The organism is Rhodobacter sp. NSM, from assembly GCF_052244495.1.
GTDB lineage: Bacteria > Pseudomonadota > Alphaproteobacteria > Rhodobacterales > Rhodobacteraceae > Cereibacter_A.
This window is the reverse complement of record NZ_JBQPXH010000003.1, coordinates 221,414-445,059: the sequence shown is the minus strand read 5'-3', so window position 1 is coordinate 445,059 and position 223,646 is coordinate 221,414. Positions and strand designations below refer to the sequence as shown.

Annotated in this window: 209 protein-coding genes and 3 tRNA genes (2 of these 212 running past the window's edge); 126 read left to right on the top strand and 86 right to left on the bottom strand. The window is 67.9% G+C overall.

Features of this window, described 5'->3' with window-relative positions; genetic code table 11:
• Positions 1-138: the 5' end (the start) of a hypothetical protein gene (locus ACTVZP_RS09190; RefSeq protein ID WP_443211845.1), read on the bottom strand. It extends 1,482 nt beyond the left edge of the window; 138 of the gene's 1,620 nt are visible here — the first part of the coding sequence; the start codon lies at positions 136-138; its stop codon lies off the left edge, out of view.
• Positions 139-292: 154 nt separating this feature from the next.
• Here ACTVZP_RS09190 and ACTVZP_RS09185 point away from each other — a divergent pair, with 154 nt between their 5' ends.
• Positions 293-991, top strand: coding sequence for a thiamine diphosphokinase (locus tag ACTVZP_RS09185; protein ID WP_443211844.1), 699 nt, complete (start codon positions 293-295; stop codon positions 989-991).
• On the opposite strand, the gene ACTVZP_RS09180 is transcribed toward ACTVZP_RS09185, so the two are convergent.
• From ACTVZP_RS09180 to ACTVZP_RS09170, 3 genes are all read right to left on the bottom strand, one after another.
• Positions 933-1,856, bottom strand: a complete 924-nt coding sequence (locus ACTVZP_RS09180) for a DMT family transporter (protein ID WP_443211843.1) — start codon at positions 1,854-1,856, stop codon at positions 933-935. The genes ACTVZP_RS09185 and ACTVZP_RS09180 overlap by 59 nt on opposite strands.
• A 201-nt stretch (positions 1,857-2,057) precedes the next feature.
• Positions 2,058-3,437 (bottom strand): L-serine ammonia-lyase, encoded by a 1,380-nt coding sequence (locus ACTVZP_RS09175; RefSeq protein ID WP_443211842.1) that lies wholly within the window; start codon positions 3,435-3,437, stop codon positions 2,058-2,060.
• Positions 3,438-3,675: 238 nt separating this feature from the next.
• Positions 3,676-3,843 (bottom strand): hypothetical protein, encoded by a 168-nt coding sequence (locus ACTVZP_RS09170; protein ID WP_443211841.1) that lies wholly within the window; start codon positions 3,841-3,843, stop codon positions 3,676-3,678.
• Between the two features lie 184 nt (positions 3,844-4,027).
• On the opposite strand from ACTVZP_RS09170, the gene rpiA reads away from it, so the two are divergent.
• The 5 genes from rpiA to ACTVZP_RS09145 all read left to right on the top strand — a co-directional run bounded on the left by rpiA (position 4,028) and on the right by ACTVZP_RS09145 (position 10,076).
• The gene (gene rpiA, locus ACTVZP_RS09165; protein ID WP_443211840.1) at positions 4,028-4,816 is read left to right on the top strand and encodes a ribose-5-phosphate isomerase RpiA; all 789 of its coding nucleotides are present in this window, start codon (positions 4,028-4,030) and stop codon (positions 4,814-4,816) included.
• A 2-nt stretch (positions 4,817-4,818) separates the two neighbouring features.
• Positions 4,819-6,177, top strand: coding sequence for a glutathione-disulfide reductase (gor, locus tag ACTVZP_RS09160; RefSeq protein WP_443211839.1), 1,359 nt, complete (start codon positions 4,819-4,821; stop codon positions 6,175-6,177).
• A gap of 56 nt (positions 6,178-6,233) precedes the next feature.
• On the top strand, positions 6,234-7,415 hold the full coding sequence (gene hflK, locus ACTVZP_RS09155) for an FtsH protease activity modulator HflK (RefSeq protein ID WP_443211838.1): 1,182 nt from the start codon (positions 6,234-6,236) through the stop codon (positions 7,413-7,415).
• On the top strand, positions 7,415-8,443 hold the full coding sequence (gene hflC / locus ACTVZP_RS09150) for a protease modulator HflC (RefSeq protein ID WP_443211837.1): 1,029 nt from the start codon (positions 7,415-7,417) through the stop codon (positions 8,441-8,443). Before hflK ends, hflC begins: the two co-directional genes overlap by 1 nt.
• Before the next feature lie 151 nt (positions 8,444-8,594).
• A complete protein-coding gene (locus tag ACTVZP_RS09145) occupies positions 8,595-10,076 on the top strand; it encodes a DegQ family serine endoprotease (RefSeq protein ID WP_443211836.1) in 1,482 nt (493 codons plus the stop codon).
• A 260-nt stretch (positions 10,077-10,336) separates the two neighbouring features.
• Here the strand turns inward: ACTVZP_RS09145 and ACTVZP_RS09140 are convergent, their stop codons facing one another.
• Both ACTVZP_RS09140 and ACTVZP_RS09135 read right to left on the bottom strand, forming a co-directional pair.
• Positions 10,337-10,825: a peptidoglycan-binding domain-containing protein gene (locus ACTVZP_RS09140; protein ID WP_443211835.1), complete on the bottom strand. Its 489-nt coding sequence runs from the start codon at positions 10,823-10,825 to the stop codon at positions 10,337-10,339.
• A 104-nt stretch (positions 10,826-10,929) separates the two neighbouring features.
• Positions 10,930-11,352, bottom strand: coding sequence for an OB-fold nucleic acid binding domain-containing protein (locus ACTVZP_RS09135; RefSeq protein WP_443211834.1), 423 nt, complete (start codon positions 11,350-11,352; stop codon positions 10,930-10,932).
• A 112-nt stretch (positions 11,353-11,464) separates the two neighbouring features.
• On the opposite strand from ACTVZP_RS09135, the gene ACTVZP_RS09130 reads away from it, so the two are divergent.
• A complete protein-coding gene (locus ACTVZP_RS09130) occupies positions 11,465-11,788 on the top strand; it encodes a 2Fe-2S iron-sulfur cluster-binding protein (protein ID WP_443211833.1) in 324 nt (107 codons plus the stop codon).
• A gap of 125 nt (positions 11,789-11,913) precedes the next feature.
• On the opposite strand, the gene ACTVZP_RS09125 is transcribed toward ACTVZP_RS09130, so the two are convergent.
• The 6 genes from ACTVZP_RS09125 to ACTVZP_RS09100 all read right to left on the bottom strand — a co-directional run bounded on the left by ACTVZP_RS09125 (position 11,914) and on the right by ACTVZP_RS09100 (position 17,474).
• Positions 11,914-12,939 carry an aldo/keto reductase gene (locus tag ACTVZP_RS09125; protein WP_443211832.1) on the bottom strand — a complete coding sequence of 342 codons (1,026 nt, stop codon included), beginning with the start codon at positions 12,937-12,939 and terminating at the stop codon, positions 11,914-11,916.
• Positions 12,940-12,979: 40 nt separating this feature from the next.
• Positions 12,980-13,408: a hypothetical protein gene (locus ACTVZP_RS09120; RefSeq protein WP_443211831.1), complete on the bottom strand. Its 429-nt coding sequence runs from the start codon at positions 13,406-13,408 to the stop codon at positions 12,980-12,982.
• 61 nt (positions 13,409-13,469) lie between these two features.
• Positions 13,470-14,528 carry an ABC transporter ATP-binding protein gene (locus ACTVZP_RS09115; RefSeq protein ID WP_443211830.1) on the bottom strand — a complete coding sequence of 353 codons (1,059 nt, stop codon included), beginning with the start codon at positions 14,526-14,528 and terminating at the stop codon, positions 13,470-13,472.
• A 16-nt stretch (positions 14,529-14,544) separates the two neighbouring features.
• The gene (locus tag ACTVZP_RS09110) at positions 14,545-15,336 is read right to left on the bottom strand and encodes an ABC transporter permease (RefSeq protein ID WP_443211829.1); all 792 of its coding nucleotides are present in this window, start codon (positions 15,334-15,336) and stop codon (positions 14,545-14,547) included.
• The gene (locus ACTVZP_RS09105; RefSeq protein WP_443211828.1) at positions 15,333-16,214 is read right to left on the bottom strand and encodes an ABC transporter permease; all 882 of its coding nucleotides are present in this window, start codon (positions 16,212-16,214) and stop codon (positions 15,333-15,335) included. The genes ACTVZP_RS09110 and ACTVZP_RS09105 overlap by 4 nt, the downstream gene beginning before the upstream one ends.
• A 159-nt stretch (positions 16,215-16,373) precedes the next feature.
• Entirely contained in the window at positions 16,374-17,474 is a 1,101-nt protein-coding gene (locus ACTVZP_RS09100; RefSeq protein ID WP_443211827.1) for an ABC transporter substrate-binding protein, read from the bottom strand.
• A gap of 269 nt (positions 17,475-17,743) precedes the next feature.
• Between ACTVZP_RS09100 and ACTVZP_RS09095 the strand changes: the two genes are divergently transcribed.
• The 9 genes from ACTVZP_RS09095 to ACTVZP_RS09055 all read left to right on the top strand — a co-directional run bounded on the left by ACTVZP_RS09095 (position 17,744) and on the right by ACTVZP_RS09055 (position 27,311).
• Positions 17,744-18,748 (top strand): BMP family protein, encoded by a 1,005-nt coding sequence (locus ACTVZP_RS09095; RefSeq protein ID WP_443211826.1) that lies wholly within the window; start codon positions 17,744-17,746, stop codon positions 18,746-18,748.
• Entirely contained in the window at positions 18,745-20,265 is a 1,521-nt protein-coding gene (locus ACTVZP_RS09090) for an ABC transporter ATP-binding protein (protein WP_443211825.1), read from the top strand. Before ACTVZP_RS09095 ends, ACTVZP_RS09090 begins: the two co-directional genes overlap by 4 nt.
• Positions 20,255-21,298: an ABC transporter permease gene (locus ACTVZP_RS09085; RefSeq protein ID WP_443211824.1), complete on the top strand. Its 1,044-nt coding sequence runs from the start codon at positions 20,255-20,257 to the stop codon at positions 21,296-21,298. The genes ACTVZP_RS09090 and ACTVZP_RS09085 overlap by 11 nt, the downstream gene beginning before the upstream one ends.
• A 91-nt stretch (positions 21,299-21,389) precedes the next feature.
• Positions 21,390-22,337, top strand: a complete 948-nt coding sequence (locus ACTVZP_RS09080) for an ABC transporter permease (protein ID WP_443211823.1) — start codon at positions 21,390-21,392, stop codon at positions 22,335-22,337.
• Positions 22,337-23,611, top strand: coding sequence for an amidohydrolase family protein (locus tag ACTVZP_RS09075; RefSeq protein WP_443211822.1), 1,275 nt, complete (start codon positions 22,337-22,339; stop codon positions 23,609-23,611). Before ACTVZP_RS09080 ends, ACTVZP_RS09075 begins: the two co-directional genes overlap by 1 nt.
• 152 nt (positions 23,612-23,763) lie before the next feature.
• Entirely contained in the window at positions 23,764-24,786 is a 1,023-nt protein-coding gene (locus tag ACTVZP_RS09070; protein WP_443211821.1) for an AI-2E family transporter, read from the top strand.
• 151 nt (positions 24,787-24,937) lie between these two features.
• Entirely contained in the window at positions 24,938-25,507 is a 570-nt protein-coding gene (locus tag ACTVZP_RS09065; RefSeq protein WP_443211820.1) for a methyltransferase domain-containing protein, read from the top strand.
• 74 nt (positions 25,508-25,581) lie between these two features.
• Positions 25,582-26,499: a diacylglycerol/lipid kinase family protein gene (locus tag ACTVZP_RS09060; RefSeq protein ID WP_443211819.1), complete on the top strand. Its 918-nt coding sequence runs from the start codon at positions 25,582-25,584 to the stop codon at positions 26,497-26,499.
• Entirely contained in the window at positions 26,496-27,311 is an 816-nt protein-coding gene (locus ACTVZP_RS09055) for a metallophosphoesterase family protein (RefSeq protein ID WP_443211818.1), read from the top strand. The genes ACTVZP_RS09060 and ACTVZP_RS09055 overlap by 4 nt, the downstream gene beginning before the upstream one ends.
• Positions 27,312-27,507: 196 nt before the next feature.
• On the opposite strand, the gene ACTVZP_RS09050 is transcribed toward ACTVZP_RS09055, so the two are convergent.
• Positions 27,508-29,868, bottom strand: coding sequence for a putative bifunctional diguanylate cyclase/phosphodiesterase (locus tag ACTVZP_RS09050; RefSeq protein ID WP_443211817.1), 2,361 nt, complete (start codon positions 29,866-29,868; stop codon positions 27,508-27,510).
• Positions 29,869-30,257: 389 nt separating this feature from the next.
• On the opposite strand from ACTVZP_RS09050, the gene ACTVZP_RS09045 reads away from it, so the two are divergent.
• The 5 genes from ACTVZP_RS09045 to ACTVZP_RS09025 are packed head-to-tail and all read left to right on the top strand — an operon-like array spanning position 30,258 to position 37,962.
• Positions 30,258-30,941, top strand: coding sequence for a hypothetical protein (locus ACTVZP_RS09045; RefSeq protein WP_443211816.1), 684 nt, complete (start codon positions 30,258-30,260; stop codon positions 30,939-30,941).
• A gap of 31 nt (positions 30,942-30,972) precedes the next feature.
• Positions 30,973-33,339, top strand: coding sequence for a UDP-forming cellulose synthase catalytic subunit (bcsA, locus tag ACTVZP_RS09040; RefSeq protein WP_443211815.1), 2,367 nt, complete (start codon positions 30,973-30,975; stop codon positions 33,337-33,339).
• The gene (locus ACTVZP_RS09035; RefSeq protein ID WP_443211814.1) at positions 33,339-35,519 is read left to right on the top strand and encodes a cellulose biosynthesis cyclic di-GMP-binding regulatory protein BcsB; all 2,181 of its coding nucleotides are present in this window, start codon (positions 33,339-33,341) and stop codon (positions 35,517-35,519) included. Before bcsA ends, ACTVZP_RS09035 begins: the two co-directional genes overlap by 1 nt.
• Positions 35,516-36,589, top strand: coding sequence for a glycosyl hydrolase family 8 (locus tag ACTVZP_RS09030; protein ID WP_443211813.1), 1,074 nt, complete (start codon positions 35,516-35,518; stop codon positions 36,587-36,589). The genes ACTVZP_RS09035 and ACTVZP_RS09030 overlap by 4 nt, the downstream gene beginning before the upstream one ends.
• Positions 36,574-37,962 carry a hypothetical protein gene (locus ACTVZP_RS09025; protein WP_443211812.1) on the top strand — a complete coding sequence of 463 codons (1,389 nt, stop codon included), beginning with the start codon at positions 36,574-36,576 and terminating at the stop codon, positions 37,960-37,962. The genes ACTVZP_RS09030 and ACTVZP_RS09025 overlap by 16 nt, the downstream gene beginning before the upstream one ends.
• Positions 37,963-38,270: 308 nt before the next feature.
• Here the strand turns inward: ACTVZP_RS09025 and ACTVZP_RS09020 are convergent, their stop codons facing one another.
• Both ACTVZP_RS09020 and ACTVZP_RS09015 read right to left on the bottom strand, forming a co-directional pair.
• Positions 38,271-39,281 (bottom strand): diguanylate cyclase, encoded by a 1,011-nt coding sequence (locus ACTVZP_RS09020; protein WP_443211811.1) that lies wholly within the window; start codon positions 39,279-39,281, stop codon positions 38,271-38,273.
• Between the two features lie 136 nt (positions 39,282-39,417).
• Positions 39,418-40,605, bottom strand: a complete 1,188-nt coding sequence (locus ACTVZP_RS09015) for an NnrS family protein (RefSeq protein WP_443211810.1) — start codon at positions 40,603-40,605, stop codon at positions 39,418-39,420.
• Positions 40,606-40,816: 211 nt separating this feature from the next.
• Here ACTVZP_RS09015 and ACTVZP_RS09010 point away from each other — a divergent pair, with 211 nt between their 5' ends.
• Positions 40,817-41,518, top strand: coding sequence for a Crp/Fnr family transcriptional regulator (locus ACTVZP_RS09010; RefSeq protein ID WP_443211809.1), 702 nt, complete (start codon positions 40,817-40,819; stop codon positions 41,516-41,518).
• A gap of 291 nt (positions 41,519-41,809) precedes the next feature.
• Here the strand turns inward: ACTVZP_RS09010 and ACTVZP_RS09005 are convergent, their stop codons facing one another.
• The gene (locus tag ACTVZP_RS09005) at positions 41,810-42,016 is read right to left on the bottom strand and encodes a DUF1858 domain-containing protein (RefSeq protein WP_443211808.1); all 207 of its coding nucleotides are present in this window, start codon (positions 42,014-42,016) and stop codon (positions 41,810-41,812) included.
• 150 nt (positions 42,017-42,166) lie between these two features.
• Here ACTVZP_RS09005 and ACTVZP_RS09000 point away from each other — a divergent pair, with 150 nt between their 5' ends.
• From ACTVZP_RS09000 to hemN, 8 genes are all read left to right on the top strand, one after another.
• A complete protein-coding gene (locus tag ACTVZP_RS09000; RefSeq protein WP_443211807.1) occupies positions 42,167-42,619 on the top strand; it encodes a c-type cytochrome in 453 nt (150 codons plus the stop codon).
• A gap of 10 nt (positions 42,620-42,629) precedes the next feature.
• Positions 42,630-43,970 (top strand): cbb3-type cytochrome c oxidase subunit I, encoded by a 1,341-nt coding sequence (locus tag ACTVZP_RS08995; RefSeq protein WP_443211806.1) that lies wholly within the window; start codon positions 42,630-42,632, stop codon positions 43,968-43,970.
• The gene (locus ACTVZP_RS08990; RefSeq protein ID WP_443211805.1) at positions 43,967-44,764 is read left to right on the top strand and encodes a CbbQ/NirQ/NorQ/GpvN family protein; all 798 of its coding nucleotides are present in this window, start codon (positions 43,967-43,969) and stop codon (positions 44,762-44,764) included. Before ACTVZP_RS08995 ends, ACTVZP_RS08990 begins: the two co-directional genes overlap by 4 nt.
• 4 nt (positions 44,765-44,768) lie before the next feature.
• Positions 44,769-46,643 carry a nitric oxide reductase activation protein NorD gene (locus tag ACTVZP_RS08985; RefSeq protein WP_443211804.1) on the top strand — a complete coding sequence of 625 codons (1,875 nt, stop codon included), beginning with the start codon at positions 44,769-44,771 and terminating at the stop codon, positions 46,641-46,643.
• A 1-nt stretch (position 46,644) separates the two neighbouring features.
• Positions 46,645-46,818, top strand: a complete 174-nt coding sequence (locus ACTVZP_RS08980; RefSeq protein WP_443211803.1) for a protein NnrT — start codon at positions 46,645-46,647, stop codon at positions 46,816-46,818.
• Entirely contained in the window at positions 46,815-47,036 is a 222-nt protein-coding gene (locus tag ACTVZP_RS08975; RefSeq protein ID WP_443211802.1) for an NnrT protein, read from the top strand. The genes ACTVZP_RS08980 and ACTVZP_RS08975 overlap by 4 nt, the downstream gene beginning before the upstream one ends.
• The gene (locus ACTVZP_RS08970) at positions 47,033-47,728 is read left to right on the top strand and encodes an NnrU family protein (protein WP_443211801.1); all 696 of its coding nucleotides are present in this window, start codon (positions 47,033-47,035) and stop codon (positions 47,726-47,728) included. Before ACTVZP_RS08975 ends, ACTVZP_RS08970 begins: the two co-directional genes overlap by 4 nt.
• Positions 47,729-47,802: 74 nt before the next feature.
• Positions 47,803-49,161: an oxygen-independent coproporphyrinogen III oxidase gene (gene hemN / locus ACTVZP_RS08965; protein WP_443211800.1), complete on the top strand. Its 1,359-nt coding sequence runs from the start codon at positions 47,803-47,805 to the stop codon at positions 49,159-49,161.
• A gap of 51 nt (positions 49,162-49,212) precedes the next feature.
• Here hemN and ACTVZP_RS08960 read toward each other — a convergent pair whose 3' ends face one another.
• The 6 genes from ACTVZP_RS08960 to ACTVZP_RS08935 all read right to left on the bottom strand — a co-directional run bounded on the left by ACTVZP_RS08960 (position 49,213) and on the right by ACTVZP_RS08935 (position 55,080).
• The gene (locus tag ACTVZP_RS08960) at positions 49,213-49,956 is read right to left on the bottom strand and encodes a LuxR C-terminal-related transcriptional regulator (RefSeq protein ID WP_443211799.1); all 744 of its coding nucleotides are present in this window, start codon (positions 49,954-49,956) and stop codon (positions 49,213-49,215) included.
• A 388-nt stretch (positions 49,957-50,344) separates the two neighbouring features.
• Positions 50,345-51,724, bottom strand: coding sequence for a light-harvesting complexes assembly protein PucC (pucC, locus tag ACTVZP_RS08955; RefSeq protein ID WP_443211798.1), 1,380 nt, complete (start codon positions 51,722-51,724; stop codon positions 50,345-50,347).
• Positions 51,725-51,916: 192 nt separating this feature from the next.
• Positions 51,917-52,081 carry a light-harvesting protein gene (locus ACTVZP_RS08950; protein WP_443211797.1) on the bottom strand — a complete coding sequence of 55 codons (165 nt, stop codon included), beginning with the start codon at positions 52,079-52,081 and terminating at the stop codon, positions 51,917-51,919.
• Between the two features lie 15 nt (positions 52,082-52,096).
• Positions 52,097-52,252 (bottom strand): light-harvesting antenna LH1, beta subunit, encoded by a 156-nt coding sequence (pufB, locus tag ACTVZP_RS08945; protein ID WP_002720479.1) that lies wholly within the window; start codon positions 52,250-52,252, stop codon positions 52,097-52,099.
• Positions 52,253-52,686: 434 nt separating this feature from the next.
• Positions 52,687-53,997 (bottom strand): aspartate aminotransferase family protein, encoded by a 1,311-nt coding sequence (locus ACTVZP_RS08940; protein ID WP_443211796.1) that lies wholly within the window; start codon positions 53,995-53,997, stop codon positions 52,687-52,689.
• A gap of 45 nt (positions 53,998-54,042) precedes the next feature.
• Positions 54,043-55,080: a phosphotransferase gene (locus ACTVZP_RS08935; protein ID WP_443211795.1), complete on the bottom strand. Its 1,038-nt coding sequence runs from the start codon at positions 55,078-55,080 to the stop codon at positions 54,043-54,045.
• A 203-nt stretch (positions 55,081-55,283) separates the two neighbouring features.
• Here ACTVZP_RS08935 and ACTVZP_RS08930 point away from each other — a divergent pair, with 203 nt between their 5' ends.
• The 4 genes from ACTVZP_RS08930 to ACTVZP_RS08915 are packed head-to-tail and all read left to right on the top strand — an operon-like array spanning position 55,284 to position 57,124.
• Positions 55,284-56,111 (top strand): urease accessory protein UreD, encoded by an 828-nt coding sequence (locus ACTVZP_RS08930; protein WP_443211794.1) that lies wholly within the window; start codon positions 55,284-55,286, stop codon positions 56,109-56,111.
• 11 nt (positions 56,112-56,122) lie between these two features.
• Positions 56,123-56,425: an urease subunit gamma gene (locus ACTVZP_RS08925; protein WP_443211793.1), complete on the top strand. Its 303-nt coding sequence runs from the start codon at positions 56,123-56,125 to the stop codon at positions 56,423-56,425.
• A gap of 51 nt (positions 56,426-56,476) precedes the next feature.
• A complete protein-coding gene (locus ACTVZP_RS08920; RefSeq protein ID WP_443211792.1) occupies positions 56,477-56,782 on the top strand; it encodes an urease subunit beta in 306 nt (101 codons plus the stop codon).
• Positions 56,783-56,806: 24 nt separating this feature from the next.
• Complete coding sequence (locus tag ACTVZP_RS08915) at positions 56,807-57,124, top strand: antifreeze protein (protein ID WP_443211791.1); 318 nt, start codon at positions 56,807-56,809, stop codon at positions 57,122-57,124.
• A gap of 52 nt (positions 57,125-57,176) precedes the next feature.
• Here ACTVZP_RS08915 and ACTVZP_RS08910 read toward each other — a convergent pair whose 3' ends face one another.
• Positions 57,177-58,055 carry a c-type cytochrome gene (locus tag ACTVZP_RS08910; protein ID WP_443211933.1) on the bottom strand — a complete coding sequence of 293 codons (879 nt, stop codon included), beginning with the start codon at positions 58,053-58,055 and terminating at the stop codon, positions 57,177-57,179.
• A gap of 159 nt (positions 58,056-58,214) precedes the next feature.
• Between ACTVZP_RS08910 and ureC the strand changes: the two genes are divergently transcribed.
• Positions 58,215-59,921 (top strand): urease subunit alpha, encoded by a 1,707-nt coding sequence (gene ureC / locus ACTVZP_RS08905; RefSeq protein WP_443211790.1) that lies wholly within the window; start codon positions 58,215-58,217, stop codon positions 59,919-59,921.
• A 115-nt stretch (positions 59,922-60,036) separates the two neighbouring features.
• Here ureC and ACTVZP_RS08900 read toward each other — a convergent pair whose 3' ends face one another.
• Complete coding sequence (locus ACTVZP_RS08900; protein ID WP_443211789.1) at positions 60,037-60,351, bottom strand: hypothetical protein; 315 nt, start codon at positions 60,349-60,351, stop codon at positions 60,037-60,039.
• A gap of 88 nt (positions 60,352-60,439) precedes the next feature.
• Here ACTVZP_RS08900 and ureE point away from each other — a divergent pair, with 88 nt between their 5' ends.
• The 8 genes from ureE to urtE all read left to right on the top strand — a co-directional run bounded on the left by ureE (position 60,440) and on the right by urtE (position 68,537).
• Positions 60,440-60,988, top strand: a complete 549-nt coding sequence (ureE, locus tag ACTVZP_RS08895; RefSeq protein ID WP_443211788.1) for an urease accessory protein UreE — start codon at positions 60,440-60,442, stop codon at positions 60,986-60,988.
• Positions 60,985-61,617 carry an urease accessory protein UreF gene (locus tag ACTVZP_RS08890; protein ID WP_443211787.1) on the top strand — a complete coding sequence of 211 codons (633 nt, stop codon included), beginning with the start codon at positions 60,985-60,987 and terminating at the stop codon, positions 61,615-61,617. Before ureE ends, ACTVZP_RS08890 begins: the two co-directional genes overlap by 4 nt.
• Positions 61,614-62,237, top strand: a complete 624-nt coding sequence (gene ureG / locus ACTVZP_RS08885) for an urease accessory protein UreG (protein ID WP_443211786.1) — start codon at positions 61,614-61,616, stop codon at positions 62,235-62,237. Before ACTVZP_RS08890 ends, ureG begins: the two co-directional genes overlap by 4 nt.
• A gap of 305 nt (positions 62,238-62,542) precedes the next feature.
• Positions 62,543-63,823 (top strand): urea ABC transporter substrate-binding protein, encoded by a 1,281-nt coding sequence (urtA, locus tag ACTVZP_RS08880; protein ID WP_443211785.1) that lies wholly within the window; start codon positions 62,543-62,545, stop codon positions 63,821-63,823.
• 84 nt (positions 63,824-63,907) lie between these two features.
• Positions 63,908-65,836 (top strand): urea ABC transporter permease subunit UrtB, encoded by a 1,929-nt coding sequence (gene urtB / locus ACTVZP_RS08875; RefSeq protein ID WP_443211784.1) that lies wholly within the window; start codon positions 63,908-63,910, stop codon positions 65,834-65,836.
• A gap of 33 nt (positions 65,837-65,869) precedes the next feature.
• Positions 65,870-67,102, top strand: coding sequence for an urea ABC transporter permease subunit UrtC (gene urtC / locus ACTVZP_RS08870; RefSeq protein WP_443211783.1), 1,233 nt, complete (start codon positions 65,870-65,872; stop codon positions 67,100-67,102).
• Positions 67,099-67,842, top strand: a complete 744-nt coding sequence (gene urtD, locus ACTVZP_RS08865) for an urea ABC transporter ATP-binding protein UrtD (RefSeq protein WP_443211782.1) — start codon at positions 67,099-67,101, stop codon at positions 67,840-67,842. The genes urtC and urtD overlap by 4 nt, the downstream gene beginning before the upstream one ends.
• Positions 67,839-68,537 carry an urea ABC transporter ATP-binding subunit UrtE gene (gene urtE, locus ACTVZP_RS08860; protein ID WP_443211781.1) on the top strand — a complete coding sequence of 233 codons (699 nt, stop codon included), beginning with the start codon at positions 67,839-67,841 and terminating at the stop codon, positions 68,535-68,537. Before urtD ends, urtE begins: the two co-directional genes overlap by 4 nt.
• 188 nt (positions 68,538-68,725) lie before the next feature.
• On the opposite strand, the gene cycA is transcribed toward urtE, so the two are convergent.
• The 14 genes from cycA to bchF form a co-directional block, all read right to left on the bottom strand.
• A complete protein-coding gene (gene cycA, locus ACTVZP_RS08855; RefSeq protein ID WP_443211780.1) occupies positions 68,726-69,169 on the bottom strand; it encodes a cytochrome c2 in 444 nt (147 codons plus the stop codon).
• A gap of 342 nt (positions 69,170-69,511) precedes the next feature.
• A complete protein-coding gene (gene puhE / locus ACTVZP_RS08850) occupies positions 69,512-70,384 on the bottom strand; it encodes a putative photosynthetic complex assembly protein PuhE (protein WP_443211779.1) in 873 nt (290 codons plus the stop codon).
• 61 nt (positions 70,385-70,445) lie between these two features.
• Positions 70,446-71,537: a magnesium-protoporphyrin IX monomethyl ester (oxidative) cyclase gene (gene acsF, locus ACTVZP_RS08845; RefSeq protein ID WP_443211778.1), complete on the bottom strand. Its 1,092-nt coding sequence runs from the start codon at positions 71,535-71,537 to the stop codon at positions 70,446-70,448.
• Positions 71,534-71,830 carry a hypothetical protein gene (locus tag ACTVZP_RS08840; protein ID WP_443211777.1) on the bottom strand — a complete coding sequence of 99 codons (297 nt, stop codon included), beginning with the start codon at positions 71,828-71,830 and terminating at the stop codon, positions 71,534-71,536. Before ACTVZP_RS08840 ends, acsF begins: the two co-directional genes overlap by 4 nt.
• A gap of 21 nt (positions 71,831-71,851) precedes the next feature.
• Positions 71,852-72,313, bottom strand: coding sequence for a photosynthetic complex assembly protein PuhC (gene puhC / locus ACTVZP_RS08835; RefSeq protein ID WP_443211776.1), 462 nt, complete (start codon positions 72,311-72,313; stop codon positions 71,852-71,854).
• Positions 72,314-72,396: 83 nt separating this feature from the next.
• On the bottom strand, positions 72,397-73,035 hold the full coding sequence (puhB, locus tag ACTVZP_RS08830) for a photosynthetic complex putative assembly protein PuhB (RefSeq protein WP_443211775.1): 639 nt from the start codon (positions 73,033-73,035) through the stop codon (positions 72,397-72,399).
• 120 nt (positions 73,036-73,155) lie between these two features.
• On the bottom strand, positions 73,156-73,938 hold the full coding sequence (gene puhA / locus ACTVZP_RS08825) for a photosynthetic reaction center subunit H (protein WP_443211774.1): 783 nt from the start codon (positions 73,936-73,938) through the stop codon (positions 73,156-73,158).
• An 18-nt stretch (positions 73,939-73,956) separates the two neighbouring features.
• Complete coding sequence (locus tag ACTVZP_RS08820) at positions 73,957-75,396, bottom strand: PucC family protein (protein WP_443211773.1); 1,440 nt, start codon at positions 75,394-75,396, stop codon at positions 73,957-73,959.
• The gene (gene bchM, locus ACTVZP_RS08815; RefSeq protein ID WP_443211772.1) at positions 75,393-76,061 is read right to left on the bottom strand and encodes a magnesium protoporphyrin IX methyltransferase; all 669 of its coding nucleotides are present in this window, start codon (positions 76,059-76,061) and stop codon (positions 75,393-75,395) included. The genes ACTVZP_RS08820 and bchM overlap by 4 nt, the downstream gene beginning before the upstream one ends.
• A 43-nt stretch (positions 76,062-76,104) precedes the next feature.
• Positions 76,105-76,998 (bottom strand): ferredoxin:protochlorophyllide reductase (ATP-dependent) iron-sulfur ATP-binding protein, encoded by an 894-nt coding sequence (bchL, locus tag ACTVZP_RS08810; RefSeq protein ID WP_443211771.1) that lies wholly within the window; start codon positions 76,996-76,998, stop codon positions 76,105-76,107.
• A 61-nt stretch (positions 76,999-77,059) separates the two neighbouring features.
• Positions 77,060-80,641, bottom strand: a complete 3,582-nt coding sequence (locus tag ACTVZP_RS08805; protein WP_443211770.1) for a magnesium chelatase subunit H — start codon at positions 80,639-80,641, stop codon at positions 77,060-77,062.
• Entirely contained in the window at positions 80,631-82,226 is a 1,596-nt protein-coding gene (bchB, locus tag ACTVZP_RS08800; protein ID WP_443211769.1) for a ferredoxin:protochlorophyllide reductase (ATP-dependent) subunit B, read from the bottom strand. Before bchB ends, ACTVZP_RS08805 begins: the two co-directional genes overlap by 11 nt.
• Before the next feature lie 70 nt (positions 82,227-82,296).
• Positions 82,297-83,583 (bottom strand): ferredoxin:protochlorophyllide reductase (ATP-dependent) subunit N, encoded by a 1,287-nt coding sequence (locus tag ACTVZP_RS08795; RefSeq protein ID WP_443211768.1) that lies wholly within the window; start codon positions 83,581-83,583, stop codon positions 82,297-82,299.
• Entirely contained in the window at positions 83,580-84,062 is a 483-nt protein-coding gene (bchF, locus tag ACTVZP_RS08790; protein ID WP_443211767.1) for a 2-vinyl bacteriochlorophyllide hydratase, read from the bottom strand. The genes ACTVZP_RS08795 and bchF overlap by 4 nt, the downstream gene beginning before the upstream one ends.
• Positions 84,063-84,437: 375 nt before the next feature.
• Between bchF and ACTVZP_RS08785 the strand changes: the two genes are divergently transcribed.
• The 8 genes from ACTVZP_RS08785 (at position 84,438) to idi (ending at position 93,244) form a co-directional block, all read left to right on the top strand.
• Positions 84,438-85,232 (top strand): cobalamin B12-binding domain-containing protein, encoded by a 795-nt coding sequence (locus ACTVZP_RS08785; RefSeq protein ID WP_443211766.1) that lies wholly within the window; start codon positions 84,438-84,440, stop codon positions 85,230-85,232.
• 58 nt (positions 85,233-85,290) lie between these two features.
• Positions 85,291-86,685 carry a transcriptional regulator PpsR gene (gene ppsR, locus ACTVZP_RS08780; RefSeq protein ID WP_443211765.1) on the top strand — a complete coding sequence of 465 codons (1,395 nt, stop codon included), beginning with the start codon at positions 85,291-85,293 and terminating at the stop codon, positions 86,683-86,685.
• Positions 86,686-86,832: 147 nt separating this feature from the next.
• The gene (bchE, locus tag ACTVZP_RS08775) at positions 86,833-88,632 is read left to right on the top strand and encodes a magnesium-protoporphyrin IX monomethyl ester anaerobic oxidative cyclase (RefSeq protein WP_443211764.1); all 1,800 of its coding nucleotides are present in this window, start codon (positions 86,833-86,835) and stop codon (positions 88,630-88,632) included.
• Positions 88,633-88,638: 6 nt separating this feature from the next.
• A complete protein-coding gene (bchJ, locus tag ACTVZP_RS08770) occupies positions 88,639-89,259 on the top strand; it encodes a bacteriochlorophyll 4-vinyl reductase (protein ID WP_443211763.1) in 621 nt (206 codons plus the stop codon).
• Between the two features lie 73 nt (positions 89,260-89,332).
• Positions 89,333-90,241, top strand: a complete 909-nt coding sequence (chlG, locus tag ACTVZP_RS08765; protein WP_443211762.1) for a chlorophyll synthase ChlG — start codon at positions 89,333-89,335, stop codon at positions 90,239-90,241.
• Positions 90,238-91,521: a BCD family MFS transporter gene (locus ACTVZP_RS08760; RefSeq protein WP_443211761.1), complete on the top strand. Its 1,284-nt coding sequence runs from the start codon at positions 90,238-90,240 to the stop codon at positions 91,519-91,521. The genes chlG and ACTVZP_RS08760 overlap by 4 nt, the downstream gene beginning before the upstream one ends.
• A gap of 2 nt (positions 91,522-91,523) precedes the next feature.
• A complete protein-coding gene (locus tag ACTVZP_RS08755) occupies positions 91,524-92,708 on the top strand; it encodes a geranylgeranyl diphosphate reductase (protein ID WP_443211760.1) in 1,185 nt (394 codons plus the stop codon).
• A gap of 2 nt (positions 92,709-92,710) precedes the next feature.
• Complete coding sequence (idi, locus tag ACTVZP_RS08750; protein WP_443211759.1) at positions 92,711-93,244, top strand: isopentenyl-diphosphate Delta-isomerase; 534 nt, start codon at positions 92,711-92,713, stop codon at positions 93,242-93,244.
• A 287-nt stretch (positions 93,245-93,531) separates the two neighbouring features.
• Here the strand turns inward: idi and bchO are convergent, their stop codons facing one another.
• Genes bchO through crtA form a run of 4 tightly spaced genes read right to left on the bottom strand, consistent with a single transcriptional unit; the run spans position 93,532 to position 98,135 of the window.
• On the bottom strand, positions 93,532-94,398 hold the full coding sequence (gene bchO / locus ACTVZP_RS08745) for an alpha/beta fold hydrolase BchO (RefSeq protein ID WP_443211758.1): 867 nt from the start codon (positions 94,396-94,398) through the stop codon (positions 93,532-93,534).
• Positions 94,399-94,400: 2 nt separating this feature from the next.
• Positions 94,401-96,122, bottom strand: a complete 1,722-nt coding sequence (locus ACTVZP_RS08740; protein WP_443211932.1) for a magnesium chelatase subunit D — start codon at positions 96,120-96,122, stop codon at positions 94,401-94,403.
• Entirely contained in the window at positions 96,098-97,102 is a 1,005-nt protein-coding gene (gene bchI, locus ACTVZP_RS08735) for a magnesium chelatase ATPase subunit I (RefSeq protein WP_443211757.1), read from the bottom strand. The genes ACTVZP_RS08740 and bchI overlap by 25 nt, the downstream gene beginning before the upstream one ends.
• Before the next feature lie 4 nt (positions 97,103-97,106).
• Positions 97,107-98,135, bottom strand: coding sequence for a spheroidene monooxygenase (gene crtA, locus ACTVZP_RS08730; protein ID WP_443211756.1), 1,029 nt, complete (start codon positions 98,133-98,135; stop codon positions 97,107-97,109).
• A gap of 157 nt (positions 98,136-98,292) precedes the next feature.
• Here crtA and ACTVZP_RS08725 point away from each other — a divergent pair, with 157 nt between their 5' ends.
• Genes ACTVZP_RS08725 through tspO form a run of 3 tightly spaced genes read left to right on the top strand, consistent with a single transcriptional unit; the run spans position 98,293 to position 101,422 of the window.
• Entirely contained in the window at positions 98,293-99,849 is a 1,557-nt protein-coding gene (locus tag ACTVZP_RS08725) for a phytoene desaturase (RefSeq protein WP_443211755.1), read from the top strand.
• Positions 99,846-100,913, top strand: a complete 1,068-nt coding sequence (crtB, locus tag ACTVZP_RS08720; protein ID WP_443211754.1) for a 15-cis-phytoene synthase — start codon at positions 99,846-99,848, stop codon at positions 100,911-100,913. The genes ACTVZP_RS08725 and crtB overlap by 4 nt, the downstream gene beginning before the upstream one ends.
• Before the next feature lie 29 nt (positions 100,914-100,942).
• Positions 100,943-101,422 carry a tryptophan-rich sensory protein TspO gene (gene tspO, locus ACTVZP_RS08715; protein WP_443211753.1) on the top strand — a complete coding sequence of 160 codons (480 nt, stop codon included), beginning with the start codon at positions 100,943-100,945 and terminating at the stop codon, positions 101,420-101,422.
• Between the two features lie 222 nt (positions 101,423-101,644).
• Here tspO and crtC read toward each other — a convergent pair whose 3' ends face one another.
• Positions 101,645-102,520, bottom strand: a complete 876-nt coding sequence (gene crtC / locus ACTVZP_RS08710) for a carotenoid 1,2-hydratase (protein WP_443211752.1) — start codon at positions 102,518-102,520, stop codon at positions 101,645-101,647.
• Between the two features lie 35 nt (positions 102,521-102,555).
• Entirely contained in the window at positions 102,556-104,043 is a 1,488-nt protein-coding gene (crtD, locus tag ACTVZP_RS08705) for a 1-hydroxycarotenoid 3,4-desaturase CrtD (protein WP_443211751.1), read from the bottom strand.
• A gap of 145 nt (positions 104,044-104,188) precedes the next feature.
• Here crtD and ACTVZP_RS08700 point away from each other — a divergent pair, with 145 nt between their 5' ends.
• The 13 genes from ACTVZP_RS08700 to dxs all read left to right on the top strand — a co-directional run bounded on the left by ACTVZP_RS08700 (position 104,189) and on the right by dxs (position 116,387).
• A complete protein-coding gene (locus ACTVZP_RS08700) occupies positions 104,189-105,055 on the top strand; it encodes a polyprenyl synthetase family protein (RefSeq protein ID WP_443211750.1) in 867 nt (288 codons plus the stop codon).
• 53 nt (positions 105,056-105,108) lie between these two features.
• The gene (locus ACTVZP_RS08695; protein ID WP_443211749.1) at positions 105,109-106,248 is read left to right on the top strand and encodes a methyltransferase; all 1,140 of its coding nucleotides are present in this window, start codon (positions 105,109-105,111) and stop codon (positions 106,246-106,248) included.
• Positions 106,249-106,400: 152 nt separating this feature from the next.
• Complete coding sequence (gene bchC / locus ACTVZP_RS08690; protein WP_443211748.1) at positions 106,401-107,357, top strand: chlorophyll synthesis pathway protein BchC; 957 nt, start codon at positions 106,401-106,403, stop codon at positions 107,355-107,357.
• Entirely contained in the window at positions 107,354-108,355 is a 1,002-nt protein-coding gene (locus ACTVZP_RS08685) for a chlorophyllide a reductase iron protein subunit X (protein WP_443211747.1), read from the top strand. Before bchC ends, ACTVZP_RS08685 begins: the two co-directional genes overlap by 4 nt.
• A gap of 75 nt (positions 108,356-108,430) precedes the next feature.
• Positions 108,431-109,939 carry a chlorophyllide a reductase subunit Y gene (bchY, locus tag ACTVZP_RS08680; RefSeq protein WP_443211746.1) on the top strand — a complete coding sequence of 503 codons (1,509 nt, stop codon included), beginning with the start codon at positions 108,431-108,433 and terminating at the stop codon, positions 109,937-109,939.
• Positions 109,939-111,414 (top strand): chlorophyllide a reductase subunit Z, encoded by a 1,476-nt coding sequence (gene bchZ, locus ACTVZP_RS08675; protein ID WP_443211745.1) that lies wholly within the window; start codon positions 109,939-109,941, stop codon positions 111,412-111,414. The genes bchY and bchZ overlap by 1 nt, the downstream gene beginning before the upstream one ends.
• Positions 111,411-111,644 (top strand): photosystem biosynthesis protein PufQ, encoded by a 234-nt coding sequence (pufQ, locus tag ACTVZP_RS08670; RefSeq protein ID WP_443211744.1) that lies wholly within the window; start codon positions 111,411-111,413, stop codon positions 111,642-111,644. Before bchZ ends, pufQ begins: the two co-directional genes overlap by 4 nt.
• Positions 111,645-111,775: 131 nt before the next feature.
• Entirely contained in the window at positions 111,776-111,925 is a 150-nt protein-coding gene (pufB, locus tag ACTVZP_RS08665; RefSeq protein WP_002720423.1) for a light-harvesting antenna LH1, beta subunit, read from the top strand.
• Positions 111,926-111,938: 13 nt separating this feature from the next.
• Positions 111,939-112,115: a light-harvesting antenna LH1, alpha subunit gene (gene pufA, locus ACTVZP_RS08660; protein ID WP_002720422.1), complete on the top strand. Its 177-nt coding sequence runs from the start codon at positions 111,939-111,941 to the stop codon at positions 112,113-112,115.
• Positions 112,116-112,238: 123 nt separating this feature from the next.
• Entirely contained in the window at positions 112,239-113,087 is an 849-nt protein-coding gene (pufL, locus tag ACTVZP_RS08655) for a photosynthetic reaction center subunit L (RefSeq protein WP_443211743.1), read from the top strand.
• A complete protein-coding gene (pufM, locus tag ACTVZP_RS08650; protein WP_443211742.1) occupies positions 113,080-114,006 on the top strand; it encodes a photosynthetic reaction center subunit M in 927 nt (308 codons plus the stop codon). Before pufL ends, pufM begins: the two co-directional genes overlap by 8 nt.
• Positions 114,007-114,018: 12 nt before the next feature.
• Positions 114,019-114,267: a reaction center-light-harvesting complex protein PufX gene (pufX, locus tag ACTVZP_RS08645; protein WP_443211741.1), complete on the top strand. Its 249-nt coding sequence runs from the start codon at positions 114,019-114,021 to the stop codon at positions 114,265-114,267.
• A 173-nt stretch (positions 114,268-114,440) separates the two neighbouring features.
• Positions 114,441-116,387 (top strand): 1-deoxy-D-xylulose-5-phosphate synthase, encoded by a 1,947-nt coding sequence (gene dxs / locus ACTVZP_RS08640; RefSeq protein WP_443211740.1) that lies wholly within the window; start codon positions 114,441-114,443, stop codon positions 116,385-116,387.
• A gap of 27 nt (positions 116,388-116,414) precedes the next feature.
• On the opposite strand, the gene ACTVZP_RS08635 is transcribed toward dxs, so the two are convergent.
• Positions 116,415-117,797 carry an NAD(P)/FAD-dependent oxidoreductase gene (locus tag ACTVZP_RS08635; protein ID WP_443211739.1) on the bottom strand — a complete coding sequence of 461 codons (1,383 nt, stop codon included), beginning with the start codon at positions 117,795-117,797 and terminating at the stop codon, positions 116,415-116,417.
• Between the two features lie 169 nt (positions 117,798-117,966).
• Here ACTVZP_RS08635 and ACTVZP_RS08630 point away from each other — a divergent pair, with 169 nt between their 5' ends.
• From ACTVZP_RS08630 to ACTVZP_RS08620, 3 genes are all read left to right on the top strand, one after another.
• Positions 117,967-118,620: a protein-L-isoaspartate O-methyltransferase family protein gene (locus tag ACTVZP_RS08630; protein WP_443211738.1), complete on the top strand. Its 654-nt coding sequence runs from the start codon at positions 117,967-117,969 to the stop codon at positions 118,618-118,620.
• A 47-nt stretch (positions 118,621-118,667) separates the two neighbouring features.
• Entirely contained in the window at positions 118,668-120,068 is a 1,401-nt protein-coding gene (locus ACTVZP_RS08625; protein ID WP_443211737.1) for a TolC family outer membrane protein, read from the top strand.
• Positions 120,069-120,440: 372 nt separating this feature from the next.
• The gene (locus ACTVZP_RS08620) at positions 120,441-120,809 is read left to right on the top strand and encodes a hypothetical protein (protein WP_443211736.1); all 369 of its coding nucleotides are present in this window, start codon (positions 120,441-120,443) and stop codon (positions 120,807-120,809) included.
• 208 nt (positions 120,810-121,017) lie between these two features.
• Here ACTVZP_RS08620 and ACTVZP_RS08615 read toward each other — a convergent pair whose 3' ends face one another.
• The gene (locus ACTVZP_RS08615) at positions 121,018-121,344 is read right to left on the bottom strand and encodes a DUF6280 family protein (RefSeq protein ID WP_443211735.1); all 327 of its coding nucleotides are present in this window, start codon (positions 121,342-121,344) and stop codon (positions 121,018-121,020) included.
• A 207-nt stretch (positions 121,345-121,551) separates the two neighbouring features.
• Here ACTVZP_RS08615 and efp point away from each other — a divergent pair, with 207 nt between their 5' ends.
• Positions 121,552-122,115, top strand: coding sequence for an elongation factor P (efp, locus tag ACTVZP_RS08610; RefSeq protein WP_443211734.1), 564 nt, complete (start codon positions 121,552-121,554; stop codon positions 122,113-122,115).
• Between the two features lie 69 nt (positions 122,116-122,184).
• Here the strand turns inward: efp and ygfZ are convergent, their stop codons facing one another.
• Both ygfZ and ACTVZP_RS08600 read right to left on the bottom strand, forming a co-directional pair.
• A complete protein-coding gene (gene ygfZ / locus ACTVZP_RS08605; RefSeq protein ID WP_443211733.1) occupies positions 122,185-122,952 on the bottom strand; it encodes a CAF17-like 4Fe-4S cluster assembly/insertion protein YgfZ in 768 nt (255 codons plus the stop codon).
• Entirely contained in the window at positions 122,942-124,714 is a 1,773-nt protein-coding gene (locus ACTVZP_RS08600) for an ABC transporter ATP-binding protein (RefSeq protein WP_443211732.1), read from the bottom strand. The genes ygfZ and ACTVZP_RS08600 overlap by 11 nt, the downstream gene beginning before the upstream one ends.
• 185 nt (positions 124,715-124,899) lie before the next feature.
• On the opposite strand from ACTVZP_RS08600, the gene ACTVZP_RS08595 reads away from it, so the two are divergent.
• Together ACTVZP_RS08595 and ACTVZP_RS08590 are read left to right on the top strand one after the other, a co-directional pair.
• Entirely contained in the window at positions 124,900-126,102 is a 1,203-nt protein-coding gene (locus ACTVZP_RS08595; RefSeq protein ID WP_443211731.1) for a pyridoxal-phosphate-dependent aminotransferase family protein, read from the top strand.
• Between the two features lie 470 nt (positions 126,103-126,572).
• Positions 126,573-127,361: a gamma-glutamyl-gamma-aminobutyrate hydrolase family protein gene (locus ACTVZP_RS08590; RefSeq protein WP_443211931.1), complete on the top strand. Its 789-nt coding sequence runs from the start codon at positions 126,573-126,575 to the stop codon at positions 127,359-127,361.
• A 306-nt stretch (positions 127,362-127,667) separates the two neighbouring features.
• On the opposite strand, the gene ACTVZP_RS08585 is transcribed toward ACTVZP_RS08590, so the two are convergent.
• Both ACTVZP_RS08585 and kynU read right to left on the bottom strand, forming a co-directional pair.
• Positions 127,668-128,693: a L,D-transpeptidase gene (locus ACTVZP_RS08585; RefSeq protein ID WP_443211730.1), complete on the bottom strand. Its 1,026-nt coding sequence runs from the start codon at positions 128,691-128,693 to the stop codon at positions 127,668-127,670.
• 281 nt (positions 128,694-128,974) lie between these two features.
• Positions 128,975-130,165: a kynureninase gene (kynU, locus tag ACTVZP_RS08580; protein WP_443211729.1), complete on the bottom strand. Its 1,191-nt coding sequence runs from the start codon at positions 130,163-130,165 to the stop codon at positions 128,975-128,977.
• A gap of 122 nt (positions 130,166-130,287) precedes the next feature.
• On the opposite strand from kynU, the gene ACTVZP_RS08575 reads away from it, so the two are divergent.
• The 6 genes from ACTVZP_RS08575 to ACTVZP_RS08550 all read left to right on the top strand — a co-directional run bounded on the left by ACTVZP_RS08575 (position 130,288) and on the right by ACTVZP_RS08550 (position 138,076).
• Positions 130,288-130,731, top strand: a complete 444-nt coding sequence (locus ACTVZP_RS08575; RefSeq protein WP_443211728.1) for a methyltransferase family protein — start codon at positions 130,288-130,290, stop codon at positions 130,729-130,731.
• Between the two features lie 136 nt (positions 130,732-130,867).
• Entirely contained in the window at positions 130,868-132,439 is a 1,572-nt protein-coding gene (locus ACTVZP_RS08570; RefSeq protein WP_443211727.1) for a Re/Si-specific NAD(P)(+) transhydrogenase subunit alpha, read from the top strand.
• Positions 132,440-132,449: 10 nt separating this feature from the next.
• The gene (locus ACTVZP_RS08565) at positions 132,450-133,898 is read left to right on the top strand and encodes an NAD(P)(+) transhydrogenase (Re/Si-specific) subunit beta (RefSeq protein ID WP_443211726.1); all 1,449 of its coding nucleotides are present in this window, start codon (positions 132,450-132,452) and stop codon (positions 133,896-133,898) included.
• 247 nt (positions 133,899-134,145) lie between these two features.
• Positions 134,146-135,429, top strand: a complete 1,284-nt coding sequence (locus tag ACTVZP_RS08560) for a DUF3422 family protein (RefSeq protein ID WP_443211725.1) — start codon at positions 134,146-134,148, stop codon at positions 135,427-135,429.
• 140 nt (positions 135,430-135,569) lie between these two features.
• Entirely contained in the window at positions 135,570-136,733 is a 1,164-nt protein-coding gene (gene argE / locus ACTVZP_RS08555; RefSeq protein WP_443211724.1) for an acetylornithine deacetylase, read from the top strand.
• Entirely contained in the window at positions 136,733-138,076 is a 1,344-nt protein-coding gene (locus ACTVZP_RS08550; protein WP_443211930.1) for an NAD(P)/FAD-dependent oxidoreductase, read from the top strand. The genes argE and ACTVZP_RS08550 overlap by 1 nt, the downstream gene beginning before the upstream one ends.
• Before the next feature lie 13 nt (positions 138,077-138,089).
• Here ACTVZP_RS08550 and moaA read toward each other — a convergent pair whose 3' ends face one another.
• Positions 138,090-139,109 carry a GTP 3',8-cyclase MoaA gene (moaA, locus tag ACTVZP_RS08545; protein ID WP_443211723.1) on the bottom strand — a complete coding sequence of 340 codons (1,020 nt, stop codon included), beginning with the start codon at positions 139,107-139,109 and terminating at the stop codon, positions 138,090-138,092.
• An 88-nt stretch (positions 139,110-139,197) separates the two neighbouring features.
• Between moaA and ACTVZP_RS08540 the strand changes: the two genes are divergently transcribed.
• Positions 139,198-139,635 carry a hypothetical protein gene (locus tag ACTVZP_RS08540; RefSeq protein WP_443211722.1) on the top strand — a complete coding sequence of 146 codons (438 nt, stop codon included), beginning with the start codon at positions 139,198-139,200 and terminating at the stop codon, positions 139,633-139,635.
• 238 nt (positions 139,636-139,873) lie between these two features.
• Complete coding sequence (locus ACTVZP_RS08535) at positions 139,874-141,301, top strand: alanine/glycine:cation symporter family protein (RefSeq protein ID WP_443211721.1); 1,428 nt, start codon at positions 139,874-139,876, stop codon at positions 141,299-141,301.
• A gap of 22 nt (positions 141,302-141,323) precedes the next feature.
• Here the strand turns inward: ACTVZP_RS08535 and ACTVZP_RS08530 are convergent, their stop codons facing one another.
• Positions 141,324-142,241 carry an MBL fold metallo-hydrolase gene (locus tag ACTVZP_RS08530; RefSeq protein ID WP_443211720.1) on the bottom strand — a complete coding sequence of 306 codons (918 nt, stop codon included), beginning with the start codon at positions 142,239-142,241 and terminating at the stop codon, positions 141,324-141,326.
• 285 nt (positions 142,242-142,526) lie between these two features.
• Between ACTVZP_RS08530 and ACTVZP_RS08525 the strand changes: the two genes are divergently transcribed.
• From ACTVZP_RS08525 to ACTVZP_RS08490, 8 genes are all read left to right on the top strand, one after another.
• Positions 142,527-143,846 carry an aspartate aminotransferase family protein gene (locus ACTVZP_RS08525; protein WP_443211719.1) on the top strand — a complete coding sequence of 440 codons (1,320 nt, stop codon included), beginning with the start codon at positions 142,527-142,529 and terminating at the stop codon, positions 143,844-143,846.
• Between the two features lie 260 nt (positions 143,847-144,106).
• Positions 144,107-145,156: a type III polyketide synthase gene (locus ACTVZP_RS08520; RefSeq protein ID WP_443211718.1), complete on the top strand. Its 1,050-nt coding sequence runs from the start codon at positions 144,107-144,109 to the stop codon at positions 145,154-145,156.
• On the top strand, positions 145,153-145,656 hold the full coding sequence (locus ACTVZP_RS08515; protein WP_443211717.1) for an isoprenylcysteine carboxyl methyltransferase family protein: 504 nt from the start codon (positions 145,153-145,155) through the stop codon (positions 145,654-145,656). The genes ACTVZP_RS08520 and ACTVZP_RS08515 overlap by 4 nt, the downstream gene beginning before the upstream one ends.
• Complete coding sequence (locus ACTVZP_RS08510; RefSeq protein ID WP_443211716.1) at positions 145,643-147,205, top strand: DHA2 family efflux MFS transporter permease subunit; 1,563 nt, start codon at positions 145,643-145,645, stop codon at positions 147,203-147,205. The genes ACTVZP_RS08515 and ACTVZP_RS08510 overlap by 14 nt, the downstream gene beginning before the upstream one ends.
• A gap of 312 nt (positions 147,206-147,517) precedes the next feature.
• A complete protein-coding gene (locus ACTVZP_RS08505) occupies positions 147,518-148,012 on the top strand; it encodes a DUF4405 domain-containing protein (RefSeq protein ID WP_443211715.1) in 495 nt (164 codons plus the stop codon).
• Positions 148,013-148,039: 27 nt separating this feature from the next.
• The gene (locus ACTVZP_RS08500) at positions 148,040-148,480 is read left to right on the top strand and encodes an EF-hand domain-containing protein (RefSeq protein WP_443211714.1); all 441 of its coding nucleotides are present in this window, start codon (positions 148,040-148,042) and stop codon (positions 148,478-148,480) included.
• 183 nt (positions 148,481-148,663) lie between these two features.
• The gene (locus ACTVZP_RS08495; RefSeq protein WP_443211713.1) at positions 148,664-149,425 is read left to right on the top strand and encodes a motility protein A; all 762 of its coding nucleotides are present in this window, start codon (positions 148,664-148,666) and stop codon (positions 149,423-149,425) included.
• Positions 149,426-149,435: 10 nt separating this feature from the next.
• On the top strand, positions 149,436-150,539 hold the full coding sequence (locus ACTVZP_RS08490; protein ID WP_443211712.1) for an OmpA family protein: 1,104 nt from the start codon (positions 149,436-149,438) through the stop codon (positions 150,537-150,539).
• 58 nt (positions 150,540-150,597) lie between these two features.
• Here ACTVZP_RS08490 and ACTVZP_RS08485 read toward each other — a convergent pair whose 3' ends face one another.
• From ACTVZP_RS08485 to ACTVZP_RS08460, 6 genes are all read right to left on the bottom strand, one after another.
• Positions 150,598-152,037, bottom strand: a complete 1,440-nt coding sequence (locus tag ACTVZP_RS08485) for a gamma-aminobutyraldehyde dehydrogenase (protein WP_443211711.1) — start codon at positions 152,035-152,037, stop codon at positions 150,598-150,600.
• Positions 152,038-152,056: 19 nt separating this feature from the next.
• Positions 152,057-152,866 carry an ABC transporter permease gene (locus ACTVZP_RS08480; RefSeq protein ID WP_443211710.1) on the bottom strand — a complete coding sequence of 270 codons (810 nt, stop codon included), beginning with the start codon at positions 152,864-152,866 and terminating at the stop codon, positions 152,057-152,059.
• Positions 152,856-153,791, bottom strand: coding sequence for an ABC transporter permease (locus ACTVZP_RS08475; RefSeq protein ID WP_443211709.1), 936 nt, complete (start codon positions 153,789-153,791; stop codon positions 152,856-152,858). The genes ACTVZP_RS08480 and ACTVZP_RS08475 overlap by 11 nt, the downstream gene beginning before the upstream one ends.
• Positions 153,788-154,792, bottom strand: a complete 1,005-nt coding sequence (locus tag ACTVZP_RS08470; RefSeq protein WP_443211708.1) for an ABC transporter ATP-binding protein — start codon at positions 154,790-154,792, stop codon at positions 153,788-153,790. Before ACTVZP_RS08470 ends, ACTVZP_RS08475 begins: the two co-directional genes overlap by 4 nt.
• Positions 154,793-154,883: 91 nt before the next feature.
• Entirely contained in the window at positions 154,884-156,038 is a 1,155-nt protein-coding gene (locus tag ACTVZP_RS08465; protein WP_443211707.1) for an ABC transporter substrate-binding protein, read from the bottom strand.
• A 391-nt stretch (positions 156,039-156,429) separates the two neighbouring features.
• On the bottom strand, positions 156,430-157,341 hold the full coding sequence (locus ACTVZP_RS08460; RefSeq protein ID WP_443211706.1) for a LysR family transcriptional regulator: 912 nt from the start codon (positions 157,339-157,341) through the stop codon (positions 156,430-156,432).
• Between the two features lie 77 nt (positions 157,342-157,418).
• Between ACTVZP_RS08460 and ACTVZP_RS08455 the strand changes: the two genes are divergently transcribed.
• The 4 genes from ACTVZP_RS08455 (at position 157,419) to ACTVZP_RS08440 (ending at position 161,641) form a co-directional block, all read left to right on the top strand.
• A complete protein-coding gene (locus ACTVZP_RS08455; RefSeq protein WP_443211705.1) occupies positions 157,419-157,931 on the top strand; it encodes a hypothetical protein in 513 nt (170 codons plus the stop codon).
• A gap of 63 nt (positions 157,932-157,994) precedes the next feature.
• The gene (locus ACTVZP_RS08450; RefSeq protein WP_443211704.1) at positions 157,995-159,887 is read left to right on the top strand and encodes a M10 family metallopeptidase C-terminal domain-containing protein; all 1,893 of its coding nucleotides are present in this window, start codon (positions 157,995-157,997) and stop codon (positions 159,885-159,887) included.
• Between the two features lie 188 nt (positions 159,888-160,075).
• A complete protein-coding gene (locus ACTVZP_RS08445) occupies positions 160,076-161,071 on the top strand; it encodes a ChuX/HutX family heme-like substrate-binding protein (RefSeq protein ID WP_443211703.1) in 996 nt (331 codons plus the stop codon).
• A 348-nt stretch (positions 161,072-161,419) separates the two neighbouring features.
• The gene (locus tag ACTVZP_RS08440; protein ID WP_443211702.1) at positions 161,420-161,641 is read left to right on the top strand and encodes a hypothetical protein; all 222 of its coding nucleotides are present in this window, start codon (positions 161,420-161,422) and stop codon (positions 161,639-161,641) included.
• A gap of 182 nt (positions 161,642-161,823) precedes the next feature.
• Here ACTVZP_RS08440 and ACTVZP_RS08435 read toward each other — a convergent pair whose 3' ends face one another.
• On the bottom strand, positions 161,824-162,822 hold the full coding sequence (locus ACTVZP_RS08435; RefSeq protein ID WP_443211701.1) for a helix-turn-helix transcriptional regulator: 999 nt from the start codon (positions 162,820-162,822) through the stop codon (positions 161,824-161,826).
• A 325-nt stretch (positions 162,823-163,147) separates the two neighbouring features.
• Here ACTVZP_RS08435 and ACTVZP_RS08430 point away from each other — a divergent pair, with 325 nt between their 5' ends.
• Complete coding sequence (locus ACTVZP_RS08430; RefSeq protein WP_443211700.1) at positions 163,148-164,341, top strand: cytochrome b/b6 domain-containing protein; 1,194 nt, start codon at positions 163,148-163,150, stop codon at positions 164,339-164,341.
• Positions 164,342-164,493: 152 nt separating this feature from the next.
• Here ACTVZP_RS08430 and ACTVZP_RS08425 read toward each other — a convergent pair whose 3' ends face one another.
• Together ACTVZP_RS08425 and ACTVZP_RS08420 are read right to left on the bottom strand one after the other, a co-directional pair.
• A complete protein-coding gene (locus ACTVZP_RS08425) occupies positions 164,494-165,066 on the bottom strand; it encodes a YceI family protein (RefSeq protein ID WP_443211699.1) in 573 nt (190 codons plus the stop codon).
• Positions 165,067-165,758: 692 nt separating this feature from the next.
• Positions 165,759-165,950 (bottom strand): hypothetical protein, encoded by a 192-nt coding sequence (locus ACTVZP_RS08420; protein ID WP_443211698.1) that lies wholly within the window; start codon positions 165,948-165,950, stop codon positions 165,759-165,761.
• 497 nt (positions 165,951-166,447) lie between these two features.
• Here ACTVZP_RS08420 and ACTVZP_RS08415 point away from each other — a divergent pair, with 497 nt between their 5' ends.
• The gene (locus tag ACTVZP_RS08415) at positions 166,448-166,930 is read left to right on the top strand and encodes a hypothetical protein (RefSeq protein ID WP_443211697.1); all 483 of its coding nucleotides are present in this window, start codon (positions 166,448-166,450) and stop codon (positions 166,928-166,930) included.
• 47 nt (positions 166,931-166,977) lie between these two features.
• A complete protein-coding gene (locus ACTVZP_RS08410) occupies positions 166,978-168,969 on the top strand; it encodes a sigma-54-dependent Fis family transcriptional regulator (RefSeq protein WP_443211696.1) in 1,992 nt (663 codons plus the stop codon).
• A gap of 247 nt (positions 168,970-169,216) precedes the next feature.
• Here the strand turns inward: ACTVZP_RS08410 and ACTVZP_RS08405 are convergent, their stop codons facing one another.
• The 8 genes from ACTVZP_RS08405 to ACTVZP_RS08370 all read right to left on the bottom strand — a co-directional run bounded on the left by ACTVZP_RS08405 (position 169,217) and on the right by ACTVZP_RS08370 (position 178,335).
• A complete protein-coding gene (locus ACTVZP_RS08405) occupies positions 169,217-170,314 on the bottom strand; it encodes an NAD(P)-dependent alcohol dehydrogenase (protein ID WP_443211695.1) in 1,098 nt (365 codons plus the stop codon).
• Between the two features lie 67 nt (positions 170,315-170,381).
• Entirely contained in the window at positions 170,382-172,013 is a 1,632-nt protein-coding gene (locus ACTVZP_RS08400; protein ID WP_443211694.1) for a molecular chaperone GroEL, read from the bottom strand.
• Positions 172,014-172,152: 139 nt separating this feature from the next.
• Positions 172,153-172,947, bottom strand: coding sequence for an iron-sulfur cluster assembly protein (locus tag ACTVZP_RS08395; RefSeq protein ID WP_443211693.1), 795 nt, complete (start codon positions 172,945-172,947; stop codon positions 172,153-172,155).
• 4 nt (positions 172,948-172,951) lie between these two features.
• A complete protein-coding gene (locus tag ACTVZP_RS08390) occupies positions 172,952-173,974 on the bottom strand; it encodes an amidohydrolase family protein (RefSeq protein WP_443211692.1) in 1,023 nt (340 codons plus the stop codon).
• 59 nt (positions 173,975-174,033) lie between these two features.
• Positions 174,034-174,402, bottom strand: coding sequence for an MmoB/DmpM family protein (locus ACTVZP_RS08385; RefSeq protein WP_443211691.1), 369 nt, complete (start codon positions 174,400-174,402; stop codon positions 174,034-174,036).
• Positions 174,403-174,413: 11 nt separating this feature from the next.
• Entirely contained in the window at positions 174,414-175,472 is a 1,059-nt protein-coding gene (locus tag ACTVZP_RS08380; protein WP_443211690.1) for an aromatic/alkene monooxygenase hydroxylase subunit beta, read from the bottom strand.
• A gap of 30 nt (positions 175,473-175,502) precedes the next feature.
• Complete coding sequence (locus ACTVZP_RS08375; RefSeq protein ID WP_443211689.1) at positions 175,503-176,597, bottom strand: NADH:ubiquinone reductase (Na(+)-transporting) subunit F; 1,095 nt, start codon at positions 176,595-176,597, stop codon at positions 175,503-175,505.
• A gap of 70 nt (positions 176,598-176,667) precedes the next feature.
• A complete protein-coding gene (locus ACTVZP_RS08370; RefSeq protein WP_443211688.1) occupies positions 176,668-178,335 on the bottom strand; it encodes an aromatic/alkene/methane monooxygenase hydroxylase/oxygenase subunit alpha in 1,668 nt (555 codons plus the stop codon).
• Positions 178,336-178,981: 646 nt separating this feature from the next.
• On the opposite strand from ACTVZP_RS08370, the gene ACTVZP_RS08365 reads away from it, so the two are divergent.
• From ACTVZP_RS08365 to ACTVZP_RS08300, 14 genes are all read left to right on the top strand, one after another.
• Positions 178,982-179,449 (top strand): hypothetical protein, encoded by a 468-nt coding sequence (locus ACTVZP_RS08365; protein ID WP_443211687.1) that lies wholly within the window; start codon positions 178,982-178,984, stop codon positions 179,447-179,449.
• Positions 179,446-179,706 (top strand): hypothetical protein, encoded by a 261-nt coding sequence (locus ACTVZP_RS08360; protein WP_443211686.1) that lies wholly within the window; start codon positions 179,446-179,448, stop codon positions 179,704-179,706. The genes ACTVZP_RS08365 and ACTVZP_RS08360 overlap by 4 nt, the downstream gene beginning before the upstream one ends.
• Positions 179,703-180,785: a WD40 repeat domain-containing protein gene (locus ACTVZP_RS08355; protein ID WP_443211685.1), complete on the top strand. Its 1,083-nt coding sequence runs from the start codon at positions 179,703-179,705 to the stop codon at positions 180,783-180,785. Before ACTVZP_RS08360 ends, ACTVZP_RS08355 begins: the two co-directional genes overlap by 4 nt.
• Positions 180,786-180,867: 82 nt before the next feature.
• Entirely contained in the window at positions 180,868-181,062 is a 195-nt protein-coding gene (locus tag ACTVZP_RS08350; RefSeq protein ID WP_443211684.1) for a hypothetical protein, read from the top strand.
• Between the two features lie 48 nt (positions 181,063-181,110).
• On the top strand, positions 181,111-182,349 hold the full coding sequence (locus ACTVZP_RS08345) for an RNA polymerase factor sigma-54 (RefSeq protein WP_443211683.1): 1,239 nt from the start codon (positions 181,111-181,113) through the stop codon (positions 182,347-182,349).
• Positions 182,350-182,820: 471 nt separating this feature from the next.
• Positions 182,821-183,810, top strand: coding sequence for a UDP-glucuronic acid decarboxylase family protein (locus tag ACTVZP_RS08340; RefSeq protein WP_443211682.1), 990 nt, complete (start codon positions 182,821-182,823; stop codon positions 183,808-183,810).
• Positions 183,803-184,795, top strand: a complete 993-nt coding sequence (gene galE, locus ACTVZP_RS08335) for a UDP-glucose 4-epimerase GalE (RefSeq protein WP_443211681.1) — start codon at positions 183,803-183,805, stop codon at positions 184,793-184,795. The genes ACTVZP_RS08340 and galE overlap by 8 nt, the downstream gene beginning before the upstream one ends.
• Positions 184,779-186,650 carry a glycosyltransferase family 2 protein gene (locus ACTVZP_RS08330; protein WP_443211680.1) on the top strand — a complete coding sequence of 624 codons (1,872 nt, stop codon included), beginning with the start codon at positions 184,779-184,781 and terminating at the stop codon, positions 186,648-186,650. Before galE ends, ACTVZP_RS08330 begins: the two co-directional genes overlap by 17 nt.
• 19 nt (positions 186,651-186,669) lie before the next feature.
• Positions 186,670-187,581 carry a glycoside hydrolase family 26 protein gene (locus tag ACTVZP_RS08325; protein ID WP_443211679.1) on the top strand — a complete coding sequence of 304 codons (912 nt, stop codon included), beginning with the start codon at positions 186,670-186,672 and terminating at the stop codon, positions 187,579-187,581.
• 204 nt (positions 187,582-187,785) lie between these two features.
• Positions 187,786-188,067, top strand: coding sequence for a hypothetical protein (locus ACTVZP_RS08320; RefSeq protein ID WP_443211678.1), 282 nt, complete (start codon positions 187,786-187,788; stop codon positions 188,065-188,067).
• A gap of 291 nt (positions 188,068-188,358) precedes the next feature.
• Positions 188,359-189,498 carry an acyl-CoA dehydrogenase family protein gene (locus tag ACTVZP_RS08315; RefSeq protein ID WP_443211677.1) on the top strand — a complete coding sequence of 380 codons (1,140 nt, stop codon included), beginning with the start codon at positions 188,359-188,361 and terminating at the stop codon, positions 189,496-189,498.
• Positions 189,495-190,529: an enoyl-CoA hydratase/isomerase family protein gene (locus ACTVZP_RS08310; RefSeq protein ID WP_443211676.1), complete on the top strand. Its 1,035-nt coding sequence runs from the start codon at positions 189,495-189,497 to the stop codon at positions 190,527-190,529. The genes ACTVZP_RS08315 and ACTVZP_RS08310 overlap by 4 nt, the downstream gene beginning before the upstream one ends.
• Positions 190,526-191,398 (top strand): 3-hydroxyisobutyrate dehydrogenase, encoded by an 873-nt coding sequence (gene mmsB / locus ACTVZP_RS08305; protein ID WP_443211675.1) that lies wholly within the window; start codon positions 190,526-190,528, stop codon positions 191,396-191,398. Before ACTVZP_RS08310 ends, mmsB begins: the two co-directional genes overlap by 4 nt.
• A gap of 250 nt (positions 191,399-191,648) precedes the next feature.
• Positions 191,649-192,326 carry a hypothetical protein gene (locus ACTVZP_RS08300; protein WP_443211674.1) on the top strand — a complete coding sequence of 226 codons (678 nt, stop codon included), beginning with the start codon at positions 191,649-191,651 and terminating at the stop codon, positions 192,324-192,326.
• Positions 192,327-192,700: 374 nt separating this feature from the next.
• Here ACTVZP_RS08300 and ACTVZP_RS08295 read toward each other — a convergent pair whose 3' ends face one another.
• Positions 192,701-194,011: a vWA domain-containing protein gene (locus tag ACTVZP_RS08295; protein WP_443211673.1), complete on the bottom strand. Its 1,311-nt coding sequence runs from the start codon at positions 194,009-194,011 to the stop codon at positions 192,701-192,703.
• A complete protein-coding gene (locus tag ACTVZP_RS08290) occupies positions 194,008-195,126 on the bottom strand; it encodes an ATP-binding protein (RefSeq protein ID WP_443211672.1) in 1,119 nt (372 codons plus the stop codon). The genes ACTVZP_RS08295 and ACTVZP_RS08290 overlap by 4 nt, the downstream gene beginning before the upstream one ends.
• Positions 195,127-195,454: 328 nt before the next feature.
• Between ACTVZP_RS08290 and ACTVZP_RS08285 the strand changes: the two genes are divergently transcribed.
• Genes ACTVZP_RS08285 through ACTVZP_RS08275 form a run of 3 tightly spaced genes read left to right on the top strand, consistent with a single transcriptional unit; the run spans position 195,455 to position 198,425 of the window.
• The gene (locus ACTVZP_RS08285) at positions 195,455-196,942 is read left to right on the top strand and encodes a sensor histidine kinase (RefSeq protein ID WP_443211671.1); all 1,488 of its coding nucleotides are present in this window, start codon (positions 195,455-195,457) and stop codon (positions 196,940-196,942) included.
• The gene (locus ACTVZP_RS08280) at positions 196,939-197,376 is read left to right on the top strand and encodes a response regulator (protein WP_443211670.1); all 438 of its coding nucleotides are present in this window, start codon (positions 196,939-196,941) and stop codon (positions 197,374-197,376) included. The genes ACTVZP_RS08285 and ACTVZP_RS08280 overlap by 4 nt, the downstream gene beginning before the upstream one ends.
• Complete coding sequence (locus ACTVZP_RS08275; protein WP_443211669.1) at positions 197,373-198,425, top strand: sensor histidine kinase; 1,053 nt, start codon at positions 197,373-197,375, stop codon at positions 198,423-198,425. Before ACTVZP_RS08280 ends, ACTVZP_RS08275 begins: the two co-directional genes overlap by 4 nt.
• 99 nt (positions 198,426-198,524) lie before the next feature.
• On the opposite strand, the gene glnA is transcribed toward ACTVZP_RS08275, so the two are convergent.
• Complete coding sequence (glnA, locus tag ACTVZP_RS08270; protein ID WP_443211668.1) at positions 198,525-199,934, bottom strand: type I glutamate--ammonia ligase; 1,410 nt, start codon at positions 199,932-199,934, stop codon at positions 198,525-198,527.
• Between the two features lie 84 nt (positions 199,935-200,018).
• Complete coding sequence (locus tag ACTVZP_RS08265) at positions 200,019-200,357, bottom strand: P-II family nitrogen regulator (protein ID WP_443211667.1); 339 nt, start codon at positions 200,355-200,357, stop codon at positions 200,019-200,021.
• A 199-nt stretch (positions 200,358-200,556) separates the two neighbouring features.
• Here ACTVZP_RS08265 and ACTVZP_RS08260 point away from each other — a divergent pair, with 199 nt between their 5' ends.
• The gene (locus ACTVZP_RS08260) at positions 200,557-201,231 is read left to right on the top strand and encodes an NAD(P)H-hydrate epimerase (protein ID WP_443211929.1); all 675 of its coding nucleotides are present in this window, start codon (positions 200,557-200,559) and stop codon (positions 201,229-201,231) included.
• Positions 201,228-202,070, top strand: coding sequence for an NAD(P)H-hydrate dehydratase (locus ACTVZP_RS08255; protein ID WP_443211666.1), 843 nt, complete (start codon positions 201,228-201,230; stop codon positions 202,068-202,070). The genes ACTVZP_RS08260 and ACTVZP_RS08255 overlap by 4 nt, the downstream gene beginning before the upstream one ends.
• A gap of 43 nt (positions 202,071-202,113) precedes the next feature.
• Here the strand turns inward: ACTVZP_RS08255 and ACTVZP_RS08250 are convergent, their stop codons facing one another.
• Positions 202,114-202,584 carry a Hint domain-containing protein gene (locus ACTVZP_RS08250; RefSeq protein ID WP_443211665.1) on the bottom strand — a complete coding sequence of 157 codons (471 nt, stop codon included), beginning with the start codon at positions 202,582-202,584 and terminating at the stop codon, positions 202,114-202,116.
• Positions 202,585-202,784: 200 nt separating this feature from the next.
• On the opposite strand from ACTVZP_RS08250, the gene ACTVZP_RS08245 reads away from it, so the two are divergent.
• Both ACTVZP_RS08245 and tig read left to right on the top strand, forming a co-directional pair.
• A tRNA-Leu gene (locus ACTVZP_RS08245) sits at positions 202,785-202,869 on the top strand.
• A 24-nt stretch (positions 202,870-202,893) separates the two neighbouring features.
• Positions 202,894-204,228, top strand: coding sequence for a trigger factor (tig, locus tag ACTVZP_RS08240; protein ID WP_443211664.1), 1,335 nt, complete (start codon positions 202,894-202,896; stop codon positions 204,226-204,228).
• Positions 204,229-204,605: 377 nt separating this feature from the next.
• Here tig and rplI read toward each other — a convergent pair whose 3' ends face one another.
• From rplI to rpsF, 3 genes are read right to left on the bottom strand one after another with little or no spacing between them, the layout of a single operon-like run.
• Positions 204,606-205,175, bottom strand: a complete 570-nt coding sequence (gene rplI / locus ACTVZP_RS08235) for a 50S ribosomal protein L9 (RefSeq protein WP_443211663.1) — start codon at positions 205,173-205,175, stop codon at positions 204,606-204,608.
• 12 nt (positions 205,176-205,187) lie between these two features.
• Entirely contained in the window at positions 205,188-205,415 is a 228-nt protein-coding gene (gene rpsR / locus ACTVZP_RS08230) for a 30S ribosomal protein S18 (RefSeq protein ID WP_002720283.1), read from the bottom strand.
• Positions 205,416-205,436: 21 nt separating this feature from the next.
• Positions 205,437-205,844 carry a 30S ribosomal protein S6 gene (rpsF, locus tag ACTVZP_RS08225; protein WP_443211662.1) on the bottom strand — a complete coding sequence of 136 codons (408 nt, stop codon included), beginning with the start codon at positions 205,842-205,844 and terminating at the stop codon, positions 205,437-205,439.
• 194 nt (positions 205,845-206,038) lie between these two features.
• Here rpsF and ACTVZP_RS08220 point away from each other — a divergent pair.
• A tRNA-Cys gene (locus ACTVZP_RS08220) sits at positions 206,039-206,112 on the top strand.
• A 744-nt stretch (positions 206,113-206,856) separates the two neighbouring features.
• Here ACTVZP_RS08220 and ACTVZP_RS08215 read toward each other — a convergent pair.
• The 9 genes from ACTVZP_RS08215 to ACTVZP_RS08175 all read right to left on the bottom strand — a co-directional run bounded on the left by ACTVZP_RS08215 (position 206,857) and on the right by ACTVZP_RS08175 (position 214,934).
• A tRNA-Gly gene (locus tag ACTVZP_RS08215) sits at positions 206,857-206,931 on the bottom strand.
• Positions 206,932-206,988: 57 nt separating this feature from the next.
• Positions 206,989-208,188 (bottom strand): OpgC family protein, encoded by a 1,200-nt coding sequence (locus tag ACTVZP_RS08210; RefSeq protein ID WP_443211661.1) that lies wholly within the window; start codon positions 208,186-208,188, stop codon positions 206,989-206,991.
• The gene (gene mdoH / locus ACTVZP_RS08205; RefSeq protein WP_443211660.1) at positions 208,181-209,968 is read right to left on the bottom strand and encodes a glucans biosynthesis glucosyltransferase MdoH; all 1,788 of its coding nucleotides are present in this window, start codon (positions 209,966-209,968) and stop codon (positions 208,181-208,183) included. The genes ACTVZP_RS08210 and mdoH overlap by 8 nt, the downstream gene beginning before the upstream one ends.
• Before the next feature lie 3 nt (positions 209,969-209,971).
• Positions 209,972-210,172: a hypothetical protein gene (locus ACTVZP_RS08200; protein ID WP_443211659.1), complete on the bottom strand. Its 201-nt coding sequence runs from the start codon at positions 210,170-210,172 to the stop codon at positions 209,972-209,974.
• Complete coding sequence (locus tag ACTVZP_RS08195; RefSeq protein ID WP_443211658.1) at positions 210,172-211,794, bottom strand: glucan biosynthesis protein; 1,623 nt, start codon at positions 211,792-211,794, stop codon at positions 210,172-210,174. The genes ACTVZP_RS08200 and ACTVZP_RS08195 overlap by 1 nt, the downstream gene beginning before the upstream one ends.
• A gap of 513 nt (positions 211,795-212,307) precedes the next feature.
• Positions 212,308-212,580, bottom strand: coding sequence for a hypothetical protein (locus tag ACTVZP_RS08190; protein WP_443211657.1), 273 nt, complete (start codon positions 212,578-212,580; stop codon positions 212,308-212,310).
• A gap of 113 nt (positions 212,581-212,693) precedes the next feature.
• The gene (locus tag ACTVZP_RS08185; RefSeq protein ID WP_443211656.1) at positions 212,694-213,326 is read right to left on the bottom strand and encodes an acyl-homoserine-lactone synthase; all 633 of its coding nucleotides are present in this window, start codon (positions 213,324-213,326) and stop codon (positions 212,694-212,696) included.
• A gap of 173 nt (positions 213,327-213,499) precedes the next feature.
• Positions 213,500-214,201 (bottom strand): LuxR family transcriptional regulator, encoded by a 702-nt coding sequence (locus ACTVZP_RS08180; protein WP_443211655.1) that lies wholly within the window; start codon positions 214,199-214,201, stop codon positions 213,500-213,502.
• Positions 214,202-214,313: 112 nt separating this feature from the next.
• On the bottom strand, positions 214,314-214,934 hold the full coding sequence (locus ACTVZP_RS08175; RefSeq protein ID WP_443211654.1) for an autoinducer binding domain-containing protein: 621 nt from the start codon (positions 214,932-214,934) through the stop codon (positions 214,314-214,316).
• A gap of 86 nt (positions 214,935-215,020) precedes the next feature.
• On the opposite strand from ACTVZP_RS08175, the gene ACTVZP_RS08170 reads away from it, so the two are divergent.
• The 8 genes from ACTVZP_RS08170 to ctaD all read left to right on the top strand — a co-directional run.
• Positions 215,021-215,503: an autoinducer binding domain-containing protein gene (locus tag ACTVZP_RS08170; RefSeq protein ID WP_443211653.1), complete on the top strand. Its 483-nt coding sequence runs from the start codon at positions 215,021-215,023 to the stop codon at positions 215,501-215,503.
• Between the two features lie 140 nt (positions 215,504-215,643).
• The gene (locus ACTVZP_RS08165; protein ID WP_443211652.1) at positions 215,644-216,294 is read left to right on the top strand and encodes a TetR/AcrR family transcriptional regulator; all 651 of its coding nucleotides are present in this window, start codon (positions 215,644-215,646) and stop codon (positions 216,292-216,294) included.
• Positions 216,291-217,229: an HlyD family secretion protein gene (locus tag ACTVZP_RS08160; protein WP_443211651.1), complete on the top strand. Its 939-nt coding sequence runs from the start codon at positions 216,291-216,293 to the stop codon at positions 217,227-217,229. Before ACTVZP_RS08165 ends, ACTVZP_RS08160 begins: the two co-directional genes overlap by 4 nt.
• Entirely contained in the window at positions 217,226-218,161 is a 936-nt protein-coding gene (locus ACTVZP_RS08155) for an ATP-binding cassette domain-containing protein (RefSeq protein ID WP_443211650.1), read from the top strand. Before ACTVZP_RS08160 ends, ACTVZP_RS08155 begins: the two co-directional genes overlap by 4 nt.
• 25 nt (positions 218,162-218,186) lie before the next feature.
• Positions 218,187-219,317 carry an ABC transporter permease gene (locus ACTVZP_RS08150; protein WP_443211649.1) on the top strand — a complete coding sequence of 377 codons (1,131 nt, stop codon included), beginning with the start codon at positions 218,187-218,189 and terminating at the stop codon, positions 219,315-219,317.
• 92 nt (positions 219,318-219,409) lie between these two features.
• Positions 219,410-220,228 (top strand): phosphatase PAP2 family protein, encoded by an 819-nt coding sequence (locus ACTVZP_RS08145; protein WP_443211648.1) that lies wholly within the window; start codon positions 219,410-219,412, stop codon positions 220,226-220,228.
• A 140-nt stretch (positions 220,229-220,368) separates the two neighbouring features.
• Positions 220,369-221,343, top strand: a complete 975-nt coding sequence (locus tag ACTVZP_RS08140; protein ID WP_443211647.1) for a cytochrome c oxidase subunit II — start codon at positions 220,369-220,371, stop codon at positions 221,341-221,343.
• On the top strand, positions 221,340-223,646 hold the 5' portion of the coding sequence (ctaD, locus tag ACTVZP_RS08135) for a cytochrome c oxidase subunit I (protein ID WP_443211646.1). It continues 267 nt past the right edge of the window; the window shows 2,307 of its 2,574 coding nt (coding positions 1-2,307); the start codon lies at positions 221,340-221,342; its stop codon lies beyond the right edge, outside the window. The genes ACTVZP_RS08140 and ctaD overlap by 4 nt, the downstream gene beginning before the upstream one ends.

Below are 223,646 nucleotides of genomic sequence, written 5' to 3'. Positions count from 1 at the left end.
CGCGGCTGGATCGGGCTCTCCTTCCGTCTCGGAGAGGTGGCGGAAATAGTCGGCGATCGTCTTCATGGTGGTGAAGGGGTCGTCGAATCCCTCGAGACGGCAGGAAAAGCTGCCGTAGCTCACAGTGAGGATCTTCATTCCCCCGCTCATCGAACGTGCGCGCTCCCTTGAGTCTCTGGATTTCGGGGCAGCCCCTCGCGCTGCCAAATGACGATAGGACTTGGGTGATTTGAAGGATTGATTATGGCTCCGGGCGGGCATAACTCCACAACCCCTAACATACAGTATCGTAATGACGCAGCCCATTGTTAAATCGACGGAAGGTGTCACGCTCGTGGCCGGAGGGCCGGTCACGCGGCGCGATCTGGCGCTTTCGCTGGCGCGGGCGCCGCATCTCGTGGCGGCGGACAGTGGCGCCGACAGTGCGCTGCGACTCGGGCGGGTGCCGGAGGCCGTGATCGGAGACATGGATTCGCTGTCGGAGCACGGCCGCGAGTCGCTCGGCGCACGCGTGCATCACCTTCCCGAGCAGGAGACGACCGACTTCGACAAGTGCCTCCGCAACATCGAGGCGCCCTTCGTGCTGGCGCTGGGCGTCGCCGGTGCGCGGATCGACCACGGGCTTGCGGTGATGAACGTGCTGGTGCGGCGGAAGGAGCCGGTCTGTCTTCTCGTCGGGCCGCAGGACGTGCTCTTCCACGCGCCGCCCGACCTCCGCCTGCGGCTGGGCGTGGGCGACCGGCTGTCGCTCTTCCCGCTGGCCCCCGTGAGGGGCGAGAGCCGGGGGCTGCGCTGGCCGATCGACGGCATCGACTTTGCGCCCGACGGGCGCATCGGCACCTCGAACGCCGTGTCGGAGAGCGAGGTGCGGCTCTCCTTCGACCGCCCGGGGATGCTGGTGATCCTGCCGAGGACGCGCCTCGACGCGGCCCTCAGGGCGCTGGTGCCGGCGTGGGCAGGACGCGCGCCGCGATCCGCTCGCGGTGGATGATGTAGAGGCCCGAGGCCGAGATCACGCCGATCCCCGCCCAGGTGAGCGGGTTCGGGAAGTCGCCGAAGACCAGGTAGCCGAGCGTCACCGCGGCCACGATCTCGAGATAGTGGAGCGGCGCCAGCGTGGCCGAGGGGGCGAACTTCAGCGCATAGGTCATGCAGATGTGGCTGGCGGAGGCCCAGAACCCGACGCCGACGAGAAAGGCCCATGCATGTCCCTCGGGCCGGACGGGATCGAGCGATGGAATGGCCGCAAGCTCGCCCAGTGCGAGGACCGGCACCATCACGAGGACGCCGGCGAGGGCCGTATGAAGCTGCATCGTCACCGGATGCATGGCCCGCGACATCTGCCGCGTGACGAGCATGTAGAAGGCGAAGAACACCGCCGTGCCGAGCGGCCAGAACGCGACCGGCCCGAAGGCCGCAAGCGACGGCTGGATCACGAGCAGCGCCCCTCCGAAGCCCACGATGCTTGCGGCGATCCGGCGCGGCCCCACCTCGTCGCCGAAGAGGACATGGCCGAGCATGAGCAGGATGAACGGTTCGACGAAGGCGATGGCGAGCGCGTCCGCAATCGGCATGACCGTCACCGCGGCCACGAAGCTGTAGGTCGAGAGGATGAGGAAGACCGCCCGCAGCAGGACGAAGCCTGCCATCCGCCGGCTCATCCGCCAGCCGGTGCGCATCAGTGCGACCACCGGCAGCATGAGCACGGCCTGCACGAGGAAACGCGCGCCGGTGATCTGCCCTACCGGAATGGTCGCCGAGGCGAGCTTGGCGCAGACGTCGAGCAGCGGCGCGAGGACGCAGAAGGCGATCATCAGCGCCACGCCGGGAAGGATGCGGTCAGACGAGGCGGTCATGGCGATCGCGTAGCGCGGAGGAGGACGCGCGTCCAGTGGCGGGCGCTGTCTCAGGTCCCGCGGGGTGTCGGAACCGGACGAACTGGCAGGAGGCCGGGCAGATCGGATCCGCAATCCGGCGCACCAGTTGATCTTCGCAGGCGCGAGGGGGCATCTTGATCTGCTTCTTTCCTGGCGGGCGTCGCGCCGTGTGCGCGGCCCTCAGCAGTTCGGCACGTTGACGGCAAGGCCGCCGAGCGACGTCTCCTTGTATTTCTCGTTCATGTCGCGGCCGGTCTGGCGCATCGTCTCGATGCAGACGTCGAGGCTGACCAGATGCTCGCCGTCGCCACGCATGGCGAGGCTTGCAGCCGAAACCGCCTTGATCGCGCCGAGCCCGTTCCGCTCGATGCAGGGCACCTGCACGAGGCCGCGGACCGGGTCGCAGGTCATGCCGAGGTGATGTTCCAGCGCGATCTCGGCCGCATTCTCGACCTGCGCGGGCGAGCCTCCGAGGACGGCGGCGAGGCCGGCTGCGGCCATCGCGGCGGCGGACCCGACCTCGGCCTGACAACCGCATTCCGCGCCCGAGATCGAGGCGTTGTGCTTGACGAGACCGCCGACCGCCGAGGCTGTGAGCAGGAAGTCCGGCAATTTCGACGGGCTCGCGCCGGGCACATGGTCGAGCCAGTAGCGGATCACCGCCGGCACCACGCCCGCAGCGCCGTTCGTGGGCGCCGTGACCACCTGCCCGCCGGCCGCGTTCTCCTCGTTCACGGCCATCGCATAGAGACTCATCCAGTCGTTGATCGTATGCGGAGCGGTCATGTTCAGGCCGCGTTCGGCCAGCAGCGCTTCGCGGATGCCCTTCGCACGACGCCGGACGTGCAGGCCGCCCGGCAGGGTGCCGCCGGTGGCCATGCCGCGCTCGATGCAGTCGTCCATGACCTGCCAGATCCGCCGGAGGCCGCGGTCGAGGTCCGATGCGCTGCGGAAGGCGAGTTCGTTGGCGCGCTTCATCGCGGCGATGGACAGGCCCGAGGCCTCGGCCATGCCGAGCATCTGCTCGGCGCTCTCGAAGGGGAAGGGCACGGCCGGTCCGGGGGCGGGACGGTCGGACTTCGCATCGGCCAGCTCCGTCTCGGTCAGCACGAAGCCGCCGCCCACGGAATAGTAGACCTCGGAGAGCAGCACGTCGCCCTGGGCGTCGGTCGCCTCGATCCGCATGCCATTGGCATGGCCGGGCAGGGCCTGGCCATAGTCGAAGACGAGATCCTTCTCGGGGTCGAAGCGCAGCCGGCCGAGTCCCGGAGCCTCGATGCGCCGGTCGGCCCGGATCGATGCCAGCGCCTGCTCCGCTCGCTCGGCGTCGTAGCTGCCCGGCTCGAAGCCGGCGAGGCCGAGGATCGTCGCGCGGTCGGTCGCATGGCCGACGCCGGTGAAGGCGAGGCTGCCGTGAAGCGAGGCCCGCAGGCCGTGTGCGTGGAAGGGGCTGGACCGAAGGCGGTCGAGGAAGCGCCCGGCCGCCACCATCGGCCCCATCGTGTGCGACGAGGACGGGCCCACACCGACCTTGAAGATGTCGAAGACGGACAGGAACATGGATGGACCTCGGGCAGGGGCGCTGCTTCCTAGATAGGTGCGACAGGCTGCCGCGGAACAGGCTGAAAGCGACGTCGTGCCGCAATTCGCGCCATGCTCGCGGATCGGGCGGACGTCGCGACCGTTCAGGAGGCCTTGTGACAGGCGTCCCGACGTCGTGACTGGCGCGACGACGGCGCCTGCAGGGACGACTTTCGGTACGCATCGGCGCGGATTCAGCGAGACCCGTCGCTCGGCCTCAGTTCTCGCGCGGGTCGCGTCCGCCGCAGGCCAGGGGACCCTCGCCGCGCAGCGAATCCACGATCGCCTGACAGGCAGCTTCGCAGAGGATGGCGTCGGAGAAATCGGGGCCGGTGCGGCGGTCGGGGCGCAGCAGGGACGGGCCGGTCTGGCTGGAAGCATTCATGGCTGAGGATCCCGCAACAAGGTCTGGTTGAAAAGGGAAACGTGAAAATGTGCGTTCAGGATGCATCGAATTTCGATTTTTTTCAAGTGTTGCATGCGATCCCCGATGCGGACTCCCGCAGCTTTCCCCTCGCATGGCATGCGCTTCGTCCCTATAACCGGGTGGCGACCACCGGAGACAGAGGATGCCCGCAGAACTTTCCCCCATCGATACCGCCAAGTTCACGGCAGCCCGCCGCGCCGTGGACTTCGTGCAGGACGGCATGAAGCTGGGTCTCGGCACCGGCTCGACGGCGGCGTGGATGGTGCGATGCCTGGCCGAGCGCGTCCGTGAGGAGGGGCTGCGCGTGCAGGGCGTGCCGACCTCGACGCGCACCGCCGAACTCGCCCGCGACCTCGGCATCCCGGTCGTGACGCTCGACGAGGCGAAGTGGCTCGACCTCACCATTGACGGTGCCGACGAGTTCGACGCGGACTTCAACCTGATCAAGGGCGGCGGCGCGGCGCTCCTGCAGGAGAAGATCGTGGCGACCGCCTCGGACCGGATGATCGTGATCGCCGATGCCGCGAAGGAGGTCGCGCAGCTCGGGGCCTTCCCGCTGCCGGTGGAGGTCATTCCCTTCGGCTGGCAGAGCACGAAGCTCCTGATCGAGGAGACGCTGGTGGGCATGGACGTCCTTGACCGGCAGGTGACGCTGCGCATGTCGGGCGATGCGCCGCTGCTCACCGACGAAAGGAACTACATCCTCGACCTGCACCTCAAGCGCATCGGCGAGCCGCGCCAGCTTGCCATGACGCTGAACCAGATCGCCGGCGTGGTCGAGAACGGGCTCTTCATCGACATTTGCGACATGGTGGTGGTGGGTCATGGCGACGGCCGCGTCACGGTCCGCGACCTGCAGGCGGGGCTGGCCGAGGACGGCCGGGTGAACCTTGACGACGCCCGCAACATCTTCGCCGACCTGGGAGAGTGACCTTGGCCTTCGACTACGACCTGTTCGTCATCGGCGGCGGTTCCGGTGGCGTGCGCGCCGCCCGCATCGCCTCGTCGGAAGGGAGCGCGAAGGTCGCACTCGCCGAGGAGAGCCGGATGGGCGGCACCTGCGTGATCCGTGGATGCGTGCCGAAGAAGCTGATGGTCTTCGCCTCGGGCTATCCGGACGCGGTCGAGGATGCCCGTGCCTATGGCTGGGAGGCGTCTATCGGCGGCTTTGACTGGCCGCGGTTCCGCGGAAACCTCGATCGCGAGCTCGACCGGCTCGAGGCAGCCTACCGCTCGGGCCTGACCTCTGCCGGGGTCGAGATCTTCGACGAGCGCGCGACGGTGGCCGACGCGCATACGGTGGCACTGGCCTCGGGCCGCAAGGTGACGGCCAGGCACATCCTGATCGCCACCGGCGGCCGGCCCTTCGTTCCGGACTTCCCGGGCTGCGAGCTGGCCATGACCTCGGACGACGTCTTCAAGCTCGAGAGCCTGCCGAAGTCGATCCTCGTGGTGGGCGGCGGCTACATCGCCAGCGAGTTCGCCTGCATCCTGCACGGGCTCGGGGTCGAGGTCTGCCAGTTCTACCGCGGCGCGCAGATCCTGCGTGGCTTCGACGACGAGGCGCGCGGCCATGTGGCCTCTGCCATGATCGACCGCGGCATCCACATCAAATGCGGAACCGACGTGATCCGGCTCGAGAAGACCGACACCGGCGTCCGCGCGGTGACCACCGACGGATCCGACCGCGAGTTCGGTGCCGTGCTCTATGCCACCGGACGGCGGCCGAACACGGCGGGGCTCGGCCTCGAGGCGCTGGGTATCGACCTTGGCCGTCAGGGTCAGATCCCGGTGGACGACTGGAGCCAGACCTCGGTGCCCTCGATCTATGCGGTGGGCGATGTGACCGACCGGATCAACCTCACGCCCGTCGCGATCCGCGAGGGCCATGCCTTTGCCGACACGATCTTCAAGGGAGAGCCGCGCACGGCGGATCACGAGCTCGTGGCTTCGGCCGTCTTTACCCAGCCCGAACTCGGCTCGGTCGGGCTCAGCGAAGAGGCCGCGCGCGAGCAGGAACCCATCGAGGTCTATGCGGCGGCCTTCCGGCCGATGCAGTCGCTCTTTGCCGGCAGGCCCGACCGCGTGCTGATGAAACTGATCGTGAGCCAGTCCAGCCGGAAGGTTCTGGGCTGTCACATCGTCGCTCCGAATGCGGGCGAGATGATCCAGCTGGCCGCCATCGCGGTGAAGATGGGGGCCACGAAGGAGGACTTCGACCGGACGGTCGCGGTCCATCCGACGATGGCAGAGGAACTCGTGACCCTGCGCAAACCGGTCCGCACGGCTTGAATTTGCTTTTCGGATGACCAGTTAAGGCGGCAGGCAAGGAAAAGGGAAAGGGTTATATGTCCAACGGAGGACCTTGGGGCGGAGGCGGAGGAGATCGCGGCGACAGGGACGGGCGTGACGGCCGTGGCGGGCGGCGTCCCGGCGGCGGTGACGGGTCCCAGATCCCCGAGATCGACGAGATCGTGAAGAAGGGCCAGGAGCAGCTTCGCGTTCTCATGGGCGGCAGGGGCCGTCCGAACGGCGGACGCGGCGGCGGAGGAGGGAACGGCGGCAATCCGATGGGGCCGCTCTTTACCCGGCAGGGGCTTGCCCTTGGCGCACTTGCGATCGCGGGCCTGTGGGCCTTCATGTCCTTCTACACCGTGCGTCCCGAGGAGCGCTCTGTCGAGCTCTTCCTGGGCGAGTTCAACGCGATCGGCGATCCCGGCCTCAACTTCGCGCCCTGGCCCTTCGTGACGGCCGAGGTGGTGCAGGTGACCGGCGAACGGACCACCGACATCGGCACCGGCCGCGGCGGCGACACCGACAACGGGCTGATGCTGACGCGAGACCAGAACATCGTGGATATCGAGTTCCAGGTGGTCTGGAATATCTCGGATCCGGCGCAATTCCTGTTCAACCTCGCCGATCCCTCGGACACGATCCGTGCGGTCTCGGAAGCGGCCATGCGCGACATCATCGCCCGGTCCGAGCTCTCGCCGATCCTCAACCGCGACCGCGGCATCATCGCCTCGGATCTGCTTGCGGCGGTGCAGACCACGCTCGACAGCTATCAGGCCGGCATCAATGTCGTCCGCGTCAACTTCGACAAGGCCGACCCGCCGCAGGAAGTCATCGACAGCTTCCGCGAAGTGCAGGCCGCCCAGCAGGAGCGCGACCGTCTCGAGAAGGAAGCCGACGCCTATGCCAACCGCGTGACGGCGGCGGCCCGCGGCGAGGCCGCGCGACTGACCGAACAGGCCGAAGGCTACCGCGCCGAGGTCGTGAACAACGCCCAGGGTGAAGCGAGCCGGTTCATCTCGATCTACGATGAATATGTGAAGGCGCCCGACGTCACCCGTCGCCGCCTGTATCTCGAGACGATGGAGAAGGTGCTCGGTTCGATGGACAAGGTGATCCTCGACGGGGTGAACGGTCAGGGCGGATCGGGCGTGGTGCCCTACCTGCCGCTGAACGAACTGGGCCGGAACCAGACCGCTCCGCGCGACGGATCGGCGACGACCGGGGAGGTCAACTGATGAACCGCAGTTCTCTCATCCTTCCCGTCCTCGCGATCCTCGTGGCGGTGGGCTTCTCGTCGATCTTCATCGTGGACGAGCGGGAAAAGGCGCTCGTCCTTCAGTTCGGCCAGGTCAAGGCGGTGAAGGAAGAGCCGGGCATCGGCTTCAAGATCCCGCTGATCCAGGAGGTCGTGCGCTACGACGACCGCATCCTCGGCCTGCCCACGCAGCCGATCGAGGTGACGCCGCTGGACGACCGCCGCCTTGTGGTCGATGCCTTCGCACGTTGGCGGATCGTGGATCTGGTCGAGTTCCGCGAGGCCGTGGGCGTCGGCGGGATCGACGCGGCGCAGACACGCCTTCAGCGCATCATGAGCCCCGCAATCCGCGAGGTCCTTGGTGGCGTGCCCTCGATCCGCGTCCTCTCCGAGGACCGGACGGTCCTGATGAACCAGATCCGCGACCTCGCGCGGCGGCAGGCGCAGGCCCTGGGGGTGGACGTCATCGACGTGCGCCTGACGCGGACCGACCTGCCCGAGCAGAACCTCGCCGCCACCTACGGCCGGATGAGGGCCGAGCGCGAGCGCGAGGCGGCGGACGAGATCGCACGAGGCAACGAGGCGGCGCAGCGCGTCCGCGCCGCAGCCGACCGGACCGTGGTCGAGGTCACCTCCGAGGCCCGGCGGCAGGCAGAGGTGATCCGAGGCGAAGCCGATGCGCAGCGCAACGGAATCTATGCCGATGCCTTCGGCCGGGATCCGGAGTTCTTCGCCTTCACCCGCTCGCTCACCTCCTACGAGCGCGCCCTTCAGGGCGGCGGCTCGTCTATCGTGATGCAGCCTGACAGCGAGTTCTTCCAGTATCTCCGCACCGACCAGGCGCCCGAAGGCGGGCCGCTCGGCAGCGCGCCGGCCTCTCTGGCGCCGGGGCCGGAGGCGGAGGGCGGCGGCGACGCGGAGGGCGAACAGACCGGACAGGCGCCAGAGGCGCCGTCCACCGGATCGGTGGCTTCGGCCCCCGGCGCACCCGCACCGGCAACCGAATGAGCGCTGCCTGCCGGCAGTCCACTGCCGGCAGAGCATCACATGCGCTTTACGGGTGAACGCGCCATTTGCATTGCGGCGCGTCTTGCCCGACTGTCGTCCCCGGGCGCCCACTCTGCAGGCGGGCGACCAGATATTTCGAAAGGAGTCGGGTGTGCAGTCTCACGCCATTTCCCTCGCCTGCCGGGCCGAACCGGTGCCCATTGCCGCTTGGCGCCTCTTTCTCGCGCTGATGCTGGGCATGGGGCTGGTGCTCGTGCAGGCCGTGTCGGGCCATGCGCAAGGCGCTCCGGCCAGCTTCGCCGGTCTCGCCGAGAAGATCAGCCCGGCCGTGGTGAACATCACCACCTCCACCGTGGTTGCCGCACCGACGCAGAACTCTCCGCTCGTGCCCGAGGGATCGCCGTTCGAGGACTTCTTCCGCGACTTCATGGACCCGCAGAACCGCAACGAGGGGCCGCGCCGGTCCGAGGCGCTGGGGTCGGGCTTCGTCATCTCCGAAGACGGCTACATCGTCACGAACAACCACGTCATCGAAGGCGCCGACGACATCCAGATCGAGTTCTTCTCGGGCAACAAGCTCGAGGCGAAGCTCGTGGGCACCGACCCCAAGACCGACATCGCGCTACTGAAGGTCGAGAGCGACAAGCCGCTTCCCTTCGTGAGCTTCGGCAATTCGGATCTCGCGCGCGTGGGCGACTGGGTGGTGGCGATGGGCAACCCGCTGGGGCAGGGCTTCTCCGTATCGGCGGGCATCGTCTCGGCCCGGAACCGGGCGCTGTCGGGGACCTATGACGACTACATCCAGACCGACGCTGCGATCAACCGCGGCAACTCGGGCGGGCCGCTGTTCAACATGGACGGTCAGGTGATCGGTGTGAACACCGCGATCCTGTCGCCCAATGGCGGCTCGATCGGCATCGGCTTCTCGATGGCCGCGAACGTGGTGGTCAAGGTCGTCCAGCAGCTGCGCGAATTCGGCGAGACGCGCCGCGGATGGCTCGGCGTGCGCATCCAGGACGTGACGCCCGACGTGGCCGAGGCGATGAGCCTGACCGAGTCCAAGGGCGCCTTGGTGACGGATGTTCCGGACGGTCCGGCGAAGGACGCGGGCATGCAGTCGGGCGATGTGATCGTGACCTTCGACGGCGCACCGGTCGCCGATACCCGCGATCTCGTGCGCCGTGTGGCCGATGCGCCGATCGGAGAGGCGGTTCGCGTGATCGTCATGCGCGAGGGCAAGACCCGCACGCTCTCGATCGTGCTGGGGCGCCGGGAAGAGGCCGAGGGCGAGGATGCGGTCGTTCCGGGCGACAGCGGCCCGGCCGAGCCCTCGACGGCGGATCTACTGGGCCTGACCGTGGCGCCGCTCACCGCCGAACAGGTGAACGAGTTCGGGCTCGCGCCCGGCACCGAGGGACTTGCCGTGACCCAAGTCGATCCGGCGTCCGAAGCCTATTCCAAGGGGCTTCGCGAGGGCGACGTGATCACCGAGGCCGGTCAGCAGAAGGTGGCGACGATCAAGGATCTCCAGGACCGGGTCGAGGAGGCACGGGAGGCCGGGCGGAAGTCGCTCCTCCTTCTCATCCGGCGTGGAGGGGATCCGCGCTTCGTGGCCCTCACGATTACCGAGTGACATCCTGGGGCTGCCGAAGGGTGGTCCTGCGGTGCTCTCGCGACCATTGCCCCGGCCGGCAGGCCGGGGCTTCTTATTTTGTGCTTCGGCGACGCCCCGAGATGCGAGGGCAGCCGGCTCCGCCAGAGGTCCGTCTGTCTGCCTCCCGAACCCTTTGCGCGCGTGCATGGAGGGACGGTCGCACCGCTACAGGGGCAAGACTGTCGCCTGAAGGGCGGGCGAAGATCCCGGGCGCCCTCTCCTGCGTCAGGACGCAGGCTTCAGCTGGCGGCTGTATCCTCGGGTGCGTCTTGGGTTTCGGGCTCGTCCGGGGCCGGCTGTGCTTCCTCGGCCGCTTCGGGCTCCGGCTCCGGCTGTGGATCTGGCAGGTCGATCTCGATCGGCACCAGTCCGAGGTATCGCGCGGCGTCGAGCGACAGGCGGTCGCTGTCGAGCCCAAGCGGTGCCTGCAGCTTGCGGATGCCGTCACGGGTTGACCTGTCCATCTCGCCCGTGATCTCGCCGGACCGGAAGCCGCGGACCTCCAGCGCCCGCTGAAGCGTGGCGATCCGGTCGGCGGTCATCTCCTCGGGGCAGGGCGCCCGGAACCACAGGTCCTTGTCGCTGGCCCAGCAGATGCCCGCCTCGGTTTCCGGCCGATCCGGGCGGAGGCCCAGCGAGAGATCCGGCATCCGCGGCGGATCCGGCATGGCGGGACCCTGGCAGGCGGGCAGCAGAACGAGCGAGAGGAGGAGGGGAAGGCGCGTCATCGGGTTTCCTGTCCGGCGGGTTCCTGTCCGGCCGGGGCCGGAGAATGCCGCAAGACGCGCTGCGGGGAAAGGGCGGGCCGGTCGCAGGCTCGGCCCGGCCGGGCCTATGGCTGGTCGCCGGCGCGGGTGCCGTCGGGGCGGAAGTCCTCGGCAAGCAGGCGGTCGAGCAGGTGCGAGATGTCCTCGATCCCCTCGGCCACCACATGCACCACGCCCGCCTCGCGCTGGAGCCGCCCCGTCACGCGCAGCAGACGCCCGGCGATCACCGCCCGGCGGAAACGCTCGTAGATGCCGGCCCAGACCACGACATTGGCCACCCCGGTCTCGTCCTCGAGGGTGAGGAAGATCACGCCCTTCGCCGTCCCCGGCCGCTGGCGCACGAGCACGAGCCCCGCCACCACCACCCGCGCCCCGGAAGGCGGCTCGTCCAGCCGGCCTGCGGGGATGGCCCGCGGCGGGCGCGGCCAGCTGCCCGGTGCGGGGCTGAGGCCGAGCCAGTCGGCCGAGGGAAGGGGGCGTGAGAACATAAGAAGAACATAAGCTCGCGGGCTGCAGGTGGCAAGTGCCGGCCTCTGGCCAAGCGCGCGGGATTGGCCTAAGCCTCGGGCGGAACTGCCAGGCAGGAAGAGCGAGACGAAGATGGCGAAAATCACCTATGTCGAATTCAACGGAACCGAGCATGTGATCGACGTGGCCAGCGGCCTGACCGTGATGGAAGGGGCGCGGGACAACGGCGTGCCGGGCATCGACGCGGATTGCGGCGGCGCCTGTGCCTGCTCGACCTGCCACGTCTATGTCGATGCCGCCTGGGTGGACAAGCTGCCGAAGAAGGAGGCGATGGAGGAGGACATGCTCGACTTCGCCTGGGAGCCCGATCCCGTCCGCTCGCGCCTCACCTGCCAGCTGAAGGTGAGCGATGCGCTCGACGGGCTGAAGGTCTACCTGCCCGAGAAGCAGATCTGAGACGGCGCCCCCGCCCGGCACCGCCAGCGTGCAAAGCCGGTGTCGGAGCCTCCGGCGGGGATATTTGTGCGAGAATGAAAGCGGCGTGCGCCTGACGTCCCTGATGTCCGGGGCGCGCCTGCGGCTTAGACCGGGGCATCCTCGCGCAGCAGGCCCGCCTCCTTCAGGTCGGTCCAGAGGCCCTCGGGCATCTCGGCATCGGCCGCGATCCGGTTCTCCATCACTTCCGTCACCGACTGCGCGCCGGGGATGACCGAGAGCACCGCAGGATGGCGGAGCGGGAACTGGAAGGCCGCCTCGAACATCCGCACGCCCCAACGCTCGCAGATCGTGTGGATATGCGCCACCCGGTCGAGCACAGCCTGCGGGGCCAGCCGGTAGTCGTAGAACGAGCCCTGCTTCGGTCCCGTCGCCAGCACCCCCGAGTTGTAGGGTCCGCCGATCACGATGCCGATGCCACGCTCCTGCGCCATTGGCAGGAAGGTCTCGAGTGCCTCCTGCTCGAGCAGGGTGTAGCGGCCGGCGAGGAGGAAGAGGTCGAAGTCCCCGCGCTCGGCCAGCCATTCGCAGGGCTGCCACTCGTTCACGCCCGCGCCGAAGGCCGAGATCACGCCCTGGTCGCGCAGCTCGACGAGGGCCCGGTAGCCGCCTTCCATGAACTCCTGCAGCCTGAGCCCCAGCGCCTCCTCGGAGCCATGGGTGAAGAGGTCGAGGTCATGGGCGTAAAGCACGTCCACCCGGTCGAGACCGAGCCGGTCGAGCGAGGCCTCGAGCGAGCGCATGACGCCGTCATAGCCGTAGTCGAACCGCTCCTTCCGCTCGGGGACCTCGAAGAACTTGCCGATCCCGTCGCGCGTCTCGCCGGGGTCGACCGGCCGCAGGAGCCGGCCGACCTTGGTCGAGAGCACATAATCCTCGCGCGGATGGCGGGCGAGGAACCGGCCCAGCCGCTCCTCGGCGAGCCCGTATCCGTAGAGCGGCGCCGTGTCGAAGTAGCGCACGCCGCCGGCCCAGGCGCGTTCGAGCAGCGACTGCGCCTCCTCGTCCGAAATGGCGCGGTAGAGGTTGCCGAGCGGGGCCGAACCAAAGCCCAGTTCGGTGAAGCGGAGCGGGCGCTCCGTCCGGTCGAAGTCACGCGTGGTCAATCGCATAGGGTCCTCCTGCCTGCCGGCCAGAGCTAGGGCGCGCCGCTCAGCCGGCCAGAGTCCGGCCGAGGAAGGCGCAGCGCACCAGCGCCTGCCGCATTTCCTGCTCATGGTCGTCCGCATGGCGAAGAAGGCAATCCCGTGCGGCGGCAAGCCGCTCCTGCACGGTGCCTTCGGCGTCCTGCACCTCAACCAGGCGTTCCACGACGTAGCGACCGAGACGGCCCGCCACGCAGGCCGCATACATGCCGCCGGCACTGATCACGACCCCTGCCTCGCAGAGCCGCTCACGGGCCTCGAACTCCTGCCGCAGGTCGAGCAGCCCGAACCCTGCCGGCGAGGCCGGATCGGCCTCCTCGAACTCGGTCACGACCGTCAGCCGCTCGTCCTCTTCCGAAAGCTCGATCCGGATGCCGCCGCGGAGCGCGAGCGTCTCGAATTCCACCAGCCCGTCCAGGATGATCCGTCTGTCCATCGCCGCCTCCCCTTTGCGAAGGAAGGCCGGCGGGGCGCGACGGGTTCCCCCCGGAGCGGCCTCAGTGCTCGAGCACGATGACGTCGCGGGCGGCGAAGCTCACCTGCGTGTGGGCGCCGACCTGCGGCGGCGGCATGTCAGGGCGGTTGAACGTATCGAGCGCGACCGTCGTTCCGCCGGTGTGGAGTTGCAGGCGGATCACGCTGCCGAGGAACTGCACGTCGGCGATGGTGGCGGGCAGCATCGTGTCGCGCCCGTCGCCTGCGCCCAGATGCAGCGCCTCGGGGCGCAGCGCGAGGCCGATGCGGCCGCCGCGGGGGGCGTCGAGCGGCTCGGGCAGGCGGATGGTCTGCCCCGCCACCCGGACCGCGCCGCTGCCCGGATCCTCGACCTCGGCCACCAGCGTGCTGATCGTGCCCACGAAATTCGCCACGAATTTTGTCGTCGGACGGTTGTAGATCTCGAAGGGCGTGCCGACCTGCTCGGCGATGCCCCCGTTCATGACCACGATCCGGTCGGACATCGAGAGCGCCTCTTCCTGATCGTGGGTCACGAAGATCGTGGTGATCCCGAGCCGCTGCTGGATGGCCCGGATCTCGGTCCGCAGGCTCACCCGGATCTTCGCGTCGAGCGCCGAAAGCGGCTCGTCCAGGAGCAGCACCTGCGGCCGCACCGCCAGCGCCCGGGCCAGCGCCACGCGCTGCTGCTGCCCGCCCGAGAGCTGGAACGGATAGCGCGCCCCGAGATCGGGCAGGCCGATCAGCGCCAGCATCTCGGCCACGCGCGCTGCAGCCTCGGCCCGTGGCACGCCTGCAACCCGGAGACCGAAGCCCACGTTCTGCGCGACCGTCAGGTTCGGAAAGAGCGCATAGGCCTGAAAGACCATGCCGATCTTGCGCGCGTTCGGGCGCTGGCGGACGACGTCCCGGCCGTCGATGCGGATGGCGCCCTGGTCGGGCGCCTCGAAGCCCGCCACCATGCGCAGGACCGTGGTCTTGCCGCAGCCCGAGGGGCCGAGCAGCGAGATGAACTCGCCCTGCTCGACCGAGAGGTTGAAGTCGCGCACGACGCGCAGGGGGCCGAAGGATTTCTCCAGCCGGGCGATCTCCAGGAAGGCCATCAGGCTGCGTTCCTTCTCATCTGCGTTGGGCCCGTGTGTGGGCGGAGAGGCGGGTCACGAGCTGGATCAGTGCCATGCAGGCCCAGGTTACGACGAAGGCGATCACGGCCAGCGCGGCAGGCTCGTAGGCCTTGTTCGCGCCCATCCAGACCATGTAGGGGCCGAAGGCCGGGCGGTTCAGCAGCGCCGCCAGCACGAACTCGCCAATCACGATCGCGAAGGTGAGGAAGGCCCCCGACAGGACCGCGACCAGCACGTTCGGTAGGATCAGCCGCGCGAGGATCGTGATCCAGCCCGCGCCGAGGCTCTGCGCGGCCTCGGTCAGGGTCTGGACGTCGATGGTCCGAAGCCCCGTATCCACGGCGCGATACATGTAGGGCAGGGCCAGCATCGTGTAGCCGAACATCAGAAGCAGGTTCGTGCCCATGGCCGAGCCGGTCAGCGGCAGCCAGCTCGAGGTGTTGTAGAGCCGGATGTAGCCGAAGACGATGACGATGGGCGGGATCACCAGCGGCAGGAGCGTGATGAACTCGATCACCGGGCGCCACCTTGGCAGCTTCAGCCGGACCCAGAAGACGGTTGGCACCACGAGAAGGACGCCGAAGACGATGGTCAGAAGCGCCATCAGCACCGAATAGCCGAAGGTCGCGCGGAACTGCGGGTCGCCCAGAACGCTCGCATAGGCGTCGAAGCTGTATTCGCCCCGCCGCGCCCTCAGCGAGAATTCGAACATGCCGATCAGCGGCAGGAAGAAGTAGAGGATGCCCGCAGCCAGCGCGATCCAGGACCAGAGCTTGGCCGATCTCATTTCACCCACCTCTCGGCCCGCGTGCGCAGCACGATGTAGACGAGGTTCGCGAGACCCGTGAGCAGGATCATCCCGAAGGCGATGGCGTAGCCCAGGTGCGGATCCTGCAGCACGTCGCCGCGGATCTGCGCGAAGAGGATGATCGGCACGATCGACAGCGACGAGCCGGTGAGCGCCATGGCGGTGGCGACCGCGCCGAAGGAATTGGCGAAGAGCAGCGCGAAGGTGCCGAGGAACGAGGGCCAGAGAACGGGCAGCGCCACCATGCGCCAGTATTGCGCTCCGGTTGCGCCCAATGTCTCGGCCGCCTCGCGCCACTCGCGCTTCAGCCCGTCGAGGGCCGGGGTGATGATGAGGATCATCAGCGGGATCTGGAAGTAGAGATAAGTCACCGTCAGCCCGAGGAAGCTGATCAGGTTGAAGCCCGTGCCATAGAGGTTGAAGCCGAACCACTCGCGCAGGATCACCGTGAGGAAGCCGAGCCGCCCCAGCGTCGCGATGAAGGCGAAGGCGAGGGGCACGCCCGCGAAGTTCGAGGCCACGCCCGAGAAGGTCAGGAGCGCGCCGCGCAGCGGGCCGGGCAGGCCTCCGCGCGTGACGGCCGCGGCGATCAGGAAGCCCGCGACGCAGCCGAGGAAGGCGGTCAGCAGACTGATCCGGATCGAGATCCAGAAGGCGCTCATGATCGAGGAGGTGAAGATCCCGCGGATGTTGGCGAGGGTGAAGTCGCCCGAGGGCGTGCGGAAGGCGCCGAGCACGATGTGCATCGTGGGCAGGATCAGGAACAGCAGCGCGAACAGCAGGAACGGCGCCACGCCGAACCAGTTCAGCGGCAGCGAGATCCGGCGTCCGGCGCTCTGCGGGGGCAGGTCTGTCATATGGGATCCGTCGGGCGGGATGATCTCCGCCGGAGGGCGGAGGTTCGGTGCGTTCGGTGACGGGCGCCACCGGATCGAAAGCAGGCCGCGCGGTCGGGTTTGCCGGCCGGATCGGCCGAAGGAGAGGCCCCGCCAGACGGGCGGGGCCCCGGGTTCACGTCACTGCACGTTCGCGCCGACGACGCCGTCCCAGCCGGCCGTCACGGCCGCCTTGTTGGCCTCCTGCTGCTCGACGCTCGGGAAGACGGCACGGGCGTAGCCCTCGGCCGGCGGCAGCGCGTCGAGCATTTCCTGCGGCACCTTGCCGGCCTCGACCATCGCGTTGAAGCGCGCCGGGTGGCAGTAGCCCTTCAGCCAGCCGAGCTGGCCCTCGTCCGAGTAGAGATACTCCATCCAGAGCTTCGCCGCATTCGGATGCGGCGCGAAGGCCGAGATCGCCTGCACATAGACGCCGGCAAGGCTCGGCCCCTCGGGGATGATCACCTCGATCGGCGGGTTGCCATTCAGCTCGTCCCGCCAGGACAGCAGGTTGTAGTCCCAGGCGGCGACGATTGGGGTCTGGCCCTGGGCGATGGTGCCGGCCTTGCCGATCACCGGCACGAAGCCGCCGGCCTTGTTCAGTTCCGAGAAGAACTCGAGACCCTTCTGCCCCGAGCCCTCGCCCGGCTCGGCGCCCGCCGCGACACCTGCGGACATCACGGACAGGATCGCCTGGTTCGAGGCGCGCGGATCGCCCGCCAGCGCGAAGGCGTTGGCATACTGGCTGTCGAGCAGCGCGGTCCAGCTCTTCGGTACTTCCGAGATGATGTCGGTGTTCACGCCGAAGGACATCACGCCGTAATAGTCGCCGTACCAGTAGCCCTCGGCGTCCTTGACCTCGTCCGGGATCTCGTCCCAGGTCTCGACCTTGTAGGGCACGATCAGCCCTTCGGACTTCGCCTGCGGACCGAAGGCGAGGCCCACGTCGATGACGTCGGGCGCCTGCGGGCCGGTGTTGTCCTTGTTGGCGCGGATCGCCTCGAGCTCGTCGGCCGAGCCCGCGTCGGGGTTCAGCTCGTTGACGGTGATCTCGGGATATTTGGCCTTGAAGCCGGCGATGACATCGCCGTAGCCGCACCAGTTGTGCGGCAGGGCGATGGTGGTCAGCATGCCTTCGGCCTTGGCGGCCTCGACAAGTTCGGCACTCTGCGCAAGGGCGCCCGAGGCTGCGCCCATTGCGGCAAGGCTCACCGAAGCGGCGAGTGCAAGTTTCATGGTCATAGGAACTTCTCCCGGTTGTTATCGTCCCGAATGCCGTTCTTCCGGTCGGAAACCCGGTGCCGGAGCGGCTATTAGTGTCAGCTAAAGGCCGAAAACGGATTCTGGCAAGTTCCCTAACCGGAGCAGGTAACAAATTTTTCGCGCATTGATCAGGCTGTAAGGAATCCGAGCGCGAGGCCCGACTTTCGGGCAGGGGCCGCGGTCTTGCCCGCCGCGCACCTCCGGCCTACGGTCGCGCGAAACGACTTCCAACAGGGCGAGAGGGTGACATGACGGGATTCGCGACGACGCGGCGCGGGCTTCTGATGGCCGGAGGCGCTGCACTGGCCGTGGCCAGCCTGCCGAAGGGACTGCGCGCGCAGGAGGCGCTGAAGGTCGCGGGCATCTATACGGTGCCGGTCGAGCAGCAGTGGGTCAGCCGCATCCACAAGGCCGCCGAGGCCGCGCAGGCCGCGGGCCGGGTGGACTACAGCTTCACCGAGAACGTGGCCAATACCGACTACCCGCGCGTCATGCGCGAATATGCCGAGAGCGGCGTGAAGCTGATCGTGGGCGAGATCTTCGGCGTCGAGCAGGAGGCCCGCGAAGTCGCGGCCGAATATCCCGACGTGGCCTTCCTGATGGGGTCGAGCCTGCCCGCCGACGAGTCGGTGCCAAACCTCGCCGTCTTCGACAATTACATCCAGGATGCGGCCTATCTGACCGGCATCATTGCCGGATCCATGACCAAGGGCAACATCGGCATGGTCGGCGGCTTCCCCATCCCCGAGGTGAACCGCCTGATGAACGCCTTCATGGCGGGTGCGCGCGAGGTGAAGCCCGACGTGACCTTCCAGGTCAGCTTCATCGGCTCGTGGTTCGATCCGCCGAAGGCCAAGGAGACCGCCTTCGCGATGATCGAGAACGGCGCGGACCTGCTCTATGCAGAGCGCTTCGGGGTCTCGGATGCGGCCAAGGAGCGCGGCGTGCTGGCCATCGGCAACGTGATCGACACGCAGGCCGATTATCCCGACACGGTGGTGGCCTCGGCGCTCTGGCATTTCGAGCCGACCTTCGACAAGGCGGTGGCCGAGGTGCAGGCCGGGACCTTCACCGCCGCCGACTACGGCGTCTATTCCTTCATGAAGGAGGGCGGCTCGTCGCTCGCGCCGCTTGGCACCTTCGAGGGCAAGGTGCCGGAAGAAGCCATGAAGCTCGTGGCCGAGCGCGAGGCGGCGATCAAGGACGGCTCCTTCACCGTGGGCATCGACGATAACGAGCCGAAATCCTCGTGAGCGACCCGGTCGTCCTGCGCCTCTCCGGGATCACGAAGCGGTTCGGGGCGCTTCTGGCCAATGCCGGCATCGACCTCTCCCTCCGCAGGGGAGAGGTCGTAGCCCTTCTGGGCGAGAATGGCGCAGGCAAGACCACGCTGATGAACATCCTCTTCGGCCATTATGTGGCCGACGAGGGCACGGTCGAGGTCTTCGGCCAGCCGCTTCCGCCCGGCCATCCGCGGGCCGCACTCGCCGCGGGCGTGGGCATGGTGCACCAGCATTTCACGCTGGCCGACAACCTGACCGTCCTCGAGAACATCCTGCTGGGCACCGCGCCGCTCTGGCGGCCGAGCCTCGGCAAGAGGGCGGCCCGCGCGCGGGTCGAGGCGCTCTCGCGCGACTTCGGCCTTGCGGTTCATCCCGACGCGCGGGTGGCCACGCTCTCGGTGGGCGAGCGGCAGCGGGTCGAGATCCTGAAGGCGCTCTACCGCGACGCGCGCATCCTGATCCTGGACGAGCCGACCGCCGTCCTGACCCCGCAGGAGACCGAGGCGCTCTTCCGCACGCTGAAGCTCGCGGTGGCGAAGGGGCTCTCGATCATCTTCATCTCGCACAAGCTGCACGAGGTGATGGGCGTGGCCGACCGCTGCGTGGTGCTGCGGCACGGGCGCGTGGTGGGCGAGGTGGCCACCGCCGAGACCGACCGGCACCGGCTGGCCGCGCTGATGGTGGGCGAGGAGATCGTGCCGCCCGCCGTCGCTCCGCCGAAACCCGGCGCGGTGCTCCTGCGGCTCGACCGGGTGACGACGCCGGCCCAGGGCTCGGCCACCGGCCTGCGCGGCGTGAGCCTCGATCTGCGCGCGGGCACGATCACGGGCCTTGCGGGCGTGTCCGGCAACGGGCAGGCGGCGCTCTCCGACCTCGTCTCGGGCCTTGTGCGGCCCGAGGAGGGGCGGCTCGAACTCGCCGGGGTCGAGGTGGTCCGGTGGACGCCGCGAACGGCCGTGGCCTCGGGCATCGCGCGCATCCCCGAGGATCGGCATTCCACCGGCACCATCGCCGACTTCACCCTGACCGAGAACGCCATTCTCGAAGGCTACCGGTCGCGCTTCGCGAAGGGCGGCTGGATGGACTGGCGCGCCGCCCGCGCCTTCGCCGAGAGCATCATCGCCACGTACGACGTGCGCTGTCCCGGTCCCGAGACGCGCATCCGGCTGCTGTCGGGGGGCAACATGCAGAAGCTGATCCTCGGTCGCGTGCTCGAGCCCGGCCCCCGGATCATTCTCGCCAACCAGCCGGTGCGGGGCCTCGACATCGGGGCCATCACCTATGTGCATTCCCGCCTGCTGAAGGCGCGGGATGAGGGGGCCGCGGTCATCCTCATCTCGGAAGATCTGGATGAAATCATGTCCTTGTCCGATACTGTTCATGTCATGTCAGAAGGGCGGCTCTCGCCCGGCTTCGCCCGCGGCACGATGAGTCAGGCCGAGCTCGGCCTCTGGATGGCCGGCCACGGGTTCGCCGATGCGGCTTGAGCCTGTCGCCAACCCCTCGGCGCTGCGTCGGGCTGGCCTGCCGGCGGCGGCGCTTTTCGCCACCATCGTCGTGGCCTCGGGCCTCGCCGCCGCGGCGGGGGCCGATCCGCTCGCGACGCTGGGGCTGATCGTGAAGGGGGCGGTCGGCTCGAAGTTCGCGGCGCTCGAGACGCTCAACCGGGCGACCCCGCTCGTCTTCACGGGGCTTGCCGTGGCGGTGGCCTTTCGCGCCCGGCTCTGGAACATCGGGGCCGAGGCGCAGCTCTATGCCGGCGCCATCGTGACCGTGCTGCTGGGCACGGGTGCAGTGGGCGGCCCGCTCGTCCTGCCGCTGATGGCGCTCGCTGCCATGGCTGCGGGCGCGCTCGTCCTCCTCGGGCCGGTCGCGCTCAAGACCCGCTTCGGCGTGGACGAGGTGGTGACGACGCTCCTCTTCAACTTCATCATGCTGCTCTTCGTGAGCTACCTGCTCGAAGGGCCGCTGAAGGACCCGATGGGGATGGGCTGGCCCAAGTCGGCGCCGCTCGCCAAGGAGGCGCGTCTGCCGCGCATCGTGGACGGGCTCAGGCTCCACTGGGGCTTCGGGCTCGCGCTGATCGCCTCGGTCGCCGTCTGGGTGGTCGAGCGGCGTACCGCGCTCGGCTATGAGATGCGGGCCGTGGGGTTGAACCCGCGCGCCGCGCGCTTCGCGGGCATTCCGGTCGAGCGGGTGCTGGTCAAGACCGCGCTTCTCTCGGGCGGCCTTGCAGCGCTCGCGGGCTTCTCCGAGGTGGCGGGACTCAAGGGCCACCTCACGCTCGATCTGAGCCCGGGCTTCGGCTACACCGGCATCATCGTGGCCATGCTCGCGCTGCTCAATCCGCTGGCGGTGGTGCCGGCCGCGCTCTTCGTCGCGGGCGTCTTCGTGGGCGCCGACAGCATGAGCCGGGCCGCGGGCGTGCCCACCTACATCGCCGACATGCTGCTCGCCACCTCGCTCCTCTTCATGGTGCTGGCAATCCTTCTGATCCGGTTCCGGGTGGTGCGCGGATGAGGGGCGCGGTCGACATGGTCCTGCACATCCTCCGGGGACGGGGCCTCCCGCCTGAAGGCCAGCCCTTCGACCTCCAGAGGGACACCCGGAGATGAGCACGCTGTTCGAGATCCTTCTCTCCGCGACCTTCTGGGCCGCGGCGGTCCGCATCGCCTCTCCGCTGATCTTCGCCACCATGGGCGAACTGATCTGCGAACGCGCGGGCGTGTTGAACCTCGGGATCGAGGGGATCATGGCGATCGGCGCCTTTTCCGGCTGGATCGCGGTCTGGGCGGGGGCCGGGCTCTGGGAGGGCGTGGCGGTCGCCATGGCGGCCGGGATGCTCTTCGGCCTCCTCCACGCCGTGCTCGTGGTGCCCTTCGGGCTCTCGCAGCATGTGGTGGGGCTGGGGGTGACGCTGCTTGCCACCTCGACCAGCTACTTCGCCTACCGGCTGATCCTGCCCGAGGTCACGAGCCCGCCGAAGATCGAGCCCTTCGCCGTCTGGGCGGTGCCGGGCCTCTCGCAGATCCCGCTCATCGGACCCGCGCTCTTCGCGCAGACGCCGCTGACCTATGCGGCCTTCGTGGTGGCGGCGCTGACGGCACTCGTCCTCTGGCGGACGCCGCTCGGACTTGCGCTGCGGGCGGCCGGCGAGAACCCCTCGGCGGTCGATGCGCAGGGGCTGTCGGTCACCGGGCTCAGGATCGGCGCCGTCGTGGTCGGATCGGGGCTGATGGCGGTGGGGGGCGCGTTCCTGACGCTCTCTGCCTTCTCCAGCTTCTTCTTCGAGATGGTCAACGGCCGCGGCTGGATCTGCATCGCGCTGGTGGTCTTCGGCGCGTGGCGGCCGGGCAAGGCGGTGCTGGGCGCGCTGCTCTTTGCGGCCTTCGACGCGCTTCAGGTGCGGCTGCAACAGACACCCATCGGGCAGGTCGTACCCTATCAGCTGTTCCTAATGGCGCCCTATGCGCTCTCCATCGCCGCTCTCGTCCTCATGTCGCGCCGTGCCGAGGTGCCCGCGGCGCTGATGCAGCCATTCAACAGGGGGGAACGCTGATGTTCGACCTGATCGTCAAGGGGGGCACGCTGCCTGACGGCACCGTGGCCGATATCGGTATCCGCGGCGACCGCATCGCCGCCGTGGGCCGGCTCGAGGCCGAGGCGGCCCGGGTGATCGACGCCAGCGGAGACCTCGTCAGCCCGCCCTTCGTCGATCCGCATTTCCACATGGATGCGACGCTCTCCTACGGTCTGCCGCGGGTGAATGCGTCCGGCACGCTCTTGGAAGGCATCGCGCTCTGGGGGGAACTGAAGCGGATCGTCACGGTAGAGGAGATGGTCTCGCGCGCGCTCGCCTATTGCGACTGGGCGGCGAGCATGGGGCTGCTGGCCGTCCGCTCGCATGTCGATGTCTGCGACGATCGGCTGCTGGGCGTGCAGGCGCTGCTGGAGGTGCGCGAGCAGGTGAAGGGTTGGATGGACCTGCAACTGGTGGCCTTCCCGCAGGACGGGCTCTACCGCGACCCTTCGGCCCGGCACAACCTGATGCGCGCGCTCGACATGGGCGTGGACGTGGTGGGCGGCATCCCGCATTTCGAGCGCACCATGCAGGACGGCGCGGCCTCGGTGCGCGACCTCTGCGAGATCGCGGCGGCGCGCGGGCTGATGCTGGACCTGCATTGCGACGAGACCGACGATCCCCTCAGCCGCCATGTCGAGACGCTGGCGGCCGAGGTGATCCGCACCGGCCTGCAGGGCAGGGCGGCGGGCAGCCACCTGACCTCGATGCATTCGATGGACACCTACTATGTCTCGAAGCTCCTGCCGCTGATGGCCGAGGCCGAACTGGCCGCGATCCCCAATCCGCTGATCAACATCGTGCTTCAGGGCCGACACGACACCTTCCCGAAGCGCCGGGGACTGACGCGGGTGAAGGAGATGCAGGCCCATGGCATCACCGTCGGCTGGGGGCAGGATTGCGTGCTCGACCCATGGTATTCGATGGGCACGGCAGACATGCTGGACGTGGCTTTCATGGGGCTCCATGTCGCACAGATGACCCACCCGGCCGAGATGCGGCGCTGCTTCGACATGGTGACGGAGGTGAACGCGAGAATCATGGGGCTGGACTACGGCCTGCGTGAAGGCGCGCCGGCGTCGCTGGTGGTGCTGGACGCGGGCGACCCGGTCGAGGCGCTGCGGCTGCGGCCCGACCGGCTCAGCGTCATCGCCAGGGGACGGGTGATTGCGGAAAAGGCGCGGAACGATGCGCGCCTGAGCCTGCCTGGCCGGCCCGACAGCGTCCGCCGCCGGCACGTCCTTCCGGGGTGAGCGGCCGGAGCAGTCGGCGTCCAGTGGCGGTGGCTCATCCCGTCCTGTCGTGACGATGCCTTCGCGTCCCGCTCTCGATGGTCGGAACAGGTCGTGCGCCTGCACGTTCCATCGTCCTGCGGAGACCCCTCCGCACCCGGAACGGAGGAATGATGAGCCGGCGCACGGTCTCCCTGTTGGTGCTGGCACTGATGCTGGCGCTTCTGATCCTCGTGGCTGCAGACGTGCTGCTCGTGATCTTCGCCGGCATCCTGTTCGGGGTGTTCCTGTCGGCTGGTGCAGGGCTTGTCTCTTCCCTCACCGGCCTGCCCCGCGGACCGGCCATTGCGGTCTTCATCCTCCTCGGGCTCGTCGTGCTCTTCGGCGCTTTTCTCGCCTTCGCGCCAGCGATGCTCGATCAGGCCGACGCCCTCGCGCGGCAGCTTCCGCCCGCGTTGGACTCGCTCCGCGACAGGATCTCGGGCTACAGCTGGGGCTCGACCCTCCTGTCGCGGCTGACCCCCTCGCGCCTGATGTCGGCCGAGGGCGGCTTCGCGTCGACGGCCGTCAGCGCGACCTTCGGCGCTCTGGGCAACTTCGTCATCATCCTCTTCATCGGCCTCTACGCCGCGATCGACCCCGCGCTCTATCGCCGGGGAATGCGGGCCCTGCTTGCCCCCGAGCTGCGTCCACGGGGCGAGGAAGTGCTGCGGACCGCCGACCGCACGCTGCGGGGATGGCTCGGCGGGCAGATCTTCTCGATGAGCGTGGTCGGAGTGCTGACCTGGCTCGGCCTGTGGCTGATCGGCATTCCGCTCGCCTTCATCCTGGGCCTGATCGCGGCGCTTCTCACCTTCATCCCGAACATCGGGCCGGTGATCTCTGCGGTTCCGGCGCTGCTTCTCGCCATGCCTGACGGATGGGGGCAGGTGGGGATGGTGCTCGCCGTGTTCCTGACCGTCCAGACGCTCGAGAGCTACCTCATCACGCCCCTCATCCAGAAGGAGCAGGTGTCGCTGCCGCCCGTGCTCATCATCTCGGCACAGCTTCTGCTGGGGGTCCTGTTCGGCCTGATGGGCCTGCTGCTGGCCACTCCGCTGGCAGCCCTGTCGCTCGCCATGGTGCGTGAGGTCTATGTGCATGATTATCTGGAAGGAGGGGACGAGCAGGGGCCTCGTCCGGTGCGGCAACCCTGACAAGAAATTCCACAACTGATGGTGGAACATGCGTCTTCGATGCAACAATCACCTCCTTTCGGGCGCGCGTCGGAACGTCGCCTCCCCAAAAGGATTGGATAGCTGCAGCCGCAGATCCCGCAGGCCTGCAGCCCAATCCGGAGAGACGACCATGACACTGACGCTGGCCCAGAGCCTCGACCGCCGCCTCGACATTGCAGGCAACCCCACGGTGGCGCTGAGCTTCCCGCAACGCCGGATGCTCGGACAGGCACTGGCCTTCCTGCCCCGGCAGCACTATCGCCGCGTGCTTGAACTGGGGTGCGGCACAGGGCTCCTTGCGCGCGGTCTCTCCGTTCGGTGCGACCACTACGTCGGTCTGGACGCGGATCCCGGTGCTCTGATCCAGGCACGGTCCGAGCCCTATCCTTTCGCGCGGACCGAGTTCCGCCATGGCCGCGTGCCCGAGGACATCCCCGAAGGTCCCTTCGACCTCGTGGTGCTGAACGGCATCCTGCAGGACCTGACGCATGCGGCGCTGGAGGGTCTGGCCGTCCGCCTGCAGCAGGTGGCACCCTCGGCCGACATCCTCTGCCTGCGCAGCCTGCTCTTCGAGGCGCCGGACGAAGCCTTCCGCCCGCAGGCCATGCTCGGCGCGGCCCTCGGCCGGCCGCTGACGGGCAGCAATCTCGACCGGCTCTTCCGCATCGACGTGTTCGAGCCGGAGCGCGAGGCCGCCTGAGAGGAACCGGGTCCGGCCGGGGACGTTTGGCCGGGCGGTCAACGGAGCCGCGGAACGCCCTTGCGGAGACGATGATGCCCGAGCCGGATATCTGCGTTGTCATGAATGCCGGGTCTGGCAAGGGCGAGGACGCAAGCCGCGTCCGCGCCGCCTTCGAGGCGCAAGACGTCGAGGCGCACCTCGAACTGGTCGAGGACGGCAGTCGCCTGACCTCGGTCGCGTCCGAGGCGCTGGACCGGGGCTTCAAGACCATCGTCGCCGCGGGCGGAGACGGCACGATCTGTGCCGTTGCCGCGGCGATGGCGGGCTCAGGGCGCCGCATGGGCATCCTGCCGCTGGGGACCTTCAACTACTTCGCCCGGTCGCTGCTTCTGCCCGAGGAACTCGAGGCGGCGGTGGCGGTCATCTGCGCAGGCCGCACGGCGCCCATCAGGGTCGCGACCGTCAATGACGAGGTGTTCCTGAACAACGCGAGCCTTGGTGTCTATCCTGCCATCCTCGAGACGCGCGAGGAGATCTACCGGCGCTGGGGCCGGAGCCGGACGCTGGCCTACTGGTCGGTGCTGAAGGTTCTGGCTCGCATGGGACGTCCGCTGCGCCTGCGGGTGCGGGCGGGTGGCGAGGAACGGATCGTGCGCTCGCCCCTCGTCTTCGTGGTGAACAATGCCTTCCAGCTCGAGCAGATGAACCTGGATGGGGCCGATCGAGTCGCGGCCGGCGATCTTGTCGTGTTCATCGCGCCGAACTCCGGCCGTCTGGGCATGTTCCGCAACGCCGTGGCGCTGGCCCTCGGTCTTGCGAGCGTCGACCAGAACTACGAGATGATGAGCGGCCCGCATGTCGAGATCGACCTTCCCGGCCGGCGCCGCAAGGTCTGGCACGTCGCTCGCGACGGCGAGCGCGAGAGGATGGTGCCGCCCTTCGACCTGAAGGCCATCGAGGGCGCGCTGGAAGTTACCGTCCCCGAGCACTGGAACCGCGAGGTGAGATGAAGAGACTGCTGCACCTGTCCGACCTTCACTTCGGCCGCGACCGGCCCGAGCTTCTCCGCCCTCTGATCGAGACCGTGAACAGGCTGGCGCCCGATCTCGTGGCGATCTCGGGAGATCTGACCCAGCGCGCGACCGAGGCACAGTTCAGGGCTGCGGCAGCCTTCGTCGGGGCGCTGAAGCCACCGGTCCTCGTCGTGCCGGGAAACCACGATGTGCCGCTTCACAATCTCTACGTCCGGCTGCTCAAGCCCTGGAAGCGCTATCGCCGGTGGTTCGGCCGCGATCTCGAACCCTGCTGGGAAGACGAGGAAATGATCGTTGTGGGAGCCAACACGGTCAATCCGCTCGCCTGGCAGCAAGGCTGGTTCCGGTCCCGCTCGCTGTCCCGGATCCGCCGCAGCTTCGCCGCGGGCGAAAGGCGCGTGCGGGTGGTCGTCGTGCATCACCCGATGGAGCACACGCCCGATGACACGAAGGAACTCATGCGGGGCGCGGCTCGGGCCATCGACGAACTGGCGGACTGCGGCGCGGACGTCATCCTCTCGGGTCACCTTCACACCTGGCGCGTGGCGCCCTTCGCCGAAGTGTCGGGCAGGGGCGTCGTGCTGCAGGTTCATGCCGGAACCGGCCTCTCCACACGCGTGAGGGGGGAGCCGAACGATTTCAACCTGCTGGAGGTCTCCGCCGATCGCATCCACGTGGAGCGCCATACGGCGCTGCAGGATGCGACGGGCTTCCACCTCGCCGAGACCCGGACCTTTCTGGGCGGAGGCGGGCGCTGGACGCAGGAAGAGACCGGCGCGGCGGTTTGACCGCAATCTCCGCATCTGCTTGCGGCCTCCGGCCTTTCCACTGCCGACCATCCCCCGGCCGCTGCCGTGACCTGCACGGGTGATCCACCCTCTTGCTGCCGGCCTGATCCAGAAGCTCGCCGTGGCCTGAGCGGCAGAGCGCCCGCCTGCGTCGTCGGGCGAAGGACTTCCGGGCGCGCCTGACCGCAGGGGGCTTTCAGCCCTTGGAGTTACCCGAAGCTACGCGCTCAGCGCCCGGGCCTTCGAGCGCCTCGACCTCCGGCGGAAGGGTGAGCTGCGGTTCAGGAGCAGGCCGCCCGAACAGGTAGCCCTGAAAGGTCCGGCAGCCCTTTGCGCGCAGCCACGCGAACTGGGCCGGCGTCTCAACTCCCTCGGCGACGAGGGCCACGCCCAGACCCGAGGCCAGGCCGATGATCCCCTCGAGGATCGTGCGGTTGGCCTTCGAGTCCGTCAGCCCTCCGAGGAAACTGCGGTCGATCTTCAGCACGTCCACGGGCAGGTCGCGCAGGTAGCTGAGCGAGGAGAAGCCGGTGCCGAAATCGTCGAGCGCGATCGAGAGGCCGAGTGATCGCAGATCCATCATCGTGGTCCGGGCGAGGCCGAGATTCGAAAGCAGCGTCCCCTCGGTCACTTCCAGCTCGATCCGGGCCGGATCCGCTCCCGTCTCGGCAAGGACCTCGCGCACCATCTGACCGAACTCTTCGGACAGGAACTGCGCCGAGCTGATGTTGATCGACAGCCGCAGGTCACGTCGCGCAGGATCGTCGGCCCAACGTGCCAGTTCCATCGCGGCGGCGTGCAACACCCAGCGGTCGATGTCGCGGATGAAGCCGGTTTCCTCGGCGAAGGGGATGAAGGCGATGGGCGAAAGCAGCCCGCGCACCGGATGTTCCCAGCGGATCAACGCCTCCTGGCCCACGACCTCGAGCCCCATCTCGTCAAGCCGGACCATCGGCTCGAAGAAGATGCGGAACTCGTCGTGGCGGATCGCCTCGCGCAGTTCCTGCGCAAGCGCCACACGGCCGACCATGTCCTGCTCCATGTCGGGGCGGTAGGCACAGGCACGGTTGCCGCCCGCCGTCTTGGCGGCCATCACGGCAAGGTCCACGCCCTTGAGCAGCCCCTCGACCGTATCCTCGGCCGAGATGGCCGCCAGCCCGATCGAGGCTGTGATTTCGAGGCTCAGCCCGTCCACCAAGAAGGGCCTGCGCAAGTCCCTCAGGATCTGTTCGGCCGTGGCCTCGGCCGCAGTGACCGCGCTGGCCGGATCGGGATGGGTCACGCCACAGGTGAGGACGAATTCGTCGGCCGAGATGCGGCCGAGGTCGCCGCCATCCGGGCGCAGATCGTCGAGCCGCGCGCCGATCGCCTGCAGCATGCGGTCGCCGAGCCAGTGGCCGCGGGTGCCGTTCACCTGCCGCATCCCGTCGACGTCGATGTAGAGCAGGGCAAGGCAGGCATTCTCGCGCGCGCAGGTCTGGAGACAGTCGCGCAGCACCTCGACGATGCCGCGGCGATTGTAGAGCCCGGTCAGCGGATCGAAGAAGGCAAGCTGATGCGCCTCGGCCAGCGCAGTGCGCAACGCGCTGTCCGCCGACACCTGGCCGGTCACGTCGTTCACGGTCGCCACGACCCGGATCGCGTTGACGCCGTCGGCTGCAACCGGCGCCGCGTTGACCGACAGGATCCGCTGGCGACCGTCGGCCCCGATCAGCACGTGGTGCATGTCGCGCAGCGTACGGCCCTCGGCCATGGTGCGCCACACGGGCATCGCCGCGGGCGGAAGGGGTTCGCCGTCCCGCGAAAGAAGCCGGCACCCCACACCCTCGAGCGTGCAGCCCGGCAGGCGCGCCGCTTCTGCCCCTAGAACGGCGGCGGCCTCGTCATTGGCGAAGACGATGCGCGCATCCGCGTCAAAGGCAATGATGGCGGAGGTGCTGGTGCGCAGGATCGATTCGAGAAGAAGCCGGTCCTCGTGCAGGGCTTTTGCGGCCTCGGCCGTGCGGCGCTCGCTCTCGCGTCGTTCGGCGGCGGCAAGCATCGCCTCGGCCAGAGACTGCAGCACATCGAGATCGCCGCTGCGCAGATCGTTGCCGTCCCCGCGCCAGCCGAGCACGACGCTTCCCACGACCGCTCCGTCCCGCAGCATCGGCACCTCGACCACCGAGTCGAGGCCCGCTGCCGCCAGCCTGTCGGGTCGAGAACCTTGGGGCAGCCCCGCCGGATCCCGGTGAATGACAGGCTCGTGCGTGTCTCCCGCAAGGCAGGTCTCCGGATGCCGGGCATCGGAGATTGCGTTCCTGGACCAGCGATGGCTGACTGCCATCTGTCCCGACGGCATCGTCCGGCAGAACTGGGCGACATCTGCTCCGCAGGCCTCTGCCGCATGGGCCAGCGCGTCGTCGATTTCGGCTTCGGTTGCCGCGAGCGGCGCGCGCAGGAGCCTGTTGATGTCTCCGAGGATGATGGCGGTTGCGGGGCTTGCGTCAAATCTGCCCGGCTCGGTCGCCTGAACGACCGTCGGCACCCAAGATCCACCCTGTCCCTTGCCCGTCATTCGATCGGCTTCGTCTTCTGTTGCAGCGGGAGGGGCCCGGCCGTGCTTTCAACCTAGAGCACAGCCGAAGGAACTGTCAAATCGTTACCGGGGAGGCGTTGCATCTTGGCCACGAGGTCAGGAGCCGCCTTCCCAAGGACGAGCCTAGCGCAATTTTGCCTTGGCTTTGATCATTTTGCGCCTAGCTGGACCGTAAAGCCTTAGCGGAAGCTCACCCATACTTGGCAGTTGCTCGCCTTTGGTATGCAGTGCTGCAACAGTGGCCACCAAATTAATAATCTCAGATTGATACAAATGGTCCTCGCCGCGACAGGATGCGATACAGGACCGCTTCGGCTGGTCGCCTGCTTCAGGGGGGCCGCACATGACCTGGGACTGGCGGACTGAGAATGGCAGGGACAACGACACTCCGGTCACCGTTCAGGGCGTTTGCCTGGCTGATCGCCGCCGTGCTGACGGCGGTTTCGGGCTGCGAACAGGCGTCGGTCCCGGGCCGTCCCGCACTCTCGATCCGCGAGGAGACGGCGCAGTTCCGCATGGTCCCTGACGCCCGCCGCTGGGTCGCGGTTCCGGGCGCGCTTCTGGTGCAGGAACGGGACCTCGGGGGCGACATCGAGCAGCGCATCGCTCTTCCCAACGCCACGACCCTCGACGGCGACAACATGATGCTGCTGCGCGCCCGTGCGCCGGGCGGAACGGTCCTGCCGCGCCTGCAACTCGGCTCGTTCGCAGACGCGGAGGGCAGGCTTCCGGCGCCCTTCGGCCGCGCGAGCGACAGCGGGCTCAGCAGCCGCGAGGATGCCCTGGGCACCATCGTCTATGCCGTGGAGCGGGTGGGCGTCGACACCATCTGCGTGCTCGCGATGCGTCGGATGCCGCCGACCGCGCGACCGCTGCCCGCCAGGGTCGTGGCGCTCGACGTGATGCTGCGCAACTGCATCCGCGGCGACACCGACGAGGCCCTGCGCCCGATCGGTGCCGGAAGCCTCGGCCTCCTGCCGCCCGACGCCGTCCCCGGCACTGCGCCGGGCGCGGGACGAAACCTGTCTCCTCTCGCTGCGCCCTTGCAATAAGCCCCACCGTGATCCCGCCGGAGACCCGCCCATGACCGAGACCGCCGCGGCCCGTTCCCAGAGCCGGGTGCTTCCCTTCGCGCTCTTCCTCGTCTGGGCGGCGTTGCTCGTACCTTTCGCGCTGCTGGCGGCGGCCCCGGTCGCGCCATCCGCTCAGGGGCTGATCGCGCTTTCGGCAGTGATCCTCGTCGCCCTGCTGAAGCCCTTCGCCGACCACATGGTGCCGCGGTTCCTGCTGCTGTCCGCCGCCTCGATGCTCGTCCTGCGCTACTGGTTCTGGCGCCTGTTCGAGACCCTGCCGCCACCCGCTGCGGATGCATCCTTCTGCTTCGCGGTGCTCCTGTTCATGGTCGAAACCTTCTCGATCGCCATCTTTTTCCTGAACGGGTTCCTGAGTGCGGACCCGACGGACCGGACCCTGCCCCCGCAGGTGCAGCCCGAGGATCTTCCGACGGTGGACATCCTCGTCCCGTCCTACAACGAGCCTGCGGACATGCTCAGCGTGACGCTCGCCGCGGCGAAGAACATGATCTATCCCACCCGCCTGCGGACGGTGGTTCTCTGCGACGATGGCGGGACCGACCAGCGCTGCCTCTCGCAGGATCCCGAGCTTGCCCGCAAGGCGCAGGAGCGGCGACGCGAATTGCAGCAGCTCTGCCGCGAGCTCGGGGTCGTCTACTCCACGCGCGAAAGGAACGAGCACGCCAAGGCCGGCAACATGTCGGCAGCGCTCGCCCGGCTGAAGGGCGAACTGGTGGTCGTGTTCGACGCCGACCACGTTCCCAGCCGCGACTTCCTCGCACGGACGGTCGGCTACTTCGTCCAGGATCCGAAGCTCTTCCTCGTTCAGACGCCGCACTTCTTCATCAACCCTGACCCGATCCAGAGGAACCTGGCGCTGGGAGATCTATGCCCGCCCGAGAACGAGATGTTCTACGGCAAGATCCACCGCGGCCTCGACCGCTGGGGCGGGGCCTTCTTCTGCGGATCCGCGGCCGTCCTGCGGCGTCGCGCGCTGGACGAGGTGGGCGGCTTCGCGGGTGAGACCATCACCGAGGACGCCGAGACCGCGCTCGAGATCCATTCGCGCGGCTGGAAGAGCCTCTACCTCGACCGGGCCATGATTGCGGGCCTTCAGCCAGAGACCTTCGCCTCCTTCATCCAGCAGCGGGGCCGCTGGGCCACCGGCATGATGCAGATGCTGCTTCTGAAGAACCCGCTCTTCCGCCGCGGGCTGGGGCTTGCGCAACGGCTCTGCTACCTCAACTCGATGAGCTTCTGGTTCTTCCCGCTGGTGCGGATGATGTTCCTGATCGCGCCGCTCATCTACCTCTTCTTCGGCGTCGAGATCTTCGTCGCCACCTTCGAGGAGGTGCTCGCCTACATGCCCGGCTATCTGGCGGTCAGCTTCCTCGTGCAGAACGCGCTTTTCGCCCGTCAGAGATGGCCCCTGGTGTCGGAGGTCTACGAGGTCGCGCAGGCGCCCTATCTCGCGCGGGCCATCGTGGGCACGCTGCTCCGGCCGCGGGGGGCGCGCTTCGCCGTGACGGCCAAGGACGAAACGCTGAGCGAGAACTACATCTCGCCGATCTACCGGCCGCTTCTCGTGACCTTCCTGCTCTGCACGGCGGGCGTGATCGCTGCGCTGGTGCGCTGGGTGGCCTTCCCCGGTGACCGCTCGGTCCTTCTTGTCGTCGGCGGATGGGCGGTCCTCAATTTCCTTCTCGTCGGTTTCGCCCTTCGGGCGGTGGCCGAGAAGCAGCAGCGCCGGGCCGCGCCGCGCGTGCAGATGGAGATCCCGGCCGCGGCGCAGATCCCGGCGCTCGGCAACCGCATGCTGACGGCGACCGTGCTCGATGCCTCGACGAGCGGCGTCCGGCTGCTCCTGCGGCTGCCCGGTTCGGGCGACCCGCGGCCGGCCGTCGAGCCGGGCGGCGCGATCCAATTCCAGCCGAAGTTCCCCGATGCGCCGCAGCTCGAGAGGATGGTGCGCGGCCGCATCCGTTCGGCCAGACGTGACGGCGGCACGGTGATGGTGGGCATGGTCTTCGATGCCGACCAGCCGATCGCGGTGCGCGAGACGGTGGCCTTTCTCATCTTCGGCGACAGCGCGCATTGGCGCAGCATCCGCGAAAGGACGACGCGGCCGATCGGCCTCCTGCACGGGATCGGCCGCATCCTGTGGATGAGCTTGACGAGCCTGCCCCGGACGGCGAGCGACTTCATGGCAGAACCCGCCCGACGGCGCCGGCGCCAGGACGAGCCCGTGGAGAAGCAGGCGCACCTGCTCGCCTTCGGAAGCGATTTCAGCTCGGAGCCGGACTGGCCGGACGACCTCTTGGATCCCACCTCGCAGGTGCCGGTGCGCTCGGGCAGCCTTGTCTGGGGGGCAAACTGATGCGCGGCCCGATGCTTGCACTCCCGGTGCTTTTCGTGCTGGCGCAGATCGCGCAGGCGCAGGACGCCGTGCCGACAATCGTCATCGAAGGCCTGACGAGCGAGCCGCAGGCCACGGATCCCGAGGTCGCGCAGGCGGCCGACTCCGAGCCGGTGGCGCCGTGGCTCGTGCCGCTGCGGCCGATGGTCGAGACGGCGACCCCCGGCCCGCTCTTCCGGATGCAGGGCCAGCATGCGCGCGCCGAGTTCCGTCTGTTCCTGCCGCCCGGCGGGCTTGACGGGACGCTGACGCTGGCGCAACGCAGCAGCATAGACGTGCTGCCCGAGGGCTCGCAGCTGGTCGTGCGGCTGAACGGCGAGGAGATCGGTCAGTTCACGCCGCGCCAGTTCGGCGCATTGGGCGCGATCACCATGCCGCTCGGACCCTCCGCAAGAGCCGGAGACAACCTCGTCTCCATCGAGGCGCAGCATCGCCACCGGATCTACTGCGGCGCCGATGCGGAATTCGATCTGTGGACGGAGTTCGACCTGACGCAGAGCGGGCTCGCCCTGCCGGGCGAGGCGATGGGCACGGACGCGGCTTCCTTCGTTGCGGCGCTGACCGCGCAGGCGGCGACCGGACGGCCCATCGAGATCCGGGCGCCGGAACCCCCCGACGCGCCGGTGCTGAGCGCGCTTGCCCAGGCGCTCGGGCGGCCGCTGCCGGACGAGGCGCTGCCCATTGCCCTCCGGAAGCCGTGGTCGGGCGGCGATGGCCCGGCCTATGCCCGCGTCACCCTGCTGCCCTCGGACACCGATCGTGCGACGATCCGGAGGGGCGGTGACGGTGCCCTCGTTCTCGTGCTCGAGCATCGTGCCGGAGAGGCAGCCCGGGCGGCGCTTGTGGACGAGGTGCTTGCAGAAGCCGAGATCCTGCCGGCGCCTTCCTTGCCGATGGTCTCGCCGGGCCGCGTCGTGACAGTGGCGACGCTCGGCGCGCCGGACATCATCACGAACGACCGCTACTTCGAGCGGAACGTGGACTTCCGCCTGCCCGACGAGTGGTTGCTGCTGGCCAGCCAGAAGGCGCGGATGGGGCTGGACTACGGCTTTGCCGGCGGTTTGCCGGAGGGGGCGGTGCTGCTGGTGAAGGTCAACGGAACGACGGTGCGGATGCTGCCGCTCGACCGCGACGCCGCACCCGTGAAGCCGCGGCTCGAGATGCGCTTTCCGGCGCGGCTGCTCCATCCCGGTCCGAACCGTCTGTCCTTCGAGGCGATCATTCCGGGCAATCCGCCTGACGAGCCCTGTCCCTCCACGCAGGGCAACCTGCTCCAGGTGCTGGGCTCGACCGAACTCTTCGTGCCTCCCTCGCCCCGCATGACGATGGCGGACATGGCGCGCGATCTGGCCTGGGTCACGCCCGCCGGCGTCCAGCCGGCGACACCCGAGGGGCTCGCGCGCACGCTGCCCTTCATGAGCGCCTTCCACGACGCTTCCGACGGCCGCCCGGTCCAGCTCACCGTGACCGGACTGCACGATCTCGACCGCGTGCCGATGGCCGAGGCGGGGCTCACCCCGCGGCTTCTGGCGAGGACGCTGCTGCCGTCGGCCGTCTCACGGCTGGTGGACGACCGGCCCGCGGCCGAGACGGACACGCCCGCAAACGCCCTCACGCCGCTCGGTGCGGCACCGGGCGAATCCACGCTGCCCGCGCTCGTCGAATCGAACTGGTTCGACCGCGCACGCGCCTTCATGCTGGCAACGCTCGAGCCCGCCCTGCACGGAGTGCGGCGGCTTGTTCGCCCCGGCGACGGCGACCTTGTGGAATGGCTCGCATCACGCAAGGGCGAGGCCATGATCATCGCGCCCGGTCCCGGCGAGCTCTGGGTCGTGCTGGGACCTGAGGCTTCCCCCGCGCGGGTTGCGTCGGCGCTGGCGGTTGCGCAGCACTCGCCCGAGGGTCCGCGGGGCCAGGTTGCGGTGCTGGGCAGCGACGGCCGCTGGTCGAGCTGGTCGCAGCCCGGCATCCTGCCGCGGCTGGAAGAGCCGATCAGCCTGTCGAATGTCCGGAGCGTCGTGGGCAACGTCGCCTCGGCACGTCCGCCCATGCTGCTCGGCGGGATGCTCGGCCTTGCCTGGATCAGCGCGGCGATCGCGATCGCCTTCGTGCTGAGAACCCGGGGGAGGGGAGACAGATGAAGCGACGCACCCTTCTGCGCGCGGCGGCAGCGGCCGCCCTTCTCGCGCCCGCGGGGCGGCTCGCGGCTCAAGGCGCCGACAGCGCCTTGCCGCCCGATCATCCGCTCCAGTCCGCGTGGAGGAACTGGAAGAACGCCTTCCTTCTGCCCGTCGGGCGCGTCGTCGACGGGCCGCAGGAAAACGCGAGCCATTCCGAGGGCCAGGGTTACGGTGCGTCGCTCGCGGCAATCTTCGGCGACGAGGAGGCGCTGACGCGCATCGTGGACTGGACGGAGGCGAATCTCGCCCGGCGCGAGGACAAGCTGCTGAGCTGGCGCTGGCTGCCCGGCGCGGTCCTCGCGGTGCCGGACGAGAACAACGCGACCGACGGCGACCTGTTCTACGCCTGGGGGCTGGCGATGGCCTCGCAGAGGTTCGGAAACGCGGATTACGCCGGCCGCGCGACCGAAATCGCGCGCGCGATCGCGCTGCACTGCATCCGCCCGCATCCCGACGGATCCGAGAGGCTCGTGCTGCTGCCGGGCGCCTCGGGCTTCGACACGCCGGACGGCGTCGTGCTGAACCCATCCTACTACATGCCCCGGGCGATGGAGGAGCTTGCGACCTTCAGCGGGCAGGACAGGCTGGCACAATGCGCCCGCGATGGCGCGGAATGGATCGCCTCGCTCGGCCTTGTGCCGGACTGGCTGCTCCTCGGGCCGGAGGGTGTATCACCGGCCACAGGACTGTCCTTCGACAGCGGCTACGACGCCATGCGCGTGCCGCTCTTCCTGCTCTGGTCGGGACTGACCGCAAATCCGGCGCTCCGCCGCTTCACCGAGACGCGCCACCATGCGCCGTCTGGCCCGGATGCACCCGTCGTCTTCGACAGCCAGACAGGCGCGGTGCTCCAACGGTCGTCCGACCCGGGCTACCGGGCCGTGCCCGCCCTTGGCGACTGCGCCCTCTCCGGCAGGCCGGGCGCGGCCATCCCGCCCTTCGACGTGCGCCAGCCCTATTATCCCGCGACACTGCATCTGATGACGCTCGTCGCTCAAGTGGAAGGCTTTTCCGCATGCGCTCCGATCTGACCCCGCTGCGCGCCCTGACGCTGGCGCTGCTGCTTGCTGCCGGCTCGGCCATGGCACAGGGCTCCGCGCCGGTGGCGCAGGATCTCGAAGCGCTGAACTACTACGTCTCGAGCGGCGACGACCGCGCTGCGGCGGCCGAACTGCGCCGGCTGCGCGCGCAATTTCCGGAATGGACGCCGCCGTCGGATCTCACGACGCTCGGCCGGCAGCGGTCTCCGGCAGCCGAGGTCGATCGGATCTACCGGCAGATCGCGGCCGGGGAACTGGCAGAGGCGCGGCGCTCGATCGACGAGACCACGCGCAGCTTCGCCGGCTGGACGCCGCCGGCGGAGATGACGCGTCTGCTCGAGACCGCCGAGGCGCAGGTCGCGTTCGATGCGGCGGCGGATGCCGGCAATGCGCCGGCGGCCGTAGAGATCGCACGGCGCAACCCTGCAATCCTCAGATGCGACCGGGTGAACAACGCCTGGAGGCTCGCCGAGCTTCAGGTGGCCGCCGGGCAGAGGGCAGCCGCGCTTCAGAGCTACCGGGGCGTCATCGCGTCCTGCTCGGGCCTGCCAGAGGTCACGGCGACGCTCGAGAAGGCCGAGGCGGCGGCCACTGACGAGGAACTGGCGGAACTCTTCCGCCTGGCCAATGCGCAACTGCCCGGCTCGGCGTCCGCACTGACGGCGCTGGAGACGCGGCTGCGCGCCGGACGCGGGGACGCGCCGCCTTCCACTGCGGCTGAACGGACGCCGCCGCGCGCAACGATTTCGGACGGCGACCTGCCTGCGGCAGGCCGCCCGCGCCGTGCCGGTGCGTCCACGCCGTCGCGCGGCGGTGGTGCTGCCATCGCCTCGGTCCGGGCTGCGGCGCAGCGCGGAGACTGGCGCACCTGCGCCAGCCTCACCACCGGCGCCACCTCGAACGAGATGCTCTACGAACGCGCCTGGTGTGTCTACAACCTGGACCGCCCGCTCGAGGCGCTCTCGGCCTTCGAGCCGGCGGCATCCGGCCGGCTCGGGGCGGAGGTCGCGCGCGACGCGCGGTTCGGCAAGTCGCTCGCCTTCCTCGCACTGGAGATGACCGAGGAAGCAGCCCGGCTCGCCGCGGCCACCGACCTGACGGAGCAGCAGCGGCGCGAGGTCGAGGCCATCATCCTCGACCAGCGCGCGGTGCGGGCCTACCGTCTCAAGGAGTATCGCCGCGCGATCGCCTTCCTGGACGCCTACGAGGATCTGACCGGCGGGCTGCGCCGTGACCTCGCCATCATGCGCGGTTATGCTTGGCTCAACCTCGGCAAGCGTTCAGAAGCAAAAAGGATTTTCACAGAGCTGAACGATCAGCTGGCGACGCCTGAGACCCGGGCCGCCCTGAACGCCAGCCGCTAGGGCGGGCCCGGGCGGCAGCGTCGGACCCGGGGACGCGTGAGGCGCCGGCCAGACACCTCCGGCATCATCGGAGGCGGATCGGGGCACCGCGAACCTCCGCGACAGACCCCTTTGCCGTGCGGACACGTCCGCCCGCCGGACCCCGGACAGGTCAGGCAGCCGGAAGAGTGACGTCCTTCCCTTGATCGGATCGTCCTTCGGGACGCCCACTGCTGCTCGGACGCGCATGAGACCGCAGGTTCCCACCCGGCAGGAAACAGGCCGCGGTCATGGTCAGGCGCGGCCGGTGAACCGTCCCCGCGCTGCGGTCAGTGGAGCCTGCCCGCCCCGCCGGCACGGGCAATGACCTGCTGCAAGGCGATCTCGCTGCGATTGCGACCCGCCCGCTTGGCGGCGGTCACGAGCTCGTCGGCAGCCGCGACCCAGGCCTCGGCGCTGGTATAATGCGGTGCCCAGGGCGCGATGCCGAAGCTTGCGGTCACGCGGGCCTCGGGGTGGCCAGGGAAGCGCGTGTCCTCGATTACCTGCCGCAGCCGCTCGGTCACATGAAGCGCGGTCTCGGGCGTTGCGCCGTCGAGGAAGATTCCGAACTCCTCGCCCCCGATCCGGCCCAACTGGTCGCCCCGGCGGATCGTATTGCGGATCGTGCGGGCCACGGTGGCGAGCACGACGTCCCCGAAGGCATGGCCGTAGCTCTGGTTGACGAGCCTGAGATGATCGAGATCGAAGGTGACGAGGGTGGAAGGGGGGCCGTTGCGCCGTCCGCGCTCCATCGCGCGGCGAAGGACCGACAGGAAGGCCCGGCGGGTGGAGGCGCTGGTCTGCTGATCCTCCGTCACCTGCAGGCGAAGCTCCAGCTGCGCCACGGCCAGCTTGGCGAGCTTCGCCAGAACCTCGCGGTCCACGCTGGTGTAGTCGCGCGGGATCGTATCCACGACGCAGATGGTTCCGATGTTGTAGCCGTCCGGCGTGGTCAGCGGCGCGCCGAGATAGCTGCGGACATGAGGCATGCCGGTCACATAGGGACTCTCGCGGAAGCGCGGATCGGCCTGGGCATCCACGACCTGCACCACCTTGGAACCTCGGATCGTCTGGTCGCAGAAGGTGTGGCAACGCGGAACTTCCGTGGTGTCCATCCCGAGCCGCGACTTGAGCCAGAGGCGGTCACCGTCGATCAGGGACATCGCGGCCATCGGAACGGCATATATCGAACGAAGAAGTTCGGTGATGAGGTCGAACTCGGCCTCCGGCTCCGTATCGAGAATTTCGTAACGCTGCAAAGCCGCCAGCCGCGCCGTCTCGTCGTCCGTCTTGCACATGCTTCCTAGATGCTCCCGATACGGTTCATCCAGCCGGAAGAGCATGGTGCCCGGACAGGGCGAAACCGTTGTGAGAAGTAACCTCGCGTCCGGAGAGGTTGTCAACCCTTCGGCGAGTGTATCCATGCGTTTGATATTATCCTTTCGGATGTATCCCTTCGACGGAAGGCCGCAGCAGGCAAGGGCCGATCCGAACGAGGTAGCCTATGAAGGCGATCGTCCAGAGGGCCGCGGCGAGGCTGTATCCGTCCAGGCCCGCGATCTCTTCCTGAGCGATCAGGGCACGGGCCGCGGCAGCCAGGACGAGGCAGGAAAAGGCGGCCGTCAGAAGGGCACCGGCCTCGAGGGGGCGGCCGGTGTGTCCAAGCGAGGCCCGCATCATGACGGCGAGGGTCATGCCGCCGACCGCGCCGATCCCGAGCAGGTGCATTCCGGCCGGTGCTCCGATCCAGCCGGCGGCAGCGGTCGCGGCGAGGCCGAGGGGGAGGAAGGCATAGGCCACGTGCAGCATGAGGAGCAGCGGCGAGCGCCAGGTCCGGGCGCCCTGCCAACGGCCGAGTCGGATCGCGTGCATCGCAGCGGCCGCGACGAGAAGGGCCGTCGTCGCGAGCGCCCCGGGAAAGGCGCACCAGGTCAGGAGTGCCACGGATGCCAGCACCAGGCTCGGCCCGTCGAACCGGCCGAAGGGGACGGGCAGGGGGCCGGGCCCCCGCTTCGCCAGCCAGTTGCGGGTGAAGCTCGGAATGATCCGCCCGCCGATCAGCATGATGAGGAAGGTGACCGTCGCGAAGCCGAGCCGGCGGCCGACATCGCTCTCGCCGCCCTGCGCCGCCTCGAGGTGAAAGACGACGTTGGCGATGAGGTAGAGGCCCACCGGGCCGACGACCATCAGGTTCTTCCAGTTCCGGCCCGCGACGATCTCGACCACCGCCATGGCCGTGACGGCGGCAAGGAAGGCCCCATCGATGCCGAGCACGAGCGTGGGATCACTGCCGAAGGCGCCGGCAACGGCGAGGCGGCCTGCGACCCAGAGGGCGGCCAGTGCGGCCAGCGGAAGGCCGCGGCGCGGCATCCGCCCGGTCCAGTTGGGGATCGCCGTGAACAAAAACCCGGCCACCACCGCCGAGGTATAGCCGAAGAGCATCTCGTGAATGTGCCAGTCGACCGGAGAGAAGGACCCCGACAGCGGCATCCGTCCGCTCCAGACCGCGAGCCAGGCCGGGATCGCGCCGGCGGCGAACAGGGCCGACAGCAGGAAAAAGGGTCGGAACCCGTAGCTGAAGAGGGCGGGTCCGGAGTAGGATCTGGTTCTGTCGCTGGCCATGGGTCGCTTCCTCGTGCAAAGAGAGGACGGCGGCTTCGCGCCGCCGCCCTTCGAGGTGCCGGCCAGTCCGGGACGCTGGAAGGCCGGTTGATTGCAGGTATGACGGTCAGGCACTTCTTTCGGGGCCGGTACCTGATCTGTCCGTCTCCCTCACCCTTGCCCCAGGACCGGCCGGCGCTTGTTGCGCTGACGCAAACTCGGAACGACCTGCGTGAACAAGCTCGACGAAAGCCTTCTGACCAAACTTCCGCCCTTCTCTCTGCTGGAGCGGTCGCAGATCCGGACGATTCTCGATCAGGCCACGCCCCGCCGCTTCGACGAGGCGAGCACGGTGTTCGGCGAGGGAATGGCGGCGGAGCGCTTCTACCTCCTGCTCGACGGCACGATCCGCGTGGTGCGCACCACGGCCACGGGAGAGCAGATCATCGCCCTGCACATCGGGCCGGGGCAGCTCTTCGGCATCGCTCCCGCCCTCGCGCGAGACACCTATCCGGCAACCGCTGTGGCCGCGGCCGAGTGCGTGACGCTTTCGTGGCCGGTGCGGCTCTGGGCTGATTTCACGGCGAACTACCCCGGCTTCGCGACCGAAAGCTACCGCACGCTCGGTGCGCGGCTGGGCGAGATGCAGAACCGGATCACCGAGCTTGCGACCCAGCAGGTCGAGCAGCGCGTGGCGGCGTGCCTCCTTCGGATGGTCAACCAGTCGGGACGGAAGGTCGAGACGGGGATCGAGATCTCGTTCCCGATCACGCGGCAGAACATCTCGGAGATGACGGGGACCACGCTGCACACCGTCTCGCGGCTCCTCTCGGCTTGGGAGCGCGAGGGCATCGTGGAAAGCACGCGACGGCGCATCGTGGTGACGGCGCCGCATCGGCTGGTCGTGCTGAGCGGGGCAACGGGACAAGCCTGAGGCGCTCCGGCTGAGCGCAGCCGTCACGTCAGCCGGCGGCGCTCGCGTGGAAGGAAGAGGCTGCGCGCCTCCTGCGGCCCGCTGGCGGGCTTGCACCGAACGTCGCCGCATGTTCGGCGCGGCGCCCTGTCGGGCGCAGGTTGCCCCGCGGTCCAGACGCGGCACATGCCCGCGATCTTCGTTCCGGCGCAGCACCCTCTCGGGCGCTGGTTACGCTGGCCGGGATCCCGCGGCCGGGACGCACCAACCCCACGCGCGTCTCCCGGACAGGTGGAGCGGGTGCCCGGCCTCTCACGGGACGGCAGACAGACGCAGGGCGCTGCGGAACTCGGCTTCGTCGAAGCCGTATTCGTCACAGGCCTCCACAACCGTGTGGAACGGTGCAATGGGGCAGCCGGGGCACAGCATCCGCCGCGCAAGGAAGACCTGTGCCGTCGCTGGCCAGAACTGGAAGAGCCGCGCAAGCGGCAGGTCGGGGTCGTCGAGGTTCGGTCGCATCTGCACCTCCGCCCGGCCGGAGGAAGGTCCGGCCGATGATGGCTGCACAATGCGCCGGTCAATCGCCCGCTTCTTTGTGATCCCGCAACCTCTCCACCGGCGACCCGGCTTAGACCGGCTTCACCCGAAACCATTCGCCAGGACCCTCCCATGTCGGAAATCCTTACGAAATCGCGGGCCCGGAACGTGTTCTATGGGGGATCGCTCTTCTTCATAGCCGTGTTCGTCGGCCTGACGGTCCAGAGCCACGGCTATGTGGTCTCAAGATCCACCACCTCGATGCCGCTGACCGACGAGGTCAGGCTCGGCAAGGCGGTGTGGGAGCGCAACAGCTGCATCAACTGCCACACGCTGCATGGCGAGGGCGCCTATTTCGCGCCCGAGCTCGGCAACGTCATGACCCGCTGGGGCGTGAACGAAGATCCCGACGCCGCGGCCGAGATGCTGGGCGGCTGGATCGACGCGCAGCCCTCGGGGATCGAGGGACGCCGCCAGATGCCGCATTTCGAGCTGACGGACGAGGAGAAGCGCGGGCTCTCGGAGTTCCTCCGCTGGGCCGATCACATGAACACCCAGGCCTGGCCGCCGAACGACGCGGGCTGAGGAGACACCCATGAAATACCAATCGCAGAAGGTGGCGCTGGCCTATTTCAGCGTGGCGATGGCGCTCTTCGCCATCCAGGTCCTGGGCGGCCTGCTGGCCGGCTGGATCTACGTCTCGCCGAATACCCTGTCCGAGATCCTGCCGTTCAACGTGGTGCGGATGATCCACACCAACGCCCTGATCGTCTGGCTGCTGCTGGGGTTCTTCGGCGCGGCCTACTACCTCGTGCCGGAAGAGGCCGAACGCGAGCTCTTCTCGACGAAGCTCGCCTATCTCCAGCTCGGCATCCTCGTCGTCGGCACGCTGGGCGCGGTGGCGAGCTACCTTGTCGGCATCCACGGGGGGCGCGAGTTCCTCGAGCAGCCGCTCTGGGTCAAGTTCGGCATCCTGGTCGCCGCGGTGATCTTCCTCGTGAACATCTCGCTGACGGCCCTCGCAGGCCGCAAGACGGCGATCACCAACATCCTGCTGATGGGCCTGTGGCTGCTCTGCCTGCTCTGGGTCTTCGCCTTCATCAATCCCGACAACCTCGGCCTCGACAAGATGTACTGGTGGTACATCGTGCACCTCTGGGTCGAAGGCACCTGGGAACTGGTGATGGCCGCGATCCTCGGCTTCCTGATGCTGAAGCTGACGGGCGTGGACCGCGAGGTCATCGAGAAGTGGCTCTACGTCATCGTGGCCACGGCGCTCTTCTCGGGCATCCTCGGGACGGGGCACCACTTCTACTGGATCGGCACGCCCGGCTACTGGCAGTGGATCGGCTCGATCTTCTCGACGATGGAGGTCATTCCCTTCTTCGCGATGATGTCCTTCGCCTTCGTGATGGTCTGGAAGGGCCGCCGCAACCACCCGAACAAGGCAGCCCTCCTGTGGTCCCTCGGCTCGTCGACCGTCGCCTTCTTCGGCGCGGGCGTCTGGGGCTTCCTGCACACGCTGCACGGGGTGAACTACTACACCCACGGCACGCAGATCACCGCAGCGCACGGCCACCTCGCCTTCTACGGGGCCTATGTCGCGCTGAACCTCGCGATGTTCACCTATGCGATGCCGGTGCTGCGCGGCCGCGCGCCCTACAACCAGTGGCTCAACATGGGCGCGTTCTGGCTGATGACGGGCGGCATGGCTCTGATGACCTTCACGCTGACCTTTGCGGGCACGATCCAGGTCCACCTGCAGCGCGTCATGGGCGAGTACTACATGGACGTGCAGGACCAGCTCTCGATGTTCTACGTGATCCGCTTCGGTGCGGGGGCGATGGTGGTGGCCGGTGCGCTGCTGTTCATCTACAGCCTCGCCGTGGTGAGGAAGTCCGCGCCCGCGGCCAATGCGGTGGGAGAGGCGGCATGAACGCCATCGTCTCCGACCTGACGGTGCCCTTCTACAAGCCCGTCGCCAACGAGTGCAGCCTCTTCGAGGCTGCCTCCCGGAACGGTCTTCCCCTTCTGCTGAAGGGGCCGACCGGCTGCGGCAAGACCCGCTTCGTCGAGCACATGGCGGCGCGGATGGGGCGCAAGCTCCATACCGTGGCCTGTCACGACGACCTGTCGGCGGCGGATCTCATCGGGCGCTACCTGCTGAAGGGCGGCGCCACGGAGTGGGTGGACGGGCCCTTGACCCGGGCCGTGCGCGAGGGCGCGATCTGCTACCTCGACGAGGTGGTGGAGGCGCGCAAGGACGTGACCGTCGTTCTTCACCCGCTGACCGACAACCGCCGCACGCTGATGATCGACCGCACGGGCGAGGAACTGGTGGCGCCTCCCGGCTTCATGCTGGTCGCCTCCTACAACCCCGGCTACCAGAACATCCTCAAGCGGCTGAAGCCCTCGACCCGGCAGCGGTTCCTGTCGATCAGCTTCACCTTCCCCGATCCCGCGACCGAGACCGCCGTCGTCGCCCGCGAGAGCGGCTTGCCCGAGGCGAAGGTCGCGCCGCTTGTGCGTCTTGCGGGCCATGTCCGGGCGCTCTCGGGAATGGATCTCGAGGAAGGTGTCTCGACCCGGCTTCTGGTCTATGCCGCCACGCTGATGGCGGAGGGGATGGGTGTCGAAGAGGCGCTCGAGGCCGCGGTAATCGAGCCGCTGACCGACGAGCCGGATGTCGTGCAGGCCCTGCGCGACCTCATCGCAACCGTCTACGGGTGATCCCATGAGCTTCCACCTGCTCGACCTGATGGAGCCGGAAGAGACCGTCGGCAACCTCTGGCACGGCTATGCCAGCCGGTTTGCCGCGGTCGCCTCGAATGAGGGCGCGGCGGTGGCTCTCGAGGCGATGCGCCCGAGCGTCGCCGTCCTCTTCCGCGCGCTGGGCGGGGCGGCCGGCGTCGAGATCGGCCCGAGCCCTGCCACCGCCGCGCGCCACCGCCGCAGCCTCGGCTCGGTGGTGGGCGAGACGCGCATCCTCGAGCAGGTGGCAAGCTACGACGGCGAGCGGCTCAGGCTGCCCCCCGTCATGGACGCTTTTCCCTCGGTCGAGCTGAACCGCGCGGCCTATCTCTGGCTCGCCGCCCTCGCCGCGCAGGTCGAACTGCCCGCGGCCGACGGGGCGCTGGCGCTGGACCTCGCCCAGATCGCGGCGATGGAGGCCGCGACGGCGCGGGTGCTCGCGGTCGCGCCCGGCCTCGCGGGAGTCTACGGCGCACTTGTCGCTCATGTGCTCGCCACACGCGACACACATGCGGCCTTCGGTATCGAATCGGCGGTCGAGGCGCGGCTGCGCGCGGCGCTCGGCGGCCCGGCCGCCGTCCGCGACATCGCGCACCATGCGCCGCGCGGCTACATGCCCTTCGCGCCGGTGCCGCTTTGGCTCCGCCTCGGGCGCGGGACAGGGCAGGGCGCGGCCGACGCACCCGACGAGACCCACGCGCCCGCGGGCCTGCCCACGACGACCCGGAAGGTCGGCGAGCGGCGCGAGCTCGATCAGGCCAACCGCAAGGACAGTTTCATCGTCCACCGCTTCGAGGCGATCCTGAGCTGGGTCGAAAGCCTCAACATCAACCGGGCGACCGACGACGACGATCAGGACAACGCGCAGAAGGCGGCCGAGGATCAGGACCACATCACCCTGACCCAGCACTTCAAGCGGGCGGCGAGCCGGCTGCGGCTGCACCTCGACCTCGCGCCGCAGGATGCCGAGCACGAGCGGCTCTCGGACGGCTTCACCTATCCCGAATGGAACCACCGCTCGCGCAGCCTGATGCCCGACCACACCCGCGTGCTCGAGGCCGAAGCCCCGCGCGGCGAGGGCTTCCGCCCCGATCCCCGGCTGATGACCCGCGTGCGGCGGCAGTTCGAGACGCTGCACCCGCGCAGGGTGCTCTGCAAGCGACAGGTCGAGGGACACGAGCTCGACCTCGACGCGCTGATCGAGGCGCAGGTCGCGCTGCGAACCACGGGGCGCGGCTCGGACCGGATCTACCGCGATGCCCGCGCCATCGAGCGCGACCTGTCGGTGGCGATCCTGATGGACTGCTCGCGCTCGACCGAGGCGATGGTGGGCGAACGGCAGGTGATCGAGACCGCGCGCGAGGCGCTGGCGGCGCTGGCCGGCGGCATCGACGTGGCGGGCGACCGGCTGGCGATCTGGGGCTTCTCCTCGCTCCGCCGCGACCGGGTGTTCCTGCACCGCTGCAAGGGCTTCGACGAGCCGATCGGCGAGGCCGTGACCGCGCGGATCGGCGGCCTGCGTCCGGGGCACTACACCCGCCTCGGCGCGGCGATCCGGCACGTCTCGGCGATGCTCGCGCAGGAAACCGCCAGCCGGAAGCTCTTGCTGATCCTCACCGACGGCAAGCCGAACGACCTCGACCACTACGAAGGCGTCCACGGGATCGAGGACAGCCGGATGGCGGTTCGCGAGGCGCGGGCCCTGACACAATCCGTGCACGGCGTGGTCGTGGATGCGGATGGGCAGGACTGGTTCGCCCGCATCTTCGGCCGGGCGGGCTTCACCCTGTTGCCCGACCCCGCCCGTCTTCCGCGCGCCCTTCCCGACCTCTATCGTTCCCTCACCCAGGAGATCTGACATGCGCATGCTTCTTCCCCTGCTGATCCTCGTTCCCGGACTTGCCATGGCCGCCACCTTCGATCCGCCGACGCCTGCCTCGCAGACCGCCACGGCCGAGTTCTGGTTCGCCGTCGCCGCCGGCTGCTTCGTGGCGGCGCTGGCCGCCGTGCAGTGGATGGTGCAGCGCAGATGACCCGCCAGGCCCGCGTCACGCTGCTGCTCTACCCGTTCGGAGCCGGAGCAGCTGCGGTCAACCTCTTCTTCGCCTCGCTGATCCTGTCCTGGATCGGCCTGCCGGTCCTGAGCCCGGCGTGGTCGGTTCTGGGCGGTCTGATCCTCGGTCTTCCTGCGACCCGTCTCTTCTCGGCCCACATCGTGCAGCTCATGGAACAGGCGGAGTCGCAGACTTGACCGACTGGCTGGAATTCGCTGCGGCGCTCGCAGCCTTCTTCGCGTCGCACATGCTGCCCGCGCGTCCCGGTGTTCGCGAGAGGCTGACCGCCATCTTCGGCCGCCGTCTCTACTTCACGCTTTATGGCACGGTGTCCCTCGTGGTGCTGAGCTGGCTCATCCTCGCGGCGGGGCGCGCCCCCTTCGTCGAACTCTGGCCGCAGACGCCGGCGACGCGCTGGGTGCCGAACCTCGTGGCGCCGGTCGTCTGGACGCTCGTGGTGCAGGGCATCGGCCTGCCCTGGCCGTGGACGCTCGGCGGAAAGCGCAGTGCCCGCTTCGATCCCGACCGTCCGGGCTTCGCGGCCATAACCCGTCATCCGGTACTGATCGCCCTCATGCTCTGGTCCTGTGCGCATCTCTTCCCGAACGGGGACCTTGCGCATGTGATCCTCTTCGGTTCGTTCTTCGGCCTGTCGCTTGCCGCCATCCCGACCTTCGACGCCCGCGCGCGCCGCGCCATGCCTGCGCCGGAGGCGTCGGACGCCTTCCGCGCAACCTCGCTCTTCTCGCTGCGGCCACTGGTCGACCCGCACTGGCTGAAGCAGAACGAGGACCGCCTCCTGCCACGGCTCCTGGCCATGGTGGCCATCTGGGCGGCGGCCCTGGCGCTGCATCCGATCGTGCTGGGCGTCTCGCCGCTGCCGCTGTAGGCCTGCGACACCCTGTCCGGGGCGTTTGATCCTGCGCAAAGTCTAATGTCGCGTGAACCGTTAATAGGTTCAGCATGACAAACATCGCCCTCCTCCAGAGTCTCGGACTCTTCGATGCGCGCGTGCCGCGCTACACGAGCTATCCTGCGGCGCCGGTCTTCTCGGGCGCCGTCGGAGCGGACTTCCAGGCACAGGCGATCGAAGCCCTCGATCCTGCCGTGCCGATCTCGGTCTACATCCACGTTCCGTTCTGCGAACGGCTCTGCTGGTTCTGCGCCTGCCGGACGCAGGGAACGCAGACGCTGGCCCCGGTCGAGGCCTATGTCGGCACGCTCCTGCAGGAACTCGAGCTGGTGAAGAAGCACCTGCCGGCCGGCGTCAAGGCCGGGCGGCTGCACTGGGGCGGCGGCACGCCCACGATCCTGTCGCCCGAGCTGATCCACAAGCTCGCCCAGGCGATCAAGGCGGTGATCCCCTTCGCCGAGGATTACGAGTTCTCGGTCGAGATCGACCCGATGATGGTGGACGAGCCGAAGATCCGGGCGCTGAGCGAGGAGGGCATGAACCGCGCCTCGATCGGCATCCAGGACTTCACCGACATCGTCCAGAACGCCATCGGGCGCGAGCAGCCCTTCGAGAACACCAAGGCCTGTGTCGACACGCTGCGCCGCTACGGCGTCCATTCGCTGAACACCGACCTCGTCTATGGCCTGCCGCACCAGAACCGCGAGAGCCTTGCCGCCACCATCGACAAGGTGCTGACGCTGGGGCCGGACCGGGTCGCGATCTTCGGCTACGCCCATGTCCCGTGGATGGCCAAGCGCCAGAAGCTGATCGACGAGACGGTGCTGCCGAACGACATCGAACGGCACGAGCTCGCCAACCTTGCGGCGAAGATGTTCACCGAGGGCGGCTTCGAGCGCATCGGCATCGACCACTTCGCGCTGCCCGACGACAGCATGGCCATTGCCGCCCGCACGGGCCGCCTGCGCCGCAACTTCCAGGGCTATACGGACGACACCTGCCCGACGCTTCTCGGCATCGGCGCCTCGTCGATCTCGAAGTTCAAGGAAGGCTACCTGCAGAACACCGCCGCCACCGCCGCCTACATCAAGGCGGTCGAGGAAGGGCGCCTGCCGGGCTATCGCGGTCACCGCATGACGGACGAGGACTACCTCCACGCCCGCGCCATCGAGATGATCATGTGCGACTTCTTCCTCGACCTGCCGGCGCTGCGCGAGCGCTTCGGCGAAGCGGCCGAGACGATGGTGCCGCGCATCGCGGAGGCCGCGTCGAAGTTCACGCCCTTCGTCTCGGTTGACGAGGCGGGGTCGATGTCGATCGCGAAGGAAGGCCGGGCACTGGCGCGGATGATCGCACGGGTGTTCGACGCCTACGAGACGCCCGAAGCCCGCTACTCGCAGGCCTCGTAACGAAAAACCCCGGCCGCCCGCAAGGGAGGCCGGGGTTTCTGCCGCTCCGGCTCAGGAGAGGCGACCTTCCCCCGCAAACATGCTGGAATTCAGCTTGAAGGCAGCCTCGGTGCGGTTCTTCGCGCCAAGCTTCTTCATGATGTTGCGGATATGGACCTTCACGGTGCTCTCGCAGAGATTGAGCTCGCCCGCGATGATCTTGTTCGACTTGCCCCGGCGGAGCGCGTCGCAGACGGCCCGCTGGCGCTCGGTCAGATGCTCGTCCACAGCCATCCGCGGCTCTTCCCTGTCGGGAAGCGCACCGCGCAGCGCTGTGAGGCTGGCAGCGGCCAGGAAGATCCCGTCGAACGACGCGAGCCTGCTGGCCTCGACGATGTCGTCGATGCCGACCGACGAGGGCAGATAGCTGCGAGCCCCGCAGTCGAAGGCGGCGATCATCTCGCGCAGTTCGTTCGCCGCACCGATCACGACGACCGGCGAGGGGCCGGCCTCCGAGACCAGCGCCGCGACTTCCCGCGCCACTTCGGCCACCGAGCGGTTTCCGGTGCTGTAGAGCACCACCTGGTGGCTGCAACGCTCCCTCCGGCTCCGCCATTCCTCGACCGACCCGTAACCGACGATCTCGATTTCGGGGTGGGCAAGTTCGACACACCGGACAAGGCACTCACGCTCGAGCGTCCGTGGGTCGATCATGACAAGGGCACGTCTTTCGGAGAGCCGTACACCGGCGGTGGCCGGCAAATCGCTGCCGATGGAGTTCATGCTTTTGGAAAAAGAGTCAGGCGAATGATTCATCATAATCTGTCCACTCTATGGTTGGGACGCTTACCCCCGGATAATTCCTACCTCGTCAAAGTTTTGCCCATTTCTATACTTTAGCATGCGTCCTTAAGACCGCAAAGGGCTGTTATAGCTGGAAAAAGGTGGATCCGGGGGCGCGCTAGCCGAAAAGGTCAGGTGCAGACTTTACCCGAGCACGGAAGGCATTGTTTCGCTTGCGTTAACCATCATTAACGGGATGCGACGGCGCTTCCGGCGGTGCGCGGAATCTCGCCTTGAGAGTTGAATCAGTTCAACCCTGCGGTGAAATGACAATATCGAGAGCTCCCGCAGGATGTGGAGCTTTTTTGCCGGGCGGGAGAGGGGGACGGCACCGGGCGCGTGCGCCGCGCACGGTGATTCGTCAGAGTCGGCGTGCGGCGATCGCCGAGCGAAGCAGCGGGAGGATGACGGCCATCGTGAGGAAGAGGAAACCCGCTTCCAGAATGAAGACGGCCAGATAGGGCGCACCGGCGCCATAGACGGCCAGATCCGGCATCGCCTTCAGCACGTCGCGCAGCACGCCCGCTCCGGCGATTGCAACGCCGGCCGATGTGGCCTGGACGGCGCCCCAGGCGCCGAGGGCGAGCCCGACCTGCTCCTTCGGCGCAAGCCGCATCGTCGCCGTGAGCGTGCCATGGCTGAAGAGGCCGCCGCCGAAGCCCACGACCAACGTGCCGAGGATGAACACCCAGGTGCTGGTCATCTCGGTCGCACTGATGATGGCGAAGAAGCCCGGAAGGCCCGCAGCGGCGCCGAGGAAGGCCATGCGCAGCGGATCGTAGCCACGGCCGAGCACCCAGGAGGCCAGCCAGAAGCCCGCGAGCCCTCCCCCCGCGAAGGTGGCGGTCAGCCGCGTGGTCTGGGCCACTGTCATGGAGAGCACCTCGCCGCCGTAAGGCTCGAGGATCACGTCGGCCATGCCGAAGCCCAGCGTTCCCAGCCCGATCACGATCAGGCCCATCAGCGCGTTCTCGCGGCTGATGAACTCGCGCCAGTGCTCGGAGAATTCGGGCTCCTTCTCGGGCTTCACGGTATAGGCGCGGTTGCGCGGCTCCATCTTCCACAGCGCGACCATGTTCAGGAAGAAGACGGCCACCGCGACTGCCGAGATCACCTTGATGAGCTGGGCATCGTAGTAGGGATCGAGCAGCCAGCCGAAGCCGATCGAGGCGAAGATCATGCTCAGGAGCAGCACGACATACATCAGGCCCACGACCTTCGGCTGATCCTCGCGCGGGGCGAGGTCGGTCGCAAGCGCGAGGCCTACCGTCTGGATCGTGTGCACGCCGCCACCGACCATGAGGAAGGCGAGCGCGGCCGAGGACACGCCGAGCCAGAAGGGCTGTCCCTCGGCGTAACCCTGGCCTCCCAGCACGATGAGGGCGAAGGGCATGATGGCAAAGCCGCCCCAGAGCGCCAGCGTCCCGCGGTAGATCCAGGGCACACGCCGCCAGCCGAGCGCGGAGACATGGGTATCCGACTTGAAGCCGATCAGCGCCCGGAACGGCGCGAAGAGAAGCGGCAGCGAGATCATGATACCCACGACCGACGCCGGCACCTTCAACTCGACGATCATCACCCGGTTGAGGGTTCCGACGAGCAGGACGATGGCCATGCCCACGGCGACCTGGAAGAGCGACAGGCGCAGCAGCTTGCGCAGGGGCAGCTGGTCCGAGGCCGCGTCGGCGAATGGCAGGAATCGCGGTCCGATCCGGACCAGATGCTCGGCAATGCGGCTCATGCGTGAGAATTCCCGGGAAGGCGCGACAGCGCAGCGTGAGGAGCGTCGGGCTTCAGGCACGCAGCCCGAACTGGAAAGGCGACAGGAACGCGTCGCTCGTGTGACGAGCAGGCCGGAACCCTGCGATCCCGGCCTGCTCGGAATTCGTCTGCTGCTTTGGCGTGGGCCCGAAGGCCCGCGCCTTCCGCAGAATTACTCAGCCGCGACCGCAGCCGAGCCTTGGTAGTAGGCGGGCAGCCAGGTGGTGGTGGTCAGCACAGCAGCGTGAACCACAACCGAAGCGATGACGGCGGCGCTGAGGAACAGCGGGATGCCGACGGTCGGTTTCACCACGAGCCAGATTTTGCCGTTGGTCATGTCAGTCTTCTCCTATCAGCCGAGCCACGGGGTCGCAGCGGCGGCGAGGAAGTGCGCGATGAGCGCCATGCCACCGAAGACGCGGGTGCCGAGGATGAGTTGCTTATGAACTTCTTCGGCTTCGGCAACGGTCAGGCCGCTCGGCCAGACTTTGTTCAGATCGTCAGTCACTGTGTCGTCTCCCAACTGGTAATCGACGGTTTTGCGTGTAGGGCCTGCACGCTGGCTTCGACGAGACCGGGAGCCCTAGACCACCTTGTCGGCGATTTCGGATCCGCCCCGGCTCACAATATGGGTGTCACATCCTACTGACAGATTCAATGTCAACGTGGGCTGACAAGGCCGTTTTGGGTGCGACTTATTGGCCCCCGAACCGGGCCGGCCGCCGGACTAACAGCTTGAAAAGGGACAATTTTGCCGCAGGGACGTGAAAAATTGACGCTGTTCGGCACCCCTCCCGAGCGGCCGTCCCGAGGGTGGTCGCGCTGCAGGAGACGGCAGATCCCGCCCCTTGAACAGTCGGGTTGGCGTCCCCATCTTGGGACATTTTCCGATATGGGAAGGGGGCTTGGCGCCCGGCGCGCTCGCTCCGGATTGCCCCGGGGTCAACCGAGGGTGGCCAGGACCGACTCGAGTCGCGAGAGGAAGAGGTCCGCATGTGCGTCCGAGAAGACAAGCGGCGGGCGGATCTTCAGCACATGCGCCCGTGGCCCCGTCGCCGAGATCAGGACGCGCGCCTCTCGCAGCCCGTTGACGATGCGCGAGGCGCCGGCGGCATCCGGAGTGCGCGACTCGGGATCCAGCACGTCGAGACCGATGAAGAGGCCCGCGCCGCGAACCTCTCCGAGGCGCGGGAAGCGGCTGCCGAGTCTGCGCAGCCCGTCCCGGAAGTGCCTGCCCACCTCGAGCGCGTGCCCTTGCAGGGCCTCGGCCTCGATGACCTCCAGCACAGCGAGGGCCGCCGCGGCGGCGACGGCGTTCCCCCCGAAGGTGTTGAAGTAGCGTGCCTGACTCCCGAAGGCTTCGGCCAGATCGGGCCGCAGCGCGAGCGCCGCGACCGGATAGCCGTTCCCCATCGGTTTGCCCATCGAGACCATGTCCGGCACCACCCCGTGCCGCTCGAATCCCCACATCGCCTCGCCCGTGCGGCCGAATCCCGGCTGGACCTCGTCGGCGATGAAGAGGCCGCCGGCCGCCCGGATCGCCGCGGCGGCCGCGACGAGGAAGCCCGGAGGGTCCGTGAAGACGCCGTCGGAGGAGAAGATCGTGTCGACGATCAGCGCCGCGGGCCTGATGCCGTGCCTGGCGAGATCCTCGGCCGCCTCCGCGACCGCGGACGCGAATCCGATGTCGCCGCCCGTCGCCGGGTCCGGCGCGGGCACGGTCCGCACATGCGCACCAAGCGGCACGCCCGCCCCGAGCGAGGGCGACATCGCCGCCACCGCCTGCGTCACGCCGTGATAGGCATTGACGGTCACGATCACGCCCGTTCCTGCGGTCGCCTGGAAGGCGATGCGCAGGGCAAGGTCGTTCGCCTCGGAACCGGTGCAGGTGAACATCACATGCCCGATGGCGGGAGGCATGGTCGCGAGCAGCCTCTCCGCCAGGTCCAGCACCCCGTCATGAAGGTAGCGCGTGTGAGTCGCGAGCGTTGCTGCCTGCCGCGCCACCGCCCCGGCCACATGCGGATGGCAGTGGCCGACCGAAGCCACGTTGTTGTAGGCGTCGAGATAAGCCTCCCCCTCGGCGTCGAAGAGCCAGACGCCTTCGCCGCGCACGACATGCAGCGGCCGCTCGTAGAAAAGCCGGTAGGCGGGCCCGAGCAGGGACTGCCGACGCTCGACCAGCCTTGCCTCGGTGTCCGACAGCGTTGCCGCGCCGGGGCGAAAGGCGTTCGGCATCGCCTCGGGGGTCACGGCGTGGCGCCCGTAGCAGGATGCGGATCGCGCAGGCCGGTCATGTCATTCTCCTTCGACAGCGCGGAAGAGGGCGGCGGCCGCAGCGCCCGGCGCAAGCGCCCTGAGCGCTTCGAGCCCCGCCGCCGAGGCGGGCAGATTGCGCAGGATGTAGGGCGCGTTCTCGGGTTGGCTCGCGGCGCGGGACGAGGCGATCGCGATGGTCGTCACCATGCGCGCGGCCACGAGCTGCGGCAGGATCTCCAGCTCGGCCGCAAGCAGCGGATTCGCCCGGTGATAGCCCGCCACCATGTCGGCAAGCGAGCCGGCAGGATCGTCCGGATCGACCTGATACGAGCCCGCGACCCCCAGATCGCAGACCCGCGCCGTCCGCACCATGTCGCCGAAGTCGATCACCCCCGTCACCCGCGCGTGGTTGGAGGGATCCACCATCACGTTGTGCGGATTGAGGTCGTTGTGGACCACCTGCCAGGGCAGCGCCCCGAGTCGCGGGGCGACCTCGGCCTCGAAGGCGTCGATCACCCGTCCGGCTATGACTGCCGTCCGGGCGTCCGGTATCTCCGGCAGCAGGGCCCGCATCCGCGGGACGTGGCGAATGTCCCAGAGGATCTCGTAATCGGCTGAGGGGTGCGAGAAATCGGCCAGTGCGGCGGCGATGGCGCCCAGGCAAGCCCCGACCGCGCGCCGCTGCGATGCGTCGCCTCGGGCACGCCAGAGCGGTTCGCCCTCGACCCAGGACAGAAGCCGCAGGAGGTTGCCTGAGGGCAGCTCTGCCCAGGGTTCGCTCTCCCGCGTGCGGATCACGCGCGGAACAGGCAGGTCCGGCGCACGCGACTCGAGATGGAGAAGCGCCAGCGTCTGGAACTCCGTCACCCCGCGAGGTTCGGCAGCATTGGCGATCTTCAGCACGAAGCTGCCGCCTTCGGTCGTGAGGCGGAAGTTCTGGTCGCGCTCGGAGGTCAGAAGGTCCGCCCTGCCGCGCAAGCCGAAATGCGTCTCGGCCAGCCCTTCCGCCTCCCTCTCGGTGAAGGCGGGCCGGGCCGCGCTCAGGAGCGTTCCGATCGGCGGTGCGAACTGGGGCAAGGCGGGCTCCTCGGCGATGTCGGGCGGATCATGGGCGAGCCGGCCGCCGAAGGGAAGCGGAGGAACGAAGGTTTTCAGATTGCCCGCATCCTGTGCGAAGCGCAAAGAAAAAAGGCGCCGGTCAGCGGGCCCCTCGTGCCCGGCGCGCGAGTCGGGAAGCGGGAATTGCTGCTGTCGGGGCGGAATGATCCGATGCCGGCAAGATGAACGCGCTGATCCCCCCTTCCGTGCGGCTGGAACGCAGTGACGGCTCTGCGCATGTCGTGCTCGGGCAGGCGCGCGGGGCAGTGCGTCTGCGGGACCTCGCGCAGCGCGGGTCGGCCAAGGCCTTTCTGCCCCATGTCGATAGCGCCGTGCCCGAAGTGGTCTTCCTCAATACCTCGGGCGGCCTCACGGGGGGCGACCGCCTCGACTACAGGCTGGAACTGGGGCCGGAATGCCGCGCCGTCGCCACTACGCAGACGGCCGAGCGCGCCTATTCCGCGGGCGAGGGGGCCGCGCGGGTTCAGGTCCTCCACGAGGTCGGGCGCGGCGGCTGGCTCGACTGGCTGCCGCAGGAGACGATTCTCTTCAACGGTTCCGCCCTCGAGCGACGGACCGAGATCAGGCTCGCGCCCGAAGCGGGCTGCCTGATGGTGGAATCGGTCGTGCTGGGCCGCGCCGCGATGGGCGAGACGGTCGGACGTCTCGCCTTCCGCGATACGCGTCTTGTCATGCGCGAGGGTCGGCCGGTGCTGGTCGAGCCGCTCTGTCTCGACGACCACGTTCTCGCGGCGGCCGGTTCCCCCGCGGTCCTCGGCGGCGCGCGCGCCCTTGCCACGCTTGCGCTCGTCACCCGAGGGGCGGAGGATGCGCTTGGCCCCGTGCGGACCGTTCTGGACGAGCCGGGCGTCGAGGCCGCGGCCTCGGCCTTCGACGGAAAGCTGGTCATGCGGATGCTGGCACCCGACGGCTGGCCGCTGCGCCGGCAGGTCGCGCGGGTGCTCGCGGTCCTGCGGGGGCGGGCGCTGCCGCAGGTCTGGCAGATCTGAGAGGGAGTGACATGAACCTGACACCGAGAGAGAAGGACAAGCTTCTCATCAGCCTCGCCGCCATCGTGGCGCGCAGCCGGCTGGAACGAGGCGTGAAGCTGAACCACCCCGAAGCGGTGGCCCTGATCTCGGATTTCGTTGTCGAGGGGGCGCGCGAAGGCCGCTCGGTTGCCGATCTGATGCAGGCCGGTGCCCATGTCATCCGCGCCGAACAGTGCATGGAGGGCGTGCCCGAGATGCTCCATTCGGTGCAGGTCGAGGCAACCTTCCCCGACGGCACCAAGCTCGTCACCGTTCACCATCCGGTTCGCTGAAGTGGTTGCGCCTGCCCGCCTTTTCCATCATCCGCTGAGGGAGCTTGCCCTGTGATCCCAGGAGAAATCTTTCCCGCCGAGGGCGACATCCTGCTGAACGCGGAACGCGCTCAGATCACGCTCGTTGTCTCCAATGCCGGCGACAGGCCGGTGCAGGTAGGCTCGCACTACCACTTCGCGGAGACGAACCCCGCGCTCGACTTCGACCGCGAGGCCGCGCGCGGGATGCGTCTCGACATCCCCGCCGGCACCGCCGTCCGATTCGAGCCGGGCCAGACCCGGGAAGTGAGACTTGTGTCCTATGCCGGCGCCCGCGAAGTCTATGGCTTCAACGCGCGGATCATGGGCAAGTTGTAGCGGCCTCGACAACAGGAGACAGGAATGTCGCTCGCCTTGCCCTTCACCAGCCTGATGACACTCTACTGGCAAACCGGACTGATGGTCTCGGAAGCACAGACGGTCATGGCTTTACGGACGCTGGGCATGATGGGCGTGCTGACGCCGCATCCGCTCGAAAATCAACGCATGGTAACGGAAAAGGGTCTTGCTTTCGCCCAGGCGGCGCAGGCCGCCACGTCGGCGGCCATGCAGGGCAAGCGCCCTGACGAGGTGGCCGCGGCGGCCCTGAAACCCATCCGCCGCCGGACCCGCGCGAATGCCGCGCGGCTGACCCGCGCGGCGAAGCGACCGAAGGCCTGACATGGCGCTGCCGCCTCTCCGCTGCGCGGTCCCGGTCCTCCAGAGCCCGGAGTCACTGCGCGGCGGAAATTTCGGCGGCAGGAGCCGCATCCGGAAGGGGCGGCAGGCTTCTCAGGTAGAGGATCACGGCCTTCAGGTCGTCGTCGGTCATGCCCGCGAGATAGCCATAGGGCATCGGCGGCAGCATGGGCGTTCCGTTGGCGTGGATGCCTTTGGTGATCATCGTCGCGATCTCCTCGTCGCTGTACTCGGCGAGCCCGTCGGGGTGGCTCGTCAGGTTCGCTGCAACCGACGTGCCCCAAGGGCCGTGGAACTCGAACCCGCCGCGCCCGAGATCGGTCTCGACCATCGGACCCGTCGGGCCCATCGGCGTATGGCATTCCATGCAATGGGCGACCGGCCCGGCGAGATAGGCGCCGTATTCGACCGTCACGCCCGCGGGCGGGGCCTCGACATCGGCGACCGGCGGCCCGTAGGCCGGAGGCAGCGGGATGCGGTAGACCGAGGGCGGAAGCTCGTTCTCGATGGGCGCGAGGGTCCTGAGGAACATCACGATCGAGGCCAGGTCCTCGTCCGACAGGCCGCGATACATCGAGAAGGGCATCGGCGGGCCGATCAGGCTGCCGTCCGGGCGCAGCCCCTCGCGGATCGCGCGGGCAAGCTCGGCGTCGCTCCAGCGGGCGATCCTGCTTGCGGGCGTCAGGTTCGGACCGATCGCGGTGAAGGCGGGATTGTCGTCCACCAGCCGGCCGGACAGCTCCGCCGCCATCACCGGCCCCTCCGGGCCGAGCGGCGTGTGGCAGTTGCCGCAGCCCCCCGGGCCGCGCACCAGATATTCGCCCCTCTCCACCGTGGGGCCCGCGGTTGCCATACCGGCGCAACAGGCAATGACGGGAAGCATCCCGTGCACAAGAACGTGCCGTGTCATCAGAGTATTCCTTGCTCAAATCCCGTCCGGGTTTTTCGGCGCGGAGGCGAGAATGAGCTGCCGCGCACCCGGGACGCGGGTGTATCGCGCCGCGCGCACCGGCGTGTCAATTCGCCGCATGGGTCGGATCTGCTCCACCCCCGCTACCGCTAAGGAGGGTTCATGCCTGCTTCCATATCCCGTTCGAGCTATGCCGCCATGTTCGGCCCCACCACCGGCGACCGGCTGCGCCTGGGCGATACCGACCTGGTCATCGAGGTGGAGCGCGACCTGACGACCTACGGCGAGGAGGTGAAGTTCGGCGGCGGCAAGGTGATCCGCGACGGCATGGGCCAGAGCCAGCGCACCCGTGCGGAAGGCGCGGTGGACACGGTCATCACCAATGCGCTGATCGTGGACTGGACGGGGATCTACAAGGCGGACGTGGGCCTGCGCGACGGCCTGATCGCGAAGATCGGCAAGGCGGGCAATCCGGACACCCAGCCCGGCGTGGACATCGTGATCGGCCCCGGCACCGAGATCATCGCGGGTGAGGGACGGATCCTGACCGCGGGGGGGATGGACGCGCATATCCACTTCATCTGCCCGCAGCAGATCGAGGATTCGCTGCACTCAGGGATGACCACGATGCTCGGCGGCGGCACGGGGCCGGCGCATGGCACGCTTGCCACCACCTGCACGCCGGGGCCGTGGCACATCGGGCGGATGCTTCAGGCCGCGGATGCCTTCCCGATCAACCTCGCCTTCGCCGGCAAGGGCAACGCCTCGCTGCCCGCGGGGCTGGAAGAGCAGGTGCGTGCCGGGGCGGCGTGCCTGAAGCTGCACGAGGACTGGGGCACCACGCCCGCGGCGATCGACTGCTGCCTGACCGTGGCCGACCGGATGGACGTGCAGGTGATGATCCACACCGACACGCTGAACGAATCGGGCTTCGTCGAGAACACGCTGGCGGCCATCGGCGGGCGCACGATCCACGCCTTCCACACCGAGGGCGCGGGGGGTGGCCACGCCCCCGACATCATCAAGGTGGTGGGGGCGGCGAACGTGATTCCCAGCTCTACCAATCCGACGATGCCCTACACCGCGAACACGGTGGAGGAGCATCTCGACATGCTGATGGTCTGCCATCACCTCGACCGTTCGATTCCCGAGGACGTGGCCTTCGCCGAAAGCCGCATCCGCAAGGAAACCATCGCCGCCGAGGACATCCTGCACGACATGGGCGCCTTCTCGGTGATCTCCTCGGACAGTCAGGCGATGGGCCGCGTGGGCGAGGTCATCACCCGTACCTGGCAGACCGCGCACAAGATGAAGGTGCAGCGCGGGCGTCTGGCGGAAGAGACCGGCGACAACGACAACTTCCGCGTCCGCCGCTATGTCGCGAAATACACGATCAATCCGGCCATCGCCCACGGGCTTTCACGCCACATCGGATCGGTCGAGGAGGGCAAGCGCGCCGATCTCGTGCTCTGGACACCGGCCTTCTTCGGGGCGAAGCCCGACATGGTGCTCCTGGGCGGCATGATCGTCTGCGCGCAGATGGGCGACCCGAACGGCTCGATTCCGGCGCAGCCATTCTATACCCGGCCGATGTTCGGCGCCTTCGGGGGCGCGCTTCATGCGAGCGCCGTCACCTTCGTCTCGCAGGCGGCGACCGAGGAGGGCGTGGCGGACCGGCTGCGGCTGCAGAAGGGCACGCTGGCGGTCGAGGGCACGCGTGGCATCGGCAAGGCCGAGATGAAGCTCAACGCCCACCGCCCCGCGATCGAGGTCAATCCCGAGACCTACGAGGTGCGGGCGGATGGCGAGATCCTGACATGCCAGCCACTCGCGGAACTGCCGCTCGCGCAGCGCTATTTCCTTTATTGAGGTGCCGGCCGGGTGGCCCCTGTGCAGCAACTCCGCCCAGTGCGAACCACGGCCCGAACGAGAGCACCTGCGCCGAGGCCCTGCCTGCGGCCGGGGTCGACTTCAAAGGCCCGCTTCAGTGCGCGAGCCGGAGCGGGACCGGCCGGGCGCGGGCAGGGCCCACAGCAGCCGGAAGGCAGCGCACCTCCTGCGTCACGCTCTCGCTCCAGTACCGGGGATCGGACAGGACGGCTTCGGGCAGCCGGGCCGTATCGAACAGACGGAACCGCCGTTCGGCCACTTCGGCCCGGAAGTGCCGCCCCTCGATCCCCTCGTCGGGTGCTGCAAGAATCGCGGCGCAGAGCCGTGCCTCGCGCAGCCTCAGCCGGGCGATCGTCGCCCGCACCTCGGCCAGTTCGTCCGCCGGGTTCGCCGCGTCCGCCTTGTGCATTTCTGCCCCCGTTGCCAATCTGTTCCTCGACACATAGCCGGACGTCCGTTAACGAATCGCTGACGCCGGAGCAGAGAAAGGACCTTCCATGACCGAGCTTCCCCAGGCCCGCCGGCTGCTGAGACAGGGCGAATGGACAGGTGCGGCTGCAGGCTGCGTGCGGCTGGGCTATGACGAGCGGTTCCTGCGCCGCAAGCGGCTCGAGACCGAGGCGGGCGAGGGGTTCCTTGTCGATCTCGCCGAGACGACCAGCATCGACGAGGGCGACGCCTTCGAACTGGCCGACGGGCGCCTGGTCGAGATCCGCGCGGCGGCGGAGGAGGTGCTGTCGATCACCGGCCCGATCCTGCGCGCCGCCTGGCATATCGGAAACCGCCACACGCCCTGCCAGATCGAGGCGGACCGGCTGGTGATCCGCCGCGACCATGTGCTCGAGGGGATGCTGCGGGGCCTCGGCCTGACCGTCGAGCCGCGAACCGAGCCCTTCCGCCCCGAGGGCGGCGCCTATGGCCAGGGTCGCACCATGGGCCACGACCACGGACCTGCGCACGAGCATGGCCACGCGCATCCGCATGTCCATGTCCATATCTCGCACCGGCCCGAAGAGGATGAGACGCCCGACGCCGACCCGGCATGAGCCGCGCGCTCCTCAGCCTGGTCCAGTGGCTCTCGCCCGCCTTCCCGACGGGGGCTTTCGCCTATTCCCACGGGCTCGAATGGGCGATCTCGGAGGGCGAGGTCAGCAACGCCGCCTCGGCGGAGCGCTGGATCGGCGACATCCTGCGCTTCGGAGCCGGACGGACGGATGCCATCCTGCTCGCCCATGCGCTGAAGGGCCATGACCTCGACGACCTCGCCGACCTTGCCCGTGCCCTCGCGCCCTCGGCCGAGCGGCTGCGCGAGACCGAGGAGCAGGGCGCGGCCTTCGCCGCCACCACCTCGGCCCTGACGGGAAGGAACCTGCCGCCACGGCCGTTGCCGGTCGCGGTGGGGCAGGCGGCGGCCCCGCTCGGGCTGGCGGTGCCGGAGGTGCTGGCGCTGACGCTCCATGCCTTCGCGGCCAATCTCGTCTCGGCTGCGGTACGCTTCGTGCCGCTCGGCCAGACCGAGGGGCAGGCGATCCTCGCGGCCCTCCACCCGCTGGTCGAGGAGATCGCGCGGGAGGCGGCCGTGGCCCCGCTCGACGCCATCGGCAGCGCCGCCCTCCGCGGCGATCTCGCGGCGATGCGGCACGAAACCCAGGAAGTGAGGATCTTCAAGACATGAGCCATGGACCCCTGCGCGTGGGAATCGGCGGACCGGTGGGTGCCGGCAAGACGACCCTGACCGAAAAGCTCTGCGCGGCACTTGCCCATCGCTGCTCGATGGCGGTCATCACCAACGACATCTATACCCGCGAGGATGCCGAGGCGCTGATGCGGGCGCAGGTCCTGCCCGCGGAACGGATCCGTGGGGTCGAGACCGGCGGCTGCCCCCATACGGCGATCCGCGAGGATGCCTCGATCAACCTGGCCGCCGTGGCCGACCTGCGCCGCACCTTCCCCGACCTCGACCTGGTCCTGATCGAGTCGGGGGGCGACAACCTCGCCGCGACCTTCAGCCCCGAGCTTGCGGACCTGACGATCTACGTGATCGACACGGCTGCCGGGCAGGACATTCCCCGCAAGCGCGGTCCGGGCGTTACGCGGTCCGACCTGCTCGTCGTCAACAAGACCGATCTCGCGCCCCATGTCGGCGTGGACCTCGGCCAGCTCGAGGACGACACGAAGGTGGCCCGCGGCCGCAGGCCCTATGTCATGGCGCGAATGCGGTCGGGGGAGGGCGTGGCCGAAATCGTCGCTTTCCTCGAGCGCGATGGCGGGTTGCAACTGCTGCCTCAGGATTGAGCAAGAGGGCGATTCCATGCAGCGACTGCGCGGAATCTGCCCGAATGCGGGACAACACGCCCTCCCTTGCTGAAATGATGTGCAGTTCGGCCGTGCTGCAGGCGCCCCGCGGCGCACCGCCTTGCCGCATCTCGTGCCGCCACGTCATCTAATCCCGCGAGGATCGTCCGCTTCAGGACGGCCCGGCGCTCGCGGGCGACGAACGTCCGGCGGCGGATCAACAGGGGACTGCCCAGGCTTCACGAACTGCGCCCGGTTCTCGGAACCGGGGAGGCGGAGCCGTGGCTGAACAAGGGAACAAGAACATGAAGATGTTCAGGGGATATCTGATCGGAACGGCCCTCGGCCTGTCGCTGGCCGGCAGCGCCTTCGCGCAGGAGGATACGATCAAGATCGGCGTGCTGCACTCGCTCTCGGGTACGATGGCCATTTCCGAGACGACGCTGAAGGACACAGTGCTGATGCTGGTCGATCAGCAGAACGCCAAGGGCGGCCTGCTCGGCAAGAAGCTCGAGGCGGTGGTGGTGGACCCGGCCTCCGACTGGCCGCTGTTTGCCGAGAAGGCGCGCGAACTGCTGACCGTGAACGACGTGGACGTGATCTTCGGCTGCTGGACCTCGGTCAGCCGCAAGTCGGTGCTGCCGGTCATCGAGGAACTGAACGGCCTGCTGTTCTATCCCGTCCAGTACGAGGGCGAGGAGAGCTCGAAGAACGTCTTCTACACCGGCGCCGCGCCGAACCAGCAGGCGATCCCGGCGGTGGACTACTTCCTCGAGGAACTCGGCGTCGAGAAATTCGCCTTGCTCGGCACGGACTATGTCTATCCGCGCACCACGAACAACATTCTCGAAAGCTACCTGCAGCAGAAGGGCATCTCGAAGGACGACATCTTCGTGAACTACACCCCCTTCGGCCATTCCGACTGGTCGAAGATCGTGGCGGACGTGAAGGCGCTCGGCGCGGACGGCAAGAAGGTCGGCGTGATCTCGACGATCAACGGTGACGCGAACATCGGCTTCTACAAGGAACTCGCGGCGGCGGGCATCTCGGCCGACGACATTCCCGTCGTGGCCTTCTCGGTCGGCGAAGAGGAACTCTCGGGCCTCGACACGTCGAACCTCGTCGGCCACCTCGCCGCCTGGAACTACTTCCAGTCCGCCGAGAGCCCCGAGAACGAGACCTTCATCAAGGAGTGGAAGGCCCGGATGGGCGAAGAGCGGGTGACGAACGACCCGATGGAGGCCACCTACATCGGCTTCAACATGTGGGTGAACGCCGTGGCCGCGGCCGGGACGACCGATGTGGACCCGGTGGCCGAGGCGATGATCGGGCAGACCTTCCCGAACCTCACCGGCTCCGAGGCCGAGATGCTGCCGAACCACCACCTCACGAAGCCCGTGCTGATCGGCGAGATCCGCGACGACGGCCAGTTCGACATCGTCTCGCAGACCGAGCCGGTGCCGGGCGACGCCTGGACCGACTATCTGCCGGAATCGGCCGTGCTCGAATCCGACTGGGCCAAGCTCGACTGCGGCATGTACAACACCGAGACCAAGAGCTGCGTGCAGATCAAGTCGAACTACTGACGTGACGGGGGCGGCTCCGGCCGCCCCCCTCGCGCCGAACCGGGGGCCTCAGGCAGCGCCCCCGCCCCCTCCGACGAGGTCCGAATGCGGTTTGTCCTGATCCTTATTGCAGCGCTGACTCTCGCGCTGCCCGTCCTCGCGCAGGGCACGCCCGCCGCGCAGATCCTCTCCGAGAACCGCTCGCTCGTCGAAAGGTCGTCGCGCCAGACCATCGGCCCCGTGATTTCGGCCCTGGCCGCATCGGGCGATCCGGCGGCGGCGCGAATCCTTGCGGCCTGGGCCGATCGCGGTCTCGGCCTGCGGGAGAGCGACGGCACCTTCTTCCTCATCGAACCGGCCGACGGCGGATGGGCGCTGCGCGACCTGTCCGGCAATCCGGCGGGCACCGCGGGCCGGCGCGAGATCGAGCAGCTTCGCCCGAACAGCGGCGTGCGCGGCCTGATCGCGACGGCGCTGGTGCAGTTCCAGCTGGCCGATCCCGATCCTGCGCGCCGCTCCGAGGCCCTCGCCTCGATCGCCCGCGATCCCGCCCCCGAACATCTCGAGCCGCTGCGGGCCGCGCTGGCCGATGCCCCGGATCCCGCCATGGCCCGTCTCGAGCGGCTGCTGACGCTGCGCTTCGGTGACAGCCCGGCCGAGCGCGTCGCAGCCATCGAGAGCTTCGGGGCGGATCTCGGCCTCGATCTCCGCGCCGCCCTTAACCCGCTGGTCGCCACCCGGCGCGTGGCGGTCGAGGGCGAGCCGGAGGGCCTCAACATCGCCCGCGAGCTGGTGCCCGGACGCGGGATCGCCCGAGAGGAAGCCTACGACCTGCTGGTGGCCGCAGATCAGGCTCCTGCGCGCCTAAGCCGCGCCGCGCTGCGCGAGACGCTCGTGTCCCAGATCCGGGACGGGCAGGTGGCCGGCATTCCCGTCGCGGATCTGGACAGCCCCGAGGCGCGCGACCGCGCCTATACCGCGCTCGAGGCGCAGGGCATCGTCCCCCCCGCCGCCACCGAGGACGAGGTGAGCGCGACGCTCGAACGGTTCCGTTTCCTCGACGTCTATGCCGAGCCCGATCCGGAGGTGACCGCGGCCGCCAATGCGGCGCTGTCGCGGATCGGCCGCACCGTCGGGCTGATGCAGGCCGCCGATCTCGCGCTCGACGCGGCCTCGCTCGCCTCGATCTATTTCCTCGCCGCCATCGGCCTCGCCATCACCTTCGGCGTGATGCGGGTCATCAACATGGCTCATGGCGAATTCATCATGATGGGCGCCTACACCGGCTATGTCGTGCAGCAATGGATCGCCGACTACACGATCTCGATCCTCGTGGCGTTGCCCCTCGCCTTCGCCGTGACCTTCGCGGCCGGCGTCGCGATGGAGCGGCTGGTGATCCGCCACCTCTACCGCCGCCCGCTCGAGACGCTGCTTGCGACCTTCGGCATCTCGATTGCGCTGCAGCAGCTTGCCAAGAACATCTTCGGCACGCAGGCGCGCCCCCTGACCGCTCCCGCCTGGCTCGACGGAGCGCTGAGCTTCAACGACGTCGTCTCGATCAGCTACATCCGCATCGCGATCTTCGTCCTCGCGATGGTCTTCCTCGGCGTCTTCCTCTTCATCATGAAGCGCACCCGCCTCGGGCTGGAGGTGCGGGCGGTGACGCAGAATCCGTCGATGGCGGCCTCGATGGGGATCAACCCCGACCGGATCAACATGCTGACCTTCGGGCTCGGCTCCGGCATCGCGGGCATCGCGGGTGTGGCCATCGGCCTCTTCGCCAAGGTCACCTCCGAGCTCGGGCAGGACTACATCGTCCAGAGCTTCATGACGGTCGTCGTCGGCGGCGTCGGCAACATCTGGGGTACGCTCGCCGGGGCCGCGATGATCGGCGGGGCGCAGAAGGGCATCGAGTGGCTCAACCCCTCGAACACGCTCGCCGCGCAGACCTACATGATCCTTTTCATCATCATCTTCATCCAGTTCCGGCCGCGGGGCATCATCGCCCTGAAGGGCCGTGCCGCAGGAGACTGACATGCGTCCGACCACCTTGCGGGGCCGCCTGACATGAGACGGAGCTTCCTCTCCCGCCATCCGTCGGTGCTCGTGTTCCTGAGCCTGCTTGCGCTCTTCACGCTGGGCGTCACGCTTCTGTCGCACGCCTATGGAACCGAGTTCCTCTCCACCTCCTTCGTCAAGACGCTCGGCAAGACGCTCTGCCTCTGCCTCGTGGCCCTCGCGATGGATCTGGTCTGGGGCTATGCGGGCATCCTCAGCCTCGGCCACATGGCCTTCTTCGCGCTTGGCGGCTACATGATCGGCATGTGGCTCATGTATGCCCGCACCGAGGAGATCGTGGTGCAGGCGCTCGCCCGTGCGCCCCTGCCTCCGACCCCGCAGGAGATCTCGGACGGGGTCGCCACGCAGATCTTCGGCGTGGTGGGCGGGGCCGACCTGCCCGCGGTCTGGAGCTTCGCCCACAGCCTTCCGGCGCAACTGGCGCTGGTCCTGCTGGTGCCGGGCCTCCTCGCGCTGGTCTTCGGCTGGCTCGCCTTCCGCAGCCGCGTGACCGGCGTCTATCTCTCGATCCTGACCCAGGCCATGACGCTCGCCCTGGCGCTCTACCTCTTCCAGAACGACTCGGGGCTCCGCGGCAACAACGGGCTTTCGGGGCTCCAGAACATCCCTGGCCTCGGCGGCGTGTCGCAGGACCGGCTCTCGGTCTGGTTCCTCTGGGCCTCGGCCGCGGCGCTCGCCCTCGGCTATCTCGTCGCCGCCTGGGTCGTCTCGGGCAAGTTCGGCTCCGTCATGCGGGCGATCCGCGACGACGAGCAGCGCGTGCGCTTCCTCGGCTATTCGGTCGAGGGCTACAAGCTCTTCATCTTCACCCTGACCGCGGTGATCGCGGCCGTCGCGGGCGCGCTCTACTATCCGCAGGCGGGCATCATCAACCCGGCCGAGCTCGCGCCCATCGCCTCGATCTATCTCGCCGTCTGGGTGGCGATCGGAGGCCGCGGGCGCCTCTACGGCGCGGTGATCGGCGCGGCCTTCGTCTCGCTGCTCTCGACCTGGTTCACCGGCGGGCGCGCGCCCGACCTGAACCTCGGCTTCTACCGGATCCAGTGGGTAGACTGGTGGCAGATCCTGCTTGGCCTCGCCTTCGTGCTGGTCACGCTCTTTGCACCGCAGGGCATCGGCGGGCTCTTTGACTGGGCGGCGGGCCTGCGTCACCCGAACCGGCGGGGCGCGCCGCTCGGGCCCGACGCCGGATCGCTGCAGGAGAAGGAGGCCACCGAATGAGCGCGCTTCTCGAGGTCTCGGGCGTCTCGGTCACCTTCGACGGGTTCCGCGCTATCAACAACCTCTCCTTCAACATCGGAGAGCAGGAGCTGCGCGCCATCATCGGGCCGAACGGCGCGGGCAAGACCACCTTCATGGACATCGTGACCGGCAAGACCCGGCCCGACGAAGGATCCGTGACCTTCGGAGAGCGATCGGTGTCGCTTCTGAAGCTGTCGGAGGCGCAGATCGCGCAAGCGGGAATCGGGCGCAAGTTCCAGCGCCCCACCGTCTTCGAGGATCAGTCGGTCTTCGACAACCTGATGATGGCTTTGAAGAAGCCGCGCTCTCCTTTCCCGGTGCTCTTCTTTCGGCCCTCTGCCACGGACGCGGACCGGGTGCGCGATCTGGCCGAGGAGGTGGGGCTTGGCGACCAGCTCGGACGGAAGTCGGGCGAACTGAGCCACGGGCAGAAGCAGTGGCTCGAGATCGGCATGCTTCTCGCGCAGGAGCCGCGCCTCCTGCTGGTGGACGAACCTGCGGCCGGCATGACGCTGGCCGAGCGCGAGCACACGACGGCGCTCCTCGTCGAGATGGCGAAGACGCGGGCGGTGGTGGTGGTCGAGCACGACATGGAATTCGTGCGCCGCCTCGACTGCAAGGTGACGGTGCTGCACGAGGGGTCGGTCCTGGCGGAGGGCAGCCTCGACCATGTGACGAAGAACCCGGCTGTGATCGAAGTCTATCTGGGGCGCGGATGATGCTGAAGACCGAAGGACTGACCCTGCATTACGGCGGCAGCCAGATCCTCTACGGGATCGACATGGAGGCCCGCGCGGGCGAGGTGACCTGCATCATGGGCACGAACGGCGTCGGCAAGACCTCGCTCCTGAAGGCGATCGCCGGGGCGCATCCGCGCTCGGGCGGGCGCATCGTGCTGGACGGCGAGGACCTGCCGAAGCTGCCGCCGCAGGGCATGGCGCGCCGGGGCCTGGGCTTCGTGCCGCAGGGGCGGATGATCTTTCCGCTGCTGACGGTGACCGAGAATCTCGAGACCGGCTTCGCCCTGTTGCCGCGGTCCGAGCATCGGATCCCGGACGAGATCTACGAGCTCTTCCCGGTGCTGAAGGACATGGCGCACCGGCGCGGGGGCGATCTCTCGGGCGGGCAGCAGCAGCAGCTCGCCATCGCGCGCGCCATGATCATGAAGCCGAAGCTCCTGCTCCTCGACGAGCCGACGGAAGGGATCCAGCCCAACATCATCCAGCAGATCGGCCGCGTGATCTCCTATCTGCGGGAGAAGGGCGACATGGCGATCGTTCTCGTCGAGCAGTATTTCGAATTCGCCTACGGACTCGCCGACCGCTTCTACGTCCTGAAGCGAGGCGCGATCGACGTGGCGGGCACGAAGGCCGAACTGGGCCGCGAGAGGGTGAAGCAGGCCGTGTCGGTCTGACCTGCTGCGCTTCATGCAACCCGGAGCCGGCCGTGGCCGATGCCTCGGGGCGACGAGTGTCGGGGGCTCGCATCGGCCGGGCGGATTGCCGTCCTTCGGCGTTGCCGCCGGTTCCGGTGTCGTCCTGCCGTGCGCGCAGGAAAAAGGCCGGCGGATGGATCCGCCGGCCTTTCGCGATGATCGGATGATCAGTTGGTCGGGGCCGGCGAGACCGACACGAGGTAGGCCCAGATGTTGTGGGCGTCCTCTTCCTTCTTCAGCTTGAAGGTCATCTTGCCCTTGGCCTTGGTGTCGCCGGTGTATTCCTTCAGGAACTTGGTCGGATCCTGAACGTACTGGACGAAGTGCTCCTCATCCCAGGCGAGGCCTTTCGCGCCGGCTTCCTTCATGCCTTCGCCGTAGCCCTTGAAGTCCTCGCGGGTGCCGGCGGTGCGGCCGACCACGCCGTACAGGTTCGGACCGGTCTTGGCGTTGCGGCCGGCGATGTTGGTGCCCGCGTCGTCCACGATCACGTGGCAGGTCTGGCACTGGTTGAAGGCCTTGGCACCCGCCTCCGGGTCGCCGTCCTGGGCGAAGGCCGGGACAGCCGCGAAAGCGGCGATGGCTGCGAGAGCCTTGACGTCGAATTTCATGAGGATCCTCCCTGTATGGGTAGATGATGGTGTAGATGTCGGGTGCCGCCGGCACATACTCAATACTTCGGAACGAGCGCCCCGGCTCATGCATGACACTTGGGCCGGAGATGCGCAACGGTCGCGGAAGGCGGCAAAAACGGGGAACGGGCCAAAGGTCCGGAGTCTCTGCGATACAGCCGGGCCTGCGGACCGGAAAGTCGTTCGGGAATGCGAGGCGACTGACATGGACTTCCTGCCGGACTGTTCGGACGCAGGGGACTATGCCGCCCGGTCACTTGAGGAATTATATGACGGATTGACGCAGAACTTCCGGTAAAGACTGCTTCACCACGATGTGATTCACATCCCCTCTGCTTTTTCCTTGAGCAGCTTCGCCTCGGCACGCCGCATCGTCTCGGGCAGGGCAGAGACGGGCTGGCGGTAGTTGCGGACCGGCCGTCGCCGCTCGGGCATCATCCATTTCCACAGCTTCCTGTCCTGCAGGTTGACCACCATGAACCAGTGCTCGAGCACCGCGAGCGCCGTCAGCGCGGCCAGCAGCCAGAAGCCCACTTCCCGGTGGTTCGAGCCATCGGCCGAGAGCGCCCGCTCGACCCAGCAGCCGGTCGCGAAGGTCAGCAACGTCACGGAAAGCGGGAAGAAGCGGTTCATTCGGGTGCGCCGGAAGTAGCTCGACAGGTGGGCCAAGGTGGAGGGCAGGAACTCGACGTTGATGTAGGGCACGCCGAGATAGAGGTTCAGCTTGGCCGAGACCCGCGCGACGAAGAGGATCATGAAGGTCCAGAGGCCGAAGCGGTTGGGGGCGCCTGCCGCATGTATGGCCATTGCGACAAGGACGGTCATCAGCACGATCTCGTGCCAGAGCACGGTACCGACCGCCCGCAGGAAGCGCTCTGCAGAACGGGCATGGGCCGGACAGCGGTCCGTGTTGGGGCCGGTGATGACGCCCGACAGGAAGGCCAGTTCGATCCAGCCCCAGACCGCCAGCGAAGACAGGAAGGCCATGTAGACGCCCTGCACGGAGAGGTCGTGCAACGTATGCGAATAGCCCCAGGCGCCCGCGAACAGCATCGGCAGGCCGATGATGACCGAGGTCAGATGCGCCTCGGGTCCACGATTGTCGGCATGTCTCACCCGCCAGAGCAGGATGCCGGTGGAGAACCACCAGACAAAGATGGCCGAGAGGGCGACAACCCAGGGACTCGTAAGCATCAGCAGCCACCTGGCCGCAAGCGGGAAGCGGGCAGGGCCCGCTCCCGGAGATCGTCAGCAGTCAATAGCTCGGCTCCAGTCGGACGGTCGCGGGCAGGGCATTCTGCCTGACCGGGATCGTGTAGAGGGACGCGAAGGCGGCGAGCGCCTGCGCGCCGCCAAGGACCTTGTCGAGCCGCCCTGCGAGGCCGCCCCTGCGGGTGCCCCGGTCCATGCGCAGGAAGGCCTCGTTCATGCGGTTCAGCGCCGGTTTCCAGCGCGGATGGTCGATGTCGAGCTCGACCGGGAAGATCTGGCGCGCGATCTCGGAGGTCTTGCGGTAGACCTCCTGGTCGTACCAGTCGATGTCCACCCCCAGCGCCTCGTGGAAGCGCGGGCGGGCGTGGTCGCGCACCCACATGGTCGAGTAGACCGCCGTCAGGAAGAAGCGGATCCAGAGCCGGTTGACGGTCGTGTCCGTCAGCTTCGGATCGGTCTTCATCAGCAGGGCGAAGGCCTCGCCATGGCGGAACTCATCGTTGCACCACTCCCGGAACCACTTGAAGATCGGGTGGAACCGGTGCTCGGGGTTGGCCTCGAGGTGGCGATAGATCGTGATGTAGCGCGCGTAGCCGATCTTCTCGGAAAGGTAGGTGGCGTAGTAGATGAACTTCGGCCGGAAGTAGGTGTATTTCTTGGCCTTGGTCAGGAAGCCGAGGTTCACCGCCACGCCTGCCTCGCGCAGGGCGTCGTTGATGAAGCCCGCGTGCCGCGCCTCGTCGCGCGCCATGTAGTTGAACAGCTCGCAGATGTCGGGGTTCGAGCCGCGCCGCTTCATCTCCTTGTAGAGCACGCAGCCCGAGAATTCTGCGGTGCAGGAGGACACGAGGAAGTCGATGAACTCCACCCGCAGGGCAGGGTCCATTCCGTCCCAGTCGATCCGGTCCCAGGCGTCGGTCTTCTTGAAGTGGGACTTGTTCGGGTCCGCCTTCATCTCGGCGATGAGCTCGTCCCAGTCCTTGCGGACCGGGGTCACGTCGATGCGGTCCAGTTCGTCGAAATCGGTGGTGTAGAACCGGGGATTGAGGATGTGGGTCTCGGTGGCCATCGAGGTGGTGTCGGCCACGGCCTCGGGGCTCAGGACGGGGGAGAGATCTCCGGGAGACGCGTTCACAGCGTCACCTGCTCGGAGAAGGAGAACTCGCAGAGTTCCATGGCTCCAAGGTCACCCGTCAGGCGCGTCCAGAGACGCTCGACCTGCGAGGCGCGGGTGATGGTGGCGGTGCGCTCCTCGACCACCACCTCACCGAAGGCCGCCAGGACCGGCGAGCCGTGAACCAGAACCTCATCGCCCGGATGGACGATGGCGCCGTTTTCGAAGCGCACATGCGCATGCAGAGACTCGAACCGGTGACTTACCTCAACGGTGCAGGGCACCTCTTCCGCTTGTTTCGTGAACAGACCCATGGGGGTTCCCTTCTCTTGGCGTCATTCGGACAGCATCCGCTCGAAAGCGGCCTCGTTGTCGGGTCCGAATGCCTGGAGCTCGGCGCTCCAGCCGGTTGCGTCATCCTGCAGGGAAAGTCTGCCGTTCTCGTACTTCACCAACCGCACGGGCGGGTTGTCCTCGACCCTGTGCACGGTGCGGGCGCGCCTCAGGCCGATCTGGATCACGGTGACGAAGCCGCCGTTCTCGGCTTCGAAAAGGGTCTCGCCTTCCGGCGTGCGAACCGCAACGGCCTGCTCGCCAAGGCCGACGAGCACGATCTGCCGCTCGGCCACCACCGGGGCGTCCTGAGGCTGCCCGGTGGGTTCGCGGCCTGTCCAGACTGCCCAGCTGACCATGAGCAGCGAGCCGAGCGCAAGCGCGAACATCGACTTGAGCAGGAAGGGCGGGATCAGCTCCTTCTCCTTGTCGCTTTGGGGACGGCGGGAGTTGGGTGCGGTCATCATGATGTTCCTGCGGGGTCTGGCCGGGGGCGCCGCTCAACGGCGCCGCGCGGTCGTGGATCTTGGGCGCGCTGCAGCCGGTCTCAGGCGGCCGGCACCGCATGTGCCGGAACGGCCTCGTCTGCGCGGGAGATGGTGGGGACGGATAGCCGCGACTCTGCCGCATCGGCGAGGATCCGCGCCACGCGCTCGGCATCCGGGATGCAGCGCATCGCCGGCTCGCCCCGCCATTTCCAGGGGCGGATGTGGGGCCAGCACACGAGCTTCGAGATCCGGTTCGGCGCCTTCATCTTCATCGCGATGGTGCCGATGCCGGACTTGCGCAGGTCGAGCGCTGCGGTATCGAGCTGCTTGAAGGGCAGGTTCAGCGTGACCGAGAGGGCCGCGCCGATCCGCAGGATCACGCGGGCCGTGGTGATCGAGTAGATCGTGGCGCGCGACTGCCAGAAGGCGCCCAGCAGCAGCAGAAGGTAGGTGGCGACGCCCATGCCGGCGTAGGGCAGGCCATAGGCCAGCGCCATCGGCAGGCCGCCGTCGCTCCAGCCCATCGAGCCGCGCCAGATCACGATCAGCGCGAAGTAGCCCGCGATCCAGTTGACCTTGTAGGCCTCGCGCGCGAGGGCGAAAGCCGCCGGGCGGCCCTGCCACAGCAGGGTCTCGCCCACCGGAGGACGCTCGGGAAGGCCAGGGATCGGTTCGAACTTGAAATCGTCATGGTCCATGGTCGTCTCCTCGGTTCGTCAGCGGCGGATCGGATGCGGATCGGATCGGTAGGGGCGATCGGATCCGGATCGGGTCCGGAGAGTGCGGCGCGGCCCGTCAGGGCCGCGCCGTGCAATGGATCAGGCGTATTCGGCCAGCATCGCGGAGATGACCGACTTGCGCTTCGGCGCCGCATACATCAGGCCGCCGGCGACGTAGCCGCAGATCTTGTCTTCCTCGAGGAGCGTGACCTCGGAGGGGTTCTTGATCGTCGGGATGCCGGCGAAGAGATCCGACGACAGCGCGTTCACATGGACGCGGTTCGCCTGCACCTTCACCATCTGCATCGGCACGAGGCGGGTGGAGCCGTCCTTGAGTTCGACCTCGAGGAAGCGGGCCATCTGCTCGGGGATGTCGACCCAGATGTCCACGACCTTGCCCGCGATCTCGAGATCGCAGCCGCGGACCGGCAGGCCGATCGGGTTCTTGCCGGCCGAGACGTAGAAGCCGGCAGCGGCCTTCATCGGCTTGATCTTGTTGTGGCCGTGGCCGTCGAGTTCCGGCGCGTCACGCCGCGCAACCCAGGAAGCCGGGCCCACGCCGTCCTTCATCGGGTCGCCGGTCGGAACATGCGGGAAGCCTTCCGAGACCGCCGTCCGGGCGAGCGCGATCGGGCGATCTTCGCTTTCCGGGCCGGGCACGGTCAGCGTGCCGCGGCCGTGGGGCAGGATGAAGGTCTTGGGCTTGGGCAGCGGGAACGGGCCCTGGTTCGCGGCCGGGGTGCCGTCCTCGTTCTCCAGCGGATAGCCCTCACGCATGTTCTCGGTCTGGAGGTAGTAGATCAGGCCCGCGAGGAAGATCCAGAAGCTATAGATCGCCAGCGACGCCAGATCGAAGTTTCCAAAAGCAGTCACACCAACCATTTAAGGGGTCCTCCGGTGTCAGGTGGGGAAGTCGGCGAGTCCCACGCGGGTCCCGCCGGCCGGTCGTTCAGATGAGAGGATCGTGGTCCGGACCAGAGGCCCCAGCACGATCAGTGTGGCGAACAGCAGCCCGATCTCTAGGAGGTACACGGAGCTGTAGCCGATGGCCGCGTTCTGAAGCGCGGCACCGAGATGCCCCGCCTCGGCCCAGTGGCCGATGAGGTCGCGCAGCGCGCCGCCCATGAAGATGGCGACGCCTGCCGCGGTGGCCTGCGCAGCCCCCCACGCGCCGAGCGCGAGCCCGCGTCCGGCCAGGCCGGAGAGGGGAATCGCCATCGCCATCGTGAGGGTGGCGACGGAGAAGAGTCCGCCGCCCATCCCGATCAGTGCCGCGCCGGCGAAGAACATCGCCTTCGACTCCGCCGGCCAGGCGAAGAGCACGAGCAGGAAGGCCGCAAGCCCGATCAGGATACCCCGTCCCGCCATGCGGGCCGGGTCAAGACCGCGCGCGAGCCAGCGTGCGGCCAGTCCGAAGCCGATGAGCGCCCCCAGCGACCACATCGCGGTCAGAAGGGTGGTGGCGGACACCGGCAGATTGATGATCTCGCCGCCGTAGGGCTCGAGCAGCACGTCCTGCATGTTGAAGGCGAGCGTGCCGATGGCGACGGAAAGAAGCAGGCGGAAGGCGGTGCCGTCCGCGTTGAGCTCGGCCCAGGCATCGCGGAGGCGCGGACGCGGCGCGGCGCGTTCCTCCTTCGACATCGGGCGCACGTGTTCCTGCTTCCAGAGGGCGATGATGTTCAGGACCATCGTCATGAAGGCGCAGCCCTGCACCACGCGGATCAGGCGCAGTTCCGAGAAGTCCTGCAGCAGCCAGCCCACGATCAGCGACGAGATCCCCATGCCCACGAGGAACATGACGTAGAGCAGCGCCACGACACGCGGCCGCGTCTCTTCCGTGGCCCGGTCCGAGGCGAGGGCGAGGCCCGCCGTCTGCGTCATGTGCATGCCGAGGCCCGCCATCAGGAAGGCCAGCGCCGCCAGAACCTCGCCCGCCCATGTGGGGCCGTGGACCTGATCGCCCGACAGCACGATCAGCGCAAAGGGCATGATCGCAAGCCCGCCCATCTGCCAGAGCGAGCCGAACCACAGATAGGGGATCCGCTTCCAGCCGAGAGTCGAGCGATAATTGTCGCTGCGGTGGCCGAGCAATGCCCTGAATGGCGCCGACAGCACCGGCAGCGCGATCATCAGCGCGACGACCGTCGCCGGCACCGCGAGTTCGACGATCATCACCCGGTTGAGCGTGCCCAGCAGCAGGACCGAGCACATGCCGACCGACACCTGGAACAGCGACAGTCGCAGCAACTGGCTCAGCGGCAGGCCCTCAGAGGCCGCATCCGCGAAGGGAAGCGCGCCGATCGTCAGTTTCTTCAGCTGTTTCCGCCCCAGGATCACGGTCGGAACTCCAGACACTCGGAGATGTAGAAGCCCCGCGACACCCGCCCGACCTTCACGAGCCTGCCCCCCGTCGCCTCGTTCAGAGGCTGGAACGGGTGCGGGATCATGACCGGCGAGCGGTCGGACCGCGGAAAGAGCTTCCCCATCGTCCAGAACGCCATCAGGAAAGGCGTTCGCGGCGCCACGGTAAAGACGACCGAATGCCGCGTTCTCGCCCCCAGCCTGTCCAGCGCCGCCGCGATATCCGCATCGGTGTAGTAGATCAGGCTGTCCATCGCGACGACGTAGTCGAAGCGGCCAAGGTCATCGGCCAGCATGTCGCCCGAGCCGAAGGTCACGCGGTCCAGATGCTCGGCCGGCAGGCGCTTCCGCGCGATCTCGACAAGCTGCGGCGAGATGTCCACCGCCGTGACCTGCGCTCCGCGGGCCGCAAGCTCGGCCGTCATCTGGCCCGCGCCGCAGCCGGCATCGAGCACGCGAAGGCCGGTCAGGTCCTTCGGCAGCCGCCAGAGCATCTTCGCCCGCATCGTGTCGCGCCCCTCGCGGACCGTCTGCCGGATACGGCTGACGGGCGCCGACGAGGTCAGCCGCTCCCAGGTATGGGTCGCGGTGCGGTCGAAGTAGTGTTCGACCCGGTCGCGGGTGGTCGAATAGTCGTTCATGGGTTCTTCCTTGAACGCCGGAACGGATCCGGCAGGGGCAGGCTCAATCGAAACCCAGCAACTCGAAAATCTCGCGATCCGGCAGCGAATGCGGATCGATCGGGTCGAGGCCGCGCCAGAGGCTTTCCGCGAGCCGGATATATTCGGCTCGGGCGGCCAGCACGTCCTGATCCTCGTCCATCTCGAACAAGGTCTTCTTCTTCAGCCGCGAGCGACGGATCGCGTCGAGGTCCGGCATGTGGGCAAGACGGCGGAAGTTCGTTTCCGCGCAGAAGCGGTCCACCTCGTCGGTCGCGCGCGAGCGGTTCGCGACGCAGCCCGCGAGCCGCACCTTGTAGTTCTTCGACTTGGCCTGAACCGCGGCGATGATCCGGTTCATGGCATAGATCGAGTCGAAGTCGTTCGCCGTCACCACCACCGCCTGATCGGCATGCTGGAGAGGCGCCGCGAAACCGCCGCAGACCACGTCGCCCAGCACGTCGAAGATCACCACGTCGGTGTCGTCGAGCAGGTGGTGCTGTTTCAGCAGCTTGACCGTCTGGCCCACGACATAGCCGCCGCAGCCGGTGCCTGCCGGCGGGCCGCCCGCCTCGACGCACATCACGCCGTTGAAGCCCTCGAAGACGAAATCCTCGGGGCGCAGTTCCTCGGGGTGGAAGTCCACGTCCTTCAGCACGTCGATTACGGTGGGCACGAGGCTTCCGGTCAGCGTGAAGGTCGAGTCATGCTTCGGGTCGCAGCCGATCTGCAGCACGCGCTTGCCGAGGATCGAGAAGGCGGCCGACAGGTTCGACGAGGTCGTCGACTTGCCGATCCCGCCCTTGCCGTAGACCGCGAAGACCTTGGCGCCGGTGATCTTGTCGCTCTCGTCCAGATGCACCTGGACCGAGCCTTCGCCATCCTCTCCGGTCGGTATCGTCAAGTCTTTCGGGCTCATCGGAGGCCCCCCATTGCTAAAGCCATCCCTGCGTCCCGCAGGGCTTGCCGTCCCGTCCGCCTCACTCGGCGGCAATCCCCTCGAGACGGTCTTCCAACTCGTCCGCAGCCCCTTGCAACGCGGCCAAAGTCTCCGCGTCGGGCTGCCAATAGTTACGGGCACTCGCCTCCAGAAGGCGTTCGGCCATGCGGACGCTCGCCTCCGGGTTCAGTTCGGCCAGACGGCGGCGCATGGCCTCGTCCAGCACGAAGGTTTCGGACAGGCGCTGGTAGACCCAGGGCTCGACCTGCTGGGTCGTGGCCGACCAGCCAAGCGTGTTGGTCACCTGCGCCTCGATCTGGCGCACGCCTTCGGCGCCGTGGCGCAGCAGACCCTCGTAGTATTTAGGGTTCAGGCTGCGGGCGCGGGTCTCCAGCGCGATCTGGTCCTTGAGCGTGCGGACGGTGCCGCCGCCGCGGGTCTGGTCGCCGATGTAGACGGCGGCTTCCTCGCCCTTGGCGCGCTTCACCGCGCGGGCGATGCCGCCCAGCGTGTCGAAGTAGTGGTCGACCGTGGTCACGCCCAGTTCGACGGATTCGAGGTTCTGGTAGGCCACGTCCACCGTCTTCAGCGACTTCTGCAGGAGCGCGGCATTCTGCACCGGCTTGCCCGAGCGGCCGTAGGCGAAGGACTTCCGCGCCTCGTAGGCGTCGGCCAGTTCGTCCTCCTCGCCGAAGGCCGAGGAGCCGACGAGCACGTTGACGTTCGAGCCATAGGCGCCTTCCGCGTTCGAGAAGACGCGGAGCGAGGCGGTTTCCATGTCCACGCCCATCTCCTGCGCATAGGCGAGCGCATGGGCACGGATGAAGTTCTGCGCCAGCGGCTCACCTTCCGCATTGGCGCATTTCCACGCGGCCTCGGCCAGCATCCGGGTCTGGAGCGGCAGGAGGTCGCGGAAGATGCCCGAAAGGGTCATGATCACGTCGATCCGCGGCCGGCCCAGTTCCGACAGCGGAATGAGATCCGCCCCCGCCAGACGGCCGTAGTGGTCGAACCGCGGCCGTGCGCCCATCAGTGCCAGCGCCTGCGCGATCGGCCCGCCGTCCGACTTGATGTTGTCCGAGCCCCAGAGCACCAGCGCCACCGTCTCGGGCAGCCTCGGGTGCGCGTCGAGCAGCCGCTGAGCCTGCGCCGCGCCGTCCTGCAACGCGAAGGCGGTGGGCATCCGGAACGGGTCGAAGGCGTGGATGTTGCGGCCCGTGGGCAGGATCTCGGGCGCACGGATCAGGTCTCCGCCCGGCACCGGCTCCATGAAATGTCCGCCGAGCGCGCGCAGCAGGCCCGCGATCTCGGTCTCCTGCCGCAGCAGGCCCTCGACCTCGGCGCGGCGCTCGGGCTCCATCTCGGGCATCAGCGCGATGTTCTCGGCGATCTGCTCCTCGGTCATCGGCTTGCCCACGACATGCAGCCCGTCGGTGATCAGCGAGCCCTCGGTTTCCAGGAGCTTCAGCCACATCGTGTCCACATCGACCATGTCGAGGTTGACGGCCTTGGCCTGTTCCTGGATCAGCAGCGAAAGCTCTTCCCGCTCAGGGGCTTCCGGGCTGAGCTGACGGTAGCGCGTGAGGCTGTCCTTCAGGTCCTGGAGCCCGCGGTAGAGGCCGGCCTTGGCCAGCGGCGGGGTGAGGTGGGTCACGGTGATCGCGTTCGAGCGGCGCTTGGCGAGCGAGGCCTCGGACGGGTTGTTCGCCGCATAGAGATAGACGTTCGGCAGGGCGCCGATCAGCCGGTCGGGCCAGCAGCTGCCCGACATGCCGGCCTGCTTGCCGGGCATGAACTCGAGCGCGCCGTGCATCCCGAAGTGCAGGAGCACGTCGGCGCGGAAGTCCTCGCGCAGCCAGCGGTAGAAGACGCTGAACGCATGCGTCGGCGCGAAGCCCTTCTCGAAGAGAAGCCGCATCGGGTCGCCCTCGTAGCCGAAGACCGGCTGCACGCCCACGAAGACGTTGCCGAAGTCGTGGCCGAGGATGAAGACGCCGCGTCCGTCGGACTGGATGCGGCCGGGTGCTGCGCCCCAGGCCTTCTCGATGTCGGCGAGCCAGGGCGTGCCCGCGACGATCTTCTCGGCCGTGACATGCGCCGCGATGTTGGCAGGCTGGCCATACTGGCTGGCCGTGCCGCCGAGGACGGCATCGCGCAGGGCCTGCACGCTTTCCGGCACCTCGAGCCGGTAGCCCTCGCGCTTCATGGCGTTCAGCACGTTGAAGAGGCTCTCGAACACGCCGAGATAGGCCGCGGTGCCGACGGCGCCCGCGTTCGGCGGGAAACCGTAGAGGACGACGCCCACCCGCCGCTCGGCGATCTTCGAGCGGCGCAGCAGCGCGAGGCGGAGGGTCTTTTCGGCGAGAACCTGAATCCGCTCGTGGCAGGGCGCCATGGCCCGGCATTCGGTGCCCTGCGTCGTGGCGCGGCAGCCGCCGGGGCAGCCGTTGCAGCCGGCAAGATCGTGACGCCCGGCGAAGACCGTAGGGTTGGTCGCGCCGTCGATCTCGGGCAGGGCCACGAGCATGGTGGTCTCGACCGGGCCGAGGCCGCCGCCGGCCTGCGCCCATTGACCGAGCGTCTGGAACTCCAGCGGATGGGCCGCAACGTAGGGAACGTCGAGCCCCTTCAGCGCCTCGATCGCCGCGTGGCTGTCGTTGTAGGCCGGGCCGCCCACAAGGCTGAAGCCGGTGAGCGAGACCATCGCATCGATGGTCGGGCCATACTGGTCATGGAAATAGGCGTCGATCGCCGGGCGCCCGTCGAGGCCGCCGGCGAAGGCGGGCAGGACGGCGATGCCCTTGGCCTCGAAGGCCTCGATCACCGCGTCGTAATGCGCGGTGTCGGAGGCGAGGATGTAGGAGCGCAGCATCAGGAGGCCGACCGTCACCTTCGCGCCGGACGGGCGCGGCAGGTCGTTCGCGTCGGTGGTGATGCGGTTCGGCAGGCGCGGATGGTAGAGCCCCACCTCGGGATATTCGATCGGTGCCTTGGCATGCACCTTGTGCCACTCGCGGTTCGAGGAGTAGCGCGAGACGAGATAGCGGAACATCTGCTCGAGGTTGTCGTCCGACCCGCCGAGCCAGTATTGCATCGACAGGAACCAGGCGCGCAGGTCCTGCGCCTTGCCGGGCACGAACTTCAGCATCTTCGGGATGGTGCGGAGCATCCGCATCTGGCTCTCGCCGGTGTTCCCGCTCTCCTTGCTCGACCCGCGCAGCTTCTTCAGCAGCGCCATCGGCCCGGAGGCGGGCTTCTGCATGTCGAGGTCGCCCATCTTCGTGAGCTTCACGATGGCGGGATCGGCGATCATGCCGACGAAGGCGTCGCAGCGCTCGCGCGCGGCCTGCAACTCGGGCAGGACGGCGTTGATGTGCTCCTCGATGAAGAGGAGGTTCGCCACGACCATGTTCGCCCGGCCGATTGCCTCGCGCGCCGCAGCCAGCGCCTCGGGCTTTTCGGCCCATTCGGCGGCGGCATGGATCGAGAGCGTCAGGCCCGGGAATTCCTGCCGAAGCCTCGGCGCGATCCGCGCCGCGGGCCCGGCCGCATGGGCGTCGAGCGTGACGATGACGATGTTGTAGCCGGGCGTGCCGGCCGAACCAGAGACTTCACCGCGCATAATGAGCCTTCGCCTCGTACAGGGTCTCGATGCTGATCCGGGTCAGGCCCTTCTCAGCCGCGAATTTCTCGGTGTTCCGTCGCGCCTTGCCGCGCACGAAGAACGGGATCTTCTTCAGTTCCCTCTCGGCATCCGAGAGCCAGACGATCTCGCCCATCGGTGCATCGGCGGGGGGGACGGCCTCGGGGGGCATCGAGCCCCCCTCGGCCGTCTCGGCGCCTTCGACCGCTGCGACCACACCGGCCGTCTCGGCGCGCGGCGCCGAGGCGGCGACCGCCTTCCCGCCGTGGTGCGAAGCGCCGGCCTCGTCGTGGAACTCGAAATCCTCGCGGAACATGGTGAGGAGGTGTTCCTCGAGCCCCATGACCAGCGGATGGATCCAGGTGTCGAAGATGACATTCGCGCCCTCGAAGCCCATCTGCGGCGAGTAGCGCGCCGGGAAGTCCTGGACGTGGACCGGGGCCGAGATCACCGCGCAGGGGATGCCGAGACGCTTGGCGATGTGACGCTCCATCTGCGTGCCGAGGATCAGTTCGGGCGCGAGGGCCTGAATCGCCTCCTCGACCTCGAGGTAATCGTCGGTGATCAGCGCCTCGAGGCCGTAGTCCTTCGCAGCGGCCCGCATCGGGCGGGCGTATTCGCGGTTGTAGCAGCCCATGCCGACGACCTCGAAGCCCACTTCGTCGCGGGCGATCCGGGCCGCGGCGATCACATGGGTCGCGTCGCCGAAGAGGAACACCCGCTTGCCGGTGAGGTAGGTCGAGTCCACCGAGGCCGACCACCAGGGCTGGCGCAGGCGGCTCTCGTCGACCCTGGGCTCTACCCCTGCCAGTTTCGCCACTTCGGCGATGAAGTCGCGGGTGGCGCCGACGCCGATGGGCACGACCCGGGTGTAGGGCTGCTTCAGCGCCTTCTCGGCCCAGCGGGCAGCGGATTCGGCCGTTTCCGGGTAGAGCAGCACGTTGAAATGGGCAGCCCCCAGCCGCGCGACGTCGGAAGGGCTCGAGCCCATCGGCGCCACTACGTTCACGTCAATCCCCATGCCGTTGAGAAGCTGGGTGATTTCGGTGACATCGTCGCGGTGGCGGAAGCCGAGCGCGGTCGGGCCGAGGATGTTGCAGGACACCTTCGCCGTGCGCTCCACGGGCTTGGCCAGCTTGCGGCAGATCTGCAGGAAGCTCTCGTCGGCGCCGAAGTTCTCCTTGCGCTGGTAGGAGGGCAGTTCCAGATGCACGACCGGCACCGGCAGCGACAGCGCGTCGGCCAGACCCCCGGTGTCGTCCTGGATCAGCTCCGCCGTGCAGGAGGCTCCGACCATGATCGCCTGGGGCCGGAACCGCTCGTAGGCGTCGCGGCAGGCGGACTGGAACACCTCTGCAGTGTCCGAGCCGAGGTCGCGGGCCTGGAAGGTGGTGTAGCTGACAGGAGGGCGCTTGCCGCGCCGCTCGATCATGGTGAAGAGCAGGTCCGCATAGGTGTCGCCCTGCGGCGCGTGCAGCACGTAGTGCATCCCGGTCATCCCGGTCGCCACGCGCATCGCACCCACATGGGGCGGGCCTTCATATGTCCACAGCGTGAGTTTCATGTCCGGTTCCCTGGGCGGTCCACCGCCTCTTCCCTCCGGGATAGCCGAGAAAAAGGAGTCTGGGGATGCGTCATTCCGCAGCCTCGCGCCGCAGGATCCCCCGCCGCCGGACCGGCCGCGAGAAGAGGCCGGCGAGGTCGCCCGCCTGTTCGTAGAAATGAACCGGGGTGAAGACGAGCTCGATCGCCCATTTGGTGGTGAAGCCCTCGGCCTCGAGCGGGTTGGCCAGGCCCAGCCCGCAGACCGTGAGATCGGGGCGCGACTCGCGGACGCGGTCGATCTGGCGTTCCACGTCCTGGCCCTCGGAGATCACCGGTCCCTCGGCCAGCAGGTCGAGGTCGGGCCCGAGGATGCCGCGGTGGAGGAAGGGCGTGCCGACCTCGATCGCGGTCATGCCGCATTCGCGGGTCAGGAACCGGGCAAGCGATGGCTCCAGCTGGCTGTCGGGGAAGAAGAAGACCGACTTGCCCCGCAGCGTTTCGGCCGCGGCGGCCACGGCCTTGCGGGCGCGGGCGCGGGGGGCGGCGGTCACGGCGTCGAGCTTCTCGGCCGGGATGCCGAATTCGTCGCAGATCGCCTTCAGCCACAGCGTCGTGCCTTCCTCGCCGAAGGGGAAGGGGGCCGGAATGTGGCGCGCGCCGCGGCGGGTCAGCGCGCCGTGGGTTTCGCCGAGGAACGGCTGGACCAGCGCGAAGACGGTGTTCGGGCCGACGCCGGGCGCCTCGGCCGCGTGATGCGCGGGCAGGCAGCGCACCGGGCCGATGCCAAGCTGGGCGAGCAGCGACAGCGCCTGATCCTCGACCACGTCGGGCAGCGCGCCGACCAGCAGCAGCTCGCGTGCGTCGGTGGCGGGCAGGGTGGGCACGATGGAGGCGAGGCAGGCGTCCTCACCTTGCGTGAAGGTCGTCTCGATCCCCGATCCCGTGAAGTTGTAGACCCGCACAGCCGGCCCGTGCTGCGCCGAAAGGCGTTCGGCCGCGCGGTGGAGGTCCAGCTTGATGACTTCGGACGGGCAGGAGCCCACGAGGAACAGCTGCTTGATGTCGGGGCGGCGCGAGATCAGCCGCTCGACCTCGCGGTCGAGTTCGGCATTGGCGTCGGCGAGGCCGGCAAGGTCCTTCTCCTCGAGAATCGCCGTGCCGAAGCGCGGCTCGGCGAAGATCATCACGCCCGCCGCCGATTGCAGCAGGTGGGCGCAGGTGCGCGAGCCGACCACGAGGAAGAAGGCGTCCTGCATCTTGCGGTGCAGCCAGATGATGCCGGTCAGGCCGCAGAACACCTCGCGCTGGCCGCGTTCCTTCAGAACCTCGGTGTTGCGGCAGCCGCGGGCGGGCGGCGTCGGAAGATCGAGGCTCATCGGGCGGCCTCCATGTCGAGGCGGGCCATCCGAAGCTTCCACAGGAACTGGCCGGCGTTGATGACGTAGGTGGCGTAGGCCGCAAGCGCGATGCCCATCTGCAGCCCGTGGGGCTGGCCGGTGAAGAGCGCCCAGAGATAGGCGGTGTGCAGCGCGATGACGCCGAAGGAGAACACGTCCTCCCAGAAGAAGGCCGGGGCGAAGAGATACTGGCCGAACACCACCTTCTCCCAGATCGCTCCGGTGACCATGATCGTGTAGAGGATCAGCGTCTTGAGCAGGATCGAGACGGTGGCGGCCGTGTAGCCCTCGCCTGTCGCGAGATACCACAGCACGAGACCGAGCGAGACCGCGAAGACCGCGAACTGGAGCGGCGCGAGGATGGCTTGCACCAGGGTCCAGCGCGTCGCGTCGCGTCGCGCGCGCTGTTCCTCGGTGTAGAGCCGCCGGCGCGGCGTTGCGGGGGACGTGGGCTGCATCTTGAGGTTCGCCTTCCGAGGAGGGCCCGCAAAAGGGGCTGCCTTTAGGGGGAGATTATCGTTCCGATTCCGAAAGTGTCAATTCTGACTTACATCTTTTGCGAAGCGGATGCAGTGCGGCAAAGGGGCAGATCTTGCCGCAGGACCTGCGACAATAAGCCGTAATAGAGGCCGGAAAACAAGCTGATAGGCCAGCTGGCGCCCCTGTTCCGCTGCCTGAAGTGTCAATTTTCTTTGACATCTATTTGGCGTTGGAGGACAGTCCTTTCACCAGCGTCCGGCCTTTGCCGAGCGCGCCCGCCCGTGCTCCGTCGACCCTGTCCGGCGCCGGCGTGGTGCCTTGCGAGGCGAAAGGGGCGCACGGCGGAGCAGGTGATGCATCATGGGTTGCAGAGAGAGAGGGGCGGACCCGCCGGCGACGGTCCGGTCGCGGTGTCCCGGTTCGCAGCCGAGATCGTGGCCCGCCTCACGGCGCGGGACGGGGCCACGCAGGCGCCTGTCAGGGAAGACCTCGTCCGGCGGCTTCTGGCTGCAGTCCGGTCGGTGGACCGGGCCCCCTTCGAGGCGCTGAAGCCGGAGCTGCGCAGGGCCCGCGTGAGCCGCGTGGCGCTGGCCGAGCTCTACATCCCCGAGGTCGCGCGACGCCTCGGCCAGGGCTGGCACGATGATACCTGCACCTTTGCCGAAGTGACGATCGGGACGGCGCGGCTGCAGGCGATCCTGCGCGACATCGCCACCTCCTGGTCGGCCGACGAGAGCGGGCGCAACGACGGATTGACCGTGCTCGTGCTTCTGCCTCCGGGCGAGCAGCACACCCTCGGGGCGATGGTGGCGGTGGCGAAACTTCGAAGGATGGGAGTGTCCGTCTGCCTGCGCATCGGAACCGGCCCGGCCGAGCTGAGGGAGCTTTTCGTCAAGCGGGCTTTTGACGCGATCATGATTTCGATCGCGCATGCGGAGATGCTTGAAGTCTGTTCCAAATTGGTAAAGACGCTGAAGGACATGACGGGTCACAAGGTGCCCGTCGCAGTCGGCGGAGCGCTGTTCCTCGAAGGGTCGGCGCCCATGTCCGTCCCTGAGGCGGACATCGTGACGAACGACATAGAGACGGCGCTTCAGGCCTTCGGGCTTGGGGTAAGCCGGCGGCGTCCCCAACTGGGACAGGCTTGAGGCAAGCGGCCGCGAGGCCGGGACATGCGGTGAGACTTTGAGTTCAGAAGGAAGTGACATGCTCGCCGACGGGAGCCTTCCGTCCCTCGCACCCGAGCTCGTGCGGGATGTGGTCGCGACCGCGGCCGATATCTCCGTGCTGGTATCGGCCGAAGGGCTGATCCGCACGGTGATGGTCAATCCGCACCACCCCAGCTTCGGGCAGCTTTCGGGCTGGGCCGGGAAGCCGCTCGCCGAGGTGCTGACCCCTGAGAGCATCAACAAGTTCCGCGCCCGCAGCGAAGGGCTGGAGCCCGGCCGCGGCTCGGCCTCGGTCGAGCTGAACCACGCCGACCAGCGCAATTTCGAATTTCCCGTCCGCTACATCCTTCACCGGCTGCCCGAGGATCGCTCGATCCTGATGCTCGGCCGCGACCTGCGCCCCATTGCCGAGGTGCAGCAGCAGCTCGTCTCGGCGCAGCTGGCGATGGAGCGCGACTACGAGACCCAGCGCGAGATGGAGACACGCTATCGCGTGGTCCTCGACGTCTCGCGCGATGCGATGGTGCTGGTCTCGATGTCGACGGGCCGCATCGTGGACCTGAACGGAGCGGCGGGCGTGCTGCTCGGCGGCGTGCGGCAGGACCTGCTCGGCGCCGCTGTCGCGCAGGAGTTCGAGGGGCGTCGCCGCGGCGAGTTCATGGAGACGATGGCGAATGTCGCGGCCTCCGACAGCATCACGCCGATCGAGTTGGTTGCGCGCCGGTCGCAGAAGCGTCTTCTCGTGACGCCTCGGGTGTTCCGTGCCGCGGGCGAAAGGCTGCTCCTCTGCCAGCTCGATCCGGCCGAGGTCGCCCAGCCCGTGAGCGACGAGCTCTCGGACGGTCTGGCACGGCTCTATCACGAGGGCGTCGACGGAATCGTCTTCGCGGATGCCGAGGGCACGATCCGCGGAGCCAACGAGGCCTTTCTCAACATGACCGACTCGTCGAGTCTCGCCTCCGTCCGGGGCCGGTCGCTCGCCGATTTCCTCGCCCGTGGCACGGTGGACCTGCGGGTGCTGATCGACAGTGTCAGGCGCACCGGACAGTTGCGCCTCTACGCGACGCGACTCACCACAGATTTTGCGGGGCAGATTGCCGCAGAGATCTCGGCCACCTGGCTCGACGACCGGGAGCAGCCGCTGCTCGTTCTCGTCGTGCGGGACGTGAGCCGCGCCGACACGCTGCGCCGCCCGGTGCCCGCGACCGGCGTCATCGACGAGCCGGTGCGCAACGTCATGGAGCTGGTGGGCAATTCGACCCTCAAGGACATCGTCGCGGAAACGACTGACGTTGTTGAGAAAATGTGCATCGAAACGGCCCTCGAGCTGACGCGGAACAACCGTGTGGCCGCGGCCGAGATGCTGTCGCTCTCGCGCCAGTCGCTCTATGTGAAGCTGCGCAAGTTCGGCCTGCTCAACAAGGACGAGTAGTCCCTGCGCCCCGCTGCCGCAGGGCAATTCCCCCCGGATTAAGAAACTGTACGCCCGTCCGCGCGGGTCGAATGGTCGCTTTGACATGCATCAATTTGCCCGCCACAGAAGTATGTCAACTGAAATGGACACAGCGGGAGTCCACCAATGCGTATCGTATTCGTTCACCCGAACTATCACTCCGGGGGCGCCGAGATCGCCGGCAGCTGGCCGCCGGCCTGGGTCGCCTATCTTTGCGGCGCGCTGAAGACGGCCGGTTACACCGACTACCATTTCATTGACGCGATGACGGATTACGTCTCGCACGAACAGCTGGCCGAGAAGCTGAAGGAGCTTCAGCCCGACATCGTCGCCACCACCGCCATCACGCCCTCGATCTACGTCGCCGAAGAGACGCTGAAGGTGGCCATGGAGGTCGTGCCCAACGCGCTGCGCGTCCTCGGCGGCATCCACGCGACCTTCATGTTCCGGCAGGTGCTGGAAGAGGCGCCCTGGATCGACGTCATCGTCCGCGGCGAGGGCGAGGAGGTTCTGGTGAACCTCGTGAAGGCCTACGAGGCCGACAATTTCGCCGAGACCCGCCGTCAGGTGAAGGGTCTGGCTTTCCTCGACGGCGACGAGATCGTCTCGACCGCCGCGGCGCCGACCATCCGGGACGTCGATTCGATCGAGCCCGACTGGGGCATCATCAACTGGAAGAACTACATCTACGAACCCCTCGGCGTGCGCGTCGCCATCCCGAACATGGCGCGCGGCTGCCCGTTCACCTGCTCGTTCTGCTCGCAGTGGAAGTTCTGGCGCGACTATCGCGTGCGCGACCCGAAGAAGGTCGTGGACGAGATCGAGAAGCTCGTGAACGAGCACAACGTGGGCTTCTTCATCCTTGCGGACGAGGAACCGACCATCAACCGCAAGAAATTCATCGAATTCTGCGAGGAGATGATCGCCCGCGGCCTGCCGGACAAGGTGAAGTGGGGCATCAACACCCGCGTGACCGACGTCAAGCGCGACAAGGAACTGCTGAAGTTCTACCGCAAGGCCGGTCTCGTCCACATCTCGCTCGGCACCGAGGCCGCGGCGCAGCTGAAGCTCGACGTCTTCAACAAGGAGACGACGGTCGCCGAGAACAAGGAGGCCATCCGTCTCCTGCGCGAGGCCGACATCTTCACCGAAGCCCAGTTCATCGTCGGCCTCGACAACGAGACCAAGGAGACGCTGGAAGAAACCTACCAGATGGCCTGGGACTGGCAGCCGGACCTCGCCAACTGGTCGATGTATACGCCCTGGCCGTTCACGCCGCTCTTCCAGGAGCTTCGTGACCAGGTCGAGGTCTTCGACTATTCGAAATACAACTTCGTGACGCCGATCATGAAGCCGAAGGCGCTGACCCGCGGCGAACTGCTCGACGGCGTGATGAACAACTACCGCCGGTTCTACATGAAGAAGGCGCTGTTCCACTATCCGTGGCGCGGCACCGGCTTCCGCCGCCGCTACCTCCTGGGCTGCCTCAAGGCGTTCCTGAAGGCCGGCGTCGGGCGAACCTTCTACGACCTCGGCAAGGCCGGCTACTGGGGCCCGCAGTCCAAGGACAAGGTGGACTTCCACTTCGACGAGACCCGCAAGATCGGCAATGCTCAGATGGCGGACTGGGAGGCTTCGGCCGACCGCGCCGCCAAGGCCGCCGAGCGCCGCGAGGCGCTGCGCGCGCAGGGCAAGGCCCGGGCCGAAGAGCGCAATGCGGCCAAGGCCGAGGGCGTGCCGATGCTGAACCCGGTGGGCGGCTGCGGCGGCCCCTCGCAGGCGATGGTGGACGAGTTCCAGGTGCCGATGGCCTGCGGTGGCGGCAAGCAGCAGATTGTCGAGGACGAGTTCGCCATGCCGATGGCCTGCGGCGGCGGCAAGCAGCAGATGGAAGAGAAGGAAGATCTCGTCCGTCCGGCGGAGTGACCGCCGATGACCGCGCATGACCAGATGCTGAACGGGGGTCCGGTGATCGTTCACCGGATCGGCCCGAATGCCATCCTCCAGCTCATCCCGGTGCTGGAGGCCGCCTTCGGGCCCGGCGCGGCCGACAGGGCGCTTGCTTCGGCGGGCGTCCCGAGGCCGGGACCGGACTCGGGCATGCTGCCCGAGACGCAGGTCTCGACGCTGCACCGCTGGCTGCGCACCACCCATCCGGAGGAGGCTCCGCGCCTTCTCCGCGCGGCGGGCCTGGCGACGGGGGACTACATCCTCGCCAACCGCATTCCGCCGCTGGCCCAACGGCTGATCCGCGCGCTGCCCGCCTTTCTCGGGGCGCGGGTGCTGGCCAAGGCCATCGCCAAGCATTCCTGGACCTTCGCCGGCTCCGGCAAGTTCCGCGTCGTCTCGGGACGCCCGCTGTCATTCGAGATCGCCCGGAACCCCGTTGTCGCCGGAGAAAGCTCGGACACCCCGATGTGCCACTGGCACGCGGCGGTGTTCGAGCGCCTCTTCTCGCGTCTCGTCTGGCCCGAGGTGGCCGTGCGCGAGACGCAATGCTGCGCCACGGGCGCATCGGCCTGCCGCTTCGAACTTCTGCCGCGCGGGCGCTGATGCGCGATCCTGTCACTGGAGGCTGGGGGCAATCTTCTTGCCCGACTCTCCCCGTCATGTTTAGGTGACACACATGAGTGTCAATCTATCCTTACACCCCCGCACCACTCCCGATCCGCGCGCGCTGCTCGAGCTGATCCAGCCGATCACGTGGTTTCCGCCGATCTGGGCCTATCTCTGCGGCACGATCTCGGTCGGCATCTGGCCGGGCGAGAAGTGGCCGCTGGTCCTGCTGGGCATGGTCCTCGCGGGTCCGCTGGTCTGCGGCATGAGCCAGGCGGCCAACAACTGGTGCGACCGGCATGTCGATGCCGTGAACGAGCCCGACCGGCCGATCCCCTCGGGCCGCATTCCCGGCCGCTGGGGTCTTTACATCGCCATCATCATGTCTCTGGCCTCGCTGGCCGTGGGCTGGATGCTGGGGCCCTGGGGCTTCGGCGCCACCGTCTTCGGCGTGCTCGCGGCCTGGGCCTATTCGGTCGAGCCGATCCGCCTCAAGCGATCGGGCTGGTGGGGGCCGGGGCTCGTCGCGCTCTGCTACGAGGGCCTGCCCTGGTTCACGGGCGCGGCCGTCCTTTCGGCCGGAGCGCCGAACTTCTTCATCGTGACCGTGGCGCTTCTCTATGCCTTCGGCGCGCACGGCATCATGACGCTCAACGACTTCAAGGCGCTCGAGGGCGACCGCCAGCATGGCGTGCGCTCGCTGCCGGTGATGCTCGGGCCGGAGGTGGCCGCGAAACTCGCCTGCACCGTCATGGCGCTGGCGCAGCTGCTGGTGATCACGCTGCTCTTCATCTGGGACAAGCCGATCCATGCCGGCATCATCACGGTGCTGCTGATCGCCCAGCTCTTCGCGATGCGCGTGCTGCTGCGCGATCCGGCCGGTAAGTGCCCCTGGTATAACGGCACCGGCGTCACGCTCTACGTCCTTGGCATGATGGTCGCGGCCTTCGCCATCCGCGGGCTGGAGGTGCTGCCGTGACGCTCGGCTGGCTCGGCATCTTCCGGCTCGGCCTCGTGCAGATGAGCCTCGGCGGCATGGTGGTGCTGACCACCTCGACGCTGAACCGGCTGATGGTGGTCGAGCTGGCGCTGCCCGCGGTGCTGTCGGGCCTGCTCGTGGCGCTGCATTATGCGGTGCAGGTGACGCGGCCCTCCTGGGGCTACCGGTCGGACACCTGCGGCAACCGCACGCGCTGGATCGTGGGCGGCATGGCGACGCTGGCGCTCGGCGCCTTCTCGGCGGCGCTGGGCGTCGTGTGGATGCATACGGCCTTCTGGCCGGGCCTTGCGCTCTCCTTCGTGGCCTATCTGATGATCGGGCTCGGCGCGGGCATGGGCGGCACCTCGCTTCTGGCGCTGATGGCCACCTGCACCCGGCCCGAGCGGCGCGCGGCGGCGGCCACGATCACCTGGCTGATGATGATCTTCGGGATCGCCGCCACCGCGGGCACCGTGGGCGCGCTGCTCGAGCCCTACACGCCCGAGCGCCTGCTCGAGCTGGTGGGCGCGGTCTGCGCGGGTGGCCTTGTCCTCACGATCCTCGCCACTTGGCGGATCGAACGGGGCCTCGTCTCCGAGCCCGAGCCGGAAGCAGCCCCCCTTCTCGAGGGGCTGCGCGAGGTGTGGGCCGAGCCGCGGGCGCGCACCTTCACCTTCTTCGTCTTCCTGTCGATGACCGCCTATTTCATGCAGGAGCTGATCCTCGAACCCTATGCGGGTCTCGTCTTCGGCCTGACGCCGGGGCAGACCACCTCGCTTTCGGGCGCGCAGAACGGCGGGGTCTTCGTCGGCATGCTGGCGGTCGGCATCGGGCAGACCGGCCTCCGGATCGGTTCGCTCCGCTCCTGGGTCGTGGCGGGCTGCCTCGGCTCGGCGCTGGCGCTGACCGGGATCGCGCTGGTCGGCCAGATGCACCTGCCGTTGATCGTTCCGGCCGTGGTGCTGATGGGCCTCTTCAACGGCATGTTCGCCGTGGCCGCCATCGGCTCGATGATGCAGCTGGCGGGCGAGGGGCGTCATGCGCGCGAGGGGACCCGGATGGGTCTCTGGGGTGCGGCCCAGGCGGTCGCTGCCGGCTTCGGCGGACTTCTGGGCGCGGCTGCGGCCGACACGCTCACGCAGTTCGCAGGAGATTCCACTGCCTTCGGCCTCGTCTTCCTTTCCGAGGCCGTCCTGTTCGTCGTATCTGCGCTGATGGCGCTTCGTATCCTGGAAGGCGGGCGCGTCATGCCCGCCGGCCGGCTTGTGCCTGGAGAGTGAGCATGGCCTATGATGTCTTCGTAGTGGGTGGCGGCCCGTCGGGCGCCACGGCGGCCGACGAGCTGGCACGTGCCGGCAAGAGCGTGGCGCTTCTCGACCGCGCCGGCCGGATCAAGCCCTGCGGCGGTGCGATCCCGCCGCGGCTGATCGAGGATTTCGACATCCCCGACAGCCAGATCGTGGCGCGCATCCGCACCGCGCGGATGATCTCGCCCACCGGCCGCAAGGTCGACATCCCGATCGAGGGCGGCTTCGTCGGCATGGTGGACCGCGAGCATTTCGACGAATGGCTGCGCCGCCGTGCCGCCAAATCGGGCGCCGAGCGCCTCACGGGCACCTTCCTGCGGATCGAGCGCGACAGCTTCCACACCTATGTCGTCTGGCGCGAGAAGGCGACGGGCGAGGAGAAGCGGTCCGAGACCAAGCTCGTGATCGGCGCCGATGGCGCCAAATCCGATGTGGCGCGCGCCGAGGTTCCCGGCGGCGACAAGATCCCGATGGTGATCGCCTACCACGAGATCATCAAGCCGCCGACCAGCTCGGTGATCGACTACGACCCGACCCGCTGCGACGTGATCTATGACGGCCGCGTCAGCCCCGACTTCTACGGCTGGATCTTCCCTCATGGCGAAACGGCCTCGGTCGGCATGGGCACGGGCATCCTCGGCTTCGACCTGAAGGAGGCGACCGCGCTCCTGCGCCGGCAGGCCGGGCTCGACCAATGCGAGACGATCCGCAAGGAGGGCGCACCGATCCCGCTGCAGCCGCTCGAGAAATGGGACAACGGCAAGGACGTGGTGCTGGCTGGTGACGCCGCGGGCGTCGTGGCGCCCTCGTCGGGCGAGGGGATCTACTATGCCTTCGTCGGCGGACAGGTCGCGGCCAAGGCCTGCCTCGCCGCGCTGAAATCGGGGCGTGCCACCGACCTGCAACTCGCGCGCAAGATGTTCATGGCCGACCACAAGACCGTGTTCAAGGTTCTCCGCTCGATGCAGGATGCCTATTATCGCGACGATGAGCGGCGCGAGCGGTTCGTGAGCCTCTGCCACGACACCGACGTGCAGCGCCTGACCTTCGAGTCCTACATGAACAAGAAACTGACGAGCAAGCAGCCCTGGGCCCATATCAAGATCGGGTTCAAGAACGTGATGCACCTGACGCGGCTCGTCTCGCCGCAATGGACCTGAGCATGACGGAAATGGTTCCCGCCTGGGTCGAGGGCCGGCTGATGCCGGTCGAGAAGCTGGAGGCGCACCAGCGCGGCCTGCGTCACATGGCGATCTCGGTCTTTGTCATGGCCGGCGAGGCGGTGCTGATCCAGCGCCGCGCGGCCGGCAAGTATCACACGCCCGGCCTTTGGGCGAACACCTGCTGCACCCATCCCCGTTGGGGCGAGGAGGCGGCCGACTGTGCCGTTCGCCGCCTGCGCGAGGAACTGGGGATCACCGGGCTCGTCACGGTCTTCGCCGACCGGGTGGAATATCGCGCCGATGTGGGCAACGGCCTCATTGAGCATGAGGTGGTCGACATCTTCGTGGCCGAAGCGCCCTCGGACCTGCCGGTGAACCCGGACCCGGAGGAGGTGTGGGAGACCCGCTGGGTCGACCTTCGCGACCTCGCCCTCGAGGTGAAGGAGCATCCCGAGCGCTTCACGCCCTGGCTCCGGATCTATCTCGCCGAGCATATGGAGCGGATCTTCGGCAAGCTGCGCGTCGTGCAGTGAATCGCTGACCAAGGCATCGGGGGGCGGTTCCTGCGGGAGCCGCCCCTTCCGCTTTCCAGCGTCGCGCGATGCGGCAAGTGTCATTGCCCCCCCGCCACGGCAATTGCTTCGCACGGCCACCCGGCTGTGCGGCGTTCTAAGCCATGAAGCTCCAAGAGCCGCCGCGACATTCGCGCGTCGCGAATGGCCGGGTGCGGTCGGCCGGATGAGAGGCATCCGCGCAGGCAGACGCCGCGCGGCCTGCGCGGCTGCATCGGGCCTGCCGCTTGTGTTGCGCGGATGGCAGATCAGTCCCGCAGATGCGCCTCGAGGAAGGGCAGGAGGATCGCCGCGACGCCGGCGGCGTCCTCTTCATGCGCGAGGTGGCCAAGCCCCGGCATCTCGACATAGGTGCCTAAAGGCATCCGCGCGGCCGCCTCGCGTGAGATCCGGGCGGGGACGGTGCCGTCCCTGGCCGCCGCGATCAGCAGCGTCGGCACGTCGATGGCGGGCAATTGGCGCTGAAGCTCGTCCAGCCGCCACTGCGACATCATCGCGAGCGTTCCGTCAACATGGACATGGTCGCCGATCAGCGTCGTGTATTGCCGGAGACCCTCCTCGTCGAGGTCCGAGCCGGTCGAGCCGATCAGGCTCCGCACCCGGTTCTCGACCCCGAAGAGCCGCGCTGCGATGGGCGGGATGAAGGGGTTCAGCGTGAGCATCTTGGCAATCAGCGGGAAGAGCCAGCCGGCAGTTCCCTCGAAATTGCCGAGCGCTGCGTTGATGCCCACGACCGCCCGCGGCGGTCTCGGCAGGATCTGCGCCAGCCGCAGGGCCAGCGCCGCTCCGGCGGAATGGCCGATGATGACGGGCGGTCCCCAGTCCTCGGCAGCGCAGAGCCGCGCCATGTCCTCGGCCATCGCATCGAGCGAGAAGCGCCGCTGTCCTGCCTTGGTGAAACCCTGGCCCGGCAGGTCGGGTGCCACGATGCGGAAGCGCGGCGCGAGGAGCGGCACGAGGTTGCGCCAGGAGTGGCTCGACCCGCCCGCGCCGTGCAGCATCAGCACCACAGGCCCGCTGCCCTGATCGAGCACGCACCACTGGTGCGGCGCGCAGTCGATGCGTCGCATGGAGGCTCGGCCGGGCCAGTCGAGGGGCATCCGGTCGAGATCCATGCTCAGTCCCCCATCGCCGCGCCGAGCACGTTCGAGAGCTTGTGCGCATCGGCCCGCGGAAGGGCGATATAGGGCGCGTCGAGCGCCTTCGCGAGCTTCGCGAGCGAGGGCTGCGGGCGGTTCGCCGTGTCGATGACGATGGCCGGCAGGCCCGAGGCGCGCAGCAAGCTGGCGAGCTTCAGCGAATCCTCCTCGGCCTGCGCCCGGTTGGCAGAGCCGTCGAGCGCAATGTTGCCGCGGCCGTCCGTCAGCAGCGCAACAGTGGGCGTCATGCCCCGCGCCCGAGCCTGGATGCCCACCGCAAGAGCCATCTGCAGCCCGTGGGCGAGCGGCGTGCCGCCCCCGCCCGGCAGACCCGCAAGGCGGCGCTTGGTCTGCACGAGGCTCCGCGTCGGCGGCAGGATCAGCTCGGCATCGCGGCCGCGGAAGGCCAGCAGCGAAACGTGGTCGCGCCGGGCATAGGCCTGGCCGAGCAGCAGTTCCACCGCGCCCTTGGCCTCGGAAAGACGGGCCATCGCCGACGAGCCGGAGGCGTCGACCGCAAAGATCAGCACGCGGTCGGAGGTTTCCCGGAACCGCTTGAGGCGGATGTCGGACGGGCGGACCAGCAGCACGGCATCCGACTGCTGCTGCCGCCGCCGCAGCGGCTGCCACGGCGCCGCGGCGCGCAGCGTGCCGACAAGATCGATCCGCGCGCCGGTGCCGAGGCGGCCCATGCGCGAGGGCAGGGGGCGGCCGCGCCGGTTCCCGGACTTGGCCGAGCCCGTGCCCGTGGCGCCCCGCGCCATCCGCGCCGCGCGGCCGGCGGCCAGCTGCTCCAGCAGGTCCGGGGGGAGGGCTGCGCGCACGGCCTCGACCAGCATCTCCTCGGGAAACATCTCGTCGCCCTGCTGCTCTTCGGGCGGCGGCGGCATGTCGTCCGGCTGGTCCTCGGGCGGCTCCGGCGGTTCGGGTTCGGGCGGCGCTTCTTCCGAGGCAGGCATGGCCCGATGGCCGAAGACGAGATCGGCCGCACGGCGCAGGTCGTCGTCGGTGATCGTCTCGTGATCTTCCCAGGCCGCCTGTGCGCGGGCTGCGGCGAGGGCCAGTGTCGGCGCGCGAAGGCTCGCGATGCCGACCTGCGCCGCCACGCGCGCCAGCGTCTCGCCAGCCTTCGCGGGTGTCTTCACCGAAGACAAACGCGCCCGCGCAGCGGCAAGCCGGTCCGGATCGATGGAAATGTCGCGCGTGTCGCCCCACTGCAGGCCGTCGATGTCCACAAAGAGACCCAGACGGTCCACAAGGCCGAGCGGCAGCAACTCGTCCCGCTCTGCGCCCTCGTCGAGCGCGATCAGGCAGTGCCGCGGCTCGTCCAGCGCGGTGCCGAGGCGCGCGGCGAGGCCCGGCATTGCCCGCTCGGCCATGGCAAGCACCAGAGCCGCCGGTTCGTCGAGGATGCCTTTCTGGATCACCGGCGAGCCCGTCGAGAGCGTCGCGGCGAGGTCGAGCCCGCCAAAGAGTGCGTCGTCGCCGATGGTGGGATGGATGCGGCGGACGGGCAGCGGCAGCGCCGACAGCGCCGCCGTCACCCGGTCGCGCAGCGGACAGGCCCGCGCCCGAAGCCACAGGCCCTTGAGGCCCACCGGATCGACCGCGAGCAGAGTCAGGGCCGCCTCGACCCGTTCCCAGGGCGCGAGCGGCTCGGGGGCGGCTTCGCGTGTCAGGGCAGGACCTCCGCCACGCAGCGCTCGACACGGGTGGTCGAGCCTGCTTCGTCCAGCGGGTCGCGGCGCAGGCGGTGGCTGAGCGCCATCGTGGCGACCGAGCGCAGGTGCTCGCGGCCGACGGCATCGTGGCCCTCGAACGCCGCCTGTGCACGGGCGGCGCGTAGCAGCGTGAGCTCGCCGCGCAGGCCGTCCGACCCGAGCGCGATGCAGAGCGCCGCGCAGTCGTGGAGCACCGTGTTCGGCGTCTTCAGCGTGGGCAGGGCGGCGCGCGCCGAGAGGATCCGGCCACGCAGCTGCATGTCCTCGGCGCCCCATTTCTCCATGAAGGTCTCATGGTCGGCGTCATAGGCGTCGCGGCGGGTGATGACCTCGACGCGGGTGTCCACGTCGCGCGGGCTGCGGACCTCGACCGACAGGCCGAAGCGGTCCAGAAGCTGCGGACGCAACTCGCCTTCCTCGGGGTTGCCCGAGCCTACCAGCACGAAGCGGGCAGGGTGGCGGATCGAGAGTCCCTCGCGCTCGACGACGTTCTCGCCGGACTGCGCCACGTCGAGGAGCAGGTCCACGATATGGTCTTCCAGCAGGTTGACCTCGTCGATGTAGAGATAGCCGCGGTTGGCGCGCGCGAGCAGACCCGGTTCAAAGGCCTTCTCGCCACGGGTGAGGGCGCGCTCGATGTCGAGCGCGCCCACCACGCGATCCTCCGTCACGCCGAGGGGCAGATCGACCACGGGGGTCGCCCGCTCCACGACGGTCGTGGAGGTGACTTGCGCCCACTCCGGGCAATCCTCGGGGCGGGCAGAGTTCACGGGGCATCCCTCGACCGCCTTGATCAGCGGCAACAGGGCCGCGAGCGCACGGACGGCGGTGGACTTGCCGGTGCCGCGATCTCCGAACACCAGCACGCCGCCGATGCCCGGGTCGATCGCAGTCAGCACCATGGCCTGCTTCATCTGCTCCTGACCGACGATGGCCGAGAAGGGGAAGGGTTTTTTCATTGCGTCAGGCGTTCTCTTTGCGGCCGCCCTTGCCGGGCTTGCCCTTGAAGTTCGACTTCCCGCCGTGGTGACCCGGCTTCGGGGCCGGAGCGGGAGCGGGTTTGGCGGCCACGGCGGCCGGGGCGGGTTTCGGGGCCTCGGGTGCCGGAGCAGGCTTCGGCGCCTCGGCAGCTTTCGGCATCTCGACGGCCAGAGCGGGCTTCTGGGCCACTTCGACCGCCGGGGCGGGTCTGGGTGCCTCGACCACCGGAGCGGGCTTCGCAGCCGCCGGAGCCGGAGCGGGTTTCGGGGCCTCGACGGCCGGCTTCGGAGCCGCGGCTGGACGCGCCGTCAGCGCCTCGCCCACCGGGTCCTTGCCTTCCCACTTACCAATCGTTCCGAGAATCTGGAAGCGGGCATAGAGCTCTTCCTTGAACCAGTTCTCGGCGCGCACCGACTTGATCGCCTCGCCATGCGGGCCACCGGCGCCGCGGGCGAATTCCTCCATCGGCTTCGCATCCGGCCAGACCGAGAAGGTGACCTGCTGCAGGAACGGCACTTCGCCCACGCCGATCTTGAAGACCACGTCCTTGTTCTTGCCGATCATATGCGAGATCGCAGGCTCCCGCGCCCAGAAGCGTTCGGCCTTCCAGAACTTGATCGTGGCGCGCGTGAGGGCGGCGATAGGCCGCACGTCGGCCGAGGGTTTCACCGGCTCGAAGGGTTCCTTGCCGTCCCATTTGCCCCATGCGCTGGTGGGACGCAGGAGCACCGTGTAGCTCTCGTCCGCCATCTTGCCCCAGCGCTGGTAGATCGGCGATTCGGCAACCTCGCGCCGCGCCGTCTCCTCGTCGGGCCAGACCGCCAGCAGGCTCCAGACGTTCCAGTTCGGCTTCGGCGTGAAGCCCTGGCCCGTGCCCGAGCCGAACATCTTCCAGAACTTTGCTTTCGGCAGGTGATGCATGCCCAGCTTGTTTGCGGTCATCTGACCGAGCACCCAGAGCCGTTTTTCGAACTCGTTGAACCGGAAGATACTGAGCGTGACAGTCTGCATGTCATTCCTCCTGCAGATGGGGTGGGCGCGATCAAACACCGAACCGAAGCGGCCCGACATTAGTCGCGAAGTCGCACCGCCCTCAAGCCGCATTGTAAACCTGACTAGACAGTCTATTGTAGGCGGCATGTTGACAGGCCTTGCAGGAGTTCGCGCCATGCCCCCGATTTCGCATGTATCCGATGCCGACCATGCCATTGTGATCGGCTCGGGGCTGGGCGGCCTGTCGGCGGCCATGCGGCTCGGGGCGAAGGGCTGGCGCGTCACGGTCGTCGACAAGCTGGACGTGCCCGGCGGCCGCGGCTCGGCGATCACCGAGGACGGGCACCGGTTCGACCTCGGGCCGACCATCGTGACCGTGCCGCAGAGCCTGCGCGACCTCTGGAAGACCTGCGGGCGTGACTTCGACACCGATGTCGATTTGAGACCCATTGACCCGTTCTACGAAGTGCGCTGGCCGGATGGGTCGCACTTCACGGTGCGCCAGTCGACCGAGGCGATGAAGGCCGAGGTTGCGCGCCTCTCGCCCGGCGATGTCGCGGGCTACGAGAAGTTCCTCAAGGACAGCGAGAAGCGCTACTGGTTCGGCTACGAGGATCTTGGCCGCCGCTCGATGCACAAGCTGTGGGATCTCATCAAGGTGCTGCCCACCTTCGGGATGCTGCGCGCGGATCGCTCGGTCTACCAGCATGCCGCACTGCGCGTGAAGGACGAGCGGCTGCGCATGGCGCTGTCGTTCCATCCGCTCTTCATCGGCGGCGACCCCTTCAACGTCACCTCGATGTACATCCTCGTGAGCCAGCTCGAGAAGGAATACGGGGTTCACTACGCCATCGGCGGCGTGGCGGCCATCGCGGCCGCCATGGCGAAGGTGATCGAGGGGCAGGGCGGCAGCTTCCGCATGAACACCGAGGTCGACGAGATCGTGGTCGAGAACGGCACGGCCACCGGCATCCGCCTCGCCTCGGGCGAGGTGCTGCGCGCGGGCCTCGTGGTCTCGAACGCCGACGCGGGCCACACCTACATGCGGCTCCTGCGCAACCACAAGCGCCGGCGCTGGACCGACGCCCACGTCAAGAGCCGGCGCTGGTCGATGGGCCTCTTCGTCTGGTACTTCGGGACCAAGGGAACGAAGGGCATGTGGCCGGACGTTGGGCACCACACCATCATCAACGCGCCGCGCTACAAGGGTCTGGTGGAGGACATCTTCATCAAGGGGAAGCTGGCGAAGGACATGAGCCTCTATGTCCACCGGCCCTCGATCACCGATCCGACAGTGGCGCCCGAAGGCGACGATACCTTCTACGCGCTCTCGCCGGTGCCGCATCTGAAGCATGCGAATCCGGTGGACTGGACGGCGATGGAAGAGCCCTATCGCGAAAGCGTGCTCGACGTGCTCGAACAGTCCATGCCCGGCATTGGAGAGCGGATCGGCCCCTCGCTGGTCTTCACGCCCGAGACCTTCCGCGACCGCTACCTCAGCCCTTGGGGCGCGGGCTTCTCGATCGAGCCGCGGATCCTGCAATCCGCATGGTTCCGGCCGCACAACATCTCGGAAGAGGTGAAGAACCTCTTCCTCGTCGGCGCGGGCACCCATCCGGGTGCGGGCGTGCCCGGCGTGATCGGCTCCGCCGAGGTGATGGCCAAGCTTGCCCCCGACGCGCCGCGCGCGCGCCGCGAGGCCGAACCTGCTGAAAGGCTGGCCGCAGAATGATTGCCGCTGCCGATCTCGAAGCCTGCCGCGAACTGATCCGCACGGGCTCCTATTCCTTCCACGCCGCGTCCCGGCTCCTGCCCGAGCGGGTGCGGGCGCCTTCCCTTGCGCTCTACGCCTTCTGCCGCGTGGCCGACGATGCGGTGGACGAAGCGGTGAACGAGGGCCAGCGCGAGGAGGACATCGAGGCCAAGCGCCGCGCCGTCCTCAGCCTGCGCGACCGGCTGGATCTCGTCTATGCCGGCCGGCCGCGCAACGCGCCCGCCGACCGCGCATTCGCCTCCGTGGTCGAGGATTTCGAGATGCCGCGGACCTTGCCCGAGGCGCTGCTCGAAGGGTTGGCCTGGGACGCCGTGGGGCGGAGCTACGACACCTTCTCGGGCGTGCTCGACTATTCGGCGCGCGTGGCTGCGGCCGTCGGTGCGATGATGTGCGTCCTGATGCGGGTGCGCGATCCGGACGCGCTCGCGCGCGCCTGCGATCTTGGCCTCGCGATGCAGCTGACGAACATCGCGCGCGATGTGGGCACGGATGCCCGCTCGGGCCGGATCTACCTGCCGCGTGACTGGATGGAGGAGGAAGGCCTCTCGTTCGAGGAGTTCCTTGCCAATCCCGTTGCCGACGACCGGATCCGCGCCGTGACGCGCCGCCTGCTGCGCGCGGCCGACCGGCTCTACCTGCGCTCGGAGTCGGGTGTCTGCGGCCTGCCGCTTACCTGCCGGCCGGGCATTTACGCCGCGCGCCACATCTATGCCGCCATCGGCAACGAGATTGCGCGGAACGGCTATGACAGCGTGACCCGGCGTGCCTTCACCAGCAAGCGGCAGAAGCTTGCCTGGCTGGCTCTCTCGGCCACCCGCGCCGCGCTTACGACGCTGGGACCGGGCTGCGCGACGCTGCATGCCGCGCCCGAGCCGGAGGTGGCCTTCCTCGTCAATGCCGCAGCGCGGGCGAAGCCGCAGCGCGGCCGGTCCGATGCGCTGATCGCCGTCCTCGCCCAGCTAGAGGCGCAGGATCGGCAGGTCACGCGGCAGAGGATGGGGAACCGGGCCAACCCCATCTAGGTTCTCTTGCAGGTAGATCCGGAGTAACGATGATGAATATGGACTGGGCTCTTTTCCTCACCTTCCTCGCCGCCTGCGGTGCCCCCGCGACGACAGGGGCGCTGATGAAGCCCGACGAATGGTATGACAACCTCAACAAGCCCTGGTGGAACCCGCCACGCTGGGTGTTTCCGCTGGCCTGGACCTCGCTCTATTTCCTCATGAGCCTTGCCGCCATGCGGGTGGCCCAACTCGAGGGCTCGGGGCAGGCGCTGGCCTTCTATGCGGCGCAGCTTGCCTTCAACACGCTCTGGACTCCGGTCTTCTTCGGGCTGAAGCGGATGGCGACGGCATTGGGCGTCGTGGTGGTGATGTGGCTCTTCGTGGCCGCGACCATGTGGGCCTTCTTCCAGCTCGACACCTGGGCGGGCGTGCTCTTCGTTCCCTATCTGATCTGGGCCACGGCAGCGACGGGGCTGAACCTCGAAGCGGTGCGTCTGAACTGGAGCCGACCGGAAGCCCGCGCCTGAGGTTAGGGTTTCGCGATTGAGAAGGGCGGTGCCGGAAGGTGCCGCCCTTCTGTATGGAGCCAATGGCGGATGGGGCTGTCTGCGCCGCCGCCTCTCCGGGGCGCGCCCCCGAAGATATTTCGACAGAGAGAAGCGCTTCCGGACGTAACAGCGCCGAAGCAGCCGGAGAGAGATCCTCCGCTGCCATCCGTGCCTGCCGGATGCGCCGGACCGGCGCGGTCGTCAGGAGTTCGGGAAGCGCCAGCCGGGGCGGCGGGGCACGCGGACGGCGAGCATCGGCATCAGGAGAGGCGAGCGGAAGCGGCGCAGGTCGAGTGCCTCGTGCACGCCCACCGTGGTCTGACCGAAGACCGTCGTCTCGACCATGGCGCGCGAATAGAAGGGCGCATCCAGCATCGACATCACTTGCCGGGGCTTCGTGCCCGGATCGGCCGGCGTGTGGCGCTCGACCAGCCAGCGCGACCGGGCAAAGCGGGCCTCCGGCGGTGGCTGGATCAGCTGAGCGCGTCCGTCGGCCGCGACATGCAGGCCAAGCTCGAGCCGCGAGCCGTCGCGGCGCGTTGCGTCGTAGAAACAGGCCGCGCCGTCAGCCACCGGGTAGCGGCCCCATGTCCAGAAGCGGAAATCGGCCTCGAGCGCCGCGCTGCCGAAGTTCGCGTCGAAATAGCCGTGACCGTGCCAGCGGTGGCCCTGCGTCAGTTCCACCTCGATCCGCGCGGTGGGGGCGAAGGGACGCCAGATATGCGACCCGTCGTCCTTCAGCGTGACCTCGACGTCGGTCACGCCCGAGGGCGTCAGCACGATCCGGCCCTTTACCGGCGAGACCAGCGGCGGCGAGGAGACCTCGTTCACCTCGACGATGAGCTGGGTGCCGGTCCAATGCATCCGGGACGGGCCGACCGTCAGCGTGTCCTTCGTCTGCCGCAGCGCCGCGCGGCCGCGGTCGGTCATGGTGAAGCGCCCGCCCGGCCCATAGGTCGCCACGTTGATACAGCAGTGGTTCTGCGGCTCGCGCCGCCCCGACCAGCGGTACCAGGGCGAGAAGACCGAGCCGATGAAGCCGATGACCGAAAGCGCCCGCGTGCCGTCGTCGGACACGCCGTCGATATACCACCAGGCGTAGCCGTCCGGCGCTACTTCGACCGCGAAGCAAGGTCCGTCAGAATCGCCTCGGCCGCGTGCCGACCGGAGAGGGCCGCCATCGGAACGCCCGCTCCCGGATGCGCTCCGCCCCCCGCCAGCCAGAGACCCGGCAGCGCCGTCCGCGCCAGCGGACGCTTCAGCGAGGCCAGCGCCCCGTGCGGGCTCAGCCCGTAGATCGAGCCCTGCGACCCCGGGAAGAGCGTCGCGAAGCCCGTGGGCGTCGTCAGGCTCGCCTCGCCCGGCACCGGATCGAAGGTCAGTCCGAACTGTCTCAGTCGGTCGAAGGTTCGGCTGCGGCATTGGGTAAAATCCTCGGGTCTCGCGGGCCGGCCGGGCGGCCCGTTCATGATGATCTCGAAGCGCTCCGCCCCGTCGGGCACCTGCCCGCCCGAGCGGTCCTCGGCGCAGATATAGAGTGTCGCATCCTCGGGCATCTGTCCTGCGGCGATCGGTCCGAACTCGCGGCGGGGATCGTCGGCGAAGAAGACATTGTGATGCACCAGCGGCTGGCCCGATGCGCGGGCGGCATAGGACCAGACCCAGGCCGAGAGGCTGCGCGGGTGAACGCGGTCCTCGGGCACGGCTTCGCGCGGCCCGTCGCCCAGCAGCCCCGCGAGCAGCGCCGCAGGATCTCCGTTGAAGACGACATGCTCGGCCTGCAGCGACTGACCGTCGGCAAGCTGCACGCCCGTGGCGCGCCCGCCCTGCCGGAGGAGTCGTGTCACCGGAGAGTTGTAGCGGATCCTCACCCCCTGATCCGCGGCGAGGCGAGCGAGCGCGTGGGCGAGGCGGTGCATGCCGCCCTCGACGGCCCAGACGCCCTGCGCCTCGGCGGCCCAGATCAGCGCGAGCACCCCCGGCGAGCCGTAGGGCGTGCCGCCCACATAGGTGGCGTAGCGGCCGAAGAGCTGCCGCAGCCGCCGGTCGCGGAAGAAGAGGCGCAGCAGCCGGTCGAGCGTCATGCCCGGCAGCAGCGCGGGCCACGTCCGGGGTTGCCTTGCTGCCGCCAGCGCGATGGCCTTGGTGTCAGGACGGGCTGCCCGCATCATGGGCAGGTCGAAAGCGTCATAAAGCCGCGCCGAGAGGTCGTGGAAGCGACGGAAGGCCTGCGCCTCGGCCGCGCCGGCAAAGGCCGAGACCGCCTCGACATTCTCCTCGAGATCCGTCGTGAGATCCAGCGTGCTGCCGTCCAGCCACCAGTGCCGGGCGAGCAATGGCTGCGGAGTAAGGTTCAGGTGTTGATCAAGCTTTTGCCCGCAAGTCTCGAACAAATCATCAAAAACGCTGCGGAGCGTGAGGACGGTGGGGCCGGCGTCCACCGGGCCGGCCGCACTCGGGATCGTGCGCATCCGTCCGCCCGGCGCGTCGCGCGCCTCGACCAGCGTGACCTCGCATCCGGCCCTCGCCAGGCGGATGGCAGATGCCAATCCACCCATCCCGGCACCGACCACCACCACCTTCGGCACAATCTGTCTCATGTCCGGGATTGTTGACACCCCGGGGCGGGCTGTCCAGTATCTACGACAGACTGGTGTAAGAAAAAGTTGACACCTGTGGAGTCGGCGGCACGCTGTCCGCCCGAGGCGCACGCATTGCGCTGAACCTGTCCCTGTGAGGCACGACATGGCGTTTGAAAAGCGGATTGAAGCGGCAATGGCGGCGGCGATCGCGCACGGTCAGGGGACCGATGCGCCCTCGAAACTCGCCTCCGCGCTCGAATATGCGGTGACGCCCGGCGGCGCGCGGATCCGTCCGACGCTGCTTCTCAGCGTGGCCACGGCCTGCGGCGACGACCGTCCCGCGCTGTCGGATGCGGCGGCGGTCGCGCTCGAACTGATTCACTGCGCGAGCCTCGTGCATGATGATCTGCCCTGCTTCGACGACGCCGAGATCCGGCGCGGCAAGCCCACGGTGCACCGCGCCTATTCCGAGCCGCTGGCGATCCTCACCGGCGACAGCCTGATCGTCATGGGCTTCGAGGTTCTGGCGCGGGCCGCGGCCGACCAGCCGCAGCGCGCGCTTCAGCTGGTGACGGCCCTTGCGGTCCGCACGGGCATGCCCATGGGCATCTGCGCGGGGCAGGGCTGGGAGAGCGAGAGCCAGATCAATCTCTCGGCCTATCACCGCGCCAAGACCGGGGCGCTCTTCATCGCGGCGACCCAGATGGGTGCCATCGCGGCCGGCTACGAGGCGGAGCCGTGGGAGGAACTGGGTGCGCGGATCGGCGAGGCGTTCCAGGTGGCGGATGACCTGCGCGACGCGCTCTGCGATGCCGAGACGCTCGGCAAGCCCGCGGGGCAGGACGAGATCCACCACAGGCCGAATGCGGTGCGCGAATACGGCGTCGAGGGTGCCGCGAAGCGGCTGAAGGACATCCTCGGCGGCGCGATAGCGTCGATTCCCTCCTGCCCCGGCGAGGCGATGCTGGCCGAGATGGTCCGCCGCTACGCCGAAAAGATCGTGCCGGCGCAGGTCGCGACCCGCGTCTGACCGGCTGGCACCGAAGGCTTCGCCCGGCAGCGCCGGGCACGGAAAGGACTCCCATGAGCGCTCTCAGACCTGCCGCGCGCGGGGGCCTCGGCCTCTCCCGCCTCGGCGTGCGCCTCGCCGGATCGCGCCGCTTCCAGCTCATCTCCGAGCGGGTGCCCTTCCTGCGCCGCATCGGCCGCCGCGAGGGGGACGAGCTCTTCGACATCGTCGCGGGCTTCGTGCACTCGCAGGTGCTCTATGCGCTGGTCGAGCTCCGGGTGATGCACCATCTGGCCGATGGGCCGCAGACGGTGCAGGCCCTCGCCACCGCGACGGGGCTCTCGCCCGAGCGGATGCAGCTTCTCCTGCAGGGAGGTGCCGCGCTGAAGCTGCTGAAGCGCTGCCGAGACGGTCGCTTCGATCTGGCCGTCCGGGGCGCGGCCTTCCTCGCCGTGCCGGGGCTCGAGGCGATGGTCGGGCACCACCACGTGCTCTACCGCGACCTTGCCGATCCGGTGGCCTTCCTGAAGGGCGAGACCGATCCCGAGCTGGCGCGGTTCTGGCCCTATGTCTTCGGCGCTGCGGGGGCGACCGACCCCGAAGTGACCGCCAAGTATTCGCGGCTGATGACCGAGAGCCAGGCGCTCGTGGTCGAGGACACGCTGCGCCTCGTGGACCTGATGGGGGTGCGTCGCCTGATGGACGTGGGCGGCGGCACCGGGGCCTTCCTCGCGGCCGTGGGCCGGGCCTATCCGCTGATGGAGCTCATGCTCTTCGATCTGCCCGCCGTGGTCGAGGCCGCGCCGCAACGGCTGGCGCAGGAGGGGCTCGCCGGACGGGTCACGGTGCACGGGGGCAGCTTCCGCGACGATCCGCTGCCCGTGGGCGCGGATGCGATCAGTCTCGTGCGCGTGCTCTTCGACCATTCGGACGCCACGGTGAAGCTGCTTCTGCGCAAGGTCTTCGACGCGCTGCCGGCCGACGGTCGGGTGATCGTGGCCGAAGCCATGTCCGGCGGGGCGCATCCTCACCGGGAGACCGACACCTACATGGCCTTCTACACGGCAGCCATGCGGACGGGCCGGGTGCGTTCGGCCGCCGAAATCGCGGAACTTCTCGTTTCGCAAGGTTTCTCCGGCGTGAAGATCTTCCCGGGACTCCGGCCCTACGTGGCGAGCGCGGTAACCGCCGTGCGTCCCTCTGCCGCGCCGTGACGCGCGGGTGCGGCGCAATCGGACGCAGGGCGGGACTGTCCAATTAAGTTGACACTTATCGATGTCCCATTAAAGTTACACCGGAAGCGTCGATATAGGCCGTCCGAGTCCTTCGAGGGGCGGGCAGCCGGAAGAGCGCAGGGGAAAACGCTGTGAGAACGACCGCCGTCATCCTGTCGGGTCCCCGGGACCTTGGCCTTCAGACCATCCAGCTGAACGAGCCCGCACCCGGCGACATCGTCGTGGAAATCACCCATTCGGGAATTTCCACCGGCACCGAAAAGCTGTTCTACACCGGGCAGATGCCGCCGTTCCCGGGCATGGGCTACCCGCTCGTGCCGGGCTACGAGGCCGCCGGAGAGGTGGTCGAGGCCGCGCCCGACACCGGATTCAAGGCCGGCGACCGGGTGTTCGTTCCTGGCTCGAACTGCTTCGCGCCGACCACCGAAGGGCCGATCCGCGGCCTCTTCGGGGCGGCCACCAAGCGCCTGATCACGCCCGCGCATCGCGCGGTGCGGATCGACCCGGCGCTGGAGGCCGAGGGCGCGCTGCTCGCCTTGGCCGCGACGGCGCGCCATGCCCTCGCCGGGCTGAACTACGTGCTGCCCGATCTGATCGTGGGCCACGGCACGCTGGGGCGGCTGCTCGCGCGGCTGACCATCGCCGCGGGCGGCGAGCCGCCGGTGGTCTGGGAGACCAAGGCAGAGCGCCGCAAGCATGCCATCGGCTACGAGGTCATCGACCCCTCCACCGACGAGCGTCGCGACTACCGCTCGATCTACGACGCATCGGGCGACCCGAGGCTCATCGACAGCCTCGTGATGCGGCTCGCCAAGGGTGGCGAGATCGTCCTGGCGGGCTTCTATACCGAACCCGTCGCCTTCACCTTCGTGCCTGCCTTCATGAAGGAGGCGCGCCTGCGCATCGCTGCCGAGTGGCAGCCCGAGGACATGGTGGCTACCCGCGCGCTGATCGAGAGCGGGGCGCTTTCGCTTGCCAACCTGATCACCCACACGAGACCGGCGTCGGAGGCGCCCGAGGCCTACGAGACGGCCTTCAACGACCCCGACTGCCTCAAGATGATCCTGGATTGGAGGGCCACCGCATGACGGATGCACCCGAACTCAAGGCGTTCGACCAACGCCTCCGCGACGAGGCGGCCGAAGAGCCGACGCTCGAGGTGCCTCAGGGCGAGCCGAAGAAGAAGACGCAGGTCATCGCGATCTACGGCAAGGGCGGCATCGGCAAGAGCTTCACGCTCGCGAACCTCAGCTACATGATGGCGCAGATCGGCAAGCGCGTGCTGCTGATCGGCTGCGATCCGAAGTCGGACACGACCTCGCTTCTCTTCGGCGGCAAGGCGTGCCCTACGATCATCGAGACCTCGGCGAAGAAGAAGCTCGCCGGCGAAGAGGTCCAGATCGGCGACGTCTGCTTCAAGCGCGACGGTGTGTTCGCGATGGAACTGGGCGGACCCGAGGTCGGCCGCGGCTGCGGCGGGCGCGGCATCATCCACGGTTTCGAACTGCTGGAGAAGCTGGGCTTCCACGACTGGGATTTCGACTACGTGCTGCTCGACTTCCTGGGCGACGTGGTCTGTGGAGGCTTCGGCCTGCCGATCGCGCGCGACATGGCGCAAAAGGTGATCCTGGTCGGCTCGAACGACCTTCAGTCGCTCTACGTGACGAACAACGTCTGCTCGGCGGTGGAGTATTTCCGCAAGCTCGGCGGCAACGTGGGCGTCGCGGGGCTTGTCATCAACAAGGATGACGGCACCGGCGAGGCCAAGGCCTTTGCCGAAGCGGTGGACATTCCGATCCTCGCCACCATCCCGGCCGATGAGGACCTGCGCCGCAAGTCGGCGAACTACCAGATCGTCGGCATCCCCGGCACGCAATGGGGGCCGCTCTTCGAGGGCCTGGCCCATGCCGTGGGCGAGGCGCTTCCGATCCGGCCGAAGCCGCTCTCGCAGGACGGTCTCCTCGACCTCTTCACCCCCGAGGCGGTCGGCGCCGACTTCAAGCTCGAGCCCGCCACGGATGCCGACATGCGCGGCAAGAACGCGCTGCCGAAGAAATCGCTGGAAGTGATCTACGACGATGCTTGATCTGGCCGCTCTCGCGCGCCTCGACGAGGCGCTCCGGCAATTCGCGAAGCGCGACCGTCGCGCGACGAGGAAGACATGACGGATTCCGCTGAACGCACTCCGGCTGCTCCCGAGACCCTGGGCTGCCACTCGACGGCCGAGATGTCCGCCGCGGCGAGCGCCGCGGGCAATGCCGAGCTGATGGCACGATACAAGGCCGACTATCCGGTGGGGCCCCATGACAAGCCGCAGAGCATGTGCCCGGCCTTCGGGTCCTTGCGCACCGGCCTCCGGATGCGGCGGGTTGCCACGATCATTTCCGGTTCGGCCTGCTGCACTTACGGGCTGTCCTTCGTGTCGCACTTCTACGGGGCGCGGCGCTCGATCGGCTACGTGCCGTTCAACTCCGAGTCGCTGGTGACGGGCAAGCTCTTCGAGGACATCCGCGAGGCGGTCCACGAGATGGCCGATCCGCAGCGCTACGACGCGATCGTGGTGACGAACCTCTGCGTGCCGACCGCCTCGGGCGTGCCGCTGCGGCTCTTGCCCTCCGAGATCAACGGTGTCCGGATCGTGGGCATCGACGTGCCGGGCTTCGGCGTGCCGACCCATGCCGAGGCCAAGGACGTGCTGGCGGGCGCCATGCTGAAATATGCCCGCTCCGAGGCCGAGGCCGGCCCCGTGCAGGCGCCGGTCTCTGGCCGGTCCGACCGTCCGACCGTGGCGCTGCTGGGAGAGATGTTCCCGGCCGATCCGGTGATGATCGGGGCGCTGCTTGCGCCCCTTGGCCTCGCTGCCGGCCCGGTGGTGCCCTGCCGCGACTGGCGCGAGCTTTATGCCGCGCTCGACAGTGGCGTCGCCGCCGCGATCCACCCGTTCTACACGGCCTCCGTCCGTGAGTTTCAGGCCGCGGGCCGCGCCATCGTCGGATCCGCCCCGGTGGGGCATGACGGCACGGCCGCGTGGCTCGCAGCCATTGGCGAGGCCTACGGCATCGCCGCCGACAAGGTGGCCGCCGCGCAGAACGCCTTCCTGCCCGCGATCAAGGGCGCGCTTGCCGGCGCGCCGATCAAGGGGCGGATCACGCTCTCGGGCTACGAGGGCTCGGAACTGATCGTCGCCCGCCTGCTGATCGAGAGCGGCGCCGAGGTGCCTTACGTCGGAACCGCCGCAGGCAAGACGCCGTGGAGTGCCGCCGACCGTGAATGGCTGGAGGCGAAGGGTGTCGTGGTGAAATACCGCGCCTCGCTCGAGGACGACCTGGCCGCGATGGAGGGCTTCGAGCCCGACCTCGCCGTGGGGACGACCCCCGTGGTGCAGAAGGCGAAGTCGCTGGGCATTCCGTCGCTCTACTTCACCAACCTGATCTCGGCGCGGCCGCTGATGGGGCCGGCGGGGGCGGGCAGCCTCGCGCAGGTGATGAACGCGGCCATCGGCAACCGCGAGCGGATGTCGAAGATGAAGGCCTTCTTCGAAGGCGTGGGCGAGGGCGACACCGCCGGCATCTGGGAAGGCGCGCCGAACCTGCGGCCCGACTTCCGCGCCGCCCACCAGAAGAAGCTGGACAAGGCCGCCCGGGCCGCCAAGTCCGAGGAGATGATCTGATGCTGGTGCAGGATCATGACCGGGCCGGTGGCTACTGGGGCGCCGTCTACGCCTTCTGTGCGGTGAAGGGGCTTCAGGTGGTGATCGACGGCCCGGTGGGCTGCGAGAACCTGCCGGTAACCTCGGTGCTGCATTACACCGACGCTCTGCCTCCGCACGAGTTGCCGATCGTGGTGACCGGTCTCGGCGAGGACGAGATGAGCGAGGGCACGGAAGCCTCGATGAGTCGGGCGTGGAAGACGCTCGACCCGGCGCTGCCCGCCGTGGTGGTCACGGGCTCGATCGCCGAGATGATCGGCGGCGGCGTGACGCCGCAGGGCACCAACATCCAGCGATTCCTTCCCCGCACCATCGACGAGGACCAGTGGGAGGCCGCCGACCGGGCGATGACCTGGATCTTCTCCGAGTTCGGGATGACCAAGGGTCGCATGCCGCCCGAAGCGAAGCGCCCGGAGGGCGCGAAGCCGCGGGTGAACATCCTCGGGCCGATGTATGGCGTCTTCAACATGGCCTCGGACCTGCACGAGATTCGCCGTCTCGTCGAGGGGATCGGCGCCGAAGTGAACATGGTGATGCCTCTGGGCGCGCATCTGGCCGAGATGCGACACTTGGTCAATGCCGACGCCAACATCGTCATGTACCGCGAATTCGGCCGCGGTCTGGCCGAGGTGCTGGGCAAACCCTACCTCCAGGCGCCCATCGGGGTGGAGAGCACGACCGCCTTCCTGCGCCGCCTGGGCGAGATTCTGGGCCTCGACCCCGAGCCCTTCATCGAGCGCGAGAAGCACTCCACGCTGAAGCCGGTGTGGGATCTGTGGCGGAGTGTCACGCAGGATTTCTTCGGGACGGCCAATTTCGGCATCGTGGCGACCGAAACTTATGCAAGAGGCATCCGAAACTACCTCGAAAGCGATCTGGGGCTGCCCTGCGCCTTCGCAGTGGCGCGCAAGCGGGGCTCGAAGACCGACAACGAGGCTGTCCGCGCACTCATCCGCCAGCACCGTCCGCTGGTGCTGATGGGGTCGATCAACGAGAAGATTTACCTTGCGGAACTCAAGGCCGGCCACGGCCCGCAACCCTCTTTCATCGCTGCGTCTTTCCCGGGTGCGGCGATCCGGCGCGCTACCGGAACGCCCGTTATGGGATATGCAGGTGCTACGTGGTTACTGCAGGAAGTTTGCAACGCCCTGTTCGACGCCCTGTTCCACATCCTGCCCCTCGGGACGGAGATGGACAGCGCAGCCGCCACGCCGACGACACTGCGCCGCGACTTCCCTTGGGATGCCGATGCGCAAGCGGCCCTGGACCGCATCGTAGAGGAGCATCCGGTTCTTACCCGGATCAGCGCCGCGCGTGCCCTGCGCGACGCAGCCGAGAAGGCTGCGCTCGATGCCGGAGCCGAACGGGTCGTGAGAGAGACTGTCGAAGCCCTGCGTGGGCCGGGCTTCGGCGAGAGGAAGGGAGAGAACCAATGAGCGATCATGCCGTCAACGCGCCGGTCCATGCCGCCAGGGCCCACGGGCACCGAGCACCGCGCGCCGAGTTCTACGTCTACTTCGCCGTCATCCTGCTCGGGGCCTTCCCGGTCGCCTTCGTGAGCTGGGTCGTCTCGACGATTCGCCATGGCAAGCTTCCGAAGCGTGGCCCCTTCGCGTCCGCCTGGTTCGATGCCAAGGCGATCACGCCGTTGATTTTCCGCGCCTGACCGAGGTCAGGACGCGACTCGCCATTCGTCGTCTCCCCAAAGGGGGCGGCGGATTTATCGGGAGGGCATGGTGCCTTACCGTAACCCACGCCACCAGCATGTGGCGTCAGTCTTACGATCCGGAGGATAGCATGGCTGATAAATCCGACCTGGGCTACACAGGTCTTACGGACGAGCAGGCGCAGGAATTGCACTCCGTCTACATGAGCGGTCTTTGGCTGTTCAGCGCGGTGGCGATCGTCGCTCACCTCGCTGTGTACATCTGGCGTCCGTGGTTCTGAGGAGAACAAGATCATGAGCAAGTTCTACAAAATTTGGATGATCTTCGATCCCCGTCGCGTGTTCGTGGCTCAGGGCGTGTTCCTGTTCCTCCTCGCGGTGATGATCCACCTCATCCTGCTGAGCACCCCCAGCTACAACTGGCTGGAAATCTCCGCCGCCAAGTACAACCGCGTCGCCGTCGCCGAGTAATCGGGCCGGCCCTCCGTCGCGGGCGGCACCCACCGCCCGCGACGATTCCAAGGTTCAGCCATTGAGACGGCTCCACCACGCGCGCAAGCGCAGGTCGGGCCGACTGCAAGCGGAGAGGGAAGCATGGCACTGCTCAGCTTCGAGCGAAAATATCGCGTGCCGGGGGGCACGCTGGTCGGCGGAAACCTGTTCGACTTCTGGGTCGGCCCTTTCTACGTCGGCTTCTTCGGGGTTGCGACGATCTTCTTCGCCGCCCTGGGTACAATCCTGATTGCCTGGAGCGCCGTGCTTCAGGGCACCTGGAACCCCCAACTCATCTCGGTCTACCCGCCGGCCCTCGAATACGGGCTCGGAGGCGCTCCCCTCGCCGAGGGCGGGCTGTGGCAGATCATCACGATCTGCGCCACAGGTGCCTTCGTCAGCTGGGCGCTGCGCGAAGTCGAGATCTGCAACAAACTGGGGATCGGGTATCACATCCCGTTCGCCTTCTCGTTCGCCATCCTGGCCTACCTCACGCTGGTGCTTTTCCGACCGGTGATGATGGGTGCCTGGGGCTATGCGTTCCCCTACGGGATCTGGACGCACCTCGACTGGGTGTCGAACACGGGCTACACCTACGGCAACTTCCACTACAACCCTGCCCATATGATCGCCATCTCGTTCTTCTTCACGAACGCGCTGGCACTGGCGCTTCACGGCGCCCTGGTCCTGTCCGCCGCCAACCCCGAGAAGGGCAAGGAAATGCGGACGCCGGACCATGAGGACACGTTCTTCCGCGATCTCGTCGGCTACTCGATCGGTACCCTCGGGATCCACCGTCTCGGCCTGCTGCTCTCGCTCAGCGCCGTGTTCTTCAGCGCGCTCTGCATGATCGTGACCGGCACCATCTGGTTCGACGAATGGGCGACCTGGTGGCAATGGTGGGTGGACCTGCCCTGGTGGGCCAACATCCCGGGAGGCATCAATGGCTGAGTATCAGAACTTCTTCACCCAGGTTCAGGTCCGCGGACCGGCTGACCTCGGGATGACGGAAGACGTCAACCTGGCCAACCGCTCGGGTACCGGTCCCTTCTCGAACCTTCTCGGCTGGTTCGGCAACGCCCAGCTCGGCCCGATCTACCTGGGTTCGCTTGGTGTCCTGTCGCTCTTCTCCGGCTTCCTGTGGTTCTTCACCATCGGGATCTGGTTCTGGTACCAGGCGGGGTGGAACCCGGCCGTGTTCATGCGCGACCTGTTCTACTTCTCGCTCGAGCCGCCAGCACCGGAATACGGCCTGTCCTTCGCGGCTCCGCTGAAGGAAGGCGGGCTCTGGATCATCGCCTCGTTCTTCATGTTCGTCGCGGTCTGGTCCTGGTGGGGTCGGGTCTATCTGCGGGCGCAAGCCCTCGGCATGGGTAAGCACACCGCCTGGGCGTTCCTTTCGGCCATCTGGCTGTGGATGGTGCTGGGCTTCATCCGTCCGATCCTGATGGGGTCGTGGTCGGAAGCGGTTCCCTACGGCATCTTCTCGCACCTCGACTGGACGAACAACTTCTCGCTCGTCCACGGCAACCTGTTCTACAATCCCTTCCACGGTCTCTCGATCGCCACGCTCTACGGTTCGGCCCTGCTCTTCGCGATGCACGGTGCGACCATCCTCGCGGTCTCCCGCTTCGGCGGCGAGCGCGAGTTGGAGCAGATCGCCGACCGCGGGACGGCGGCGGAGCGGGCAGCCCTCTTCTGGCGCTGGACCATGGGCTTCAACGCCACGATGGAAGGCATCCACCGCTGGGCCATCTGGATGGCGGTCCTCGTGACCCTCACCGGCGGCATCGGCATCCTGCTCTCGGGCACGGTCGTGGACAACTGGTACGTCTGGGGCCAGAACCACGGCATGGCGCCGCTGAACTGAGGAGCGATCACAATGGCTGACAAGACCATCTTCGACGATCACCTCAACACCAACCCGAAGACCAACCTTCGCCTCTGGGTCGCTTTCCAGATGATGAAGGGTGCGGGCTGGGCCGGCGGCGTGTTCTTCGGAACGCTGATCCTGATCGGGTTCTTCCGGGTGGTCGGGCGGATGCTGCCGATCCAGGAGAACCAGGCTCCGGCGCCGAACGTGACCGGCGCCCTGGAAACCGGGCTCGAGTTGATCAAGCACCTCGTCTGAGAACCGATATGGGGCAGGGCGGCACGAAGCCGCCCGCCTCTTCAAATCCGGGCCATATCGCCGGCCCGGGTCCGGGGCGAAACCACAGCCCGGTTCCCTTCCTGTTGGCGACAGGGACCTGGTGCCGTGTGGAAGACCACGCGGCACCCTTTTGACATTTACGGGAGGCTCTGATGACCAATCCCATCCCGCGACCCGAAACCCCGCTTTTGGATCGCGTGTGCTGCCCGGCCGACATGAAGGCGTTGAGTGACGCCGAGCTTCAGCGGCTGGCCGACGAAGTGCGTTCCGAGGTGATTTCGGTCGTTGCCGAGACGGGAGGACATCTGGGGTCCTCGCTGGGGGTGGTCGAGCTGACCGTGGCGTTGCACGCCGTCTTCAACACCCCCACGGACAAGCTGGTGTGGGACGTGGGCCACCAGTGCTATCCGCACAAGATCCTGACCGGTCGCCGCGAAAAGATGCGGACGCTGCGGCAGAAGGGCGGCCTGTCCGGTTTCACCAAGCGGTCGGAATCCGAATACGACCCGTTCGGTGCCGCCCATTCCTCGACCTCGATCTCGGCAGCACTCGGCTTCGCGATGGGGCGCGAACTCGGCCAGCCGGTGGGCGACACCGTGGCCGTGATCGGCGACGGCTCGATCACCGCAGGCATGGCCTATGAGGCGCTGAATCACGCCGGCCACCTGAACAAGCGGCTGTTCGTGATCCTGAACGACAACGACATGAGCATCGCTCCGCCCGTGGGCGCGCTGGCGCGCTACCTGCTCAACCTGTCCTCCTCGGCACCTTTTGCTTCGCTGAAGGCCGCGGCCGACGGGATCGAGGCGTCGCTGCCGGGACCGCTCCGCGACGGGGCGCGCCGGGCGAAGCAACTCGTGACCGGCATGCCGGGCGGGGGCACGCTCTTCGAGGAACTGGGCTTCACCTATGTCGGCCCGATCGACGGCCACGACATGCCGACGCTTCTCAACACGCTGCGCGCGTCGCGGGCGCGGACCACGGGGCCGGTGCTGATCCATGTGGTGACGAAGAAGGGCAAGGGCTATGCCCCGGCCGAGACCGCGCCCGACCGCTACCACGGTGTGAACAAGTTCGATCCTGCGACGGGCGAGCAGAAGAAGTCGGTCGCAAATGCGCCCAACTACACGAAGGTCTTCGGCACGACCCTGACCGAGGAAGCCGCGCGCGATCCGCGCATCGTGGCGATCACCGCCGCCATGCCCTCGGGCACCGGCGTCGACATCATGCAGAAGCGCTTCCCGAACCGCGTCTTCGACGTGGGCATCGCCGAGCAGCACGCGGTGACCTTCGCGGCGGGCCTTGCAGGCGCGGGGATGAAGCCCTTCTGCGCGATCTATTCCTCGTTCCTTCAGCGGGGTTACGACCAGATCGCGCATGACGTGGCGCTCCAGAACCTTCCCGTCCGCTTCGTGATCGACCGCGCCGGGCTGGTGGGGGCCGACGGCGCGACCCATGCGGGTGCCTTCGACGTGGGCTTCCTGACCACGCTGCCGAACATGACCGTGATGGCGGCCGCCGACGAGGCCGAACTCGTGCACATGATCGCGACGGCCGTGGCCTTCGACGAGGGGCCGATCGCCTTCCGCTTCCCGCGGGGCGAAGGCGTGGGCGTCGAGATGCCCGAGCGCGGCACCGTGCTCGAGCCGGGCCGGGGCCGTGTGGTGCGCGAGGGGACCGATGTCGCGATCCTCTCCTTCGGCGCCCATCTGCACGAGGCTTTGCAGGCTGCAAAGCTCCTCGAAGCCGAGGGGATCAGCGCGACCGTGGCCGACGCGCGCTTCTCGCGCCCGCTCGACACCGGGCTGATCGACCAACTCGTGCGCCATCACGCGGCGCTGGTGACGGTGGAGCAGGGCGCCATGGGCGGCTTCGGCGCCCATGTCATGCATTACCTCGCCAACTCCGGCGGTTTCGACGGAGGCCTGGCCCTGCGGGTCATGACGCTGCCGGATCGCTTCATCGAGCAGGCGAGCCCCGAGGACATGTATGCCGACGCCGGGCTGCGTGCCGAGGATATTGTCTCCACGGCCCGGGATGCGCTTTCCCGGGGGCGCGTGATGCCGCTCCGGCAGGCTGCGAAGCCGAGGGCGGTGTGACATCGCTGCGCTGACCGGTCCCGCCGGTCAGCGCCCCGCAAGCCGGTGACCGAGGGCGGCGAGCCACGAGGGCGGGCCGCCCGCCGCCTCCTGCCGGTCGGCCGCTGCCAGCAGCGCATACATGCCACGCACGCCCAGCCAGCGCAGGGGTTCCGGCTCCCACCGCCGCACACGGCGGTTGACCCATGGCAGCCGCGTCAGGTCCGTCTCGCGACCCAGCGCGAGGTCGGCCAGCGTCCGGCCCGCAAGGTTCGATGTCGAGACGCCAACGCCGACATAACCGCCGGCCCAGCCGATCCCGGTCGCGGGATCGAGTCCGACGGTCGCGCACCAGTCGCGCGGCACGCCGAGCACTCCGCACCAGGCATGGTCGATCCGTGCCCCGGCCGCTGCCGGGAAATGCCGGCGCAGCCGAGCCATCAGGTGGGCGACGGTGGCGGGGTCCGCCTGGCCTCGCCTGTCGATCCTCGAACCCATCCTGTAGGGCGTGCCGCGGGCGCCGACCGCGATCCGCCCTTCGCGCGTGCGCTGGCAGTAGCAGTAGGCATTGGCAAAATCACCCACGATCTCCTGGCCTTGCCAGCCGATCTTCTCCCATGCTTCATCCGGCAGCGGCTCCGTCACGATCTGCGCTGAATTCAGTGGAAGCCATTCGTGCCCGAGGCCCGGCAACCCGGCCGTGAAACCCTCGGTGGCGCGGAGGATGATCTTCGCGCGGATGGTGCCGCGTCGCGTCTCGACCCGGCCGGGGCCGAGGCCCAGCACCTCCGTCTGCTCCGCGATCCGGACGCCCCGCCGCTCCACCGCCTCGGCGAGGCCGCGGACGAGCTTCGCCGGCTGAACCCGCGCCACTCCGCCGATGACCATGGCGCCGAGTGCCTTCGGGATCCGGATGCGCGAGGCGAGTTCTTCCGCCCCGAGGAGGCTCACACGCGCCTCGCCCCAGGCATGCCTGCGGCGAACCTCTTCTTCGGCGCGTGTCCACTGCGCAGGCGTCACGGCCACCATGAGTTCGTCCGTGCGCAGGATGTCGGCGTCGATCCCTTCGGCCTCGGCCATGCGGATCACCTCGTCCACCGTGCCGCTCATCGCCGTCACCATCTCCCGGACCCCATCCGGCGTGCCGGTCGAGAGGTAGCGGTCGTGGGTCCAGGCGAAGCCGCCGGTCAGCCAGCCGCCATTGCGTCCGGAGGCTCCGAAACCCGCGAACTCCTTCTCGACCACCAGCACATCGAGATCCGGTGCCCGATCCTTGATGTAGAGCGCCGTCCAGAGCCCGGTGTATCCGGCCCCTATGATGCAGACGTCGGCCTTGGCATCGCCCGTCAGGGGCGGACGCGGCGAAGGTACGCCGCCGATATCGGCATACCAGAACGAGATCTCGCCGTTGCGTCCGGGGGAAAGTGTCATCGCAGAAGCCTCTGGCGCGTTGCCGGTGCAGACTGGCCGCACAGCGGAGCCGGGGCAAGCCCGTGTGCTGGTTGCCACGCTGTGGATAAAGCGGTTCCGCGCTCTGTTGCCGCGCCTGCGCATCTGTGGCAAGAGGAAGGAGAGTGTGGCTGACGGAAGAGCTTGGCAGATGACGGATTTCGCAACGCGGCGGATGATGATGGTGGACACGCAGATCCGCCCCTCGGACGTGACGAAATTCCCGATCATCGACGCGATGCTGTCCGTTCCGCGCGAAGTGTACGTGCCCCGCGGGCTGCGCGAGGTCGCCTACATGAGCGAGAACGTGACGGTGGCGGCGAACCGCGTGCTGCTGGAGCCGCGGACCTTCGCGAAGCTGCTCGACACGCTGAACATCCAGCCCACGGAATCGGTGCTCGATGTGGGGTGCGGGCTTGGCTATTCCTGCGCGGTGATCGCCCGCCTCGCCGAGGCCGTCGTCGGCCTCGAGGAGGACGAGCAGCTTGCCGGCGAGGCGCAGCGCACGCTGTCCGCCGAAGGGGTGGACAATGCCGCGGTCATCGTGGGCTCGCTTGCGGGAGGTGCTGCCAAGCACGGCCCCTATGACGTCATCACCGTAGAAGGCGCCGTCGAGACCGTGCCACAGACACTGCTCGACCAACTCAAGGAAGGCGGTCGCATCGGCTGCATCTTCATGGAAGGGCCGCTCGGCGTTGCGCGGATCGGCTACAAGGTGGACGGGGCCATCACCTGGCGCCCCGTCTTCAACGCGAGTGCTCCGGTTCTTCCGGGGTTCGAGGTGAAGCGCGATTTTGCGCTGTAAGACAAATGTTTCAGAAACAAGATTTTGATAAGAGAGTGGAGAGGGGAATGAGAAAGATCAGACTTTGGGCCGTTGCGACCTGCTCGGCCTTGGCCGTCATGGCCTCGTCCGCGGCCCACGCCGAGACGCTTGCCGATGCCCTCATCTCCGCCTATCGCAACAGCAACCTGCTGGAGCAGAATCGCGCGCTGCTGCGTGCCACGGATGAGGATGTGGCCGTGGCGGTTGCGGCGCTCCGGCCTGTCGTGCAGTTCGTCGCGCAGTCGACCTATTCCTTCGACCGCGTTCACAGCGACGCCTCGCTTCTTGGGCCGGCCACACGCAGCAACGTCGAGGATCTGAATTCCTCGGTCGGGATCACCGCCTCGATGACCCTCTACGATTTCGGCCGCAATGCGCTTGCCGTCGAAGCCGCGAAGGAGAACGTTCTCGCCACCCGCGAGGCGCTGCTCCAGGTCGAGCAGAACGTGCTGCTGGATGCGGTCGATGCCTATGTCCGCGTGCAGCTTGCACAGTCGATCGTCAACCTGCGCCGCAACAACCTCGGCCTGATCGATCAGGAACTTCAGGCTGCGCAGGACCGGTTCGACGTGGGTGAGGTCACGCGCACGGACGTTTCGCAGGCCCAGGCCGCGCTTGCCGCCTCGCGGTCGGATCTCACCGCCGCCGAGGGTGACCTCGTCGTTGCGCGCGAGGCCTACAAGGCGGCCGTCGGCAACTATCCCGTCAATCTGGCGCCGCGTCCGGCGCCGCCGCGCACCGCCTCCAGCGTCGAGGCTGCCCGTCAGGTCGCGCTCCGCAGCCATCCGCAGATCCGCCAGGCGCAGCGCCAGGTGGCGGCCGCCGACCTCAACGTCGCCCGCGCGAAGGCGGCGATGAAGCCCTCGCTCACCGGCGATGCGAGCGTGGGCATTGATGACGAGGGGCAGGAATCGGCAAGCGTCGGCCTGACGCTTCGCCACACGCTCTATGCCGGAGGAGAGCTTTCCGCGCTCTTCCGCCAGTCGCTCGCCAACCGCGATGCGCAGAAGGCGAATCTGCTGCAGACCGGCGTGAACGTGACGCAGAACGTGGGCAATGCGTGGTCGACGGTTCAGGTGGCCTCGGCTGCCATCGCCGCCGGCGACGAGGAAGTGCGCGCCGCTCGGACCGCTTTTGACGGCGTCCGTGAAGAGGCGACTCTGGGCGCCCGCACCACGCTCGACGTGCTGAACGCCGAGCAGGACCTGCTCGACGCACAGGCGGACCGCCTCACCGCCGAAGCCCAACGCTACGTCGGCATCTACCAGGTGCTGGCGTCGATGGGGCTGCTGACGGTCGAGCATCTGAACCTCGGCATCCCGACCTACGATCCGTCCGCCTACTACAACGCTGTGAAGAATGCCCCTGCCACCAGTGCCCAGGGCAAGCGTCTGGACCGCGTGCTGCAATCGATCGGCCGGAACTGAACGATCCGGAGAGCAGATTTCGAGGGCCGGCTCCGCCGGCCCTTTTTTCATGATCTGGGTGACGCGCCATCATCTGCGCGCCGCCGCGGCGAGCAGGCAGCCAGCGGAGCAGGGGCTGATCTTCTCAGGACGATGCCCCGAACTTGTGTGGCGGGGCCGACCGGCCTAAAGTGGTGTCGCAACCTACCATCGGGGGACAGGATGTCGGAGCGCATGACCAATGTGGATTATGGGGACGTTCTGTCTTCCATCCGGCGGCTGGTGGCGGAGGACGCCCGCACCGAGGTCTTGCCTGTCGGTGCGGATCCGCTGGTCCTGACGCCCGCTCTCCGCGTTGTTCCGGCGGCGGAGCCTGTCCCGGCCGCGCCGTTCATGGAGGCCGACGAGGACTGGCTGCCGGAAGCCGAAGATGGCATGCCCGCAGAACGGGTTGCGACCGTCGTGAGTTTCTCGAAAGGATCGTTTGAAAGGCCGGCCGTCGAAGAGCCTCGCGTCGAACAGCCCCTTGCCGAGGAGCCCCGCGCAGACAGCGCCTGCGCCGAAGAGCTGGTTGCCCCGGATGAAGAGGTGGGTGAGGCGGTCGGCCTCGGTGCGATCGACGAGCAGCATCTGCGCGAGCTTGTCCGGGCTGCCATCCGCGAAGAACTTCAGGGTGCCATGGGCGAGCGGATCACGCAGAACATCCGCAAGCTCGTCCGTGCCGAGATGCATCGGGCGATTCTGACCCGCAATCACCTCTGACGCCGAACCCGTCGAGGGTGAGACGCGGATTGCCCCGGACGAGTCCGGGTCTTCCGTCCTTACGCAGATCTTCGTCAAGCCGATCAGCCATGTCAGCGATCGACCGGCTAGCGGACCAGTCGCGTCCCCAGACATCGGAAGTGACATCCGCAAAAGGAAAACGCGCCCCGGAGGGCGCGCTGTCCATAGCCGTAATCGCCGGTGGAGATCAGGCCGCTTCGGCCTGTTCCACCTCGAGCGCATGACGCCGCTCGCTCTCTTCGCGCGACAGCGCGACAGAGGTGCGGATCCCCTTGTTCACGAACTCCATCAAGCCCTTGACGACCCGCTCGTTGGGATCGATGCCGGCGCAGGAAAGCACTTCGCGGCCATCGCGCGAGCGCGCCCAGCGGGCGATCTGTTCCGGTCCGTTGCCATACTTCTTGTCGTCCGCGATGGCATCATCCAGCGCGGCCAGCACCACGGCAGCGAACAGTTTGCGGGCACGTTGCCCCTGTTCGAAGTTGAATGCGGTGCTGTCTATGAAATCGGCCATGAGTTTTTCCTGTTCTTGCTCTTTTCTCTTGTGGCGTCTGGCGAATATGCATATCCGCGCGTGATTCGGTGTCCTTCGTTCGGAATGCCCGCCATGCGTGCTGATCAACTCTCGTCGCTGAAGCCACCGCATCTTGAGGCATTGCCGCCCGATCCGGCCGCATATATAGCGTAGCGCCACAGCCGATCAAGCGCGCCGGGACGAACCATGCCGAAGATTAACGGAAACGAGATCAAGCCGGGATTCATCCTTGAGCATGATGGCGGCCTCTGGGCGGCCGTGAAGGTCAACCATGTGAAGCCGGGCAAGGGCGGAGCCTTTGCGCAGGTCGAGCTCAAGAACCTCCGCGACGGCCGCAAGCTCAACGAGCGGTTCCGCTCGGAGGACCGGGTCGAGCGGGTGGAGCTTGAGAACAAGGACCAGCAGTTTCTCTACGAGAGCGACGGGCGGCTGATCTTCATGGATGCCGAGACCTTCGAGCAGGTCGAGATCGACGCCGAGCTGCTGGGCGAGCGGCGTCCTTTCCTGCAGGACGGGATGGTCGCGACGGTCAACTACTACGGGGACGAGGCGCTGAACGTCACGCTGCCCGCCAAGGTCCGCTGCCGCGTGGTCGAGACCGAGCCGGTGGTGAAGGGACAGACCGCTGCCAACAGCTACAAGCCTGCGATCCTCGACAACGGCATGCGCATCATGGTGCCGCCCTTCATCGGTCCCGAGGAAGAAATCCTCGTCCATACCGAGTTCATGGAATATTCCGAGCGCGTGTGACCCGTAGCCTGCGCGCTTCCTTCTCGAAGCGAGGAAATCGAGACCGGTGCGAAGAAGGTCGGCTCTGCCTCAGGACGCCTCGGTGTCGAGCCGCAGGACGGCTTCTCCGGCTTGCATTTCACCCTGAGCGCGGTCATGGCGCAGATAAGCGATGGCCCGATCGCCCGCGCGGGTGAAGAGCGTGCCCGCGGGCTTGCCGTCGGCGGTGATCTCTGCCCCGAAGTCCGCATCGCCTGAGATGCTGACCCGAACCAGCCCCTTCCGCAGCTCGGTCTTGTGCTTCATCCGTGCGGTGACTTCCTGCCCGACGTAGCACCCCTTCCGGAAGTCCACGCCGTTGAGCGTCTCGAACCCCGCCTCGAGGATGTAGCTGTCGTCCGGAACCAGTTCGAGCCCGCTCTCGGGGATCACATGGGCGACCCGGATCGCGTCCCAGTCGATCGACGGCTCTCCCGCCGGCAGGCCGTAACCCCGCCAGCCCAGATCCGGATGCCGCGGGTCGGGCAGGGCGCCCGCCGGCGCCTCTCCCAGTCCTCGTGCCACCGGCAGATCCAGGGCCGTGATCTGAACGTCGGCGCGCAGGCGATACATGTTCAGCCGCTTCAGCGTCGCTTCCGCCACCCGGTCCGAGATGTCGATGAAGAGGCGGCCGGCGATGCGAACGACGAAGAAATCCGCCAGATACTTTCCCTGCGGCGAAAGGAGCGCCGCCCAGACGATCCCGTCCGCCCCCTCCAGCGGGCGGAGGTCGTTGGTGACCAGCCCCTGCAGGAAATGCAGCCGGTCCTTGCCCGTCAGCTCCCACAGCCTGCGGTCCGTCGCGATCTCACCCGGCATCGGCCTCTCCGTTCCTGAACTGAAGCCGGTGCAGCTCGGCATAGAGGCCGCCCCGCGCCAGCAATTCCTCATGCGTGCCCTCGTCGGCGACCCGGCCCGCTTCCATCACGATGATCCTGTCCGCCTGCCGCACGGTCGAGAGCCGGTGTGCGATGACGAGCGTCGTGCGCCCCTCGCCGAGCCGGGACAAGGCCTCCGCCACCAGCGCCTCGGACGCTGCGTCGAGGGCGGAGGTGGCTTCGTCCAGCAGCAGCACCGGCGCGTCAGAGACGAGCGCGCGGGCGATCGCCACCCTCTGGCGCTGCCCGCCGGAGAGCCGCGAGCCTCGCGGCCCGGCCGGCGTCAGATCGCCCTCGACCAGCCCGTCCATGAAGTCCGTCACATGTGCGGCCTCGAAGGCCTTGCGCAGCCTGTCCTCGGGCACCTCCCGGCCGAGGGTCACGTTTTCGCGGATCGTCTCGTCGAAGAGCCCCGCCTCCTGCGAGACAACGGCGAACTGTGCGCGCAGGTCTTCGAGCGCCATGTCGGCCGCATCGACGCCGTTCACGAGCACGCGCCCCGATGCGGGCTCCACCAGACCTGTCAGGAGGTGAAAGACCGTGCTCTTGCCCGCCCCCGAGGGGCCGACGAGGGCGGTCATCCTGCCGGGTGCCGCGCGGAAGCTCAGCCCGTTCAACACGGGCAGGTCTTCATAGGAGAAATGGACGTTCTCGAGGACGATCTCGGGGACGCCGGGGCGCGGCGTTGCGGTGGCGGGGCGACGGATCACCTCCGGCTCGGTGTCGAAAAGCCGGTAGATCCGCTCGAGGCTTGCCGCCGCCACCTGCCAGAAGCCCGAGAGATCGCCCAGGCGGCGGAGCGGCTGGAAGGTCAGGGCCATCGCGGTGAAGAAGGACATGAACTCGCCGGTGGTGCGCTCGCCCGATGCGATCTCGCGCCCGCCGAGGATCAGGACTGCGAAGAAGCCGACTCCGGTGATCACGTCGATCAGGGCCGGCATGGTCGCCCGCCCGACCGCCATCTTGAGCTGCCCGCGCACGATCAGGTCGATGATGCGGCGGAACCTGTCGAGCTGGTAGCCCTCCATCCGGTTCAGCTTGATCGGCTGGATGCCATGGAAGATCTCGTCAAGCCGGGTGGAGCGCTCGCCCGCCTGAATGCGCATCTGCCGCGTCTTCTTGCGGATGTAGCGCTGGATCACGATGGCGGGCAGGATCAGGACCGGCGCGCCGATCATGGCCGCCAGAGTCCAGACCACGTCGATGGAGAGGGCGACAGCGAAGAGGCCGATGAGCGAGACGACGTCTCGCCCCATGCCGAGGATGACGCTCGACCATACGCCCTGCACGGCGTTCGTGTCGCCCTGGACGCGCTCCATCAGCGCGCCGGGCGGGTTCTTCTGGAAGAAGGCCTGATCGAGCGTAAGGATGTGGCGCAGCAGATCCGCCTGCATGGCGGTCGAGCTGACCTGTGCGACCCGCGTGAGAATGGCCTTCGAGGCGACCGAAGTGACGGCCCGCAGCACGAAGAGCCCGAGGATGGCGAGCCCCACCCAGAGCAGCAGGCTGTTGCCGCCGGGGGCGAAGACCTTGTCGAAGAGCGGCTGGATCAGCCACGAGAGTGCACCGAGGGTAGAGCCCTCGATGACGTTCAGCAGAAGCGCCACGACCATCAGCCCCGTGTGGCGCTTGAGATAGCCGTGCCACAGCCTGCCGAAGAGACGGCCGGAGGTATAGCGCGGATCTGCGGGGTTGCGGGGCAAGGGTGGCCTCGGTCGGAGATTGGCTCGGGTCTATCGTGAAAGAGCGACCGCTTGCAAGGCGAGGAGACCCGCGCCGGCTCGGGAACACCGCCGCTCGGCATCCCGCGGATCTGCCGACCGCGAGGTCGATTGACCTTCGTCCGGGCCGGGCGTAGCCACGGCACACCAGTTCCCGGAGATCCTCGATGACGCTTGCGCATGGCCGTCCCTACCTCGCCATTCCCGGTCCCTCGGCCATGCCCGACCGCGTGCTCAACGCCATGCATCGCGCCGCGCCGAACATCTACGAGGGCGCGCTGCACGAAATGGTGGCGGGCCTGTGGCCGGACCTGAAGAGGGTCGCCGGAACGGCTCATCAGGTCGCGGTCTACATCGCGAACGGACACGGCGCCTGGGAGGCGGCGAACGTCAACCTCTTCAGCCGCGGCGACAGGGCGCTGGTCCTTGCCACCGGACGCTTCGGTCACGGATGGGCGGAGAGCGCCCGCGCCCTGGGTGTCGAGGTGGATCTGATCGATTTCGGCAAGGCCGCGCCCGCCGATCCCGCGCGGCTCGAGGAGGCGCTGCGCGCCGATCGCGATCACCGGATCAAGGCGGTTCTGGTGACCCATGTCGACACGGCCACGTCGATCCGCAACGACGTGGCGGCGCTGCGCGCGGCGATGGATGCGACGGGGCATCCGGCGCTGCTCGCCGTGGACTGCATCGCCTCGCTCGCCTGCGACGAATACCACATGGATGCCTGGGGGGCCGACGTGACCGTGGGCGCGAGCCAGAAGGGGCTGATGACGCCGCCGGGTCTCGGCTTCGTCTGGTATTCCGACCGCGCGCACGAGCGGTGCCGCGCCTCGGATCTTCGCACGCCCTACTGGGACTGGACCGCCCGGAGTTTCGGCACCGAGTTCTGGCAGCATTTCTGCGGCACGGCGCCGACCCATCACCTCTTCGGCCTTCGCGAAGCGCTCGACATGATCCTCGCGGAAGGGCTGCCCGCCGTCTGGGCGCGGCACGATGCGCTCGCCCGCGCGGTCTGGGCGGCCTTCGACCATTGGGGAGAGGGCAATCCCGCGATCGCGCTGAATGTGGCCGATCCTCTCCACCGCGGCCGGTCCGTGACCGCCGCGCGCATGGGCGCCCCCGATGCGACGCGGCTTCGGGAATGGACGGAGAGCCGGGCCGGCGTCACGCTGGGGATCGGCCTCGGCATGGCTCTGCCCTCCGAGCCCGCCTATCACGGTTTCCTGCGCGTCGCGCATATGGGTCATGTGAACGCACACATGACGCTCGGCGCGCTTGCGGTGATGGAGGCGGGCCTCGCCGCCCTGAGCATTCCGCACGGCAAGGGTGCATTGGCGGCGGCGGCCGCGACGCTCGGCGCGGCGGCCTGAGAGCGAGGGAGGCCGACGTCCGTCCGTCAGGGCGGACCTGCGGCCGTCGAGGAACCTCGGCCAAAGCTCGCTGAGTGGTTCCCGCCGGGAAATCGGTGCTCCCGAAGCTCACGGCGCGTGCCGCAGCCTGAGTAACTTCTGGCTTCGCCGAGACCGTCGCCAATGCGAAAACTGCCACCTGCGGGGAACGGCGCCTGTCCGCCTGTCCGATGGCTTGTCTCAGGCCGGGCCTGGTCCGACGCCTCCCGTGCCGAAAGCCCGGTCGGAGGGCCCCGAGAGCGGCTTGGCGCCCGCCTCCTGACGGGCAGTTGCAGCACAGGCTGCACAAGAGCGCGCCGTTCTGTGCGTGGAAGCGAAGCCCGCGACAGCCACGGCTCTTCACCACAGCGCGGCCAGGCCCTATCTTTTCCTGCATGCGACCTCAGATCCCCGGCGCCCAGGTTCCCGGCGCACAGACCATCGCCGCCGTCATGTCCCGACCCTCGGGCCGCCGTCCCGTGGTCGGCATCATCGGCAACTCGTCCCTGCTGAACGAGAGCTATCCTGTCCACGCCGGGGGGACGATGAACAGCGAGGCCGTGGCGCTCGTCTCGGGCTGCCTGCCGCTGATCATCCCCACCGATCCCAACTTCGTGACGGTCGAGGAACTTCTCGACCTCTGCGACGGCTTCCTGCTGACCGGCGCGCGCCCGAACGTCCATCCCTCCGAATACGGGGAGGACGAGACCCCCGCTCATGGTCTGTTCGAGCGCAGCCGCGATGCGATCACGCTGCCGCTGGTCCGGGCCTGTGTCGAGCGCGGCCAGCCGTTCCTCGGCATCTGCCGCGGGTTCCAGGAGGTGAACGTGGCGATGGGCGGAACGCTTCATCCCGAGATCCGCGACCTGCCGGGCCGGATGAACCACCGGATGCCTCCCGACGGGACGATCGAGGAAAAGTTCGCCCTACGGCACAGCGTGCGCTTCACGCGCGGCGGGGTGTTCCACCGCCTCATGGGCGCGGAAGAGGTCATGACCAACACGCTGCACGGGCAGGGCATTGCCCGCGCCGGCCGCCGCATCGTGATCGACGGAACCGCGCCGGATGGCACGCCCGAGGCAATCTACATCGAGGGCGCGCCGGGCTTCACGCTCTCGGTCCAGTGGCATCCCGAATGGAATGCGGTGAACGACCCCGTGTCGCGTCCGTTGTTCAGCGCCTTCGGGGATGCTGTGCGCAGCTGGGCGCAATGCCACGCGCCCGCTCGGATGAGCGCCTGACAGCGCAGGTCATGTGATGAGCGTCTGACAGCGCAGGCAACGAGCGCGGGGCGTTGCGGCCGGGACCGGGCGAGCGCGTGACGGTGCTGCCGGGGCCGGGAGGTCTCATCCGACGGCCGATCCGCCCGGCGGCGGCGTGGAGGACAGGCCGACCCGCCTGATGCGCTGCGGGCAGGGCATGTCAAGTGCCGGGGTCGATCCTGCTTGATGTCCCGCGAGCAGGGAACGTGCAGATTTGCGCCACATTGCAGGAAGGGCGGCTCTTGCGGAGCCGCCCTTCTTTTGCTGGACCTGACTGGCGCCCCGTCAGAGGGCGTTGGTCGGTGCCGGCTCGGTCGGCGCGGCTGCCTCGGCCGGTGGCAGCAGGACGGGCGCGCTGGGTTCGGGCAGAGGCTCGGGCGCGGGTACTGCGGTCGGCTCGTCGGCAAGCGGCGTCCCGGTTTCCGGTGGCGTGTCCAGCGCCGGAGTCCCGGCCGCAGGCACGCTTTCCTCGGGGGCCGGCGTCGCAGCGGCCGGCGCGGCGGGAACGCCGTAGGGCGACAGCATCGGAAGGTTCGACAGCCCCGACGGGATCGCCGGTGCCGGCGTCGCCGGAGCGGCTGCCACCGCGACGGGCTTCGACTTCTTCGGCGGAGGCGGCGGCAGGGTGAGGCCGGTCGGCATCCGGCCGTCCTGCGTCATGACCACCACCTTCGCGCCGCTCGGCACGCGCTCGAACAGGTCGATCACGTCCTGGTTGATCATGCGGATGCAACCCGACGAGGCGTTGTGCCCGATCGAGTTCCATTCCGGTGTCCCGTGGATCCTGTAGCCGTAGTCACGCCCGTTCGTCTCGAGGTAGAGCGCGCGCGCGCCGAGCGGGTTCGTCGGGCCGCCCGGCTGGCCCTTCTCCCATTTCGCCAGTTCGGGCTTGCGCTCGATCATCTCGGGCGGCGGCGTCCAGGTCGGCCAGTGGCGACGGTTCGCCACGACGGCGGTGCCGGACCATTGAAAGCCGGCCTTGCCCACGGCGATGCCGTAGCGGATTGCCGTGTCCTTCCCGGTGATGAAATAGAGCACGCGCTCCTTGGGGTTGATGACGATCGTCCCCGGAGCCTCGTTGCTGGTATAGGCGACCGTCTGGCGCTGGTATTGCACCGGCACGCGGTCGGTCGGGATTGCAGGAAGCTGAAAATTGCCATCCGCGCGGGCGGCGTAGGCGCCCTGGAAGAGTTTCGGCTGCGGCGCCGGATCCTCCACCTTCGAGTTCACCATGGCTGCGTCCGGCACGCAGCCTCCCAGCATACCCGCCGCGAGAACCGCGACCGCAAGCTTCCGTCCGATCAGATCCATTCCGCTGTCCTGCCCCGCGCCAGCCCTTCTGGCCGGCTGTCTAAAGGATGAAAGTAAACGACTCGGGCGCAATGGTCAAAGCCGGACCGGGCAATGCAACAATGGCAGACCTTTTACTGCCACAGAATCGCAGGAATGCGCCTGCCGATTGCTCGCCCTGAAGGAGATCCGAGGAGGTCGCCGCCCTGCGCCGGAAGCCGATGCTTCCGCCTGAAGTCGCATCCGACCGGCGCGGGAGATTCGATGTTACCGATGCCGGCCCCTCCGCTGCCGTGTCGCCGTCAGGTCACGGCGGCGCGGCGCCTGTATTCCTCGCGGTCCCAGAGCCGCCCCTCCATCACCTCGGCCAGGATCTCCGCGGCCCGGCTCACCTCGGAGGGGCCGATGTAGAGAGGGGTGAAGCCGAAGCGGAGGATGTCGGGGGCACGGAAGTCGCCGACCACGCCGCGGGCGATCAGCGCCTGCATGATCGCGTAGCCCTCGGGATGGCGGAAGCTGACCTGCGAGCCGCGCCGGGCATGCTCGCGGGGCGTGGCGAGGGCGAGATCGGGACAGCACGCCTCGACCTCGGCGATGAACCGGTCGGTGAGATCCAGCGACCGCGCCCGCAGATCGGTCATCGAGACACTCTCCCAGACGTCAAGCGCCGCGTCCAGCGCCGCCATCTGGAGCACCGGCGGCGTGCCGACGCGCATCCGCTCGATGCCGCGGCCCGGCCTGTAGCCGAGATCGAAGGCGAAGGGGGCCTCGTGCCCGAGCCAGCCGGACAGGGCCGGCACCGCGCGCTCGCCGTGGCGGGGGGCGACATAGATGAAGGCGGGGCCGCCCGGACCCGAGTTCAGATACTTGTAGGTGCAGCCCACCGCGAAATCGGCACCTTCCTCGGCCAGGCGGACGGGCAGGGCGCCTGCCGAATGGGCGAGGTCCCAGATCGCCAGCGCCCCCGCCTCATGTGCGCGGGCCGTGATGGCGGCCATGTCGTGACGGCGGCCGGTGCGGTAGTCGACCTCCGTCACCATGACGGCGGCCACGCTTTCGTCGATCGCGCCCTCGACCTCCTCGGGGGCGACCAGACGCAGTTCGCGGTTGCCGAGCATCCGGCAGAGCCCCTCGGCCATGTAGAGGTCCGAGGGGAAGTTGCCGCTGTCCGACAGGATCACCCGCCGGCCGGGCCGCATCTGGCAGGCCGCGGCCAGAGCCTGGAAGACCTTGATCGAGAGGGTGTCCCCCAGCACGACCGTTCCGGGTCCGGCGCCGATCAGGGCACCGATCCGGTCGCCGAGCCGCCGAGGCATTTCCATCCAGCCGGCGCGGTTCCAGCCGGTCACCAGCATCTCGCCCCACTCTTCGGTCACGCAGGCGGCAACGCGCGCCGCGGCGGCCCGTGGCAGCGGCCCGAGCGAGTTGCCGTCGAGGTAGATCACCCCCTCGGGCAGGTCGAACATGGCCCGTGTCGCCTCGAAATCCGTCATGCGCCTCTCCTCTTCCTGCTGCAGCGGAGGTAGCGGCAAATCGCGCGGGGCCGCAAGGCGGCTGGGCACTTTGCGGCGGCGGCGGGGCATGGCATGAGGGGCGCGACCAGAGGAAGGACCCGATGAAGCATCTCGATCTGCCGCCGTTCTGGCTTCTTCTCTTCGTGATCCTCGCGCTGGCACTCGATTGGCTGGTGCCGCTCGGCGTCTTCGGGCTGCCGGGGCGCGTCGCAGGCGTGGGGCTCTGCCTCGCGGGCCTCGTGATCTCGGCCATGGCCGCACGGAAGATGCGGCGCGCCGCCACGACGGTCATGCCGCATCGGATGCCGACCGCGCTCGTGACCGACGGCATCTTTGCCCGGAGCCGGAACCCGATCTACCTTGCCGACGTGATGATCCTTCTTGGCGTGCTGCTCTGGATCGACGCGCCGCTCGGCCTGCCGCTGGTGGCGGGCTACATGTGGGTGCTGACGCGGCGCTTCATCGAGCCGGAAGAGGCGCGTCTGCGCCTCGCCTTCGGCGACGCCTACGAGGAGTGGACACGGCGCACGCGGCGCTGGCTGTGACGCCGCGGCAACGCGCCTACTGGATGAATCCTGCAACTTGCTGCAAGGCGGCATCCGTCTTGCGTAATTTTCTTGCGCAATGTTAAACAGGCGGTCCGGCGAACGCCAGCCGGAGCCGCGAACAGGGGGATAATCGGTGAAGATCGGAGCACCCAGAGAGATATTCGAGGGCGAGGCCCGCGTCGCCATGACGCCGGATTCGGCCCTACAGCTTCAGAAGCTCGGGCATCACTGCGTGATCGAGACCGGCGCCGGCATCAAGGCGGGCTTCTCCGATGAAGCCTATGCCGCCGCGGGCGTCGAGGTCCTGCCCTCGGCCCGCGCCGTATTCGACGCCGCGGACATCGTGGTGAAGGTGCGGGGTCCCGAGCGGTCCGAGGCCGAGATGCTGCGCAGCGGGCAGACGCTCATCTCGTTCTTCTGGCCGGCACAGAACGCCGAGCTTCTCGAACTCTGCAAGGACCGGGGTGCCACCGTCGTCGCGATGGACATGGTGCCGCGAATCTCCCGCGCACAGAAGATGGACGCCCTGTCCTCGACGGCCAACATCGCAGGCTACCGCGCGGTCATCGAGGCCGGCAACAACTTCGGCCGGTTCTTCACCGGCCAGGTGACGGCCGCGGGCAAGGTTCCGCCGGCCAAGGTGCTCGTGGTGGGCGCGGGCGTGGCGGGTCTGGCCGCCATCGGCACCGCGACCTCGCTGGGCGCAATCACCTACGCCTTCGACGTTCGCCCCGAGGTGGCCGAGCAGATCGAGTCGATGGGCGCCGAATTCGTCTTCCTTGACTTCGAGGAGGCGCAGGACGGTGCGGCTACCGGCGGCTATGCGGCTCCCTCCTCCCCCGAGTTCCGCGAGAAGCAGCTCGAGAAGTTCCGCGAACTCGCCCCCGACATGGACATCGTGATCACCACGGCCCTGATCCCCGGCCGCCCGGCTCCGAAGCTCTGGACCGAGGACATGGTCAAGGCGATGAAGCGCGGCTCGGTGATCGTGGACCTCGCGGCCGAGCGCGGCGGCAACTGCGAACTGACCGTGCCCGACGAGAAGATCGTGACGCCGAACGGCGTGACCATCGTGGGTTACACCGACTTCCCCAGCCGGATGGCGGCGCAGGCCTCGACGCTTTATGCGACCAACATCCGCCACATGCTGACGGACCTCACGCCGAAGAAGGACGGCGTGATCGACCACAACATGGAGGATGACGTCATCCGCGGCGCGACCGTGACGCACGCGGGCGAGATCACCTTCCCGCCGCCGCCGCCGAAGGTCGCCGCCATCGCCGCGGCCAGGCCACGCGAGAAGGTCAAGGAGCTGACGCCCGAGGAGAAGCGTGCCGCCGAGCGCGCGGCCTTCCGCAAGCAGACGATCAGCCAGGTCGCGATGCTGGCCATCGGCACCGCGCTGCTCATGTTCGTGGGCAACTACGCGCCGGCCTCGTTCATGGCGCATTTCATCGTCTTCGCGCTGGCGTGCTTCGTGGGCTTCCAGGTGATCTGGAACGTCTCGCACTCGCTGCACACGCCGCTGATGGCCGTCACCAACGCGATCTCGGGCATCGTGATCCTCGGTGCATTGCTGCAGATCGGCTCGGGCAACTGGCTCGTGGTGATCCTCGCGGCGATCTCGGTCCTGATCGCCTCGATCAACATCGTCGGCGGCTTCCTGGTCACGCGCCGGATGCTTGCCATGTTCCAGAAGTCGTAAGGAGGCCCCGATGAGCATCGGACTGACATCCGCCGCCTACATCGCCGCGGCCATCCTCTTCATCCTCTCGCTCGGCGGCCTTTCGGGGCAGGAGAGCGCGAAGCGCGCCGTGTGGTATGGCATCGTCGGCATGGCGCTGGCCGTGGGCGCCACCGTCTTCGGGCCGGGCGTAGGCCATTACATCGTGATCGCGGTCATGGTGCTCGCGGGCGCCATCGCAGGCGCCTACGTCGCCAAGAAGGTCGAGATGACCGAGATGCCGCAGCTTGTCGCGGCGCTCCATTCCTTCGTCGGCCTTGCCGCGGTCTTCATCGGCCTCAATGCCCAGTTCGAGCTGGCCTCGGTCGTGAACATGCAGCAGGCAGGCGCCGACACCTCGGTTCTCGCAGGCTTCGCCGAAGTGCTGGCCCACAAGACCCCGGTCGAGATCCTGATCCTGAAGGTCGAGGTCTTCCTCGGCATCTTCATCGGGGCCGTCACCTTCACCGGCTCTGTCGTGGCCTTCGGCAAGCTTGCGGGCAAGATCGACGGCAAGCCTGCGAAGCTGCCCGGCGGTCACCTGATCAACGCGGCGACCATCGTGGCCTCGGTGGCGCTGCTCGTGGTCTACTTCAACGCGCCGGCCGGAACCGCGGTCTGGACGCTCCTGCTGATGACGCTGATCGCGGGCTTCCTCGGCTGGCACCTGATCATGGGGATCGGCGGCGCCGACATGCCCGTGGTTGTCTCGATGCTGAACAGCTACTCGGGCTGGGCCGCGGCCGCCATCGGCTTCACGCTGGGCAACGACCTCTTGATCGTGACCGGCGCTCTGGTCGGTTCCTCGGGTGCGATCCTGAGCTACATCATGTGCAAGGCGATGAACCGCTCGTTCATCTCGGTGATCCTCGGCGGCTTCGGCGGCACGGCCGGTCCCGCGCAGGAGATCGCGGGAGAGATGATCGCCATCGACGCCGAAAGCGTGGCGGACGCGCTGAACGACGCCGAAAGCGTCATCATCGTTCCCGGCTACGGCATGGCTGTGGCGCAGGCGCAGGGCTCGGTCTCGGAACTGACCCGCAAGCTGCGGGCCCGCGGCAAGGAAGTGCGCTTCGCCATCCACCCGGTCGCGGGACGCCTGCCGGGCCACATGAACGTGCTGCTGGCCGAGGCGAAGGTGCCCTACGACATCGTGATGGAGATGGACGAGATCAACGAGGACTTCCCCTCGACCGACGTCGCCATCGTCATCGGCTCGAACGACATCGTGAACCCGGCGGCGCAGGAGGATCCGAACTCGCCCATCGCCGGGATGCCGGTGCTCGAGGTCTGGAAGGCCAAGCAGGTGTTCGTTTCGAAGCGCGGGCAGGGCACCGGCTATTCCGGCATCGAGAACCCGCTGTTCTACAAGGAGAACACGCGGATGTTCTACGGCGACGCCAAGAAGAGCCTCGACGCACTCCTGCCGCTGATCGAGTGACCGGGCGTTCCGTCCATCCGCGCGCGTCCCGCCCCGGCGGGGCGCGCGTTGCATTCGGGCCGCGCCCTGTGGGGCGGGTGTGGTGACACCCACAGCCGAGGCAATGCGCCAGGCGCCGGGCGCCGGGTGCGGCGGGCCCGGATGCCGGGCCCCGACGCTTATGCTGCCGCACCCCGTGACGCTGCGGCCCCTTCCGTCCCGGCCCGTCTCCGCCTAGCTTCTGCACGCCGACCGACCGGAGTCTGTCATGCCCCCCGTTGCCGACCATCCGTTGCGCTATGCGCTTGCGAACGAGTTGCACGCGCGTCCCTATCCCGCGCCCTCGGCGCCCTGCCATGTCGTCTTCATGGCCTTCAAGGAGCCGGTGGATGCCGCGAACCGGGACCGGCAGCGCGACCGCGCCCATCTTCTCGACATCCTCGACCGCAATGGCACGGCCCATCCCCCGCCCGAGGCCACGCATTTCTCGGCGCCCATCGGCCGGGCGGAACTGCGCTGGGAAAGCCATACCGAATTCGTGACCTACACGGCCTTCGTGCCGGGCCTGCACGAGCGGCCCTTCGATCCGGCCAAGGCTGAGGTCTTCCCCGAGGACTGGATCGGCTGCGCGCCCGGCCGCCGCCTCGTCTCGGCGCTGATCCGCATCGAGGAGATGCCCAGCAAAGAGGGCGAGGCGCTCGAGAGGCTGGAGGACTGGTTCGTGCCCGACAGCCTCGCCTGTTCGCGCATCGTGGATGGCGCGGCGGTGGTGGCGGGCGATTTCCGCATCGATCCGGCGGGACACATGCGCTTCGCCGTCTTCGTGAAGCCGGGCACCGGAGCGCGCCGGATCGGCCGGATCGTGACGCGCCTCTGCGAGATCGAGACCTACCGCGCCATGTCCATGCTGGGCCTGATGCGCGCGCGGACGCTGAACGGCCGGATGAACACGCTGGATCCGAAGCTCTCCGCGCTGGTCTCCGGGCTCGACGAGATCGAGCATTCGCCGGATGAGGCGCTGCACGAATTGCTGAAGATCAACGCCGAGCTCGAAAGTCTCGCGGTGCAGTTCACCTTCCGCTTCGGGGCGACGGCTGCCTACGAGGCCATCGTGCACGACCGGGTACAGGCGCTGCGCGAACAGCGCATCAGCGGTCGCCAGACCTTCGCTGAGTTCATGGCCCGGCGCTACGACCCCGCGATGCGGACGGTGAAATCGGCCGAAGGGCGGCTGCGCTCGATGGCCGAGCGGGCGCAGCGGGCGGCCGAGCTTCTGCGCACCCGCGTCGACGTGGAGCGTTCGGCGCAGAACCAGAAGCTGCTCGAGAGCATGGATCGGCGCGCGGACCTGCAGCTTCGCCTGCAGCGGACGGTCGAGGGGCTCTCGGTGGTGGCGATCAGCTATTACGCGGTGAGCCTCGCGGCCTATGCCGTCTATCCGCTGACCGAACCCTTCGGGATCAGCAAGGGGATGGCCACGGCGGTGCTGACACCGGTGGTGGTGCTGGTGGTCTGGCTCGCGCTGCGGCGGATCCAGCGCAAGATGCACTGAGGGCGCGCCCTGGTCGCCGGCGCCGGGGGTTTCACACCCCCGGACCCCCGTGGGATATTTGGACAAGAGTGAGAGAAGGGTGCGGGGCTTGACCTCGGCTGCGGGCAGGGCCACGCTCGGCCTTTCAGCAGGAGACCCCCATGCCCAGCCCGCTCACGCCGCGCCAGATCCTCGAGCATCTGGTGGCCTTTCCCACGGTGAGCCGGGACAGCAACCTGGCACTCGTGGATTGGGTCGAGGAGTTCCTCGAGGATCGCGGCATCACAGCCCACCGCGTCTGGAACGAGGACCGGACAAAGGCCGCGCTTTATGCCCATGTGGGACCGGAGGTCGAGGGCGCGGTGGTGCTGTCGGGCCATACCGACGTTGTGCCGGTCGAGGGACAGGACTGGACCTCGGACCCCTGGACCGTGACGGAGCGGGACGGCCGGCTCCATGGGCGCGGCACCTGCGACATGAAGGGGTTCGACGCGCTGGCGCTGGGCGCGCTGGCCCTAGCGCAGGAGCAGGGCGTCAGTCGGCCCCTGCAGCTCGCGCTGTCCTTCGACGAGGAGGTGGGGTGCCTCGGCGCGCCCGCGATGATCGCCGAGATGGCGCGCTGCCTGCCCAAGGGCCGGGCAGTGATCGTGGGCGAGCCGTCGCGGATGCGCGTCGTCACCGGTCACAAGGGAGGGGGCGGGGTTCTCTGCCATGTCAGGGGGCACGAGGTTCATTCCTCGATCATGCACCGGGGCGTCAACGCCATCATGTCGGCGGCCCGCCTGATCGAATGGGCCAACCGGCGCAACGCCGAAAGCGCAGAGGCCACGCCCTCCGACGTGGCGTCCCTCTTCGATCCGCCCTGGACGACGGTGCATGTCGGCACGATCCGGGGCGGGACGGCAGGCAACATCACCGCCCGCGACTGCCGCTTCGACGTGGGGTTCCGTGCGGTGCCCGGCGAGACGGTCGAGGATTGGGTGACCGCCTTCGAGGCCGAGGCGCGCGAGGTCGAGGCCGGGATGAAGGCGATCCACCCGGCGGCCGGTGTCACCATCGGCCGGCTCTTCGCCTATCCGCCGCTCCGCCCCGAGGCGGAGGGTGAAGCCGAGGCGCTGGCGCGGCGGCTGACGGGGGACAACGGCGAGATGGTCGTGAGCTATGGCACCGAGGCGGGGCAGTTCCAGACGGCGGGCTACTCTGCCGTGGTCTGCGGGCCGGGCGATATCGCCCAGGCGCATCAGCCCGACGAATATCTCGAGATCTCGCAGTTCGAGGAGGGCTGGGGCTTCATGCAGCGTCTCGTCGCGGATCTCGCGAGATGATGCATTTCCCGATCTCGGCGGCCTCGCCGGTGCGGTTCACCGGGCCGCTCCCGACGGGCTGCGACGTCGTGGTGATCGGCGGCGGCATCATCGGGGTGATGACGGCGTGGTATCTGGCCGAGCGCGGGCTCCGGGTTGTCCTCTGCGAGAAAGGCCGGGTGGCGGGAGAACAGTCCAGCCGCAACTGGGGCTGGATCCGCCAGCAGGGCCGCGACCCGGCCGAGCTGCCGATCATGGTCGAGAGCCTGCGGCTCTGGCAGGGGCTGGCGCAGAGCCTCAGCAATCCCTTCGCCTTCCGGCAGACCGGCGTGCTCTACCTCGCCAACCGCGAGGAGTCGCTCGCGAATTACGAGGACTGGCTGCCGCATGCGCGGGCCCATGGCGTGGACAGCCGGATGATGTCGCGGCGCGACCTCGGCGACCGATGGCCGGGGGCCGCGGACCGGTGGGCGGGCGGTCTCTTCACCGCCTCGGACGCGCAGGCGGAGCCCTGGCTCGCGGTGCCCGCCCTGGCCGCCGGGGCGGTGGAGCGGGGCGTCACGATCCTCGAGGATTGCGCCGTCCGGGCGCTCGATCTCGAAGGCGGTCGCGTCGCGGGGGTCACGACCGAGCGCGGGCGCATCCGGGCGCCGGAAGTGGTGCTGGCGGGGGGCGCCTGGTCCGCGCTCTTTGCGCGAGCTCATGGTGTGAACCTGCCGCAGCTTGCAGTGCTCGCCTCGGTCGCGCAGACCGAGCCGATGCCCGAGGTCCATCCCGGCGCCGTGGCCGACGACGAGTTTGCATTTCGGCGGCGCGAGGATGGCGGCTACACGATCGCCGGCGGGTCGGAGCACGACTTCTTCATCGGACCGGACGCCTTCCGCCATGCCCTGAAATACCGCAAGGCGGTGAAGAAGGATTTCCTCAATACCCACTACCGCTGGCTTGCCCCGCGCGACTATCCCGATGCGTGGAACACGCCACGCACCTGGTCCAAGGGTGCCCCGACCCCGTTCGAGGCGATGCGTGTGCTCGACCCTTCCCCGAACCTCGCCACCCTGTCGCGTGCGGCCGCAGCCTTCGGGCGCGCCTTTCCGGGCGTGGGCCGGCCCCGGATCCGCACGACCTGGGCCGGGATGATCGACACGATGCCGGACGTGGTGCCCGTGATCGACCGGGCGCCGACGCTGCCGGGGCTGACGATCGCCACGGGAATGAGCGGGCACGGATTCGGGATCGGGCCGGGCGTCGGCCGGATCGTGGCCGATCTGGTGGCGGGCCACGACGTGGGCCATGACCTGGAGCGCTTCCGCCTCTCGCGCTTCACGGACGGATCCGAGATCGTGCTCGGCCCCTCGCTCTGAAGCCCGGCCTGCCTCAGCCGCCGGTGTGGCTCATGTGGCGCGACATCTGGCCCGAGACCGCCCGGCGCGAATAGTCGAAATCGTGGCCCCTGGGCTTGCGCGAGACGGCGGCCCGGATGGCCTCTTCCAGCACGGCATCCTCGGACGACCGGCGCAGAGGTGCGCGCAGGTCGGCGCGGTCTTCCTGGCCCAGGCACATGAAAAGCTCGCCGGTGCAGGTCAGTCGCACGCGATTGCAGCTTTCGCAGAAATTGTGGCTCAGAGGCGTGATGAAGCCGATCCGCTGCCCGGTCTGCGCGAGGCGGACATAACGAGCGGGCCCGCCCGTGCGATCGGCGAGTTCGATCAGCGAGAAGCGCTCGGAGAGGCGGGTGCGCAGGTCCTCGAGCGACCAGTACTGGTCAAGCCTCAGGTCCTCGCCCATCTCGCCCATCGGCATGACCTCGATGAAGGTCAGGTCGTGGCCTTCGCTGCCGCACCAGTCCACGAGCCGGAAGAGCTCGTCCTCGTTGAAGCCGCGCAGCGCGACCGTGTTGATCTTGACCCTGAGCCCTGCCGCACGGGCCGCGCGGATCCCGTCGAGCACCTGTGGCAGCCGGCCCCAGCGCGTCACCCGCGCGAACTTGTCGGGATCGAGCGTGTCGAGCGAGACATTCACCCGGCGCACGCCGCACTCGGCGAGTTCCTCGGCGTGGCGGGTGAGCTGCGAGCCGTTGGTGGTGAGCGTCAGTTCCCTGAGCGCGCCGGTGCCGAGATGCCGCGACATGGCGCGGAAGAAGGTCATGATCCCGCGCCGCACCAGAGGCTCTCCGCCCGTCACCCGAAGCTTCTCGACCCCCATCCGCACGAAGGCGGAGCAGAGCCGGTCGAGCTCTTCCAGCGTCAGCAGATCGGCCTTCGGCAGGAAGGTCATGTGCTCTGCCATGCAGTAGGTGCAGCGGAAGTCGCAGCGATCGGTGACCGAGACCCGCAGATAGGATATCGCGCGGGCGAAGGGGTCGATCAGTGCCGGTGTTTCGGGCGCCATGGTCATGTCTCGGAAAATAGGGCTGCGACACCGTGTCCACAAGCGCGTCCTGCAGCGGTTGACGCCCCTCGAGGCCAGACTATCGTCGTAACGCATGAAATCCTTCGGTCTCGCCGCCACCGCCTGCCTGCTTCTCCTCGCCTGCAATCCCGCGAGGGAGGCCGCAGCGCCCCCCGTCGCGCCGCCGCCGGCGCCGATGGCGCGCCCGATCCCGGGCGGGCAGGGAATCGGCGCCGAGAGTTACGACCGGGCGACCGAGGCCGACCGTCGTGCCGCGCTCGCCCCTCAGCCGGTCGGCGCGGCGCTGGGCAAGGTGACGGTCGCCCTTGGCGCGCCGACGGAGCCCGGCTTCTGGCTGAGGTCCGCGCTGGTGAGCGGAGAGCAGCCCGGTCGCGTCGAGGTGGAAGGCGGGCGGTCGGTTGCCGTCACGCTGCGTCCGGGTGAGGGCGCGGCGCAGCTCTCGCTATCGGCCTTTCGCGCACTTGGACTCGGGTTGACCGATCTGCCCGTGGTGACGGTTTACGGCGGCTGACGGCCCGGCCGGAGAGGTCTCTGCGCCCGTCCGGATGGTGGAACGGATCGGCGGGGATGTCGGTCCGCAGGCCCGGCCCCCTTCCGCACGCGGCGCCCCCGCGGCGTGATCGGATGCGGCGCAGCAAGCATGATGCCTCAACGCTGCGCAGACCGTAAAATGTGCCCGCGCGAGTCGGCTTTTTCTTCTTGTCTGCCGTTCCAGCTGACAACGTCGGGAAGCAAAGGAGGATCATTGCATGCTCGACGCGGTCATCGACTTCCTGAACACCATCTTCTGGCAATACGTGCTGATCTACGGGCTTCTCGCCGTGGGGCTCTTCTTCAGCGTGCGGCTGAGGTTCCAGCAGGTTCTCCGATTCGGCGAGATGTTCCGGGTGATCTTCTCGGCCCCCGCTACCGACCGCGAGGGCATCTCTCCCTTCGCGGCGCTCTGCACCTCGCTCGCCTCGCGGGTGGGCACGGGCAACATCGCCGGCGTCGCTGTCGCGCTGAACCTCGGCGGGCCGGGGGCGATCTTCTGGATGTGGATGGTGGCCTTCGTGGGCATGGCCACGGCCTATGCCGAGTCCACGCTTGCCCAACTCTATAAGGTGCACGAGGTCGAGGACGGCTCCACCGGCATCTACCGCGGCGGTCCCGCCTTCTACATCGCGCGCGGCCTCGGGATGCCGTGGCTCGGCGCGATCTTCTCGGTCTGCCTGATCATTTCCTTCGGGCTCGTCTTCAACGCGGTCCAGGCCAATTCCATCGCGGATGCGATGGCGGGCGCCTTCGGCCTGCCGAAGCTGGTCACGGGGCTGGTGCTGGCGGCGCTGACTGCGGTGGTCATCTTCGGCGGCATCCGCAAGATCGCAACGGTGGCCGAATACGTCGTGCCGTTCATGGCGGGTGTCTACCTGCTGGTGGCTCTTTTCGTGCTGGTGACGAACCTGTCTGAGGTGCCGGGAATGCTCGGCCACATCGTCTCGAATGCCTTCGGCTTCGGCGAGATGGCAGGCGGCGTCGCGGGCTCGATGATGGCCGCGATGATGAACGGCGTCCGGCGGGGCCTGTTCTCGAACGAGGCCGGCATGGGCTCTGCCCCGAACATCGCCGCCGCGGCGACGCCCATGCCGCATCACCCCTCGAGCCAGGGATTTGTCCAGGCGCTTGGTGTCTTCATCGACACGATCGTCGTCTGCACCTGCACCGCCTTCATGATCCTCCTGTCCGGCGCCTACGTGCCGGGGGGCGAGTTGACGGGCACCCAGCTGACCCAGGCGGCGCTTGCCGAGCAGGTGGGGGCGGTCGGGCCATCCTTCGTCGCGGTGGCGATCTTCTTCTTCGCCTTCACCTCGATCATCGGGAACTATGCCTATTCCGAGATGGCGATGAGCTTCCTCGGCCTCGGCAACCGGACGGGCTTCATGGTGCTCCGGGTGATCGTGGTCGCCATGGTGATCTGGGGCGCGCTTCAGGCGGTGGCGACGGTCTTCAACCTGGCCGATGCCTCGATGGGGTTGATGGCCTCGATCAACCTTGTGGCCATCGTGGCGCTGTCGGGCACGGTCGTGGCGCTGACGCAGCACTACTTCGAGGAGCGGCGGAAGGGGCTGGAGCCGCGCTTCCACCTCTCGGAGCATCCCGAGATCGGCCGGGGTGCCGAGGCGGACATCTGGAAGTGAGCAGGCCCGCCCTGAGACGGGCTCAGAACCGGTCGAGCGGCAGCTTCAGGTAGTGCCGTCCGTCCTCTTCTGCGGGAGGCAGCCGGCCGCCGCGCAGGTTGATCTGCAGCGCCGCGAGCATCCGGTCTGGAAGCGCGAGGGTCTCGTCCCGCGCCTTGCGCTTCCCGAGCCACTCCTCGCGGTCGGTTCCATCGCGGACGTGGATGTTGCGGTCCCTGTGCTCGGCGACCGTCCCCTCCCAGCGGGGCTCCTCGCGCTCGTCGGTGCCGTAGTCGTGGCCGACGAAGAGGCGCGTGTCGGGCGGCAGGGCGAGGATTTGCTGGATCGAGTCCCAGAGCCGCGCGGCATCTCCGCCGGGAAAATCCGCGCGGGCGGTTCCCGCGTCCGGCTGCATCAGCGTGTCATGGGTGAAGGCTGCGTCGCCGCAGACATAGGTGACGGAGCCGAGCGTATGGCCGGGCGAGAGCATCACGCGCATCTCGAGATTGCCGATGCTCAGGCGTTCGCCGGGCTCGAGCAAACGGTCGAAGTCGTTCTCGGGCGCGAATGCCCCGGGGAGGTTGTAGATCGTCTCCCAGATCGCCGCGATCTCGCGGACCTTGGCGCCGATGGCGGTCGGGGCGCCAGTGGCTGCCTTCAGCCGGGCCGAGGCCATGACGTGATCGGCGTGGGGATGCGTGTCGAGCACCCAGCACACCGCCAGCCGCTCGCGCTCCACAAGGTCGAGCACCTGATCCATGCTGCGCGTCGAAAGCCGCCAGTGCTTGGGATCGAGGTTCAGCACCACGTCGATCAGCGCCGCCTGCCTGCTTTCCGGATCGGCGCAGACGTACTGGATCGAGCCGGTGTCGGGCTCGTAGATGCCCCAGACGTCGGGACTGCCGGCTCCGCTGGACGGAGAATGGCGCAGGACAGGTTGTTCGAGAGGTGGTCGGGTCACAATCAGGCTCCTCGTCATGGTCGGCGCCCAGGAACGTGAGGGCGAGATGCGGCGGCGCCGCGCTGGCTCAGGGCGGTGCGCCGTCCTCTTCCCGTCGTCCCATGGGGCCGGTGTCTTTCCGGAACGCGCCGGAGCTGCGGCGGGTCCGGCCGCAGCCGCAGGACCCGGCGTCAGGCGGGGCGCCGCGCCACCTCGTGCAGCCGGGCGGCTCGTTGCGCAGGAATGCTTTGGCGTAGCGTCCGCGCCACGGTATGGAAGTGCAATTCCCATCAAGGAGCCCCGTGCATGTCTCTGAACGACGATCCCGACTTCTGGGCCGCGGCCGACCGCCATCTGACCCGCTACGGGCCGAGCTTCGAGAGACTGATCATCGAGCGCGCCGAGGGCAGCTACGTCTATGATGCGGACGGCCGTGGGATCCTCGATTTCACTTCGGGGCAGATGAGCGGTGTGCTCGGGCACGGACATCCGGACATCCTCGCGACGGTGGACCGGCAGATGAAGGCGGTTGCGCATCTCTTCAGCGGGATGCTGACGCGCCCGGTGGTGGATCTGGCCACCCGGCTTGCCGAAGTGGCCCCCGGCCTCGACCGGGTGCAGCTGCTGACGACTGGCGCGGAGTCGAACGAGGCTGCGATCCGCATGGCCAAGCTCGTGACCGGCGGGCACGAGATCGTGGCTTTTGCCCAGAGCTGGCACGGGATGACCGGCGCCGCCGCCTCGGCCACCTACAGCGCCGGGCGCCGCGGCTACGGGCCAGCGGCGGCCGGGGCCTTTGCCATCCCCGCGCCCAACGCCTACCGCCCGCGCTTCACGCGGCCGGACGGGTCGAACGACTGGCAGACCGAGCTTGACGATGCCTTCGAACTCGTGGACCGCCAATCCACCGGCGGACTTGCCGCCTTCATCGCCGAGCCGATCCTCTCGAGCGGAGGCATCCTCGAACTTCCTCCGGGCTACCTCGCCGCGCTGAAGCGCAAATGCGAGGAGCGGGGCATGCTGCTCATCCTCGACGAGGCGCAGACCGGCGTCGGCCGGACCGGCCAGATGTTCGCCTTCCAGCGCGACGGCGTGACGCCTGACATCCTGACGCTCTCGAAGACGCTCGGAGCGGGACTGCCGCTGGCCGCGGTGCTGACGACGTCCGAGATCGAGGCGCGGGCGCATGAGCGCGGCTACCTCTTCTACACAACCCACACTTCGGATCCGCTGCCCGCCGCCGTGGGGCTGACGGTGCTGGACGTGGTGGCACGGGACGGTCTGGCTGCACGCGCGACCGAGCGCGGGGCGCGGCTGATGGAGGGGCTGCGGATGCTCCAGCAGCGCTTCGACTGCGTGGGCGACGTGCGGGGCAGGGGCCTTCTCCTCGGGCTCGAGATCGTCACCGACCGGCAGAGCAAGGCTCCCGGCTTCGACCTCGGCGCGCGGATCATGGAGGAGGCGATGCGGCTGGGGCTCAGCATGAACATCGTGAAGCTTCCGGGGATGGGCGGCGTTTTCCGCATCGCGCCTCCGCTCACGATCTCGGAGGAGGAGGTGGATCGCGGGATCGAGATCCTGACCTCCGCCATCGAGGGTTCGCTGCGGACCCGCAGCGCCGCCTGACAAGCGCGAAACGGCGGCCCGCGTGGGACGCGGATCCCCACCTCTGACCCGGAAGGGCAGAGGTGGGGATCCGAGAAGCGCGAATGTAATCGGCGGGTCGAGATGCCCCGCCGAGGGCCGTGCGCGGGGCCGGGCGTACCCGCGGAGACAGAGGCCCGGGTGCCGAGGAACAGTTGCGCGCGCGCGGCGTTGTCAGCCACGCAGAAGCGGATGCCGCTGAAAGGCCGCGCCATGCCTGCCTTCCGCGACGCAGGAGCTTCATGTCACGACCCGTCAGCCTCGCATCCGTCGCCACCGCCGTCCCGCCCCATCGAATATCCCAGCGCGAGGTTGCCGAGGCGGCGCATCGCGGTTTCTCGCGCCGCTATGACGACTACGGGCGGCTCGCCAAGGTGTTTGAAACCTCGGGCATCCGGACGCGCCATCTCGCGCGGCCGGTCGAGTGGTATCTGCAGCCGCTCGGCTGGCAGCAGCGCAACAGCGCCTATCTGGAAGCCGCCACCGCGCTCTTTTCGGAGGCCGCCACGGGTGCGCTCGAGCGAGCGGGCGTCTCGGCCGGGGAGGTCGATGCCGTCGTCACCGTCTCCTCGACCGGAGTGGCGACCCCGAGCCTCGACGCGCGTGTCGCCGATGCGATGGGGTTCCGTTGCGACGTCGAGCGGGTACCCGTCTTTGGCCTCGGATGCGCAGGCGGCGTCACCGGGCTCGCGATCGGGGGGCGGCTGGCAGCGGCGCGCCCGGGCAGCCGCGTGCTCGTCGTGGCGGTGGAACTGTGCTCCCTGTCGTTTCGTCTCGACAAGCTCACCAAGGAGAACATCGTGGCGACCGCGCTCTTCGCGGACGGTGCCTCCGCCTGCCTGCTGCGCGGATGCGAGGGCGAGCTTTCGGTCGAGATGTCGGGACAGCACACCTGGCGCGACACGCTCGACATCATGGGGTGGAGCGTGGACGACGAAGGGCTCGGCGTGATCTTCGACCGGGCGATCCCTCCCTTCGCCGAAGCCCATGTGGCGGGTGCGGTGGAGGCGATCCTCGGCCGCGCGGGGCTCGGGCGCGAGGACGTCGGCCGGTTCGCCTGCCATCCGGGGGGTGCCAAGGTCATCACCGCGCTCGAACGCGCCCTGTCCATCGAGCAGGGAACGCTCGACCACGAGCGCGACGTTCTGGCCGAGCACGGCAACATGTCCGCGCCGACCGCGCTCTTCGTGCTCGAGCGCGTGCTGCGCGATAAGCCGCCCTCGCGGGTCCTGCTGACCGCGATGGGCCCGGGCTTCACGGCCAGCTGTCTTTCGCTGCGGGCAGCGGCATGACAGCCGCGGCGCTGCTGCTCGCCTTCGTGACGGCCGAGCGGCTGGCCGAGTTGTGGCTGGCCCGGCGCAACACCGCGCGTCTGCTGGAGCGGGGCGCCCACGAGGTCGCGGCCGGACATTATCCGCTGATCGTGGCCCTGCATGCCGCGTGGCTGGGCGGGCTTTGGCTGCTGGGCGCGGGACATGCGCTCGTCCCGGGTTGGGTCGCCGTCTTCGCGCTTCTGCAGGCCGGGCGTCTCTGGGTGCTCGCGACCCTCGGGCCGCGCTGGACGACCCGCATCATCGTGCTTCCCTCGGAGCCGCTGGTGGTGCGCGGACCCTATCGCTTCCTGTCCCATCCCAACTACCTCGTCGTCGTGGGCGAGATTGCCGTCCTTCCGCTCTGCCTCGGGATGCCGGGCTTCGCGCTCGTCTTCAGCCTGCTCAACGCCGCTGTCCTCGCGATCCGCATCCGCGCCGAGGGCGGCGCGCTCCGCTCGGCGCATCATGCCCGCTCCTGAGCGGCCCACGGCTGGCCTTGCCACCTGGGCCGGCTTCGCCGCGATGTGCATCGGCATGTTCATGGCGATCCTCGACGTTCAGATCGTCGCCACCTCGCTGCCCGAGATCCAGCGCGCACTCGGCATTGCGCCGGACCGGATGAGCTGGGTCCAGACGGCCTATCTGATCGCCGAGGTCATCGCCATCCCGCTCACGGGGGCGCTGACGCGCATCCTGACGATGCGATGGCTGTTCGTGACAGCCACCTCGATCTTCACCCTCGCCTCTGCAGGCTGCGCCGCAAGCGACAGCTTCGGATCTCTGGTGGCGTGGCGGGTGCTTCAGGGCTTTGCGGGCGGCACGCTGATCCCGGCGGTCTTCGCCGCCGTCTTCCTGCTGTTTCCGCCCGCCCGCCAAGGGCTCGCCACGACGCTGGCCGGTGTCCTCGCCGTGCTCGCGCCGACCGTTGGGCCCGTCGTGGGCGGCTGGATCACTGAGACCTATTCCTGGCACTGGCTGTTCCTGATCAACCTGGCGCCGGGTGGGGTCGTGGTCCTGCTGGGGGCGGCTCTGCTGCCCCGCGAACGTCCGCAGGCCGAGGGGGTGCGCAGCTTCGACCTCGTCTCGCTCGTCCTTCTGGCGGTTTCGCTCGCATCGCTCGAGATCGCGCTCAAGGAGGCGCCGGGCCGCGGTTGGACGAGCGGCCTCGTGCTGTCGCTTCTTGCGCTCTGGCTGACGGCGGGGTCCGGCTTCGTCATGCGCAGCCTGCGCGCTGTGCATCCGGTGGTCGATCTGACCAGTTTCGCCGACCGGCGCTTCGCCCTCGGATGCATCCTGAGCTTCGTTCTCGGGATCGGGCTCTTCGGCTCGGTCTATCTGATGCCGGTCTTCCTGTCCTTCGTGCGCGGCCACAACCCGCTCGAGATCGGGACGATCATGCTGGTGACGGGCGTCGCGCAACTGCTGACGGCACCGCTCGCCGTCGCGGGAGAGCAGCGGATCGGGGCGCGGCTGCTCACCGGTTTCGGCTTCGCCCTCTTCGGCGCGGGCCTTGGGCTCAGTGCCTTCCAGACGCCCGCCACCGACTACGAGGGCATGTTCTGGCCGCAGGTGCTGCGTGGGGTGGCGATCATGTTCTGCCTGCTGCCGCCCACGCGCCTTGCGCTGGGCCATCTCGCCGAGGCGCAGGTGCCGGATGCGAGCGGGCTGTTCAACCTGATGCGCAACCTCGGCGGCGCGATCGGTCTCGCCCTGATCGACACGGTCATCTACTCCCGCAGCGACGGCCATGCGGCGTCGCTGCGGCAGCAGCTCGAAGCGGGCAGCGTCGAGGCGGCGCGCTTCATCGGAATCCCGGAGCAGATGATGGCGAGCCTGCCGCCCGGACCGGTTCCGGCGCAGGCCATGGCGATGCTCGCGCCGATGCTGGAGAAGGCGGCGCTCACGCAGGCGATCAACGAGGCCTGGGCCATGATCGCGCTGCTGACGCTCGCGGCACTTGCCGGTGTGCCCTTCGCCAGACCGGGGACGCGCGACCGCCCCACACGTCCGCACGACGCCATCCGCTGAGGAGGCGGGCCGGTCCGCCCGGCGCACGCGACATCCCGGGCCTGGAACATCCGCACAAGCGCAATGGGCTCGTCCGGTCCCGCGGGCGGGGCAGGTGGACTTGCCTGCTCCGTCCGCCCGCGGTGCATTCCGTCGATGCTCCGTCGGCCGCAGCCTGACCCCCGAGGACGCTGCGGCGGCGTGTCGCGGGCCGGTGCGGCGTTCGTGGCGACGGTTCCGCGATGCCCGCCCGTTTCATCTGGCGAATGTTGCCGAAGGCGTCTCGCCACGACAACGGGTTGCCCGCTTCAGGGCCTCATACAGGAGCCAGCCATGTCCTCTGCACTGGGACGCTACGCCACCCCCTTCATCACCGGCCTCTTCCTCGTCTCGCTGACCTCGGGGATCGCGCTTTTCTTCCACATCGGGCCGAGCGGTTTCCACGGCATGCACGAGTGGCTCAGCATGGTGCTGATCCTGCCCTTCGGCCTGCATGTCTGGAAGAACTGGCGCGCTTTCCTGAACTACTTCCGGCGCGTTCCGATGGGCATCGCGCTCGCGGTCTCTGCCCTGATCGCCCTGCCGTTCCTGATGCCGTCGGGAGCCGGCGAGGCCGGCGGCCCGCCGCCCTTCGCCTTCTCGCACCGGATCCTCGACAATCCGGTGGCCGAGGTCGCGCCGCTTCTGGGCACCAGCAGCGAAGAACTGACCGCGCGCCTCGCCGCGGCGGGCATCGCCGTCGAGGATCCCTCGCAGACACTGAGCCAGGCCATCGCCGCTTCGGGACGTCCCGAGATGCAGGCGATCGCGGTCATGGTCGGGCGCTGACCGATCCAGGTCATCATGGAGGTTGAGATGAACTCCCTGCATTCCGCCCTCGCCCTGGCCCTTTCGGTCGCAGTGGCTTCGCCGATGGCCGCCCAGACGCGCAGCCCGGGCGAATTCTTCCTCGGGCAGTGGGACGCCGACGGAAACGACCGCGTCACCTTCCCCGAGGCGCGCGAGCGTCGTCTGGCAATGTTCGACATGTTCGACCAGAGCGGAGACGGCCTCCTAGATCCGCAGGAACTGGCAGGGATCGACGACTATCGCCAGAGCATGAGGGAAGCAGGCTTCGGAGGGCATGGCCCCGCCGCGAACGTCTCGCCCTCGCGGATGCTGCGCCGCTTCGATGCGGACCGGGACGGCAACCTGTCGGCGAGCGAGTTCGAGGCGACGCTGAAGCCATGGTTCTCGCGGATGGACCGCAACGGCGACGGTGAAATCACCGCCGAGGATTTCGGCCCTCGCCGCTGAAGGGCGGGACCGGACCGAAGACCGCACGGAACCCGACCGGCCGGCCCGGCATGAGCCGGTCGGCCGGCGCTTTGTGCTTCGGTGGGGGCCGGACTGGCCTTTTGGGCAGATCAGCCGGTCGGCAGCCCCCGTGGCATGGATCTTGCCGCTCCTGCCTCGAATGGTGACACCGGAGGGGCCGGGTTGGATATCGCATCAGCAATAGGACTTGTCGGCGCCGTGGTCATGGTGGTCGGCTCCATGATCTTCGCGGGTGGCGTGGCGCCCTTCGTGGATATTCCGTCCTTCGTCATCGTGGTGGTCGGCACGGCCTTCGTCGTGCTCGCCATGAAGCCGCTTCCGGTCTTCCTCGGCCATTTCAAGGCGATGATGAAGGTCTTCAAGCCTTCACGCTTCGACACGAACGAGGTGATCTCGATCGTCGTCGACCTCTCGAACATCGCCCGCAAGGACGGGATCATGGCGCTCGAGGGCAAGGCGGTTCCGGATCCCTTCTTCGAGAAGGGACTGCAGCTTCTCGTGGACGGAACTGACGAGGCCAAGCTGGTCAAGCAGCTCAAGTACGAGATCAAGGCGATGAAGGCGCGCCACGAGGCCTATCAGGGCGCGGTGAAGGCCTGGATCGACATTGGTCCGGCCATGGGCATGGTCGGCACGCTGATCGGTCTCGTGCTGATGCTCGGCAACATGTCGGACCCGAAGTCCATCGGCCCCGCCATGGCCGTGGCGCTTCTCACGACGCTTTACGGCGCGCTGCTGGCCAACGTGGTCTTCTCGCCGATCCTGAACAAGCTCGAAGGCTATTCCGCCGACGAGGTGACCTATCGGGAACTGGTGATCGAGGGGCTGCGCGGCATCGCGCGCGGCGAGTCCTCGCGGGTGATCGAGGACCAGATGGTCTGCGCGCTCGACCGCAAGCAGCAGATGAAACGCAAGGCGGCGTGAGGTCCGACCGATGTCCGCAAAGCCCAAGGTCGTCCGCTTCCAGCCCACCGTCCCTGAGGACGACGACGACGACGAATGCCCGAAATGCCCCCCTCCGGGGGCGCCGGCCTGGCTCGCGACCTTCGCCGACATCGCGACGAACCTGATGGCCTTCTTCGTGCTGATCCTGGGCTTCGCGAAATTCGACGAGCCGTCCTTCAGCAAGATGGCAGGGGCGATGCGCGAGACCTTCGGCGTGCATTCGATCCGCGAGGCGACTTCGGGCAACACGGTCATCGACCTCAAGATGCCGCCGGCCGATCCCGACGGGGCGCAGCCCGACGAGCGCCAGGATACGGGCGGCGAAGAGGATCCCGGCGGCGACTCTGCGGAGCGTGTGGCCGAGGCGCTGCGCGAGGCGCTCGAGAAGGGCGAATTGCAGGTGCGGACGGACGAGGGGTCGGTCGTGATCGACCTGCCGGGTCAGCAGGGCAGGCAGGCGGCGCAGAAACTGGCCGAGGCGCTGGCGGAAGCGGCCGGAACCGGCCCGCTGCCCGAGCCGCAGACGACGAGCCAGCCCCGCCCCGAGCCGAAGGCCGGTCCTGCCGGTCCGGGCGAGGGCACCGGCGCGCCTCCGGGGCCGCCCCTGGGCAGTGACGACGGGGCTGCCCTGCGGAAGTCGGTCCGGGCCGAACTCGATACGCTGAGGCTGCGCAACGCGCTGGACCGCGAGGTGGCCGAGGGTCTGGTGAAGGTCGAGCAGATGGACGGCAAGATCTTCGTGAGCCTCGGGGAGGGTGGCTCCTTCACCTCGGGCTCGGACGAGCTGTCGCAGGACGCGCGGGCGGTCATGTCCCGCATTGCCGAGGCGACGCAGCATCCCGACCGGACGATCACCGTGACCGGACACACCGACAACGTGCCGGTGAGCGGTGGCGTCTTCCGCGACAACATCGCGCTGGCGGCGGGCCGGGCGGCGAGCGTCGTCCGCGAGCTCGTCGACACCGGAAGCGTCGATCCGGGGCGCATCACGGCGGTCAGCAGGGGCGAGTTCGACCCGGTGGCCGACAACGCGACCGAGGAGGGCCGCGCCCAGAACCGCCGGATCGAGATCGAGATCGACTACGACGACTAGTCCCACACCACCTTGGAGCCGTGGCGGGAATTCTGGTCGGGCTGGCGCGGCCGCCGGTTCAGCCGTGCTTCACCATCACGTGACGGACCACGGTGTAATCCTCGAGCGCATAGGACGAGAGGTCCTTGCCGTAACCCGACTGCTTAAGTCCGCCGTGCGGCATCTCGGACACCAGCATGAAATGGGTGTTGACCCAGGTGCAGCCGTAGCGGAGCCGTGCGGCCGTCGCCATGCCGCGACCCACGTCCTTCGTCCAGACCGAGGAAGCGAGGCCATAGTCGCTGTCGTTGGCCCAGGTCACCGCCTCCTCGACGTCGGAGAAGGGCGTGACCGAGACGACCGGGCCGAAGACCTCGCGGCGCACGATCTCGTCGGTCTGGCGCGCGCCGGCGATCACGGTCGGGCGGTAGAAGAAGCCCTCGTTGCCCAGCGTCTCGCCCCCCGCGGTGACCTCGACATGCGGTTGCTCGCGCGCGCGCTCGACGAAGGCCGCGACGCGGTCGCGCTGGCGCAGCGAGATCAGCGGGCCGATCTCGTTCGTCGTATCGTCCTCGGCGCCGAGCACGATCGAGGAGGCGGCGGCGGACAGGTCGGCCACGAGGTTGTCGTAGATCTTGCGGCCCGCGTAGACGCGGCAGGCGGCGGTGCAGTCCTGCCCCGCGTTGTAGTAGCCGAAGGCGCGCAGCCCCTCGACCACTTCGGAGACGTCGGCGTCGTCGAAAACCACCACCGGCGCCTTGCCGCCCAGTTCCAGATGGGTGCGCTTCACCGTCTTGGCAGCGGCGTCGAGCATCTTTCGCCCGGTCGCCACGTCGCCGGTGAGGCTGATCATGTCTACCGCAGGGTGATGGATGATCTCGTTGCCGACCGTCTGGCCGCGGCCGGGCAGGATGTTCACCACCCCCGGCGGCAGTTCCTCGGCGAGGATCCGGGCGAGCTTCAGCGCCGTAAGGGGCGTCTGCTCGGAGGGCTTGAAGACGACGGTATTGCCGCCGCCGATGGCCGGGGCGAGCTTCCACGCCATCATCATCAGCGGATAGTTCCACGGCGCGATCGAGGCCACCACGCCGATCGGGTCGCGCCGGATCATGCTGGTATGACCGGCGAGATACTCGCCCGCCACCGCTCCGTGCTGGCAGCGCACGGCGCCCGCGAAGAAGCGGAAGCAGTCGACGATGGCGGGCATCTCGTCGTTGGTCGCGGCCTGGATCGGCTTGCCGCAGTTCAGCGCCTCCAGGGCCGCGAAGGCCTCGGCCTCGGCTTCGATACGGTTCGCGATCCGGTGGAGGGCCGCTGACCGCTCGGCGGGCGTCGTCCGCGACCAGACCTCGAAGGCGCGGCGGGCGGCCGCCACGGCGCGCTCTATCTGTCCCGCCGAGGCCTCGGCCAGTTCGAGGATGAGCGCCCCCGTCCGGGGGTCGAGCACCGGCTCGCCCGGCTCTTCGCCGGGTTCGAACTGGCCGTCGATCAGCAGGTCGGTGTCGAAGGTCTGGGTCATGGTCTCTCTCCCCGAAAGGTCACTTGCCCCCGCCGGCGGTCTCGGACCCGCCGCGGGTCAGGTAGTAGGCGATGAGGATCGGCACGAAGGTGGCCGCGAAGACCACCATCGCCACCACGTTGGTCACGGGCCTCTGCCGCGGCCGGACGAGTTCGTTCAGCATCCAGATCGGCAAGGTTGACTGCTGGCCCGCGGTGAAGGTCGTCACGATCACCTCGTCGAAGCTGAGAGCGAAGGCGAGCATGCCGCCCGCGAGCAGGGCCGAGCCGAGGTTCGGCAGCACCACGTGGCGGAAGGTCTGGAAGCCGTTCGCGCCAAGATCGGCCGAGGCCTCAAGGATCGAGCCCGAGAGTCGTCGGAAGCGCGCCACCGCGTTGTTGTAGACGATGACGATGCAGAAGGTCGCGTGGCCGAGCACGATGGTAAGCGTGGAGAAGGGGATCTCCATGATCGAGAAGGCCGAGCGGAGCGACATGCCGGTGATGATGCCGGGCAGGGCGATGGGCAGGATCACGAGGAGCGAGATCGAGTCGCGCCCGAAGAACCGCGCCCGGGACATGGCGGCCGCGCAGAGCGTGCCGAGGATGAGTGCCATCGCGGTCGAGATCGCAGCCACCCTCAGCGACAGCCAGAGCGGTCCCCAGACGTCCGGCCGGTTCCAGGTCACCGCGAACCACTTCAGCGTGAGGCCCGGCGGCGGGAACTGGTAGCTGCGCTCCTCGGTGGTGAAGGCATAGAGGAAGATCAGCAGGATCGGCCCGTGGAGGAAGACGAGCCCGCCGATGGCCGCCAGCGTGAGGGCGAGGGGCGCAGGACGGTCAGAGGGCATCGAAGGCTCCGATCCGGCGGGCGAAGGCGAGGTAGGCCAGCATGATGACGATGGGCACCACGGCAAAGGCCGCGGCCAGCGGCAGGTTGCCGGCCGTGCCCTGCAGCATGTAGACCGCCTGGCCGATGAAGAAGCGCGACGAGCCCACGATCTGGGGAATGATGTAGTCGCCGAGGGTGAGCGAGAAGGTGAAGATCGTGCCCGCGATGACGCCGGGCAGGGCGAGCGGCAGGATGACGTGCCGGAAGGTCTGCCACGAGGTCGCGCCGAGATCCGACGAGGCTTCGAGCATCGCCGCGGGCACGCGTTCGAGCGATGCCTGCATCGGCAGGATCATGAAGGGCAGCCAGACATAGACGAAGACGACGAAGGTGCCGATGTAGCTCGTGGACAGCGAGTTGCCCCCGATGACCGGCAGAGCCAGCACGGCGGCGAGGAGGTTCCCTGCACCGATGCCCTCGGCGGCCCAGGTCACGATCCCCTCCCGCGCGAGGATCAGCTTCCAAGCGTAGACCTTCACGAGATAGGAGGACCAGAGCGGCAGCATGACGCCAAGGTAGAAAGCGGCCTTCATCCGACCCCGGGCGTAGCGAGCCGCGTAATAGGCGATGGGAAAGGCGAGGACGACCGAGGCCGCGGTGACCGCCGAGGCCATCAGCACGGTCCGCAGGATCACGTCGGCATTCGCCGGCCGCAGCAGCTCGGCATAGGTCTTCAGGGTGAACTCGGGGACGATCATCCCCGAGAACTCGTCGATGGAATAGAAGCTCTGCCAGAGCAGGGCCGCGAGCGATCCGAGGTAGACGACGCCCAGCCAGAGGAGCGGCGGCGCGATCAGCAGGGCGAGGAGCACCGTCGGCCTGCGCCAGAAGAGGCCGGTGAGCCGGTCGCCGGGGCCGCGGGCCGGGTGGACGGCCATGCTCATGGCTCGCCCGCCATCCGGTGGACCGCCCCCTCGTCCCAGGACAGGCCGACATCGGCGCCTTCGGAGGGCAACGGCGTGCCTGCGGGCACCAGGGCCACCAGATCCGCCCCGTCGATCGCGACGGCGACGCGGGTGCCGAGGCCGAGATAGCGCAGGCCGGTGACACGTCCCCGCACGCGCGCCTCGGGCCCGGCCAGGCGGACCGCTTCGGGGCGGAGGCTGGACCAGCCGGAGGGGCCACCGAGGCGGCGCGAGAGATCGGGCGACAGGATGTTGGCCGAGCCCACGAAATCGGCCACGAAGCGTGTGGCGGGCCGGTCGTAGATCTCGGCGGGCGTGCCGACCTGCACGATGCGGCCACGCGAGAAGACGGCGACCCGATCGGCCATGCTCAGCGCCTCTCCCTGGTCGTGGGTGACGAAGACGAAGGTGATCCCGAGCCTGCGCTGCAGGCCCTTCAGCTCATCCTGCATCGCCTCGCGCAGTTTCAGGTCGAGCGCGCCCAGCGGCTCGTCGAGGAGCAGCACCCGCGGCTCGTTGACGAGGGCACGCGCGAGGGCCACCCGCTGCCTCTGGCCGCCCGAGAGCTGGCCGGGCTTGCGGCCGCCATAGTCCGGCAGATGGACAAGCGCCAGCATCTCCTCGGCCCGCGCATGGCGTCTGCGCCGGTCCACGCCCTTGACCATCAGCCCGTAGGCCACGTTGTCCCGCACCGTCATGTGCGGGAAAAGCGCGTAATCCTGAAAGACGGTGTTCACGTTGCGAAGATGCGGGGGCACGCGACCGACGTCCTCTCCGAAGATGCGGATCGCCCCGGCGGTGGGGCTCTCGAAGCCCGAGATCAGCCGGAGGCAGGTGGTCTTGCCCGAGCCCGAGGGGCCGAGCATGGCGAAGAACTCGCCCTCCGGGATCGCGAGGTCGACGCCATCCACGGCCTTCACCACATGGGCACCGGCACCGTAATGGCGCGACACGGAGAGGAACTCGACGGCGGAGGTCATGGGCGGCCACGGTCGTGCAGGGGCCCGGCAGGGCCCGGTTCAAGGTCTGGACGAACGACCCCGGCCGCCGGGCCGGGGCCGGGGGCTTCGATCAGCGGCCGCCGATCACGCCGATGTAGTCCGAGACCCAGCGATAGTAGGGCACGCAGTCGCCAGCCTCGCAGGCCGAGACGGGCGTCGTCCAGAAGCGGATCCGGTCGAAGTCGTCGAAGCCGTTGGCGCTGCAGCCGTCCTTGGTCTGCATCCCCGAGCCGTTCGTGCAGGCGGCCGGCACCACCGGGTTCGAGCCGAACCAGACCGACAGGTCCGACTGCAGGTTCGAGCTCAGCGCATGCTCCATCCAGAGATAGGCGCAGGTCGGATGCGGCGCCTCCGCATGCAGCATCAGCGTATCGGCCCAGCCGGTTGCGCCCTCTTCGGGGATGGTGGAGGCCACGGGCTGCCCCTCGGATTTCAGGAGGTTCACCTGGAAGGGCCAGGAGCCCGAGGCCACCACCCCTTCGTTCTTGAAATCGTCGATCTGGATGAAGGCGTCGTGCCAGTAGCGGCTGACCAGCTCGCGCTGCTGGCGCAGGAGGTCGAGCGCCGCCGCATATTGCGGCTCGGTCAGGGCATAGGGCGAGGTGATGCCGAGTTCCGGCTTGTGGGCCATCAGGTACTGGGCGGCATCCGCAATGTGGATCGGTCCGTCATAGGCCTGCACCCGCCCCTTGTTCGACTTGCCGTCGGGCAGGGTCATCTCTTCGAAGACGACGTTCCACGACGTGGGCGCCGCGTCCTTGAACACGTCGGTGTTGTACATGAGCACGTTCGGCCCCCACTGGTAGGGCACGCCGTAATGCACGCCGTTCACCGTGTGCCACGGCGCGTCCTTCAGCCGGTCGTCTATGGTGGACCAGGAGGGCACGAGATCGACGTTCACGGGCTGGATACGCTTGCCGGCGACCAGCCGGAGCGAGGCGTCGCCGCTCGCGGTCACGAGGTCGAAGCCGCCCTCGTTCATCAGCGCGACCATCTCGTCCGAGGTGTTGGCGGTCTTCACGTTGACCTTGCAGCCCGACTGTTCCTCGAAAGCGGTCACCCAGTCGAACTTGGCGTCTGTCTCGCCGCGCTCGACATAGCCCGGCCACGCGACGATATCGACCTGTCCCTCGGGTTCGCCGAGTGCGGCGAGCTGCGCAAGCCCCGGTTGGAGCGAGAAGAGTAGCGAAAGGGCGGTGACGCCCATGAGGCGGAAGCTGTGCATCGCAATATCCCTGTCTTGTCGCCGATCCTGCGGCCGCCCGGTTGTCCCGGCACTGGGGCGACGGTAAGGCCGAGTGACAGGATGCCGCAAATGCAAAAGGCAGAAGTGGCCCATCGGAATGACCGATGGGTCTCGAAACGCGGCCCGCCAAACGACCAGTGTAACGGGCAAGCGCGACGTAACCCCCAGTGCGCGTGCCAGAAACATGGGGCGACGCTCAGCTCGTCCGGTGCCGGCGAGTGTCGTGCCGCTGACGGGAGGCCGTTTCCGGAATTCTGGCAGGCGCTCGTTTGGCTTGCCCGCATGTTGTGCGTTCCCGTAAGAGGGCGCCCCTCCGCGACTCCGTCGCGCCCGAGGGCGCGCATGCGCCGGGTCAGTGCTTCGGCCGCTTCTAGGGGCTGCCGCGGAACGGCAGCGCTCCCTGCGCGGTGCGGATGAAGTTCCTCGCGGGCGCGGACAGCGGGGCACCCTTTCGCCAGGCCAGCCCGACGGAGACCGTCGGCAGGTCGCCCGAGACGTCGCGGATCTCGATCCGGTCTCCTTCGAGCGACCAGGGCCGGTAGACGAGACCGGGCATGACCGCGACGCCCGCGCCGGTCGCGACGAGGCTTCGAACGGCTTCCACCGAACGGGTGCGGAAGACCACGCGTGGCCGGGCGGAGAGCCCCGCCATCAGCCGCCGCGCGCCTTCCTCGATCTCGTCCACCATGAGCGAGATGAACGGCTCCGAAGCCAGATCCTCGGGAGAGATCGCTTCGGCCGCGGCAAGCCGATGGCCCTGCGGCAGCCAGAGCCGGTAGGGCGAGACGAGCAGCGTCTCGATGTTCAACGGCGCCCGGTCGCGGATCGCCGAGGTGAAGAGGACCGCCACGTCCAGTTCCCCGCCAATCAGAAGATGCTGCAGGTAGTCGCCCGTCTCTTCCATTGCCGCGATCTCGACCGCTGGCCAGCCGCGCCGATAGCGCGAGAGCAGGTCGGACAGGACGTAGCCCGCCACGAGGGACGAGACGCCAAGCGAGAGCTGACCGGCCACGGCCTCGGTCTCGTCGCGGAAGGCACTGCGTGCCTGCGAGACGTCGTCAAGGATCTGGTTGGCGTGACGCAGGAAGAGTCCGCCCTTGTGCGTCAGTTCGAGCCCGCGCGCGCGCCGCTCGAAGAGGATGACGCCCAGATCGTCCTCGAGCGCGCGGATCGCCTCGGTCACCGAGGATTGCGAGATCGAAAGCGCGCGCGCGGCGCCCGAGACACTGCCCGCGTCCGCCGCCGCGGCGAAGAACCTGAGCTGGCGGAGGGTGAAGGCCATGTCGGCTGGTCCGTTCGCGGGTCTGGCACCGGTGCAGCCTAGACCGCGGGACGTCGAGCCGGAAGGGCTTCTCGGGCATGGCGGACGCCGAGCACGCGGCGCCACGGAAAGCAGGCCTGACGGTCGGTGTTGTTTCCAATTTGATACTTGAAGCAGCGGCTGCTGCCGGGGTATTCTTGGATCGTTTTAAGGCGGATTGTCCCGTGTTCATTGAATTTCGCGCTATGGTCGTCATTGCCTGCATGACTGCAACTTCGGCTTGTGCCGGCGGGGAAAAGCTGTCGTGCAGCGGACCTGCCGGGTCCGAAGTTCAGGTCCAGCGACTGTGCACTATCCTTCAGCAGACGGTGCGTGAAAGGGAGGGCCTCTTCCTCGACACGGGCACCTTTCCTGCGGGCGAGGCCCTGATCGAACTGAAGGTCCTGCGGGCCGATGCACGGGCGATCTCGGCACAGGTGAGCAGGAAGGTTCCCGGCGGCAGCCGCTCGAGCCCGGTGCTCGATCTCTCCATCACCGACCGCGACAGTTTCCCGGACAGCATCCTGTCTCGCTTCGCAGAGAGCCTGCTCGCTCATGTGAAAGCCGAATGACCTGCCGAACCCGGCCTTGTCGCCCATGGGCCAAGTTTTGAGTTTGTTGAGAAGGATTGCGAGATGAGCCTGCCGACACTGATTGCTGACAGAGATGTCGAAGACGCCATTGCGGAGCGTGCTGCCCTGTCGGAGGGGCGAGATGCACCGGCATCGACCGGCACCTCCTACCGGATGAGTGTTGGAGACAGCTTCACCGGCACGCTCTCTTCTGCCGGCGATCGGGATTTCGTAGGCATCCAGCTCGTGGCGGGCCAGACCTATACGATCGATCTCGCCGGCAGCGGCGCAAACCCTGTCTACGACACCTATCTGCGACTCTATTCCTCGAACGGGACATTGCTCCAGTCCAACGACGACGGAGGCGAAGGCTTCAATTCGCGCCTGACCTTCACCGCGTCCAGTTCCGGAACCTACTACATCTCCGCCGGGTCCTTCAGCGACAGTTACACGGGCAGCTATCGCATCACGACATCGAGGGCGCCCGACGAGGTCTGGACGCAACGGCAGATCGCGGACCAACTGGTCAGTGGATACTGGGAATCCACCGGGCAGAGAGCCCGCGGGTTCGACGTCGGGCAGGGCGATACCCTGAACGTCGACATCTCCGGCCTGACTTCGGCGGGTCAGCACCTCGCGACGGTCGCCCTGCAGACATGGACGGCGGTCACCGGGATCCGCTTCGACACGACACCCTCGGCCGGCGCGACCGTCCACATCACCATCGACGACAACGGCACCGGCGCCTACAGCAGCTCCGTCACCTCGGGCGGCGAGATCCTGTCCTCGACCGTGAACGTGAGCCGCGACTGGCTGTCGAGCTACGGCACCGGGCTGAACACCTATTCGCTGCAGACCTACATCCACGAGCTTGGCCATGCGCTGGGCCTCGGCCATGCCGGGAACTACAACGGCACCGCCACTTACGGCGTCAGCAACCTCTACGCCAATGATAGCTGGCAGGCGACCGTCATGTCGTATTTCAGCCAGACCGAGAACAGCTACATCCAGGCGGACGAAGCCTACGTCATGACGCCGATGATCGCGGACATCCTCGCGATGCAGACGATCTACGGCACCTCGAGAGGGATCAGGTCGGGCAACACGGTCTATGGCGATGATTCCAACGCCGGGGGAATGTACGCCCGGATCGAGGATCTCGCCGGGCGCGAGGTGGCCTGGACGATCTTCGACCAGGGCGGGCGGGACATGCTGGACGTGAGCTCGTCCTCGGCCGCGCAACTGATCGATCTCCGGCCGGGTGCAATCTCGAACGTCTATGGCGCGGTTGGAAACCTCTCGATCGCGCGGGGAACCATCATCGAAGCCGCGCGCGGCGGCAGCGGCAACGACCGCATGATCGGCAATTCGGCGAACAACACTCTGAACGGAGGCGGAGGTGCCGACACGATGCGCGGTGGCACGGGCAACGACGCCTATATCACCAATGGGGGCGACACGATCATCGAGCGGGCAGGGGAAGGCATCGATCATGTCATCTCCTCGGCCAGCTGCCGCCTCGCGAACAACGTCGAGAATCTCACGCTCTCGGGATCGCGCGCCATCGACGGCGTGGGCAACGGGCTTGGAAACCGGATCACCGGCAACAGCGCGGCGAACGACCTGACGGGAGGCGCCGGCCACGACACCTTCGTCTTCGAGCACGCCCTCGGCAATGGCAACGTCGATCGGATCACCGACTTCGCCGTCGTGGACGATACGATCCGGCTCGAAGATGCCATCTTCCGTGGCCTGTCGAGAGGCTGGCTCGATGCCTCGGCCTTCACCTCGAACGGCTCGGGCCGTGCCACGGACGCCAGCGACCGGATCATCTACGAGACCGACAGCGGGGCGCTCTGGTACGATCGGGACGGCGCGGGCGGCGCCTCGGCGGTGCGCTTCGCCACTCTGGACGCCGGCCTGAACGTCACCGCGGCGGATTTCCTCGTCCTCTGACGCAGGCACGCCCCTCCGAGGCCATGTCGTGCGCCGGCCGGGCGGGTCGGCGCGCACCGTGACGAGCGCGGCGAGGTGGCACCCGTGCCAAGGGCGTCATTTCGCGCCTTTCGGGCTCTTGCCGCGCGTGCCAAGCATGGGTCCGTCCTTGCTCTCACAGGCCGGGAACAGGAGAAAGGAGCCGCCCGATGACCCCAGCCGAGATCCGTCAGGCCCGCCGGGCCAATACCCGCGCCCGCGCCCGCGATTTCGCGGAGAGCCACGGCATCGCCGAGGCAGCGCTGGTCGCGGCCTTCGTCGGGCCGTCGGTCATCGCGCTCGATGCCGCGCCCGCCCGGCTCCTCGGCCTCGCGGCAGGTCTCGGAGAGGCACTTGCCCTCACGCGGAACGCCTCGGCCGTGCAGGAGAGACAGGGCCGGTACGGCCCGCTTTCGTCTGCCGGGCCGCTGTCGATGCTGACCGGCGACGGGATCGAGTTCATCCTCGACCCTTGTCACTGGGTGCATGCCTTTGCGGTCATCGACGAGACGGCCAAGGGCACGAAGCGCTCGATCCAGATCTTCGATGCGGTCGGAGAGGCGGTGCACAAGCTCCATCTCACCCCGGAAAGCGATGTTGCTGGCTTCGACCGTCTCGTGACGGAGTTGCGGCTTCACGACCAGCCGGACGACCTCCCGCTCCTGGCTCCCGCCATGCGCGGGACGCCGGAGGGGGCGGCCGATCCTGTCGTCATCGCCCGGCTTTGGGACGAGGCGCCCTCTGCCCGGAGCTTCGCGCAGCGACTGGCGTCGGAAGGCATTCCGATCGTGGCCGCGTTGAGGGCCGTTGGCGCAGCCCGTGCGAAGCCGCTTTTGCCCGTCGCAATGACCGAGCTTCTCGAGCGGGCGTCGGCGGGGCAGGTCCCCCTGGAGATCCGTGCCGGCAATGCGGGGTGCCTGCAGATCTATCGGGGGCCGGTCGACCGGATCCTGCCCGCGGGGTACTGGATCAACGTGATGGACCCCGGATACAACCTGCATCTGCGCACCGACCACCTCGCCTCGGTTCACCTCACCGATCGCCGCCCGCAGGGCTCGCTTGCGGTCGAGGCTCATGACGCGGCGGGCGACCTGATCCTCGAGGTCACGGGCGGTCCGGGCTGGCAGGAGATCGTGGAAAGTCTCTCCGCGGCGGCCGTATCCTGACCTTCGTCCCCGAGGCGGTGCTTCCTGCCATGATCCAGGTCGGGAGCGCGCGTCCCGCGATGATCCGGCATGCGGCCAACGCACCGGCGCCGCGCGCGGTGGCGGCGGGCAGGCCATCAGGTGCACGGCCACAGGCAATGTGCCGACCCCTCCAGCGCGATGAGGTTCAGCTCTCGTTCGGAGGGGATGCGGCCCTTTGAGACGTGGACGCGACCCGACCTCGCCGCCTAGGACTGGTCGGGACGCTGTGGTGCCTGCCCGGCGGGCGCCGGAGGCGCCGCGGGCGACGTTCCGAAGGACGGCAAGGTTCCCTCTGCGCCCCGATGCCTGCGCCTTACGGAGTCTGCCATGCGCCCTGCCACCATCGTCCGCTCCATCCAGGGCTGCCCTTCCAGCGAAGTGCCGCTGGACGAGATCCGCCTCGCCGCGTTGCTCGCAACCAATGAAGACGCGTTCCCCGATGAGGCCGCCCTGCTGCGCCACCTGCGCCGGGGACGTCCCGTCTACATGATGATGGGCGAATACCGGCTCCGGCCCGAGGACCAGTTCCGCCTCGTCCACTGCAGCTGAAGGCGGCGCTTCCAGATTTGGGCGAAGGCTTTTCGAAATCCTGGCCGGGTTGCAAGACCGGCCGGGGCGGATGGCGGTGCGCGGATGCCATGAGGCGATGAAGTCAGCGCCCGAAGTTGCCAGAACCTGCCGCGCAGGACCCGTGACGGCGGGACGGGGCAACCGGACGCGAAGTCGCTCGCCTAAGGGAACGCGTCGAAATCGGGCCTGCGGTGTCCCTCGATCATCGCGCGCAAGGCGGGCGGCTGCAGAACCTCGACCGCGTCGCCCCACTGGTAGAGATGCCATGCCATTTCCAGCCAACCGGAGGCGGTGAAACGCACCGACAGTCGCCCGTCCTCTTCTTCCGTGATCTGCTGGTCGGGATGGAACAGGAACTCGCGCGCGATCGGCGCGGCCTTCGCCGAGAACCGCCAGACGACCTCCGAGAATTCCTCCTCCGCGTGGTAGGAGCCGAAGGCGCGTGCCGCATGGGTCTCGAGATCGAAGGCAGGATCGCGCAGGAAGGAGTCGGGCTCGAGCCGCGCCGCGAGCACCCGGTCCATCCGGAAATGGCGCATGCGTCCGTCGCCGCCGCTCTCACGCGCCACCAGATAGCGGCGCGTTCCGAGCAGGAGGCCGTGCGGCTCGATCCTGCGCTCTCGCGCGAAATCGTCCCGGCCGCCGATGTAGCTGATCGTCAGAAGATGCGGCCCCTTCAGCGCCTCGGCCACGACAGCGAGGATCTGCGGATCGCTCCGCACGCGCGGACCGGGCCGCGAGGCGAAACCATGGGCCTCGAGCACGGCCTCGGCATCGGCCTCGGCGCGGCGTGCATGCGTGCCCGGCATTCCGGACAGAAGCCGGTCGCGCAGCGAGCGCAGCGCCGCCGCCTCGAGAACCTCGCCCTCGCGTTCGGCACGCCGGATCGACATCTCGACCGCGGCCAGTTCGCTGTCGCGAATACCGCGGGCGAGCATGAGCCGGGCCTCCTCGCCCTTCAGCTTCCAGAACTTGCGGCGCTGATCGTCGGTTCTCGTCTCGACGTTGGGGAAGCAGTCCTCGAGCGCCCGCGTCATCCGCTGCGCCGTGCGCCGGTCTACGGCGAACTCCTCCTCGATCTCCTGCAGACCCACGCCGATGTGACGCGATGCGGCCATTTCGGCGAGACGCAGCAGATCGGCGGCCTTGGCGAAGGACATGGTGAACCTGACAGGAAATGACACCGTCGCAGGCTAAGTCTGATCCTGCGGCCTGTCGAGAAGATTCTCCCCGCACTTATTGATGATGCAGCCTTTTTCAGACAGGGGCATCGGCAGGTCGCACCTTGGAGCCTTGCGCGGATCGGCGCAGGGACAGGCCCGGCACGGCCCCGCCATGACGGCAGACGCAGGCGCCGCGATGGTCCCGCCCGGCAGCAAGGGAGGCGCCGTGACCTCCGCTCCATTCCCGCACATCCGCTGTGCGCCGCGCTTCCTTCCGCGATGTCCTCGGTTCGACTAGCTCTTCCGGAAAAAGGAGAAGCGCATGACCCTCGGCAATACCCCGCGCAGCTACGGAGCAGTGGAGCGCAGCTTTCACTGGCTCATGGCGCTGATGATCCTGACCGCTGCCCCGCTGGGGCTTGTCGCCGACAGCCTGCCGTTCGACACGGCCGAGGCTGTTGCTCGAAAGGCGCAGCTCTTCTCGCTGCACAAGACGCTCGGGGTCGCGATCTTCCTGATGGCTCTGGCCCGCCTCGTTTGGGTCGCGATCCAGCCGCGTCCCGCGCCGATCCACCCGGAGCGGCGGCTCGAGACGGCGGTGGCGGGGGCGGTGCACGGCTTCCTTTACCTCTCGCTCGTGCTGGTGCCGCTCGCGGGGTGGGTGGAGCATGCGGCCACCGACGGCTTCGCGCCGATCCTCTGGCCCTTCGGCCAGTCGCTGCCGCTCGTGCCGAAGTCGCCCGTCGTGGCCGAGTTGGCGGCAACGCTGCATGTGACCTTCGCCTGGGGACTGCTCGTGGCGGTCGCGCTGCATGTGGTGGGGGCCGCGAAACATGCGCTGGTGGACCGTGATGCGACGCTGGCCCGCATGCTGCGCGGCACCGAGGCGGGCCCCGGCCACGCCGGGCGGCACGCGGGTCCGGCCCTTGCGGCGCTGGCTGTCTATGTCGTGGCGGCAGGGGGAGCGCTTGCGCTGATGCCGGCCGAGGAACGTGTGGAGGCGCCGGCGCTGGCGGCCGTCGCTTCCGACTGGACGGTGGAGGAGGGCAGCCTTTCCTTCACGGTCCGCCAGATGGGAAGCGAGGTGACCGGCTCCTTCGGCGACTGGACTGCCGCGATCCGGTTCGAGGAAGAGCCGGTCGAGGGCGTCAACGGCAACGTCCGCGTGACCATCGCCATGGACAGCGTCACGCTCGGGTCGGTGACGGATCAGGTGAAGGGTGCCGAGTTCTTCGACGTGGGTGGGCATCCGAAGGCGGTCTTTGTCGCCGACATCCTGCCCGCAGAGGGCGGGTTCGTCGCCAGAGGAACGCTGTCGCTGAAGGGGGCGGAGGTGCCCGCGGAGCTGCCCTTCACCCTGGATCTCGACGGTGACGTGGCACGCGTGGAAGGCTCGCTCACGCTCGACCGCCGCGATTTCGGGATCGGGCAGAGCTATGCCGACGAAGAGACGGTCGGACATGGGGTGCGCGTCGATATGAGCCTGACCGCCCGCAGGAGCGATGCCCCGGAGTAGGTGCCGTTCGCGAGCGGATGCGCATGCTGCCTCTCTTCGCCAGCCCGACCACGACAAAGGGCCGCCCGGATGGACGGCCCCTTGTTGTTCGGTATCCGTTGGCCGATCCGTCGCCCTGCCGCTCCTGCCCAAGCGGGAGCGGCAGGAGCGGTTCATTCCGCCTTCATCGCTTCGATCGAGATGCGGATCTGGACCTCGTCCGACACGAAGGGTGCGAACTTGCCAACTTCGAACTCCGAGCGCTTGACGGTGGTGGTCGCGTCGAAGCCGGCCCAGGGCTTGTTTTCCATCGGGTGCATGCCGGCCTGGTTCAGCTTGGCATCGAGCACGACGGGCTTCGTCACGCCGTTCAGCGTCAGGTCGCCCGTGATCTTCGCCGTCTGATCACCCGTCACCTCGATGCCGGTGGAGGTGAAGGTCACCATCTCGTCATCCGCCGCGTCGAAGAAGTCGGCCGACATGAAATGCTCGAACCGGGCTTCCCATCCGGTCAGCATCGAGCGCACCGGGAAGGACACGGTGATCGACGAGGCGGCCGGATCTTCCTGATCGAAGGAGATCTCGCCTTCGAAGCCCGAGAACATGCCCGTGCCGGTCGAGAAGCCGAGGTGGTTGTAGGTGAAGACGATCTGGCTGTGGCTCGGATCGAGCACATAGGCTTCCGGCGCGGCGAAGGCGGCCGGCGCGGCAAGGGCGAGAGCGGACGCGAGGACGAGGTGCTTCATGAGGGTCTCCGGTGATGATGTCTGCCCCGACACTTGTTCCTGGAAGCCTCTGGCTGCAATTGCACAGGCGTCCACATCGGCTGTGCGGAAAGGAACAAGCCGAGCCTCAGCAGGTAGGCACCCTGGCGACCGCAGGAACTGCACCGGGCCGGGTCGCTCGGCAGCAGGTGGGCAGATCTGGGCGACGCTGTTCGCCCCGATGCGCGGCATGACAAGGCGGCTCACGGCAGCAGGCGGGCAGGTGGCCAAAGGCTGGTGCACGACCTGACCGAGGTCATGTTGGATATAGGCGCGTTGGCGACGCAGGATCTTCAGCAGCGGAGGTGCCGAACCGGACGCGCCGCGAGGGCGAGCGGCGGAAGGGTCGGGCAAGACCTCGGACCCTTCCAGCCGCCCGATGAGCGCGAGGAGCATCGCGCTCGCCCTCGTTCGACCGGAACAGGATCCGCGAATCGCCTGCGGCGATCAAGAGAACTCTTGGGGTGCGGAACCCCACCTTGGGCTGAGTTACGGGAGCCGCTGGATCGCAGAGGCAGGCGCGATCCGGCGGCCGTTCAGCAGGCTGAAGGATCCGGGCATCCCATTCACGGACGCTTGCCGCGGTGCCGTCTGCGCAGGCGCGGCCGGTCTATGCGCATCGACCATCTGTCCCGGTCGCAAAGCGGCCGCCGGCACGTCGCGACGCGCGCCGGTCAGCCGCCATGGTGCCGCCGGACCGACTTCAGCACGAGGCGGGTCGCGTCCGGGGGAATGGCCGCGATCGCTTCCTCCTCGCTGTCGAAGGCAAGGGGGCTTCCGTCGGGGTAATGGCTCTCGAACTCGAGCTTGTCGTGGGCGTTGACCCAAGCGAGGACGTATTTCGTCCGGACGTTATCCTGTTCCATGTCCCGATCCTCCGGAGCGCATTCGACCGGGTGGGCCGGCAGCGGTCAAGGTGGTGCAGGTGCGACCATTGCCCGCTCCGCGCCGGGGGCGGCGGGTGAAGCCTGGCCAGCCGAGGGGCCGACCCGCGCCGGGGGGGCGGGTGAGGGGCTTCCACTGATGAAGCGGGGGTCAGGGCAAGGGGCGGTTGCCGCCGGGGCGACGGGCTTGATCGCCTCGACCGGCGTTGCAGCAAGGGCGCGCAGCAGAAGGCTGGCCTCGTGCTCAGGCCAAGATCCGCGTCCGGCAGCGGACGTCAGGCCCTGGTGATGGGCTGTAGTAGCCCGTTACCACCTATGCGACCTGCCGGCCGATAGACTTGCAGCATTCCGATTGTCGGCCCGTTGGCCAGCCCCTTTCCAGAACAACAGCAGATCGTCAGGGGCATCAGCTGCCGCGGGCCTCCAGGAAACGACCGACGCAGGACCGGGGAGGGTCGGCGTCGGCCAGGGGAGGACGAATGGTCGACATCATTTCGAGGCGGGATGGTCCCCGTCGCGAGGACGCAGCCGCGCGCCATCTGATCGATGCGAACCGGGGCAGTATCAACCGCCTTGCGGATCAGTTGACCGGCGGCGGATATTCCGCTTCCCGCAGGCCACAGGCGGCAGTTGCTGACCGCGAGCCGGCGGGCCGGATCCATGCCTGGGGCGGCGCCGCCCCCAAGGCAGAGCAATCGCCCTATCTTCGCATCAGCCGGAACGGACGGGTGGTGGTGGCCTGCGCCAGCTCCGGCCGGCAGCTCCACCTCCTCGGCGAGATCCGGAGGCGCGACGGGCGTCTGCGCTTCTTCCTGGCCAGTGCGGAGAACGGCTTCATCTCTGCGCTGGACGCCGAGACCGCCGCCGTTCTGGCGGACCTCGACGGTTGCGGGATCACGACGGAGATGACGGAGGAGCGCCTCGCGCAGGAGCTCTCGGCGCGTCTCGGTCTCGCCGTCTGATCCGACGGACCCAGCTATTCCCCGAGGGGACATCAGGGAGATACGGGATGTCTGATTCCCGAAGCCACCGGACGGACGCTCTGGCCATTCCGTCGGTAGCCTACGACCACGGTGCCACCATGCGGGCCTGGGAGAACCTGCTCAGCGGGGCGGGTGAGCCACGAGCCCCGGGCGTGCGGCCCGAGATCCTCGCCTCGTGGCAGCGCTGTCGCAGGGTCGGCACCGACGCGCGAGCGGGCGAGGCGCCTCTGCAGGCCTGCGAGACGCAGGTGCGCGAGCGGCTGGCGCGCTCGCAGGAACTGCTCGAGGCGGCCACCGATACGCTGGATCAGCTCGGTCGGCTGCTCGAGGGGGCGGGCGCGATGCTCCTGCTCTGCGATGCCGAGAGCGTGGTGATCCGGGCGATCGGCGACGCGCGCACGCGCGACCTCGGGCGCGAGATCAATCTCGAGGTGGGCGGCAACTGGGACGAGGCGGCCATCGGCACCAACGGCATCGGCACGGCGATCCGCGAGGGGCGGCCGACCTTCGTTCATGCCTCGGAGCATTTCTGTGCGGGCATCAAGGGCTGGACCTGTGCGGCAGCCCCGATCCGCGACCCGTTCGGCTTCGGCACGGTCGGGGCCATCGACCTCTCGGGCGGGCCGGGCATCTTCCGTCCGCACAACCTCGCCCTTGTGGCCGCCGCCGCGCGCGACATCGAGGCGCGGCTTGCCGAGCGGCACCGGCAGGAGCGTGAGCGGCTGCTCGAGGCCTTCATCGACACCGGCGCCGGGCGCGGGACCGAGGACGGGGTGGTGATCCTCGACCGGATGGGGCGCGTCGTCTTCAGCCGCAACACGCCGCCCGAGGCGCGCGACCGGGGCGTGGCGCTCCGGCTGGGTCAGACGCTGGTCGACCTCGGCCGCCATTCGAGCGACAGCCAGATCGCAGCGGCGCTGCCGCCGATGCTGCGCCCCTCCGGCATCAGCCGGCTCGTGCTCGACGGCGAGCAGAGGGGCACGGTCCTGCATCTGCCGCGCGTGCCCGGCGGTCCCATGGCGCCGCCGAAACCTGCCGTCGCGGGCCGGATCCCGCCGCGCGCGGGCACCGCCGAGGCGCCACTGCCGATCATTGGCCGCTCCGACGCGTTTCTCGAGGCCCTCGACCTCGCACGGCGCGCGGCCGAGGCCGGCGCCTCGATCCTCATTCAGGGCGAGACCGGCACCGGAAAGGAGCTGTTCGCGCGGCTGATCCATGCCTCTTTCGTCGAACGTCGTGCGGAGGCACCCTTCATCACGATGAACTGCGGGGCAATCTCGGTCGAACTCGTGGCCTCGGAGCTCTTCGGTCATGTGGCCGGCGCCTTCACCGGCGCCATGCGCGACGGGCGGCCGGGCAAGTTCGAGCTTGCCCACGGCGGCGTGCTCTGCCTCGACGAGATCGGGGAGATGCCGCTCGACATCCAGCCCTATCTGTTGCGCGTCCTGGAACAGCGCGCGATCTACCGCGTGGGCGACAGCCGGCGGCGGCCGGTCGATGTGCAGGTGGTGGCGATGACCAACCGGGACCTGATGGAGGACGTGGCGGCCGGGACCTTCCGGCGCGACCTCTACTACCGGATCAGCACCGTGACGATCGAGGTTCCGCCGCTGCGCGCGCGGAAGGGCGACGTGCCTCTGCTCGTCGCGCATTTCAACGCGGCGGCCGCGAAGCGGATGCGCACCGAACCGCTCGTCTTCGCAGACGAGGCGATGGCGCTGATGGAGGGATGGGACTGGCCGGGCAATGTGCGCGAATTGCGCAACCTCTGTGACCGGCTGCATGTCTTCGTGCGCGGTCGGGAGGTGCGGGCCGCTGACCTGCCCGAGCCGATGCGGCGGGGGCCGGCCCAGCCCGCGACCGAGGTCAGCCTGGACGAGGTGGAGGAAGCCGCGATCCGCCGCGCCTTCGCGAGCGCCGAGGGCAACGTGACCCGGGTGGCCGCGATCCTCGGGATCTCACGGCCCACCCTCTACCGCAAGATGCGCCACTACGGCATCCGCAGGATCTACGACTGACTGAGAAGGTGCACGGCCGCTGCTGACGGAGAAGAAGCGCGGCCGCTGCTGGCTGAGTTGGGGCGGGGCCGCTGCCCCGCGCCAGCGCCAGCGGCAGCATGGGCCTCGGGCCGCCCCTTCTGTGCAGTCCCCCGAGGCGCGTGACCGGGCGAGCCGGCCCGAGGAGCGGCGACCTTGTGCAGCATCTGCTTCTGTCAGCGGCGGCCCGGATCGGCGGGCGAGGGGCGGCCGGAGCCGCCCCATCGGGTCATTTCACCGCTTCGGCCAGCTTCTCGACCGCCTTCGGCTTCGCGGGCGCTGCACCCGGAACGATCACGCCGCGGCCGGCGAACCTGCGGTTCTTGAAGTCGTCGATCGCGGTGTTGATGTCGTCGAGCGCAAACTCGGTCTGGTGCATCTTCACCTTGCCGTCCGCGTTCAGCTCCATCAGCTCGACCAATTCGGTGTAGTCGCCGACGAGGCTGCCGCCGATCCGGATCTCGCGGGCCACGAGCTCGAGCGTGGGGATCTCGATCGTGCCGCCGTAGCCCACCATGATCAGGTCGCCGCCGTTCTTCAGCAGCTTCCAGCACAGGTTCTCGACCCCGAGTTCGCCCACGAAGTCGATCACCACCTTCGCGCCGCCACCGGTGATCTGCCGCACCTCCTCGATGATGTCGGGCCCACCCGAGAGCACCTTGTCCGCGCCCAGTTCCTTCGCCAGCACCTGCGCGCCCGGCTCGCGGTCGACCGCGATGGTCCGGCAGCCTGCCATCTCGTTGAGAACCTGAAGGGCGATGTGGCCAAGCCCGCCCACGCCCAGGATCAGCGCCCAGTCGCCGGGATTGAGGAGCTTCGCCGCCCGCTTGGCCGCGCGATAGGCGGTGATCCCCGCATCGGCCATGGGGGCGACCGAGAGCGGCGTGATCCCGGTGTTCAGCTTGATCAGCGACCGTTCGGAGGTCTTGAAGTACTCCGCGAAGCCGCCATCCAGCCCCAGCCCCGGAAAAAGGTTGTTCTGGCAGTGCATGTCGTGGCCGTGCCGGCAGTTGAGGCAGATCCCGCAGGTGCGGAGCGGATGGCAGATCACCGCGTCGCCGGGCTTGACCGAGGTCACGGCCGAGCCCACGTCCTCGACCCAGCCTGCGTTCTCGTGCCCCATGATGTAGGGCAGGAGGTTGCCGCCCGTGTCCATGATGTCCTTCCACACGCCCTCGATGATGTGGAGGTCGGTGCGGCAGAGTCCCGCCGCGCCCACCTTCACGATGACTTCGTCGGCCCGGTCAATGGTAGGGGCGGGAACCTCCTCGATCTTCAGCCGGACGTTCATCGCCGGGTCGTATTCGTATAGCCGTGCAGCCTTCATCGCATCCTCCTCTGGGATCGTCTCGCATCGATCGCCCGCCGGGGGAGCACCGGCGGGCGCGGGGGCCTCAGGGACGGCCGAGCCGCTCGGCCCCGCCGCCGAGCGCCGGGCCCTCGGTCGGATCCTCCACCTCGTCGAAATGGCCGACGAGCGTCTCGGTCGTCAGGATCAGCGTCGCGACCGATGCGGCATTGGCGAGGGCTGCGGTGGTCACGCGCACCGGGTCGATGATGCCTGCCCCGATCATGTCGCGGTGCTGGCCTGTGGCTGCGTCGAAGCCCGTGCCGGACTCGGCCTCGGTCACTGCCTTGACGACCGCATTCGGGTCGCTGCCGCGGTTCAGCGCGATCCGCGCCAGCGGCCGGCTGAGGACCGAGCGCACCAGCCGCACGCCTTCCGCCACGTCGCCCGAAAGCCCGGTGAGCGTGTCGAGAACCGGCGCCACCTGCGCCAGCGCCGTGCCGCCGCCGGGCACGACTCCCTCCTCGGCCGCGGCGCGGACGGCGTTCAGCGCATCCTCGACCAGCTGGATCGTGCGCTTCTGCTCGACCGGCGTCACGCCGCCGGCATGGATCACCGCCGTGCCGCCGGAGAGCTTCGCCAGCCGCTCGCGCAGCTTGTCCTGCTCGATGTTCGGCGGGGCGGCGTCGTACTGGCGCTGGACCTGCGCCCGGCGGGCCGAGATGGTGGCGGGATCGCCCTCGCCGCGCAGGATCGTGGTGTGGCTCGCGCTTGTCACCACGCGCGCGGCGGCACCGAGCTGCGCGCGCGTCACCGCCTCGATCCGGTGGCCGAGGTCGCGCGCCAGCACCGAGCCGCCGGTGAGGATGGCGAGATCGTCCATCATCGCGCGCCGCCAGTGGCCGTATTCCGGGGGATGGACCACGAGATAGCGCTCGGGCGCGGGCGCCTCGAGAAGCGAGATCACCACCTCGGGCGAGACTTCCTCGGCGATGACGAGGAGCGGCCGGCCTTCCTCCTTCGCGATGCCCCGCGCCGCGGCGAGCGCGCCGGGATCGCGGATCTTCTGGTCGGTCATCAGGATCAGCGGCCGGTCGAGCACGGCTTCCATGCTCTCGGTGTCGGTCACCATGTGATGCGAGAGATAGCCGCGGTCGAAGGACATGCCCTCGATCACCTCGAGGGTCGTCTCGACGGTGACGCCGTATTCGGTGGTGATGACGCCGCTGGTGCCCACGCGGGCATGAGCCTCGGCCACCAGCGCGCCAAGCGCCTCGTCGGTGGCTGCGATGCGGGCCACGGCCGAGAGGATCGCCGCGTCGTCATGCGCGGGCCGGGCGGTTTCCTTCAGCGCGGCCACCACGCGGCCCACGGCGAGTTCGATCCCTCGGCAGAGATCCACGGGCTTCGCGCCCTTCTCGGCCAGGATAACTCCCTGCTGGATCATCGCGTTGGCCAGAACGATGGCGGTGGTGGTGCCGTCGCCCGCGACCTCGTTGGTCTGCATCGAGACCTCGCGGACGACCTGCGCGCCCATGTTCTCGAAGCGGTCCGGCAGTTCGATCTCGGAGGCGATCGAGACGCCGTCGCGGGTGACGAGCGGCGTGCCCACGGGGCGGTCGATCATCGCATTCATGCCCTTGGGGCCGAGCGTCGGCTCGACCGCCGCGGCAAGGCGGGCAACGCCGCGGGCGAGGGCCTTCCGGGCGTCGTGGTTGTGAAGCATCTTTTTCGGCATGTCTTCCTCCCTGCGCCGCCGCCGGGGCGGGGCGTTCCTGCATTTGGTTGGCGCGCCGCCCTTCGGCGGCTGGCTCTGGCGTCAGTGGCCACCGCGGGTGCGGTGCGAAGCGACCGGCCGGCATCCCGGCCGGCGCCGGTCAGAAGCGGTTCGCGACAGGCTCGCGCGGGGGCACGCGGCCAAGGATGAAGTCGATCAGCTCCGGTTCCTCCGGGGTCACTTCGGGCGCGTCGCGGTAGCGCGCGGCCTGCAGGCCGCGGCAGAGCGCGCCGTTGAACTCCATGTTGATCCGGACCGAGCGCAGGCGCGCCATGTGGCGCGGCAGCGTCGCGGGCGTCAGCGGATCACCCTCCCAGGTCACGAAGGCCGGGTCCTGCGGCTCGACCGCACGCAGCGTGTCGCGCAGGATCGTCCGGTAGCGCGGCAGTTCGACCGCCCCGCTGCCGCCGGCGAAGCGCAGCCGGTCGAGATCGCCCAGCGTCATGGCGCAGACCTCCTCCTCGGGCAGGCGCCGCTCGCGCAGCGCGAGCAGCACCGCCTCCTGCCGGCGCTGGAAGGCCTTCTCCTCGAACTTGGCACGAAGCTCGGCCAGATCGCCGCCCTCTTCCTCGGCAAAGACCTCGCCGAAGGTCAGGCCCTCGTTCACGCCGCGGTTCACCTTGTCGGCGAAGAGGTGGTCGAGCAGCCGCACCCGGACCTGCGCGACCCAGGGCAGGGCTGCCACCTCACGGCGGATGCCCTCGGCCATGAGGAAGGCGAAATTGGGCGAGCACCAGTAGGTCGGCAGGCGGAAGTCCACCTCCACCCGGTCGCGCAGGACCGCAAGGCGCTCGACGAAGCCGAGATCCGTGACCGGCTCGTCGAGTTCGGGGTCCGCCACGCGGGCGAGGCGGGCCCAGACCTGGGCCCCCTTTCCGGTTGTCGGCACCTGCATGGGCCTACTCCGCCGCGATCAGGACCGGATGGTCCGCAAAGTCGCGCCGCTTGGCGTCCACGTCGATGCCGTAGATGCGCGCCGCGTTCAGCCCGAGGATCTTCTCCTTGATCTCGTCGGTGAGCTGCACCCCCCGTTCGGCCGCGATGTCCTCGGGGATCTGGAAGTTCCAGAACCGGTCGACCAGCCACTGCGGCGTCCAGATCGCATAGTCCGAGCCGAAGAGGATCTTGTCCGGACCGAGCCAGAACAGAAGTTCGGAAATGACCTCGGCAAAGTAGCGCGGCCGCGTATGGATGAAGGGCAGCGCCACGGCGAGTCCGCCGTAGACGTTGGTCTCCTGCACGGCGATCCAGCAGAAGTCGTCGAGCCGCGGCAGGCCGCAATGTTCCACGATCCAGTTCAGGCCCTGGAAATCCGTCGCGGCATCGTCCACGTCGCCCACCGAGAAGGCGTCCTTCGACAGCGGGATGATGGTCGGACCCTTGTGGACGTGCATGTTGCGGATGCCGAGCTTCTCGCAGAGCTCGAAGCACTTGTAGGCGGCAGGGTCGGTGAGCTTCCAGCCGCGGCTGTCGCCGTGCCATTCGGCGGTGTAGAGCTTCACGCCCTGGATGTCGTGCGTCTCCTTCATGTAGTGGATGTATTCCAGCGCCTTCTCGCCGTCGCGCGGGTCGAAGGCCCCGTTCACGATGAAGCGGCCCGGATTGCGCGACGCCATTTTCGTCGCCCGTTCGATGCAGCCGAAGCCGGTCTTGTAGAAGTCGCCGAGCACGGTCGTCTGGATGATCGCCATGTCGTCCGGCCCGTCCACGAACAGGTCGCGATAAATGTCGTCCTCGGAGTACTTTTCGAACCGGGACTTCTCCCAGACCTCTTCCTTCGGGCTCAATGCCGAATGATAGGCGTAGAAGCAGTCGATGAACTGCTTGCCGTGGATATTGGCCTGGTTCTCGGGGCTGCCGTCCCAGAAATGGGTATGCGCATCCACGATGAAGATCTCGCGGCCATCGGCGGTTCTGTACATGTCTTCCTCCCTGTCATCTCGATGGGGCAGGGCGGACCCGGAGGCCCGCCCCGGGTCGGTCAGATGTATTCGAAGACCTCGTCCATGTTTCCGAACAGGATCACGGTATTGTCGTCCACCCGCACCATGCGGCCGTAGTGGGTCGAGGTGTTCACCTCGAACATCTCGGCCGTCATGTCCTTGCCGAGGAACTCGCTGATCTCGTCCATCTTGAAGATCAGCTTGCCCTCGCCGTCGATGCGGATCAGCGCGGGGTTGTAGGTGACGGTCACGGCCGGATCCTGGTCCATGAACTCGGCGATGGCGCGGGCCTCGACCGAGTCGTTCATGGTGACCCCGCACTGGTGCGAGATGGTCTGTTCGAAGGTGATGTCCTTCATCGACTTGAAGATGTTGGACTTGCTGCTGTCGCGGGCTGCGATCGACATGTCTGGTCTCCTTAGCGGGAAAGGCCGAGTTCGCCGAGAATGTGGTCCACCCGCTCATGCGAGACGGCGCGGACATCCTCGAAGCTGACGGGTTTCGAGTGGGGCTGCGACCAGATCGGCTGGAGCGCCGCCGCGGCCCTGTCGGCCAGAGCTGTGTGCTTGCCGATCCAGGTCTGGAAGAGCGCCCGGTTGGCCTCGGCATGCTCGTTGTCGCTGACCAGCAGATACATCAGGTCGATGGTATTCGCGAGGTTGCGCTCGTAATCGGCCTCGGCCGCCGAGATCACCGGAGGCGTGATGAAGTCGTTGTTGGCCGCCGCAGCCTGCATCAGGAAGCCCGAGCGGAAGAGCTCGCCCACCAGCGGCTCGAAGATCAGGTTGATCGCGAAATACTGCTCGAGGTAGTCCTCGGTCCCCATGATCGTCTCGACCGCCTCGCGGCAGGGCTGCCAGACCGGATCCTCGAGCCAGGCGCGCTTGCCGGCCTCGTCGTCCCAGCCCTCGATGTCCATGCCGATCTCGGCCAGATAGAGCGTGATGTCCTGCGCGAGCCGCATCTTGTAGGAGGCGTTGGTCAGCGTCGCGTTGTTGATCATCTGGGTGTAGCCGTAGCGCTGCGCCTGCATCAGCGAGGTGCCGAGCCCGAATTCCGCGTGCTTCCAGGCGCCCAGATGGGTCTGGAGGATCTTGACCCAGGCACGGTCGAAGGCGCGGGGCGCGCCGGCCTTGCGGGCATTCGCGATCACCGACTGCACCATGGTCTCGATCTTCGACTGGCGCTGGTAATGCGTCCGCTCCCACTCCTGATCAGGCGCCCGGAAGGCATGCCAGTTCGAGCTGCGGGCATGGGTGTTGTCCTTGGTGTAGGCACCCTTGCCGTTCGAGAAGCTGATGATCCAGTCCTGAATCAGGTAGCGCTCGGGATCGGGCTGGACGTCACAGGTGACGTCCTCGTAATGCGTCGCCCGCTTGCCGCGCGGCTCGAAGTAGTTGTAGCGCCGGCTGGCAGAGCCCGCGAAGATCGCCGCTCCTGCCGCGCCGGAGCCCACGGAACTCGAAAGTGCTGGCATTGGTCGTCCTCCCTGGTGAAATGGCCGGCGTCAGTGTCCCGATGCGCCGGAGGTGGTGGTGAAGCGGTCGAAGAAGATGCGATCGCTGTCGAAATCGAGCATGAAGAGCACGGGCTGCAGCGCGTCGATCATCGGCGGCGGCCCGCAGGCATAGACGTCGCCCTGGCCCTCGATCCCCTCCTCGCGCAGGATGCGAGAGACCGCCTCGTGGACGAAGCCGCGCTCGCCCTCCCAGCCGCAATCCACGGCGGCATGGGACAGGACCGGGATGAACCGGACCGAGGGATGGGCCTCGGTGAGGGCCGCGATCTCATCCAGATGGAACAGGTCCTCGGGCGTGCGGGCGCCGTAGAAGAAGAGCACCTCTCGGTCCTCGCCCGAGGCCAGGTGATCGTGCAGGATCGACCAGACCGGCGACATGCCTGATCCCGCGCCGACGAGGATCACCGGTCCTTCGCGTCCTTCGCGCCGGAAGCACATCCCGTAGGGCCCGGTGACGGAGACGGAGGCTCCGAGCCGGATCCCGCCGCTGTCGAGCTGGTTTGAGAACTTTCCGTCGGGGTACTTCTTGATGATGAAGCGCAGTTTCTGGGTTTCGCCCGGCGGATTTGCCATGGAGAACGACCGCGTAATCGTCTCCCCTTCTTCGGTGGTGACGGTGATGTCGACATACTGTCCGGCCCAGAATTTCAGGGGGGCGTCGATCTCGATCTCGACGCCGCGGATGTCGTGGGTGAGGGCGCCGAAGCCGGTGATGCGGCCAGCAAAGGTTCTCACCGGGATCGACTTGGACAGGACCTCCTCGTCATAGTTCAGAAGGTCGATGGTCAGGTCGTCGAGCACCATCGTGCGGCACATCAGGATGTGGCCGCTCTCGCGCTCGGAATCGTTCAGCGCGAAGGTGGAATACTTCAGCAGATCGACCTCGCCCTCGACGAGGACGCATTTGCAGGCCGAGCACTGGCCCTCCTTGCAGCCGTGCGGCAGCGCGATGCCCTGCCGGAAGGCCGCCTCGAGCACGGTCTCGTCCTCGCGCACCTCGAATTCCACGCCGACCGGCTCGAGCCGCACGGTGTGGGTCTCGACCGCGGTCTCGGTTTGCTTGGCTGCGGTATGAACGCCCATTCGGTTCGGCCTCCCTGCCGTCCGTTCGTGCCGTCTGGAAGGGGGCCGTCGCCGGCCCCCCGGGTCTTGGTCAGTGGCAGGTGTTGATCGTGAAGCCCGCGCGGTAGTCGGCGATGTGCTGCTCGCGCGCCTCGGGGCTCATCTCGCGCAGGAGCGTGAGCGGCGAGAGCAGCGTGTGACCACGCACGTCGTCGAGCGTCCACATGTCCTTGTCGTCGAAGCGCAGGTGCGGCTGCGGGGTCAGCGTCTTGCCGTCGTCGCGGACGAAGTTCAGGTCCTTGATCGCGTCGGCGAGATCCCAGCCGTGATACAGCGTCTCCCACTCGCGCTTGCCCGAGAAGCGGCCCATCGCGGGGGTCGGCCGGCCCTGGTATTCGTCGGCGAAGGCCTCGACGGCGGTCCAGCGGTCCAGTTCATGCGCGAAGGTGTGCAGCTGGCCGTCGATCTCGTCCACCACCATGTCCTCGCGGATCAGGCAGGGCACGAGGCAGGACCAGCAGCGGTGCGGGTAGACGTAGCCCACTTCCTCGTTGAAGGTGATGACCTTCTGGCCGGGCTTCGAGAGCTTCGCATACCATTTCCAGAACTCGCCGAATTCGGCGTACCAGCCGGGGTACTTCGCCTCGAACCACTCGAAGTCCTTGTCGGTCTGGGCCTCGATCCGCCAGAAGTTCACCGGCCAGCCCACCGCGAAGAACTGGGCGACCTTGTGGACGTAGTGCTTCTTGGTGATCCGGTTCCACGCCTCGTGCACGTCGTCGTGGTGCACCTTGATGCCGTATTTCTCCAGCGGCAGCATGTAGGTGCGGTAGTAGTCCTCGAAGATCCAGCGGTGCCACATCTCCGCGTAGGATTCCTTGTCCTTGTCGCGGTTCGTGGTGCCGTATTCGATGAAGGTGCCGATGGCGGCATCGACGATCGCGTGGTTCTGCCAGAAGGCGTAGCGCAGGTCACGCTCGAGCAGCAGGTGGTTCTCGGGCTCCTTCAGCGCGGCCATCAAGAGCGAGTGGCCGTTGCCGATGTGGCGGCTTTCATCCGATTGAACGGAAAGGAAGACCGTCGGCAGGGCGTAGTCGCCGTTGCGCGCGGCCTCCGACGGCATGGCAACGAAGAGCGTGTTGGTGAACGCCGTTTCCGCGACCACCGTCAGATACATGCAGGCCGCCGTCATCGTGTCGCCGGTGATGAAGCCCTCGCCGAACTGTCGGCCGATGGTGGTCGCGTAGCACTTGCCGAAGGCTTCCTCGGTGATGTCGAAGCCCGCCGGGTCGATGTAGTTCTCCATGTACCACTTCTTCAGGTTCATCTGGATCGTGGAGTGGCGGAACTCGTCGACCATCTGCATGGTGAAGCCGGTGCGCAGGTCCTCGCCGGGGGCAAGGCGCGCGACCATCGCCATCGAGCGGGCGGCCGAGATCTCGGGGAAGGGGATGATGGCGAGGAAGAGCTTCATCCACTCGACCCAGCGCGGCTCGACGTTGCGGAACATGTCTCCGCGCAGTGCCGCATCCAGCGCGCCATAGACGCGGTTGTCCTTCTCTTCCTGCATCGGGAAGTAGGAGCGCAGCACCTGCTTCATCGGATCGCGCGGCGCCTTGGCGATCTTGTAGTCGGTGGGGAAGGTCGCCGCCTCCTGGACGTAGGTCGGATTCCAGCCGAGATCGGAGATCTTCTTCGTCGCCTCGCCGACAGAGATGCCGCGTTGCGAGGTGATCTTGTTCAGCGTCAAAGACGTCATGCCATGAGCCTCCATGTGTGGCGCGGGCGGATGGCCCGCGGGCTTGCGGCCCTTGCGGGGCCGCCTTGTCTCTCGGATCACGGCAAAGGTTCGGGGGCCTGCCATGCCGCCCGCGCCATGCGGGGCGGCGTCTCCTCCCATCCTTCGTTCTTCTGCCACCGGAGGACCGGCGGACGGTTATGCAGGGATAGGAGGCACGAGCGGTGCCAGCGGCGACCAGTGCAGGCGAAAATCCCGCCGAACAGCAGGGCGACACGGCACAACCGCCTGCCACGCTTCGACAAAAAAGTTTGTAGAAGAGTCAGCTTTTGTCGCCGCCTTCCTGCCCCCGGTTTTCAGGCAGACCGTTCGGCAGGCAGCTTTCGTTACAGCTGTAACGGCTGACCTGTCTCAGCGTTACAGGTGGCGAACACCTCTGGCCGATTCGCGAGGTGTGGCGACGGTTTCCGCACCGCCGCGCGAATGCTGCGCCTGCGCCCGTAACGGCTTGAAACGCCTGTAACGGAGCGCCGTAACGGCTTGGGACAATGCCCGGCGGCAAGACCGAAAAAAGATGCTTTGCATATGCATTTTCAGGCCGTCCGCCGCTCGGATCCTGTCCCGCTGCTGCTAGGATCGAGGTCCGCACCGACAACGGAGGCGAGACATGTCCGGTTCCCGCGATCTGCCGCTAGACCCTCCCGCCGCGCCGCGCCTCGTGGCCGAGCGCGTGCTCTCGCGCGCGCCGCAGGACCTCATCTTCGTCATGCGCTTCCTCGGCGAGAGCCAGGACATCCTGCAGGCCCATTTCCGCGCCTTCCTGACCGAGCGGCTCGCCGCCGCCGGCGCGACGCCGGACGAGCATCCGCTGCTGCCCTTCTTCATCGACAGCCATGCCTCCGAGCTGCGCGACTTCGTCTTTACCGGCGTGTCGCTGGCGCGCCAGTTCCGCCTGCGCGAGATCGAGGAACTGACGGGCGATGCCGAGGCGACCATGCGCATCGACGTCTGGGACGCGATCGCAAGCCACATCGAGATGGCGGAAGCGCGTTTTGCCGAGGGGATCGGCGCGGTCGTCGAGCGGCTGCAGGCAGAGGAAAGCGCCGTCCGCGCCGCGGGCCGGAGGCGGAAATGACGGCGCTTGCGGAACGGTTGGCGCTCGTGGGCGAGCTGTCGCAACTCATCTCCGAGCGGCAGCGGATCGCGGCGCGGCTGTCGGGCCTCGAGATCGAGGCCGCGGCCGGAGATGCCGGGGCAGAGGCACGGGCAGCCACCGCCGAGGAGGAACTGCGGACCTGCGACGGGCAACTCGAGCGGCTGGAAGAGCGGCTGGCCGAACTGGACCGGTCCATGGCGGCGGATGCGCCGCGCAAAGAGGAGGAGAGGCGATGAACCAGACGCTTGCGCTGACGCCGTTCGAACTGATGGCCCGGCAGTGGCAGCGCCCCGCCGCCGTGGTGCGGGTGCTCTTCGAGCCGGGGGGGCGGGCGGTGGCCTTCCGCGATGCCGCGGGTGGGCTCGCGGTTGCTCCACTCGCCGATGCCGAGGATACGCCGTCACGCCTCAGGCTCGAGCTGGACAGCGGGCGCATGATCATCCGGCCCCGGAAGAGCGAGCCTGCTCCGCTCTCGGAGGTGCCGCTCGCCGTGGATATCGTGGAGGGCGGCACTGCGGCTGGATGGCTCGTTGCCGACAGCGCGGGCGGGCTTCATCGGATCACGCCCCGCGGCCAGCACCTGCGCCTTCGGGCGGGCGAGGGGACGGTCGTGGCACTCGCCGCGCGCGCGGATGCCATCGCTCTTCTTCAGGACGACGAAATCAGGCTGATCGGCCCGGACGGCGAGATGCGCGAGAGCATGCCGCTCGCATCCGCCCGAGGCCTTGCGTGGCAAGGCGATCGGCTCTTCGTGACCGATGCGGAGGGGCTGCTCGTCGGCTCGGGAGAGGACTGGCTGCGCATTCCGCTTGCCTCGCCCGAAGACGCGCCGGTGCCCGATCCTTCCGGCCGCTGGGCTGCCGGGGCAACAGCGGACGGGGGGCTCTGGCTTGCAGACCTGACCGAAGGCCGTGTCGCGCATCTTGCGGATTTTCCGATGAAGCCCGGCTCCATGGGCTTCACGGCCGGCGGCAGGGCGCTGGTCGCCTCGGGCGCCTATCGTCTCGTCGCCTGGGATCTGTCGCGTCCACCCTTCGGGCAGGATCGCTCGGGCGCGCTGCGCAGCGGGCGCACCGAACTCGTTGCCGTCACGGCCGTGGCGGTCCATCCGACGCGCGATCTGGTGGCGGTCGGGCGCGCCAATGGCGGGCTCTCCATCGCGCGTCCCGGCGAGCCCGAGGAGATGGTCCTGCGTCCGGCCGACGGCGACGCGATCCTGGCACTCGGCTGGTCGGCGGACGGGCGCCATGTCGCCCTGGGCAGCCAGAACGGCGTGGCCGCGCTGCTCGATCTTCCCGCCCAGCTCTTCAAGTGAGGCCATTTCCCGCGCGGCTGACAGACCTTCGACAGCCACCGGGCCGGCCCATCGACACAGACACGTCACGAAAGGAAACGGCATGACACCGGATCGCACGACTGAAACCGAAGCGCCTCCTTCGGAGACCGCCAGCAAGGACGCGTTCTTCGCGCGGATCGCCGAACTGTCGGACGAGATGATCGCGGCCCATGGCCGCGACTTTGCCGTGGGCGCGCTGGTCCTCGCGGCGCGCTTCATCAGTGACCGCGCGCCCGACGCGGTGAGCCGTCACTGAGGGACAAGCCATGGCGGAAAGGCAGAGCCGGCCGGGCGGGGCGGTCGGATGAGCCGGGCTGCGATGCGCCTTGGTCAGCGGCAGGTGCAGAAGACAAGCTTTCTGCCTGCTCTCGCGTTGCTGCGGATGGACAGCGCGGATCTGGCCGCTCATCTGGCCGCAGAGGCCGAGCGGAACCCCTTCCTTCGGCTGCGCCGTCCCGCTGGCGGCGCAGCGGCTCCTGTGCCGGTCGAGCCCGCGGCCGCCGCGCCGGGACTTCATGAGCATGTCCTCCGCCAGATCGGGCTGCGCCTGCCGGACGAGGAACTGCCCGTCGCCTGGGCCTTCCTCGAGGCGCTCGAGCCGACGGGCTGGCTCGGCGCATCCGTGGCCGCGGTGGCCGAGGCCGCCGGGGTATCGGAGGGCGAGGCGCGGGCCACGCTCGCGCGGCTCCAGCAACTGGAACCTGCGGGCCTCTTCGCGCGCAACCTGCGCGAGTGCCTGGCCCTGCAGGCCGCCGAGCGCGATCAACTCACGCCCGCCATGCAGACGGTTCTCGATTGCCTAGACCTTCTGGCGGAAGCGGGACCGCGGGCCGTCGCCGCTCGGACGGGGCTGGCGGAACCGGAGGTGGAAGCCTGTCTCGCGGCGATCCGGCGGATGGATCCCAAGCCCGGGGCCCGCTTCATCGACGCCGCCGCCTCGCCGTTGCGCGAGCCGGATCTGATCGTGCAGCGCGGTGAGTCAGGATGGACCGTCGAGCTGAACCGCTCCTCGCTGCCCGAGCTGCGCGTGGAGGCCGCCCCTCCCGGTCCGCTGAGCGCGGAACTCGCGGCACTCCGGCTGCGCGGCCGGGATCTGCAGCGTGCGCTGCTCCGGCGGGCCACGACCGTGCTTTCCGTCGGGACCGAGGCGGTGCGTCGGCAGCAGGCCTTTCTGGACCGGGGGCCGGAGGCTCTGGCGCCCCTGCGCCTTGCCGATGTGGCGCGTCCGCTCGGGCTTCATCCGAGCACGGTCAGTCGGGTGGTGAACGGGCTGCTCATCGCCACGCCAAGGGGGCTTTTCGCGGTGCGCACCCTGTTCCCGGCGCCAATGGCCGAAACCGGCGAACTCACCGCCGCGGCCCTTCAGGCCCGCATCCGCGCCCTGGTCGCCGCAGAGGATGCGCGACGGCCTCTCGATGATGGCGCCCTTGCGGCAGCGCTGGACGAGGCGGGGCTGCGGGTCGCGCGCCGCACTGTGGCGAAGCACCGCGCCCTCGCGGGCATCCCGCCGGTCCTCCGGCGCCAGTCCGTGGACGCCGGATGACCGGGCGCAGCCGTCACGAAGTCGCGATCTTCTCGTGGCACCGTTTCGCTTTCGCAACAATCCCGTTTCCGCCAGAGGCACTTGCAGGATGCGCAAGCGGCCGGATTTTATCGCATTGAAAACTGTAAATCATCCTTGGGCTTTGCCGGGTGAAATTTAATCAACCTGAGATTTAAAAAGCGCGGCGGGCCTTTTTCGCCTTCCTTCCGTCACATGCTCTATCCGGCTCTGGCACCATATTGACACGGTTTAACCACATTCTTAAGAGTGTATCGAAATCGAAAGAGTTTGATGGAGTCCGAACGACACTGCCTTTCCGACGCAAGTATTGCATGAGCGAAGGGCGGAACATCGACCAAAGCGATGCCTAAAGCGGCTCGGCGGGCGATTTTGCCCGGCTCTTGCCTCGTCGGAGTATCTGAAATGGACGGAAGCAATATTCCGGTCGATTTGACCGGGCATGATCATTTTATGGCAAGCTTTCGCCGCAAGAAGGTCGTTCTGGTCACGGGCGGAGCCGGGTTTGTCGGCTCGCATCTCTGCGAGAGGCTGATTTCGGATGGCCATATGGTCGTCTGCCTCGACAATCTCCTGACAGGCCGGATGCAGAATATCGAGCCTCTCCTGAATCATCCCGATTTCCGGTTCATCAGGCAGGACATTCTGGAGCGGATCGTCTGGACCGGGCCGCTGGACGAGATCTACAACCTCGCCTGCCCGGCCTCTCCGCCGCTCTATCAGCGCGATCCGATCCACACGTTCCGCACCTGCACGGAAGGCGTCCTGAACCTGCTTTCGCTGGCGCGAACGACGGGCGCGCGCATCCTGCAGGCCTCGACCTCCGAGGTCTACGGCGATCCCGAGATCCCGCTTCAGCACGAAGGTTACCGGGGCTGCGTGAACACGGTGGGACCGCGTGCCTGCTACGACGAGGGCAAGCGGGCGGCCGAGACGCTGTTCTGGGAGTTCGGAACACATCAGGGCCTCGATGTGCGGATCGCGCGGATCTTCAACACCTACGGGCCGCGGATGAGCCCCGAGGACGGGCGCGTCGTCTCGAACTTCATCGTGCAGGCGCTGACCGGCGTGGACATCACCATCTATGGCGACGGGATGCAGACCCGCTCGTTCTGCTACGTGGACGATCTTGTGGCCGGGCTGATGGCGCTGATGGCGTCCGAGACGACAGATCCCGTCAACCTCGGCAACCCCGGCGAATTCACCATGCGTCACCTGGCCGACATGGTGCTGCGCCAGACGGGCTCCGCCTCGCGGCTCGTGCATTGCCCGCTGCCGGTGGACGATCCGCGCCAGCGCCGGCCCGACATCTCGAAGGCGGCCGAGCGGCTGGGCTGGGCGCCGACTGTCCCGCTCGAGGAGGGGATCGCGCGCACGATCCGGCATTTCGCGGGCGAGGTGCAGGTTGACGGGGAGCGAGAGGTCGGGCTGCACCATGCGTGAGACGATCCTTGTGACGGGCGGTGCGGGCTTCATCGGCTCGCACGCCTGCAAGGCGCTGCATCGCGCAGGCTTCCGGCCGGTGAGCTATGACAACCTGTCCACCGGCCATGCGGATGCGGTGCGATACGGGCCGCTGGTGCGGGGCGACGTCCGCGACGCGGGCGCGGTCGAGGCTGCCCTGCGATCGCATGGGGCGGCGGCCGTCATCCACTTCGCCGCTTCGGCCTATGTCGGCGAGTCCATGGCGGATCCGGCCAGATACTACGACAACAACGTGGGCGGGATGATCGGCCTCGTGCAGGGATGCCGGGCCGCGGGCGTGTCCCGCATCGTCTTCTCGTCGAGCTGCGCCACCTATGGCGTTCCCGATGCCCTGCCCATCCGCGAGACGACGCTCCAGCAGCCGATCAACCCCTATGGTCGCACGAAGCTGATCTGCGAGCAGATGCTGCGCGATCTGGCCGTCGAGGGGCTGCGCCATGTAGCCCTGCGCTACTTCAACGCCGCGGGGGCGGATCCCGAGGGTGAGCTTGGCGAACGGCACGATCCGGAGACGCATCTGCTGCCGCTGGCGCTGAAGGCGGCCTCGGGTCGAGCGGGCGCGCTGGCCATCTTCGGAACCGACTACCCGACGCCGGACGGCACCTGCATCCGCGATTACATTCATGTGGCCGATCTGGCGCGGGCCCATGTGCTCGCGCTTTCGCGGCTGCTGGAGGGGGGCGAGAGCATCGCTCTCAACCTCGGGACGGGCCACGGCCTCTCAGTGCGCGGGATCGTCGCCGCCATCGAGCGCGTCACGGGTCGCCCCGTGCCGGTCCGGCTGGAGCCGCGCCGTCCGGGAGATCCGCCCGAACTCGTGGCGGATCCGGGCCTTGCGGCGGCCGAGATCGGCTTTCGCACGGAGTGCTCCGACATTGCCACCATCGTGCGTCATGCCGCGCCCTGGTTCGGACTGGAGTCCGCCGATGTCGAAGCGGCATGATGCGCGGCGGGCCCGTGCCCGTCTGAAGCGGCAGGCGCGCCGGCGGGCGAGTGCCCCGTCCTATCTCGAGCCGATCATGAGCGACGCGCAACGCGGACGCTATGCCATCGTGGCCGCGCTCTGGGCCGCTGCCCTGATATTCTTCTGGTCCTGGTGGCTCGATCCGACCCATTTCATCGGCTGGGGCGGTTTCCTGCTGGTCACGGTGCCGCTGGTCTGGCTCAGCGCGCTGCAACTCTATTTCGTCGTCGTCCTGTTCCGGGCGCGCCGTTCCGCCTCGCCCGATCCGGTGCCGGGGCGCTGGCGGGTGGCGATGATCGTGACCAAGACCCCATCGGAGCCCTTCGACGTGGTCCGCCGCACGCTCGAAGCGATGCTGGCGCAGGACTATCCGCACGACACCTGGCTTGCCGACGAGGATCCCTCGCCCGAAACCGCGGCATGGTGCGCGGCGCACGGGGTCGGGATCTCCTGCCGGAAAGGCCGGCAGGACTACCACCAGCCGGTCTGGCCCCGCCGCACCCGCTGCAAGGAGGGCAATCTTGCCTTCTTCTACGACCAGTGGGGGTATCGCGACTACGACATCGTCTCGCAGCTGGATGCCGACCACGTGCCGCAGCCGGGCTATCTGCGCGAGGTGCTCCGTCCCTTCGCCGACCCGGCCGTGGGCTACGTGAGCGCGCCGAGCATCTGCTCGGCGAATGCACGGGAGAGTTGGGCCGCCCGGACCCGGCTCCATGCCGAGGCGGCTTTCCACGGCGCGCTTCAGACCGGCTACACCGGCGCCCTGACGCCGATGTGCATCGGCTCGCATTACGCGGTGCGTACTCGGGCGTTGAAGGATGTGGGCGGGCTTGGCCCCGAACTGGCCGAGGATCACTCGACCTCGATGCTGCTTGCCGCGGGCGGATGGCGCGGAGTGCACGCGATCGACGCGATCGCCCTCGGGGACGGACCGGCCAACGTGGCCGACCTCGCGACGCAGGAGTTCCAGTGGTCGCGCAGCCTGATGACCCTGCTCCTGTCGCATACCCCACGCTATCTCGGCCCGCTTCCCGCGCGGCTCCGCTTTCTCTTTGTCTTCTGCCAGCTGTGGTATCCGCTGTTCGCGCTGGTCATGATGCTCATGTACGTGGCGCCGGCGCTCGCCCTCATGCTCGACATGCGCTTTGTCGACGTGACCTACCCGGGCTTCGTCTTCCATGCGCTGCCTGCCATGCTGGCCCTCACCGCCTTCGCCTGGCTGCTGAAGCGCGACGGCCTGTTCCGGCCGCATGACGCCCCCGTGCTGTCATGGGAGAAGGCGCTCTTCGCGGCGCTTCAGTGGCCATGGGTGCTCTGGGGCTGCGCCATGGCGATCCGCGACCGCCTGACCGGCCGCTTCGTGGATTTCCGCATCACGCCGAAGGGGTCGGCGGCGAGCCGCCGCATTCCGCCGAAGATCATCGCGATCTATGTCGCCCTGGCCGCCGGATGCGTGGCACCGGTCTTCCTTGCGGACGAACTGGCCGAGGCGCGGGGGTTCCTGCTGCTCGCCCTGCTGAATGCGGTTCTCTACGGCAGCCTCGTTCTGGTGATGGTCTGGCACCATCTGCGCCAGATCGGCGCCTTCTGGCGCCAGCAGCTGGGAGACCTTGCACTTCAGGGCGCGGCGGTGGCGGGCCTCTTCGCGCTGGTTCTGGCGGGCGGGCTCAGCCGCGGGACCGAAAGCCTCGCGGCGCTCGCCTTCGGGCTCGAGCCGCTGCAACTGACGAAGGCCGAATATGTCGTGTCGGGTGCGGGCAGCGGGTCGGTGCCGCGCGTGAGGTTCACCTTCGCGCCCGGATGGAAGGGCGGCTCCCTTCTCGGAGGGTGAGTGATTGAGGAGTAGGATCATGGATCGGAGCGGAATGCGAAGGATGCGGGTGATGGTCACGGCGCTGGCTGCGGCTGTCGGCCTCTGCGGCGGTGCGTCGGCCGCCCTCGCGGCTCCGCCGGGAAATCTGCCCTATGGCGCCTACGATCCCGGCGGCGACTATCAGAACGACGGCGACGTGGTGATCGAGCACCTGTTCCTTCCCTGGGAGGACGTGTATCTGCCCTCGCTGATCGACGCGGACGGCTACGCCCGCGAGCGCAACCGCGCATTGCTGGTGACACTCGAACCCTGGACATGGACGCGGTCGGAACGCAACACGGCCCAGGCGCTGCGCGAGGGGATCCGCCGCGGCGACTATGATGCCAACATGAAGGCTGTCTGCGACGTGCTTGCCGTGCTGAAGAGCCCGGTGACCCTGCGCTGGGCTCACGAGATGGAGAACTCGGACGGGCAGTTCATCTGGTCGGGGTGGGATCCTGACGACTACGTCTCGGCCTTCCGCCACATGACCTCGATCTGTCGGAACGAGGCGCCGAACGTGCGGATCATGTGGTCGCCTACGGGCGAGGAGGGGCTCGAAGCCTATTACCCGGGTGACGATTATGTCGATCTGGTCGGCATCTCGGTCTTCGGACTGCAGGAGAATGACCGCTACGAGATCGGTCGCGACCGGAGCTACGTCGACGTGATGGGACCGCGCTATCAGCGGGCGGCGCAGTTCGGCAAGCCGGTCGTCGTGGCTGAACTCGGGGTGTCCGGCAGCGCGGGATACGTCGCCTCCTGGGAGGCGGCGGTCCGTCAGCCTGGCGGCAGCTACCCCAACCTCGTCGGCGTGGTCTACTACGACCAGAAGGAGGTCTACGCCTGGCCGCATGGCTTCGGACTTCCGGACTGGCGGCTCGACCAGCGTGTGACTGACCAGAACTGATCCCTGCGGCGACCTGTCCTCAAGGGTAGGCCCATTCGAGCCTACCCGCCCGAAAGACGCCATGTTCAGGCCCATCTGCGGGCGTGATCGGGGGCGACGAATGCCGGTAGTGACAATTACCGGCGCGTGGATCTTCGGTTGTGGGGGTTGCCTTAGGCTCAACCTGACCGATTTTCCTTCGTGTCCAGCGAAGGAGATACTGTCATGTTGCCCTCTCGCATGATCTTTGCCCGCCTGGGGCTCGCGCTGCTGCTGGCGGCCCCGCAACTGGCCGAAGCATCCAACGACACGACCCGCAATCAGGCGCCCGCCCGCGGAGTCGTCCAGACGCGCAGCGCGGGAACCTTCGACTGGCTGGCAAAGCCCGTCGTCACGCGCGCGGCCTTCGAATCGGACGCGGTCCGTGTGCGCCGGCAGATCGGCCGCGGCTCGTGGATCTGCTCGCCGGCGGGATTCGGCCGCGGCTCTCGCTGCTACGCCAACTGAGGCAGGTCCTCCCGCGCCCCACGCGGGCAGGGCTTCCTGTCGGCATGGGGCGGCGCCGGAGGCGTAGGGGTTCCGGCAGGGCTGTGCGCTTCCGCTTGGGCGCCTCGCCAGTTGATGCCGGATCCGCTCGTCAGGAGGACGCAGCCGCACAAGCGCTCTGAACCGACTGCCTCCGGCGTCCGGCGTCGCAGGTCCGTCCCCATCAAGCCGGAATATTACGTAACGTCCCACTCGCTTTACAGTTCTGCGGCGGCTGCTCTAACCTCGCCCGGGGATTGGAGGGGAGGCAGAATGGATTTCGCGCTGAGCGAGGAGCAGCAGGCGATCTACGACATGGCCCGCGAGTTCGGCGCCGAGGAGATCGCACCGAATGCGCGGGCCTGGGAGGAGGCGGGAACCATCCCGCGCACGCTCTGGCCGAAGGTCGCCGCTCTCGGCCTCGGTGGCGTCTATGTATCGGAGGAATATGGCGGATCCGGCCTGGGCCGGCTGGATGCGACGCTCGTCTTCGAGGCCCTGGCGATGGCTTGCCCATCGGTCGCGGCCTTCCTGTCGATCCATAACATGTGCGCCGGCATGATCGACCGCTATGGCGCGGAACCGCTCAAGGCGCGATGGCTGCCGGGGATCTGCAACCTCACCACGCTCGTCTCCTACTGCCTCACCGAGCCCGGCGCGGGTTCGGATGCCGCGGCCCTGCGCAGCCGTGCCATACGTACGGGCGAGGGCTACCGCCTCACCGGAACGAAGGCCTTCATCTCGGGCGGCGGCTACTCGGACGCCTATCTCACGATGTGCCGCACGGGCGGCGACGGGCCGAAGGGCATCTCGGCCTTGCTCGTGCCGTCGGGCACGGAGGGCCTCAGCTTCGGCGGGCTCGAGAACAAGATGGGTTGGCGTGCGCAGGAGACGCGGCAGGTGCAGTTCGACGACTGCCCCGTGCCCGCCGACCATCTGGTGGGAGAGGAGGGGCGCGGCTTCGCCTATGCCATGGCGGGACTGGACGGCGGGCGCCTGAACATCGCGGCAACCGCTCTCGGGGGGGCGCAGGCGGCCTTCAACGCGACCCTCGCCTACATGGCCGAGCGCCGAGCCTTCGGCCGCCGCCTCGACGATTTCCAGGCGCTTCAGTTCCGCCTCGCCGAGATGGAAGTGAAGCTTCAGCAGGCGCGCGCCTTCCTTCGGCAGGCGGCATGGAAGCTCGACCAGAATGCCGCCGATGCCACCAAGTTCTGCGCCATGGCGAAGCTCGCCGTCACGGATTCAGCCTTCGAGGTGGCCAACCAGTGCCTGCAGCTGCACGGCGGCTACGGTTATCTGGCAGATTATGGAATCGAGAAGATCGTGCGCGACCTGAGGGTGCATCAGATTCTCGAAGGGACGAACGAGATCATGCGGGTGATCGTCGCCCGCTCGCTGGTGGCAGCATGAGCGATGTCCTGATCCGCCGGGTCGGGCGTGCCGGCCGCATCACGCTGAATCGGCCTGATGCGCTCAACGCCCTGAGCTACGACATGTGCCTCGGCATCGACGCTGCCCTGAGGGAATGGGCGTGCGATCCCGAGGTGGAACTGGTGGTCATGGATGCGGCCGGCAAGCGCGCCTTCTGCGCGGGCGGCGACATTGCCGAGCTTCATGCGCGCGGCAGCGCCGGCGACCACGCCTTCGGTCAGAGGTTCTGGCGCGACGAATACCGGATGAACGCACGGATCGCGGCCTATCCGAAACCCGTCGTCAGCCTCATGCAGGGCTTCACCATGGGCGGCGGCGTGGGCCTCGGCTGCCATGCCAGCCACCGCATCGTTGGCGAGACCAGCCGGATCGCGATGCCGGAATGCGCGATCGGTCTTGTGCCTGACGTGGGCGGCACGCACCTGCTGGCGCATGCTCCGGGGCGGGTAGGCTTGTGGCTGGGCCTCACGGGCAGCCGCATCGGGCCCGGCGACGCCATCCATGCCGGTTTCGCCGACCATTTCGTGCCGGAGGCCGAATGGCCCGACGTGATCGCGCTGCTCGAGGCAGGGAACCTGAGTATTCCCGCCCACGATCCGCCGGTCGAGCGCCTGCCCGAACTGCGCGAGGAGATCGGCCGCCTCTTCGAGGCCGAGACCGTGCCGGCCCTCATTTTGGCTCTCGAATCCGAGGGGACGCCCTTCGCCGAGGAGGCGCTGAAGGCGCTTCGGCTTGCCTCGCCCATCGCGCTCTGCGCGACCTTCGAAATCCTGCGCCGTCTCGGATCGCGGGCGGAGATCCGCGCGGCACTGGAACTGGAATATCGTTTCACCTTTCGCGCGCAGGCTCAGGCCGATTTCCTGGAGGGTATTCGCGCTGCGATTGTCGACAAGGACCGCAATCCGCGCTGGCGGCACTCGACCGCCGCTGATGTGAGCGCGGAGGAAGTTGCCGACCTGCTGTCGCCTCTCGGAGCAGACGCGCTGACATTTGAGGAGGATAAAGAATGAAAATCGCATTCATTGGTCTTGGCAACATGGGCGGGCCGATGGCGCGCAACCTCCTGGCGGCGGGGCACGAGGTGACGGGATACGATACGGCAGCCGCTGCGCCGGAAGGAGTGAAGGCCGCAGGTTCGGCAGCCGAGGCGGCAGCGGGTGCGGAAGTGGTCGTCACGATGCTGCCGAACGGCGCCATTCTGCGCGCGGTGGCGCAGGAGGTCATTCCCGCGATGGCCGCGGGTGCCGTGCTCTGCGACTGTTCGACGGTCGATGTGGAAAGCGCCCGCGCAGTGGCTGCCGAAGCCGAGGCGGCGGGGCTTGGTGCGCTCGACGCTCCGGTCTCCGGCGGGGTTGGTGGTGCTGCGGCCGGCACGCTCACCTTCATGGTGGGAGGTAGCGACGCGGCCTTCGCAAAGGTTCGGCCCCTGTTCGAGATCATGGGTCAGAAGGCCGTCCACTGCGGAGGGCCCGGAGCAGGGCAGGCGGCCAAGATCTGCAACAACATGATCCTTGGCGTGACGATGATCGCCACTTGCGAGGCCTTCTCGCTGGCCGACAAGCTGGGCCTCGACAGGCAGAAGATGTTTGACGTGGTGTCGACCTCATCGGGATACAGCTGGACGATGAACGCCTATTGCCCGGCGCCGGGCGTGGGGCCGACGAGCCCGGCGGATAATGGCTACAAGCCGGGATTTGCGGCGGAACTGATGCTGAAGGACCTCCGCCTTTCGCAGCAGGCGGCCGCGGGCGCAGATGCCGACACGCCGATGGGTCGCCTCGCGGCTGAGCTCTACGAGATTTTCGTCGAGCAGGAGGACGGCAGGGGCAAGGATTTTTCGGCCATGCTGCCAAGGTTCGAGGGTCGTAACCGAAGCTGAGCCTGCGCGTGGTGCATCTTGCGGTATAGTTTTCCGTAACGCAGCCTGCATCCAGCTGGTGGTTTCTGTAGAAGATCGAAGGACCAGGATTTCACGACCGCCTCGTGCCGGAGATCGCCTGATTTTTGTGCGATCCGTCGCGGGCTCGTGTTCGCTGCGTGCCCGAAAAGCATTGTCACCAAGTTCTGACCCGGCGAACGGGAACCGTTGCGTCGTGTCAGCATTGAACGCCTAAAGGCAGGTGACACACATGATTTTCGTTCTTGCTCCCTCCACGATCTTCAATCGCAGAACGCTCAAGGTGCGGCGCTTTCCGGGCCGGCTTGCCGAACCGCAGCGGCCGTTGCCGCGACGTCTGATGCTGTCGAGCGCGTTCTGGCGAATGGCGGTTGAATCGTCCATGCTGCGCAACGGGGCGGTCGTCGCTCCGATCCCCGCGGCCGTCGTGATCGCACCGGATCTGGTGACCGCGTCGCTTGCGCTTTCGCCGATCCTGCTGTTCCTTCTCCTCTTCGCCGAAGGCAATCTGGCGCCGGTGAAGGCCCGCAATGGCGATGAGGACGAAGTAGATCGGGTTCTCGATCTCCTGCGGCTGCGGGGCAAGAACGTGCTGACGCGGATTGCGGCGGGCCGTGGCATTCAGGCGGGGCGACTGACCCTCGTGATCGAGCAATCCTCGCTCGCCCGTTTGCCCCCCATGACCCTCGTGTCGGTGCAAAGCACGGCGGATGCTCGCGTGCTCGACCTGACGGCCGAGGAGCAGCGCATGGTTCGCGAGACCCTCTTCGCGGAGGGCCTGAACGAGGCGGCCCTGCTGCGGGTCAATCTCGTGCAGAAGAAGCCGATGCGAGAGGTCTCGCTCGAGGTGTCGAGCATCTCTGCCCATGCGCGGCTGGCCGCCATGGCCCGAGCCGTTGCCCGGGCCTGACGCGCAAAGCTCCTGATTTTCGCGGGACGCGTGTGGCGGCCAGCCGCGCCGGCTCGCTTGTGCTCCATCCAAAGGACGGAGCGGGTCCCGATCAGCCACTCCATTGCATCTCTTCCGCCGCATCAGTGTCCAAGGCGTCTGCCTTGACATGCGTCGATGACGGTCGATGCTGCTGCGCAGGATGAGCCTAACGCGAGCACGGGTCAACAAGCCGAGCCGACATCAGCCTGATTGCTGGTTGCCTGGGCTGTTACGCGTGTCTGCAATCAAGCGGCTTGATCGCGCGCAAGTGCCGCGCGCTGGACGCAGGTGCCGACGGACTACAGGTCAGCTGCGACGTGCGGCGGTGCTTTCACGCCGCGCGCCCCGATCTTTCAGCGCGCAAGGCTGATGACCTTTCCGAATGGAGGCTTCGGAACGTCATCCTGTGGCACGGCCCAGATCACCGGAACCTTCGGCGCGGGCCCGCAGGGTCCGTCCAGGTCGGTGAGCATGACGATGACCGACGGATCGATTTCAAGCGCGCTCTGGATGACCGGACGAAAATCCGTTCCGCCGCCGCGAGCGAAATCGACGCGCTGGATCTCGTTTTCCCAGGACATGCCCTGCATCTTCGTATGGCCACTGACGACGGTGTCGAAGGCCAGGATGTGGACCTCGGCTCCGGTGCGGCGGCCAATCCCTGCGACCTGCGCCGCAAAGAGCGAGAGCCTCGCATCGTCGATCGAGGTAGAGGTATCGACGCCGATCGCCACGCGGGCGCGGCTGCAGTCCGCGCGGCGCGAGGGCTGGAAGGCGGGCTGGAACCCGTGTGCGGCCCGCGCCGCGCTGTCGGCGGCCAGCCATCGCCGCGCAGGAACGCCCCAGTCGGGTCGCGGAACCTGAGCCAGCGCCTTCGAGATCAGCCGGCGCAGGAGACGTTCCCAATGGGGCAATCCGACCTGCGGAAGGTCCAAGAATTTCTGGGACAAGGTGCCGATCCCGCGCCCGGCAGAACGTCCTGCCTCCATGGCCCGCGTGATGCGGTCCTGCCAGTCTGAGGCATCGGGCGATTCGTCCTCGTCTCCCTCCACCGGTCCGGGGCAGGGTTCCAGATCCGAACTGAAACCCTTCTGTCGGGCGAACTGCCGGGCAGCTTCTGCCGCATCGGGACGTGCGTTCTCGGAACTGTCGGAGCCGCGGCCCTTGCCGTCACCGTCACCTTTTCCCTTGCCGGAACGAGAAGAATCCGCCTGAAGGCGGATGTAGAGGCCTTCGGCGTCCCATTGGCTCGTCTTTGTCTCTTCCGGAAGGGCCGCTTTCAGCAGATCCGGAAGAAGCACCGCAGGGCGCGGGATGCAGTGACCGGCCTCGACGAGCGTCTGGTTGAGGATCGCGTCACAGGAAATGTTGAAGAGCTCGTCGTCGTAGCGGTCGCCGAATCGCGACTGCATGTCCTGCGCGCGCGGACCGTGGCGCAGGGCCAGATGCAGAACCTGATGGGCGGCCAGACCGACCTGCTCATGCGGGGCAAGCGCCTCGAAGCCGGGGCCGTAGAAAATGGAGCGCCCGTCCGTCCAGGCGGCCTGGTCACGCTCGTCGCTGTCCCGGTGGGCGCACCAGAGGGACAAGGCACCGAGCGCCGGGTCTTCTTCGGAAAGCCGGCGCAATGCCGCTCCGGCGCGGCGGGAATGCCGAATGCTCATTCGAGACCCATGGCCTGCCGCTCGTTGGCATAGGCAGCGTAGGCCGGATGCCCGAGGAAATCATCTGCAAGGCCTTGCTCCAGGCCACGCCGGATCGCCATCTCGAAGCCGTGGGTGCAGAGTTCGGCGAGCGGCATGCGGGCAAAGCCGCTGTCGGTGCGATGAATATCCAGAGTGCGGATGCCGGCCATGACGTCGATCACCGGCGCTGCGGTCTGCGGGCCAAGCGCACCCACGAGGCCATAGATCAGCGCGTGAAGTCCGTGCATCGAGTCCGGGTAGAGCATGATCCGCTCGTGCGGGGCCGCGGTCAGCAGGCGTTCCACCGACACCGAAGTCTCGATGTCGTCGGCGACAAGCATGAATTCGGCGGCAACAGCCTCGCCGACCGTCCCCGAGATCATGATACGGCGGAGCGCCCGATCAGGGACGGCGCCCATGATACGGCTCACGCGCTCCCAGCTGCGCGGAGTCGTCGAGATCATCACGCCGCGGTCGAGCGCCTCTGCCGTCGTCTCGAGCAGGTCGGGCCGCATCCGGATGAAGGCCAGCACCGCCGGGTGCAAGGCACGCGGAATTGCATAGTTCTCGAGCCAGTCGGACGCGGTGGCCCGGACCTGAAGGTGCACAAGCCGGTCCGACAAGGCCGTTCCCATCTCGTAGGCAACCGCGCCGTCCTCGATCATGTTTCCGGCCGCGACGACGAAGACATTGTCGGGCAGGTGATGCGGGCCCACGCGGCGCTCGAGCAGGAGGCCGTACACCGCCGGATGAAGGTGCGGCGGCGCCGCCGTGAGTTCGTCGAGGAAAAGCAGCGAGGGCTGGTCGGGATCGTCCGGCAGATCCTCCGGCCGATACCATTGCGTCTTCTTCGTCTCGTGGTCGTAATAGGGAAGGCCGCGCAGATCCTGGCTCTCGATCGTGGTGAGCCGCAGGTCGTAGAAGTGCGCACCCTGTTCGGCGGCCAGTTGCCGGACGATCTCGGTCTTGCCCACGCCGGGCCTGCCATGGAGCATCCACGACGTGGTGAGAGCCCCCGCCCGCTGCGCGGCCCAGCCCTCCCTCAGCACCTGCTGTGCCTGGCCGGCCGAAACATTCATGGTATTGACGGTCATTACTGTTCCTTTCACTTCCATCGCAAAGGGACCGCCAACGGCCCGAGGGGCCGGTGGGGAAGGCATGCGCGGGGCGGTTCGTTCGCTTCGCGCAGTTTCTCAAGAGCAGATGGCACGAAAAGTTCCCATGTCATGCGATAATTTGTCGCATTGACAGTAACTTTCAGGTATGAGGCAAATTTGGGCGAATCCCCGGCCGCAAGCCCTTGCGCGGGGCGTTGCGGATCGGGCGGGACGAAGATGAAGAAGATCTTTCGGCTCGCCCATTGGCAGCGCGTTGTGCCGTGCTAGCCTATGCTTCAACTAGATTTCCTGCAGGATCTTTCAATTGCCGTTTCGGACAGGACGCGACAGCACGACGACATGGCTGTTTCTTCTCGGCGGAGTGCTTATCGCGCTGTTGGCCGGGTCTGCCACCTTCACCAGCCTCAGAGCCGAACGCACGTTCGAAGCCATCGTGCAGGAGAGGGCGACGCGTCGTCATGCGGCGGATCTGCTGTCGGCCTTGCAGGATATCGAGGTCGGGCAGCGCGGCTACCTCATCACCTCGGATTCCTCATTCCTGGAGCCTTACGAGCAATCGCTGGCAAGTGTGCCGCTGCAGCTCGAAGCGCTCGAGACGGACCGTCTCAAACTGGGCCGCGAGGGGAATGACGAATTGAGGGATCTGGTCGAGCGCCGCCTCGCCATCGCCGCGCGAACCATCGAGGCCGCCCGTGCGGGCGATGTCGAGGGCGGTCGGGCCATCGTGGCGAATGGCGAGGGGCGTGCGGTCATGGACCGGATCCGCGAGATCCTGACGACGGTGATCGACGAGTCGGACGCACGGAACGCTCGTGGCATCGGTTCACAGCACCGGCTGAACGTCCTGCTGCAAGCGCTTTCGGTGCTGGGAGGCCTGGCGACGCTGGCCATCATCGGGGCCGCGGTCCTCGTCCTCAGGCGCCAGATCGTCGCGCTCCGCAAGGCCGATGAAGACATGCGCAGGCTGAATGCGAGTCTCGAGGAACGTGTGCAGCAGCGGACCGTCGACCTGATCGCCGCCAATCAGGAAGTGCAGCGGTTCGCCTATATCGTCACCCACGACCTGCGCGCTCCGCTCGTGAACATCATGGGCTTCACCAGCGAACTGGAGACCGCGCTGAAGCCCCTGCAGGCCTATGTGCTGGCGGACGGTGCCCCGGTCAGCGAGAGCGACATTCACGACGCGCGCACGGCGGCGGCCGAGGATCTGCCCGAGGCGCTCGAATTCATCCGCTCGTCCACCCGGAAGATGGATGGCCTGATCAATGCGATCCTGAAGATCTCGCGTGACGGGCGGCGTGAACTGCGACCGGCGCCGCTCGACCTTGAAGCGCTGGTGCGGCAGTCGCTGGACACCGTGCAGCATCAGATCGTCGAAGCGGGGGGCGAGGCGCAGATGTCGGTCGAGGTTCCGAAGATCGTTTCGGACCGGCTGGTTCTCGAGCAGGCGCTTGGAAACCTGCTCGACAACGCGGTGAAATATGCCAAGCCCGGCCGCCCGCTGCGTCTCTATGTGCGGGTGCGGCCGGAAGGGCCGCGCCTCGTGGTGATCGAGGTCGAGGACAATGGCCGCGGCATCCGGGCGGACGACCATGACCGCGTCTTCGACCTCTTCCGCCGCTCGGGCGCCCAGGACAAGCCGGGCGAGGGAATTGGTCTTGCACATGTCCGCACACTGATGCGAAATATCGGCGGCGAGATTACCCTGCGGTCGGTCGAAGGTCAGGGGGCGACATTCATCCTGCACGTTCCGACCGATCTGCGCCGGGTTCTGGACGAGGTGAAGGCATGAAGGCGCTGGGGCGTGAAGTGACCATCGTGATGGTCGAGGATGACGAGGGCCACGCCCGGCTGATCGAGAAGAACATCCGGCGGGCAGGGGTCCACAACGAGATCGTGCCTTTCGTGAACGGCACGGAGGCGCTCGACTACATCCTCGGTGCAGACCGCACTGGCCAAGAGATGAGCGACCGCTATCTGCTCGTCCTGCTAGACCTGAACCTGCCTGACATGACCGGCATCGACATCCTCGAGAAGATCAAGACCAACCCGCACGTGAAGCACCTGCCCGTCGTGATCCTGACAACAACCGATGACGAGCGCGAGATCAAGCGATGCTACGATCTGGGAGCCAACGTCTACATCACGAAGCCCGTGGAATACGAGAGCTTCGCGAATGCAATCCGCCAACTCGGCCTGTTCTTCTCGGTGATCCAGGTTCCATGAGCGACGCGCCGACACGGTCGCGGATCCTCTACATCGACGATGACCCGGTTCTTGCGCGCCTGATCCAGAAGGCGCTCGCCCGGGTTGGCATCGAGGTGGTTCATGCGCCCGACGCCACCGAGGCCGACCGACTTCTCCTCGGAGAGAAGTTCAGCGCCGTCGTGCTCGATCACTACCTGCCGAGCGGCACCGGGATCGACATCCTCGCGCGGATGCGCGCCGCGGGCAGCAAGGTTCCGGCCATCTATGTCACGGGCTCGAGCGAGGCGACCGTCGCCGTCGCGGCGCTGAAGGCAGGCGCCGACGATTACGTGATCAAGAGCGCAACCGAGGAGTTCCTGCCGCTGCTGGAACGCTCGATCCGGCAGGCCATCGTCAAGCTCGAGCTCGAGGAAGCGCGGGATCGCGCGGATGCCGAGACCCATGCCGCGCGGGCGAGGGCCGAGATGCTTCTCTCGGAGGTGCATCACCGGGTCGCCAACAGTCTCGCGATGGTTCAGTCGCTCCTTCGGCTTCAGGCGCAGGCTTCGGCCTCGGAGGAGGTGCGGACGGCGCTGGCCGAGGCGCAGGGACGGATCGGGGCCGTGGCCGCTGTCCATCGGAGCCTTTATCTCGGCAATGAGGGGCGGCAGGTCGAACTCGGCACATATCTGCGCACGATGTTGTCAGACTTTACGGCGACCCTGCCGTCGGAGGTGCGCCTCGAGGTTGCGACCGTGCCGGTCCATATCGGTGCGGATCGCGCGGTCTGCCTTGGCGTGGTGGTCTCGGAACTCGTCACGAATGCGGCGAAATATGCGTGGCCGGGGGGGACCGGCGGTCGTCTCTCGGTGACGCTTGCCGAGGGGCGGGACGGGAAGGGGCGGCTTGTCGTCGCCGATGACGGCATCGGCAGCTCGCCCCTGTCGGAGAGCCGCGGCACCGGCCTCGGCCGCCGCCTGATGCGCGCGATGGTGGACCAGCTTGGCGGAACCGTCGAGCAGCCGGATACGGCCCGGGGTACCACTGTCGTCATCGAGTTCGAGACGGAGTGCGAGACGGTCGGCTGAGCCGTGTCGCTGCCAAGCACTGGATGATCCCCGCGGGAAGGTGATCCGGAATGCGAAAGGGCGCCCGGAGGCGCCCTTTCCTGTCCCTCGCCGCCTTGATCAGCAGCTGTAGTACATCTGGTATTCGACCGGGTGCGGCGTGTGCTCGTAGGCATAGACCTCTTCCCATTTCAGGGCGAGGTAGCCGTCGAGCTGGTCGCGGGTGAACACGTCGCCGGCCAGCAGGAAGTCGTGGTCCTTTTCCAGCTCTTCCAGCGCCTCGCGGAGCGAGCCGCAGACGGTCGGGATCGCGGCCAGTTCTTCCGGCGGCAGGTCGTAGAGGTCCTTGTCCGAAGCCGGGCCCGGATCGATCTTGTTCTTGATGCCGTCGAGGCCGGCCATCAGCAGGGCCGCGAAGGCGAGATACGGGTTCGCCGAGGGATCGGGGAAGCGGGCCTCGACGCGCTTGGCCTTCGGCGACTCGGTCCACGGAATACGGACGCAGCCCGAGCGGTTGCGGGCGGAGTAGGCGCGCAGGACGGGGGCCTCGAAGCCCGGGATCAGGCGCTTGTAGCTGTTCGTCGCCGGGTTCGTCAGCGCGTTCAGCGCCTTGGCGTGCTTCAGGATGCCGCCGATGAACCACAGGGCTTCCTGGCTGAGGTCGGCATACTTGTCGCCGGCGAAGAGCGGCTTGCCGTCCTTCCAGATCGACATGTTGACGTGCATCCCCGAGCCGTTGTCACCCTTCATGGGCTTCGGCATGAAGGTCACGGTCTTGCCATAGGCGGCCGCGACGTTCTGGATGACGTACTTGTATTTCAGGATGTTGTCGGCCTGCTGGGTCAGCGTGCCGAAGATCAGCCCGAGTTCGTGCTGGCAGGTCGCCACTTCGTGGTGGTGCTTGTCGACCTTCATGCCCATGCGCTTCATGGTCGAGAGCATCTCGCCGCGCAGATCCTGGGCCTCGTCGATCGGGTTGACCGGGAAGTAGCCGCCCTTGTGGCCGGCGCGGTGGGCGAGGTTGCCCATCTCGTATTCCGAGTCCGTGTTCCAGGCCGCCGCATCGGCGTCGATCTGGTAGGCCACCTTCGCAGGCGTCACCGAGTAGCGCACATCGTCGAAGATGAAGAATTCGGCTTCCGGGCCGAAGTAGGCCGCGTCACCGATGCCCGAGGCCTTGAGATAGGCTTCCGCCTTCACCGCGGTGCCGCGCGGGTCGCGCGAGTAGGGCTCGCCGGTGTCGGGCTCGACGACGTTGCAGTGGACGCACATCGTCTTCTCGGCATAGAACGGGTCGATGTAGACCGAGCCCGCATCCGGGATCAGCTTCATGTCCGACTGGTCGATCGACTTCCAGCCGGCGATGGACGAACCGTCGAACATGAAGCCTTCCTCGAAGAAGTCCTCGTCGACGAGGTCGGCCACCAGCGTCACGTGCTGGAGCTTGCCGCGCGGGTCGGTGAAGCGGATGTCGACGTATTCGACTTCCTCGTCTTTCATCAGTTTGAGAGCATCAGCTACTTTGCTCATTGTCTTCCCTTTGCTGAAGGATCGCTGTCGGAGGGCCGGTTCTGCGGTGCCGGCCCCTGTCCTTGGGGGCCCCGTTCCCGGGGGTCAGACCGCGTCTTCTCCGGTTTCTCCGGTGCGGATGCGGATCGCCTGCTCGACGGGGCTGATGAAGATCTTGCCGTCACCGATCTTGTCGGTGCGCGCGGCCGAGACGATTGCCTCGACGGCGGTTTCGACCATGTCGTCGGCGATGACGACCTCGATCTTCACCTTCGGCAGGAAATCGACGACATACTCCGCTCCGCGATAGAGCTCGGTGTGGCCCTTCTGGCGTCCGAAGCCCTTCACCTCGGTGACAGAAAGCCCCTGCACGCCGGCGGCCTGCAGCGCCTCTTTCACTTCGTCGAGCTTGAAAGGCTTGATGATCGCCTCGATCTTCTTCACGGCTCGACTCCCCCTTTGCCCTTGTCCGAAAGCCACTGACCACTTCTCGCAGGCAGGAACAATTGGCTAGGATCGGGCATGACGGCCGGGGCATGGGAATCTCGTCGCACCGCTCAAGATAGTGGCGAGGAGCCTGAATAATAAGCAGAGTAAGAACGTCTTGAGGCGTAAAATGGTGCAACTTGTCACTTCTGCTCAAATGCGCGCCATCGAAGCGGCTGCGATGGAGGCGGGACAGGTGACCGGGCTGCAGTTGATGGAGCGGGCAGGCGAGGGCGTGGTGCAGGCCGTTCTGGCCGAATGGCCGCACCTCGACGGCTCGGCCGAGGCCGTGGTGGTCTGCGGCCCCGGCAACAACGGTGGGGACGGGTTCGTCGTCGCGCGCCTGCTCGCGGCGCGCGGCTGGAAGGTCACCGTCTACGCCCGAGGCTGGGAGGCGCTGTTCCCGCCTGATGGCGCAACGGGCGAGCCCGCAGGCCGTTCCGGCGGCGATGCCTGGACCAATGCACTGCGGTGGCGCGACCTCGGGGGACGCTGTCAAGACCTCGAGGCGTTGCCCGATCAGCACATCCGCGAGCCGCTTCTGGTCGTCGATGCCCTTCTCGGGATCGGGCAGAACCGCCCGTCGGACGACCTGCTGCGGCCATTCTGGATGGCGCGGGACCGGTGGAGCGCCGCCCCGAACCCGGTGGAGATCCGGACCGTCAGCGTGGACGTGCCGACAGGCTACGACTGCGATACCGGCGAAATGCTGGGACAGCGCCCGTTCGAAGCCGACCTGATCGTGACCTTCCATGCGGAAAAGCCCGTTCACGCCCGGCTCCGCGCCGGCGGCACACGCGTCGTCGTGGCTGACATCGGGCTGCCGGCATGACCCTGCGGGAGATCGGTGCGCCGGATCCGCAGCGCCTCGCCAAGCATGAGGGGCAGCACAAGTATGACCACGGTCACGCGCTGGTCCTTGCCGGCCCGCCCGGTCATGGCGGCGCGGCGCGGCTTGCAGCGCGTGCGGCCCTGCGCGTGGGCGCCGGGCTGGTGACGCTCGGATGTCCGGCGGCCGCCGTTCCCGAGAACGCGGCACGGCTCGACGCTGTGATGCTGCGCGCGATCGACGGGGGCGGGGATCTCGAGCGGCTGCTCGAGGACAACCGTCTGTCCGCGCTCTGCCTCGGTCCGGGGCTGGGGCTTGCGGAGCAGCGGGCGGAGCTTGTCGCTGCAGCGCTCGCCTCGCGACGCCCGACGGTCCTCGACGCCGATGCGCTCACGCTTCTGGCCCGCGATCCGGCTCTCGCGGCGCATCTCCATCCCTGCTGCGTGCTGACGCCACATGCGGGCGAGTTCCGCAGGATGTTTCCCGACCTTGACCCGTCAGGCGATCGGGCGGCCCGCGCGGCTGCGGCCGCCGCCGCCGCCGACCGTGCGGGCTGCATCCTGCTTCTGAAGGGAGCCGAGACCGTGATCGCCGGTCCCGGTGGTCCGGCGGTCCATCCTGCGACCGGTGTGCGGGCTGCGCCCTGGCTCGCCACGGCGGGTGCCGGGGACGTTCTGGCCGGCCTCATCGCGGGACTCCTCGCAAGAGGTCTCTCGCCGCAGGAGGCCGCCGAAGCGGGCGTCTGGCTGCATGTCGAGGCCGCGCGTGCGTTCGGTGCCGGCCTCATCGCCGAAGACCTGCCCGAGGCGCTGCCCGGTGTCTTCGCGCGCCTCGGCCTCTAGACGCGGAGCGTGCGGCCCTCGTGCCGGTCCGACGCCCGCCCGATCAGGCCTCGACGGGCACTTCCTCGGGGCGCGTGACGGGCTGAAGGTCGCCTGCGTAGATTGCGGCCGGTGCGGAGAAACCGAGCGTGACCACTCGCAGCTCCTTCATGCGCTCGATCCGCGTGAGCTTGCCGTCCGCGATCCGTCCCGCCGGAACCTTCGCGGGGATGCTGCCGTAGACCATGTCGGCCCGCTCGCCGCGCAGGAGAAGCGGCTGCTCGGCGGGCATGATCTGCGGCGCCTCCGGCCGGTTGTGCGCCATGGTGCTCGCACCCACGCGCACCATGTCGATGTCGGACAGGACCTCGCGGCGCACCCGTGCGAGCCTGACGGCGCCGGAGCGTGCGATCAGCCGGTCGCCTTCCTGCAGGTCTCCGGCCGGTATCGTGCCCTTCAGCGTGTGAACCGGAGTTTCGGCGGCGAGCCTTACGAGATGCAGAAGCTCGGTTCCGGTCGAAGGGGTGGCACTCATCTCTCGCCCTTTCCTGCGCTTCGGTGGCACGTCCCGAAACAACACCGGGCATGGTGCGATTCTAAGGCGAAGAGGGGACAGTTTGGGGCGAATGCGGGGCAGCCCTGCCTTTCCTCCGCTCGCTTTTCCTCTCGCATCGGGGCGGGCCCTTTGCTAGAAGGGCGCGGATTTTCGGGGCGCACCGCGGTGCGGCCCCGAAGGCGGGTGTGGCGGAACTGGTAGACGCAGCAGGTTTAGGTCCTGTCGCCGCAAGGCGTGGGGGTTCGAGTCCCTTCACCCGCACCAGAGGAACAAGAAGGACGGAGAGACATGCAGGTCACCGAGACCCAGAAGGAAGGTCTGAAGCGCGCGTACACCATCACGGTGACCGCTGCCGAACTGGACGCCAAGGTCCAGGAAAAGCTCGTCGAGGCGCAGCCCGACATCGAGATGAAGGGCTTCCGCAAGGGCAAGGTGCCGCTCGCCATGCTGAAGAAGCAGTTCGGCGCGCGTCTGCTCGGCGATGCGATGCAGGATGCCATCGACGGCGCCATGCGCGACCATCTCGAGACCTCGGGCGAGCGTCCGGCGATGCAGCCGGAAGTCCGCATGCTCGACGGCGAGACCTGGAAGGAAGGCACCGACGTCGTCGTCGAGATGAAATACGAGGCCCTTCCCGAGATCCCCGAGGTCGAGACCTCGAAAGTCACGGTCGAGCGTCTCGTGGTCAAGGCCGACGATGCCGCCATCGAGGAGGCGCTGAAGAACCTCGCCGAGTCGGCGCAGAACTTCGAGGACCGCCGCAAGGGCTCGAAGGCCAAGGACGGCGACCAGATCGTCATCGACTTCAAGGGCTCGGTCGATGGCGAACTGTTCGAGGGCGGCTCTGCCGAGGATTATCCCCTCGTGCTGGGCTCGGGCTCGTTCATCCCGGGCTTCGAGGAGCAACTCGTCGGCGCGAAGGTCGATGACGAGGTGACGGTCAAGGTCAGCTTCCCGGCGGAATACGGCGCGAAGCACCTCGCCGGCAAGGAAGCCGAGTTCGCCTGCACGGTCAAGGCGGTCAAGGCGCCGAAGCCGGCCGAGGTCGACGACGAGCTGGCAAAGAAATACGGCGCCGAAGATCTCGCGGCTCTCAAGACCCAGATCTCCGAGCGGCTCGAGGCCGAATACAAGGGCGCCTCGCGCGCGGTGCTGAAGCGGGCGCTGCTCGACCAGCTCGACAAGATGGTGAGCTTCGAGCTGCCCTCCAAGCTCGTGGAAGCCGAGGCGCATCAGATCGCGCACCAGCTCTGGCACGAGGAGCACCCGGAAGAGCACGGCCACAACCACGGCAGCATCGAGCCCACTGACGAGCACAAGGCTCTGGCCGAGCGCCGTGTGCGCCTCGGGCTGCTGCTGGCCGAGATCGGCCGCAAGGCCGAGGTGACGGTGACCGATGCCGAGATGACCCAGGCGGTCCTCGCCCAGGCCCGCCAGTATCCGGGCCAGGAGCGCGCCTATTTCGAGTTCGTGCAGAAGAACCCGCAGGTTCAGCAGCAGCTGCGCGCGCCGATCTTCGAGGACAAGGTCGTGGACCTGATCCTCGAGGGCGCGACGGTGACCGAGAAGGAAGTCGGCAAGGACGACCTGCAGAAGGCCATCGAGGCTCTCGACGAGATGTGATCCGCCGCCACGGCGACATCGGGGCCGCTCCTTCTGGGGCGGCCTTTTTCGTTGCGCAAGCAGACAATCCTGAACGGGAAGGGGGAGAGGTTCCGCTCGTTCGAGGGCCGCGGGCCCTTCCCGAGACTTGGGGACGACGGAAGCCACAGTTCCCGGGAACCTCCTTTGCCCGAAATGCCGATCCTGAACGGCGGGACGAGGCCGACGCTCTGCCCGCATCCGGGGGATGAGGCCGCCTTGCCTCTTGCCGGTGGCAGGGAAGGGTCGCCGTCTGCCGCACCGGCCGGGCGGGAGGCGGCGAGGTGGTTCGGACAGACCGCGGCACATGAAAAAGCCGCGCCAGGAGGCGCGGCTTTCGGTCGGTCCTGTCGAACCGATTATTCGTCCTGCGAGGCGGCGCCGATCTCGTCGAAGAGTTCGGCGATCTCGAAATCGGCCGCGGCTTCCGCTTCGGCCGCGAGCTCCTGGATCGACTTGCCCGAAGCCTGCAGTTCGGCTTCCTCGGCAGACCGGGCCACGTTCAGCGTGATCTTGACCACGACTTCCGGGTGCAGCGTCACGGTGACGGTATGCAGGCCCAGGTCCTTGATCGGACGGTCGAGCACGATCTGCCCGCGGCCGACGGTGAAGCCGGCCTCGGTGGCGGCCTCGGCAGCGTCCCGCGTGGTGACCGAGCCGTAGAGCGCGCCGGCGTCGGAAGCCGAGCGGATCACGACGAAGCTCTGGCCGTCGAGTTTCTCGGCGACGGCAGCGGCTTCCTGCTTCGTCTCGAGGTTCTGCGCCTCGAGCTGGGCCTTGCGGGCCTCGAACGACTTGATGTTCGCCTCGTTCGCGCGCAGCGCCTTGCCCTGCGGCAGCAGGTAGTTGCGGGCGTAACCGTCCTTGACGCTCACGACCTCGCCCATCTGGCCGAGCTTGGCCACACGCTGGAGAAGGATGACTTGCATGGGATCAGCTCCTCACTTCACGGCGTAGGGGAGCAGGGCGAGGAAGCGGGCGCGCTTGATGGCGGCCGCGAGTTCACGCTGCTTCTTGGCCGAGACGGCGGTGATGCGCGAGGGCACGATCTTGCCGCGCTCGGAGATGTAGCGCTGGAGCAGACGGGTGTCCTTGTAGTCGATCGCCGGGGCGTTGTCGCCCGAGAAGGGGCAGACCTTGCGGCGGCGGAAGAAGGGTTTGTTGGCCATGGGAATGTCTCCTCTGCTCGATCAGCGACGGAAGCCGCCGCGGTCACCGCGATCGCCGCGGTCGCCACGATCGGGACGGTCGCCACGGTCGCCGCGCTCACGCTCGTCGCGCTTCTGCATCTGGATCGAGGGGCCTTCGGCGTGCTTGTCGACCTTGATGGTCAGCACGCGCATCACGTCGTCATGAAGACGCATCAGGCGTTCCATTTCCTGAACGGCAGCCGAGGGGGCATCCGACTTCAGGAAGGCATAGTGGCCCTTGCGGTTCTTGTTGATCTTGTAGGCCATCGTCTTGACGCCCCAGTACTCGCGCTCGACGACCTTGCCGCCGTTGTCCGCGAGGACCGTGGAGAAATGTTCGATGAGGCCTTCGGCCTGCGCGTTGGATAGGTCCTGACGCGCGATGAAGACATGCTCGTAGAGAGACATGCAAGCTCCGATCTGTCGGGCGCATTTCATAGGTCGGGCCATTCCTTCCGCGGCCCGTCCACGAGAGTCTGCGCCGGTTCGCATGAGTGCGGAAGGATGCGGCCTTATAGCGGTCTGGACGCCGGACGCAAGCGCGAAGGCGGCGCGGGGGCTCTTGACGGCCCCCGCGCGAGCCACTACACGAAACGCGCTCCGGCGGGTTGGCGGAGAGGTTACGCAGCGGATTGCAAATCCGTGAAGACCGGTTCGATTCCGGTACCCGCCTCCAGAGCATCCCCCGGATGTGCCTTCTGCTCTTGGGCCTGCTGAGTGTCAGCGTGGCGCCTTCGCAGCCGGGATGCCTCCGCTTGGTCTCGCTCGTCGCCCCCAGACTGATTCACCCGCCGTTCGGGGACCCGGGCCTCCTGCCCGAGCTCCGGTTCCGGCCGCGCTCGATCCTGCCCGAACTGAAAGATCTCGCACCTCTCGCTCTGCGCGAGATGCGCAAGATCAGGCATGTCTTCGTCTCGCATCTCCACATGGACCACTTCGTCGGCTTCGACCGGCTGCTGAGGCTCTTGCTCAACCGGGATGCGCACTTGCAGGTCTCCGGTCCTCCGGTCCTCCGGTCCTGCTGGCCGCGGCCGCGGCGACGCTGGCAGGCTATGTCTGAAACCTTCGCAACGGGACCTCGCCGGATTTCGTGATCGAGGCGGCCGAAGGAACCGGAAACGTGTCCATCTGCCGCGCACGCTTCGTCGCGCGCCGCCGGTTCCGGCGCGAGATGCTGACGGACGGGCCGCCCGGTCGCTTCCTCGAGGAGGCGGAGTGCCACGTGGAGGCGCTGGCCGTCGCCCCCGGCATTCCCCTCCCGATACACCGGGCGCGGATCCTATCCGGACGCCGAGTTCCGCGCCGCCATGGCCGAGGCGGGTGCTGTGCTGCCAGGACGGCGGCCGCGGCTGACGTCGATCACTGCATCCGAAGGGGGCGGAATGACAAGGGGCACCGTGCAGGTGCCCCTCTGGTCATCTGGAGCGGGCGATGAGATTCGAACTCACGACCCTTACCTTGGCAAGGTAATGCTCTACCCCTGAGCTACGCCCGCACTCCGTGGCCGCGTATTAGCGGAGGCGCCGGGCGGCTGCAAGAGGCTATTTCGCACTCACAGCGCGCCGTGCGCCCGGACTGCAGGAGCCGCCTGCGGTGCGGGCGCAGCCGGCTTTGCCGCGGCCTTCGCGGCGCTTTCCGCCTTCCAGCGATCCGCAAGCCAGGCCACCAGGAACTGGATGGAGAGGCCCACCGACAGAAGGAACGTGTCGAGGATGAACCGGTCGCCCGCCACGTCCTTCACGCCCTGCATCACGAAGCACAGGATCGTACCCGTCGCGAAGACCTGCAGCGCGTGCCGGCCGAGCAGCGCGAAGGGCTCGGCCCAGGAAGAGGCGGAGAGCCTCCGCACGGACGCGAGCGTGCTGAGCAGGTAAGCCAGTGCCAGCACATGCAGCAGCCGCGGCACGGTAGCGAAGGTCTTGTCGAAGGCGGTGATGTAGAAGGGCAGGCCGAGGTCCCGGTTCAGCACGCGCATGAAGTGGTTCATTGTGTCGTAGATGAAGGGCACCTTCAGCCAGAGCAGCGCGAGGATGAGATAGCCCGCCGCCAGTGCCTGCAGCCACGGCAGGATCGGCACGAACCGCCGCCCCTTCTTCAGAGCCACCCCAGTCAGAAGGCCGAACACGAAGATGATCTGCCAGGCCAGCGGGTTGAAGAACCAGCCGCCGGGGTTTGGGTAGTTCGGCAGGTTCAGACGGAACTGCCCCGTCAGCGCCCAGAACAGGATCGAACCGGCGAGCAGCAACCGGGGCCAGCGCAGCGCCGCGATGATGAGGAGCGGCGTGACGAGCAGGAGCGTGGCGTAGAGCGGCAGGATGTTGGTGTAGCCGAGCTGATGCGTCAGCGCGGGCACGCCGATCAGGAAGCCGAGCGGCTTCTGGAAAAGCACCCAGACCTGGTTCTCGTGCAGAAGCTGCGTAGAGGCGAACTTCAACGCGTAGATCGCCGAGATCGCAATGGCCCAGATCGTCGTGAGAAGATGCACGAGATAGAGCGTCCAGGCCCGCCGCCACACCTTTCGGGCGGCCGCCCAGCTCGGCTCCCAGAAACCCTTGGAATAGGCGAGGCCGGCGGCGATGCCGGACATCAGCACGAAGCCCTCGGCCGCGTCCGAAAAGCCGAAGTTGCGGCTTGTGAAGTTCTCCCAGATCGTGCCCGGCACATGGTTGATGAAGATCATCACCAGCGCGAGGCCGCGGAACATGTCGAGACGCTTGTCGCGCCCGGCGCCGTGCGGCGATTGCTCACGCATGGCTCACCGCCATGGCCGGCACGGCCTCCGGCGCCGGATTGCGTTCCCAGTCCGCGAGGATGGCCTGATGTGCGAGCAGCACGGGTGTAGGCGCGATCTCGAGCGGCATCGTGAACAGAGCCGATCGGCTGCGCTTTGACGTGACCGCGATCACGAGGGGAGAAAAGATCATGGGAAGTGCCACGGGAAGCAGCCAGGGCACGAGGCCCGGCGCAAAATAATAGGTGGCGCCGATGCCCAGGAGACCCCAGGTCACGATCCAGTGGCTGGCCATCCACGCCTGCCCGATGGACAGGCTGCCGTCGCCGCGGTTGTTGGTCGGCCAGCCCCCGTCTCGCCCGAGCAGCACCTGAAGCACCGAGCGGGTCTGGAAGGCCATGAGGATCGGTGCGATGATGCTCGAGAAGACGAGCTCGGCGAGGGTTGAGACCAATACCCGGAACGCGCCGCCGAAGCCCGCCGCCCGACCGGTAAGGATCGCATCGATGGCGATCATCAGCTTGGGCAGCAGCAGGAGGCCGAAGATGCCGACGGCCAGGCCGATCGCCTTCCATGTCTCGTCGGACGGGAAGACCGGGAACGGCCAGTAGGGCACCGGGAAATAGTCGAGCGGCGGGGCGAAGAAGGGCGCCGCGATCGAGGCCCCGATGAAGCCCAGCCAGAAGAGCGGCGCGATATAGGCCATGATCCCCTGCAGGAACACGAAGCGGTTCCAGGCCCGCAGCCCCGGCGCGAACAGGATGCGGCCGTGCTGGAGGTTGCCCTGACACCAGCGACGGTCGCGCTTCGCGTGGTCCACGAGGTTCTCCGGACCCTCCTCGTACGAGCCCTTGATGTCGTCGTCGAAGCGGACGAGCCAGCCGGCGCGGGCCAGCAGCGCGGCCTCGACGTAGTCGTGGCTCATCACCGGGCCGCCGAAGGGCGGCGGGCCGGACAGTTCGGGCAGGCCGCAGCTCTCTGCGAAGGCCTGCACGCGCACGATGGCGTTGTGGCCCCAGAAGGGGCCGGTGCTGCCCTGCATCATGGCGAGACCGCGGGCGAAGACGGGTGCATGAAGGGCGGCCGAGAACTGCATCGACCGGCCGAAGCGCGCGCGCGCCTTCGTGACGACCGGCAGCGTCTGCAGCAGGCCGAGCTTCGGCTCCGCCTCCATGCGGCGCACCATGTCGACGAGCGTCTCGCCTTCCATCAGGCTGTCCGCGTCGAGGATGACGGCGAATTCGTAAGCCGAGCCGGACTTCTGGATGAAATCCTCGATGTTGCCGGCCTTGCGGCCTCGGTTCACGGCGCGGCGGCGGTAGAAGATGCGGCCTTCGCCATCCCGTTCCCGCAGCAGGCGCAGGAACCAGAACCGCTCGCGCGCGGCGACGCCTTCGTCACGCGTGTCGGAGAGGATCGCGAAGTCGAACTTGCGCTGCCACGGGGTGGCCGCAAGCGACGCATCCATGGCGGCGATCCGCGAGAAGGTCGAGACGGGATCCTCGTTGTAGACGGGGACGAGGATGACGGTCCGCGCCGAAATCGGCGCATCGGCCCGGACGCCCGGCGGGCGGCGCGGACGCGTGAAGAGGCCGAGCACGGCATGCGCCGCACCCCAGCCCAGCCAGGAGGTCGAGACGAGGATCAGCACGCTGCGCGTGATGTCCATCGAGTCCAGACCGTCCGTCGAGCCGAACTGCAGAAAAAGAAAGAAGGCCCCGGCCGCCGCGATGAGGCTGATAGCCGCTGCGACGAGACGCGAGGCCAGCGTGACGGCGCGCAGGCGCCGTTCCGGAGGCATGGCTCAGTGCCCCGGCCTCGGGGCACGGACCCCGAACAGCCGCAGCATCGACAGAAGGCCGGTGGCGTTCGGCTCGAGCTGTTGCTTGGGCATGGGGCAGGGCGCGGCCGGAGGCGCGCCGAGCTGGTCTACGAGAGCCGCGATATCTTCGACCGAGTTGGCCTCGAGGGCCTCGGCACGCAAAAGGTCGGCAGTGTTAAGCATCAGGCTTTGATCCACTGATAGAGCCATGTTTCTGAGAGCTTGCGTCCATAACCGGCGATATGTGCCGCCAGTTCCACCGTGGCTCCTTCCGCCGCGGCTACGTCGAGGACGAGACGCCATATGTCCATCCCGTCGAGTCGTTCAAGGGTCTGCGTCACGATTTGTCCGTGCTGCACCGAAGAGATCGCCTCGATTTCGGCGTCGCCCGGCAATCCACCCAGCAGGCCACCCTTGAAATCAATGACGAACTTGCGGGTTTCCCCGGCATTTTCGACCCCCGACACACCGCCGTGTCCGGCGCGTGTCTCCCATATGTGGGCCACGTCCGAGGGGTTTTCGACCGGCAGGGTTCCCCACCGCAGACGATAGGCATATTCGCGCGCATCGCCGGCGGAGATCTGCCCTTCAGGTACCCAGAAGGCCACGATGTTGTCGTTCGTCTCGTAGCGCGTCGGGATCTCGACCAGGCGCACCACGCCCTTTCCCCAGTCGCCGATCGGCTCGACTTCGACCGAGGGCCGAAGCTCGTAATGGGCTTCGGCATCCTGATAGTCCTCGAAGGACCGCTTCCGCTGGTGCAGCCCGAAGGACTGCAGGTTCTCCTCGCCGAAGTAGCTACTCGCGAGGCGGGGCGGGTTGTTCAGCGGCCGCCAGAGGATGTCGCCGTCGTGACGGCGGATGGCCAACCCGTCGCTGTCGTGCACGTTCGGCCGGAAATCGTCGTAGGAGGCGCGGTTCTTCTCGCTGAACAGGAACATCGAGGTGAGGGGCGCCACGCCGAGCTGCGTCACCGCATTGCGGAAGAAGAGCCTCGCCGTCACCTCGATCTCGGTCTCGATGCCGGGCGTGATGACGAAGCGGTAGGCGCCGGTCACGCTCGGGCTTTCCATGGCGGCGAACAGTTCGGCCGACAGCCCGCCGGCCCGTGGACGCTCGAGATAGAAGCGCGAGAACCGCGGGAATTCCTCGGGCGAGGAGGTAGCGGTGTTCACCGCCAGCCCGCGTGCCGAGATGCCGTAGCCATTGCCGCGACCAAGCGCGCGGAAATAACTGGCGCCGAGGAAGGCCACCAGCTCGTCATAGACATCGGGTCTGTTCAGCGGAAAGTTCATCCGGAAGCCGGCGACGCCGGGCAGGTCCACATGCGCAGCCACCCGGGTGGCCAGATCGTTGCGGTACTCGAAGTCGTCGGTCGAGAACTTCATCTCGTGGACGAAGCCGTCGGTGACGTCATAAAGCCGGACGGGCGCGCCGAAGAGCCAGCCGAGGTGGAAGGCCTGGATGCGGAACATGCTGTCCGTATCAGCCCATCGCGACCGATCGGTCCGGAAGTTGATCGAGCGGTAATCGTCGTACTGAAGTTCGCCGAGAAAGCCGGTCAGGTTCTCGGGTTCCGCATGGGGCTGCGTGGCCGCGACCCGCATCTCCTCGGTCAGCCAGTCGAAGCTGAACTGCTGCGGCGCAGCGTCCGGAACGGAAGCCGGGGGCTCCTCGGCCGGGGCGTCCTGGGCCCGCAGGGGAAGCGCGATCAGCCCCGTCGCGGCAAGCGCGATCGACGAGCTTGCCGTCGAAAGCAGCAGGCGGCGGTTCAGTCTGGCAGAGGGGGCGGCTTGTGCGGTCATATCCGAAAGACGAAGTCCGGTTTTCAATGGCTTGCAGGGTGCAATTGCGAGATTCGCACCGCTCAGCAATATGGTTGTAGCGTGGTGACTTGCAAGATCGGCCGATGCCGCAGTGCACATGTGAGCGCGGATTCGCCGAAGATGTGTGCAATACATCGCATGTTCCCGCGCCATCGCGCAGCGCGGTCCGGCGTGCGCCTCGCATCGGGCATCAGCATGCGGATGCTGCGCTGCAGACAGGCAGAGAAAGAACGCTCCGATGCTCGGCAAAGGGACCCCTCCAGCGAGGTGAGTCGCCTGCGCGTCGCCCGTACCCTGACGACGCGGTGGGCCGCGTGCGTCGTTCCGCATGGGACGAGATGTCGCTGGCTACGCCTTTCGAATGTCGGGGGCCGACGCAGGACTGTGGAAGGTGGGTAACGCCAATGGGCGGCTGACGCGCCGCTGCCATGGACGGAGACACGCGCGCGTCCATCCCGCTGCTTCAGAAGCCTGCGAACCGCCGCAGCTGCGTCAGTCGCGCTTCTCGGGGTAGGGACGGCGCAGATACACGAGGCGATCGGCGGTGGATGCACCCTGTTGCGCTTCGGGCTGCAAGGAAGGTGCGATCTGCTCGGCAGCTTGCGTGAGCGCATGCTCGACTTCGGCAAGACCGTGACGCTCGGCGTAGCCGATGAGCGAGATCAGATGAGGCACCAGCCAGGAATGCTCGCCCTTCGTCTCGCGCGCGGCGCGGCGGGAAGCGAGATCCGTGATATTGGCCCTCTCGGGCTCGCGCTGCGCCATCCTTGTCCTCCGGTGTCGGCGGGCGGCCCGGGCGGGCCGCCTGTCCGAATTGCCTGCAAGGGTCGTTCCCCGCAACCGCACTCGCGCCGGTTGCGGCGGAAATTCGCCGGTTCTCAGGCCATTACAGTCTGAGGTTGCATCACGTCGTGATAGATCCCGGCAAAGTCGCGGATGCTCTTCACCCGGGCTTCCGAACAGTCCATCAGCGCAGCAAGCGCCGTGACCTTGCCCATCGGCTTCGGGGTGCCAAGGTAGCCATGCGGTGCGTTGCCCGAGCGCTTCAGCACGCGGTCCATCACCGGATCGATGACCGCCACGGCGTCGGACACGCCGGCCGACATGGCGAATTCGAAGGCGCCGATCATCACCTCACTCGTGACATAGGCGATCGAGTTGCGCGCCCGGCCCGAGACGAGGCGTTCGGTGTCGACGCAGAAGCGGGTCGCTTCCCAGCAGGTGGCGCTGCGCAGCGGCGGTTCGCCGTCGAGGATGGAGCTGAACACGTCGGACAGCATGTGCGGGCCGGTCGTCTGCAGCAGGCGCATGCAGCCGACCACGCGGCCCTCGTCGTCCACGCTGATGACATGCGCGGGGTCGAGTTCGTCGAAACGGTCGCGTTCCATCCCCTGCGACACCTGGACATCCCAGCCGAGCCGATCGGCAAAAACGCGCTTACGCAACCTGAACATGTCTTTTACGAGGTCGGTGTGCTCGTGTAGGTTGAGAGAGTCGATAACGAAGATCATTTTTCAGCCCTTAGGGTTGCGTAACATATGGCTATAGTTGCGCATCACGACCCGTTTCGGCTATCAGGGGAATCCCGTAGCCGACGGTAGGGCTTTGTCAATTTCTGATTGTATTCTGCTCCGGTTGGAGCAATTTTCTTAGAGGTTGATCGGACGCCGTGGGGGATCCGAATCTACCTCGGATAGACGAGGCCCAGCCCGATCGCCCGCCCGACCGCCTGTACCGTCGACAGGGTGCCGAGCTTCTCGCGCGCCGAGCGGAGATGGACCTCGACGGTGCGGTGCGAGATGTTCAGGATGTCGCCGATGTCCATCTGGGACTTTCCGGCGGCCACCCACTGCAGCACCTCGATCTCGCGCGTCGAGAGGCGAGGCTGGCGCAGGGCTCGCGAGATCACGTCCGAGCGCATCACCGCGTCGTGCAGGTGCACCGCCGCGAACTGCAGGTCGCCGATGACGGCGCGCTTCAGGCGGTCCCATTCGGGACGCGCGCACTTGCGGGTGACAGAGAGCAGCCCGCGGTCGCCGTAGGGACCCCGGACGGGAACGGTCAGCCCTTGGGGAGCGATCCCGAAGTCCTCGGCGGCGAAGAAGACGGCCCGGAACCGCTCGTCCCGCTCGAAGCGGGACCAGTCCACCGGGGCGATGCTCTGCGCCGACTTGTGGATGGTCGGGTCCACGCGGTGCAGATTGCGCCGCATGTAGTGCATCTTCCAGCTGTCGGGATAGTTCGCATAGCCTTGGACGGCGCCCGTCATGGGACTCGTTGTCGCATAGGACGCGAAGTCGAACCCGAGCTTCGCGCAAAGCTGGTCCAGATACTCCAGAAAGTTCGCGTCGTCGCTCGTGACCGTGCTAAGGTCGATGATATCCATGCGGCGGCTCCCCCGGCCATCATCGCAGCTGTCATGATCGTGTAACACGTTCCCGGAGGCTTTGGGAGACGCGCATTACCTAGCGTCATGAAACTTTCGACAAGTTTGTGACTCAGAGAATTCCGCGACTCGCGGCCACCGAGGCCGCCTGCGCGGCGGTCTTTGCGTTCATCCGCTGCGCGGCTCCCTTGAGTCGCGCCTTCACCGCGCTTTCCGAGATTCCGAGCGCGTAGGCCATCTGCTTGTAGCGCATTCCGGTGGAGAGCATGCGCAGCACCTCCACCTGGCTTTCGGTCAGGGACTGCGGCTCGTTCACATGGAGCGTCGTCAGGAGTTCGCGAAGGTCGGCGATCTCGGCATCGGTGAACTCGCGGTCGCCGCGGGCGAAGAGGCCAAAGCTCTTCTTCGGAACCGGGCCGCGCCCGGCCAGACATATTGTGGCGCCGAACCGCATTCCATACTGCCGGTAGCGGGCCATGACGCCCAGATTGTCCGGAAGGTCGATCGCGCTCCAGCGGAGGGCGCCGTGGTTCGTGAAGGTCCAGCGCATGAGCGGATCCTGAAGGGCCAGGCCGCGTGCGGTGTAAAGTTCGACGAACTGGTCGGGGAAGGTGTTCGTCTCGTCCTCGGGAGAGTAGAATCCCAGTCGGAGGGCTACATAGAATCCCGCCTGTGCGATCTGCAGGAACGCTTCCTTCATGTCCGACAGATGCATAAGCTTGTGCTGTTCCATTGTAATCCGAGAGACCGTAAAGTAGCAGTCCTAGGGCATGATGCCGTGCCTCTTTCTGATACACAACCTGTGGGCCGATACAAAGCATGGTGAACGTTCGTGGCGTGCGCGATCTTCTTTCGGCGGTGGCCGCTTACTCCGACTGGCATTTCGCCATCGGGGTGAGGATCCGATTCGCCAACCCCATGCTGCTCTACCAGACCTACCCCAGCGACTGGGTTAACCTCTACGCCGAGAAGGCGCTGATCTTCGTCGACCCGACGGTGCGTTGGGGGCTGGAGCATCCCGGGATCTGCCGGTGGAGCGATCTTCAGGATACCGACGAGGCCGGCGTGATGGAGAAGGCTGCGGAATACGGCCTGCGCTACGGAATCGTTGTGTCGGTAGGTGAGGCCTCGGCCCGGACGCTCGGATTCTTCTGCCGCGACGACCGCGAACTGAACGACGAGGAGGCGCAGTTCGCCTTGGCGCATGTGCAGAGCCTGCACGACATGACCGAGGGTCTGGCCAAGGCATCCGAGCCGCAACTGGCCGAACTTCGCAACCTTGGTGCGGTGCTGCCCCGGTAGCGCAATCCGCGGCGCACCTTCCGAAGCCGCACTTTCGCATTCTCTAAAGTGCCGGGCAGGGGCCCGCCGTGACGGCGGGCACCGCTATGTGCGACATCTTGCCCCTCACTACTAACTGACCGGTTAGTTAGTAGTGAGGGATGGCCGGAAACCCGCGACATCCACCTGCACCCTCCGCTCCCCGGTTCCGACGCCGAGCCGAGGCGCGCCCGGACGAGGTTCTCGACGCGGCGCTCGATCTCTTTACCCGTCAGGGATATGCCGGCACGACGGTGGAACAGATCGCGCGCCACGCGGGATTGTCCAAGGCGGCCGTCTACCTCTACTTCCCGTCGAAGCAGGCCCTGCTCACCGGCCTCGTGCGCAGAGCCATCGTGCCCGTTGCCGACGAGGCGCTGTCCTGGATCTCGGCCTACCGCGGCGATCCGCGCCCGCTGATCCGGCGGCTGGCGTCGCTGCTGTCCGGGAAGCTCGCCGATCCGAAGGTCTTTGCCGTGCCGAGTCTCGTCCTGCGCGAGGCGGCGGCGACGCCCGAGATCGCCGCGATGTATCGCGCCGAGGTGCTCGACCGGATGCTGCCCGCGCTGGCCGGCCTGATCGCGCAGGGGATCGACGCGGGCCACCTCCGCCCTGTCGATCCCGAACTGGCCGTGCGCAGCCTCGTCGGGCCGATCTTCATCCACCTTCTGCTCTTCAACGTCTTCGGGATCGGTGATCCGGATCTCGAACCGCTGCTCGACACCCATCTTGCCCTGCTCTTTGCCGGGCTGGAACCGGAGCGTCCGTCATGACCCTTTCCGAAACCATCCTCGGCCTTTTCGCGGCAGTCTTCGGCGGAAGCGAGCCTGCGGGCTGGAACGGCTATGCCGAGGCCGACACGATCATCGTGGCGCCCGTGGACGGCGGCCGGATCCTCTCGATCGCGGCCGACGAAGGCGAACGGGTTACGGCGGGCCAGCCGCTCGTCGTGCTCGAGAGCGACGGGCAGCGGGCCGCGCTGGCCGCAGCCCGGGCCGCTGTCGCGATGGCCGAGGCCAATCTAGACAACCTTCGCACCGGACTGCGCGCCGAGGAGATCGCGGTCACCGAGGCCTCGCTGCACCGGGCCGAGGCGGATCTCGACCTCGCGCAGGTGACGCTCGAGCGTTCGGCGCTGCTGCTCGCGCAGGGAAGGGTGCCGCAGGCGACGGTGGATCAGGATCAGGCGACACTGAAATCGGCCGAGGCGCAGGTCGAGCAGCTGCGCGCCGAACTGGCAGTGGCTCGGCTTCCCGCGCGCGAAGCCGAGCGCGTGGCGGCCGAGGCGGCGCTGCGTCAGGCCGAGGCCGAAGGCGACCGGGCGCGGGTCGCGCTCGAGGACCGGACCCTCGAGGCGCCGATCGCGGGTCTTGTGCAGGTGCGCTACCACGACCCGGGCGAGGTGGCGTCGGCAGGAGCGCCGATCCTGTCGCTCTACGACCCGGAGCGGCTCCACGCGATCTTCTTCCTGCCCGAGGCCGACCGGATCCGCATCGCACCCGGCGCGCGTCTTTCGGTGACCTGCACCGGCTGCCCCGAGACGCTGACCGCCACCGTCACGACCCTCGCCACGGATCCGCAATACACGCCGCCCATCCTCTACAGCCGCGACGAGCGCGCGCGCCTCGTCTTCCGTGCCGAGGCCGAGATCGCCGCCGGCTCCGGCATCCTGCCCGGCCAGCCGCTGACCGTGGTCCCTCTGCGATGACAGCGCCCGCCATCTCGGTCCGTGGCCTCACCAAGGTCTTCAACGGCCGCAAGGTGGTGGACGGATTCGACATGGATGTGCCGAAGGGTGCGATCTACGGCTTCCTCGGCCCCAACGGATCGGGCAAGACCACCACCATCCGCATGATGTGCGGCCTGCTGACCCCCGAGGCGGGCGAGGGCACCTGCCTCGGATACGACATCCGCCGCGAAAGCCAGCGCATCAAGGAGAACGTGGGCTACATGACCCAGCGCTTCTCGCTCTACGAGGATCTCACCATCCGCGAGAATCTCGACTTCATCGCCCGCATGTACCGCCTCTCGGACCGCAGCGGCCGGGTGACGCGGGCGCTTGCGGATCTCGGGCTCTCCGACCGGGCGGGGCAGCTTGCGGGCACGCTCTCGGGCGGCTGGAAACAGCGTCTCGCGCTTGCCGCCTGCATGATCCACGAGCCGCGCCTCCTGCTGCTCGACGAGCCGACGGCGGGTGTCGACCCGAAGGCCCGGCGCGACTTCTGGGACGAGATCCGCAGGCTCTCGGCCGAGGGCGTGACGGTGCTCGTCTCGACCCACTACATGGACGAGGCGGTACAGTGCGACTTCATCGCCTACATCGCCTATGGCCGGAAGCTGATCGACGCGCCCGCGACCGAGATCCCCGAGCGGCTCGGCCTCGTGACCTGGCGGGTCGAGGGGCCGGACATCGCCGCGCTCGAGGAGGAACTCCGCCGCCTGCCCGAGGTGCAGCAGGTCGCGCGCTTCGGCTCGGTCCTCCATGTCTCCGGCACGGATGCCGGGGCGCTCGACGCGCTGGCGCGGCGCTTTTCGGCGCGCGGCACGCATCTGTGGCAGAAGCAGCAGGGCGGGCTCGAGGAGGCATTCATCTGGCTCATGGCATCGGCCCGGGACAACTTCGCGGGGGCCGCACCATGAGAAACGCGGCAAAGGCGGGCAGGACATGAGCTTCTCGATCTCGCGCTTCCTAGCCGTGCTCCGCAAGGAGTTCATCCAGATGCGGCGCGACCGCATCACCTTCGGCATGATGATCGGCGTTCCGATCATGCAACTCCTCCTCTTCGGCTTCGCGATCAACTCCGACCCCCGCCACCTGCCCACGCTGGTCGAGATGGCCGACAGCGGCCCCGTCACCCGCGCCGTGCTCGTCGCGATGGAAAGCTCGGACTATTTCGACTTCCGCGGGACGGTCACCAGCCGCGAGGAGGGGGACAGGGCGCTCCGCGACGGGCGCGCGAATTTCGTCGTCTTGATCCCGCCCGGCTTCGAGCGCGACGTGGTGCGCGGCCTCTCGCCCGAGATCCTGCTTGCAGCCGATGCGTCGGACCCGACTGCGACAGGCGGGGCGGTGGCCGCGCTCGGCGGCATCATTGAGGCGGCGGTGAGCCAGAGCCTGACAGGCGCTCTCGCCCCCGGCGCGCCGCGGGCGGAGCCCTTCACCATCGCCGTGCACCGCCAGTTCAACCCGGAAGCACGCACCGCCACCAACATCGTGCCGGGGCTTCTCGGCATCATCCTGTCGATGACCATGGTGATGATCACCGCCGTGGCCATCGTGCGCGAGAGCGAGAAGGGGACGATGGAGACGCTGCTCGCCACCCCCGTCCGCCCGCTCGAGGTCATGCTGGGCAAGATCGCGCCCTACATCCTCGTGGGCTACGTCCAGACCGCGGTCTTCCTCGCCGCGGCACGGGTGCTCTTCGAGGTGCCCTTCCTCGGCTCGCCGCTCGCCTTCTTCGTGGGCTTCAACCTCTATGTCGTGGTCAACCTCGCGCTCGGCTTCCTCGTCTCGACCGTGGCGCGGAACCAGATGCAGGCGATGCAGATCTCGTTCTTCACCATCCTGCCCTCGGTGCTGCTCTCGGGGTTCATGTTTCCCTTTGCGGGCATGCCGGGCTGGGCGCAGGCTATCGGCTCGGTCATTCCCGCCACGCATTTCCTGCGCCTGACGCGCAAGGTCCTGCTGAAGGGCGCGGGCCTGTTCGACATCCTGCCGGACATGGGAGCGCTTCTCGTGATCATGCTGGTGATCGTCACGGTTGCGCTGCGCCGCTACCGGCAGACCCTGGACTGAGGCGGCGCGGCGAGCGCGGCATCTGCCGCCAATTCAGCTCCGCTCGCCGCACCTGGCGGGAACCCGTCCCGTGGCGGCAGACTTTATCCGGCATGAGAAGATGGACACGTCTGGCCGAGCCGGGGCGGCTCCTGCGCTTCGGCGCCTGGATCGAGCGGCGCACGGTGGCCGTGCTCCTCGTCATTTCCGCCCTCGGCTGGGCCTTTGCGGAACTGGCCGAGGAGATCATCGAGGGCGACGCCCATGCCTTCGACGAGGCGCTGCTCCTGCTCATGCGCAGCCCGGCCGACCATGCGGATCCGATCGGGCCGCCCTGGTTCGAGGAACTTGCCCGCGACGTGACAGCCCTTGGCGGCGTCGGCATCCTCGCCTTCTTCACCCTTGCCGTAGCAGTGTTCCTGAGCCTGAGCGGACGCTGGCGGACCATGTGGTTCGTGCTGATCGCGACGGGCAGCGGGCAGGCGCTGAGCTTCACCGCCAAGCGCCTCTTCGACCGGCCGCGCCCCGACCTGGTCCCGCACGAGACCTTCACCTACACCGCCAGCTTTCCCTCGGGCCATGCGATGATGGCGGCGGTCACCTACCTCACGCTGGCGGCGCTGCTGGCACGGACGCAGCCGCTCTTTCGGGTGAAGGCCTACATCCTGGGGCTTGCGGTGCTCGTGACGGTGATGATCGGCCTCAGCCGCGTCTATCTGGGCGTCCACTGGCCGACCGATGTGCTGGCTGGCTGGACTGCGGGGGCCGCCTGGGCGCTCGGCTGCCTGCTCGTGGCCCGCTGGCTGCGTCAGCGGCAGATGATCGAGCCGGCCGCGAACGCTCACGCGGCACCGCGGCCGGACCCGGCCAAGCGCGCTGGCGGAGCGCACGGCAGGACACCGAGGGAGTCGTCGCGCCGAAGGCATCCGTGAGGGTCGTGCCTCGTCTGCCCGGCCGAAGTTCGTCCGCAGGGAACGAGATCGCGCTTTGCACGTTCGCCCTCACGGAGCCGTGATCGCGCCCATCAAGGACGCGTGGCGGGACGGCACCAGGAAGAGGCCAGAGGAGCGGAATGCGTCAGCGACACCAGGTCGGCCTCGGCCTTCTGATCCTGTCGGTGCTCGCCGGCTGCGACGGGCCCCAGTCGGTCTTCTCGGCCGGCGGCGCTGACGCCATCCAGCTCAACCACCTGTTCACCGTCATGCTCGCCGGCGCCGTCGTCCTGTGGGTCAGCCTCAACGGTCTCTTTCTCTACGTCACCCGGCGCCGCCCCGAGCGCATGTCGCGCAAGCTGGCGGAGGGCGTGATCATCGGGGGCGGCATCGTCCTGCCGATGGTCGTCCTGACCTCGCTCCTCGCCTGGGGGCTCTCGATCATGCCCGAGCAACGCGCGCAGGGGCAGGGACTGACGGTGCGCATCACCGGCGAGGAATGGTGGTGGCGGGTCGAGTACTTTCCTCCGGGCTCGGAAACGCCCATCGTCGCGGCGAACGAACTGCGCCTGCCCGCCGACGCGCGGACCGAGATCGAGCTGAGGGCCGGGCGGGTCATCCATTCCTTCTGGGTGCCGGGGCTGGGCGGCAAGACCGACATGATTCCCGGCCGCGTGACGCGCATGTCGCTCGAACCGCTGACGCCCGGCATCTACCGCGGGCAATGCGCCGAATTCTGCGGGGCCTCGCATGCGCTGATGGCCCTCAACGCGGTCGTGCTGGAAAGGGGCGGCTTCGAGCAGTGGCTCAGGGCCGAGGCGGCGCCTGCAAACGCGCCGGAAGGCGCGGGCCGCACCATCTTCTTCCGCGAGGGCTGCGGCGCCTGCCACGCGCTGCGCGGCACACCAGCTGCCAGCGCCGTCGGGCCCGACCTCACCCATTTCGGCAGCCGGACCAGTCTCGCGGCCGGCATCCTGCCGATGGAGCGCGAGGCCCTCGTGTCCTGGATTGCCAATCCCGGCGCGCACAAGCCCGGCGCCCGGATGCCTGCCTACGACCATCTGTCGAGGACCGACCTCGAGACGCTCGCCGCCTGGCTGGAGGAACTCGAATGACGACGCCCCGCGACACCGACGCGCCCGTGCCCGACGGGCCGTTCCCGCCGACCGAGGCGATGCTGTCCGAGCCGGTGCCGCCCGAGCTTGCCCAGGCGCAGGCCGACCGGCTGCGGAAGGTCTGGGCCACGCCGAAGGGCTGGCGCTACATCTCGGCGGTGAACAACACAGAGGTGGGCGTGTGGTATGCGCTGACGGCGCTCGCCTTCATGCTCTGCGCCGGCGTGCTCGCGCTTCTGATGCGGGTGCAGCTCGCCGTGCCCGACAATGACTTCCTCTCGGCAGACCGGTTCAACCAGTTCTTCACCATGCACGGCTCGGCGATGATGTTCCTCTTCGCCGTGCCGATGTTCGAGGCGATCTCGATCATCCTGCTGCCCGCGCTGCTCGGCGCGCGGGACCTGCCGTTCCCGCGCCTCTCGGCCTACGGCTACTGGTGCTTCCTGATCGGAGGCGTCTTCGTGCTGGGCTCGATCCTCTTCGACAGCGCCCCGCGGTCGGGCTGGTTCATGTATCCGCCGCTGGCCACGCAGGACGAGGGGCTCGGTTCCGACATCTGGCTTCTCGGCCTGTCGTTCATCGAGGTGGCCTCGATCGCGGCTGCGGTCGAACTGATCGTGGGCGTCCTCAAGTGCCGCCCGCCGGGGATGCGGGTGAACCTGATGCCGCTCTACGCCTGGTATGTGCTGGTGGTGGGCGGGATGATCCTCTTCGCCTTCCCGCCGCTCATCGCGGGCGACCTTCTGTTCGAGATGGAGCGCGGCTTCGACTGGCCCTTCTTCGATCCCGAGCGCGGCGGCGATCCGCTTCTCTGGCAGCACCTGTTCTGGATCTTCGGCCACCCCGAGGTCTACATCATCTTCCTGCCCTCGATCGCGCTTGCCGCCATGATCGTGCCGACGGCCGCGCGCCAGCCCATCGTGGGTTACTCCTGGATCGTGCTCTCGGCGGTGGGGACGGGCTTCCTGAGCTTCGGCCTCTGGGTGCATCACATGTTCACCACCGGGCTGCCCGCACTCTCGCTCGGCTTCTTCTCGGCCGCCTCCGAGGCCGTGGTGATCCCGACCGGCATCCAGCTCTTCGCCTTCGTGGCGACGCTGATGGTGGGTCGGGTGACGATGATCCTGCCGATGCTCTGGATCGCGGGCGGCCTCGCCGTATTCACCGCGGGCGGGCTTACCGGTGTCATGGTGGCCGTCGCGCCCTTCGACTGGCAGGTGCACGACACCTACTTCATCGTGGCCCACTTGCATTACACGCTCTTCGGCGGCATGGTCTTCCCGATCATCGCCGGGGTCTACTACTTCTACCCGGTCATTGCGAAGAAGGCCCTCTCGGAGCGGCTCGGCCGCTGGTCCTTCTGGCTGCTCTTCACCGGGTTCAACGTCACCTTCCTGCCGATGCACCTGACCGGGCTGAAGGGGATGCCCCGGCGCGTCTTCACCTATCCCGGCCACGTCGGCTGGGACTGGCTGAACCTGATCTCGACCTTGGGCGCCTTCGTCATGGCCGCGGGCTTCCTCGTCTTCGTCTGGGATCTGCTGCGCCCCAAGCGCGCGAAGCTGACCGAGCGCAATCCCTGGCAGGCGGGCACCATCGAGTGGAGCCACGATCTCGAGGGCGAGGCCTGGGGCGTGCGCTCGATCCCCTTCATCGACACGCGCTATCCGCTCTGGCAGCAGGAAAAGGTGGTGGAGCGGATGGACGCCGGCCGCTTCTACCTGCCGGACTCGGAGTACATGAAGCGCGAGACCCTCGTCACCTCGGTGATCGACGGGCGACCGCTGCAGCTTCTGCGGATCGGCGGGCCGACGTGGAAGACGATCTGGGCCGCGATCTTCACCGGCGGCGCCTTCATCTTCCCGACCTTTTCCTGGTATCTTCCCGCCATCCTCTGCGCGATCCTCGCCACTGGCGTTGTCCTCTGGTGGCTCTGGACCGGCACGGCCGAGATCCCCGAGAAGGAGACGGCCGACGTTGGCCTGGGCCTTCGCCTGCCGATCTACGTCTCGGGTCCGGCGGCGGTCGGCTGGTGGGCGGTCTGGATTACCATGCTCGGCGATGCGACGGCCTTTGCGAGCCTCGTCTTCGGCGTATTCTTCTACTGGACCGCAGGCACCGATTACCCGCCCGCCGGAGCCTCCCATGCCGACTGGCGGCTGGCGCTGACGGCGCTTGCTCTCGGCGCCGCCGCCTGGGCCCTGACGCTTGCCGCACGCGAGGCGAACCGCAGGCGCCGTGTCGGCACGGCGCGGCTCTGCCTGTCGGTGGCGCCGCTCTGCACCATCGGCACGGGCGCCGCA

Bases quoted from the DNA above. Each gene is read 5' to 3' on its own strand.
- ACTVZP_RS09185 (WP_443211844.1), top strand. From the start codon at position 293: ATGACGCAGCCCATTGTTAAATCGACGGAAGGTGTCACGCTCGTGGCC.
- ACTVZP_RS09180 (WP_443211843.1), bottom strand. From the start codon at position 1,856: ATGACCGCCTCGTCTGACCGCATCCTTCCCGGCGTGGCGCTGATGATC.
- ACTVZP_RS09175 (WP_443211842.1), bottom strand. From the start codon at position 3,437: ATGTTCCTGTCCGTCTTCGACATCTTCAAGGTCGGTGTGGGCCCGTCC.
- ACTVZP_RS09170 (WP_443211841.1), bottom strand. From the start codon at position 3,843: ATGAATGCTTCCAGCCAGACCGGCCCGTCCCTGCTGCGCCCCGACCGC.
- rpiA (WP_443211840.1), top strand. From the start codon at position 4,028: ATGCCCGCAGAACTTTCCCCCATCGATACCGCCAAGTTCACGGCAGCC.
- hflK (WP_443211838.1), top strand. From the start codon at position 6,234: ATGTCCAACGGAGGACCTTGGGGCGGAGGCGGAGGAGATCGCGGCGAC.
- hflC (WP_443211837.1), top strand. From the start codon at position 7,415: ATGAACCGCAGTTCTCTCATCCTTCCCGTCCTCGCGATCCTCGTGGCG.
- ACTVZP_RS09140 (WP_443211835.1), bottom strand. From the start codon at position 10,825: ATGACGCGCCTTCCCCTCCTCCTCTCGCTCGTTCTGCTGCCCGCCTGC.
- ACTVZP_RS09135 (WP_443211834.1), bottom strand. From the start codon at position 11,352: ATGTTCTCACGCCCCCTTCCCTCGGCCGACTGGCTCGGCCTCAGCCCC.
- ACTVZP_RS09130 (WP_443211833.1), top strand. From the start codon at position 11,465: ATGGCGAAAATCACCTATGTCGAATTCAACGGAACCGAGCATGTGATC.
- ACTVZP_RS09125 (WP_443211832.1), bottom strand. From the start codon at position 12,939: ATGCGATTGACCACGCGTGACTTCGACCGGACGGAGCGCCCGCTCCGC.
- ACTVZP_RS09120 (WP_443211831.1), bottom strand. From the start codon at position 13,408: ATGGACAGACGGATCATCCTGGACGGGCTGGTGGAATTCGAGACGCTC.
- ACTVZP_RS09115 (WP_443211830.1), bottom strand. From the start codon at position 14,528: ATGGCCTTCCTGGAGATCGCCCGGCTGGAGAAATCCTTCGGCCCCCTG.
- ACTVZP_RS09110 (WP_443211829.1), bottom strand. From the start codon at position 15,336: ATGAGATCGGCCAAGCTCTGGTCCTGGATCGCGCTGGCTGCGGGCATC.
- ACTVZP_RS09105 (WP_443211828.1), bottom strand. From the start codon at position 16,214: ATGACAGACCTGCCCCCGCAGAGCGCCGGACGCCGGATCTCGCTGCCG.
- ACTVZP_RS09100 (WP_443211827.1), bottom strand. From the start codon at position 17,474: ATGACCATGAAACTTGCACTCGCCGCTTCGGTGAGCCTTGCCGCAATG.
- ACTVZP_RS09095 (WP_443211826.1), top strand. From the start codon at position 17,744: ATGACGGGATTCGCGACGACGCGGCGCGGGCTTCTGATGGCCGGAGGC.
- ACTVZP_RS09085 (WP_443211824.1), top strand. From the start codon at position 20,255: ATGCGGCTTGAGCCTGTCGCCAACCCCTCGGCGCTGCGTCGGGCTGGC.
- ACTVZP_RS09080 (WP_443211823.1), top strand. From the start codon at position 21,390: ATGAGCACGCTGTTCGAGATCCTTCTCTCCGCGACCTTCTGGGCCGCG.
- ACTVZP_RS09075 (WP_443211822.1), top strand. From the start codon at position 22,337: ATGTTCGACCTGATCGTCAAGGGGGGCACGCTGCCTGACGGCACCGTG.
- ACTVZP_RS09070 (WP_443211821.1), top strand. From the start codon at position 23,764: ATGAGCCGGCGCACGGTCTCCCTGTTGGTGCTGGCACTGATGCTGGCG.
- ACTVZP_RS09065 (WP_443211820.1), top strand. From the start codon at position 24,938: ATGACACTGACGCTGGCCCAGAGCCTCGACCGCCGCCTCGACATTGCA.
- ACTVZP_RS09060 (WP_443211819.1), top strand. From the start codon at position 25,582: ATGCCCGAGCCGGATATCTGCGTTGTCATGAATGCCGGGTCTGGCAAG.
- ACTVZP_RS09055 (WP_443211818.1), top strand. From the start codon at position 26,496: ATGAAGAGACTGCTGCACCTGTCCGACCTTCACTTCGGCCGCGACCGG.
- ACTVZP_RS09050 (WP_443211817.1), bottom strand. From the start codon at position 29,868: ATGACGGGCAAGGGACAGGGTGGATCTTGGGTGCCGACGGTCGTTCAG.
- ACTVZP_RS09045 (WP_443211816.1), top strand. From the start codon at position 30,258: ATGGCAGGGACAACGACACTCCGGTCACCGTTCAGGGCGTTTGCCTGG.
- bcsA (WP_443211815.1), top strand. From the start codon at position 30,973: ATGACCGAGACCGCCGCGGCCCGTTCCCAGAGCCGGGTGCTTCCCTTC.
- ACTVZP_RS09035 (WP_443211814.1), top strand. From the start codon at position 33,339: ATGCGCGGCCCGATGCTTGCACTCCCGGTGCTTTTCGTGCTGGCGCAG.
- ACTVZP_RS09030 (WP_443211813.1), top strand. From the start codon at position 35,516: ATGAAGCGACGCACCCTTCTGCGCGCGGCGGCAGCGGCCGCCCTTCTC.
- ACTVZP_RS09025 (WP_443211812.1), top strand. From the start codon at position 36,574: ATGCGCTCCGATCTGACCCCGCTGCGCGCCCTGACGCTGGCGCTGCTG.
- ACTVZP_RS09020 (WP_443211811.1), bottom strand. From the start codon at position 39,281: ATGTGCAAGACGGACGACGAGACGGCGCGGCTGGCGGCTTTGCAGCGT.
- ACTVZP_RS09015 (WP_443211810.1), bottom strand. From the start codon at position 40,605: ATGGCCAGCGACAGAACCAGATCCTACTCCGGACCCGCCCTCTTCAGC.
- ACTVZP_RS09005 (WP_443211808.1), bottom strand. From the start codon at position 42,016: ATGCGACCGAACCTCGACGACCCCGACCTGCCGCTTGCGCGGCTCTTC.
- ACTVZP_RS09000 (WP_443211807.1), top strand. From the start codon at position 42,167: ATGTCGGAAATCCTTACGAAATCGCGGGCCCGGAACGTGTTCTATGGG.
- ACTVZP_RS08995 (WP_443211806.1), top strand. From the start codon at position 42,630: ATGAAATACCAATCGCAGAAGGTGGCGCTGGCCTATTTCAGCGTGGCG.
- ACTVZP_RS08990 (WP_443211805.1), top strand. From the start codon at position 43,967: ATGAACGCCATCGTCTCCGACCTGACGGTGCCCTTCTACAAGCCCGTC.
- ACTVZP_RS08985 (WP_443211804.1), top strand. From the start codon at position 44,769: ATGAGCTTCCACCTGCTCGACCTGATGGAGCCGGAAGAGACCGTCGGC.
- ACTVZP_RS08980 (WP_443211803.1), top strand. From the start codon at position 46,645: ATGCGCATGCTTCTTCCCCTGCTGATCCTCGTTCCCGGACTTGCCATG.
- ACTVZP_RS08975 (WP_443211802.1), top strand. From the start codon at position 46,815: ATGACCCGCCAGGCCCGCGTCACGCTGCTGCTCTACCCGTTCGGAGCC.
- hemN (WP_443211800.1), top strand. From the start codon at position 47,803: ATGACAAACATCGCCCTCCTCCAGAGTCTCGGACTCTTCGATGCGCGC.
- ACTVZP_RS08960 (WP_443211799.1), bottom strand. From the start codon at position 49,956: ATGAATCATTCGCCTGACTCTTTTTCCAAAAGCATGAACTCCATCGGC.
- pucC (WP_443211798.1), bottom strand. From the start codon at position 51,724: ATGAGCCGCATTGCCGAGCATCTGGTCCGGATCGGACCGCGATTCCTG.
- ACTVZP_RS08950 (WP_443211797.1), bottom strand. From the start codon at position 52,081: ATGACCAACGGCAAAATCTGGCTCGTGGTGAAACCGACCGTCGGCATC.
- ACTVZP_RS08930 (WP_443211794.1), top strand. From the start codon at position 55,284: ATGAACGCGCTGATCCCCCCTTCCGTGCGGCTGGAACGCAGTGACGGC.
- ACTVZP_RS08925 (WP_443211793.1), top strand. From the start codon at position 56,123: ATGAACCTGACACCGAGAGAGAAGGACAAGCTTCTCATCAGCCTCGCC.
- ACTVZP_RS08915 (WP_443211791.1), top strand. From the start codon at position 56,807: ATGTCGCTCGCCTTGCCCTTCACCAGCCTGATGACACTCTACTGGCAA.
- ureC (WP_443211790.1), top strand. From the start codon at position 58,215: ATGCCTGCTTCCATATCCCGTTCGAGCTATGCCGCCATGTTCGGCCCC.
- ACTVZP_RS08900 (WP_443211789.1), bottom strand. From the start codon at position 60,351: ATGCACAAGGCGGACGCGGCGAACCCGGCGGACGAACTGGCCGAGGTG.
- ureE (WP_443211788.1), top strand. From the start codon at position 60,440: ATGACCGAGCTTCCCCAGGCCCGCCGGCTGCTGAGACAGGGCGAATGG.
- ACTVZP_RS08890 (WP_443211787.1), top strand. From the start codon at position 60,985: ATGAGCCGCGCGCTCCTCAGCCTGGTCCAGTGGCTCTCGCCCGCCTTC.
- ureG (WP_443211786.1), top strand. From the start codon at position 61,614: ATGAGCCATGGACCCCTGCGCGTGGGAATCGGCGGACCGGTGGGTGCC.
- urtA (WP_443211785.1), top strand. From the start codon at position 62,543: ATGAAGATGTTCAGGGGATATCTGATCGGAACGGCCCTCGGCCTGTCG.
- urtB (WP_443211784.1), top strand. From the start codon at position 63,908: ATGCGGTTTGTCCTGATCCTTATTGCAGCGCTGACTCTCGCGCTGCCC.
- urtC (WP_443211783.1), top strand. From the start codon at position 65,870: ATGAGACGGAGCTTCCTCTCCCGCCATCCGTCGGTGCTCGTGTTCCTG.
- urtD (WP_443211782.1), top strand. From the start codon at position 67,099: ATGAGCGCGCTTCTCGAGGTCTCGGGCGTCTCGGTCACCTTCGACGGG.
- urtE (WP_443211781.1), top strand. From the start codon at position 67,839: ATGATGCTGAAGACCGAAGGACTGACCCTGCATTACGGCGGCAGCCAG.
- cycA (WP_443211780.1), bottom strand. From the start codon at position 69,169: ATGAAATTCGACGTCAAGGCTCTCGCAGCCATCGCCGCTTTCGCGGCT.
- puhE (WP_443211779.1), bottom strand. From the start codon at position 70,384: ATGCTTACGAGTCCCTGGGTTGTCGCCCTCTCGGCCATCTTTGTCTGG.
- ACTVZP_RS08840 (WP_443211777.1), bottom strand. From the start codon at position 71,830: ATGGGTCTGTTCACGAAACAAGCGGAAGAGGTGCCCTGCACCGTTGAG.
- puhC (WP_443211776.1), bottom strand. From the start codon at position 72,313: ATGACCGCACCCAACTCCCGCCGTCCCCAAAGCGACAAGGAGAAGGAG.
- puhB (WP_443211775.1), bottom strand. From the start codon at position 73,035: ATGGACCATGACGATTTCAAGTTCGAACCGATCCCTGGCCTTCCCGAG.
- puhA (WP_443211774.1), bottom strand. From the start codon at position 73,938: ATGGTTGGTGTGACTGCTTTTGGAAACTTCGATCTGGCGTCGCTGGCG.
- bchM (WP_443211772.1), bottom strand. From the start codon at position 76,061: ATGAACGACTATTCGACCACCCGCGACCGGGTCGAACACTACTTCGAC.
- bchL (WP_443211771.1), bottom strand. From the start codon at position 76,998: ATGAGCCCGAAAGACTTGACGATACCGACCGGAGAGGATGGCGAAGGC.
- ACTVZP_RS08805 (WP_443211770.1), bottom strand. From the start codon at position 80,641: ATGCGCGGTGAAGTCTCTGGTTCGGCCGGCACGCCCGGCTACAACATC.
- bchB (WP_443211769.1), bottom strand. From the start codon at position 82,226: ATGAAACTCACGCTGTGGACATATGAAGGCCCGCCCCATGTGGGTGCG.
- ACTVZP_RS08795 (WP_443211768.1), bottom strand. From the start codon at position 83,583: ATGAGCCTCGATCTTCCGACGCCGCCCGCCCGCGGCTGCCGCAACACC.
- bchF (WP_443211767.1), bottom strand. From the start codon at position 84,062: ATGCAGCCCACGTCCCCCGCAACGCCGCGCCGGCGGCTCTACACCGAG.
- ACTVZP_RS08785 (WP_443211766.1), top strand. From the start codon at position 84,438: ATGCATCATGGGTTGCAGAGAGAGAGGGGCGGACCCGCCGGCGACGGT.
- ppsR (WP_443211765.1), top strand. From the start codon at position 85,291: ATGCTCGCCGACGGGAGCCTTCCGTCCCTCGCACCCGAGCTCGTGCGG.
- bchE (WP_443211764.1), top strand. From the start codon at position 86,833: ATGCGTATCGTATTCGTTCACCCGAACTATCACTCCGGGGGCGCCGAG.
- bchJ (WP_443211763.1), top strand. From the start codon at position 88,639: ATGACCGCGCATGACCAGATGCTGAACGGGGGTCCGGTGATCGTTCAC.
- chlG (WP_443211762.1), top strand. From the start codon at position 89,333: ATGAGTGTCAATCTATCCTTACACCCCCGCACCACTCCCGATCCGCGC.
- ACTVZP_RS08755 (WP_443211760.1), top strand. From the start codon at position 91,524: ATGGCCTATGATGTCTTCGTAGTGGGTGGCGGCCCGTCGGGCGCCACG.
- idi (WP_443211759.1), top strand. From the start codon at position 92,711: ATGACGGAAATGGTTCCCGCCTGGGTCGAGGGCCGGCTGATGCCGGTC.
- bchO (WP_443211758.1), bottom strand. From the start codon at position 94,398: ATGGATCTCGACCGGATGCCCCTCGACTGGCCCGGCCGAGCCTCCATG.
- bchI (WP_443211757.1), bottom strand. From the start codon at position 97,102: ATGAAAAAACCCTTCCCCTTCTCGGCCATCGTCGGTCAGGAGCAGATG.
- crtA (WP_443211756.1), bottom strand. From the start codon at position 98,135: ATGCAGACTGTCACGCTCAGTATCTTCCGGTTCAACGAGTTCGAAAAA.
- ACTVZP_RS08725 (WP_443211755.1), top strand. From the start codon at position 98,293: ATGCCCCCGATTTCGCATGTATCCGATGCCGACCATGCCATTGTGATC.
- crtB (WP_443211754.1), top strand. From the start codon at position 99,846: ATGATTGCCGCTGCCGATCTCGAAGCCTGCCGCGAACTGATCCGCACG.
- tspO (WP_443211753.1), top strand. From the start codon at position 100,943: ATGATGAATATGGACTGGGCTCTTTTCCTCACCTTCCTCGCCGCCTGC.
- crtD (WP_443211751.1), bottom strand. From the start codon at position 104,043: ATGAGACAGATTGTGCCGAAGGTGGTGGTGGTCGGTGCCGGGATGGGT.
- ACTVZP_RS08700 (WP_443211750.1), top strand. From the start codon at position 104,189: ATGGCGTTTGAAAAGCGGATTGAAGCGGCAATGGCGGCGGCGATCGCG.
- ACTVZP_RS08695 (WP_443211749.1), top strand. From the start codon at position 105,109: ATGAGCGCTCTCAGACCTGCCGCGCGCGGGGGCCTCGGCCTCTCCCGC.
- ACTVZP_RS08685 (WP_443211747.1), top strand. From the start codon at position 107,354: ATGACGGATGCACCCGAACTCAAGGCGTTCGACCAACGCCTCCGCGAC.
- bchY (WP_443211746.1), top strand. From the start codon at position 108,431: ATGACGGATTCCGCTGAACGCACTCCGGCTGCTCCCGAGACCCTGGGC.
- bchZ (WP_443211745.1), top strand. From the start codon at position 109,939: ATGCTGGTGCAGGATCATGACCGGGCCGGTGGCTACTGGGGCGCCGTC.
- pufQ (WP_443211744.1), top strand. From the start codon at position 111,411: ATGAGCGATCATGCCGTCAACGCGCCGGTCCATGCCGCCAGGGCCCAC.
- pufB (WP_002720423.1), top strand. From the start codon at position 111,776: ATGGCTGATAAATCCGACCTGGGCTACACAGGTCTTACGGACGAGCAG.
- pufA (WP_002720422.1), top strand. From the start codon at position 111,939: ATGAGCAAGTTCTACAAAATTTGGATGATCTTCGATCCCCGTCGCGTG.
- pufL (WP_443211743.1), top strand. From the start codon at position 112,239: ATGGCACTGCTCAGCTTCGAGCGAAAATATCGCGTGCCGGGGGGCACG.
- pufM (WP_443211742.1), top strand. From the start codon at position 113,080: ATGGCTGAGTATCAGAACTTCTTCACCCAGGTTCAGGTCCGCGGACCG.
- pufX (WP_443211741.1), top strand. From the start codon at position 114,019: ATGGCTGACAAGACCATCTTCGACGATCACCTCAACACCAACCCGAAG.
- dxs (WP_443211740.1), top strand. From the start codon at position 114,441: ATGACCAATCCCATCCCGCGACCCGAAACCCCGCTTTTGGATCGCGTG.
- ACTVZP_RS08635 (WP_443211739.1), bottom strand. From the start codon at position 117,797: ATGACACTTTCCCCCGGACGCAACGGCGAGATCTCGTTCTGGTATGCC.
- ACTVZP_RS08630 (WP_443211738.1), top strand. From the start codon at position 117,967: ATGACGGATTTCGCAACGCGGCGGATGATGATGGTGGACACGCAGATC.
- ACTVZP_RS08625 (WP_443211737.1), top strand. From the start codon at position 118,668: ATGAGAAAGATCAGACTTTGGGCCGTTGCGACCTGCTCGGCCTTGGCC.
- ACTVZP_RS08620 (WP_443211736.1), top strand. From the start codon at position 120,441: ATGGAGGCCGACGAGGACTGGCTGCCGGAAGCCGAAGATGGCATGCCC.
- ACTVZP_RS08615 (WP_443211735.1), bottom strand. From the start codon at position 121,344: ATGGCCGATTTCATAGACAGCACCGCATTCAACTTCGAACAGGGGCAA.
- efp (WP_443211734.1), top strand. From the start codon at position 121,552: ATGCCGAAGATTAACGGAAACGAGATCAAGCCGGGATTCATCCTTGAG.
- ygfZ (WP_443211733.1), bottom strand. From the start codon at position 122,952: ATGCCGGGTGAGATCGCGACGGACCGCAGGCTGTGGGAGCTGACGGGC.
- ACTVZP_RS08595 (WP_443211731.1), top strand. From the start codon at position 124,900: ATGACGCTTGCGCATGGCCGTCCCTACCTCGCCATTCCCGGTCCCTCG.
- ACTVZP_RS08590 (WP_443211931.1), top strand. From the start codon at position 126,573: ATGTCCCGACCCTCGGGCCGCCGTCCCGTGGTCGGCATCATCGGCAAC.
- ACTVZP_RS08585 (WP_443211730.1), bottom strand. From the start codon at position 128,693: ATGGATCTGATCGGACGGAAGCTTGCGGTCGCGGTTCTCGCGGCGGGT.
- kynU (WP_443211729.1), bottom strand. From the start codon at position 130,165: ATGACGGATTTCGAGGCGACACGGGCCATGTTCGACCTGCCCGAGGGG.
- ACTVZP_RS08575 (WP_443211728.1), top strand. From the start codon at position 130,288: ATGAAGCATCTCGATCTGCCGCCGTTCTGGCTTCTTCTCTTCGTGATC.
- ACTVZP_RS08565 (WP_443211726.1), top strand. From the start codon at position 132,450: ATGAGCATCGGACTGACATCCGCCGCCTACATCGCCGCGGCCATCCTC.
- ACTVZP_RS08560 (WP_443211725.1), top strand. From the start codon at position 134,146: ATGCCCCCCGTTGCCGACCATCCGTTGCGCTATGCGCTTGCGAACGAG.
- argE (WP_443211724.1), top strand. From the start codon at position 135,570: ATGCCCAGCCCGCTCACGCCGCGCCAGATCCTCGAGCATCTGGTGGCC.
- ACTVZP_RS08550 (WP_443211930.1), top strand. From the start codon at position 136,733: ATGCATTTCCCGATCTCGGCGGCCTCGCCGGTGCGGTTCACCGGGCCG.
- moaA (WP_443211723.1), bottom strand. From the start codon at position 139,109: ATGACCATGGCGCCCGAAACACCGGCACTGATCGACCCCTTCGCCCGC.
- ACTVZP_RS08540 (WP_443211722.1), top strand. From the start codon at position 139,198: ATGAAATCCTTCGGTCTCGCCGCCACCGCCTGCCTGCTTCTCCTCGCC.
- ACTVZP_RS08535 (WP_443211721.1), top strand. From the start codon at position 139,874: ATGCTCGACGCGGTCATCGACTTCCTGAACACCATCTTCTGGCAATAC.
- ACTVZP_RS08525 (WP_443211719.1), top strand. From the start codon at position 142,527: ATGTCTCTGAACGACGATCCCGACTTCTGGGCCGCGGCCGACCGCCAT.
- ACTVZP_RS08520 (WP_443211718.1), top strand. From the start codon at position 144,107: ATGTCACGACCCGTCAGCCTCGCATCCGTCGCCACCGCCGTCCCGCCC.
- ACTVZP_RS08515 (WP_443211717.1), top strand. From the start codon at position 145,153: ATGACAGCCGCGGCGCTGCTGCTCGCCTTCGTGACGGCCGAGCGGCTG.
- ACTVZP_RS08510 (WP_443211716.1), top strand. From the start codon at position 145,643: ATGCCCGCTCCTGAGCGGCCCACGGCTGGCCTTGCCACCTGGGCCGGC.
- ACTVZP_RS08505 (WP_443211715.1), top strand. From the start codon at position 147,518: ATGTCCTCTGCACTGGGACGCTACGCCACCCCCTTCATCACCGGCCTC.
- ACTVZP_RS08500 (WP_443211714.1), top strand. From the start codon at position 148,040: ATGAACTCCCTGCATTCCGCCCTCGCCCTGGCCCTTTCGGTCGCAGTG.
- ACTVZP_RS08490 (WP_443211712.1), top strand. From the start codon at position 149,436: ATGTCCGCAAAGCCCAAGGTCGTCCGCTTCCAGCCCACCGTCCCTGAG.
- ACTVZP_RS08485 (WP_443211711.1), bottom strand. From the start codon at position 152,037: ATGACCCAGACCTTCGACACCGACCTGCTGATCGACGGCCAGTTCGAA.
- ACTVZP_RS08480 (WP_443211710.1), bottom strand. From the start codon at position 152,866: ATGCCCTCTGACCGTCCTGCGCCCCTCGCCCTCACGCTGGCGGCCATC.
- ACTVZP_RS08475 (WP_443211709.1), bottom strand. From the start codon at position 153,791: ATGAGCATGGCCGTCCACCCGGCCCGCGGCCCCGGCGACCGGCTCACC.
- ACTVZP_RS08470 (WP_443211708.1), bottom strand. From the start codon at position 154,792: ATGACCTCCGCCGTCGAGTTCCTCTCCGTGTCGCGCCATTACGGTGCC.
- ACTVZP_RS08465 (WP_443211707.1), bottom strand. From the start codon at position 156,038: ATGCACAGCTTCCGCCTCATGGGCGTCACCGCCCTTTCGCTACTCTTC.
- ACTVZP_RS08460 (WP_443211706.1), bottom strand. From the start codon at position 157,341: ATGGCCTTCACCCTCCGCCAGCTCAGGTTCTTCGCCGCGGCGGCGGAC.
- ACTVZP_RS08455 (WP_443211705.1), top strand. From the start codon at position 157,419: ATGGCGGACGCCGAGCACGCGGCGCCACGGAAAGCAGGCCTGACGGTC.
- ACTVZP_RS08450 (WP_443211704.1), top strand. From the start codon at position 157,995: ATGAGCCTGCCGACACTGATTGCTGACAGAGATGTCGAAGACGCCATT.
- ACTVZP_RS08445 (WP_443211703.1), top strand. From the start codon at position 160,076: ATGACCCCAGCCGAGATCCGTCAGGCCCGCCGGGCCAATACCCGCGCC.
- ACTVZP_RS08440 (WP_443211702.1), top strand. From the start codon at position 161,420: ATGCGCCCTGCCACCATCGTCCGCTCCATCCAGGGCTGCCCTTCCAGC.
- ACTVZP_RS08435 (WP_443211701.1), bottom strand. From the start codon at position 162,822: ATGTCCTTCGCCAAGGCCGCCGATCTGCTGCGTCTCGCCGAAATGGCC.
- ACTVZP_RS08430 (WP_443211700.1), top strand. From the start codon at position 163,148: ATGACCCTCGGCAATACCCCGCGCAGCTACGGAGCAGTGGAGCGCAGC.
- ACTVZP_RS08425 (WP_443211699.1), bottom strand. From the start codon at position 165,066: ATGAAGCACCTCGTCCTCGCGTCCGCTCTCGCCCTTGCCGCGCCGGCC.
- ACTVZP_RS08420 (WP_443211698.1), bottom strand. From the start codon at position 165,950: ATGGAACAGGATAACGTCCGGACGAAATACGTCCTCGCTTGGGTCAAC.
- ACTVZP_RS08415 (WP_443211697.1), top strand. From the start codon at position 166,448: ATGGTCGACATCATTTCGAGGCGGGATGGTCCCCGTCGCGAGGACGCA.
- ACTVZP_RS08410 (WP_443211696.1), top strand. From the start codon at position 166,978: ATGTCTGATTCCCGAAGCCACCGGACGGACGCTCTGGCCATTCCGTCG.
- ACTVZP_RS08405 (WP_443211695.1), bottom strand. From the start codon at position 170,314: ATGAAGGCTGCACGGCTATACGAATACGACCCGGCGATGAACGTCCGG.
- ACTVZP_RS08400 (WP_443211694.1), bottom strand. From the start codon at position 172,013: ATGCCGAAAAAGATGCTTCACAACCACGACGCCCGGAAGGCCCTCGCC.
- ACTVZP_RS08395 (WP_443211693.1), bottom strand. From the start codon at position 172,947: ATGCAGGTGCCGACAACCGGAAAGGGGGCCCAGGTCTGGGCCCGCCTC.
- ACTVZP_RS08390 (WP_443211692.1), bottom strand. From the start codon at position 173,974: ATGTACAGAACCGCCGATGGCCGCGAGATCTTCATCGTGGATGCGCAT.
- ACTVZP_RS08385 (WP_443211691.1), bottom strand. From the start codon at position 174,402: ATGTCGATCGCAGCCCGCGACAGCAGCAAGTCCAACATCTTCAAGTCG.
- ACTVZP_RS08380 (WP_443211690.1), bottom strand. From the start codon at position 175,472: ATGCCAGCACTTTCGAGTTCCGTGGGCTCCGGCGCGGCAGGAGCGGCG.
- ACTVZP_RS08375 (WP_443211689.1), bottom strand. From the start codon at position 176,597: ATGGGCGTTCATACCGCAGCCAAGCAAACCGAGACCGCGGTCGAGACC.
- ACTVZP_RS08370 (WP_443211688.1), bottom strand. From the start codon at position 178,335: ATGACGTCTTTGACGCTGAACAAGATCACCTCGCAACGCGGCATCTCT.
- ACTVZP_RS08365 (WP_443211687.1), top strand. From the start codon at position 178,982: ATGTCCGGTTCCCGCGATCTGCCGCTAGACCCTCCCGCCGCGCCGCGC.
- ACTVZP_RS08360 (WP_443211686.1), top strand. From the start codon at position 179,446: ATGACGGCGCTTGCGGAACGGTTGGCGCTCGTGGGCGAGCTGTCGCAA.
- ACTVZP_RS08355 (WP_443211685.1), top strand. From the start codon at position 179,703: ATGAACCAGACGCTTGCGCTGACGCCGTTCGAACTGATGGCCCGGCAG.
- ACTVZP_RS08350 (WP_443211684.1), top strand. From the start codon at position 180,868: ATGACACCGGATCGCACGACTGAAACCGAAGCGCCTCCTTCGGAGACC.
- ACTVZP_RS08345 (WP_443211683.1), top strand. From the start codon at position 181,111: ATGAGCCGGGCTGCGATGCGCCTTGGTCAGCGGCAGGTGCAGAAGACA.
- ACTVZP_RS08340 (WP_443211682.1), top strand. From the start codon at position 182,821: ATGGCAAGCTTTCGCCGCAAGAAGGTCGTTCTGGTCACGGGCGGAGCC.
- galE (WP_443211681.1), top strand. From the start codon at position 183,803: ATGCGTGAGACGATCCTTGTGACGGGCGGTGCGGGCTTCATCGGCTCG.
- ACTVZP_RS08330 (WP_443211680.1), top strand. From the start codon at position 184,779: ATGTCGAAGCGGCATGATGCGCGGCGGGCCCGTGCCCGTCTGAAGCGG.
- ACTVZP_RS08325 (WP_443211679.1), top strand. From the start codon at position 186,670: ATGGATCGGAGCGGAATGCGAAGGATGCGGGTGATGGTCACGGCGCTG.
- ACTVZP_RS08320 (WP_443211678.1), top strand. From the start codon at position 187,786: ATGTTGCCCTCTCGCATGATCTTTGCCCGCCTGGGGCTCGCGCTGCTG.
- ACTVZP_RS08315 (WP_443211677.1), top strand. From the start codon at position 188,359: ATGGATTTCGCGCTGAGCGAGGAGCAGCAGGCGATCTACGACATGGCC.
- ACTVZP_RS08310 (WP_443211676.1), top strand. From the start codon at position 189,495: ATGAGCGATGTCCTGATCCGCCGGGTCGGGCGTGCCGGCCGCATCACG.
- mmsB (WP_443211675.1), top strand. From the start codon at position 190,526: ATGAAAATCGCATTCATTGGTCTTGGCAACATGGGCGGGCCGATGGCG.
- ACTVZP_RS08300 (WP_443211674.1), top strand. From the start codon at position 191,649: ATGATTTTCGTTCTTGCTCCCTCCACGATCTTCAATCGCAGAACGCTC.
- ACTVZP_RS08295 (WP_443211673.1), bottom strand. From the start codon at position 194,011: ATGAGCATTCGGCATTCCCGCCGCGCCGGAGCGGCATTGCGCCGGCTT.
- ACTVZP_RS08290 (WP_443211672.1), bottom strand. From the start codon at position 195,126: ATGACCGTCAATACCATGAATGTTTCGGCCGGCCAGGCACAGCAGGTG.
- ACTVZP_RS08280 (WP_443211670.1), top strand. From the start codon at position 196,939: ATGAAGGCGCTGGGGCGTGAAGTGACCATCGTGATGGTCGAGGATGAC.
- ACTVZP_RS08275 (WP_443211669.1), top strand. From the start codon at position 197,373: ATGAGCGACGCGCCGACACGGTCGCGGATCCTCTACATCGACGATGAC.
- glnA (WP_443211668.1), bottom strand. From the start codon at position 199,934: ATGAGCAAAGTAGCTGATGCTCTCAAACTGATGAAAGACGAGGAAGTC.
- ACTVZP_RS08260 (WP_443211929.1), top strand. From the start codon at position 200,557: ATGCGCGCCATCGAAGCGGCTGCGATGGAGGCGGGACAGGTGACCGGG.
- ACTVZP_RS08255 (WP_443211666.1), top strand. From the start codon at position 201,228: ATGACCCTGCGGGAGATCGGTGCGCCGGATCCGCAGCGCCTCGCCAAG.
- ACTVZP_RS08250 (WP_443211665.1), bottom strand. From the start codon at position 202,584: ATGAGTGCCACCCCTTCGACCGGAACCGAGCTTCTGCATCTCGTAAGG.
- tig (WP_443211664.1), top strand. From the start codon at position 202,894: ATGCAGGTCACCGAGACCCAGAAGGAAGGTCTGAAGCGCGCGTACACC.
- rplI (WP_443211663.1), bottom strand. From the start codon at position 205,175: ATGCAAGTCATCCTTCTCCAGCGTGTGGCCAAGCTCGGCCAGATGGGC.
- rpsR (WP_002720283.1), bottom strand. From the start codon at position 205,415: ATGGCCAACAAACCCTTCTTCCGCCGCCGCAAGGTCTGCCCCTTCTCG.
- rpsF (WP_443211662.1), bottom strand. From the start codon at position 205,844: ATGTCTCTCTACGAGCATGTCTTCATCGCGCGTCAGGACCTATCCAAC.
- ACTVZP_RS08210 (WP_443211661.1), bottom strand. From the start codon at position 208,188: ATGCGTGAGCAATCGCCGCACGGCGCCGGGCGCGACAAGCGTCTCGAC.
- mdoH (WP_443211660.1), bottom strand. From the start codon at position 209,968: ATGCCTCCGGAACGGCGCCTGCGCGCCGTCACGCTGGCCTCGCGTCTC.
- ACTVZP_RS08200 (WP_443211659.1), bottom strand. From the start codon at position 210,172: ATGCTTAACACTGCCGACCTTTTGCGTGCCGAGGCCCTCGAGGCCAAC.
- ACTVZP_RS08195 (WP_443211658.1), bottom strand. From the start codon at position 211,794: ATGACCGCACAAGCCGCCCCCTCTGCCAGACTGAACCGCCGCCTGCTG.
- ACTVZP_RS08190 (WP_443211657.1), bottom strand. From the start codon at position 212,580: ATGGCGCAGCGCGAGCCCGAGAGGGCCAATATCACGGATCTCGCTTCC.
- ACTVZP_RS08185 (WP_443211656.1), bottom strand. From the start codon at position 213,326: ATGATCTTCGTTATCGACTCTCTCAACCTACACGAGCACACCGACCTC.
- ACTVZP_RS08180 (WP_443211655.1), bottom strand. From the start codon at position 214,201: ATGGATATCATCGACCTTAGCACGGTCACGAGCGACGACGCGAACTTT.
- ACTVZP_RS08175 (WP_443211654.1), bottom strand. From the start codon at position 214,934: ATGGAACAGCACAAGCTTATGCATCTGTCGGACATGAAGGAAGCGTTC.
- ACTVZP_RS08170 (WP_443211653.1), top strand. From the start codon at position 215,021: ATGGTGAACGTTCGTGGCGTGCGCGATCTTCTTTCGGCGGTGGCCGCT.
- ACTVZP_RS08165 (WP_443211652.1), top strand. From the start codon at position 215,644: ATGGCCGGAAACCCGCGACATCCACCTGCACCCTCCGCTCCCCGGTTC.
- ACTVZP_RS08160 (WP_443211651.1), top strand. From the start codon at position 216,291: ATGACCCTTTCCGAAACCATCCTCGGCCTTTTCGCGGCAGTCTTCGGC.
- ACTVZP_RS08155 (WP_443211650.1), top strand. From the start codon at position 217,226: ATGACAGCGCCCGCCATCTCGGTCCGTGGCCTCACCAAGGTCTTCAAC.
- ACTVZP_RS08150 (WP_443211649.1), top strand. From the start codon at position 218,187: ATGAGCTTCTCGATCTCGCGCTTCCTAGCCGTGCTCCGCAAGGAGTTC.
- ACTVZP_RS08145 (WP_443211648.1), top strand. From the start codon at position 219,410: ATGAGAAGATGGACACGTCTGGCCGAGCCGGGGCGGCTCCTGCGCTTC.
- ACTVZP_RS08140 (WP_443211647.1), top strand. From the start codon at position 220,369: ATGCGTCAGCGACACCAGGTCGGCCTCGGCCTTCTGATCCTGTCGGTG.